The sequence below is a fragment of the Nocardia sp. NPDC003269 genome (assembly GCF_042888005.1).
Lineage (GTDB): Bacteria > Actinomycetota > Actinomycetes > Mycobacteriales > Mycobacteriaceae > Nocardia.
The window spans coordinates 905,598-1,135,540 of sequence record NZ_JBIAPA010000002.1 but is presented as its reverse complement, the minus strand read 5'-3'; the positions used below and the strand labels follow the sequence as shown (position 1 = coordinate 1,135,540).

Genomic DNA, 229,943 nt, shown 5'->3' with positions numbered 1-229,943 from the left:
CGCCCGCGCGCACCGTCGCAGGCGCGTAGACGCCGGGTGCGCGCACGCCGGGCACGGCGGGCTTGCCCGCCACCGTGGTGACGTAGGTGAGGACCCGGCCCATGCCGTCGCGACCGGCCGCGGTGACGTCCCACTGGTCGGCGACGATGTGGTTCTGTTCGCGGTCGGTCATCCGGACCAGCGAGTCCGCCCGGCCCGCGGCGGTGCCGCCGTCGATGCCCGCCCAGGCCGTGCGCATGCTGTCGTCGATCACGCCCGCGGCGAACAGTTCCTCGATGCCCGCCATCCCCTCGGCCAGGTAGACCTCGTGCTGCGGGACCAGGTCGGTGAAGATGTGCTTCTGCATGATCATCAGCCGGGTCTGGTACCAGGCGAGGTCGGCGGCGGTCAGGCGCGGGCCGTGCAGCGCCAGCCCGGTGATGTCGGCGGGCACCTCGGCGACGAGTTCGGGCGGGGTGGCCCGCAGCAGCTCGGCGACGGCGGTCCCGAGTTCGTGGATCCCGCCGACCGAGAGCACCGCGCCGATGTCACCGACGTCGAAGAAGCCGGAGGCGAAGGAACCGCCCGCGATCCCGGCCAAGCCCGCCCAGTAGAAGTCGGGCCGGGCCGCGGCGATGCGGAAGTAGTTGACGTACACCTGGCTGAAGGTGGCCGAATTGGCGGCGACGCCGCGCGCGGGCTCCCAGGCGGCCAGATCGATGGCCGCGTTGCCGGTGGCGACCACGAGCCAATACTGGTGCAGCAGGGTCGCGTAGCGCGCGGGCGCGATACCGTCGGCGCGCGCCTCGGTCAGGGCTTCCCGCAGCGGTGACTCAGTCAGTGGCAGTGCCGGGTGCAGGCCGCCGCCGAACTCGCCGTCGGCGTTGAGCGCGGGGAGATCGAGATAACCGGTATACGCGGGAGCCGCGTCGGCCGGTGGCGCCGCTACCGCGCCGAGGAGCAGACAGAGCAGCACAACGATCGAAGAGCGGCGCATATGACCTCGCAACCGGTAACGCCGAGGCCCCTACCCGCCTCGGTTCGGGATGCCAGTCACGGTAGCAACGCGTTCTAGTTCTGGGACGCTTTTCGGCGACGCCGTTGATCTTCGGAACCGCCTGGATGATCCGAAAACCCTTTCTGTCCAGGTCTTTTCGATCTAGTTGACTGTCCCGGACAGTCCACCCGTTCCGGCGTCCACCGACTGCGAAATCCCGGGATTCGCCGGCTCGAACCGATCACCGAAGCTCCCGGCACGCAGGTGTGCCAGACCGAGGAAGGCCACGACGACGATCGCCGTCACCAGGGCCGCCACCGCCAGTGCGGCGAAACCGATCTGAGCCTGTTCGACCCGGCGCACCGGATGCACGCCCCTGGCCTGCCGAGCGCCGGGCACGCGGTCGTACAGCGCCGCGTCGGTGCGACGGCCCGCTTGGCGCGGCCCCCGCTCGGTCCGGGCGGGCTCGCGCGTGCGGCGCGGCGCTTCCGTCTGCGGCACCGTGGCGAAGGCGCGATCGAGTTCGGCGTCGACCGGCCGCGCCGACGCCGCGACGAGCACGTCGCGAGCGGCGGCCAGACCGTCGGTCCCGTACGCGGCGAACACCTCGGTGGCGGGCCCGCGCGAGATCTCGGGACGCGCCACCAGCGGCGGCGGCACCGGCGCGGGGCGACGAACAATCGAGCCGGCACCGACGCCGCGCACGAGCGAGAACGGCCGTCGCGCACGGGCGTCGCGACGACGCCGGACGATCGGCTCGGGGTAGGCGGCGTGGTCGTGGGAACGCAGGGCGCTGGTCGCTGTGCTCATCGGAAGAACCTCCGGGGTGGTGTGCTCCGCTGCTGAAGGAAGTGCTGGTGAAGCCGCTGTGTCACACATTGTTCGAACACCTGTGCGACGAACTGATGTTCGATTTCTACCACGCCGCGGAGGCGATGTCAGCACGAAACGCCCGACATGCTCGAACAGATGTTTGATACTTCGGCGTGGCACGACTAACGTCGGAAAGGCGAAATCGACCAGCGGAAGGGCGGGACACGGTGACCCACACAGACGACACGGGTGACGAAAGCGCTACCGGCACCGTCACATCGGGATCCGGTGCGGATCTCACCGTGCGTCAGCGCACGGTCCTCGACGTCATCCGCACCTCGGTGACCGAGCGTGGCTATCCGCCCAGCATCCGCGAGATCGGCGACGCGGTCGGGCTCACCTCCACCTCCTCGGTGGCGCATCAGCTGCGCGCGCTCGAGCGCAAGGGGTATCTGCGCCGCGACCCGAATCGTCCGCGCGCGGTGAACGTTCGAGGCCTGGACGAGGCGGTCCGCTCGGTGACCACCCTGCCCGTCGACGCGCCCGACGAGGTCGACGCGAGCAGGCCGACGCCGACGTTCGTTCCGGTGCTCGGCCGGATCGCCGCCGGTGGACCGATTCTGGCCGAGCAGGCCGTGGAGGACGTCTTCCCGCTCCCCCGCGAGCTCGTCGGCGACGGCTCGCTGTTCCTGCTCAAGGTCGTCGGCCAGTCCATGGTCGACGCGGCCATCTGCGACGGTGACTGGGTCGTGGTCCGGCAGCAGAACGTCGCCGAGGGGGGCGACATCGTGGCCGCCATGATCGACGGCGAGGCGACGGTGAAGACGTTCAAGCGCACCGGCAAGGACGTGTGGCTGATGCCGCACAACCCGCATTTCGAACCGATTCCGGGCAACGACGCGCAAATTCTCGGCAAGGTCGTCACCGTCATCCGCAAGATCTGAACCGTGGCCCCGCGCGCGCTCAGTCGCGCACGGCCGCGTCCATCTCCCAGATCAGCAGTTCGGCGGCGGTCAGCGCGGTGACGCGGTGGCCGCCGGTGGCGGTCAGGCGCACGGCGTCGCCCTGCGCCAGCGCGCCGTGGTCTTCGAAGTCGACGGAGCCGCGGGCGACGAAGACGTGCCCGTAGGGCGCGTCGGGCACGGCGATCGAGTGTCCCGGGTCCAGCCGCGCCACATGGAAGGTGGCGTGCCGGTTGCCGATGCCGATCGCGGCGTCGGCACGGTGGCGCGGCATGCCGGAGGCGACGGGCATCAGGGTGTTGCGGCGCAGCGCGTCCTCGATGTCGAGTTCCTGGTAGCTCGGCCCGGCGCCGGGAGTGTCCGGCGGGATCCACATCTGCACGACGTGCAGGCGCTCGCGTTCCCGGTAGCCCGCGCCGTTGCGTTCGGAGTGCCGGATGCCGGTGCCCGCGCTCATCCGCTGGGCCAGGCCCGGATGGATCACCCCGGAATGCCCGGCCGAGTCCTGGTGCACCACGGTGCCCTCCAGGACCCAGGTGAGGATCTCGGTGTCGCGGTGCTGATGGGTGTCGAAGCCCTCACCGGGGCCGACAATGTCCTCGTTGTGCACCAGCAGCAGCCCGTGCGCGTTGTCCTCGAGGACGAAGTTGCCCGTCGCCGGGAAGGACTGCCGGGAGTCGAGCCAGGCGTTCCACCAGTGCGCGCGTTCCGCGCCCGGGACCACCTGTACCTGCACCGTCGCCATCGTCGTCACCTTCCGTCATCCGGACTATGGTCCGCATAGCGGGTAACGCGGGCGGCGCCGCGGGCATTCCACGGCGCCGGCCGGCGAAGGTCAGAAGGGCAGGGCGCCGCGCAGGCGACCGATCAGAGTGCGGCCCGAGTCGCGCTCGCGTTCGTTGAACAGGAACTGGAGTTCTTCCTCGAGCCCCTTGCGCACGACATCGCGCAGATCGATGGCCGCGGCGTCGAGGTCGTCGGCCTCGAGCCAGGGCGCCGGGTCGATCGGCGCGCCCGCCGAGAAGTAGAACCGTTCCGGGCGGGGCAGCGGCGTCGGGCCGATGCCCTTGACCATCGGCGGATTCAGCTCGGGGTTGATGCCGAGCAGGCTGCAGGTCCAACGCAGCGGGCGCATCACCGGGTGCTGGCCGTCGAAGACGATGTCGAACGCGTCGTCGACACCGATCATCGCCAGCGGCACGATCGGCACCCCGGCCTGGATCGCCATCCGCGCGAAGCCGGTCCGGCCCTCCCACTTGAGCACGTACTTCTCACCCTTGCGGCGGATCGCCTCCCGGCCGCCACCGGGGAACACGACCACAGCCTCGCCCCGCTCCAGCAGCGCCAGGCAGTTGTTGCGGGTGCCGCGCACCGCGCCGAAGCGATGCAGGATCTCCCGCACGCCGGGCACCATCAGCACGTGCTCGGCCAGGCCGCGCACCAAACGTCCGCGCTGCCGCAGGATCTCCGGCATCAGCAACGGCGCGTCGATCCCGCCGAGCAGATTGTGGTTGGCCACGATCAACACCGGCCCCTCGGCCGGGATGTTCTCCAGACCGTAGAACCGCGGACTCGCCCACGCGCGCACCGGCGCGAACACCGCTTCGAACGCGCGGATCTCCCACTCGCTCGGCGTCGGATTCAACGGCGCGTTGTCGGAGAGGATCCGGTCGCCCTGCTCGACCGATCCCACCCTGTTCTCGTTCACAATTCCTGGACCCCGCTGGTCATTCGACATAACACCCTCCTGCTGTCGACAATCGACCATAGCGCCCGAAAATGGCTGTGTCGCATCGACGTTGACCGCTATCTCGCGGCAAACCCCGCTGGTCGGATCAGTTCGGGACGGCCTCCGCCGGGCCCGAATGCGCGTATTCCGACAGGGCGGCGGCCAGCGCGTGCGGTACCCGCGCGCGGACCCTGGTGCCGCCTTCCTCGTGCTCGGAGGTGATGATCCGGCCGTCGGCGTGGATGCGCGCCAGCAGATCGCCGCGGCTGTAGGGCAGCAGCACGCTGATGTCGACATCGAGCCCGCCGAGCACCTCCGAGAGCCGCTCGCGCAGCTCCTCCACCCCGGCGCCGGTCTGCGCCGAGACGAAGGCCGCGTCGGGCAGCAGCCCGCGCAGCCGGGTGAGCTCGTTCGGGTCGGCCGCGTCGATCTTGTTGACCACCAGCAGTTCCGGCGGCGCGGCGGTGCCCTGCTCCTTGATCACGTCGGTGATCACCTCGCGGACCGCCTTGATCTGCTCGAGCGGCAGCGGATCGGAACCGTCGACGACGTGCAGCAGCAGATCGGCGCCGGTGACCTCCTCCAGCGTCGAGCGGAACGCCTCGACCAGCTGGGTGGGCAGGTGCCGGACGAAGCCGACGGTGTCGGTGAACACCATCTCGCGGCCGTCGTCGAGCGCGGCCCGCCGGGTGGTCGGATCGAGGGTGGCGAACAGCGCGTCCTGCACCAGCAGGCCCGCGCCGGTGAGCGCGTTCATCAGGCTCGACTTACCCGCGTTGGTGTAGCCGACGATCGCGATCGCCGGGACGCCGCTGCCGGCGCGGCGCGCGCGCATGGTGTCGCGCGCGGTCTTCATCTCGCGGATCTCCCGGCGCAGCTTGGCCATCCGCTCGCGGATGCGGCGACGGTCGGTTTCGATCTTGGTCTCACCGGGACCACGCAGACCGACACCGCCGTTGCTGCCCGCGCGGCCACCGGCCTGCCGCGACATCGACTCACCCCAGCCGCGCAGGCGGGGCAGCATGTACTCCATCTGCGCCAGCGCGACCTGGGCCTTGCCCTCGCGGGAGGTGGCGTGCTGGGCGAAGATGTCGAGGATCAGCGCGGTGCGGTCGATGACCTTCACCTTGACGACCTTCTCCAGCGCGGTCAGCTGCGCCGGGGTGAGTTCACCGTCGCAGATCACGGTGTCGGCGCCGGTCTCGAGGACCACGGTGCGCAGTTCCTCGGCCTTGCCGGAACCGATGTAGGTGGCCGGGTCGGGCTTGTCGCGGCGCTGGATCAGGCCTTCGAGGACCTCCGAGCCCGCGGTCTCGGCCAGCGCGGCCAGCTCGACCATGCTCGCCTCGGCCTGCGCGGAGCTGCCGGTGGTCCACACCCCGACCAGCACGACCCGTTCCAGGCGCAGCTGCCGGTATTCGACCTCGGTGATGTCGGTGAGTTCGGTGGACAGTCCGGCGACGCGGCGCAGCGAGGAGCGCTCGTCGAGCTGCATCTCGCCGACGGTGGGTTCGGGGGACCAGCCGGGCTGCCGCATGCGGGCCGCGTGGCGGGCCAGCGCGTCGTCGACGTCGCCGCGATCGGCGGCCACGTCGGGCTCGGCCGCGGCGGTGTGCTCGGTCGAGTGGGGGTCTGTGGGGGTTTCTGGTTTCGTCATACGCCCTCTATGCTGCCACGTCACGGTGACACCGTGCATCCGGTTATCGGCGCTCCAGCGCGTCCCACCAGTCCCGCGACAGCGTGCCGGTGGCCAGCAGCACCGACGGACCGCGCAACCAGGCCCGGCCCCGCTCGACGGTGACCCGGACCTCGCCGCCGGGTACCCGCACAGTCACGTCGCCGGATCCGGTGCCCACCGAGACTCCGGCGGCGGTCAGCGCGGCGGCCGCGGCGGCCACGGTTCCCGTTCCGCAGGACCGGGTCTCGCCGACGCCACGTTCGTAGACGCGCATGTCGACCGCGTTGTCGGGGCCGAGAGCGGTGAGGATCTCGACATTGACCCCGTGCGGGAACAGGTCGGGATCGAAACCGGGCGAGACGGCCAGATCCAGCTTGGCCAGCGCGTCGGCGGTGAGTCCCTCGTCGACGCAGGCCAGGTGCGGATTGCCGACATCGATGCCGATACCCGACAGCGCCCAGCCGCCCAGGGTGGCGGTGGACGGCCCGAGTTCCCGGACGACGCCCATGTCGACGGTGACCTCACCGTCGACCGGTCCGGCCGCGTGCACCACGACCGGCCGGGCACCCGCGCGGCTGCCGACCACGAACTCCGTGCGCGATTCCAGCCCGGACGCGGCGAGGTAGTGCGCGAACACCCGCACACCGTTGCCGCACATCTCGGCGATCGAGCCGTCGGCGTTGCGGTAGTCCATGAACCAGTCGGCAGCGGCGACGCCCGCGGGCAGGGCGGCGAGGACACCCGCCTCGACCAGCGCGCCCGCCGTCGCGACCCGCAGCACGCCGTCGGCGCCGAGACCGCGCTGCCGATCGCACAGCGCGGCGATCCGGTCGACGGTCAGGTCGAGCCGGACCTGCGGGTCGGGCAGCACCACGAAATCGTTCTGGGTGCCGTGGCCTTTGCTGAATTCGATGTCGGACACGTCGTCATTCTCCCCTGTGCCGCCGGGTGCCGCGTTACCGGGCGAAGGTGCGCCGCTGGCGGGCGATCTCGTACAGGCTGATCGCGCCCGCCGACGGCGCGCCCAGCGAGCTGGCGGTGCCGCCCATCGGGATGGTCACCAGGTCGTCGCAGGCCTCGGCCCAGGCCGAGCTCATCCCGGTGGTCTCGTTGCCGACCACCAGGATCGTGGCCTCGGTGAAGTCGTAGTCGTAGATGGTGCTCGGCGCGTCCTCGTCGGTGCCGACGATGCGGGTGGGGATGCCGCGGGCCACCTGGCGGTCGCGGAACTCGAGCACCTGGGCGGGCCCGGCCGCGCGCAGCACCGGGACCGCGAACAGCGAGCCGGTGGAGGCGCGCACGGCCTGCGGGTCGAACTGGTCGGCGCCGTGGCCGGTGACGATCACGCCCGACGCGCCGAAGGCGTCCGCCGAGCGGATCAGCGTGCCCAGGTTGCCCGGCGAGTTCGGGCGATCGAACACGACCACGACCGGCGCGTCCTCGCCCGGTTCGCCCGGCGCGTACTCGGCCAGGTCCGGCTGGCGCGACACCGCGACCGCGACGATCTCCGGCACGCTCGCCGCCTTCTCCCCCAGCTCGGCCATCAGCTCGGGCACCAGCCCGACCTGCGGCACGTCGGCGGTGTCGAGCACCTCGCGCGCCCAGCTGGACAGTTCGGGGGTGCCCAGCCGGTAGAGCAGGGTCTCCAGCGGCCAGTCGTTGGCCAGCGCCTGGGTGATCGGTCGCACGCCCTGCACGAGGAACCGGCCGTCACGATGACGTTTCGTCCGGTTGTTGAGATAGGCCTGCCACACCTGCACCGAGGCGTTGCGGGTACTCACTCGTCGCGTCACTGCGCTGTCCGTCCTGTCGGGTCTGTTCGGTGCGTGGAGAGCAGGGCCAGCGCGGTCGCGGCGAGCTCGGGATCGGCGCCGTCGACCCAGGCCACCCGGGGATCGCGGCGGAACCACGACCGCTGCCTGCGCACGTACCGGCGGGTGCCGATCAGGGTGCGCTCGCGGGCGTGGGCGAGGTCGTACTCACCGTCGAGATGGGCCAGCACCTGGGCGTAGCCGATCGCGCGACGGGCGGTCTGGCCTTCACGCAGGCCGACCTCGAGCAGCCCGCGCACCTCCTCGACCAGACCGGTGTCGAACATGAGGGCCGTGCGGGCCTCGATGCGGGCGTCCAGCGCGGCGGTCTCCCGGTCGACGCCGAGGATGACGGTGTCCCAGCGCGGCGTGCCGATGGTCGGCGCCGAGGCGGCGAACGGCTGCCCGGTCAGCTCGACGACCTCGAGCGCGCGCACCATCCGCCTGCCGTCGGTGGGCAGGATGGTGGCGGCCGCGACCGGATCGGCCGCGCGCAACGCGGCGTGCACGGCCACCACACCGCCCTCGGCCAGCAGCGTCTCCCAGCGGGCGCGGACCGCCGGGTCGGTGGCCGGGAAATCCCACTGGTCCAGCAGCGCCTGCACGTACATCATCGAGCCCCCGACGATGACCGGGGTGCGCCCGCGCGCGGTGATGTCCGCGACGACGGCGCTCGCGGCGCTCTGGTAGGCGGCGACCGTCGCGGTCTCGGTGACGTCGAGGACGTCGAGCAGATGATGCGGGATGCCCCGGCGCTGGTCCGGCGGCAGTTTCGCGGTGCCGACGTCCATGCCGCGGTAGAGCTGCATCGCGTCGATGTTGACGATCTCGCCGTCGAGCCGTTCGGCCAGGTCGAGCGCCAGATCGGACTTGCCGGTGGCGGTGGGGCCGACGACCGCGATGGGGCGCCCCGGCCTGCTCGTCACTCGCCGCTACCTTCCTGCCCACCGGGTTCCCACACGCTCACGTCGTAGCCGACACCATAGGGTGCGCCCTGATAGAGGGTACGCACCCGGGGATCGGCCGGATCGGCGGCGAACAGACCGCCGAGTACCTGGTAGGCGGCCCGGCCGTCGAGCAGCAGCTGCGCGCACAGCGCGGGGTCGAGCGTGGCCAGACCGCTGCGCGAGCCGTCGCGCAGCGCGGCGTCGAGCGCGTCCTGGACCGGTGCCGCGCGCTCGTCCAGATAGCCGGGCGCGCCGAAGGTCAGCGTCGCCGCGCCGTCGGCGACGACGAGCACCGCGTGCGGGGCGGGATCGGCGTCGAGCGCGGCCCGCAGCGCCGTGCCCGCGCTGACGCAGTCCGCCGGCGCGGTGTCGGCGGCGAGCAGCCGCGCCGTCACCGAGATCCCGGGCGCGACCCGCTCGCGCAACCATCCGGCGACCAGCACCGGCAGCGGAAGCTGGGGGTCTGCTGGGACCGGATCCGGGCCCGCCGGGCCGAGCCCGACGACGACGTCGGCGCCGAAACCGCGGAACGTCCCTCTGGTCGTGGCCGCGAAGTTCTGGTCGTGCGCGCCGACGCCGAGGACCGTCCAGCGGTCGGCCGACGCGGCGAGCGCGGCCGCGGCGTCGAGGGCGGCGGCGCGCAGCACCGCGGTCGGGTCGTCGGGATCACTGTCGGCCGCCACCGGGCGCCCGCACAGTTCGGGCACCAGCATCGGCGGCGACGGGACCAGGGCCGCTATCGAGAACACCGGGTAACCGTAGCCGGAGCGCGGGTGGGGGGCCGCACCAGCCGCACCGCGACGAGGGAGGCGTCTGCGAGTGTCCGGCGCGGTGATGCCCACCGAGATTGCTAGTGTTTTCAGGTGCGACTACCCACGTCGTCCGGGACGAAATCCCAGGAAATCCGGCATCCGATCGCTCGGATCGATGGTTTCCTCGGCTCCGACCGGGTTCAATGGGATGTGCTAGGGCGTAACCAGGCAGCCGTGACGCGCGGCAGGGACGGAGAGCAATGACCGACAGCAACGGAACCGCGAAGCCCACCCCCGGTCCGGGCCCGCGACCGTCCGGTACCCCCAAGCCCGGCGGAAAGTCTCCGCGTCCGCCGAAGCCCCACGCCGTGAAACCGGCGCCGGGCCCCGATCAACCGCATCCGCACGCGGTGGTCGTGCCGACGGTGACCGACCCCAGCAAGTGGGGCCGCGTCGACGAGGACGGCACCGCGTGGGTCAAGACCGCCGACGGCGAGCGGGTCATCGGGTCCTGGCAGGCTGGCGACGCTGCCGAGGGGCTCGAGCACTTCGGCCGCCGCTTCGACGACCTGGCCACCGAGGTCGCGCTGCTCGAGGCCAGGCTGGCCGCGGGCGCCGACGCCCGCAAGACCAAGGCCGCCGCACTGACGATCGCCGAGTCGCTGCCGACCGCGGCCGTCATCGGCGACATCGACGGTCTGGCCGCGCGCCTGCAGGCGATCGCCGAGCACTCCGAGGAAGCCGCCGCGCACGCCAAGGAGGAGAAGGAGCGCGCCCGGCACGAGCACACCGAGCGCAAGGAAGCCCTCGCCGCCGAGGCCGAGCAGATCGCCGCCGAGTCCACCCAGTGGAAGCACGCGGGCGATCGGCTGCGCGAGATCCTCGACGAGTGGAAGTCCATCCGCGGGGTCGACCGCAAGGTCGACGACGCCCTGTGGAAGCGCTACTCCAAGGCCCGCGAGGCGTTCAACCGCCGCCGCGGCGCGCACTTCGCCGAGCTCGACCGCGAGCGCGCCTCGGCCAAGACGCGCAAGGAAGAGCTGTGCGTGCGCGCCGAGGAGCTGTCCGGCTCCACCGACTGGACCGGCACGGCCGCGGTGTTCCGCGATCTGCTCACCGAGTGGAAGGCGGCGGGCCGTGCCCCGCGGGAGGCCGACGAGGCGCTGTGGCGGCGGTTCAAGAGCGCCCAGGACGTGTTCTTCGCCGCCCGCAACGCGGCGGTCTCCGAGCGCGACGCCGAGTTCGAGCACAACGCCACCGCCAAGCAGGAGCTGCTGCGCGCCTACGAGCACATCGACCCGGCCACCGGGCTCGACGCCGCCCGCAACGCGCTGCGCGAACTGCAGGACAAGTGGGACGCCATCGGCAAGGTGCCGCGCGAGCGCATGCAGGAGCTGGAAGGCAAGCTGCGCGCGATCGAGAAGCGCGTGCGCGACGCGGCCGACCAGCAGTGGCGCCGCACCGATCCGGAGGCCGTGGCGCGCGCCGCGCAGTTCCGCGAGCGGGTCGCCCAGTTCGAGGAGCAGGCCGCCAAGGCCACCGCGGCGGGCAAGAAGCGCGACGCGGAGAAGGCGCTCGAGCAGGCCAAGCAGTGGCGGGAATGGGCCGAGGCCGCCGAAGGCGCGGTCAGCAACCGCTGAGACAGCAAGAAACCCCCGACCGGTCCGGTCGGGGGTTTCTTCGTTCGGGGGCTACTCTTCGCCGGTCAGGCGCTTGCGGTCGCGTTCCTCCGCCTCGCGCGCGGCGTTGCGGCGCTGTTCCTCGGCGGCGAGCTGCACGGCGGTCCGGCTCCAGACGACGCGAATCCAGTGGAAGGTGAGCACCATGATCGCGATCGTGCCCAGGATCAGGCCGATGCCGGGGCCCGCGCCCTCGTAGTTGCCCAGGCCCGGGGTCTGCCGGTGCCAGATCGACAGCACGCCGAACACGCTGGCGACCGCCGAACCGGCGCAGGCCAGCCAGGCCAGCACCCAGCGGCGGGTGGTCAGCGCGAGCAGCGAGAAGCCGACGCCGAAGACGATGACCAGCCAGACGAAGATCCGGGAGGGCAGGCCGATGTGCTCGACGCCCGCGGCCTCGGTGTTCAGCAGCACGTCGAAGCCGCGCGCGGTGCCCGCCGTCGGCAGCACCAGCGAGATCAGCAGCGCGAAGACCGCGCCCGCCACGACCAGCGCCCGCGCGCCGGGATCGATCTCGCCGGCGATGCGGCGTTCCACCGCGTCGAGTTCGCCGCGGAACTGTTCGAATTCCTTGTCGTCCACCCGGTTCACCGCGTCATCGCTCCTGTCCGCAGGCTGCTCGTTGCTGGTCTCGTGTGCGCCGGGCTCTACTGTGCCATCCCCGTCCGCACCACCGGCACCCGACCCACTACGTCCGGTAGTAGGTTCGGGTTCCTCCGGCGTCGCGGTCACGAGCAGCCGGTCGAGCAGCCACTGCTGACCGGCTCGACCGCGGGCGCGCCGATCCGCGGCAGCCCGAGGCCGACGCCGATCGGTTCGGTCTTCGGCGTCACGCCGCGCTCGTGTGCGTCGCCCGCCCTGGTGCGCCGGTGCGACTTCACCACGCCGTCGGCGATCAGGTGGTGCGGCGCGGCCTCGGTGATGTCGACGACGACGAGGTCGCCCGGCCGGATCCCCGCGTCGGCGCCGGGCCGGAAGTGCACCAGCCTGCCGTCGCGCGCGCGGCCGCTCATCCGGGCGGTGGCGGCGTTCTTCTTGCCCGCGCCGTCGGCGACGAGCAGCTCCACCTCGGTGCCGATCAGTGCCTGGTTGGCCTCCAGCGAGACCTGCTCCTGCAGCGCGATCAGCCGGTCGTAGCGCTCCTGCACGACGGCCTTGGGCAGCTGGTCGGGCAGCTCGGCGGCGGGTGTCCCCGGCCGCTTGGAGTACTGGAAGGTGTAGGCGCTGGTGAACCGCGCGCGGCGCACCACGTCCAGGGTCTCCTGGAAGTCCTCCTCGGTTTCCCCGGGGAAGCCGACGATGATGTCGGTGGTGATCGAGGCGTGCGGCATCGCGGCGCGCACCTTGTCGATGATCCCGAGGAAGCGCTCCTTGCGATAGGAGCGGCGCATCGCCTTGAGCACCCGGTCCGACCCGGACTGCAGCGGCATGTGCAGCTGCGGGCACACGGTCGGGGTCTGCGCCATCGCCTCGATGACGTCGTCGGTGAACTCGGCCGGGTGCGGGGAGGTGAACCGCACCCGCTCCAGGCCCTCGATCTGCCCGGTCGCGCGCAGCAGCTGGGCGAAGGCCCCGCGATCGCGCGGCTGCTCCGGGTCGACGAAGTTCACGCCGTAGGAGTTGACGTTCTGGCCGAGCAGCGTCACCTCGAGCACACCCTGGTCGACCAGCGCCTGTACCTCGGCGAGCACGTCACCGGGGCGGCGGTCGACCTCCTTGCCGCGCAGCGCGGGCACGATACAGAAGGTGCAGGTGTTGTTGCAGCCCACCGAGATCGACACCCAGCCCGCATAGGCCGATTCCCGCTTGGCGGGCAGCGTCGAGGGGAACGCCTCGAGCGATTCCAGGATCTCGACCTGGGCTTCCTCGTTGTGCCTCGCCCGCTCGAGCAGCACCGGCAGCGAGCCGATGTTGTGCGTGCCGAACACCACGTCGACCCAGGGCGCCTTGCGCACGACGGTCTCGCGGTCCTTCTGCGCCAGGCAGCCGCCGACGGCGATCTGCATGCCCGGCCTGCCCTGCTTGACCGGCGCCAGGTGCCCGAGGGTGCCGTAGAGCTTGTTGTCGGCGTTCTCGCGCACCGCGCAGGTGTTGAACACCACCAGGTCGGGGGTGTCCGAGGGCGCCGCCTTCACATAACCCGCGTCTTCGAGCAGGCCGGACAAGCGTTCGGAGTCGTGTACGTTCATCTGGCAGCCGAAGGTGCGGACCTCGTAACTGCGCGCCTGCGTCTGCGCGCGCTCCGTCGCGTTCTGTCCGTTCGAATCCACCCGTCCAGGGTACGGGCCGCACCCGCGGTGGTCTGCGTCGCGTCCGAGAGTCGCCCGTGGTACCGGCAGGTTACCGGCCGGTGTCGTTTCGGCGTGCCGTTGCGGCGAGTCACGGAAAGCCGGGCAAATCTCCGAAGAACGCCTAAGGTTTCTGACCATGACCGACGACGCCGCACCCGCGACCGGGAAAGCCGACGCCGCAGCCACTGCTGGCGCGCCGCCGATGATCTCGATGCGCAACGTGGACAAACACTTCGGTGATCTCCACGTTCTGCGCCACATCAACCTGGAAGTTCCGCGCGGGCAGGTCGTGATCGTCCTGGGCCCCTCGGGCTCGGGCAAGTCCACCCTGTGCCGCACGATCAACCGGCTCGAACCGATCGACTCCGGCGACATCGCCGTCGACGGTGTCGCCCTGCCCGCCGAAGGCAAGGCGCTGGCCGCGCTGCGCGCCGAGGTCGGCATGGTGTTCCAGTCGTTCAATCTGTTCGCGCACAAGACGATCCTCGAGAACGTCATGCTCGCGCCGCTGAAGGTCCGCGGCATCAAGAAGGACGACGCGCGCAAGAACGCGCTCGCCCTGCTCGACCGGGTCGGCATCGCCAACCAGGCCGAGAAGTACCCGGCGCAGCTCTCGGGTGGTCAGCAGCAGCGCGTGGCCATCGCCCGCTCGCTGGCGATGGACCCGAAGGTCATGCTCTTCGACGAGCCCACCTCGGCGCTGGACCCGGAGATGGTCAACGAGGTGCTCGAGGTGATGGTCTCGCTCGCCAAGGAGGGCATGACGATGCTCGTCGTGACCCACGAGATGGGCTTCGCCCGCCGGGCCGGCGACCGCGTGCTGTTCATGGCCGACGGCGAGATCGTCGAGGACACCGCGCCCGAGACCTTCTTCACCGCGCCCGCCTCGGACCGTGCCAAGGACTTCCTCGGCAAAATTCTCAGTCACTGACCATCCACCCATCACCAGGAGAAGGACACTCGATGAGGATCAATCGTGCGATGCGGGTCGGAATCGGCGCCGCGGCACTGGCATTGGCTGCCACGCTCACCGCGGGCTGCGGCGGCGGTGACGAGGGGTCGGTGCTCGACCACGCCAAGGACGGCAAGCTGACCGTCGGCATCAAGTTCGACCAGCCGGGCCTCGGCCTGCGCAACACCGACGGCACCTACAGCGGGTTCGACGTCGAGGTGGCCAAGTACGTCGCCGACAAGCTCGGCGTGAAGCCGGAGAACATCACCTTCAAGGAGTCGCCGTCGGCGCAGCGCGAGACGCTGCTCGAGAACGGTCAGGTCGACTACGTCGTCGCGACCTACTCGATCACCGACAAGCGCAAGGAGAAGGTCGACTTCGCCGGCCCGTACTACATCGCCGGCCAGGACCTGCTGGTGCGCGCCGACAACACCGATATCACCGGCCCCGACTCGCTCGCGGGCAAGAAGGTCTGCTCGGTCAAGGGCTCCACCCCGGCGCAGAACATCAAGGACAAGTACCCGCAGGCGCAGCTGCAGACCTACGACACGTACTCGCTGTGCATCGAGGCGCTGCGTGGCGGCGCGATGGACGCGGTCACCACCGACAACGTCATCCTCGCCGGTTACGCCGCGCAGTCGCCGGGCTCCTACAAGCTCGTCAACAAGCCCTTCACCACCGAGAAGTACGGCATCGGTATCAAGAAGGGCGAGTCCGAGGCGCGCACCAAGATCAACGACGCGATCGAGGCGATGATCGCCGACGGTTCGTGGAAGGCCGCGCTGGAGAAGTCCTTCGCGGGCACCGGTTTCGCGATCCCGCAGCCGCCGACCGTCGACCGCTACTGATCACCTCCGCGATGGCGGCCCGGGACTTCCCGGGCCGCCATCGCGGGTGAAGTCCTGCTGACCCTTCCACATCGATCGGAGGACGCGCGTCCGTGTTCGACCTGATCTCGAGGTACGACTCCGAAATCCTCGACGCCTTCTGGGTGACCATCAAGCTGACGTTCTTCTCCGCGATCGGCGCGCTGGTCCTCGGCACCCTCGTCGCCGGCATGCGCGTGTCCCCCATCCCGGTCGCGCGCTGGGTCGGCTCCGTCTACGTCTCGATCTTCCGCAACACCCCGCTGACGCTGATCATCGTCTTCTGCTCGCTCGGCCTGTACACCACGCTGGGCTGGAAGCTGGCCGGTGATTCGCTGGCGGACAACAACTATCGCTGGGCGATCGTCGGCCTGAGCGTCTACACCGCGGCGTTCGTCTGCGAGTCGCTGCGCGCCGGCATCAACACGGTGCCGCTGGGCCAGTCCGAGGCGGGCCGCTCGCTCGGCTTCGGCTTCGCGCAGAACCTGCGCCTGGTGGTGCTGCCGCAGGCCTTCCGCGCGGTCATCGCCCCGCTGGGCAGCGTGCTGATCGCCCTGACGAAGAACTCGACCATCGCCTCGGTGATCGGCGTCGGCGAGGCCGCGTTCCTGATGAGCGAGATGAACGAGAACGAGGCCGCGCTGCTCGCGATCGGCGCGATCTTCGCCCTCGGGTTCGTCATTCTCACCCTGCCGACCGGCCTGTTCTTCGGCTGGCTGGCCAAGCGATTCGAGGTAGCCCGATGAGCGCAGCGTCGGTCCTGTTCGACGCGCCGGGACCCCGCGCGCGCGTCCGGCATCACTTCTACTCGGTCCTGGTCGTCGTCGCGCTGGCCGCCTTCGGCTGGCTGCTCTACGACGCGTTCGCCGAGCAGGGCCAGTTCACCGCCGAGAAGTGGAAGCCGTTCCTGGAAGCGGGTGTCTGGGAGACCTACCTGCTGCCGGGTCTGCGCGGCACGCTGACCGCGGCGGTCATCTCGATCGTGTTCGCGCTGATCTTCGGCATGATCTTCGGCATCCTGCGGTTGTCGGACCACAAGTGGGTCCGCTGGATCGCGGGCGCGATCGTCGAGCTGGCCAGGGCGATCCCCGTGCTGATCCTGATGATCTTCCTGTTCGCCGTGTTCGGCGAGTACAAGGTCTTCCGGTCCGACGATCTGGCGCTGGCCGCGGTCGTCATCGCGCTGGTCATCTACAACGCCTCGGTCATCGCCGAGATCGTGCGCGCGGGCATCCGGTCGCTGCCCAAGGGCCAGACCGAGGCCGCGGTGGCGCTGGGCATGCGCAAGACCCAGCTGATGCGCCTGATCCTGCTGCCGCAGGCGGTCACGGCGATGCTGCCCGCCCTGGTCTCGCAGATGGTGGTGGTGCTCAAGGACACCGCGCTGGGCTACCAGATCACCTACGTGGAGCTGGTGCGCGCCGGTCAGCAGGAGGGTGCCGCGCAGCAGAACACCATCCCCGCGCTGATGGTCGTCGCGCTGATCATGATCTCGCTGAACCTGGCACTGACCTTCCTGGCGACCACACTGGAGAAGCGGCTGCGGTCGCGGCGCAAGAAGGGCGGCGGTGCCGTGGTCGCCGCCGACTCGATCGTCACCGACGCCGCGCCCGGCGTGGACATCACCAAGAACTAGCTCGACGACAACACACCGCGGGGCCCGGTCCGGACGGATCGGGCCCCGCGGTGTGTTCGTCAGTCCTCGCCGAGGAGGCCGAACTCGTGCAGCAGCGGCCCGATCTCGGTGTCGTCGAGCTTCTTCAGCAACCGGTGGCGGACGAAGTCCGGCCCGGGCAGGCTCATCTCCGCCCGTTTGCAGATCTTCTGGATTTGACGTCCTCCCCGCCCTGAAGGCCGGGGACTCCGGTCTGCGCGGCGGCTCATGCCGCGCTCTCGGCGGGTTCCTGCTTCACAGCCGAATGCGGAACCGAGGCCCCGACTGACGCCGGCTCCACAGGCGTTGAACTGTCGGCTCGTCCAGCCGCCAGAATATTGATCGCCGCGTTCACGTCCCGATCGTGGATCGCCCCACAGCTACAGGTCCACTCCCGCACCCACAACGGCTTCGTATCGCCGACCTCGCCACATGCTGAACAGGTCCGGGTGGATGGGAACCAGCGGCTGACTTTCCCGAACACTCGACCGTGCCGTCGCGCCTTGTACTCCAACATGTTCACGAACATCGACCATCCTGCGTCGTGCACCGAGCGAGCCAGCTTCGTCCGTACAAGACCAGACACAGCGAGGTCTTCCACATAGACCGCTTGGTTCTCGCGGATCATGGCGGTCGACAGCTGGTGAAGCCAATTCCGACGAGTGTCGCGTACCCTGGCATGACATTTCGCGACCTTGCTCACCGACTTGGCGCGGTTGGCGGAGCCCTTCTGGCGCCGCGCCAGCCCTTTTTGCGCCCTGCGCAGTCTTGCGGCGGCCTTGCGACCGATCCGCGGGTTGGCGATCTTGCTCCCGTTCGAGGTCACCGCGAAATGGGTCAGGCCCAAGTCGATCCCCACCTCGCACTTGGTGGCAGGCAGCATCTGGTCAGCGACATCCACAACGAACGAGGCGTGATATCGGCCGATCGAATCGAGCGTCACGGTCACGCTCGACGGTGCCGATGGCAACACCCGAGACCAGCGCACTGGCACATCCCCGATCTTGGGTAACCGCAGCCTGCCGTTGCCGAGCACCTGGAACCGAGCGTTCGCAGTGAACCGGATCGATTGACGGGAGTCCCTGCGTGACCGGAACCTGGGTGAGCCAACTCTACGGCCCTTACGTGTCCCCGACATCGAGCCGAAGAAGTTCCGGTACGCAGAATTGGCGTCAGTCAGCGCCTGCTGCAATACAACAGCCGATACATCCTTCAGCCACGCCCGGTCGGGCGTTCTTTTGGCTTCAGTGAGCGCTTTCGACAGTTCAGCATCGGTCGGTAGCGGTGCCCCCGCCTCGTATGCGGCCCGGCGCGCGGCGACAGCATCGTTGAACACCACACGCGCACACCCGAACGCCCGTGCCAACGCGATCCGCTGACCGGGCGTCGGGTCCAGACGGAAGCTGTATCGAAGCCACACATCCGCAGAATAGCGAATGTCTATGACACCACGAACATCACGCTAGAGCCTTCTGGCAGAACCGACATCCTTTGTCCGTTGGCGGCGATGTCGAGCGGGACTAAGCGGTGTAGCGGTAGAACCCCTCCCCGGTGGCGGCGCCGAGCTTGCCCTTGTCGATGTAGTTCTCCTTGAGCCAGGCCGCGAGCTTCTTGTGCGCGTCGTTGCCGTTGACCAGGATGTTGTACGGGGTGCTCAGGCCGACGATGTCGAGGATCTGGAACGGGCCCATCGGGGCGCCGGTGGCGATGCGCCAGGTCTCGTCGACCGCGGCGGGTTCGGCGTAGCCGCCCGCGGCGAGTTCGATGCCGGAGTTCAGGAACGGCACGAGCAGCGAGTTGAGGACGTAGCCCGCCTTCTCCTTGTGCAATTCGATCGGCACCATGCCGATGGCCCGCGCGAACGCGACCACGGCCTGGAACACCGCCGGATCGGTCTGCTCGGTGCCCATCACCTCGGCGGTGTTGAACTTCCAGACGTGGTTGGCGAAGTGCAGCGCCAGGAACCGGTCGGGGCGGCCGGTGGCGTCGACGATGTCGCTGGGCAGCAGCGTCGAGGAGTTCGTCGCGAACACGGTGCGTTCGGGGGCGAGCGTCGCAAGCTTGCCGTAGAGGTCGCGCTTGATCTCGAGGACCTCGGGCACCGCCTCGATGATCAGGTCCGCCTCGCTCGCGGCGACGGCCAGATCGGTGGTGAGCGTGATACCCGCGGCGGTCGCTGAGGTGTTGCTCGCGTCGGCGCCGTCGACGTCCTGCTGGTACACCGTGGCGAGTTCGTCGAATCGAGCACGCGCCGCGGTGATCGCCTTGTCGTCGATGTCGTAGGCGGTCACCTCGAAGCCGTGGAAGGCGGTCTGGAACGCGATCTGGGATCCGAGCACCCCCGTCCCCAGGACGGTCACCTTGCGGAATTCGATCGTCATGCGTCATCCTCCCAGTCGGGAAGCGGACCCCCACGCCGCTCCGCGTTTCGGTTGCCGGTGTCTCCACCGCCGTCCATCATGGCCCGGGAAGCTGAGCGCGTGGTGTGAAGAAGTCCCGCGTTTCGGACATCCCGGGCGGACGCCGGTAACAGTTCGGCAAACCGCCGCGGTGGGTCAGCCCGCGGTGACGAGTCCCTCCGCAACCATCCAGTCGCGCGCGACGTCGGCCGGTTCGCGGCCGCCGATATCGACCTGGCGGTTGAGCTCGGTGATCACCGCGTTGGTCAGGCGGGCGGAGATCGGCGCCATGATCGACGCGACCTCTGGGTGCGCGTCGGCGAACGGGCCGTGCATGACCAGCGCGGCGTTGTACTTGGGGAAGAAGCCGCGGTCGTCGTCGAGCAGCACCAGATCCAGCGCCGGGATGCGGCCGTCGGTGGCGGCGACCGAGCCGAACCGGCACTGCTTCGCGTCGGCCGTCGCCTGGTAGACGAGCGCGTCCTGGACGATCTGTTTCGGCACGGCGCCGACATCGATGCCGTACTTGCGGGCCATCCCCGGGTAGCCGTCCTGGCGGACGTTGAACTCGGTGCCGACGCAGGTACCGGCCGCGGCCGGGTCCTTCGCGATGAGGGCCGCGTAGTCCGACAGCGTGCGCACCCCGGTCTCCTCGGCGGTGCGCCTGCTGGTGACCAGGGCGTAGGTGTTGTTCATCGGCGCCATCGCGGCCCACACCATGTCGTGCTCGGCGCGGTCGGCGTCGCGGACGAGTTCGAACTGGCGCACCTCGTCGGGTTCGGGTGTCTCGTTGCCCAGGTAGTTGATCCAGCCTGTGCCGGTGTAGTCGTAGGCGATGTCGACCTGACCGTGCAACTGGGCGTCGCGCAGGCTGTTGGAGCCCTGGATATTGGTCAGGTCACGCACGTTCGCGCCCGCCGCGGTGAGCGCGAATTCGATCAGGTAGCCGAGGATGTTGGCCTCGGTGAAGTCCTTGGAGCCCACGGTGACCGCAACCCCGTCGAGCGCGGGCACGGCCACGATGCTGCCCGGTCCCACCGGCAGCGGCACCGAACCGCCCGACTGCAGACCACAACTCGCCACCAGCAGCACCCCGGCCACGCCGAGCCATCGGGTGATCCTCACCGCAACCCCCTCGGTCCGAGGAACTGTTCGGCCAGTGCGCCCAGCCAGTCGACGAACAGGGCAAGGGCCACGGCCAGCACCGCGCCCACCGTCAGGGTGACGGTGTCGCGCAGCTTGTAGCCGGTGTCGATGAGGATGCCGAGCCCACCCGCGCTCACCAGGAACGACAGCGTCGCGGTGCCGACGGCCAGCACCAGCGAGGTGCGCAGCCCGGCCAGGATGTAGGGCACCGCGAGCGGGAACTCGATGCGCCGCAACACCTGCACCGCCGACATCCCCTGTCCGCGACCGGCGTCGACCAGCGCCGGGTCGACCTCCTGGTAGCCCAGGATCGTGTTGCGCAGCACCGGCAGCAGCGAGCAGAACGCGATCGGCGCGACCCCCACCCAGAATCCGGTGGTGCGGGTGACCAGGTAGCACAGCACGATCAGGCCGATGGCGGGCGCCGAGGCCCCGATATTGGCGATGCCGACGAAGATCGGCGCGAACCCGCGGAAGCCGGGCCGGGTGAGCAGCGTGCCCAGCGGCACCGCCACCGCGACGACGATGATCACCACCGCCGCGGTGATCAGGATGTGCTGCCAGGTGACCTCGGCGATGTTGCCTGCGCTGATGCTGGCCTGCTGGGTGAGCGTGAGGTCGCGCCGGAACGCCCACACCAGCACGCCGACGGTGAGGATCAGCACGATCACCGGCTGCACGAGCAGCCGCAGGAATTCGGCGCGCCGCTGCGCGGCGGGTGCGGCGGGCGCGTTCGCGGTCATGCCTGGACCGTCTCGGCGGTCCCGGCGGCGGCCAGGTGGCTGATCAGCGTGTCGACGGTGACCACGCCCGCGAACGCGCCGGTGTCGTCGACGACCACGGCCGAGGCCGTGCGTTCGGTGAGCAGGATCGCGAGCGCGTCCTGGAGGGTCGCGTCGGTGGGCAGTGTGGTCCGGATCGGGGTGCCGAGGTCGCGCAGCGAATCCGCGTGCGCGAGTTCGCCCGCCGCGATCCGGCGGGCCGGGGTGCGGTCGGCGGCGAGGACGATGCCCCAGTCCTGCCGCGCGGTGCGCAGGCGGTCGGTGAGGTCGGCCGGGGCGGTGTCCTCGGGGACGGCGATGCCCTGGTCCAGGTCCAGGTCGGCGAGGACGGCGAGACCGAGGCGGTCGATGGTGGCGGTGTTGCCGACGAATCCGGCGACGGTGTCGTCGGCGGGGGCGGCCAGGATCGCCGCCGGGGTGTCGTACTGGAGGATGCGGGACCGGTCGCCCAGGACGGCGATCCGGTCGCCGAGTTTCACGGCCTCGCCGAAATCGTGGGTGACGAAGACGATGGTCTTGCCGAGTTCGCCCTGCAGGCGCAGCAATTCGTCCTGGAGCAGCGCGCGGGTGATCGGATCGACGGCGCCGAACGGCTCGTCCATCAGCAGGACCGGCGGATCGGCCGCCAGCGCCCTGGCCACCCCGACACGCTGCTGCTGCCCGCCGGAGAGCTGGCGCGGATAGCGGCCCCGGTACACGGCGGGGTCGAGGCCGACGAGGCCGAGCATCTCGTCCACGCGGGCCTGGGTGCGCTTGCGGTCCCAGCCGAGCAGACCCGGCACCGTGGCGATGTTCCTGGCGACGGTCAGGTGCGGGAACAGCCCGGCCTGCTGGATGGAATAGCCGATGCCACGGCGCAATTCGTCGGCGTCGATGGCGGCGGCGTCACGGCCGCCGATGGTGACGGTGCCCGAGGTGGGCTCGATCAGCCGGTTGATCATCCGCATGGTGGTGGTCTTGCCGCACCCGGAGGGCCCGACCAGGACCACGATCTCCCCGGCCGGGATGGTCATGCTGACCTCCTCGACCGCCGGATCGGGCTGGTCGGGATAGCGCTTGGTGACCCGGTCGAGCACGATCTCGACCCCGGAGACCGCGGCGGTGCCGGTGGTGGTGTCGGTGTCAGTCACGAATTCCCCTCGAGATGGTGAGCCGGCCGAGCAGCATCAGGACGCCGTCGAGCGCGAGTGCGAGCACGACGATGAGCACGGTTCCGGTCAGTGCCTGCGGCACCGCGTTCGGGCTGCCCAGGCGCGAGAGCCCGGAGAAGATGAGATTGCCGAGGCCGGGGCCTTTCGCGTACGCGGCCAGGGCCAGGATGCCCATGATCATCTGGGTGCTGACCCGCATCCCGGCCAGGATCGACGGCCACGCCAGCGGCAGCTCGATCGCGGTCAGCAGCCGCAGCCGGTTCATCCCCACACCGCGCGCGGCGTCGATCACCGCCGGATCCACCGACGCCAGCCCGAGCACGGTATTGCGCAGGATCGGCAGCAGCGCGTACAGCACCAGCGCCACGATCGTCGGCCCGACCCCGAGGCCGAGGAACGGGATCAGCAGGCCGAGCAGCGCGAACGACGGGACGGTGAGGATCGCCCCCGCGCTCGCGGTCGCCGCCGCGGAGCCGAGCGGGCTCCGGCACACGAGCACCCCGACGAGCACCGCGACGATCGTCGCCAGCGCCAGCGACTGCACCACCGCCGACACGTGCAGATACGAATCGACCAGCAGCTGCTCGCGCCGGTTCACCACGAACGACCACAACGCGTCCAGGGTCCACCTCCCCGTAGTTCGGCGGCCACACCGGGCCCTGTCCCCCGGAATGCCCACCCCGACCTCGGGTGAAACACCCCGTCACCACACCCCCGCCGCAGCCTGCGACGCTCGAATCCGCCTGCGCGAAACCATGTTTCACCGGCGCCGAATCATCCTACGCGCCGCGCCTCCGACCCGGGGCGGTTCTCGTCACAGGCCGCGCGGCACCGGCTCGCCGCCGCGGTCGACAGTGCTCCGGCATCGCGGTCGTCGAGCGGACCCCCGCGGCGCGCCGAGTCGGACGACCGCACGCGGAGGCACCGGGACACCCGCGTGATTCGGTGTTCCCCGCGCGGACTGCGCATTCCGGGTGTCCACCACCTTCTCGGTGTCCTCGCGCGGGCGGTGCGCTCAGAGCGTTCGGCACCTGACTCAGCGATCAGCCTCGGCCAGTTCGGCTTTGACGACCGTGTAGGCGATGGAGGCGCTGTAGCCGCGGCGGGCGAGCATATCGACCAGGCGGCGGGTGGCCTTGGCGCGGTCGAGATCGGTGGGCATGCTGCGGAGTTTGCGGCGGACCAGGTCGGCGGCGGCTTGCTCGTCGCCGGGCACCGGGCGGCGCGGTGCGCGTCGGTCGGGCACCAGGTCCGGGTCGGCGCTGTCGTCGGGTGATTCGCTGTCTGCCCGTGCGCTGACCGCGCGTGACCATCGGGAGCGGTCTCGGCGCGGGATGCCCTCGTCTCGGCCGTCCGTGCCCGGCTCGGTCTCACTGTCGGCGTGGCCCGACGGATCGCCCTCCGGTCGTTCGAGTCGCCGGACATCGTGGGACGGTCCGGTCGCGCCCGCATCGGGCCCGGACACCCGGCGCGGCCGCGGGGGTGCCTGTTCGAAGCCTGCCTCGGCGAGCTCGGCCGTGACGACGGCGAACGCCGTGGACTGGTCGTAGCCGCGCCGGGCCAGCATGCCGACGAGGCGGCGGACGGCCTTGTCGCGGTCCAGGTCTCGGGACAGGGTGGTCAGTTTGCGGCGCACCAGGTCGGTGGCGCGGGCGCGTTCGGCGTCGTCGGTGACGCGGGCCAGCGCGTTCTCGGCCTCGGCGGGGGCGACGCCCTTGTCGCGCAGTTCGCGCTGTAGAGCGCGCTTTCCGCGGCCGGAGTACGTATGGCGCTCGTGCACCCACTGTTCGGCGAAGGAACCGTCGTCGACGAGGCCGACTTCGGCGAGGCGGTCGAGCGCGGCCGCGGTCACCTCGAGCCGGAAGCCCTTCTCCCCGAGGCGTTTCTCCAGCTCGGCCCGGCTGCGGGCGCGCACGGCCAGCAGATTCAGGCAGGCGTCCTTGGCCTGGTCGACAGTCGCCTTCGGACGGTCGCCCGGGGCGAGCCGGCGTGTGCCGGCCCGCCTGTCGGGCTCTCCCGGCTGGGATCCGGCCGCCACCGGATCCACCTGCCGCCCGTCGTCACCACCGACGCCGGTCGACAGGGAGTCTTTCTCGCGCCGGCCGGACTTCCGTCCGCGCCGGGCGCCACGGGGCCGTGCCCCGCTCCCCCACTCTTCATGATCATCCCCGATCCGCGCAGCGGAATCGTGTGGTTGATCATGATCGGCGAATCCGGTCGGGTGCGCGCGCTGCGGATCGCCCGCACCCGACCGAATTCCCCTGGCGTCCAGTTCGGCCCGGTGTGCCCGAGCCGACCGGACGAGTTCGGTGTCCGCGCTGTCGCGGTGACGGTCTCGCCGCTGCGGCGGTTCCGGCGCCACCTCGATGCCGAGGCGGGCCAGCTGCCTGCGCATGTCCTCGACCGGATCCACCGCGTCGCGGGGCGCCCGGCCGCCGGAGGTCGGCGAGCCCATCGGCTAGAAGTCGGCGGGCGCGTCGGCCTCGGCGGTCAGGTCGGCGCCGATGCCCAGCTTCTCCTTGATCTTCTTCTCGATCTCGTCGCGCACGTCGGTGTTCTCCAGCAGGAACTTGCGGGCGTTCTCCTTGCCCTGGCCCAGCTGGTCGCCCTCGTAGGTGTACCAGGAGCCGGACTTGCGGATGAAGCCGTGCTCGACGCCCATGTCGATGAGCGAGCCCTCCTTGGAGATGCCCTGGCCGTAGAGGATGTCGAACTCGGCCTGCTTGAACGGCGGGCTCACCTTGTTCTTGACGACCTTCACGCGGGTACGGTTGCCGACCGCGTCGGAGCCGTCCTTGAGGGTCTCGATGCGACGCACGTCCAGGCGCACGGAAGCGTAGAACTTCAGCGCCTTACCACCGGTGGTGGTCTCCGGCGAGCCGAACATGACGCCGATCTTCTCGCGCAGCTGGTTGATGAAGATGGCGGTGGTGCCCGAGGTGTTGAGCGCACCGGTCATCTTGCGCAGCGCCTGGCTCATGAGGCGGGCCTGCAGACCGACGTGGCTGTCACCCATCTCGCCCTCGATCTCGGCGCGCGGCACCAGGGCGGCGACGGAGTCGATGACGATGATGTCGATGGCGCCGGAACGCACCAGCATGTCGGCGATCTCGAGCGCCTGCTCACCGGTGTCGGGCTGGGAGACCAACAGCGCGTCGGTGTCGACGCCCAGCTTGCGGGCGTAGTCGGGGTCCAGCGCGTGCTCGGCGTCGATGAACGCGGCGACGCCGCCGGCGGCCTGGGCGTTGGCCACCGCGTGCAGCGCGACCGTGGTCTTACCCGAGGATTCCGGGCCGTAGATCTCGACGACGCGACCGCGCGGCAACCCGCCGATACCGAGCGCGACATCGAGCGCGATGGAGCCGGTCGGGATGACGGAGATGGGCTGGCGGGCCTCCTCGCCCAGGCGCATGACCGCGCCCTTGCCGAAGCTCTTCTCCACCTGCGCCAGCGCCAGCTCCAGCGCTTTGTCGCGATCGTAGGCCTGCGGTGCCATGATGTGGTCCCCTTCTCGAGGTGAGTGTCTCTCTGGTTGGCGCCCACAGTAGAGGCCGGCACCGACAAGTTCTGGCGCTCAGATTAGTCGAACACCCATTCGAGTCAAGCGACGCGCCCGGCAACACGCGAGGACCCGCAAACCCGGCGCACATCACACACCGCGGACCCCGCCGTCACCGCTGCGGCAGCACCGAATCGTCGCCCTCGGCGCGCGGCCCGAAGATCCGCCGCTCGGATTCGTCGATCCGCACGTCGTTGATGCTGGCCTCGCGCCGCGCCATCCGCCCATCCGGCGCGAACTCCCACTGCTCGTTGCCGTAGCTGCGCCACCACTGCCCGGTCTCGTCGTGCCACTCGTACTGGAAGCGCACGGCGATGTGGTTGTCGTGGAAGGCCCACAGGTCCTTGCGCAGGGCGTAGCCGTTCTCGGTGGACCACTTGCGGGTGAGGAACTCGACGATCGCGGCGTGGCCGGTGAAGAACTCGTCGCGGTTGCGCCACACCGAATCCTCGGTGTAGGCCGCGGCGATCCGCTCGGGATCGCGGGTGTTCCAGGCGTTTTCGGCGGCGAGCACCTTGGCGCGCGCGGATTCGAGGTCGAAGGGTGGCAGTGGCGGTCGCACGGGGGACCCCTTCCGGAATGTTAACTAGCTATCAAGCGTTGACAGGTTAGACAGTAGGGTGACCCGGCAGCGCCGTCAACCCGTGAAATCGCGACAGTGGTTAGGAGATGAGTTGGTAACCTCAGGCATGCGCGATCCCCGTCCGCACACCGGCGAACCACCGGCTCTGGACCTGCTCAACACGCGGTGGGCGGGCGCCACCCCCGGTGACCTGCTCACCGATCTCGACGGGCTGCGGCTGTGGCTCGAGCTCACCGGACTCGCCGACCGCGTGCCCGCCGACGAGCACACCCTCACCGCGCTGCACACCGCCCGCGACGCCGTCCACGCGGCGGTCACCGCCGCCGATCCCACCGCGCTCAACCAGGTGCTCGACCGGGGCAGGCTGCGCCGGGAACTCACCGCCGACGGCCCGCGCGACATCCCCGAGGTGGCCGACCCGGCCTGGCTGCCGGGCTGGCTCGCGGCCGACGATCTGCTGCGCCTGATCGCCGCGGCGCCGCACCGGATCCGCCAGTGCGCGCACCCGGACTGCGTGCTGTTCTTCTACGACACGTCCAAGAACGGCACCCGGCGCTGGCACTCCATGGCGACCTGCGGCAACCGCACCAAGGCCGCGCGGCACTACGCCAAGACCAGCTGAGCGCCGAAGAACCTCAGAACAATTCGTCGAGCAGCCGGTAGTACTCGAGCTTCGCGCGGTCGGGCCCGGTCAGGCCGTAGGCGGTGAAGAACGCGGCCACCGCGTCGATACCGAAATCCCCGGCCAGGTCGCGCTCGGCGAGGGCCAGATCGCGATAGCGGTCGGCCACCCCCAGCGCGCCGACATCGATCAGCACGCCACCGGCGAGCACATTGCCCGGGGTGAAGTCGCCGTGCGCGACGACCAGATCCTCCTCGGACGGGCGCTGCGCCACCAGGTGCTCGTGGATCGCCACTGCGGTGAGGTCGCCGTGGTCGGGGTCGAAATCGGCGGTGTCGACGAACTCTTCGACGACCTGCCTGCGGGCCTGCGCGAGGGTCACCTCGAGGCGGCCGTCGAACGGGCAGCCGGTGACCGGCAGGGCGTGCAGCGCGCGCAGGGCCTGCCCCATCACGGTGCCGACCTCGGCCGGATCACCGGCCAGGTCGGTGAGCGAACGGGCTTCGGCGTCGGCCAGCACCAGGATGTCCTCGGCGAAGGCGGCCACCGCGGGCACCGCGATGCCGTTGTCGCGCAACCAGATCAACCGATCGTGCTCGGCGACGGCGCGCGGCCCGCGCTTGATCCAGTACCCGCCCGACCGCGCGAGATTGCCGCCACGGCCCTCGTGATCGTCCGACCACGCGGGCACCGGGCCGAGCAGCTCGGCGATCGCGGGCGGCAGCGGCAGGGCCAGTTCGTCGAGATGGTCCAGGGCCGCCCGGGTGGACTCGATGAGTTCGGAATCGCCGTCGGCCACCCGCAGCCGCATCGCCTCGTTGAGCAGTTCCCGCGCCTCCCGCGGCCGGTGCTGCTCGGCCAGCGACTTGCCCAGGTGATGGGCGGCGAAGGAGACGAGCTCGGGATCGAGGGCGCGGCTGGCGTCGAGCGCGCGCCGGTACAGGATCTCCGCGGGCGCGGGTTCGCCCTGGTAGCGGTACACGTCGGCGAGGTTGATCCACACGGTGATCCGGCGCCGCTCGGTATCAGCCAGTTCCAGCGCCTGATCGAGCCGGTCGAGGGCCTCGTCGTGGCGGCCGAGCAGCATCAGCGCGATGCCGAGCCTGCGCAGGCCGCCGAAATCGTGGGGATCGGCGACCGCGACCCTGGCCGCGAGCGTCTCGGGATCGACCGGGATCATCCGCAGCCGCTCGTCGAACCGGTACGGCCGGGTGTCCGGGTTCTGCGCTGTCACAGCCATGACCTGCTCACCATCGGGTTCGGGGAACATCGAAGTCGGCGCACAGGGCGCGCCACACGTCTCGCGGGTCGACGCCCGCCTCGATCGCGGCGGCACCGGTCCGCCCGAGCGCCGGGATCACGTGATCGGCCAGCATGGCGTCGGCGCGCGCCACGCCGAACTCGGTCTGCATCAGCTCCTGGAATTCGGTCAACCGCACGAAGCCCAAGATACTCGCGCTCGGCGACACCCGACAGGGCCACCGGCGCCCGAGAGCACCCCCGCGACCCCAGGGTCAGTGCTCGGCGGCCTTCTGGCAGATCTCGACCGGATCCTCCACCTCGGCCCGCCCGGCGGCGGCGCGCCGGGCCGCGGCGGTGTAGGCCGGGTCGTCGAGCACCTGCCGCACCGCGGCGCCGACCGCCTCGGGGGTCAGCGGCCGCACCAGCACCGAACTCCCCTGGCGCACCGCGCGATTGGCCAGTTCCCACTGGTCACCGCCACCGGGCACGGTCACCACCGGCACCCCGGCGGCCAGAGATTTCGCGAGCAGGCCGTGGCCACCGCCGCCGACGACCACCGCCGCCTCGGTGAGCAGGGTGTCCTGGCGGCCCAGCCCTGCGGTCGCCCAGTCGGGCAGCTCGGCCGGTGGGGTGTCGAGCATGGAGACCGCGGCGCGGACGCCGAGGCCGGCCAGTCCGGCCAGCACGGTGTCGACCATGGCGTCCACCCCCGTATGCGCGGTGGACGGCGCCACCATCACCAGCGGCGCGTCGCCCGGCGGGACCGGCAGGATCGCGTCGGTCGGCTCCCACAGCAGCGGGCCGACGACATGGGTGTCGGCGGGCCAGTCGGGCCGGTCGACCTCCAGCGCGGGCAGCGTCGCGACCAGCCGGGCGGTGGGGCCGGGATCCTCAGCGGGCAGGCCGATGCTCTCGCGCGCCGCCGAACGCTGCCGACTACCCGCCTTGACCGCGCGGGCGGTCATCGTGCGCAGCACACCGTCGCGCACCCGCCCGCGCACGCCCTCCCCCGGCGCGAGACCACTGCCGATCGGCGGCAACGCTTTCGAGGGCAGGTACAGCGGATGCGGGGACAGTTCGACCCACGGCAGGCCGAGCCGCTCGGCCGCCATCCCGCCGCCCGCGGTGAGCACGTCCGAGACGATCAGGTCCGGCAGCATCGCGCTGAGTTCGGGCAGGTTCTCGGTCGCGATGTGGGCGGCGCGTTCGTGGATGCGCGCGCCCGCGTCGGCGTCGTTGTCGGTGGGTCGCGGTGCCAGCCCTTTGAGCCTGCGCACACTGATGCCCGCGGCTCTGGCCGCGTCGAGCCAGCGCGGGCCGGTGAACAGCACCGGCTCGTCGCCCGCGGCCAGCAATCGCAGACACAACGCGATCGCGGGAAACGCATGCCCCGGATCGGGCCCGGCCACCACAGCTACTCGCATGCCGTCAGCGTGCCATACCTCCCGGCATGGTTCGCCGCGCCCAGCCGGCTACCGGCTGGTCGGCTACCGTCACGACGACAGCCGGGCGCGCGTCCGCCGTCCCGTCGAATCGCGAGGAGTGATCTGTCGTGCGGCCCGAAAACCCCACGCCCGACCCGCCGGCGGGCGAACCCGTCCCCGGCACACCCGCGCGCGCAGAGCCAGGCTCGGGCGGCGCGATCACCATGGTCGACGCGCTGTTCGCGCTGCTCGCCCGCTGCGAAGACGCCTGGGACACCGCCGACCGCACCGGCGACCCTGTCGACATCCTCGATCACGACCGCCAGTGCGCGGAGCTGCTCCGCCGCGACCATCCCGCCGACCTGGAACTCCAGGTCGCCGGGCTGGTCCACGACATCGGGCACGTGCTGGTCCCCGGCGACGACGCGGGCCACGGCCGCCACGGCGCCGACGCGGTGCGTGCGCTGCTCGGCGAGCGGGTCGCGCGCCTGGTGGAGCTGCACGTGGTCGCCAAACGCTTTCTGGTGGCGACGGATCCGGCGCACGCCGCCGGACTGTCCGCCTCGAGCCTGCGCACCTTGATCGCGCAGGGCGGGCCGATGTCGCCCGAGGAGGCGCGCGCCTTCCGCGCCGACCCGGACTTCGCCGCCGCGCTGGCGTTGCGCCGTGCCGACGACGCGGGCAAGGTCGTCGGCTTGTCCGTGGCGCCGCTGCGGGAGTGGCGTCCGGTGGTCGAGCGCGTCGCCGCGATCGGCCGGTGCGGACCTGACCCGGCGCGGACGCCGTCGGCCGAGCCCGCGCACCCGAGAGGGGTGAATCAGCCGCCGAAGGTGAACACCTCGAATCCGACCGCGTGCGCGGCGGGGAACCCGTCCTTGGGACCAGTTGCGTAGGAGACGATCTCGTCCACCTGCTGCTCGACCGGTACCGGGCTGAGGACCTGGAGGTAGCGCCGGTGCGCGGACAGCGACGCCTTCGCCCGCGCCAGCTGCTCGCCGACGTCGACGGCGTGCGTCGCGACCGGACCGACCACGGCGGCCCAGCGCGCCGACCACGGTGCCAGGTCGGCGATCTCGGGGAAGATCCATTCGTTGCCCGCGTCGGAGATGGCGTCCATCGCCGAGCGGCCCACCGCCCGATGATCGGCGCTGTTGACCATCCCGGGCGCCCAGGTGTCGCCGAAGTTGAACAGCACCACCATCTCCGGGCGATGCCTGCGGATCGCGGCGGCCAGTTCCCGCCGCAGCGCCAAGCCCTCCTCGATCCGCCCGTCGGGGTGGTCGAGGAATTCGACGGTGTGGACGCCGACTTCCCGCGCGCCCGCCAGCTCCTCGATCTCCCGCAGCGGCCCGGCCTGCGCGGGCGGCATGCCCGCGATGCCCGCTTCGCCGCGCGTGACGAGCAGATAGCGGATGTCCTTGCCCTGTCCGGTCCACCGCGCGACCGCGGCGGCCGCTCCGTATTCGATGTCGTCGGGATGCGCGACGATCACCAGTCCGCGCTGCCAGTCCTCGGGTACCTGATCCACCCGGCCATGCTAATCGCGGACGGCGCGATTACGGCTTCGTCAGCGTGGTCTTGTCGTTCGAGCCGGTCATCGCCTTGTACAGCAGGTACACCCCGGTACCGATCGCGGCGATCACCAGGACCGGCAGCAGCGCCTTGATCAGCGCCCCGATGATCCAGAACGCGATCAACGCGACCACGACGATGCCGATGACTTTCCAGACCATGATGTGCTCCTCGCCAGTTCCGTGACCGCCCCGCGGCGATCCGACACCTTCGATGCTCCCACCCGCGATCCGATAAATCACCAGGTCAGCCCGGAAATCGGGGGCGATCTCAGGGTTCACCCCGAGGCCGGGACATACCGGGGCAACCCGGGCCGCCACCTTCGAATCAGCGTGAATCCGGTGGCGGATCCCGACCGCAGCGGCCCTGTCATCGGGCGTTTCCCGGCGGTGCAGGTGGCGTAGCACGGCGGACGCGAATTCGGACACCTCGGCGTAATACCCCGGCTCTATAACATTCCTGACGCAGGAAAGGCGGGAATGGCCGTGACCACGGAAACCCTCGAAACCCGCGCCGCACCGATTTCGGCGGCGCCCACCCGGCAACGGACATATCGCACTCTTCGCGGACTGGGCGCACCACTCGCTCGCGTCCTGACCGCGGGAATCGGAATCGTCGCCGTGGCCGCACTGTGGACCGCGGTGCACGCGGCCGGGATATTTCCGGACATCCTCTTTCCCGGTCTCGGCGATATCGCCGCCGCCGGCGCGGCGATGTGGCGCGACGGCAGTCTCCGGGCCGACACGCTGGCCAGCCTGGACCGCGTCATCCGGGGATTCGCGGTGGGCGTGCTCGTCGCGATCCCGGTGGGCGCGCTGACCGCGACCACCCGCGCGGGCAGGCTGATCGTGCAGCCCGTGCTGCGATTGTTCGCCCCGGTGCCGACCGTGGCGCTGGTGCCGCTGGCCATTCTGTGGTTCGGGCTCGGCGAAGGCAGCAAACAATTCGTCATCGCGCTCGGCGTCTTCGTTCCGGTGTGGATCAATACGCATTCCGGACTTTCCGCGACGCCCGCCGATTTCCTGAAAGTCGCGCGCTGCGCGGGCGCTTCCCGCTGGCGCACACTCGTGCGCGTCGTTGCGCCCGAAGCATTTCCCGATATCGTCACCGGATTGCGGGTGGGCACCGCGACCGCGTTCGTCTTGATCGTGGTCGCGGAAATGGCCGGAACAACGGTCGGGCTCGGTTATCGCATCGCCCAGGCGCAGTTGTTCTCCCAGGTCGACCGGATGATCTTCTGCCTGCTCGTGCTCGGCGTCCTCGGCGTGCTGTGCGATCAGGTGGTGGCGCGCGCGGCGGCCCCGTTCATCGGCTGGGACCAGGAGGAACGATGAGCGTCACCCTGACCGCGCGCGGTCTGACCGTCGACTTCCCCCGCCGGACCCGCCCGGTCCTCGACGATCTGTCGCTGACCATCGAATCCGGTTCCTGCACAGTCCTGGTCGGACCGTCCGGCTGCGGCAAGTCCACCCTGCTCGACTGCTTCGCCGGGCTGCGGCTGCCGACCGCCGGGGTGGTCACCGAGGACGGCGTGCCGATCACCGGGCCCGCGCCGCGCCGCGGGGTGGTGTTCCAGCGCGACGTGCTGTTCCCGTGGTGCAGCGTGCGGGCCAATCTCGACTTCGTGCTCGGCGCCGCCGGTGTCCCGCGCCGCGCCCGCCCGGCCCGCATCGCACGGCTGCTCGCCGATGTGCACCTGCCCGCCGAGGTCGCCACCCGTCGGCCGCACCAGCTCTCGGGCGGAATGCGGCAGCGGGTCGGCGTGGCCAGGATGCTGGCCGGCGAGCCCGAGGTGATGCTCATGGACGAGCCGTTCGCCGCGCTCGACGCCCAGACCCGTCTGCACATGCAGGATCTGGTGACCGAGCTGTGGTCGAGTTCGGGGCGCACGGTGCTGTTCGTGACGCACGACGTGGACGAGGCGATCCGGCTCGCCGACCACATCGTCGTCCTCGGCGCGGGCCGGATTCGCGCCCGCATCGACAATCCGCTCCCCCGCCCGCGCCCGGCCGACCGCCTCGCCGAGCTGCCCGGCTACAGCGCCCTGCGCCGCAGGCTGCACGCCGAGTTGCGCGACGACGCGGACGATCTGCTCCCGCACTGACTCTCTTCTCTTCACTCGGAACCACTTTCGGAGGTCACCCATGTCCGGACCACTGCGCAGAGCCTGCGCGGCTCTGCTCGTCGCCGCCACCGCGGCCCTGTCCCTGTCGGCCTGCGCGGGCGAAACATCCACCGGCGCCGACACACTCACCGTCGGCTTCGTCGTCGACCCGTCGTGGGCGCAGATCCCGGTCGCCCAGCACAGCGGCGCCTTCACCCGGCACGGGGTGACGGTGCGGGTGGTCAACTTCGCCACCGGTGTGCAGGCCCTGCAGGCACTACAGGGCGGCCAGGTCGACATCACCACCGCCGCCGACGTGCCCACCGCGAGCGCGCTGGCCAAGTCGAACGAGCTGCGGGTGGTGGCCGACGGATCGCGCTGGATGGGCTCGCGGATCGTGGCACGCCGCGGCATCGAGAACCTGAACCAGCTGGCGGGCAAGAAGATCGGCACCCCGCTCGGCACCAGCGCGGCCTACTTCGCGGCCAAGGCCCTGACCAGTGCCGGGGTCGACGCCGAACTGGTCCAGGTGGCGCCCGCGACGATCACCACGGCGATCGCCAAGGGCGACGTCGACGCCGTCTCGATCTTCCAGCCCTACCAGGCCCAGGCGGTGGAGGTGCTCGGCGCGGACGCGGTCGAACTGGACGTGCCCACCGACCCCTACCGCCAGCACAGCCTGTACCTGGCCCAGGCCGCCGTCGCGCAGCAGAAGGCGGCGACCTTCCGGAAGTTCTTCGACGCCGTCGCCGAGGCGAGCGCCGCCCTCGCCGCGCACGACCCCGCCGCGACCACCGCGGTCGCCGACGCGACGAAGCTGGCGCCCGCGCTGGTGGCGAAGGTGCTGGGCGAGTTCGACTTCACGCTGCAGCTGCGACCGGAACTCGCGGGCAACCTCGACGCGCTGGCCAGTTGGGCGCGATCGAGGAACTACCTGGACCCGGCGGTGCCCGCCGCCGACTACCCGCGCCTGCTCGACCCGAGCGCGCTGCCGCAGTCATGAGCGCGCCGACCCTGTTCACCCTCGGCGGCACGATCAGCATGCGGCTGGTCGACGGGCTCGCCGTGCCCACCCTCGACGCCGACGGTGTGGCCGGGCTGCTCGGCGGCACACCGTCCATGGCCGCCGTCGAGATCGCCCGGGTCGGCGGCTCTGAGGTCGACTTCACGCACCTGCGGGCCCTGCACGCGGCGATGACGGCCGCCGTGGCCGAGGGCAGCGGCGGCCTGATCGTCACCACCGGCACCGACTCGATCGAGGAGGTCGCCGCCTGGCTCACCTACACCGGTCCGTGGACCGTGCCCGTGGTGGTGACCGGTTCGATGACCCCGGGCGGCGAACCGGGCAGCGACGCGCTGGCCAATCTGCGCGCCGCCGTGGCCGCCGTGGCGACACCGGTGTCCACCGAGCCGGTCGTGGCCTTCGCCGGCGCGCTCTGGCTCGGACGCGGGGTGCAGAAGGTGTCGGGCACCGGGCTCGCGGCCTTCGAGACCCCGGGACGGGCCGCGCTGGGCGTCGTCACGGGCACGGCGGTAGCGGTCGAGCAGCCCGCGCCCGCGCCGGCCACCACTGTGGGCGCACCGGGCGCCGTCATCGCCCGGGTTCCGCTGGTCGGCGCGTCGATGGCGGCCGACGACACCGCGCTGCGCGCCGTCGCGGCGGGTGCCGACGCCGTGGTCGTCGCGGGCAACGGGGCGGGCAACCTGCCACCGGCCCTCGCGGCCGCCGCGGCCGAGCTCGCCGCCGCGGGCACCCTGGTGGTGGTCGCCACCCGGGCCGCCGACAGCCGCACCGCCGCGGTCTACGGCTATCGCGGCGGCGGTGGCCTGCTCGTCGAGGCGGGTGTCCTGCTCGCCGACCGCATCACCCCGCACCAGGTGCGGGTGTTCCTCACCGTCGCGGTGTCGCGTGGCCTGACCGGCCCCGCGCTGCGCACCGCTCTCACCGAACATCTGGAGTCGCTGACGTGACCACCGTGCACACCCCCCGCCTGACCGCCCTGAGCGTCACCGAACTCGTCGAGCTGCTGGTCCCCGCCGGTCAGCCCTGGTGCGAGAACAGCCTCGACGGTCCGGCACGGCCGCCCGAGGAGACCAGGGCGGCGCGCGAGATCGCCCCGTTGCTCGACGAACTCGGCTTCGCGACGCACCTCGTCGGCCGCACCCCGACGCGCGCCAACCTGATCGCCACCAAGGTGTTCGGGCCGGGGCCGACGCTGTTGCTGAACGACCATCTCGACACCTATCCCTCCGGGCCGCCCAGCCGCTGGACCAAGTGCGACAACCCCTTCCGCGCCGTCGTCGACGACGGCCGGGTGTACGCGCGCGGCACCTCCGACACCAGGGGCAATCTGGCGACGCTGCTCCGCGCGGTCGCGCTGGTGTGCGCCGCGCCACTGGAGACCGGCACGCTGGTGGTCGCGCTCACCGTCGACGAGGAACGCAACGGCGTCGAGGGCGCGCTGTATCTGCTCGAGCAGCAGGGTCTGCGGGCGGACGCGAGCATCACCGTCGAGCCGACCGCCTGGACCGACGACACCGGTACCGGCGTGGCGGTGGCCACCCAGCACACCGGCCACGCGCTCGTCGACATCGCGGTCACCGGGCGGTCCAGCCACATCTGGCGGCCCGACACCGGCATCAATGCCGCGCACGCCCTGCTCGCCGTGCTGGCCGGGCTGTCGGGGTTGCCCGCGGGCTGGGGACACAGCGTCGTCGGGCTGGACGCGGGCGAGGCGGGCATGGCCCAGTTCACCCCGCTCACCGCGTCGGCGCGGATCGCCATCGTCGGGCTCGGTCCCGAGGTGAATCGCGCCGAGCTGCTGCAACGCGTCGACGACATCGCCCGCGCCCACCCGACCCCGGGCACCGACGTGCACGTCGCCTACGCCCCCGGGCCGACCTTCGTCCCAGGCACGGTGCCCCTCGACGCGGACGAACCGATCGTGGCGGCGCTGCGCGCCGGCTACCGGGACGCGGGCGGCGGCGAGGTCCGCACCTACGCCAAGCCCGCCTACTGCGACACCATCCGCTTCCGGCACGCGGGCATCCCGGCGGTCACCTTCGGCCCCGGCGACGACGGCTGGGCGGTCTACGACGAGAGCATCGGCGTCGCCACCATGGAGTTCGCGGTCGACGCCTTGGCCGCCGCCATCGGCCGGTATCTGCGTCCGTCCAGGTGAGGCTGCGTATGCTCGGCGCGTGACCCACCAGCCCGGCCCGATCCGCGCGCACCCCGGCCGTCGGCTGCGCTCGGATCGGGCCAGGCAGGTCGCCGATGTGCTGCGCCGCCAGATCGCCCAGGGCACCATCGCGACCAAGCTGCCCGCCGAGGCGGTGCTGCAACGCGAATTCAGCGTGTCGCGCAACAGTATTCGCGAGGCACTCGAGATCCTGCGGCGCGAGGGCCTGGTCGACCGGTTTCCCGGCATCGGCACGGTGGTGCGCCGCCCGAAGCTCGAGCACACCATCGCGGCCACCCGTGGCCTGGCCGCGTCGCTGCGCGGACACGGGACCGTGGTCAACGAGGTCCGGACCGCCGGGCAGGTCCGGCCGCCGACGGCGGTGACGAGCGCGCTCGGCCTCGGTCCCGACGAGCACGTCTGCTACATCGAGCGGCTGCGCCGCCTCGACGGCGAGCCGATCTCCCTCGACCTCACCTACCTGCCGCTCGACATCGGCACCGCGCTGCTGCACGCCGATCTGGAGACCGAGGACCTGTTCGCCCTGATCGAGCGGGCCGCCGACGACCGGCTGACCACCGTCTCGATCAACCTCGACGCCGTCACCGCCGACGACAACTCCGCCGCGCTACTCGGGCTGCCGCCCGGCGGCGCGCTGCTGGTGCTGCAACGCATCACCCGGCTCAGCGACGGCCACCCGGCCTGCCTGGAGTTCGTCCGGATGCGTGGTGACCGGATCACTCTGCGCATGTCTGCGCCGAACGGCTGACGGCGTGCGGCGCGCCCGGCCATACTCGGGGCGTGAGCGAGGAGGAGTCCATGGAACCCATCGTCACCATCGCCAGCGGCGCGGTGCGCGGCCGGACCGAAGCGGGCGTCACCCGATTTCTCGGGGTCCCGTTCGCGGCGGCGCCGGTCGGCGCGCGACGTTTCCAGCTGCCCGAGCCGGCGCCCGCCTGGGATGGGGTGCGCGATGCGACGGCGATGGGCGGGACCTGCGCGCAGTCGCCGTATCCGGCGCCGATCCACGCGCTGATCGGCAGCGACGGCATTCCCGGCGACGAGTACCTCAACGCGAACGTGTGGACGCCGGATCCGGGCGCGAGCGGGCTGCCGGTGCTGGTGTGGATCCACGGCGGCGCGTTCGTGCGCGGGTCGAACGCGCGCGCCATCTACGACGGCACGGCGTTCGCGCGCGACGGCGTGGTGCTGGTGTCGATCAACTACCGGCTCGGGATCTCCGGCTTCGCAGTGCTCGAGGGCGCCCCGCTCAATCGCGGCCTGCACGATCAGATCTTCGCGCTGCGCTGGGTCTGCGACAATATCGCCGCCTTCGGTGGCGATCCGGACAATGTCACCGTCTTCGGTGAATCGGCGGGTGGGATGAGCGTGGCGGCGCTGATCGCCGCGCCGCAGTCGACCGGGCTGTTCCGCCGCGCGATCATGCAGAGCGGCAACGGCGCGGTCGCCGCCGACGCCGACGACGCCCGCACGGTGTCCGCCGCGCTGGCCGCGGAACTGGGCATCGCCCCGACCGCCGCCGATTTCGGCGGGCTCGGCCCCGACGAGTTGCGCGCCGCGCAGAACGCCGTCGCCCTCGCGGTGATGACCGATCCCGACCCCCGGCGCTGGGGCGCGTCGGTAGTCCAGCAGGGCATGGGCATCATGAGCCTGTTCCCGGTGATCGACGACGACATCGTTCCCGGCGCGCCGACGGCGGTGCTGGCCGCGAATCCCGACCGCGCGGTGCCACTCATCGCGGGCACCACCGCCGACGAGTTCCGGTTCTTCACCGTCCCGACCGGCATCACCGCGGCCGTCACCGCCGATACGCTGCCGTTCGTGCTCACCCGCTACGGCATCGATCCGGCGGTGGCGCAGACGTATTCGGCGCAGCGCCCCGACGCGGGCCCGGCCGAGATCTTCAACGCGATCCTCACCGACTGGTGCTTCCGGGCGGGCACGGTCGACTTCGCCGAGGCCAATGCCGCGGGCGCGCCCACCCATGTGTACGAATTCGCCTGGCCCACCGATCTTCCCGGCCTCGGCGCCTGCCACGTGCTCGAGGTGCCGTTCGTCTTCGACGCGCTCGCCGGGGCGCACTCACTGACCGGTCCGCACCCGCCACAGGCACTGGCCGACGAAATCCATGCGGCCTGGGTGCGATTCGCGACCGACGGCGACCCGGGGTGGCCGGCGTTCGACAGCGAGAACAGACAGGTGCGGATCTTCGACACCCCGGCGTCCTCCACGGTGGCGAACCCGCGCGGCGCCGAACTCGACGCGCTGCGCCAGACCATCGCCTGACCCGAATCGGCCCCGACGCCGAGCGCGCCGGGGCCGGAAGTCGTTGTGCGTCTGTGGGACTAGCGCGGGCCGGTGACGGGGCGGTCGGCCAGGTCGGTGAGCGCCTGGGCCCAGCCGTCGAGCCGGTCGGCGGCCTCGCGCAGATCCGCGACGATGCCGTTGAACTGGTAGGCGACCACGGTGTCCTCGGGGACGGCGAGAATGCGTGCCGCCGCGGCGACGAGCTGTTCGTATTCCATGACACCGTGTTCCAGCCGCGCGAGCACCCCGTTGACGGTGACCTTCAGCGCGGCAACGGTATCGGGATTGGCCCGGCCGACGGTGTCGGCGGCCTGCTCCATCGCCACGATGTCGGTGGCCAGCGCGTGCAGGGCGGCCGCGCCGGAGCGGGCCGTCTCGAGCAGGTCGCGCAGTTCGTCCTCGGGCAGTCGGCGGGTGCGGGCGATCTGGGCGCCGAGCCCGTGCAACGCGCGTTCGGCGCGGATCAGGCGCTGGATCGGACCGCGGGCGACCGAGCGCAGGCCCGGCGTCTTGCGGGCGACGAAGGCCGCCTGCGGTAGCGGCTGACCGCGCAATTGCAGATACCGGCGCGCGCTCAACGCGGTCCCGGTCACGAAAGCGACCGCGCCACCACCGATCACGACGACCGCCCAGGCGGGCGCCGACACCACGGCCAGGCCGACCGCGCCGACGGTGGTGATGCCCGTGGCGGTGCCGAGCTGGAAGCTGCGCCGACGGGCGCGGCGCCTGCGGCGCAATTCCTTCTCGCGCGGATCGGCCCAGCGGCGCACCGCCACCATCGCCTGTTCACCGACCTCGCGCAGGGTAGCGGGCACCCCACCGGACACGGTGGGCCCCACCGGCGCCGCCGGATCGACGATCTCGGCTCGTTCGCGCCGTGTTCTCCCGCTCATCCCTCATCCTTTCGTCGCCACGGACCAGTGTCGCAGCAGACGACGACAAGTTGCCACCACCCGTACCGGGGACCAGGGCGGCGGCGCCCACCGGTTCGCGGCCGATCGCCGGTCGGGCTCCGTTGCGTCGCCGACGAACAGGCAAGCAACGGTGCCCGACCCGCGTTCGCGAACCCGCGTGGGCCGGTACTCCCTACTGCTGGGCGGCCTGGCCCTTGTTGATCTGCGGCGCCTGCGCGGGCTGCTGCTGCGCCGGATCGATCGCCGCGGCGTTGTTGCCGGTGGGCAGCGCGTCACCGCGCATCGAGGCGCGGATCTGCTCGAGCTTGCTGTGGCCCGCCATCTGGATGCTGGCCTGCTGGACCTCCATCATCCGGCCCTGCACCGTGTTCTGCGCCAGCTCGGCGGCACCGAGCGCATCGGCGTAGCGACGCTCGATCTTGTCGCGCACCGCGTCGAGGCTGGGCGTGGAACCGGGCGCGGACAGGGTGGAGTCCATCTGCTGCAGCGAGGCCGAGACCTGCTCCTGCATCTTGGCCTGCTCGAGCTGGCTGAGCAGCTTGGTGCGCTCGGCCACCTTCTGCTGCAGCATCATCGCGTTCTGCTCGACCGCCTTCTTGGCCTGCGCGGCGGCCTGCAGGGACTGGTCGTGCAGCACCTTGAGGTCTTCCACCGACTGCTCGGCGGTGACCAGCTGGGCGGCGAACGCCTCGGCGGCGTTGGTGTACTGGATCGCCTTCTCGGTGTCGCCCGCGGCGGCCGCCTGATCGGCCAGCGTGACGGCCTGCCGGGCGTTGGCGTTGAGCTTCTCGACCTCGTCGAGCTGGCGGTTCAGCTTCATCTCCAGCTGACGCTGGTTACCGATCACCGACGCTGCCTGCTGCGACAGCGCCTGGTGCTGACGCTGTGCCTCCTCGATAGCCTGCTGAATCTGGACCTTCGGATCCGCATGCTCCTCGATCTTGGAGTCGAAGAGGGCCATCATGTACTTCCAGGCCTTCACGAACGGATTAGCCATCGATTGATCCCGCCTCCATCTGTGCGTCGCTCGTGCGACTGGTGGTGCGCGACCGTCACGCACCAGATATGTGCTTATCCTTCACCATGCGGCACCCGGGCCGGTGCGACCGGCCCGATCGACGCCTGATGAGAATCTATCCGTTCTCACCAGCTGTGTGCAGCGTCTCGCGCGTCGGGCACGTGGTTCGCCGCGTCACATTCCCTTCACCAGTACCAGCATCTCGGCCCTTGGCGCCGGGATGACGATGCGGGTGTCCTCGGCGATGCCGATCCGGGCGCCCTGCTCGGCCGACGCGCTCGCCGTGGCGGCCTGCTCCGGCGCGGCGGCGGGTTCGGCTGCCGCCGGCTCGGCGGCGGTGGCCTCGCGCTCGGCGGCGGGGCCGGTCAGCGCGGGCTCGCGCGGCGCGGAGCCGTCGGCGCCGGCCATGATGGTGCTCACGTCCCACAGCACCCGCGACAGCGGCACGTCCAGTGCCTCGCAGATGGCGGCGAGCAGTTCACTGGAGGCTTCCTTGCGGCCGCGCTCCACTTCCGACAGATAGCCGAGGCTCACCCGCGCCGAGGTCGACACCTCGCGCAGCGTTCGATGCTGGGCGAGACGCGCACGCCGCAGACTGTCCCCGATTGCCTCCCGCAGCAGCGTCATCTCGTTCTCCTCCACCTCGTGTCACCGCCGTAGCGGTGCTCACCTCTTTCTGGCACAACGTCGAGCATCGGCCGGTGGTTCCCGGACGCGGCTAGTTCGTCGTCACACAGCGCAGCAACTCCCGCACCGCGCTGTGCACCGCACCGATCCTGATCGTCCACCGGTCGCCGTCGAGTTTCAACCGGACCACCTCACTGTGCCGTGGACCGGCCAATCCGAGGTATACCGTCCCGACCGGGTGCCCGTCCTGGGAATCGGGTCCGGCGACCCCGGTCAGGCCGACACCCCAGTCGGCGCCACAGCGCTGTCTGGCCCCCACGGCGAGCTGCTCGGCGGTCGACGCGGCCACCGGACCGTCGACCCGGAGGACGTCGTCGTCGACGCAGGCCAGATGGTTCTTCAGGTCGGTCGCGTACACGATCAGCCCACCCCGCAGCACCGCGCTGGCACCCGGCACCCCGGCCACGGTGGCGGCCAGCAGGCCCGCGGTCAGCGATTCGGCGGTGGCGACGGTCTGACCGGCCGCGGCCAAGGCCCCGACCAGCTCGGCGACCGGCGCGCCGCCGACGAGCGGATCGCTCACGAGCGGGACTCGCCGCGCGCGCGTCTCCCCGCCAGCCACAGGCGGGCCGCCTGGCCGACGTAGTCCAGGCCGGTGATCACCGTCAGCGCGACGGCCACGTACATCAGCACCATGCCCGCGGTGGCGAAGGCGCCCGAGAGCGGCAACAGCAGCAGCGCGATGGCGATCGACTGCACCAGTGTCTTGAGCTTGCCGCCGCGGCCCGCGGGGATCACCCCGTGCCGGACCACGACCAGCCGCAGCAGGGTGATACCGAGCTCGCGTCCCACGATGACCACGGTGATCCACCACGGCAGATCGCCCAGGATCGACAGCCCGATCAGCGCCGAACCGATCAGCGCCTTGTCCGCGATGGGGTCGGCCAGCTTGCCGAAATCGGTCACCAAACCGTATTTGCGGGCCAGTTGCCCGTCGAAGCGGTCGGTGATCGCCGCCAGCCCGAACACCGCGGCCGCGATGATCCGCCAGCGGGTGTCGTGCCCGCCCTCGGCGAACAGCGCCAGCACGAACAGCGGGACCAGCACGATGCGCGCGATGGTCAGTACGTTCGCGATATTGAGGACGGGAACCTGCGCCTCGGCGCGATCCGGCACCGCCCGCGGCGCCGTGGCCGCCTCCCACCCGCGGTCGATCTCTTCGGGTCGCACGCTCATGCCCCGCCCTCTCGGCACTCACCGGCACTGCGCCGAAATCCACCCGTTTCGCGCGCGGTTTGCTCGCGTGGGCAATGCCGTCCGATCCGGTCGTCGAGCCCGGCGCGATGCGGTGAGCGGAACGACAGGATGTGCGGCACATGTTCAGACTATCGGTAACCCGGCCGACTACTGTGCACCCCATGACCTCACGGGGACCACTGGGTGGTTCGACCAGCGACGCGCATCCCGCCGCGCCCACTGTGGCGCCTGTCTCCGGTGTGGTCGTGCGACGAGCCCGAACCTCGGACGTCCCCGAGATCAAGCGTCTGGTCGACGAGTACGCGGGCCGCATCCTGCTGGAGAAGAACCTGGTCACGCTGTACGAGTCGGTCCAGGAGTTCTGGGTGGCCGAACTCGACGGACAGGTCGTCGGCTGCGGCGCCCTGCACGTGCTGTGGGCCGATCTGGGCGAGGTGCGCACCGTCGCGGTCGATCCGGTGGTGAAGGGCCGCGGGGTCGGTGGCGCCGTCGTCGAGCGGCTGGTCGCGGTCGCGCGCGAGCTGCAGTTGCAGCGGCTGTTCGTGCTGACCTTCGAGGTGGACTTCTTCGGCAGGCACGGATTCGTCGAGATCGACGGCACGCCCGTCACCGCCGAGGTGTACGCCGAGATGTGCCGGTCCTACGACACCGGTGTCGCGGAGTTCCTCGACCTGAGCTACGTCAAGCCGAACACCCTCGGCAACACCCGCATGCTGCTGACCCTCTGAACATTCGCAAGTCCACCGCGAGAAAGCGACCGAGAAGTGCCGATCTTCGCCGTCCACTACACCTACACCGAGGCCACCGCGGCCGACCGGGCGACCAACCGCCCCGAGCATCGCGGGTGGCTCAACGCGCTCGTCGAGGTGGGCACGGTCCTCACCAGCGGCCCGTACCCGGACGGTACCGGCGCGCTGCTGATCTTCCGCGCCGCGGACGCGCAGGCGCTGACCACGCTGCTGACCGAGGACCCGTTCGCGAAGCTGGGCCTGATCGAAGCCGTGCGGGTCGTCGAATGGCAGCCGGTGATGGGCGCCTTCGCCGAGTGAGCGGCCGCTGACACAGCGCTGCCCGGAACCACGGTGGTTCCGGGCAGCGCGCGGTCAGGAGGAGGTGGTGCGACGGGTCTTGAGCAGACTCGCCACCGTGGCGATCACCAGGATGCCGATGATCACGCTCAGCGAGAACACGGTGGAGATCTCCGGCACGCTCACGTGCTCACCGCCGTTGATGAACGGCAGCGTGTTCTCGTGCAGCGCGTGCAGCACGAGCTTGACGCCGATGAACGCCAGGATGGCGGCCAGGCCGTAGGACAGGTACACCAGGCGGTCGAGCAGGCCGCCGATGAGGAAGTACAGCTGCCGCAGGCCCATCAGCGCGAAGGCGTTGGCCGTGAACACCAGGTAGGGCTGTTCGGTGAGGCCGTAGATGGCCGGAATCGAGTCCAGCGCGAAGAGCAGGTCGGCGAAGCCGATGGCCAGCAGCGCCAGCAGCAGCGGCGTCACCACACGTTTGCCGTCGATCCGGGTGACGAGCTTGTCGCCGTCGTACTGGTCGGTGGTGGGCAGGATCCGCTTGGCCAGCGCGACGATCCGGCTGTCGCGTTGCTGCTCGTGCTCGACCTCGTGTCCGCTCTCGCGCAGCAGGTTCACCGCGGTGTAGATCAGGAACGCGCCGAACAGGTAGAACACCCAGCTGAACGCGCTGATCGCGGCCGCGCCGACGGCGATGAAGATACCGCGCATCACCAGCGCCAGCACGATGCCGATCAACAGCACCTTCTGCTGGTAGATCCGCGGCACGGCGAAGGTGCTCATGATGATCAGGAAGATGAACAGGTTGTCCACCGAGAGCGCCTTCTCGGTGACGAAGCCCGCGTAGTACTCCCCGGCGTAGGTGCCGCCCCATTTCCAGGCGACGACCAGGCCGAACAGCAGCGCCAGGGTGATGTAGACGGCCGACCAGAAGCCCGATTCCTTGAAGGTCGGTTCGTGCGGTGTGCGCACATGGGCGAAGAAGTCGAAGACGAACAAGCCGAGGATCACCAGACCGGTGATCACCCACTCGAGCGTGGTCACCTGCATGTGGTGGTCCGATCGATGAAGTTCATGCCGTCCATCATGCCCGAAATGTCCGTTTCAGTCGGCTTTGCGGAATGCTTGCCCGCCATGATTTCACACACAGGCACGCTGACCTGCGCACGGGCCGGTGGGCGCGTCGGGAAAATCCGTTTCGCCGGGCGCCGACCGCTGCTACCGTCGACGCATCGTCACCCCATCGGTACCCCGAGAGGAGCTAGCCGTGAACGGATCCACCGCGAAGTACGAACGCCGTGTCGAGATGCACCGGCTACCCCTGGGTGCCGTGCTGCCGCAGCGCCTGTCGAGCGCACGCGGCGACTGCTGACCGGCATCGTCCGGCGCTGAGCCGCCAGGCACCCCTCCCCCACGCGCGAGCCGACCGCTCACGGTCCTGTCACGTACCCCTGCCCGCCGCAGCGCGGCCCGGAGCGATCAGTCATTCCCTCGTAGCCCAACTGGCAGAGGCACCGGTCTCAGGTACCGGCAAGTGCGAGTTCGACTCTCGCCGAGGGAACCGTTCACCACTCCCGGCTCACGCAGGTGCCGACGGGCTCTCATAAGGCCCGGACGCGCGGTTCGACTCCGCGGTGAGCCACGGTCCCTCCTCGTTCGTCGCCGACTACTCCCGGCACGGTCAGAGCAAACCAGTATCGCGCGCCGACCGGCGTGCGTTCGACCTACTCGTCCTCGGCGCCGCCGGGGTCGCCACCTCGAATCGACCACAGCAAGCCGTCCAGCTCGTCGGGCTTGATCAGCACGTCGCGCGCCTTCGAGCCCTCGCTGGGCCCGACGACGCCGCGCGTCTCCATCAGGTCCATCAACCGGCCCGCCTTGGCGAAGCCGACGCGCAGCTTGCGCTGCAGCATCGAGGTGGAACCGAACTGCGAGGTGACCACCAGTTCCACGGCCTGCAGCAGCACATCCATGTCGTCGCCGATGTCGGGATCGACGTCCTTGACCTCGCCTGCCTTGGCGGCGGTGACGCCCTCCTGGTACTCCGGTTCGGCCTGGGTCTTGCTGAACTCGACAACCGCGTGGATCTCCTCGTCGGAGATGAACGCGCCCTGCAGGCGGGTCGGCTTGCCCGCGCCCATCGGCAGGAACAGCCCGTCGCCCATGCCGATCAGCTTCTCCGCGCCGGGCTGATCCAGGATGACGCGCGAGTCGGTGAGCGAGGAGGTCGCGAAGGCCAGCCGCGAGGGCACGTTGGTCTTGATCAGGCCGGTGACCACGTCCACCGAGGGGCGCTGGGTCGCCAGCACCAGGTGGATACCGGCGGCGCGGGCCTTCTGGGTGATCCGCACGATCGCGTCCTCGACGTCGCGCGGCGCGGTCATCATCAGGTCGGCGAGCTCGTCGACGATGGCCAGGATGTAGGGATAGGGCCGGTACACCCGCTCGCTGCCCAGCGGCGCGGTGATCTGGCCCGACTTGACCTTCTTGTTGAAGTCGTCGATGTGGCGGACCTTGTTGGCCTGCATGTCCTGATAGCGCTGCTCCATCTCCTCGACCAGCCAGGCCAGCGCGGCGGCGGCCTTCTTCGGCTGGGTGATGATGGGCGTGATCAGGTGCGGAATACCCTCGTACGGCGTGAGTTCCACCATCTTCGGGTCGATCAGGATCATCCTGACCTCGTCCGGGGTGGCCCGGTGCAGCAGCGAGACCAGCATCGAGTTGACGAAGCTCGACTTACCGGAACCGGTGGAACCGGCCACCAGCAGGTGCGGCATCTTGGCCAGGTTCGCCGAGACGAACTCGCCCTCGATGTTCTTGCCGAGGCCGATCACCAGCGGATGATGGTCGTTGCGAGTGTGCGGCGACTTGAGCACGTCGGCCAGGCGCACCAGCTCGCGGTCGGAGTTGGGCACCTCGATGCCGACCGCGGACTTGCCGGGGATCGGCGCGAGCAGGCGCACGTTCTCGGTCGCGACCGCGTAGGCGAGGTTGCGGGCCAGCGCGGTGATCTTCTCGACCTTGACGCCGGGGCCCAGCTCCACCTCGTAGCGGGTGACCGTCGGGCCGCGCACGAAACCGGTGACCGCGGCGTCGATCTTGAACTGCACCAGCACCTCGGTGATCGCCTCGATCATCGATTCGTTGGCGGCCGAACGCTTCTTGGGCGGTTCGCCGTCGAGCAGCAGCGTCAGCGGCGGCAGCGTGTAGTCGCCGTCGACGACCCGGTCGGTGACGAACTCCGGTGCCGCGGGCGGCGGCGGGGTCTGGTCGACGACCTTGGCGGGCGGACGCTTGCGGGCCGGCTTGAGCGCGGGTTCGGGCGCGGGCGGTTCCTCGTCGAGCTGCAGTTGCTTCGCCTCGCGCAACGGCGGTTCGCCGAGCGATTCGGTGCGCGCGTCGGAGCCGCCGAATTCGTCGGTCGGGTAGTTGTCGTCGGGGGTCCGGCCACGACGACGGGTGCCGTTGCGGTGCAGCGGGAAACCGTCGTCGTCGTAGTTGGCCGGATCGTAGGGATCGTCGTCGTCGCCGTGTTCGCCGAGGCCGAAGTACTCCCGCAGCGCCGCGGGCACCTCGCGCACCGTCGTCCCGGTGAGCAGCAGGACGCCGAACACCATGGCCAGCAACAGGATCGGCAGTGCCAGCCAGGGCGTGAGGCCCTGCCCGAGCGGGCCGCCGATGGCATAGCCGAGGATGCCCGCCGCCCGCGAGCGCCCGTGCGCGTCGGTGGGTGACCCGGCGGCCAGGTGCCAGATGCCGAGCGCGGGCAGCACGACGAGCGATCCGCCCAGCACCAGCCGGGGCCGGATCTCCGGGTGCGGCTCGGTGCGCATGAGTACCACGGCGAGCGCGATGAACAGCAGCGGCGCCAATCCGCCCGCCGTCCCCGCGATGGCGCGCACGACGTCTTCCAGGAAACGGCCTACCGGGCCGCCCGCCGAGAGCCACATGGCGGCGGCGATGATCGCGCTCACCGCGATGAGCGCCAGGCCGATGCCGTCGCGCCGGTGCCCGTGCTCGATCTCGCCCGCCCGGCTCAGCGTGCGGGTGGTGGCGCCGACGCCGCGGGCCAGCATGGTCCAGCCGCTGCCGACGCCGCGCCCGATCACGGCCAGCGGCGCGGTGTTCGACGCGCGTTTGACGGGTCTGCGGGCGGGGGCGGTGCGCCCGCGTGGCGCCGCCGACGCTCGCGGTGTCGTGGAACGAGATCGCGGCGGCGGCGTCTGCCCCCGGCTCGATCCCGCCCGCGCCCGAGAGGTCGTGGTGCTGCGGGACTTACCTGCCATGACCATCAGGCTAGCCGCTCAGGCCCCGTCCGGACCATCCGCAACACTGGTCCCACCCCGGTTGCGACGCTGATCTCACCCGGAGTCGCAGGTCGCGGGGCCCCGGTCGGGACGGGGAGAACTCGGGCGCGACCGCGTTTCGCGGCCCGTGGCTTATCGAATCCTTGTCGAACCCCTGTAATTCGGCCGTTTCGGCGCCGGATCGCTGGCGCGCGCGACGATCGGGCCGTTACGTTGACTGCGCTCGATCGGGTCGATGACCCGCAGCTCGTGAAGGGGAAGCTACACGTGAAGAGAATGCTCACCAGCGTTGCCGTTTTCGGCGCGACGACCGCGGCCTTGGTCGCGGGGCACATCGCTCCGGCCAACGCGCAAGGGAGCTACTACGGCGCCATCGCGGTGTCGGTCAAACCGGGGGTCTACGGGTACGCCACCGACTACGGCAGCTATGCCGACGCGGAGGCGGGCGCGATGGCGGCCTGCCGCCGCGGTGGAGGCGGCGGCGGGTGCGATGTGAAGGTGTCCTACCGCAACGGCTGTGGCGCGATCGCGATCTCGCGCGGCTGGTGGAGCTACGGTTCCGCGTCGACCATCGGCGGCGCCAAACGCGAAGCGCTGAACAACAATCCGGGCAACGCCGCCATCAAGCACTGGAACTGCACCAGCGGTTACCAGCTCTAGCCCGTCCCGTCTCCGAACAGCATCTGGGGAGTTGCAGTGAACAACCGTCCAATGAAGACCGCCGCCGCCCTCGTCGCGATCGTCGCGGCCCTCGGGCTCAGCGCGTGCAGCAGCGATGCGAGCTCGTCGAGCGCGGGCGCGAGCAGCACGACCGCCGCGGGCGCCGGCTTCGAGTCGGGCAGCACCAAGCAGGGCAAGGAAGAGGGTGGCGATCTCGCCGTCACCACCCCACCCAACCTGCCCAAGCCGACCGCCGAGGAGCTCAACAGCCGGATCAACAAGGCGCTGGCGGGCAAGCTCACCGGTGACGAGAAGAAGACCTACATCGAGGACGCCGATCAGGATCCGATGCTGGTCGACAAGTTCGTCGACGCCGCGAACAAGAACAAGGTGACCGTCGCGATCACCGAGGTCGGCGAGCCCGCCGACGGCAAGCTCAAGGCCGACGCCGACGTCACCATCGACGGCAAGCCGGTGCAGGACGCCTTCGTCGACTTCGTCGCCGAGGACGATTCCTGGAAGGTCTCGCACACCTTCGCCTGCAACATCGTGAAGTCGGCGAAGCTCGACTCGGCGGCCTGCCAGGCCTGACCCACGAACGCAGAACCGCCGGGTGACGCTGTCACCCGGCGGTTCTCGTGTCCGGGGTGGATCAGACGCCGATGACCGTCGGCACGATCATCGGGCGGCGGCGGTAGGTGTCGGCGACCCAGCGGCCGACCACCCGGCGCACGCCCTGGGCGATGCGGTGGGTGTCGGTGATGCCCTCGCCGGCCAGCCGCAGCAGCTCGGACTCCACCAGCTCGTTCGCGCCGTTGAGCGCGGTCGGGTCGTCGGAGAAGCCGCGGCCGTTGAGCTCGGTGCTGACCGCCTTGCCGGTGGTCGAGTCGATGACGACGGTGATCGAGATGAAGCCGCCCTCGCCGAGGACCAGGCGGTCCGACAGGGTCGACTCGCCGACGTCGCCGACCGAGAGACCGTCGACGTAGACGTGCCCGACCGGCACCCGGCCGACGATGGAGGCGATGCCGTCGACCAAGTCGACCACCACGCCGTCCTCGGCCAGCACGACCCGCTCCTCCGGCACGCCGGTGGCCACCGCGAGCGCGGCGTTGGCGCGCAGGTGCCGCCACTCGCCGTGCACCGGCATGGCATTGGTCGGGCGCACCGCGTTGTACAGGTACAGCAGCTCACCGGCGGAGGCGTGCCCGGAGACGTGCACCTTCGCGTTCTGCTGGGTGATGACGGTGGCACCGAGCCGGGCCAGGCCGTTGACCACCGCGAACACCGAGTTCTCGTTGCCGGGGATCAGCGAGGAGGCCAGCACGATCAGGTCGTCGGCGCGGATGTTGATCTGGCGGTGGTCACCGCGCGCCATCCGGGCCAGCGCCGAGAGCGGCTCGCCCTGGGAACCGGTGGAGATCAGCACCAAGCGGTTGCCGGGCAGGTTCGCGGCCTGATCCATCTCGACGACCACGTTGTCGGGCACCGTCAGGTAGCCCAGGTCCTGCGCGATCTGCATGTTGCGCACCATCGAGCGGCCGACGAAGCAGACCTTGCGGTTGTACTTCTGCGCCACGTCGACGACCTGCTGGATGCGGTGCACATGGCTGGCGAAGGACGCGACGATGACGCGGTTGCGCGCCTTGCCGATGACGTTGTCGAGCACCCCGCCGATCTCGCGCTCGGGCGTGACGAAGCCGGGGACCTCGGCATTGGTGGAGTCGACCAGGAACAGGTCGACACCCTCGTCGCCGAGCCGGGAGAATCCGGCCAGGTCGGTCAGGCGGCCGTCGAGCGGCAGCTGGTCGAGCTTGATGTCACCGGTGTGCAGCACGACGCCGGCCTGGGTGCGGATGGCGACCGCGATGGCGTCGGGGATCGAGTGGTTGACCGCGAAGTACTCGCACTCGAACGGGCCGTGCACGGTGGTCTCGCCCTCGGCGACCTCCATGAGCTTGGGCTGCAGCCGGTGCTCACGGCACTTGGCGGCGACCAGCGCGAGGGTGAACTTCGCGCCGATCACGGGGATGTCGGGGCGGTTGCGCAGCAGGAACGGCACGGCGCCGATGTGGTCCTCGTGGCCGTGGGTGAGCACGATGGCGACGATGTCGTCCATCCGGTCCTCGATGGGCCGGAAGTCGGGCAGGATCAGGTCGACGCCGGGCTGCTGGTCCTCGGGGAACAGCACACCGCAGTCGACGATCAGCAGCTTGCCGTCGTACTCGAAGACGGTCATGTTGCGGCCGATTTCGCCGATGCCGCCGAGCGCGAACACCCGCAGGCCGTTCTTGGGCAGCTTGGGCGGGGTACCGAGGCGGTCCTGGGGCGCCTTCTCGCGCGGCTCGGCCACCGGCGCGGAACCGCGGCCACGGCCGCCGCCCTGCCTGCCACGGCCACCGCCGCGGGCCTGCTGCTGCGGGGCCTGCTCGGCGGCGGGCTTGCTCTTGGCACGGCGCGCGGAGGTCTTCTTCGGCGCGGTGACCTGCTCCTCGGCGACGCTGATCAGATCGGTGCCCACCTCGGCCTCGCCGACCAGGTTGGCCTCGGCGACGATCTCGGCGACCGGCTCGGGCACGGCCCGCTTCGGCGGCGCGACCGGCTCGACCGGGGTCGGCGTCGGTTCGGGCGCGCCCGCGGCGCGACTGGCGGACCGGCGGCGCGGCTTACGTGCGGTGGGTTCGGTCATTCCGACACCCCCGCGGCCTGCAGATCCAGCGCCAGCGCGTCGAGCTGCGCCTGCGTCGGCATCAGCTGGGGCAACCGGGGTTCACCCACATCGACACCGAGCAATCGAAGAGCTCCCTTGCACATCGCCACACCTCCCAGGCGGGTCATGGCCGCGAACAGCGGCAGCAGCGTCGCGTTGATCTCCCTGGCCCTGGCCACGTCACCGGCCGTGTAGGCCTGGTGGATCTCGCGCAGGCGCTCGGGCACGACGTGTCCGATCACGCTGATGAAGCCGGTGGCGCCGACCGAGAGCCAGGGCAGGTTGAGGCCGTCGTCACCGGAGTAGAAGTCCAGGCCGGTGGTCGCGATGAGGTCGGCACCGGAGACCAGGTCGCCCTTGGCGTCCTTGACCGCGACGATGTTCGGATGATCGGCGAGGCGGCGGATCGTGTCGATGGCGATCGGCACGATCGACCGCGGTGGAATGTCGTAGAGCGTCACCGGCAGCGCGGTGGCGTCGGCGACCGCGGTGAAGTGCGCGAGCAGGCCCTCCTGCGTGGGACGCGAGTAGTACGGCGTCACCACGAGCAGGCCGTGCGCGCCCGCGTTCTCGGCCGCGCGCGCCAGTTCGATGGAGTGCGCGGTGTCGTAGGTGCCCGCGCCCGCGATCACGGTGGCGCGGTCGCCGACCGCGTCGACGACGGCGCGCAGCAGCTCGGCCTTCTCGTGCTCGGTGGTGGTCGGCGACTCACCCGTGGTCCCCGAGATGGCCAGCAGGTCGACGCCGCGGTCCACCAGGCGTGCGGCCAGGGCCACACCGGCATCGACGTCGACCTTGCCCGCAGCGCTGAAGGGGGTCACCATCGCGACACCTACCGTGCCGGACGCGTGCAGCTCCGTTGGCGTCGATTCACCGTTCGTCATGGTCAGAAAGGCTACCCGGTCGCCGGATGAGCCTCGACACCCTAGCGGCCGATCCGGCTGCCGGTGGGTGTTTTTCGCCGTCTTCCCTGCTCGGTGGTGACATCACGACCTTCCTTGCGCGCCGTCAGATATGACGTCACACTGATGTCATGGATCTGAACGCTCATACCGCGCGGCTGCGCGAGGAACTGATCGCCGCCGCGGCCCTCGGCGACGAGAAAACGCAGGCCACCGCCGCCGCACTGGCCGCGGCGGTGGAGAGTTCGAGCAGGCTCGTGCTGCTGTCGGCGCTGTCGGAGCTGGCCGCGGAGATCAGCGCCGAACTCGGCGACCGCACCGTGCACGTCCGCCTCGACGGCACCGAGGCGGTGGCCGACGTGCGCAAGAACACGCCGTCGGGCTCCGACGATCAGCCGACCTTCGAGGAGATGACCGGCGACATCAGCCGCGTCACCCTGCGCCTGGTCGAACAGCTCAAGTCCAAGGCCGAGGAGGCGGCGGCGCAGAACGGGCAGTCGCTGAACTCCTGGCTCTCGGGCGCGGTCACCAACACCCTGCGCGATCAGATGCGCGGCCAGGGCCCGAAGGGCTGGTAGCCGGTCACAGCAGCGGGGCGAGGTCGCCCCGCTCGCCGATGACGACCTCGTCGAGTTCGAGCCAGTCGGCCATCTCCCGCAGCGCGCCGCGCAGCGCGTGCGCGGTCTCGGCCGTCGCGTAGCCCGGCTCGGCGAACGCGCCGGGCGCGAGCAGCCTGCCGCTGCCCCGCTCGGCGCGCAGGTCGACGCGGCCGACCAGGACACCGTCGAGCAGGAACGGGAAGACGTAATAGCCATGCACCCGTTGAGGTTCGGGCGTGTAGATCTCGATGCGGTAGTGGAAGTCGAAGATCCGCTGGGTGCGCGGGCGGAAGAAGATCAGCGGGTCGAACGGGCACAGCAGGGCGGCGCCGGTGATCCGGCGCGGGGTGCTCGCCTCCGGGTGCAGGTAGGCGGGCGCGTCCCAGCCGGCGACCTCGACCGGGAGCAGTTCGCCCGCGTCGACGAGAGCGGCGATCGCGGGGGCGCTCTGGCGCCGGTTCAGGCGGTAGTAGTCGCGCAGGTCGGTCTCGGTGCCGATGCCCAGCGCCCGGCTGGAGCGGCGCAGCAGTTCGCGCACGGCGTCGTCCTCGCCGATCTCGCGGTCGAGGACGTCGGCCGGGACGACGCGTTCGGTCAGGTCGTACAGGCGGGTGAATCCGGCCCGGCGCGCGATGGACAGTTCCCCCGCGGCGAAGAGCTGTTCGCACACCATCTTGGTGTCGCTGAGATTCCACCAGGTGCCCTTGGGGCGGGGTTTGTCCAGCTCCAGGTGGCGTTCGATCTCGCCCGCGCTGGACGCGCCGACCTCGGTGACGACATCGAGGATGTCCTTGCCCAGGGTCGGATTCCGCTCGACGACCTTGCGCATCCCCGACCAGCGCCCGTGCCGGTACTCGGCCATCCGCCAGCGCAGCAGCGGCCAATCCGCGACCGGGATCAGCGCCGCCTCGTGCGCCCAGTACTCGACCAGGCCGCGGCGGGCGCGCGGGCTGTCGCTCCACGCCGCCTGCTCGAGCAGGCCGCGGTCGTAGGGACCGATCCGGCTGAACACCGGCGCGTAGTGCGCCCGGACCACCGCCGACACCGAATCCAGTTGCAGCAGACGGGTTCTGGCGACGACATCGAGGACGGCCCGCCGGTTCGGGTTGGCCGGGCGACGTTTGCCGAAACCCTGCGCGGCCAGCGCGATCCGCCGGGCCGTCGCCGCATTCATCCGCTGCATTCCCTCAGCCTGGCACAGGGGTACGACAGATCGGCGCGGCTCAGGTGGAGACCCGCACGACCCCCGCGGTGTCGATCTCGGTGCGCCGGTCGCCGGTCGCGGCGGCGGCCAGCACGGTGGCCACCCAGCGCCGCCCGATCGGCAGCACCCGCACGGTGACCGTGCCCTCCTGCGCGGCGTCGAGCGCCTCGATGGCGGCGTCGATCACGTTGTGGCGCACCCAGGTCGGCACGCCGCGGAAGCCGCCGTCGTCGAGCAGGGTCACCTCGACGCCGCGCGCCCTGGCACCGCGCGCGGCGGCACTGAGCTGTTCGGTGACCAGTTCGGGAGCCCGCAGTCCGTCGCGCAGTTCGGCTTCGAGCAGCCGGCACTGTTCGCGCTCGCCGTCGGTGAGATGGGCGCCCTCGGCGATGCGCGCGAGGATCGGCCGGGCGCGCAGCTCGAGCCGGGTCAGCTGCCGGTCGCGTTCGGCGCTGGCCGCGGCCAGCGCCGCCTCGGTCGCCGCGCGCCGGTTGGCCTGGCCGCGCAACTCGCGCAGCGAGCGCTGGGTGGGCCGCACGATCGCCATGAACACCGTCACCACGCCGACGGTGGCGACCGGGGTCAGCGCCCGCACCACCGTCTCCGGATGCCAGGAGGTGAACACGCCCATGGTGACGAGCACGGTCGCCGCGGCGGCGACGCCGAGCCAGGCCGACAGGATCCGCCCGCGCAGCACCAGCATGGCCAGCAGATACGAGGTCGGGTAGGCGGTCCACAGCTGGTGCGAGAAGCCGGTGGGGTTCTCGATCCACGGCACCGTCAGCGCCATCGCGGCCGGTCCGGCACAGGCGACGTAGGCGGTGGCGGGCCACGGCAGCGGATCCACCGGGAAGACCAGCACCACCAGCGCGGCGACGGCCATCAGCACCAGCGCGACGGCGGCCGGGATCGGCGGGACGATGTCGAAGTTCACCCGCAGGTACATGACGATGGTGGCCTCGAAGATCACCACGAACAGCCAGGCCATGCCGTCGCTGAGGCCGAACAGGTCCCGCATGCCGAACGGCAGGTCGCGCTCAGCCATGACTGCCCCACACCAGGGTCACCACGGTGCCCGCGCCGGGCGCGGACTCGACGAAGGCCGCCCCGCCGGGCAGGGTACGCATCCGGCCCAGGATGCTGCCCGCGATGCCCATCCGGTCGGCGGGCACCCGGGCCGGGTCGAAGCCGGCGCCGTCGTCGGAGAGCACCACCTTGATGCCGCCGGTCGCCACGGTGACGGTCACGTCGCGCCGCACCCGCCTGCCCGCGACGTCCGCGTGACGCACGCTGTTGCGCACGGCCTCGCTCAGCGCCGCGCCCAGCACCTGCGCCGATTCCAGCGGCAGGCACAGATCCGCGCCGCGGCGCGCCGCCTGGACCGGGATGTCGGCGTCGACCTCGCGGACCGCGGCCCGCAGGAACTCCACCGCGGCGGCCGCGTCGAGATGATCGAGTTCCGGTGCGCTGCGCGCCTGTTCGAGCTGTTCGAGGGTGCGGGTCGCCTGGGCGGACAGGGCCGCGGTGGAGCCGGCCGTGCGGGAGGCCTCCAGCAGGGTCGACAGCACCGCGTCGTGGATGAGCGCGGCGAAGCGGGCGGCCTCGCGTTCGCGGGCCGCCGTCGCCGCGACCGTCGCCGCCCGCGAGCGCTGCCGGACCGCCTCCTTGTCGACCCGTTCGGCGGCGGTGCGCGCGTAGACCACGCACCACAGGAACAGCGCGGCCACACCCAGTGCCCTGGTGACGTCGCCGAACAGCGCCCACGCCGTACTGTCCGGCACCACCGCGGCGTTGGACGCGCTCGTCGCCACCGCGAGCACCGCCGCGAAGCACGACGCCGTGCGGACCGACCAGGCCAGCCCGCCGGCCATCACCCCGAGGACCAGCCCGCGGTACGGCCACGACGCGAACGACCCGACGGTCACCACGGAGTACACCAGCGGCGTCGTCACCGTCGCCACCAGATAGCAGATCGCGGCCGCCGCGGCGACCCGGCGGATCGCGGTGACCGGCCCGCGCGCCGACACCACGGCCAGCGGCGCGAAGAACAGATACGCGGCCACCAGATGCACCTCGGGCCACACCGAGCGGTTGACCGGCTGGATCAGCACAGCGGGCAGTTCGAGGGCCATCACGATGATCGCGCCGACGCCGATCACCACGCCGAGCCGACGCAGGATCTGGTCGGTCGCCGCCCGGGAGAGCTCGGTGTCCACCGCGACGGGCCCGGCTGCCGGGCGGACCGCGGTGGTGGTCACGGGCGCTGCTGACGTTCCGGCACGGGCAGCCAGCCGTCCTCGACGGCCCGTTTGTACAGGTCGGTCTTGGTGGGGGCGGGCCTGCCCGCGTCGGCGTACTTCTGCCGGATGCGGCCGAGATAGTCGTTGACGGTCTGCTCGGACAGGCCGGTCAGCCGGGCCACCCGCGACGCCTTCTCCCCCGAGGCGTACAGCATGAGCACTTCTTCCTGGCGCGGGCTGAGGCCGACGTCGGACAGCTGCGGGTCACCGTCGATCGCCGCGGCCCAGTCGGTGGTGACGACCTGTTCCCCGGAGGCGGCCCGGCGCACCGCGGCGACCACGGTCGCCACGCTCTCGGACTTGCGCAGCACCCCGAGCACGCCCGCCTTGGCCGCCGACCGCACCAGGAACGCGTTGTCGGCGCCGGTGAACACCAGCACCTCGATGCCGCGTTCGCGCAGCGTGGTGACGTTGTCCTCGGGGGTCGAGCCGTCGGGCAGGCGCAGGTCGAGCACGACCAGATCCAGGGCGTCGTCGGCGGCGAGCAGCCCGGCCACGGTGTCGGCGGTGGCGACGAGGTCCAGATCGGGTTCGGGCCCGAGCATGGCCGCCAGCCCGATCGCGACGGACTCGTGGTCCTCGACCAGCCCGATCCGCCGTACCGCCGGAGTCTGCTGCAACTCGCTCACCGACCACTCCCCATCCTCGAACACCCTTCGCGGCCAGCCCGCGACCCGTCGGTGTCGAGTTCTACCGCATCCGGCGCCCGCGTGTCAGCCCACCAGAATTCGGGGCCGCGGCGATTCGCCCCGGTCGACCCGCTCAGACGGTCCGGCGACGCCGCGTCCATCGTCGCGGCGCCGGCGCCGCGACGATGCCGTGGGTCAGCAGGCTTTCCGCGGTGTCGAGCACCGATTGCCGGACGGGCAGGAAGGTGAGTCCGAGCTCGGCTCTCGCCTTCTCCGCGCTGACCCGCTCCCTCGCACCGAGCGCGGGGACCACGCGCTTGACGGTGTCGTCGGTCAGCGCGGCGAGCTTCACCAGCCAGTGGGGCAGCGTGCGCGACGGCACGGTGAAACCGCGCGGGCCGAATTCCGCGGCGAGGATGCCCGCCATCTCCCGCATCCAGACGTGCTCTCCCCCGCAGATGTAGCGCTGCCCGCCCGCCTCGGGGGTCTCCAGGGCGAGGCGATGGGCGCGCGCGAGATCGCGGACGTCGACGGTGGACCATCCCACATCGAGCGACCCCGGCACCGTGCGGCCGAGCAGCCGGATCAGCGGCTCGTGGGAGATGTTGGTCTGCGGGTGCAGCAGCGGTCCCAGGATCATCGGCGGGTGCAGGGTGACCAGATCGAACCCGAGCGACGGCGCCCCGTCGACGAACTCGCGCGCGGCGCGCTCGGCGAGCGCCTTGCTCCTGTCGTACCCGGTGAGCCGGTCGGGGTTCGAGAAGTCCCGTTCGGTGAACACCTTGTCCACGTCGTGGCCCAGGTTGACGGTCACGATCGACGAGGTGAGCACGACCCGGCGCACGGTCGGGATCGCGGCGGCAGCCCGCAGCACCCGCAGGGTGCCCTCGACGGCGGCCTCGACCATGGCCTGCTCGGATTCCTCGCCGCCGCCGGGGATCGGCGAGGCCACGTGCAGCACGTAGTCGCAGTCCTTCACCGCGACATCCCAGCCGTCGTCGGCGGTCAGGTCCGCCTGCACGAACTCCACCGCGCCGCCGAGCCGGTCGGCGAGCTCCACCAGATGCGCGCGCCGGCCGACCGCGTCGAGATCCCGCACGGTCGCCCTGACCTGATAGCCGTGCTCGAGCAACTCCCGGACACAGTGCCCGGCGACGAATCCCGTCGCACCGGTCACCAAGACGATCGCCATGGCCGATTCCCTTGCAGCTCAGAGGGATTCGCCCCCCACCCCGTTGTTTCGAGGCGGAGTCTACTGTTCGCGACCGTGCTGCGCGCGGTGGCTCACTCCATCAGCTGCGCGGCGACCGTGGCCCCGAGATTCCAGCAGGCTTCGAGGTCGGGCTTGGCCGGTGCGCCCGAGACCACCACGTAGTCGGCGGCTTTCACCCAGCCGAGCCCGGTGGTGATGGCGGTGACGCCCTTCTCCGCGCCTTCGGTGCCCTCGTTGCCGTGGACGTAGAGCCCGAACGGACGCCCCCGGGTCGAATCGAGGCACGGGTAGTAGACGGTGTCGAAGGCGTGCTTGAGCGCGCCGCTCATGTAGCCGAGATTGGCCGGGGTGCCGAGCAGGTAGCCGTCGGCCTCGAGCACGTCGACCGCGGTGACGGCCAGGGCGGCCCGGCGCACCACCTCCACGCCCTCGATCTCGGGATCGGTGGCGCCGGACACGACCGCTTCGAACATCGCCTGCGTGTGCGGCGACGGGGTGTGGTGCACGAGCAGCAACCTGGCCACGGTCTAGTCCTCGCGTTCCAGTTTCTCCAGGGCGACCGCGCGGCGCATGGTCTCGCGGGCCCTGGTGCGGTCGCCCGCGTAGTCGTAGGCGCGGGCCAGCCGATAGGAGGAGCGCCAGTTGTCCGGATCGGCTTCCCATTCGGCCTTGATCCGCTCGAACAGCGCGTCGGCGGCGTCGCGCTCGATGCGGCCGGAGGGTCGGCGCGGCAGCTCCGAGGTGTCGACCTCGAGGCCCTCCTCGTCGATCCGGCGGGCCAGGCGCTGGTGCGCGAACGCCGCCTGCAGGGTCGCCCCCACGATCCACACGCCGACGATCGGCAGCAGCAGCATGCCGATGCCGATCGCGATCCCCGCGAACCCGCCGTCGGCGATGTAGGCGATGGCCAGTCCGCCGAGGCGGATGAAGTAGTAGACCAGCGCCAGCACCAGGAACGCCACCAGCGCGACGATCTTCACGACCTGACGGTCGGGTCGCCACGCGGCGGGTTCGGACGCGTTCACAGATCCAGGAACGGGTCGAGTCCGACCGTCAGACCCGGACGTCCGGCGATCTCGCGCACCCCCAGCAGCACGCCCGGCGCGAAGGAGTTGCGGTCGATGGAATCGTGGCGGATGGTCAGCGTCTCGCCCTGGGTGCCGAACAGCACCTCCTGGTGCGCGACCAGCCCGGCCAGCCGCACCGAATGCACCCGCACCCCGTCGACGTCGGCGCCGCGGGCGCCCTCGAGCTCGGTGGTGGTGGCATCGGGGCTCAGGCCGACGCCCGCCTCGGCGCGGGCCGCGGCGATCAGCCCGGCGGTGCGGTAGGCGGTGCCCGAGGGCGCGTCGGCCTTGTTCGGGTGGTGCAGCTCGATGACCTCGACCGACTCGAAGAACCGCGCCGCCTGCTCGGCGAACCGCATCGACAGCACCGCGCCGATCGCGAAGTTCGGCGCGATCAGCACGCCGACCTCGGGCCGCTGGGCCAGCTGACCCCGCACCTCGGCCAGGCGGACCTCGTCGAAGCCGGTGGTGCCGACGACCGCGTGGATCCCGTTCTCGATCAGGAACTTCAGGTTGCCCATCACCACATCGGGATGGGTGAAATCGACGACCACCTGGGTACCGGTCTCGGTGAACGTCTCCAGCGCGTCACCCTTGTCGACCTGGGCGACCAGCTCCAGATCGGCCGCCGCCTCCACGGCCGCGCAGATGGCCTGTCCGACCTTGCCACGTGCTCCGAGCACTCCGACCCGAATGGTCACCCGTATCTCCTCGTGTCTCGCTTCGCCCTTACCGGCAAGCCTATCGAGCAGCGACGGGTGACCCGGCGCCGAGGTCAGTCGAACACGATCACCTGGCGCAGCGCCGCGCCCGCCGCGAGCTCGTCCATCGCCGCGTTGACCTGGTCGAGCCCGATCCGGGCCGACACCAGCCGTTCCAGCGGGAGCGTGCCCGCGCGCCAGCGGCGGACGTATTCGGGGATGTCGCGCTCGGGCACGGCCGAGCCGAGGTAGCTGCCGACGATGGTGCGGCCCTGCGCGACGAGCGCCAGCGGCGAGATGGTCGCGGTGGCGTCGGGGGCGGGCAGGCCGACCGTCACCGTGACGCCACCGGCCGCCGTGGCGGCGACGGCGGTCTCGAAGGCGCGCACATTGCCCGCGGCCTCGACGACCACCTCCGCCTGGACCCCCTGCTCGGCGATCTCCCCCGGCGTGAATGCGGCGGTCGCTCCGAATTCCTTTGCCAGCGCCAGCTTTTCGGGCACGGTGTCGACGGCGATCACCTCACCGAGACCGAGCGAGACGGCGACGAGCACCGCAGCCATGCCGACGCCGCCGAGCCCGACGACCATGATCCGATCGTCCTTGCCCGGCTTCGCGGCATTGAGCAGCGCGCCGCCGCCGGTGAGCACCGCGCAGCCGAGCACCGCGGCGACCTCCGGCGGCACGTCCGCGTCGACCGGGACCACCGACCGCCGGTCGACAACGGCGTGCGTGGCGAATCCGGACACGCCCAGGTGGTGGTGCACCTCGGCGCCGTCGCGGCGCAGCCTGCGGCCACCGCCGAGCAGTTCACCGGCGTTGTTGGCGACACTGCCCGGCGCGCACGGGGTGCGGCCGTTGCTCGCGCAGCCGGCGCACTCGCCGCAGCGCGGCAGGAACGTCATCACGACCCGCTGCCCCACCGCCACATCGGTGACGCCGTCGCCGACCGCCTCGATCAGGCCCGCCGCCTCGTGCCCGAGCAGCATCGGCACCGGCCGCACCCGGTTGCCGTCGACCACCGACAGGTCGGAGTGGCACAGCCCCGCCGCCTCGATCCGGACGAGCAGTTCCCCGGGGCCCGGCGCGGCCAGCTCGAGCTCGCACACGGTGATCGGCCGCGACTCGGCGAACGGCGCGGGCGCGGCGATGCGTTCCAGGACGGCTCCACGAATCCTCATGTGCGCGACGCTACCCCGCGCGACGATTGCACGATCCGGGATCGGTGGCTAATCTCGTTCGCGGTGATGGTGCTCCTGTCGGCCGCCTCGTACCGTGCCCAGGGTCGGCGCCATCACGAACAAGGAGAAATCCACTGTCAGTGCAGTTCAATCACACCATTGTCGGATGTCACGATAATCGGGAAACCGCCGAATTCTGGGCGGATCTCCTCGGGTTGGACGTAGGGAAAGAGTGGGGGCCGTTCATTCCGGTCCCCGTCGCCAATGGCGTCACCTTCGATTTCGCGAAGGTGCCTCCGCATGTTTCCGAAATCCAGCCGCAGCATTACGCATTCCTCGTCTCGGAATCCGAATTCGATGCTGCCTACGCCAAGATCCAGCGCTACCAGATGGATCATTGGGCCGACCCGATGCAACACGGGGTCAACGAGATCAATCACAACGACGGTGGCCGCGGGGTCTATTTCCTCGACCCCAACGGCCACTTCATGGAGTTGATCACCGTGCCGTACGGCGGCTGGCCCGCCTAGTGCGCACGCGCTGCTCGGGTTCCGCGGAGCCCGAGCAGCGCGGCCAGCACGCAGGCCACCGAGACCAGCACGATGAACCATGGGAAGACGGTCGACAGGCCCCAGGTGGTGGCCGCCCAGCCCGCGGCCAGGGTCGGCAGCGCCATCGCGGAGTAGGCCAGCAGGTAGTAGGCCGACATGGTCTCGCCCCGGCGGTGCGGCGGAACGACTTCCGACAGATGCCGCAGCGAACCACCGAAGCCGAGGCCGAAGGTCGCGCCGAGCACCAGCCCGGCCACGATGACGACGGCGGGCTGCTTGGTGGCCAGCGCCGGGATGGTGGCCAGCAGCGCGGCGGCCATGCCGAGATCACCGATGACGGCGGCGCGGCGCGCCGGAATCCGCGACGCGAACAGCTGCGCCAGCGCGGCGGCGAGCGCGGTGCTCGCCACGACGACGCCACCGAAGACCAGGTTGTGCACGCCGGTCTCCGCCGCGGCCAGCGAGGGGTACAGCGACAGCAGCACGCCCAGCACCGACCAGGCCGCCATCACGCCGATCGCGGAGAACCAGAAATCGGCCCTGATCTCGTGCGGCACCGCCGGTTTCGCGATCGTGATGCGTGACTTGACCCGCGCGGTGTGCGGCTCGCGCACGGCCAGGATGCCCGCGCCCGCGACCAGGCAGACCGCCGCGATGACGACGTAGGGCGTGCGCAGCGGTGACGGCGCGTACTGCGCGAGGACCGCGGTGCCCAGCACCGCGACCGCGATCCCGACATTGAACGCCACCCCGCTGAGCTGGCCCGACCGCGCGCCGTGCGTCGGCCGCAGATCGAGCAGGGCCGCGGCGCCCGCCACGACGGTCGCGCCGACCGCGGCGCCGTGCAAGGCCCTGGCCAGCAACAGCATCGGCACGGAATCGGCGAGCAGGAACACCACCAGGCCGAGGATCATCGTCGCGAAGGCGGCCACCATGACCGGCTTGCGGCCGACCACATCGGAGATCCGGCCCGAGACCAGCACCGCGCCGAGCGCGGCCACCGCGTACACGGCGAAGACCATGGTCGTGGTGAGCGGCGAGAAGTGCCACTCGGTCTGATAGATGCCGTAGAGCGGCGCGGGCGCGCCGGAGACACCGAGCGCCACCGCGCTGGCGGCGAGGACGAGTCCGTACGCCCACCGCTTCCCCGACTCGACCGGAGCGATCGTCGTCGCCACCATGGCAGCCCCTATCAGCAGAGTTTGATCACCATCGAACGACGTCGACCCTACGCCTAGTATGATGAGTATCAAACCCCCGAGTGAGGTAGATCATGACACAGGCTAACGGTCTCCCCCCGGCGCCGACCCTGCCGGTCGCCGGGCTCCCCACTGTCCTGAGCGCCTTGCACGATCCGGTCCGCCTCGAGATGGTTCGCCGCATGGCCAACGCGGGCGCCCCGGTGCGCTGCTCGGCGCTCTACGACGCGATCAACAAATCCACCGCGACCCACCACTTCAAGATCCTGCGCGAGGCGGGCCTGATCGAGCGCCTGACCATCGACGGCCAGACCTATCAGCGCCTGCGCGCCGAGGCCGTGGAGGACGCGGTCCCCGGCCTGCTGCCCGCCGTCGTGGCCGCCGCCAACCAGGCGGCGCCGGACTGAGGTCCTACGGCTGGTCCGCCCGGGACTCGAGCGCCCCGGGCGGCGGGGAACCGGCGGGCATCATCACCAGTTCGTGCCCGCGCACCTCGCCGCCGGCGATCTCGCCGCCACCCCACCACACGGCGGCACCGGCCGCGACCAGCAGGGCCAGGACCGTCGCCACGATCAGGGGGACGCGGCGATAGCCCGCCCGGTCCCGTGCCATCGCGAGGACGCCCTCGAGCACGACGGTGCCCAGCACGATGCCGAGGACCGCGAGCAGCACGCCGAATGTCACCGGCTGCCGCGCCCATCCGCGTCCCAGCCCGGCGATGACGAGCAGCGGCACGCCGAGCAGCGCCGAGCCGACCGGCATTCCCAGCGCGAAGTCGAAGCCGTCCTCGGCCTCGGGATCGTCGCGTCCCGGCCGCTGCCAGGCGGTGAACAGCAGCAGATGACCGACCGCCGCCCCGAGCGCGCCGAGCACCACGCACCACCCGCCCAGCCGGACGAGTTCGACGTACTGCGACCGCAGGGCGACCGCGCCGATATCGGCGACCACGCCGGCACCGCCGACCGAGACCAGGGCGAACAGCGGCCGGGGCCGCAGCACCCTGGCCCGCAGATACCCGGCGGGCAGCTGCCTGCGGAGCTTGCGGAACACCCCGAACCAGGCCAGCGGCAACGCGGCGAACAGCACCGGCGACAGCACGCGCAACCCGCTCGCGGGAACCCACATCGTGGCGAAGGCGAGGCCCGCCGCGAACACCCAGACCCAGGTGGCCAATCGCATCAGCGCCCGCCAGTGCACCTCGGCGAGCAGCCTGCGGGCCGTGGGATCGGTGGGCGTGCGCGCGAGGAGCCCGCGCAGGATGGCCACGGCCCCGGCCCGGCCATCGACGCCTTGGAACTCCAGTCTGGCCTGCAGGTTCAGCAGGTCGGTATGCGTCGGGTCGACGGCGAGCCCGGCCGCCACGTGTCTGCGGACCGCGTCCTGGTCGGTGAGCCGCTGGTAGATCTCGGCCGCCGCGCAGTGGACATCGGCGTCGTCGGGCGCGAGCTCGACCGCTTCGGCCAGCACGGCCCGTGCCCGCGCCGGGTCGGGTTCGGGGCCGTAGGCGAGCAGCCAGGCCAGCATCAGCAGCGTCGGCGCGCTGTGCGGACTCAGCCGCACCGCGGTCTCGAGATGGCGCAGGGCGCTGCGCGGATCGTCGAGGTGCACCGCGGCCATCCCGACCACCAGGTGGGCGTCGGGATGGTCGGGATCGGCGACGATCGCCTGCCCCGCCCACCGCGACGCCTCGGCGGGCTCGTCGCGGTCGAGCGCGATATTCCCCAGTGCCACCAGCACTTCCGGATCGTCGGGCGCGGTCGCCAGCGCCGTGCCGAGGATCCGCCGCGCTTCCTCGATCCGGCCGAGTTCCCTGGCCACCCGTGCGCGTTCGATCGCCGCCTGTACCGGCACGGCCTCTCCCCTCCCCTGTGCGGTCTTCCGCGTGCAGACTACCGCCGGGGCGCGGGCTCAGCGATCGACGAGTTTGCGGACCGCGGCGGGCAGGTCGCGGGTGCGCTGGTAGGGGCCAGCGATCGCCGCGCCGTAGGGGCGGGCGAGCAGGGTCCGGGCGATGGCGCTGACCTCGTCGGTGGTGACGGCATCGATGCGGGCCAGGGTGGCCGAGACGCTGCGGTGGTTGCCGTAGCTGAGTTCGCTGCGGCCGATCCGGTTCATCCGGGAGGCGGAGTCCTCGAGCCCGAGGACCAGGCCGCCGCGCAACGAGCCCTTGGCGCGAGCGCATTCGGCGTCGGTGACGCCGTTGGTGGCCACGTCGACGAGCACGTCGCGCGCCAATGTCGTGACCTGGGCGAGGTTTTCGGGCTGGCAGCCGAGATAGACCGAGAACGCGCCGGTGTCGGCGAAGGTGTCGACACTCGAGTACACCGAGTACGCCAGGCCGCGTTCCTCCCGGATGCGCTGGAACAGCCGGGAACTCAGGCCACCGCCGACGATGGTGTTGAGCACCGACAGCGGCCAGCGCTGCTGGCCTTCGTGCCTGCCGAAAGCGCGCACGCCGAAGACCAGGTGGGTCTGTTCGCTGTCGCGGTTGATCCGGACCAGGCTGGGCGCGGTCTGCGCGCGGAACCTGCCCTCGCGGCGCGGGGCCGGGTCGGCGGCGGCGTCCAGGCGCGGCCCGAACGCGCGGTGCACCAGTTCGACGGTGCGGTCGTGGTCGACATTGCCCGCCACCGCGACGACCATCCGGTCCGGCCGGTACCGGCGCTGATGGAACCCGCGCAGCTGCGCGGCCCGCATGCCCTCGATGGACTCGACGGTGCCGATCACCGGCCTACCGATCGGGTGGTCGCCGAACAGCGCGGTCAGGAAGGAGTCGGCGACCAGGTCCTCGGGGTCGTCGTCGCGCATGGCGATCTCCTCGAGCACCACCTGCCGTTCCACGTCGACGTCGACGGACCGGCACAGCCCGTTGAGCACCACGTCGGAGACCAGTTCCACGGCCAGCGGCAGGTCCTCGTCGATGACGTGGGCGTAGTAGCAGGTCTGTTCCTTGGCGGTGAACGCGTTGAGCTCGCCGCCGACGGCGTCCATCGTCTGGGCGATGTCGAGCGCCGAGCGGGTGGGCGTCGCCTTGAACAGCAGGTGTTCGAGGAAGTGCGCCGCGCCCGCGACGGTGGGACCTTCGTCGCGCGAGCCGACGCCGACCCACACCCCGATGGAGGCCGAGCGCACGCCGGGCACGTGCTCGGTCACCACGCGCAGCCCGCCGGGGAGCACGGTGCGGCGCACACCACCGGTGGTGGAGACGTCGTCAGCGGTTTCGGTACTCGACTCGGTCAACTGTGGCTTCGTCACCCGATCCCACCGGACGGCTGTACTGACATGGCTTCTCGAACCTCTCGGAAACGGTGCTGGCGACGTGCGCGGATGCCTCGGCGAAGCAGGCAGCAGGCTCGACGGCCGGCTCCGCGATTCTATGCGCCCCGCACCCCCGCTCGCGCATCGGCCCTCACGGCGTCCACGGGTGGGACCGCGTCGAGCACGGCCGCGATCCGGGCCAGCGCGGCGTCGCCCGCCATCGCCCAGTGGGTGGCCTCGATCCCGTACCGGTGCACGTCACCGCCGATGACGCCGGCCCAGCTCGCCGCGCCGCGCGCGCCAGTGGGGTCGTCGAGGGTGGCCGCGAAGTAGACGAGGTCGCCGTGGAAGCGCTCGGGCCGGTAGTCGTCGACCATCGTCATCGAGGCGGTGGCGGCGTCGATGATGCGGGCGACGCGGGTCCGGTCGAGCGCGGCCAGTGCTCCGCCCGCCTCGGCGGCCGCGGCGGCGAGGCCGTCGGCGTCGAAGGCCACGTCGAATTCGTCGCCGGCGAGGCCGCCGAGCAGGTCGCCGACGGTGGGCAGCGGCGTCTGCTCGGGTGCGTCGCCGAGCCAGCTGTCCATCATGGCCAGCCGCGCGACCTCGGCGCCCTCGGCCTGCAGCCGGGTGGCGACGGCGTGCGCGAGCAGGCCGCCCAGCGACCAGCCGAGCAGGTGGTACGGCCCCTCGGGCTGGACCTCGCGGATGGCCGTGACGTAGCGCTCGGCCCAGGCATCGATGGTGCCGGGCAGCGGTTCGTCGGCGGTGAGGGCGGGCGACTGCAGACCGTAGATCGGGCGCTCGGGGTCGAGGTGGCGGGTCAGACCGGCGAACGACCAGGACACACCGCCCACGGGATGCAGGCAGAACAGCGGTGCCCCGGTGCCGTGCCCGCGCAGCGGCAGCAGCACCGCGAACGCGTCGTCGGCCGAATCGTCCTGGGCGCGCAGCCGTTCCACGACCACGGCGGGTGTCGGATCGGTGAAGAACCACGCGACCGGAACCGCGACGCCCAGTGCCTCGCTCAGGCGCGCGGACAGCTGGACCGCGGTCAGCGAATTGCCGCCGAGGTCGAAGAAGTTGTCGTCCATGCCGATCCGGTCCAGGTCGAGGACCCGGGCGAATTCTCCGGCGACCCGCTGTTCGGTCTCGGTGACCGGGCCGCGGTAGGCGGCCTGGCGCAGGTGCGGCCGGGGCAGGGCGGCGCGGTCGAGCTTGCCGGAGGTGGTGACCGGGAACTCGTCGAGGACGAGCACCACGGCGGGCACCAGGTACCCGGGCAGTGCCTCGGCCAGTGCCGCGCGGACGGCGGCCGGGTCGAGCGGATCACGCTGCGCCGCCGTCGATTCGGCGACGACGTAGCCGACGAGCCGGTCCGCGCCCGCACCCGGCACCACCGCGGCCGCCGCCTGGGCGACGCCGGGGTGATCCAGCATCGCGGCTTCCACCTCGCCGAGTTCGATGCGCTGACCGTTGAGCTTGACCTGGAGGTCGCCGCGGCCCACGTAGTCGAGTGCGGCCGTGCCGTTCTCGCCGATGCGCAGGCGCACGAGGTCACCGGTCCGGTACATCCGGGCACCGGGCCCGGCGGACGGGTCGGGCACGAAACGCTCGGCGGTGAGCCCGGCCGCGCCGACGTAGCCGTGCGCGAGTTGCGCACCGCCGACGTACAGTTCGCCGGTCACGCCCGGCGGCACCGGCCGCAGCCGCGCGTCGAGCACGCGGAGACCGGTGTTCCACACCGGCGTACCGATCGGCACCGTCACGGTGTCGGCGTCGTCCACCACGTGGGTGCTCACCTGCACGGCGGTCTCCGTCGGCCCGTACAGGTTGACCACCTGCGCGCCGGTCACGTCCCGGGCCCGCTGCGCCAGGGCCGGGGGCAGGATCTCGCCACCGGCGAACACCCGGCGCAGACCGGTCGCGGATGTCTCCTGGTCACCGAACGGCAGCGCGGTGCCGTCGGCCACCGGTCCGACGCCGTCGCCCGACGGAAGTGCCGCGCCCGCACCGCCGTTGCGCACCGGCTCGGCCGCGGAAAGCCGGGCCGTCGGCTCGGCGAGGTACGCCGCGAGCAGGGTCGGCGCGAACTGCACGGTGTCGACCCGCTCTGCGGCGATCAGGTCGGCCAGGTAGCGGGGGTCACCGTGGCCGCCGGGGCGGGCGATGACCGTGCGGGCGCCGACGCGCGGCGGCAGCAGCAGTTCCCAGATCGAGGCGTCGAAGGTGACCGGTGTCTTGTGCAGCACGGTGTCGCCGGGAGCGAAATCGAATTCCGTTGCCATCCAGTCGAGCTGGTTGACGATGGCGCGATGCGGCACCCCGACGCCCTTGGGCAGACCGGTGGATCCGGAGGTGAAGATCACGTACGCGGTGTGCTCGGGCAGCAGCGGCTGCACGCGCTCGGCGTCGGTGAGCGGACCGGCCGGGTAGGCGGTGAGGTCGACCGTGTCGGCCTCCACCACATCGGCGCCGTCCAGCGCGGAACCGATGACCGGCAGGTCGGCGCGATCACGGGAGGTGGTGAGCACGCACACCGGCTGCGCGATCCGCAGGACGCGGGTGATCCGCTCGACCGGGTGATCGGGGTCGATCGGCACGTAGATGCCACCGGCGGCGAGCACCGCGTGCACCGCCACCAGCAGCTCCGGCGAGCGGCGCACGGCGACGGCGACCGCCGTGTCCGGTCCGACACCCTGGTCGACGAGGTGGCGGGCGAGCCGGTGCACCCGGTCCGCGACGTCGCCGTAGCTGAGCGAGACGTCGCCGTCGGTGAGCGCGATCGCCGTCGGCGTCGCCGCGGCCTGCCGGTCGAACGCGACCGGCAGCACCTCGGCGGGCGCCGGATGCCCGGTGTCGCACCAGGTGTCGAGCAGGCGCCGATCGGCGTCGGTCAGCAGGTCGACCTCGCCGAGCGGACGGGCCGGGTCGGCGGTGACGGCGTCGAGGATCCGGACGTAGCCGTCGGCGATCCTGGCCGCGGTGGCGGCGTCGAACAGGTCGGTGGCGTAGGTGAGACTCACCGCGCAGCCGCCGTCCGCGGTGTCGGCGAGCACCAGGTCCAGGTCGAACTTGGCGACCGCGGTGTCGGTGTCGAGCCCGGTGACGGTGAGGTCGGGCAGGCTGACCTCGGTGGGCGCGGCGTCCAGGTTCTGGAAGGCGAGCATCACCTGGAACAGCGGGCTGTGCGCGGTCGAGCGGACCGGGTCGAGCACGTCGACGAGCCGCTCGAACGGCACATCGGCGTGTTCGAACGCGTCGAGGTCGACGCGCCGGGCCTGGCGCAGTAGGTCGGTGAACGACGCGGCCGGGTCGACGGCGGTCCGCAGCACCAGGGTGTTGACGAACATGCCGACCAGCTCGTCGAGCGCCGCCTCACCACGACCCGCGACGGGCGTGCCGATGGCGATGTCGCCGGTGCCGCTCAGCCGGGCCAGCAGGGCGGCCAGCGCCGCGTGCGCGACCATGAACGCGCTCGCGTCGCCACGGCGGGCCAGCTGCCCGACCCGCCGCCAGATCTCCGGCGGCACCACGGTGTCCACGCTCGCGCCGCGCTGCGAGGCGACCGCGGGACGCGGCCGGTCGGTGGGCAGCTCGAGCAGGCCGGGCAGCCCGGCCAGTTCGTCGCGCCAGAACCGGATCTGCCGGGCGGCGACCGATTCCGGGTCGTCCTCGCCGCCCAGCACCGCACGCTGCCACAGCGTGTAGTCGGCGTACTGGACCGCCAGGGGCGCCCATCCGGGGTCGGTGCCGGCGCGCCGGGCCAGGTAGGCCGCGGTGGTGTCGCGCAGCAGCGGACCGGCGGAGAAACCGTCGGCGCTGATGTGGTGGATCACCACGACCAGCACGACGTCGTCGGGCGCGCTGCGCAGGACCCGCACCCGCACCGGCGGGGCGACGGTGACATCGAAGCCGCGGCCGATCTCGGCGGCCACCATCGCGGGCACCGCGATCGGGTCGACGGTCTCCACGACCGGGGTCGGCACGAACTGCCACACCGCCTGATGACCGATGCCGTCGATCGCCGGGTACGCGGTGCGCAGCACCTCGTGCCGGTCGAGCACATCGGCGACGGCGGCGGCCAGCGCCTGGGCGTCCACGTCGCCGCGCAGCCGCACCGCGATCGGGATGTTGTAGGCCGCCGACGCCGGGTCGAGGCGGTTGAGCAGCCACATGCGCTGCTGGGCCGCCGAGAGCGGGATCTGGTGCGGGCGGCGGGCGGCGGTCAGGGCGAGGCCCGCGCCGCTGCCCATCCGGCCCGCCAGGGTGTCGGCCAGGCCGGCGACGGTGGTCGCCTCGAACAGGGCGCGCACCGGCACCCGGGCCGACAGTGCCGCGCCGAGGCGGGCGGCGACCCTGGTGGCGATGAGCGAGTTGCCGCCGAGTTCGAAGAAGTCGTCGTCGAGCCCGACCTGCGCGCGGCCGAGCACCTCACCGAAGACCTCGGCGACCGCGCGCTGGGCCGGGGTGACCGGCGCCCGGAACGGTTTGGCCACGAATTCCGGTGCGGGCAGGGCCTTGCGGTCGAGCTTGCCGGAGGTGTTGAGCGGGAACGCGTCGAGCACCACGATCACCGACGGCACCATGTACGACGGCAGCACCGTCGCCAGCGCCGAACGCAGCTGCGCCGCATCGAGTTCGGCGCCGGGCACCGGCACCGCGTAGCCGACCAGCCGGTCGCCCGCCGGGCTCGCCGACACCACCGCCGCGGCCTGGCTGACCCCCGGCAGGCCACCCAGCGCGGCCTCGATGTCGCCGAGCTCGATGCGCTGACCGCGGAACTTCACCTGGAAGTCGATGCGCGCCAGGTAGCTCAGGACGCCGTCGCGGTTCCAGCGCACCAGGTCGCCGGTGCGGTACATGCGCTCGCCCGGCGCGCCGAACGGGTCGGCGACGAAGCGGTCGGCCGACAGGTCGGGCCGCCCGAGGTACCCACGGGCCAGCTGCGCACCCGCCAGGTACAGCTCACCGGCGACGCCGGGGGCGACCGGCCGCAGCCGCTCGTCGAGCACGTAGACCCGGGTGTTCCAGGCGGGCACCCCGATCGGCACGGTCTGCCCGGTCGCGCCCGCGGCGGGCCAGGCGGTGACCGAGACGGCGGCCTCGGTGGGTCCGTAGAGGTTGTGCACGGCCGCGGCCGAATGCGCGCCGAAGGCGGCCACCGTGTCCGGGGTGAGCGCCTCGCCGATCGCGAACACCAGCCGCAGGCTCGCCAGCTGACGCGCGTCGGCGTGCGCGGCGAACATCGCCAGCATCGACGGCACGAAGTCGGCGACGGTGACCCCCCGCGCGGCGACCAGGTCGGCCAGATACAGCGGATCGCGATGCCCGTCCGGGGTCGCGAGCACCAGGGTGGCGCCGGCGGCCAGCGGGGCGAAGAAGCCCCACACCGACAGGTCGAACCCGACGGCGGACTTCTGCAGGTACACGTCGTCGCCGTCGATCCCGTACCGCGCGAGCAGCCAGGCGATCTGGTTGCGCACACCCGCGTGACTCATCGCCACGCCCTTGGGCCTGCCGGTCGAGCCGGAGGTGAACAGGACGTAGGCCAGGTTCGTATCCCGCAGCGGCGCACGGAGTTCGGCATCGGCCACCGGATCCGTCGAGTAGACCGACGTATCGACCGTGTCGACGACGACGATCCGGGGCGCGGGCGCCACCATGGCCGCGATGCCGGTCCCCGTCGACGACTGCCGATCGAAGTAGTCGCGCGCGATGGACAGGACCAGGTGCGGGCGCGCGGTGTCGAGGACCTGGGCGATGCGCTCGGCCGGGTGATCCGGGTCGACCGGCACGTACGCGCCGCCCGCGGTGAGCACCGCGTACAGGGTGACGACGAGGTCGATCGAGCGGCGGATCGCCACCGCCACCAGCGCGTCCGGGCCGACGCCCTCGGCGACGAGATGGCGGGCCAGCTGGTTGACCCGGGCGTCGAGCTCGGCGTAGGTCAGCTCGGTGTCCTCGAAGGCGAGCGCGGTCGCCGCGGGATTCGCCCGCACCCGGTCGCGGAACGGGGTGAGCAGCGTCGCGGTGCGGTCGATCTCGTGCGCGGTGGCGTTCCACGCGGTGAGGATGCGGGTCCGCTCGACCGGCTCGAGCACGTCGATGGCGTCCAGCGGTGTGTGCGGCGCCGCGGCGACGGCGGTGAGCAGCCGTTCCAGCCTGCCCGCGAGGGCGGCCGCGGTCGCGGTGTCGACGACATCGTGGGCATAGGTGAGCACACCGGTGACGCCGGCGGCGGCACCGTCGGCGGCGTAGGTGTCGCTGACGATCAGGTGCAGGTCGAACTGGGACAGCTCGCTGTCGGTGTCCAGCGCGGACACCGTGATCCCGGGCAGCGCCAGTTCGGCGCGCTCGAAGTTCTGGAACGAGAAGCCCACCTGGAACAGCGGGTGCCTGGCGGTGGAGCGGGCCGGGTCGAGCACCTCGACGAGCCGTTCGAACGGGACGTCCGCGTTGGCGTACACGGCCAGGTCGGTGGCGCGCTGGCGGGCCAGCAGCTGACCGAACGTCTCCCCCGCCACCAGCCGGGTGCGGAAGACCAGGGTGTTGACGAACATGCCGACCAGGTCCTCGAGCGCGGCCTCACCGCGCCCGGCCACGGGCGTGCCGACGGTGATGTCGGCACTGCCGGACAGGCGTCCGAGCAGCGCCGCGAACGCGGTGTGCACGACCATGAACAGCGTCGCGCCGGATGCCCTGGCCAGCTCGGTCAGCCGGGCGTGGGTGCGCGCGTCGAGCGTGACCGGCACCGTGCCACCGGCGAGGGTGCGCACGGCCGGGCGGGGGCGGTCCAGCGGGAGGGCGAGTTCGTCCGGGAGATCGGCGAGTTCGCCGCGCCAGAAGTCGAGCTGGCGGGCGGCCACCGAGCCGGGGTCGGCTTCGTCACCGAGGGTCGCGCGCTGCCACAGGGCGTAGTCGGCGTACTGCACCGGCAGCGGCGTCCACGCGGGCGCGGTGCCGTCGCGGCGGGCCAGGTAGGCGGTCATCAGGTCGCGGACCAGCGGCGGGACGGACGAGCCGTCCGCGCTGATGTGGTGCACGACCACGGCCAGGACGGCCTCGTCGGTGTCCGCGTCCCGTCCGGCGGTGAGCCGGTACAGCACGACCTGCCAGGGGACGCCGGCCGTCACGTCGAACGTGGTCCCGGCCAGTTCGGTGACCGCCGCGACGACCTGGTCGGCCGCGATGTCGCGAACCCGCAGGGCGACACCGGCTTCGGTGGCGGACAGGATCTCCTGCACCGGGCCGTCGGCGGTCTCGGGATAGTAGGTGCGCAGCACTTCGTGGCGCTCGACGAGATCGCCGACGGCGGCGGCGAGCGCGTCGACATCGAGCGCACCGCTGAGCCGCACCGCGATCGGCACGTTGTAGCCGGCCGAATCGGGGTCGAACCGGTTGAGGAACCACATGCGCTGCTGCGCGGGCGAGAGCGGGAGCACGGCGGGCCGCTCCCCCGCCACCAGTGCCAGCCGGGCCGCGCCCTCGGCGCTGTCGAGCGCTGCGGCCAGCGCGGCCACCACGGGGGTTTCGAAGATCCGTGCCACCGGGACCTGCCGGTCCAGCGCGGCGCCGAGCCGGGCGGCGACCCGGGTCGCGATGAGCGAGTTGCCGCCGAGGTCGAAGAAATCGTCGTCGGCGCCGACCATGTCGAGGCCGAGCACGTCCGCGACCACCCCGGCCACCAGCTGCTCCGACGGCGTCGCCGGAGCGCGGAATTCGCGCGCGGCGAGTTCCGGTGCGGGCAGCGCACGCCGATCCAGCTTGCCGGAGGCGTTGACGGGCAGCGCGTCGAGCACCACGAAGGCGCTCGGCACCATGTAGGCCGGAAGCGCTTGCCGCAGTGCGGCCTTCACCGTGTCCAGGTCGATCGCCGGATCGGCGTTCGCTGGGACGAGATAGGCGGTGAGGTAGTCGCCGGTGCCGTCGTCGCGGACGGTGACGACGGCCCGATCGACGGCGTCGAGCGCGGACAGGATCGCTTCGATCTCGCCGAGCTCGATGCGCAGGCCGCGCAGTTTCACCTGGAAGTCGGTGCGGCCCAGGTACTCCAGTTCGCCGGTGCGGGTGCGCACGACGAGGTCGCCGGTGCGGTACATCCGCTCGCCGGGGGTCCCGTACGGGTTGGCGACGAAGCGGTCCGCCGACAGGTCGGGGCGGGCGAGGTAGCCGCGCGCCAGCTGGACACCGGCCAGGTACAGCTCGCCGGGCGTGCCGACCGGCACGGGGCGCAGGCGGGCGTCGAGCACGTGCAGGGCGGTATTGGCGACGGGCGCGCCGATCGGCACGGTGACGGTGTCGGCGTCGGTGACCTCGTGAAAGGTGACGTCGACGGCGGCCTCGGTCGGCCCGTACAGGTTGTGCACCGCCACCCGGGGCACCAGCGCGCGCAGGCGCTGGGCGTCGGCGGCGGGCAGCGCCTCACCGGAGGCGAACACCTGGCGCAGCGACCCGCACGCGGCGGCCCGTGGTTCGGCGAGGAACGCGGCCAGCATCGACGGCACGAAGTGCGCGACATCGACCCCGGTGCGGGTGATCAGCTCGGCCAGGTAGGCCGGATCGCGGTGCCCGTCGGGGCGGGCGACGACCAGGGTGGCGCCGATCTGCAAGGGCCAGAACAGTTCCCACACCGACACGTCGAAGGTGATCGGCGTCTTCTGCAGCACGACGCCGTCGGCGTCGAGCCGGTAGGCGTCCTGCATCCAGACCAGGCGGTTGACGATCGCGGTGTGGCTCACGGCCACACCCTTCGGCTTGCCGGTCGAGCCCGAGGTGAACAGCACGTAGGCCAGGTCGGCGGCGCGCAGCGGCCGGATCCGGTCGGCGTCGGTGACCGGGTCGGCGGCGAATCCGGACAGGTCCAGGTCCGCCGGATCGAGGACGCGGGCGCCGGGGAAGCCCGCGCCCGCGAGCACGCACACCGGCGCCGCGGTCGCGAGCACGTCGGCGATGCGGTCGGCCGGGTGGTCGGGGTCCAGCGGCAGGTAGGCCGCGCCTGCCGCCTGCGCGGCGTAGACGGCGACCAGCAGGTCGATGCCGCGGCGCAGGCCGACGCCGACGACGGCGCCGGGGCCCACGCCCTCGGCGATCAGGAACCGCGCCAGACGCGCGACCCGAGCGGCGAACTCGCCGTAGGTGATCCGCAGCCCCTCGAAGTCGAGGGCGACGGCGTCGGGGGTGCGCAGGGCTTGCGCGGCGAACATCGAGACGAGCGTCGCCTCGGCGTCCAGCGGGGCGGCGGTGTCGTTCCAGGCCGCCAGCTGGGCGGTTTCGGCGGGGTCGAGCAGGTCGATCTCGCCGACCGGCGCGGTCTCGTCGGCCACCACCGCGGCCAGGACACGCACGAAGCGTTCGCCGAAGGCCACGACCGTGGTTTCGTCGAACAGATCGGTGGCGTAGCGCAGCCAGCCACGCAGACCGGGTTCGCCCGCGGTGCCGGTGATCTCGTCGATCGCCAGCGACAGGTCGAACTGGGTGGTCGCGGCGGGCAGGGCGAACTCGCCGATGCGCAGGCCGGGCAGGTCGATGCCGGTGTCGTCGCGGTGCTCGAACGCGAGCATCACCTGCACGATCGGCGAATACGCGGTCGAGCGCGCCGGATTCAGCTCCTCGACCAGGCGCTCGAACGGCAGCTCGGCGTGGGCGAAGGCACGCAGATCGGCGGCGCGGACCTCGGCGAGCAGGTCACCGAACCCGGCGCCCGCGTCGACGGTGGTCCGCAGCACCAGGGTGTTGACGAACATGCCGACCAGATCGTCGAGCGCGGCATCGGCCCGTCCGGCGACGGGCGTGCCCACCACGATGTCGGCCCCGGCTCCCTGCCGCGACAGCAGCACCGCGAACGCCGCGTGCACCACCATGAAGGTGGACACACCGTGGCGGCGGGCCAGCTCCTCGATTCCGGTCACCACGTCGGCGGGCACGTCGAACCCGACGGACCCGCCCGCGCCGGTCCGCACGGCGGGCCGGGGCCGATCGGTGGCGAGCTCCAGTGCCGGTGCGAGACCGGCCAGTTCGTCGCGCCAGTGCGCCAGCTGCCGCGCCAGCCGCGATTCCGGATCGGCGGCGTCGCCGAGGACCGCGTGCTGCCACAGGGTGAAGTCGGGATACTGCACCGGCAGCGGCTCCCCCGCCGGCGCCGTTCCCGCGCTGCGCGCGACATACGCGGTGACGAGATCCCGGGCCAGCGGCGTGGTCGACACACCGTCGGCGGCGATGTGATGCACCGCGAGCACCAGCACGTGCTCGACCTCGTCCACCCGCGCGTCGCCGCGAACGACACCGTCGGTGACCCTGCCGTCGTGGCGAGCGACGGAGGACGTCAGACCGTCACGAATAGCACTGCCGGACAACGCATCACGGCGCGTGCCGACTGCCGCGGCACGGGTGTCACGGTGCGTGCCGATTGCTGCGGCACCGTGAGGCTCCGTGCCGTTGGGCAGCGCGATTCCTGGTGCCGCACCGTCGAAAGCGGCACCGTTGCGGCCGACGGGTGCGGCTGCTCGATCGTCCGGCACCCGCCGGAGCAGGGCGGCACGGACCGGGGGCTGGGAGGTCAGGTCGTATCCAGCCCCGATGATCGCGCGGACCGCGTCGGCCAGGTCGGCCTCGGCGACCTCGCGGACGTCGGCGACGGGCAGCACCCGGTCGACCGGGAGAACGACCTGGGTCGGCCCTTCGGCGTCCTCGGGGAAGACGGTCCGCAGCGATTCGTGCCGCGCGAGCACGTCGCCCAGGGCCGCCCACAGCGCGTCGGTGTCCAGGTCGCCGGTGAGGCGCAGGGCGATGGGCAGCGTGTAGACGGCGGAGTCGGGGTCGATCCGGTTCAGCAGCCACAGGCGGGTCTGGGCCAGCGACAGCGGGATTCGGGCCGGGCGCGGGTCTACCACGGTCAGCGGCGGCAGCTGCTCGGTGTGGGCGACGGCGCGGACGGCGAGACCGGCGACGGTGGGGGCGTCGAACACGTCGCGCACGTCGAGCGCGCTGCCCAGTGCCGCGTTGGCGCGGGCGACGAGCCGCATGGCGAGCAGGGAGTTGCCGCCGATGTCGAAGAAGTCGTCGTCGGCGCCGACCCGGGCCAGCCCGAGCAACTCGCCCACCACGGCGGCGAGCGCCGCCTGCGTGCCGGGGCGCGGCGCCACGTAGGCGGTGGTGACGGACAGGTCGGCGGCCGGGAGCGCGGCCCGGTCCAGCTTGCCCGCGGAGTTGAGCGGGACGGTGTCGAGCACCACCAGGTGCGCGGGCACCATGTAGGCGGGCACCCGGCTCGCGACGTGCGCGCGCACCACGGCGGGGTCGACCGCACCGGCGACGTAGGCGACCAGGCACTGCCGTCCGGCGTCGTCGGTCGCGGGGACCACGGTCGCGTGGGTGACGCCGGGCGCGTCGCCGAGCGCGGCCTCGATCTCGCCGAGCTCGATCCGCAGACCGCGGATCTTCACCTGGAAGTCGTTGCGGCCCAGGTACACCAGCGCGCCGGCGCTATCGCGGCGCACCAGATCACCGGTCCGGTACATGCGGCCGCCGTCGGGCCCGTACGGGTCGGCGACGAAGCGGTCGGCGGTCAGGTCGGGCCTGCCCAGGTAGCCGCGGGCGAGCTGGTCGCCCGCCAGGTACAGCTCGCCCGCGACCCCGGCGGGCACCGGGTGCAGCCGCTCGTCGAGCACGTAGGCGCGCACGTTCCAGCTCGGCCTGCCGATCGGCAGCTCGGTCTGCTCGACCGGCGCGGTGATCTGCTGGAAGGTGCTGGTGATCGTCACCTCGGTCGGGCCGTAGGTGTTGTGCAGCTCGGCGGGCACGGTGTCGAGCACGGTGGCCGCCAGCGCGGCGGGCAGCTCCTCGCCGCCCAGGTGCAGCATCCGCAGCCCGCTCAGGTCCGCGGCCAGCCCTTCGGCGAGCATCGCCGCCAGCACCGACGGCACGAATTCGGCGATGGTGACACGCTGTTCGCGCACCACCCGCGCCTGGTAGGCGAGGTCGAGGTGCCCGCCGGGCCGCAGCAGGACCAGGGTGGCGCCGAGCAGCGCCGGGCACAGCAGTTCCCACAGCGAGACGTCGAAGGTCAGCGGCGCGCGCTGAAGCAGCCGGTCCGCCGCCGTCAGGTCGTATTCGCCACGCAGCCAGCACAGTTCGTTGACCACGGCCCGATGCGAGACCAGCACGCCCTTGGGCAGACCGGTGGAGCCGGAGGTGAACAGCACGTAGGCCGGGTGCGCGGGGTGCAGCGGGGCGAGGCGTTCGGCGTCGGTGACCGGGCCGCCGGGCACCGGCGGCTGCGCCGGGTCCTCGAGCTGCGCGACGGTCAGCACCGGGAAGCCGGAGCGCGACGCGGCGGCGAAATGCACCGAGGCCGTGGCGGATCGGATGCCCCGGTCGACGTGGTCGAGGTCGCCCGCCGACGCGGCGACGACCAGGCGCGGGGCCGCCGTCTCGAGCACGTGCCCGATCCGGTCGGCGGGCTGGGCCGGATCGATCGGCACGTACACGCCACCGGCGGCGAGCACACCGTGCAGCACCACCAGCAGGTCGATGCCGCGCGGCACGGCGACCGCGACCGGGGTCTCCGGGCCGACACCGCAGTCGATCAGCCTGCGCGCGAGCCGGTTCGCCCGCGCGGCGAGCGCGCCGTAGGTGATCTCGGCACCCTCGAAGACGGCGGCGACGGCGTGCGGATCGCGGGCCGCGGCCGCGTCGAGCAGGTGCGCGGCCAGCGGGGCACCGATACCGAGTTCGGCGAGCGCGGGCGCGAGCGGCTCGACGTCACCGTGCGGACCGGCGAGCAGCCGCGCGCGGCCGTCCTCGTCGAGGACGGGGAGGTCGCCGACGGCGGTGCCGGGCGCGGTGACGGCGGCGCGCAGCACCCGCTCCAGCATGCCGACCAGGGTCGCGATGGTGTCGGCGTCGAAAAGGTCGGTGGCGTAGCGCAGTTCGAGGTCGAGGCCGTCGGCCGTGCCGTCGGCGCCGTAGTGGTCGACGAAGGTGAAGTCCAGGTCCACTTCGATCGGCGCGTCCGGCAGGGTCAGCCCCGACAGGGTCAGGCCGGGCAGCTCGAACGCGGTGGTGCGCTGGTTCTGCAGCGCCAGCGACACCTGGTACAGCGGCGCATAGCCCTGGGAGCGGGCCGGGTTGACCGCGTCGACGAGGCTTTCGAACGGCACGTCGGCGTGGTCGAAGGCATCGAGGTCACCGGCGCGGATGTCGTCGAGCAGGGCGCTGAACGGCACGGCGGCGGGCACGCTCGCGCGCAGCACCAGGGTGTTGACGAACATGCCGACGATGTCGTCGAGCTCACGATGCCCACGGCCCGCGACGGGCGTGCCGACGACGATGTCGGTGCCCGCGGACAGACGCGCCAGCAGCACCGCGAGACCGGCGTGCAGCACCATGAACGGGGTGGCGCGCCGCGCGCGGGCCAGCTGGTCGATCCGGCGGTGCAGGTCGGCGTCGAGGGTGGTGGTGAAGGTGGCGCCCCGGTGGGAGGCGACCAGCGGCCTGCGGCGGTCGGCGGGCAAGGTGAGCACGTCGGGCAGGCCGGCGAGCCGGTCGGTCCAGTAGGCGAGCTGATGGGCCAGCGGCGCGTCGGGATCCTCGGCGCTGCCGAGTCCTTCGGTCTGCCACAGCGCGTAGTCGGCGTAGTGCACGGCCAGCGCGGGCAGCCGCGGCTCGGCCCCGGCGGTGCGGGCCGCGTAGGCGGCGACCAGATCGCGGGTCAGCGGGCCCATCGACCAGCCGTCGGCGGCGATGTGGTGCACGACCAGCACCAGGATGTGCTCGGTCGATGTCACCCGCAGCAGCGCGGCGCGCACCGGCACCTCGGTGGTGATGTCGAAACCGCCGTCGAGTGTGGCGCCCACGGCGGCGGCCACCGCCTCGGCCTCGACGTCGGTGACCGCGAGGTCGGGGACGAACGGCGCGCCGACGAGCTGGGTGGCCTGCCCGTCGAACTCGGGATAGGTGGTCCGCAGTGTCTCGTGCCGGGCGATCAGGTCGCCCAGGGCGCCGCGCAGGGCGCCGGTGTCGAGGTCGCCGCTGAGCCGGATCGCGACCGGGATGTGGTAGGCGGTCGAGCCGGGATCGAAGCGGTGCAGGAACCACATGCGCTGCTGCGCGGGCGAGAGCGGAATCCGCTGCGGCCGTTGCCCGGCCACCGGTCCCCGCCTGCTGCCCGTGCCGCGCAGCGCGTCCAGGCGCACAGCGAGCCCGGCGACGGTGCTGGCCTCGAACAGCTCCCGCACCGGCACCTTGGCGTCCAGGACGGCGCCGAGCCGGGCGGCCACCTGGGTGGCGAGCAGCGAGTTGCCGCCGAGGGCGAAGAAGTCGTCGTCGGCGCCGACGCGGTCGAGCCCGACCACGTCGGCGAAGGTCGCCGCGACGATCCGCTCGGTCGCGGTCGCCGGTTCGCGATAGTCCCGCTCCGGCAGTTCCGGCGCGGGCAGCGCGCGGCGGTCGAGCTTGCCGGAGCTGTTGATCGGCAGCGCGTCGAGGAAGACATACGCGCCGGGCACCATGTACGACGGCAGCACCGCCGCGACGGCGGCATCCAGGTCGGCGGGCGACAGATGCTCGCGCCCGGGCGAATCACCCTCGGGGACAGCCGCATCACCCGCGACGGTATCGGGGGTGGGCACGATGTAGGCGACCAGCTGGTCCGGGCGGTCGGCGTCCGAGCGGACCAGCACCGCGACGCGGTCGACGCCGGGGACCGCGACGAGGGCGGCTTCGATCTCGGCGGGTTCGATGCGCAGACCGCGCAGCTTCACCTGGAAATCGGTGCGGCCCAGGTAGTGCAGGGCCGGTCCGGCGGGGCCGGTGCGCCAGGCGACGAGGTCGCCGGTGCGGTAGAGCCGGTCGCCGGTGCCGAACGGGTCGGCGACGAAGCGCTCGGCGGTCAGGTCGGCACGGCCGTGGTAGCCGTCGGCGAGCTGGGTGCCCGCCACGTACAGCTCGCCGGGAACCCCGGCGGGTACCGGACGCAGCCGCGAATCCAGCACGTACACGCGGGTATTGGCGACCGGGGTGCCGATCGGGGCGGCGGCGGTCGGCTCGGCGCCGACCTCGTGGGTGGTGACCTGGACGGCGGTTTCGGTGGGGCCGTACAGGTTCACGACGGCCGCACCGGTGGCGGTGCGCACGCGCTGGGCCAGCTCGGTGGTCAGCGCCTCGCCACCGGCGAACACCAGGCGCAGGCTCTCCGTACGGACCGGCTCGGCGACGACGGCGGCCAGCACCGAGGGCACGTACTGCACGACGCTCACCGCGTGCCGCGCGGTCACCTCGGCCAGATACGCCGGGTCGCGGTGTCCGTCGGCGGTGGCGAGGACCAGGCGGGCGCCGGTCTGCAACGGCCACAGCAGTTCCCACACCGACGCGTCGAAGGTGAACGGGGTCTTCTGCAGGACGACGTCACCGGCGGTGAGCGCGTACTCCCGCTGCAACCACCGCAGCTGGTTCACCACGGCCCGGTGCGGTACCGCCACGCCCTTCGGCCTGCCGGTCGAGCCGGAGGTGAACAGCACGTAGGCGAGGTGGTCCGGGCGCAGCGGGGTGACCCGCTCGGCGTCGGCGATCGGCTGATCCGCGAGCTCCGCCAGGTCGAGGGTGTCGATCTCGACGACCGAATCCGCCACGGCCACACCGTGACCGGCGGCCGTCAGCACGCACACCGGTGCCGTCCGGTCGAGCACGTACGCGGTCCGCTCGGCCGGATGATCCGGGTCGACGGGCACATACGCGGCGCCCGCCGCGAGCACAGCGTGCACGGCGACGAGTTGATCGAGACCGCGCCGCAGGGCCACGGCGACCACCGAGCCCGGTCCGGCGCCGACACCGATGAGGTGCCGCGCCAGCCGATGGACCCGGCTCGCGAATTCCGCGTACGTCAGCGACTCGACGGAGTCCGGATCGTCGCAGACAGCCGCATCGACCGGCACCCGCTCGGCATCCACGACCACCGCGACAGCGTCCGGGGTGGCGGCGACCTGGTCGGCGAACAGCGAAGCGAGCGTGGCCGCGGGGTCGAGGACCAGGTCGGTGGCGTTCCAGGAGGTCAGGACCTCGGTGGCTTCGGCCGGGTCGAGCAGGTCGAGATCGCCGACCGGGCGGGCCGGGTCGGCGAGGACACCGTCGAGCAGGCGGTGCAGGCGGGTGGCGAATCCGGCGACGGTGCTCGCGTCGAACAGATCGGTGGCGTAGAGGAACGCGCCGGACAGGCCCGCGGGCGCGCCGTGCTCGTCGCGGTGCTCGGTGAGGGTGAGTTCGAGGTCGAACTTGGCGACCGAGGTGGGCAGGTCGACGCCGGCCACCGTGAGCCCGGGCAGGGCGAGGGCGCGCGGCGTGTCCTCGTTGAGCGACAGCATCACCTGGAACAGCGGATTGCGCGCGGTGGAGCGCACCGGGTCGAGCACCTCGACCAGCCGCTCGAACGGCACATCGGCGTGGCCGAACGCGGCGAGGTCGGTCTCGCGCACCCGGGCCAGCAGCTCGGTGAACGAGGCGGCGGGGCTGACCTCGGTCCGCAGCACGAGGGTGTTGACGAACATGCCGATCAGGTCGTCGAGGGCCCGGTCGCCCCGCCCCGAGACCGGGGTGCCGATCGCGATGTCGGTGGTCGCCGACAGCCGCGCCAGCAGCACCGCGAACACCGCGTGCGCGGCCATGAACACGGTGACGCCCCGCGCCCGCGCGAAGTCGGCCAGCGCCCGGTGGGTTTCGGCATCGATGTCGATCGGGTGCAGCGCACCGCCGCGCGAGGCGACGGCGGGTCGCGTCCGATCGGTCGGCAGCTCCAGCTGCTCCGGCACGCCCGCCAGCGTGTCCGCCCAGAACGCCAACTGCCGCGCCGCCACCGATTCCGGATCGGCGGCATCGCCCAGCACGCTGTGCTGCCACACCGCGTAGTCGGCGTACTGCACCGTCAGCGCCGCCCACTGCGGCACGTTCCCGGTGGCCCTGGCACCGTAGGCGGTGAGCACATCGCGGATCAGCGGGCCGAACGAGAACCCGTCGGCGGCGATGTGATGCAGCACGATCACGAGCACGTACTCGGCGTCGCCGGAGCCCGATTCCGCGGCTTCGGACTCCGCCGCGATGTCGGTGACACGCAGGAGCGTGGCCCTGAGGGGCGCGTCGACGGTCAGGTCGAAACCCGTGGTGGCGCAGGCACGCACCGCGCCGGTCAGGGCCGCCGTGGTGACGATCTGCGGCAGCACCTCGGGGACCAGGCCGGTGGCGGGCAGGATCTCGGCGATCGCCCGGCCGTCGCGCTCGGGGTAGCGGGTGCGCAGGACCTCGTGGCGGTCCAGCACGTCGACGAGGGCGGCGTGCAGGGCGGCGACATCGAGGGCGCCGGTGAGCCGCACCGCCATCGGGATGTTGTCGGTGGCCGAGCCCGGGTCGAACCGGTTGAGGAACCACATCCGCTGCTGGGCGGGCGAAAGCGGCAGCGGGTCGGGCCGGGTGCCCGCGACGAGGGCGGGGCCGGAACCGGTGCCGCGCAGCCGGTCCGCGGCAGCGGCGAGGCCGAGCACGGTGGCGGTGTCGAAGAGCTGCCGGACCGGGATGCGGATGTCGAGGTCGGTGCCGAGGCGGGCCATCAGGCGGGTCGCCAGCAGCGAGGTGCCGCCCAGGTCGAAGAAATCGTCGTCGCGGCCGACCCGCTCCAGGCCGAGGACCTCGGCGAACGCGGCGGCGACGGCCTGCTCGGCCGGGGTCTCGGGAGCGCGATAGGCGGCGGCTTCGAAGACCGGCGCGGGCAGCGCGGCGCGGTCGAGCTTGCCGACCGGGGTCAGCGGCACCGCGTCGAGGGCGACGATCGCGGCCGGGACCATGTGCGCGGGCAGGTGGTCGGCGGCGTGCGCGAGCAGCGTCGCGGTGTCGACGGCCGTGCCCGCCACAGGCACCACGTAGGCCACCAGCACGGTCGCGCCCGCCTCGGTGCGATGCCCGAGGGTGGCGGCGAAGTCGACGGTGGCGTGCCGGGCGAGGACGGCGTCGATCTCGCCGAGCTCGATCCGGAAGCCACGCACCTTCACCTGGAAGTCGTTGCGGCCCAAGTACTCCAGGTCCCAGTCGGCCCCGGTGCGCACCCAGCGCACGGTGTCGCCGGTGCGGTACATCCGCTCGCCCGGCGCGCCGTAGGGATTGGTGACGAAGCGGCCCGCGGTGAGCGCGGGCCTGCGGTGGTATCCGCGCGCCAGCTGGGCTCCGGCGATGTACAGCTCGCCGACGACCCCCGCCGGGACCGGCCGCAACCGCTCGTCGAGCACCAGTTCGGTGGTGCCCTCCACCGGCGCGCCGAGCGTGATCGGCGTTGTCGCCGTGAGGGGTTCGCTGATATTGGTGACGATGGTGGTCTCGGTGGGGCCGTAGCCGTTGCGGAAGACCAGACCGGGGATCGCGGCGGTCCAGCGCGCCACCAGCTCCGCCGGGCACGCCTCGCCACCGACGACCACGACCCGCAGCTCGTCGAGCCCGTCCGGGTTCACCGTGGCCAGTGCGGACGGGGTGATGATCACATGGGTCACCCGCTCGGCCCGCAGCAGTTCACCCAGCTCCGCCCCACCGAACACGCCGGTCGGCGCGACGACCATGGTCGCGCCCGCGGTGACGGTCAGCAGCAGCTCGGCGACCGAGATGTCGAACGACGGCGACGCCACGTGCAGCACCCGCGCGTCGGCCGACGCCACGTACCGCCCCGCCTGCACCGGCAGATACGCCGCGACCGCACCGTGCGGAATCACCACGCCCTTGGGCAGACCGGTGGTGCCGGAGGTGTAGATGACATACGCGGGATCCAGTGGATCCACCGCACGGCGCGTTCCGCGACGACCGGAGACGAGCGGAGACGCACCCACCTCGAGTGCCGCCACATCGGCGTACACCGCCGCGTCACCTCCGGCGGTACCCGGTGCCGACCCGGCGTCGGTGGCACCTGACTCCGAGCCGAGCCGGTCCGCCCGCTCGGCGCCGACCACTGCGTCGAGCACGACCCACCCCACGGTGGCGGGCAGGTCAGGGCGCACCACGTCGACCGTGATACCCACGGCCGCACCGGAATCCGAGAGCATGTGGGTGATGCGGTCGGCGGGGTAGGTCGGGTCGACCGGCAGGAAGCCCGCGCCGGACTTCACGACACCCCAGACGGCGGTGACGGAGTCGGCGGAACGCGGAATGCTCACGGCGACGAGGTCACCCGCGCCGATGCCGAGGCCGGTCAGGTGCGCGGCCAGGCGCGAGGACGCGGCGTCGAGTTCGCCGTAGGTGAGGGTGCGCTCCCCGTCCCGGATCGCGATGGCGCCGGGGTCGGCGGCGGCGTCGGCCAGCACCCGCGGCAGCAGCGGGAACGGGGCGGCCGGGCCGCCGGAACGGCTGCTCAGCTCGGCGAGTTCGGCGTCGATCAGCAGCGGCAGGTCGGCGACCGGGGTCCGCGGGGCGGCGGCGATCGCGGCGAGCAGGCCGGTGAAGCGGCGCACCATCCGGGCGACGGTGGACTCGTCGAACAGATCGGTGGCGTAGGAGAATTCGCCGGACAGACCGGTGGCGCCGGACTCACGCAGCGTCACCGACAGATCGAACTTCTCGATGTCGTAGGGCAGGTCGACGGCGGCGGCGCGCAGGCCGGGCAGCTCGAAGTCGGCCTGCGGCAGGTTCTGCAGCGACAGCGCCACCTGGAACAGCGGGTGGCGACCGGCCGAGCGCGGCGGCGCGAGCACCTCCACCAGACGCTCGAACGGCAGGGTGGTGTGCTCGAACGCGGCCAGATCGTCGGCGCGGACCCGGCCGAGCAGGTCGGCGAAGGATTCCCCGCCGCGCACCTCGGTGCGCAGGATGGAGGTGTTGACGAACATGCCGATGACATCGTCGAGCTCGGCGGCGCCACGCCCGGCGACCGGGCTGCCGATCGCCACATCGGTATTGCCCGACAGGCGCGCGATCAACACCGACAGCGCCGCGTGCAGCACCATGAACAGGGTCGCGCCCTGGTCGGCGGCAACGGAATTCAGCGCCGAGACGAGATCGGCGTCGAGCGCGAATTCGGTCCGCTGCCCCCGCATCGACGCGACGGCGGGTCGCGGGCGATCGGTCGGCAGGCTCGACTCGTCCGGCAGCCCGGCCAGCGCGCCACGCCAGAACGCGATCTCCCGCCCGGCCCTGGACTCGGTGTCCTCCTCGGCCCCGAGCAGCGCCCGCTGCCACAGGGTGTAATCGGCGTATTGCACCGGCAGCGGCGCCCATTCCGGCGCCGCGCCCTCGGTCCGCGCGTAGTAGGCGGTCATGGTGTCGCGCACCAGCGGCCCGGCCGACCAGCCGTCCGAGGCGATGTGGTGCACCACCAGCACCAGCACGTGATCACCGTCGACCTCGTACAGCCGCGCCCGCAGCGGCGGCGCGGCGGTGACGTCGAACCCACGCAGGATCACCGCGGCCAACACATCGGGAAGGTCCTGCGCCACAACACTGATGGGCGTGAGCACACCGGACAACGTCGACGCCGCTACCGTCTCGGCACCACCGACCTCCGGACCGTCCAACGCGCCAGCAGCGCCAGCAGCGCCAGCAGCGCCAGCAGCGCCAGCAGCGCCAGCAGCGGGGAACGTCGAGTTCGACTCGGCGGCAAGCAAGTCGAATGCCGCCGACGGTGACAGGACGTGCTGGGTGCCGACCCCGTCGACCTCCGGGTACACCGTCCGCAGGACCTCGTGCCGGGCGATCAGATCGCCGACGGCGGCGCGCAGGGCGTCCTGGTCCAGCGCGCCGGACAGGCGGACCGCGATCGGGATGTTGTAGGCGCCGGTCGCCGGATCGAACCGGTTCAGGAACCACATGCGCTGCTGGGCGGGCGAGAGCGGCAGCACCTCGGGGCGCGGGCCGGCGACCAGGGCGGGCCGGTCGTCGATCGCGCCACCGTCGACCAGTTTCGCGAGCACGGCGACCGTCGGGCTGTCGAAGAAGTCCCGCACGTCCACGCGCACACCGAAGTTCGCCTGCAGGCGGGCGATGGCGCGGGTGGCGATCAGCGAGTTGCCGCCGAGGCGGAAGAAGTCGTCGTCCAGGCCGACGGTCTCGACCTCGAGCAGTTCGCCGAAGAGCGCGGCCACGGCGCGCTCGGTGGCGGTCACCGGCGCGCGGAACTCGGCCGCCGCGACCCGGAAATCGGGATCCGGCAGCGCCTTCCGATCCAGCTTGCCGCTGGCGTTGATCGGCATCGCGGGCAGCTGCACCAGCAGCGAGGGCACCATGTATTCCGGCATCGACGCCTTCGCGTGGACGACCAGCTCGGCCTCGTCGAGCGGCGCGCCGTCGACACTGACCACATAGCCGACCAGCGCCTCACCGGCGGCATGGCGATGCAGCACCACCGCCGCGTTGCCGACGCGCGGGTGCGCGGCCAGCACGGCCTCGATCTCCCCGAGCTCGATCCGCAGGCCACGCAGCTTCACCTGGAAGTCGGTGCGCCCCAGGTACTCCAGCTCGTCCCCGCCGGGCAGCTGCCGCACCAGGTCACCGGTGCGGTACATGCGCTCTCCGGGCACGCCGAACGGGTTGGCGACGAAGCGGTCGGCGGTCAGCCCGGGCCGGGCCACATAGCCGCGCGCCAGCTGCACCCCCGACAGATACAGCTCACCCACCACCCCGGCGGGCACCTCGTCGAGGTTCTCGTCGAGCACCAGCAGACCGGTGTCGTCGGCGGGGCCGCCGATCGGGACCGACACCTCGTCGGCGACGGTCACCTCGTGCGCGGTCACATCGACCGCCGCCTCGGTGGGGCCGTACAGGTTGTGCAGCGCGGTCGCCGACAGCTTGCGCAGCCGGGTGGCGGTGGCGGCGGGCAGCGCCTCGCCGGAGGCGAACACCAGCCGCAGCGACGACAGATCCACCGGCGCGGTGGTCTCGGACAGTTCACCGGCGAAGGCGGCCAGCATCGACGGCACGAAGTGGGTGACGCTCACCCGGTGCTCAGCGATCAGCGCGGCCAGGTAGGCGGGCTCACCGTGCCTGCCGGGTTCGGCGACGACCAGCCGGGCACCGATCTGCAAGGGCCAGAACAGCTCCCACACCGAGACGTCGAAGGTGTAGGGCGTCTTCTGCAGCACCACGTCGGCGTCGGTCAGCGTGTAGCAGCGCTGGCGCCAGTCCAGGTTCGCCACGATCGCGCCGTGCGTGACGGCCACGCCCTTGGGCCTGCCGGTGGACCCCGAGGTGAAGATGACATAGGCGGCGTTGCCCGCCCGCGCGCCGCCGTCGACCTCGGCGGGCGGCACGGTCCAGTCGATGTCGTCGGTGCACAGGACCGGCGCGCCGGGCAGATCGGGCTCGTCGGCGGCGCGGGTCACCACGACGACCGGCCGCGCCACCTCGAGCACGTAGCGCAGCCGGTCCACCGGGTGATCCGGATCCAGCGGCACGTACGCGCCACCGGCGCGCACGATCGCGTGCACGGCGACGATCAGCTCCACGCTGCGCCGCATGGCCAGCCCGACCAGGGCTTCCGGTCCCACGCCGAGGTCGACCAGCCGCGCGGCCAGCACCCGCACCCTGGCGTCGAATTCGGCGTAGGTCAGCGTCTGCGCGCCGAACTGCACCGCGACCAGGTCGGGTGTGCGGGCCAGCTGCTCGGCGAACCGGTCGACCAGGGTCGGCGCCTGCCCCGCCACCGGCGGCTGCACACCCAGCGCGGCCATGGCGTCACCGGCCAGCGCGTCCAGCAGCAGCCCGAACGTCCCGTCGGCGGCATCGACCACGCCGGGGAACAGTTCGGCGAGCACGACCTGCACCAGGGTCTCGGGATCCAGTGCGCCACCGGTCAGCTCGGCCATCACCGTCAGCCGCGCGTCGAGCTCGGCATAGGAGACCGAGGTGCCGTCGAACTCGACCGCGCTGCGGCCCGGCTCCATCGCCGCGACCGTCGCCACCAGCGCCGCCAGCTGTTCTGTTCCCGCGCGCGCCGGAGTGGTGTTGGTCATCTGGACTGCCTTCCATCTACCGACCGCAGGTGACGCCACGCGGCCGCAATACAACTCGGAACTCCCCGGACCCACCGGGGTGACGGGATCGGCGCGGGGCGGCCAACCTCGGGCACCCAGCCCGAAATCCGCCCTCTCACACCGGCACTCAGTGCGATCGGCTATGACACGATCGCGACCCACCGGCTCGCCGCCATGCAACCAGCTATGACTCGGTTATCTCCCGACCTCCATCGTCAACCCCGACACCTGACACCCGCGCCCGCAGACGAGAGAAGCGTATTCGGTCCGATAATAAACCGGACCAGATTCCGTCAAAATCTCGGTTCGAAGCCCTGGTTTCCGGCGCTGAGAACGGTCCAGCAATACGACCGCATACGCCGAGGGGACAGCTCTCGCCCGGTCGTCCGTCATGGACGGTGTGGCGGCTGTCGGCACAGGTTCACACTGTGTCGGGCAACACTATGTGAAACAACGTTGCATCAACGTTGCATCGCAGTGATTCACACCACTTTTCCGCGCGCGAGGCGTCCCCCGGACACGACGAAACCCCCCGCCGTGCGAGACGACGAGGGGTTTCGGTGGTCGGTACGGCTACCGGCGCGGTTACTCCGCGGCGGCGTCCTCGGCCGGGGCGGCCTCGGCGGCCGGGGCCTCTTCCTCGACGGGGACCAGCGAGATCTTGCCGCGGTTGTCGATGTCGGCGATCTCCACGCGCAGCTTGTCGCCGACGTTGACCACGTCTTCGACCTTGGCCACGCGCTTGCCCTGGCCCAGCTTGGAGATGTGCACCAGGCCGTCACGGCCCGGCAGCAGCGAGACGAACGCGCCGAAGGCGGTGGTCTTGACGACCGTGCCCAGGAAGCGCTCGCCGACCTTCGGCAGCTGCGGGTTCGCGATCGCGTTGATCGCGTCGATCGCGGCCTGCGCCGACGGGCCGTCGGTCGCACCGACGAACACGGTGCCGTCATCCTCGATGGAGATGTTGGCGCCGGTGTCCTCGGTGATCTGGTTGATCATCTTGCCCTTGGGGCCGATGACCTCACCGATCTTGTCGACCGGGATCTTGATCGCGGTGACGCGCGGGGCGTACGGGCTCATCTCGTCCGGGGTGGCGATGGCCTCGGCCATCACGTCCAGGATGGTGGTGCGGGCGTCGTGCGCCTGGTTCAGCGCGCCGGCCAGCACCTGCGAGGGGATGCCGTCGAGCTTGGTGTCCAGCTGCAGGGCGGTGACGAAGTCGCGGGTACCGGCGACCTTGAAGTCCATGTCGCCGAAGGCATCCTCGGCGCCGAGGATGTCGGTCAGCGCGACGTAGCGGACCTCGTCCTCACCCTTGTCGTTGGTGACGGTGTCCGACACCAGGCCCATGGCGATACCGGCGACCGGCGCCTTCAGCGGCACACCGGCGTTGAGCAGCGACAGGGTCGAGGCGCACACCGAACCCATCGAGGTGGAGCCGTTGGAGCCCAGCGCCTCCGAGACCTGACGGATGGCGTAGGGGAACTCCTCCTGCGAGGGCAGCACCGGCATCAGCGCACGCTCGGCGAGCGCGCCGTGGCCGATCTCGCGACGCTTCGGCGAACCGACGCGACCGGTCTCACCGGTGGAGAACGGCGGGAAGTTGTAGTGGTGCATGTAGCGCTTGGTGGTCTCCGGGCCGAGCGAGTCGACCTGCTGGGCCATCTTCACCATGTCCAGGGTGGTGACGCCCATGATCTGGGTCTCGCCACGCTCGAACAGCGCCGAACCGTGGGCGCGCGGGATCACGGCGACCTCGGCGCTCAGCGCGCGGATGTCGGCCAGACCACGGCCGTCGATGCGGAAGCCGTCGGTGAGGATGCGCTGACGCACCAGCTTCTTGGTGACCGAGCGGAACGCCGCGCCCAGTTCCTTCTCGCGACCGGTGAAGTCCTCGCCCAGCCGCGAGAGCACGTCCAGCTTGATCTCGTCGATCTTGGCCTCACGGGCCTGCTTGTCGGCGATGCTCAGCGCCTCGTTCAGCTCACGCTTGGCGGTGCCCTCGACGGCCTCGAACACGTCGGCGGCGTACGGCGGGAAGAGCGGGAACTCCTCGGTGGGCTTGGCGGCCAGGGTCGCCAGGTCCGACTGCGCGCGGCACAGGCGGGCGATGAACGGCTTGGCGGCCTCGAGGCCCTCGGCCACGACGGCCTCGGTCGGCGCCTGCGCGCCGTCCTCGATCAGGGCGATGACCTTGTCGGTGGCCTCGGCCTCGACCATCATGATGGCGACGTCACCGGTCTCGGTGACGCGGCCCGCGACGACCATGTCGAACACGGCGCCCTCGAGCTGCTCCACGGTCGGGAACGCGACCCACTGGCCACCGATCAGGGCGACGCGCACGCCGCCGACCGGGCCGGAGAACGGCAGGCCGGAGATCTGGGTGGACGCCGAGGCGGCGTTGATGGCCACCACGTCGTAGAGGTCCTGCGGGTCCAGGCTCAGCACGGTGACCACGACCTGGATCTCGTTGCGCAGGCCGTCGACGAACGACGGGCGCAGCGGACGGTCGATCAGGCGGCAGGTCAGGATCGCGTCGGTGGAGGGGCGGCCCTCGCGACGGAAGAACGAGCCGGGGATGCGGCCCGCGGCGTACATGCGCTCTTCGACGTCGACCGTCAGCGGGAAGAAGTCGAACTGGTCCTTGGGGTGCTTGCCGGCGGTGGTCGCCGACAGCAGCATGGTCTCGTCGTCCAGGTAGGCGACGACGGATCCGGCGGCCTGCTTGGCCAGACGGCCCGTCTCGAAGCGGATGGTGCGGGTGCCGAAGCTGCCGTTGTCGATCAGCGCGACCGACTCGAAAACACCGGGCTCGACCTCGACCGCGGTCGAAGTACGTTCAGTTGTCTGCGTCATTTTTCTTCTCTCGACCTCTCGTCTCGCCGGAGCGCAGCACCATCTGGGCGCGAACCAGCTATTCGTCAGCCGTACCGGACACGGACACGTGGGAACCCTCCTGGCTGCCACGCGCAGCACCCGGCCGGATCCCCTTGGAAGCGGCGACGCGGAGGCGGTCATCGATCGAAGCCCGACGGCGGCGGGAATTCGCCAGCCGAAAGGCCACTACCGAAGACCGACGCCACGCGGACGGATGCATACGGCTGTCACATGTTGTAGTGCACGCGGAAACCCGATGGTCGCCGAATACACGAATAGCCAACGAGAAGAAGTGTACTTCTTCCCATTGGCTACTCGCCGACCGCCTCAGCGGGGAGGCGTGTCGAAGCAGATCAGCGGCGCAGGCCGAGACGCTCGATGAGCGAACGGTAGCGCTCGATGTCCTTGGCCTGCAGGTACTTCGACAGGCGGCGACGACGACCGATCAGGGCCAGCAGGCCGTGCCGGGTGTGGTGATCGTGCTTGTGCTGCTTCAGGTGCTCGGTCAGGTCCGAGATCCGCTTCGACAGCAGCGCGATCTGCGCCTCCGGCGAGCCGGTGTCCTTCTCGTGCAGGCCGTACTCGGCCAGGATGGCCGACTTCTGCTCAGTGGTCAGCGCCATGCGGCATCGACTCCTATTTCTCAGGGCTCATCCCCGCTCGCGCGAGGAATACCGTTGGACTGCGCTCGAAGCCTGGACAAACCAGGTGGGCGCCACCGCAGACCGCAGCAAACCCGAGGATCGACTGTACCGGAGCGCTCGAGCCCGGGCCGAACCGGGTGTCAGGCGTCGGCGGCGGTGAGCACCTTGCGGGCGTTCTCGACGTCGCGGCCCATGGCCTCGACCAGGTCGTCGATGGTGTCGAACTTGCGCATCCCGCGCAGCTGCTCGACGAAATCGACCGCGACGTGCTGGCCGTACAGATCGGCCTCACCGTCGAGGACGAACGCCTCCACGGTGCGCGAACGCCCCGAGAAGGTGGGGTTGGTGCCGACCGAGATGGCGGCCATCGCCCGCTCGCCGGGTTCGACGGTGCCGATGGTCGGACCGGGCCCGAGCACGGTGAACCAGCCCGCGTACACGCCGTCGGCCGGGATGGCCGCGTGCATCGGCGGGGCGACGTTGGCGGTCGGGAAGCCGAGCCCGCGGCCGCGGCCGTCGCCGTGCACGACGACGCCCTCGACCCGATGCGGCCTGCCCAGCGCCTCGGCGGCGGCCGCCATGTCGCCCGCGTCGACGCAGGCGCGGATGTAGGTGGAGGAGAAGGTGACGGCGTGCTCGCCGAGCAGAGTGACGCCGTCGACCTCGAAGCCGAAGCGGGCGCCCAGATCGCGCATGGTGTCGACGGTGCCCGCGGCCTTCTTGCCGAAGGTGAAGTTGTCACCGACGACGACCTCGGTGACGTGCAGCCGCTCGACCAGCAGGTCGTGGACGTAACCGGCCGGGGTGAGCTTCATGAAGTCCTGGGTGAACGGCATCACGCAGAACACATCGATCCCGAGCTCCTCGGCGAGCTCGGCCCGCCGGGTCAGGGTGGTGAGCTGCGCGGGATGGGAACCGGGCCGGACCACTTCCATGGGATGCGGATCGAAGGTCATCAGAACCGAGGGAACATCACGCTTCTTCGCCGCGGCCACCGCGCGGCTGATCAGCTGCGCGTGCCCGCGATGCACGCCGTCGAACACGCCGATCGTGAGGACGCAGCGCCCCCAGTCGGCGGGCACATCGTCGAGACTTCGCCATCTCTGCACAGAGCGAAGCCTACGCAACGTTATTCGCCGGCGCCGTGCCGGTCCGCCGATGTGTCATTCGGGCCAGGGATGCCTAACATCAATGATGTGCCAGGTAAACGAGATGTCGCTACCCGCCGAGCGTCGACAGCGCCCGGTGAACAGGCCGAACTCGCTGCCACCGCGACGCTCGCGCCCGAATTGTCCGCGGTGGCGCAGGACTATCTGAAGGTCATCTGGACCGCGCAGGAGTGGTCACAGGAAAAAGTGTCGACCAAGCTGCTCGCCGAGCGGATCGGCGTGTCGGCCTCGACGGTGTCCGAGGCGGTGCGCAAGCTCGCCGATCAGGGGCTGGTCGAGCACGCCCGGTACGGCGCGATCACCCTCACCGAGCACGGCAGACGCGCCGCCGTCGCCATGGTGCGCAGGCACCGGCTGATCGAGACGTTCCTGGTGAACGAGCTCGGGTACGGCTGGGACGAGGTGCACGACGAGGCCGAGGTGCTCGAGCACGCGGTCTCGGAACTGCTGATGACGCGCATAGACGCCAAACTCGGCCACCCCGACCGCGATCCGCACGGCGACCCCATCCCGTCGGTCGACGGCGCGGTCCCTACGCCGCCGGCGCGACGCCTGTCCGACTTCGCCGCGGGCGAGTCCGGCCGCGTCGCCCGCATCTCCGACTCCGACCCCGCGATGCTGCGCTACTTCGACTCGGTCGGCATCGCCCTCGACACCGTGATCGCGGTCGAGGAGCGCCGCGACTTCGCCGGCACCATCGCGGTCCGCATCGCCGCCGCCGAGGCGCCGACCGAGCTGGGAACCCTCGCCGCCGAAGCCATCTGGCTGACGGCCTAGCTCAGCAGGAGAAGTAGTGCCGCAGGGTGTCGGGGACACCGGCGGCACTCGCCTCGGCCCAGCACGTGTCGTGCGGGAACTGGACATACGTGGCCCAGGTGCCGGTGGCGCGGGTGATGATCCGCTGGTTGTCGCCGGGGCTGTCCCAGGACACGATCGCCCAGCGTCCGTCGCAGTGCGAGATGGTGGCGGCCGGACCCGCGTCGACCCCGAGTTCGGTCTCCACGGTGGCTTCGGCGCAGGCGGGCGCCGGTGCGGTGTCCTGGAAGCGCAGGTTCCCGGTGACGGTCGCACCCGCCTCGACCAGGAACAGCGAGTGCATGCCCTCGGGAACCGGGTTCGTGCCCGCGGGCGCCGTCATGCCGAAGTGGTAGCAGCCCGTCGCCGCGGTGAAGACGGCCAGCCCGGCCGCGTCGGTGACGCCCTCCTGGCGCTGGGTCTCGGTGGTCTCACCGACGGGAATGTCGTGGCCTGCCGGATCGCACGGCTGCTGGAGCGAAAGCCGCACGGGCACACCGGGGACCGGAACCCCGGACAGGGTCGCCGTCCGCAGGACGACGGTGCCGGTCGCGGGCGTGGGCGGCGGCGTGGTGCGCACGGACGTCGGCGCGGCGGAGGTGCCCACCGGCGGGCGGGTCACCGGCGACGGGCTGGTGACCGGAGCCTCGCTCGGCGGCACGATGACGGGCGGCCGTGACGTGCTGGTCACGGTGCTCGGCCGCACCGAACTCGACGATTCCACCGACTGCGGACCATCACCCCCACACCCCGCGAGCAACAATGTCACACCGGCGACCACGCCGATCCAGGTCTTCCGCAGTGCGGCCATGGCCCACCCCTCCGTAGCCGAGAGCTATTCGTCCTGGCTATCGCGAGAGGTGGCTGTGGTGTTAACCACGGTCCAGTACCCCTGACATCACGGCCGTTCCCTCAGCGCGACAGGAAGTCCAGCAGCACACGGACGGCAGACGGTCTAGCCCTGGTTGAGGTCGAGGAACTCCGCCAGCGGTGTCGAAGCCGACCACATCTGCTCGAAGTTGACGATGTAGTAGCCGACGAAATTACGGTCGGTGACACTGAATCCGTTCAGCTTCTGCCGCCCACCGCCGGAGAAGGCGAGGAAGGCAACGGTGTCGTCGAGCAGCGCCATACTGACACCGTCGACAACCGCGGACCAGTCGATGACATTCGCCTCGTAGGACAAGATGCCGGCGGTCTGGTCTCGATGGCTGCGCAACCAGTCGAGCATGCTGGGCACGACGACGCCGTTGCGGGTCGGCGCCGCGATCACCCGGCGCGCAGACCGCTGTTCGTTACCGCAGCTGCGCGCCCAGTCCAGGACGGCCTCGAAATAGTCCGCCGAGGCACTCGATGCGAACGATGTCGGCGGGTGGGCTCGCAAATAGGTGCAGCGGATTTCCTGCGTCGCCGCCCGAACCTGTCGTGCTGCGGCGGAGTAGAACTCGGGGTTGTCCCGGTACCAGGTGGTGGAGATGAGGCTGGTCGAGGTGTCCTCGCGCACAAGGACATCGGCGGGTCCGGAGCCGTAACGCTCGGCATCCCGGTCGGCGCGGGTCTGTTCCCACAGGCTCTGCCACTCCCGCAACTCGGCCGCGTTCTCGGCGAGGGCAGGCTCGCACGCGACGACCAGCGCCTCGGTGTGACGCCAGCTGGGAAAGCGGTTGCCGCTCAACCAGTCCGCCACCATGGCCCGGCTGATCATCATCCGCCCCGCCAGAACCTGCTGGGTCGGATTGCCGAACCGCTCACGGTGGGCCCGTAGTTTCGCTGCGAACCGATCCGTCGCGGTCCGATCGATCATGAAGCATCACCCCTGCCGCCATGATGCCCTTCGGTGTCGGCAGATGTCGACAAATGTCGACGCGAGCGTCGACGCGGTGCCGCCGCCGCGCGATCCCGTCGGTAGGTGTCGACCTGGTGCCGTCACCACGGCGGCGTCCCGAACATGGGAATCACCGCACCCTCCTACCCGAACGGTGGCACCCATGAAGATCCTCTTCCGAATCCAGTTCACCGAGCGCCTCGCGTTGTCGGCGGGCTTGCTGGTCGCGATCGCGTTGTTCGCGATGCCGGAGCAGGCAGCCGCGCGATGTCCGGACATCGATCCCGGCGTGGCGTTGTTCGTCGTCGCCACGATGCTCTTCGCCCGTACCGCTGCTTCGCCTGTGCCGCAGCGGGCATAGCCGAAGCCGTCCGGGTCGTGTGACGGCGGCCCGGACAGGTGCCATCAGCGCGACAGGAAGTCCAGCAGCACACGGAATTCCGGGAGCGAGAGGTAGCCGTCGCCGTCCTGGTCGGCGGCCGCGAGCAGGTCGGCGGCCGGTTCCTCGATGCGGCCGCCGCCGACGTGGCGGATCAGCGAATCCAGTTCGCTCACCGAGATCCGGCCGTCGCCGTTGACGTCGAAGACCCGGAACGCGGCGTCGGCGTCGGTCACCTCGATGCGGCCCTCGACCACGGCGGCGTCGAATTCGGCGCGGGAGACCAGGAAGTCGCCGTTGGTGTCGGCCGCGGCGACCAGGCGTTCGATCGCCGCGCGGTCGACCTCGATACCGGCGGAACGGATGCCGGTCGCGATGTCGTCGACCGACACCAGCCCGTCGCCGTCGCGGTCCCACAGCGTGAACGTGTCGACCGGCTCTGTACTCATCTCGCTACCCTTCCCCCGGTCGGCGATATCCGCACGCCGACCGTCACCGCCACTCTACGGAGGCGGCAGCGACGACGTCCGGCGAGCCGGGCGGCGGTGCCCGCGGGTACCCGCCGCCGAACGCCGAAGCGGCGCAACGCCTTCGGTGTCAGTCGCCGATGCCCTGCGGACGGACCACCATCACCGAGGCCGCCCGCTTGCCGCTCTCCTCGAGCAGCGCGATGGCCCGGCCCGCCGGGTCGATGGCGGCGTAGACGCCCGCGAGCCCGATCGGCTCGAGCCACCGGCCGTTGCGCAGGTCGTTCGCCTGGGACTCGTCGATGTCGCGGTGCGGGAAGGCCGTGCGGACCGCGGTGTCGATATCGAGGCTGAGCAGCGGCTGTTCGGCTTCCGCGGCGGCGGCCAGCTGCTCGAGGGTGCGGGCGTGTTCGAGGGTGAACGGGCCGACCCTGGTGCGGCGCAACGCCGTCAGGTGACCACCGACGCCGAGGGCGGCGCCGAGATCGCGGGCCAGCGCGCGGATGTAGGTGCCCGAGGAGCACTCGACCTCCACATCCAGGTCGACGAACTCGCCGTCGGCGACGTCGCGGCGAGCCAGGATGTCGAAGCGCGACACCGTCACCGGGCGGGCCGCGAGCTGCACGTCCTCCCCCGCGCGGGCGCGGGCGTAGGCGCGTTCGCCGTCGACCTTGATGGCGCTCACCGTGGCCGGGATCTGCGCGATGTCACCGGTCAGCGCCGCGACACCGGCCGCGATCTCGGCATCGGTGACGTGCAGCGCCGGGGTGGTCGCGGTGACCTCGCCCTCCGCGTCGTCGGTGATCGTGGCCTGGCCGAGCCGGATGGTCGCGGTGTAGGCCTTGGTGGTGAGGATCAGCTGTCCGAGCAGCTTGGTCGCCCGTTCCACGCCGAGCACCAGCACTCCGGTGGCCATCGGGTCGAGGGTGCCCGCGTGCCCGACCTTCTTGGTGCGCAACAGCTTCCGGCTGCGCGCGACGACGTCGTGGCTGGTCCAGCCGCCGTCCTTGTCGACGATGACCAGGCCGCCCAGCGGGTCCACCGCGGGGATGCGCGCGCCCATCAGCCGTGCGCGATCGCGGTCAGGATCAGCCCGTCGGCGATCATCCAGCGGCCGTCGAACGAGGTCAGCGGGGCGCCGCCGTCGTTCGTCGTCCCGGGAACCAGCAGTCGCGTGTGGAACGTACCCGCGCCGGAATCGGCGGTGCGGGAATCGATCTCGAAGGTGATGTGCGCGTCCTCGAAACCGAGCCAGCGCAGCGTCAGCGGGAACCAGGCCTTGTAGGTGGCCTCCTTCGCGCAGAACAGCAGGCGGTCCAGGTGCAGGCCGTCGGCGGGCGCGGTGGCCAGCCACTCGCGTTCGGCGGGCAGGCTGACCGAGTCGAGCACGCCCTCGGGCAGCGCGCCGTGCGGTTCCGCGTCGATGCCGACCGAGCGGAACCGCAACGCGTGCGCCATCGCGGCGGCGCGGTAGCCGTCGCAGTGGGTCAGGCTGCCGACCACGCCGCGCGGGAACAGGGGCATGCCCCGCTCCCCCTTGCCGATCGCCACCGGCGGCTCGCCCAGTTGCTCGAGCGCGAGGCGGGCGCAGTGGCGGGCGCCGATGAAGTCGCGCCTGCGCTTATCGACCGACTTGGCGATGAGGTGCTCCTCGGCGGGATGCGCCTTCAGGTCCTCCGGGTACGCCAGCAACTCGGCGGCGGCAACGCCCGAGGGCAGAATGTTGTCAATCATCGAGTTCCAGCCTAGTAGTGGTCAGATGCCACGGCGACGGTCGGCCTTGGCGCGCATCTCGGCTGCGGCGGCTTCCATTTCCGGGGTGACGGTGAAGTGGCCGCCCCAGGCGTTGAGGTCGCCGTCGGCGTAGACGGGTTCGGGCAGGATCTGGCGCAGCAGGGGATCCGGCATGCCGCGGCGCTTCCATTCGCGGGGGTAGCCGAGGGAGACCTCTTCGAAGCGGACGCCGTCGTAGAAGGTGGTGCGCGGGATGTGCAGGTGGCCGTAGACCGAGCAGACCACGTTGTAGCTGGTGTGCCAGTCGGCGGTGAGATCGGTGCCGCACCACATCGAGAACTCGGGATAGAACAGGATCTCGGTGGGCTGGCGGACCAGCGGGAAGTGGTTGACCAGCACCACCGGAGCATCGGGGCCAAGCGCGTCGAGGCGGCGCTGGGTGTACTGCACCCGGGCGTGGCACCAGGCGTCGCGGGTGAGGTACGGGTCGGGGGTCAGCAGGAACTCGTCGGTCGCGACGACATTGCGTTCCCGTGCCACGGCCAGCCCCTGGGCCTTGGTGGTGGTGCCCGCGGGCAGCCACGAGTAGTCGTAGAGCAGGAACATCGGCGCGATGGTGACGCGGCCGCCGTACTGTTCGGCGCCCGAGCCGGTCCACACCGGATACGGATCCTCCGGGGTCACCACGTCGAGGTCGCGGCACATCGAGACCAGGTAGTCGTAGCGGGCGGCGCCGTGCATCTGCACCGGGTCCTTGGGCGTGGTCCAGAGCTCGTGATTGCCCGGCACCCAGATGACCTTCGCGAACCGGCCGCGCAGCAGCTCCAGCGCCCAGCGGACCTCTTCGGCCTTCTCGCCCACGTCACCGGCGACGATCAGCCAGTCCTCCGGCGAGTCCGGGTGGATCTGCTCCACCACCGGTTTGTTGCCCTGATGCCCCACGTGCACATCACTGACCGCCATCAACTTCGGAATCACCTGTCCACAGTGGCACACCCGCGAACCGGCGCCCGCGCGGGTTCGCCCGTTCCGATCGCGCGGTCGTCGGCGACCAGCGGATACAGCGGTCCGGGGACGCCGCTATCGGGCCGTCAGACGCGGAACAGCCCGGCGACGAAGGACACCACCTGTGGTCGTGCCTGGGCGTCGATCTCGGGGTGCCCGCCCGGGTACTGGCCGAATTCCACCGCGGTGCCCGCCGCGCGCATCTGCGCGAGCAGGGTGTAGGTCATCGGCAGCGGGACCACCGTGTCGGCGGCGCCGTGCACGATCAGGATGGGCTGGCGGTAGCCGACCGTGGGGACCACCATGTAGTCGCGCAGGGCCGCGCCGATGCCGTCGGCGTCCACCGGGCGCGCCAGCAGCGCGCCGATCGACGCGCCGTCGACCACCGCGCCGAAGTCGTCGACGCAGCTGGTGGCGATCGCGTCGACCACCTCCCGGCCGCGCGCGCTGAGCAGGCCGTTCACATCCAGGTCGGGACGGGCGGCGCGCAGCCCGGCGAGGATGCCGGCGAACGGGCCGACCAGCTCGTCCACGATCGGCAGATTCGGCACCCGCGGGTCGAGCCGGGACAGGACCTGTTCGAAGTTGGATTCCGGCGCCAGCGCGACGGTGCCGCGGAAGTCCAGTTCGGGCGCGTAGTCATCGGCCAGATTGCCGGTGGCCAGCGCCGCGTGGCCGCCCTGCGATCCGCCGACCACGGCCCAGGTGGCCGAGAGGTCCGGCTCGGCCGCGCGGGCGGCGCGGACCAGGTCGATCGTCGCCGTCGCCTCGGTGCGGGTGTGCAGGTAGGGATGCACGGTGTCGGACCCGACGGACAGGCCGAGGTAGTCCGGCGCGACCACGGCCCAGCCGCGATCGAGGAAGGACCGCAGCAGCGGCTGCTCGTGCACCGCCTTGTTCGTCGTGATGCCGCACTGCGGGCCGAGGCCGCTGGTGCCGTGGTCCCAGGCCACGACCGGGTAGCCACCCGCGGGCGGCGGCGAGTCCGGCAGCAGCACGAGCCCGGCACCGTTGATCAGTCCACCGGTGGGTCCCTCGGTGCGGTAGTCCACGATGGCCGCGCGCGACCAGTTTCCCCAGCCCGCGGGCTGATCGATGTGCCCGAGCAGGGTGCCCGCTCCGTCGGGCGCCGCGTGCGCCGTCGGCACTCCGAGCCCGAGCCCCGCGAGCAGGACGGCGGCACCGACCGCCGCTCGGAGACCGATACTCCTGGACATCACGCCACGCACTACGTCGCCTCCATCGTCGGCTCGAGGTCCTCCGTTCCGACGGTAGTGCGAACTCGCCGTACCAGGTATCGCTGTGACGAGCGCCACTCCGGCTAGGCGGCCCCGGTCGGGACGTCGGCGCCGACGCGGGCCCAGCGACCGGATCTGGCGCGGGCGACGACGGCGAGCAGGCGCAAGAGCATGAACGCCACCAGCCCGGACCAGATACCCGCGACGCCCCAGTCGAAGACCAGGGCCAGCCAGATCAGCGGCAGGAAGCCGACCAGGGCGGCGACCAGCGTGGCGGTACGCAGGAAGGCCGCGTCGCCCGCGCCGAGGAGGACGCCGTCGAGCGCGAAGACGGCGCCGGCCACCGGGATCATGGCGACGAAGAACCACCAGATGACGTGGGTGCGCTCGAGGACCTGCGGGTCGTCGGTGAACAGCAGCGGGATCACGCCTGCCCCGGCGGCGAAGCAGGCGGCCAGGACCAGCGCGAAGATCACCGACCAGCCCGTCACCCGCCGGGCGATCCCCTTCGCGCCCCGCGCATTGCCCGCGCCGAGCGCGGCGCCGACGAGGGCCTGGGCCGCGATGGCCAGCGAATCCAGGGTCAGCGCGAGGAAATTCCACAGTTGCAGCACCAGCTGATGGGCGGCGACCGACGCGGCGCCGAAGCGGGCGGCGACCGCGGCGGCGGAGATGAAGCACGCCTGGAACGACAGGCTGCGCACGATGAGATCCCGGCCGAGGACCAGCTGGGCCCGCATCACGGCCGGATGGGGACGCAGCGAAACCCGTTCGCGCAGCAGCGCGTAGCCGAACAGGCCGCCGGTCACGAGCTGACCGACCACATTGGCCACCGCCGACCCCGCCAGCTCCAGGCGGGGCGCCCCGAGCAGCCCGTACACCAGCACCGGGCACAGCACGGCCGACAGCGCCAGTCCCGCCACCACATACATCAGCGGACGGCGCACATCCTGCACCCCGCGCATCCAGCCGTTGCCCGCCATCGACAGCAGGATCAGCGGCACCCCGAACAGGGCGATCCGCACCCAGCCCAGCGCCTCGTCCGCGATCTCACCGCCACCGGCGATCGCCGAGCACAGCGGCCCCGCGAACAGCTGCACCACCAGCAGGATCAGCACACCGATCGCCGCGCCCACCCAGCTGGCCTGCACGCCCTCCGCGACCGCGCCCGCCCGATCCCCCGCGCCGTGCCGTCGCGACGCGCGCGCGGTGGTGCCGTAGGACAGGAAGGTGAGCTGGGTGCTGACCGACCCCACGATGACTCCACCGACCGCGAGCCCGGCCAGGGCCAGCGCCCCCAGCCTGCCGACGATCGCCATGTCGAACAGCAGGTACAGCGGCTCGGCCACGAGCACGCCGAGGGTGGGCAGCGCGATCCCGAGAATCCGCCGCGGCCCCACCTCGGCGTCCGGATCAACCGTGGACATCAGGCTCCGCCTCCCCGTCGATGGCGCCCGAACCGGCGCCCGCCACCGATGCTCGCACACCCGTCGCGACCCGATCCCGCGCCGCGACGAGCGCCGGACCACGAGCCCGGCGCGGGGCCGGACCGGACACGGCCGGTGCGGAACCGGACGATCCCGGCGAAATCCCTGGTAAATGTCGCGGTACCCGACGCCACCGGCGATACTGGTCACTCGCCCAGTCAGGGCGGACGCAGCGCGACCCCTCCGGTTCGCCCCGAGCTCTCAGGACAGCATCCATGGCGTTTGTACAGCGGTGGCGCGTGATCACGGCGTTCGCCCTCGTGGGAGCGGCGACCCAGGTCGTGTGGCTCAACTACGCGCCGGTCACCACGGTGGCGGCGGCCCATTTCGGGGTGTCGGAGTCGGCGGTCGGCTGGCTGGCCAATATGTTCCCGCTGCTGTACGTGGTGCTGGCGATCCCCGCTGGCATCCTGCTCGACCGCTGGTTCCGGCCCGCCCTGATCGCGGGCGCGGCGCTCACCGCGATCGGCGCCGACCTGCGCCTGCTGCACGACAGCTTCGCGATGGCGCTGGCCGGTCAGACGATCGTGGCCGTCGCGCAGCCGCTGGTGCTCAACGCGATCACCGGCGTCGCGGGACACTATCTCGACGAGAAGGACCGCCCGACCGGGATCGCGGTCGGCACCGCCAGCACCTTCGCCGGGATGGCGGCGGCCTTCGTGCTCGGGGCGATCTTCCCCGCCGAGAGCCAGCTGTGGACGCTGACCGCCCTCGGCGCGGGCTTCGCCACCGTGGCGGCGGTGCTGCTCACCGTCGAGTTGCTGCGGCCGGGGCACGGCGCGCCCGTGCGGCCCGTGGGCGAGTCGGCAGCGCCGCTCGCCGCGCTGCGCGCGACCCTCGGTGACCCGTATGTCCGCCGCCTGTGCGCGGCGGTCTTCTTCCCGTTCGGCACCTTCGTCGCGCTGGCCACCTACGGTCAGGCGCTGCTCGAACCCGCCGGGGTCAGCGCGGATGCCGCGAGCATCGTGCTGCTGATCAATGTCCTGGCCGGGGTCGTCGGGTGCGCGGTAGTGCCGGTCGCGGTGCTGCGGCGCGGTGTCGAGCTGCCCGCGGTCATGGTGGGTCTCACGGCCAGCGCGCTGGCCTGTCTGCTCGTCGCGGTGGCACCCGGACTCGCCACCGGGTTCCTGGCCTTCGTCCTGATCGGCCTCACCCTGCTGCCAGCCCTGCCGATCGTGCTCACCATGACCGAGCGTCACACCGGGGTGGCCGAGGGCACCGCGGCCGGACTCATCTGGATGACCGGCAACCTCGGCGGCCTCGTCGTCGCCGGAGCCACCGGCCTGCTCGTGGACCGACCGGCACTCGCGTTCGGATTGTGCGCTGTCGCAACGATTCTGGGCGTACCCCTCGTCCGGCGGCTGCGCCGCGAGCCGGTTCCGGTCGGCTGATCAGCGCGACCGGCCGCGCACCGGACTGTCGGCACGCAGGTCACCGGCCTCGGCCCGGCCCGCCGGTTCGGATCGCCTCCGAGAACGGGCCGGTACGTCCGGGGACGGCTGACGGCGCCGCGCTCAGCCGAGCGCGGTGACCAGCGCCTGCACCACGTCGGCGGCGTTGCCATACGTTGTGTACCCCGCCGCGAACCGATGTCCGCCGCCGCCGAAACCACTGGCGATCGCGGCGACATCCACGCCGTCGGCGGCACCGGGCGCGGAGTCACGCGAGCGCAGCGAGACGGTCCAGCGGTCGTTCTGGCCGCGGGCCTCCTTGAAGACGGCCGCGATCCCGGCCTCGGCGGTGGTGCGGACGACATCGATGACGCTCTCCACCTCTTCGGGTCCCACCTCGTGGGTATCGGTGGCCCGCACCAGCGCGTAGACCAGCCCCACCCCCGCCGCCGAGGGCACGACGACCGCCGTGGACAGCACCTTCGACAGCATCGGCAACCAGGCGTAGGGATGCGTGTCGAGCAGGACACGGGTGATCTCGGCGCCGTCGATCCCGGTCGCCAGCAACCGTTCGGCCAGGGCATGACTGCCGGTCCTGGCCCAGCGGAACGACCCGGTGTCGGTGACCAGCCCCGCGAACAGGCAGTGCGCGATGGCGGCATCGATCGGGATGCCCCACGCGTCGAGCAGCCGGGTGACCAGCTCCGTGGTCGAGGCCGCCGACTCGTCGATCAGATCGACGGTGCCGAACCCGTCGTTGGCCCGGTGATGATCGATGACCAGCGTCGTCGCGGCCCCGTCCAGCCGGTCGGCGAGCACGCCGAGCCTGCTGCGCGCGCCGCAGTCGACGACGACCAGCAGGTCGACCTCGGCCGGTACCTCGGCGGGCGGCACCAGCAGATGCCCGCCGGGCAGCGTCCGCAGCGAGGCGGGCAGTTCGGCGGGCTCGGCGAAGGACACCACCACCGGCACGCCCTTGCGTTCCAGTGCCAGCGCCAGCGCGAGCCCGCTGCCGATGGTGTCGGCGTCGGGCTGCACGTGACAGAGCACCGTCACCGCCCGCGCCGTCGCCAGAGCGGCGACGGCGGCGGCCGGCACGGTCGCGTCACGGACGCTGGTCATCGGGGTTACTCGTCGCCGTCGTCGTCGCGATCGGACTTGTACGGGTCGGCCTCACCGGCGTGCGTGGCGTTGGCCGCGACCTTGGCGACCTCGTCGTCGATGGCGCGAGCCCGGGCCAGCAGCTCTTCCATCTCGCGGGCCGCGTCGGGCACCTTGTCCAGCGTGAACGACAGGATCGGGGTGAACTTCACCCCGGTACCCGCACCCACCTTGGACCGCAGCACGCCCTTGGCCGCGTCCAGACCGGCGGCCGCGGCCGCGTAGTCGGGTTCGGCGTCGAGCGTCTCGCCCATCACCGTGTAGAACACCGTTGCCTCGCGCAGATCGCCGGTCACCTTGGCATCGGTGACGGTGACGAACCGCAGCCGCGGATCCTTGATCTCGTACTCGATCGCGGTGGCCACGATCGCGGAAATCCGCTTGGCGAGTCGGCGTGCCCTGGCTTGATCCACCATGGGTCTGTCCTCCTCTGGTCTAGTCTTCGGGTCCGAAGATCCGGCGGCGTACTGCCAGCAACTCTATCTCCGGACGGGCGGCGACGTGCCGCTCACACTTGTCGAGCACCTCGTTCAGGTGACTCGTTTCCGCGCTGACCATGGCGACACCGAGCAGGGCCCGGCGATGCAGATCCTGGTCACCGGCCTCGGCGGCGTTGACGGCGAAGCGCTTCTGCAGCTCGGCGAGAATCGGGCGGATCACCGACCGCTTCTCCTTGAGCGAGTGCACGTCACCGAGCAGTAGATCGAATTCGAGCGCACCGATGTACAGCGGTGCTCACCTCCTGGTAGATGGATGGATTGCCCGCATGACCACACGCCGCACCCGAGGTGTCGGGTGCGGCGTGTGGAACGGTGTGCGTGATCAGTCGCGCGGCTTCTCGCGCAGCTCGTACGCCTCGATGATGTCGCCGTCCTTGATGTCGTTGTAGGTCACGGTCATACCGCACTCGTAACCTTCGCGGACCTCGGTGGCGTCGTCCTTCTCCCGCTTGAGCGAGGAGATGGTCATCGTCTCGGCGATCACCCTGCCGTCGCGGATCAGGCGCGCCTTGGCGTTGCGCTTGACCGAGCCCGACAGGACCATGCAGCCGGCGATGTTGCCGACCTTCGACGAACGGAAGATCGCGCGGATCTCCGCCCGGCCCAGCTCGACCTCTTCGTAGATCGGCTTGAGCATGCCCTTGAGGGCCTTCTCGATCTCGTCGATGGCCTGGTAGATCACCGAGTAGTACCGGATGTCGACGCCCTCGCGGTTGGCCAGCTCGGTGGCCTTGCCCTCCGCACGGACGTTGAAGCCGATGATGATCGCGTTCGAGGCCGACGCCAGGTTGACGTTGGTCTCGGTGACGCCACCGACACCGCGGTCGATGACGCGCAGACGCACCTCGTCGTCGATCTCGATGCCGAGCAGGGCCTCTTCGAGGGCCTCGACCGTACCGGAGTTGTCGCCCTTGAGGATCAGGTTGAGCTCCGAAGTCTCCTTCAGGGCGGCATCCAGATCTTCCAGGCTGATCCGCTTGCGGCTGCGCGCGGCCAGTGCGTTGCGCTTGCGCGCATTGCGGCGGTCGGCGATCTGGCGAGCGATCCGGTCCTCGTCGACCACGAGCAGGTTGTCGCCTGCGCCGGGCACCGAGGTGAAACCGATGACCTGGACGGGCCGCGACGGCAGGGCCGCCTCGACGTCGTCGCCGTGCTCGTCGACCATGCGGCGCACGCGACCGTAGGCGTCGCCCGCCACGATCGAGTCGCCGACGCGCAGCGTGCCGCGCTGGATGAGCACGGTGGCCACCGGACCACGGCCGCGGTCGAGGTGCGCCTCGATGGCGACACCCTGGGCGTCCATGTCCGGGTTGGCCCGCAGGTCGAGCGAGGCGTCGGCGGTCAGCAGGACCGCTTCCAGCAGCGCGTCGATGTTGGTGCCCTGCTTGGCCGAGATGTCGACGAACATGGTGTCGCCACCGTATTCCTCGGTCACCAGGCCGTACTCGGTCAGCTGCTGCCGGATCTTGTCCGGGTTCGCGCCTTCCTTGTCGATCTTGTTGACCGCCACCACGATCGGCACGTCGGCCGCCTGGGCGTGGTTGATCGCTTCCACCGTCTGCGGCATGACGCCGTCGTCGGCCGCGACCACGAGGATCGCGATGTCGGTGGCCTTCGCACCACGGGCACGCATGGCGGTGAACGCCTCGTGACCCGGGGTGTCGATGAAGGTGATCAGGCGCTCGTCGCCGTTGAGGTCGGTCAGCACCTGGTAGGCACCGATGTGCTGGGTGATGCCACCGGCCTCGCCCTCACGGACGTTGGCCTTGCGGATCGTGTCCAGCAGTCGGGTCTTACCGTGGTCGACGTGACCCATGACGGTCACGACCGGCGGACGCTGCTCGAGGTCGTCCTCGCCGCCGGCGTCCTCGCCGTAGGTGAGATCGAACGATTCCAGCAGCTCGCGGTCCTCGTCCTCGGGGCTGACGACGTGCACGACGTAGTTCATCTCGCTGCCGAGCAGCTCGAGGGTCTCGTCGTTCACCGACTGGGTCGCGGTGACCATCTCGCCGAGGTTGAACAGCGCCTGCACGAGAGCGGCCGGGTTCGCGTCGATCTTCTCGGCGAAGTCCGACAGCGACGCGCCGCGGGCGAGCCGGATGATCTCGCCGTTGCCGCGCGGCAGCCGCACGCCACCGACGGCGGGCGCCTGCATGTTCTCGTATTCGGCGCGCTTCGCCCGCTTCGACTTACGGCCACGACGCGGAGCGCCACCGGGACGACCGAACGCACCGGCCGCGCCACCACGGCCACCGGGACCACCCGGACGACCGCCGCCGCCACCGGGACGACCACGGAAGCCACCGGCCGCGGGTGCACCGGCACCCTGACCTGCACCGGGGGCACCGCCACCGCCACCGCGGTAGCCGCCACCGCCGCCGCCACCGGGACGACCGGCGCCACCGGGCGCGCCGCCCGGACGACCCGGACGGCCACCGGCCGCCGGACCCGGACGCGCGGAGCGCTGGGGCATGGCACCGGGGTTCGGCCGCGGGGGCATCGAGCCCGGGTTGGGGCGCGGGCCACCGGGACGCGGGGCACCGCCCTGCGCGGCGGCCGGACGCGGACCACCCTGGCCCTGGCCGGGACGGGGACCGCCCTGACCGGGAGCCGGACGCGGACCACCCTGGCCGGGAGCCGGACGCGGACCGCCCTGACCCGGCGTCGGCCGCGGGCCGCCCTGCGGGGCGGGACGCGGGGCCGGACGCTCACGATCCGGGGCGGAGCTGAACGGGTTGTTGCCGACGCGCGGGGTCTTCGGGCCGGGCTTCGGGCCGGGACCGGCCGGACGCGGGGCCGGAGCACCCGGCGCGGGCTGACCCGGACGGGCCTGACCGGCGGCGGGCTGACCCGGACGCGGTGCGCCGGGGGCCGGACGCGGACCGGGCGCGGGGGCACCGGCCGGCTTCGCGGCGGGCGCCGCCGACTGCGCGGCGGCCGGGGTCGGCCGAGCGGCCGGAGCCGGCTTGGCCTCGACCGGAGCCGACTCGGCGGCCGGAGCCACCGGGGCCGCGGGGGTCGCGGCGGCGGGCGCCGCCGGAGCCGGACGCGGACCGGGACGGGGGCCGCCACCGGGAGTGGGCTTGGCGGCCGGACGGGCCGCCTGGGACGGACCGGGACGGGCCGCCGGCTTCGCGTCGCCCGCCGGGGCGGACTTCGACGCGAGCGATTCGCGCAGGCGACGGGCGACGGGTGCTTCCACCGTCGAGGACGCCGACTTCACGAACTCGCCCTGCTCCTTGAGCTTCGCGAGTAGTTCTTTGGACGTGACACCGAGTTCTTTGGCCAACTCGTGCACGCGGGCCTTGCCTGCCACTGCTCTCCTCACTGAGAGGCCGAGCAGCGCCACCGTGTAAGGGGACGGCGGCCCGCACGACCTCGGGTTATCTCCGATGGACGTTCATCGTTGGTGCTTCACGGTGTGCTCATGAGTGCTCGTGCCTGTTCTCGAGGTACTGCTCCAGGGCTGAGATATCCAGATTTCCGGACACTCGTAGGGCTCTGCCGAATGCTCGGCGCCGCTCTGCGGAACGCAGACAAGCTGAAACGGGGTGCAGCCAGGCACCCCGTCCGGGAAGTCTGCGCCGTGGATCGGGAACGATCGCAACAGCCGGAGCCCCGGCGGAGCCGGTGTCCCGATGCTGCGCCACGATCCGCAACAGTTCGGCAGACGGCTCGCGCTGACGGCATCCGATACAGGTTCGAACGGATTGCGCGGGCCGGTCTTCCACCCACTCTACCGGTGACCCGGTCATAACGACGAACCCCTCCCCTTCCGAAGTTACGAACATGTCATCCGAGGGTCGGGATTCCCGCGTTTTCGTCAACTACGGTGCGCCTCCGGCCGAACCGAATCGCCCTGCTCCGGAGCCGCGTCGCTGCGGATATCGATGCGCCAGCCGGTCAATCGGGCGGCCAGGCGGGCATTCTGGCCCTCCTTGCCGATCGCCAGCGACAGCTGGAAGTCCGGCACGATCACCCGGGCCGCCCTGGCTTCCGGATCGACGACGGTGACCGAGACCACCTTCGACGGCGAGAGCGCGTTGCCGACGAAGGTCGCCGGATCCTCGGCGTAATCGATGATATCGATCTTCTCGCCGGCCAGCTCGCTCATCACGTTGCGCACGCGCTGGCCCATCGGGCCGATGCACGCGCCCTTGGCGTTCACGCCGGGCACGGTGGACCGCACCGCGATCTTGGAGCGGTGCCCCGACTCGCGGGCCACCGCGACGATCTCCACCGAGCCGTCGGCGATCTCGGGCACCTCGAGCGAGAACAGCCTGCGCACCAGGTTCGGGTGGGTACGCGAGAGCTGGATCTGCGGACCACGCGGGCCACGGGAGACGCCGTAGACGTAGCACTTGATCCGGTCGCCGTGCTCGTAGGTCTCCCCCGGCACCTGCTCGGCGGGCGGGATCAGACCCTCCGCGCCGTTGGCCTCGCTGCCGATCCGCACCACCACGATGCCGCGGGCGTTGGCCCTGGCGTCGCGCTGGACGACACCGCCGACGATGTCGCCCTCATGGGTCGAGAACTCGCCGAAGGACTTCTCGTTCTCGGCGTCGCGCAGCCGCTGCAGCACCACCTGGCGGGCGGTGGTCGCGGCGATCCGGCCGAAGCCCTCCGGGGTGTCGTCCCACTCGGAGACGAGGTTGCCGTCGGCGTCCAGCTCCCGCGCCATCACCCGGACCACACCGGTCTTCTGGTTGATGTCGATGTACGCGTTGGGCTGGTGGCCCTCGGTGTGCCGGTAGGCGGTGAGCAGCGCCGACTCGATCGCCGAGATCACGGTCTCGATGGGGATGCCCTTGTCGGCGACGATCGCCCGCAAGGCTTCGATTTCGATGTTCATTCCGCAACCCCTTCGGTGGGAGAGTCACTGTGTTGTCCTGCGGCGGCGAGGTCGGCGGGTTCTTCGCCCGGTACCGGGCGGCCCGCGGCGATCCCGCCCGCGAGTTCGAGTTCGGCGGCGCCCGGTGCGTTGAACTCGACCTGGACCACCGCGGTGGCGATGTCGGCGAGCGGCACGTGCACCCGGTGCGGCTTGTTCTTGCCGCCGAGGACCAGCGCCACGGTGCCGTCGTCGGCGAGCTGGCCTGCGCGCGCCTCGAAGCGGGCCTTGCCCTCGACCGGCTCGGCGCCGTCGCGCAGCGCGACCTTCACCTTGCGGCCCTGCGCGCGTCGCCAGTGCCGCTCGGCGGTCAGCGGGCGGTCGACGCCGGGGGTGGTCACTTCGAGCAGGTAGGCGGATTCGCCGAAATCGCCCGCGTCGTCGAGCAGTTCGGACATCTCCCGGCTGAGCTCGGCGATCGCGTCCAGATCGGCCGGACCGTCGCTGTCGACGGTGACCTTCAACCGAACCGGCGCCAATTCGTCCTTGCCCGCAGACGCGATCGCGACGCCCTCGAGGTCGAATCCCCGGCGTGCGACGAGCTCAGCGACGAGCTGGCTCACCCTTTCCTCGGTGGGCATCGGCATATGGGCGGCTCCTGGTTCAGTTGTGACGCGATCGGAAATTTCTACGCCGAAGGTCTAGCGTAACGCGCCACGAGAGTGTAAAGGACCAGCCACCGGGCATCGCGCACCGGTCCGCCCCGGCGTGCCTCCCGGTGTCGCGGCGTGGGCGGGCGACGGTGCGCGGATCTGGCACGATGGGTACGTGCCCTTCCGCCATACCGCCCCGCCGAGCGCCGGGCGACCTTCCGGCATGCGCTCCGACCGGCACGAATCCCGCCCGATGACGAGCGAGTCGCCGCGCCCGGTCGCACCGCAGCGCACCGCCCCCGCAGCTCCGCACCGACCGGCTTCGGCCGCACCGGCGCGGTGGTCGCCGACCGCCGACGTGACACAGCGCACGGCGGGCAGCTGGCGGCGGCGGTCGCTGCTGCGCCTGGTCGGCGCGACAGCCGTCGGCGTCCCCGCGCTGGGCGTGCTGGCCGCCTGCGCCGAGGACGACACCGTGCACGCGCCGGATCCGCTTGCCGCGCAAGAGGTCCTGGCCCGCGCCGACGCCGCGTCAGCGCAGGCCGCGATCGCGCTCGCTCCGCAGGCGCAGGCCGCGCTGGCCACCGTCGCCGCCGAACGCACCGCCCACGCCGACGCGCTGCGTACCGAGATCGACCGAGTGATCGGCGTGTACGGCGACGGCACCACCCCCGTGCACCGCACCGGGGAGATCACCGTGCCCGGCCCCGACGGCGCCCTCGTGCCCGCCGCGACGATCGAGAACGCCACGCAGCCACTGACGATCGCCCAGCTGCGCGATCAACTGGTCCGCTCGCAGCAGTCCGCCGCGGCGCTGGCCCGCACCGAATCCGGGTACCGCGCGGGGCTGTTGGCCTCGATCAGCGCGGCCTGCGCCACCGAGGCGGGAGTCCTGCTCGCATGACCGATCAACGACAGGCCCTCCAGGCCGCCCTGGACAGCGAGTACGCCGCCGTCTACTCCTACGGCGTGATCGCCGCCTACGCCAATGCCGACCGGGCGCGCATGGTCGCCGAGTTCAGCGCCGCGCACCGGGCCCGGCGCGACGCCACCATCGAACTGCTGGAAGCAGGCGGCACCGCACCCGAGGCGGCGGGCGCCGCCTACACCCCACCGTTCCCGGTCGACGATCCGATCCCCGCGGCACACCTGGCCGTCACGGTCGAATCCGATTGCGCCGCAGCGTGGTACGCCGTCGTCGAACAGGCGGCCGACGCCGCGGTCCGGGCCACCGCGACGGAGGCACTCACCGAGTCCGCGGTGCGCCGGGCCCGCTGGCAAGCGATCCTGGGCGCGAACCCCGTCACCACGACGTTCCCCGGCCGCGCGTCGGTGTAGCCACACCCGGGCACGATCGCGAGCCCAGGCCCGACGTCGGCCGCCCCACCGTGCGGTGCGGCGGCCGAACCGGGTCCGCTACGGGCGCATCGCGTAGGCGCCGTCGTAGGACGCCACCTGCTGCCACACCCGGTCGAAGCGCGCGGCGTCGGCCACGGGGCTGCGCAGGGCGCCGACGGCCCAGGCGCGCTGGGCCTCGGTGACCGTCGGCTTGCCGAGCAGGGCGGTCGCGTGGGTGTTGAAGTCGCGGATCTGGAAATCGAAGATCTGGTCGACGACATCGCGGTCGAGCCCGGTGAGCTCGGCCTGCTCGAGGATCAGCTGGCCGTAGACCACCGTGGAGAACAGGTGGCCGATGGTCAGCATGAAGTCCAGGTCCTTCTGCTGGGCCGCGTCCGGCGCCGCGGTGAGCAGCAGCGTGCGCAGCGCCTGTGCCTGCTCGTAGAACCGGCCGACGTTCGGCACGTCCGCGGCCTGCTCGTAGGCCGGGGTCCAGTCGGCGAACTGCACCTTGCCCGCGCCGCGCGCCGGACCCTGCTTCCAGAAGAACTCCTGGTCGCCCGGCGCCAGGTCGGTGCCGATGGCCGGGTACTCCGTCGGGTTGAGCAGGTAGTTCGGCATGAACTTCAGGATCTGGCCCACGTTCACGTGCACCGTGCCCTCGAGCCGGGGCAGGTGGTTGATGTAGCGCGAGGCCTGCGCGAAGTAGGTGGCCTTCTCGAAGCCCTTGGCCGCCAGCACATCCAGCAGCAGGGTCATCGCGACCTCGGCCTCGGAGGTGACCTTGGACTTGGTCATCGGGTTGAACAGCAGGTAGCGGCGGTCCTCGAGCGAGGCGCTGCGGAAGTAGTCCACCGCGCGGTCGCTGAACAGCTTCATCGCGATCAGGCGCGCGTAGGCGTCGACGAAATTGCCACGCACATGGCCGAAGTCGGTGACCGGGTTGCCGTAGAGGATGCGGTTGCTGGCGTGGGTGATGGCCTCGAAGAACGAGTGCTCGACCATGCCGATGCCGCCGTGGCAGAGGTTGAACTTGCCCACGTTGACGGTGTTGAGCGCGGCCGAGAAGGCCTCGGGCCCTTCGTGCAGCACGTCGGCGGCGGTCACCGGGTAGTTCTCCAGCCGGAAGTGGCTGACGTACATCTGGCCGTGGATGACGCTCTCGACCAGGTGGTAGTCGGCGTGGCGGCTGTCGGCGGCGAACCAGATGTAGCCCTCGGCGCCCTCGACATCGCCGCGGCGGGAGAACACCGACACCATCGAGGCGACGTTGCCGTTGCCGATGTAGTACTTCTCGCCGTTGGCGCGGAACAGGATTCCGGCCTCGGCGTCGGCGCTGCCCGGCTCGGTCGGGGTGAGGATCAGGTCGGTGTTGTAGATGTCGGCGCCGTGCTCGCGCTCGGACAGCGCGAACGCCATCACCTGGCCCGCGTCGAGATCGGCGGCGGCCTTGCGCTTGGCGGTCTCGTTGTCGCTCTGCCAGATCGGGCCGAGGCCGAGGATGGTGACCTGCTCGGCGTACCAGTACGCGAGGCCGTAGAAGCCGAAGATCTCGGCCAGTGCCGCGTTGCGGGCGGCGTCCCAGCGCTTGTTCGGGTCGCCGTCGGCGTAGGCGGCCGGGGTCAGGAAGGTCGCGAACAGCTTCTCCTTCGCGACGAAGTCGAGGAACTCCTGGGTCCAGACCGCGTCGCGGTCCTCGGCCAGCAGCTGTGCCTTGCCCTTGGATTCGAACCACTCGATGGTGGCTCGCAGCAGCCGCCGCGTCTCGGCATCGAAGTGCTGAGGGTCGTAGGTGGCGGGGTTGAACAGCAGGCTCGGCGAACTCGTCATGGGAGCTAACTTAGCAGCGCCACACCCGGCTTCGAGGCCATGACCTGCAGGTTTCCCCTACGTAGGCGTAAGTTCACCACCCCTATTGTTGTTTCACGCAATCAAATGTATTGTTTGATTCATGCAAGCAAACAAGGATCAGGTCTCCGAACTCGCCCGCACGACGAGCAGGTTCGCCGAGGCGATGCGCCAGGGCACGTCCCGGGCGTACGACCCGGTCCGGGTCGGGGTGCTGCAGGCGGTGGCGGAGTCGGGTCCGCTGCGCGCAGGGGAGATCGCCGAGCGCCTGGACGCGCTGCCCTCCTCGATCACCCGGCACGTGCAGACCCTGGCGGAGGCCGGGCTGGTGCGCACCGCGCCGGACCCGGCCGACCGGCGGGCGGTCCTGGTCGAGATCACCGACGCGGGGCACGCGGAACTCCAGCAGTTCCTCGAGGTGGGCGACCAGGTGTTCGGCGCGGTCATCGCCGACTGGCCCGCCGCCGACGTGGTCACCCTCACCCGCCTGCTCGACCGGTTGATCACCGACTGGTCGCAGGCGGGCCCCACCCAGCAGCAGCGAGCGTCGAAGCGGCGCTCCGGCGGGTTCGGCTGGAGCCGGGCCTGACCATCGAAAGGACACCGTCATGGCATCCAACACCCCACTGAAGGTCATCGTCGCGGGCGGCGGTATCGGCGGTCTGGCGCTGGCCAACGGCTTGCGCCGGGCCGGCGTCGCGGTCAGCGTGCACGAGCGCGAGGTGCGGCGCACCGACCGGTTGCAGGGCTTCCGCATCCACATCAACCCGCACGGCAGCGGCGCGCTGGCCGAGCTGCTCTCCCCCGAGCTCTTCGCGACCTTCGTCGCCTGCTCCGGCCAGGGCGGCAACGGTTTCGGCTTCGTCACCGAGCAGCTGTCGAGCCTGATCGATTTCGAGAGCGCCGAGACCGCGCACGCCGACCGCGACCACTACGGCATCAGCCGGATCACCCTGCGCCGCATCCTGCTCGCCGAACTGGGCGACGCGGTGCACTACGGCAGCGCGTTCGACCGCTACGAGCGTCGGCCGGACGGCCGGGTGGTCGTCCACTTCGCCGACGGCGGCAGCGAGGTCGGTGATGTGCTGGTCGGCGCCGACGGCGGCACCTCGCGGGTGCGGGCCCAGTACCTGCCGCAGGCGCGGCGCGTTGACACCGGCATCGTCACCATCGCGGGCAAGTACGCGCTCACCCCGAGCGCCCGTGACCGCCTCGATCCGCGTCTGCTCGCGCACCCGCACAGCGTGATTCCGCCGAGCGGGTGCGGCATGTTCATCGCACCGCACGAATTCGCCCCGCCCGCACCGGGTGTCGCGCTCGGCAGCGACGGCACCGAGCTCACGCCCGGCTTCCTGTTCGACGACACCCAGCCCTACGTGTTCTGGGCGTTCGCCGCCCAGCGGGACCGATTCGGCGTCGACCTGTCGGCCCTCGACGCGGCGGAGCTGCACGCCACCGCGGTCCGGATGACCGCGGGCTGGGCACCCGAACTGCGCAGGCTGGTGGCCGAATCCGACAGCGCCACCGCCACTCTGCTGCCGATCAAGACCTCGGTCCCGATCCCGCGCTGGACCCCGACCACCGTCACCCTGCTCGGTGACGCCATCCACAGCATGACCCCGTTCGCCGGCATCGGCGCCAACACCGCCCTGCGCGACGCCCAGCTGCTGTGCCGCATGCTGGTCGCCGCCGACCGCCGCGAGCGCGGCCTGCTCGACGCGATCGGCGCCTACGAAACCGCCATGACCGACTACGGTTTCGCCGCGGTCCGCACCTCACTGAGCACCGCCGAACGCGCCGTCGCCGACGGCAGGCTCGGCCGCATGATGGGCAAGCTCGTCCTGCGCACCGCAGGCGCGATACCGCCGATGAAGCGCAAGATGTTCGCTGACCTCGGCGCCTGACCCGGTGCCGCGCCGGGATCAGCTCATCAGTTCGCCGATCAGGCCGGTGCGGGTGCCGATGATCCCGCCGGTGGTGTCGAATTCGACCCGCAGCTCGTACAGACCGAAGTGCGCGAGCAGCAGCTGCGGTTCGCCGAAGGTCAGGGTGGTGACGTGGTGGCGCTCGAAGTAGCCGGCGGCCATCGCCCGCATGGCGGGGTAGCGGCTGTCCGGATCGGTCAGCGGATGCAGCAGGTTCGCGGCCGTCTCGATGAGCTGGGCGGCCACCCCGGGATCCGATCCCGTCATGGTCACGGCCTCGTCGGTGACCGCGAAGTAGCGCCAACCGGCGCCGTCCGGCGCCGCTGCCCAGCCGACGGATCCGCCCAGGTCGGCGGCCCCGGCCACCAGCAGGGTGACCACGTTGTCGGGATGGACGACGGTGCCGAGGTCGACCCGGTCCACCGCCAGGTGCTCGGCCCCGTGTTCGCGCGCCAGCCCGCGCAGCGCGGCGGCACCCGTCCACTCCCGCCCCGCCCATGCCCAGATCCGGTGCTCGCTGTCGTAGCGGCCGATCTCGGCGACGGCCACCGGGCCGCCGGGGACCTCGACGAGATCGCCGTACATCGGCTGCCAGCGCAGGGTCGGTCGCGGCGCGCCGGTGGCCGCGCCGCGCAGCGAACCATGACCGCCGACGGTGGTCGCGGCGGCCGGTGCCAGCGCGACCAGCAGGCTGTCCGGGAAGAAGGGCGGGATCCGCTCGTGCCGTGGCCCGGCCTCGGCCGGGGCGAGCGGGCCCGCACCGACGACCTCGGCGTCGCGGAGCTGGTCACCGGCGTCGATGCGGACGATCAGCCGCGGTCCGTCGGGCAGCTGCACCTCCACCCCGTCGGCGGTGTCGCGCACGGGCAGGCGGTGACGATGGGCGTAGCCGGCCACGACCGCCCGCGTGCCGGTGCCGGGCAGCATCCTGGCGGCGGCGGCCACCAGGTCGGCCACCCGGCCCGGGTCCGGCGTCGCGGACGGCACCTGCTCGTCGTCGACGATCAGGTAGGCGTACGCGCGGCCACCGTGATTGAACTTGGTCATCCCGCGGGCACCGAGCGCGCCCAGCGCGATGATCGACAGATGATCGGCGGCCAGCATCGGGTCGGGGAAACCGGCGAGATCGACGATCTCCTCGGCGAATTCGGGGATCCCGTGCTGTAATCCGAGCTCGCGCAACCGGGTCGACGCCGCGACGCCGGGCAGGCCGGCGAGGGTGGGCTTGGCCCACGCCCACATGAAGGTCAGATCCTCGGCGTAGGTCCCGATCTCGCCGGACCCGGCGAACTCCCGGTCGCCGATCCACACGCACCCCGCCCGATGATCCACCCGGGTCGGCCCCGGCCTGATCTGCTCCTGAAATACCGAATACTGCTCGATCGCCCCGCCGAGATAATCCCGCGCCAGCCGCAACAGCGAATCGCTGAACGTGTCCACGCGCTCGAAACTATCAGTTCCCGGGCCACTGCCCGTACGCGAGCGGCAACGGTCGGTTCCTGTGCCGCAGCGGCTTTCGCCGACCCGGTCGCGCCGCGGTGGACGCGACCGGGTCGAGCGGATTCAGCCGCGGATCTTCGCGGTGACCGCGGCGACGGCGTCCTCGGCCGCGATCTCCTCGGCCTCGCCGGTGAACCGGTTGCGCAGTTCGACCTTGCCGTCGGCCCAGCCGCGGCCGATCACCAGGATCCAGGGCATGCCGAGCAGCTCGGCGTCCTTGAACTTCACGCCGGGCGAGGCGGTCCGGTCGTCGAAGAGGACCTCGAGGCCCTGCTTGTCCAGACCGGCCACGACCTGCTCGGCGCCCTCGCGGGCGGCGGCGTCCTTGTTCGCGATGACCACGTGCACGTCGAACGGCGCGACCTCGGCGGGCCAGCGCAGGCCCTTGTCGTCGTGCTGCTGCTCGGCGATCACCGCGACCAGGCGCGAGACGCCGATGCCGTAGGAGCCCATGGTGAGCCGGACCGGCTTGCCGTTCTCGCCCAGCACGTCGACGTCGAACGCGTCGGTGTACTTGCGGCCGAGCTGGAAGATGTGGCCGATCTCGATGCCACGGGCCGACACCAGCGGACCGGCGCCGTCGGGCGAGGGATCGCCGTCGCGGACCTCGGCGGCCTCGATGGTGCCGTCGGGGGTGAAGTCGCGACCGGCCACCAGGCCGACGACGTGCTTGCCCTGCACGTCGGCACCGGTGATCCAGCTGGTGCCGTCGACGACACGGGGATCGACGAGGTAACGAACACCGTTGGCCTGCAATGCCTTCGGGCCGATGTAGCCCTTCACCAGGAAGGGGTTGGCGGCGAAGTCGGCCTCGGTCAGCAGCTCCACCTCGGCGGGCTCGACGGAGGCTTCCAGCCGCTTGTCGTCGATCTCGCGGTCACCGGGGACGCCGATGCCGAGGATCTCGGTCTTGCCGTCCGGGTGGCGCAGCTTGACCATGACGTTCTTGAGCGTGTCGGCGGCGGTGACGGCGCGGTCGAGCACCGTCGCCTCGTTGGCCCAGTCGACCAGCGTGGCGATGGTAGGGGTGTTCGGGGTGTCGTACTCGACCGCGGCGGGCAGGCCGTCGATCGGCAGCGGCGCGGGCGCGGGCGTGACCACGGCTTCCACGTTGGCCGCGTAGCCGGACTCGGCACAGCGCACGTAGGTGTCCTCGCCCACGGGGCTGGCGGCGAGGAATTCCTCGGACGCGCTGCCGCCCATGGCACCGGAGGTGGCGGCCACGATCACGTACTCGACGCCGAGCCGCTCGAAGATGCGCTGGTAGGCGGCGCGGTGGGTGGCGTAGCTGGTGGCAAGGCCGGCGTCGTCGAGGTCGAAGGAGTACGAGTCCTTCATGGTGAACTCGCGGCCGCGCAGGATGCCGGCGCGGGGACGTTCCTCGTCGCGGTACTTGTCCTGGATCTGGTACAGCGTGACCGGCAGATCCTTGTAGGAGTTGTACTCACCCTTCACGGTGAGCGCGAACAGCTCCTCGTGGGTGGGGCCGAGCAGGTAATCGCCGCCCTTGCGGTCCTGCAGGCGGAACAGGGCGTCGCCGTATTCGGTCCACCGGTTGGTGGTCTCGTAGGGCTCGCGCGGCAGCAGCGCGGGCAGGGAGATCTCCTGGGCGCCGGTGGCGTCCATCTCCTGGCGCACCACGTCCTCGATGCGGCGCAGCGTGCGCAGGCCCAGCGGCAGCCACGAGTACACGCCGGGGGCGATCCGGCGGACGTAGCCGGCGCGGACGAGCAGTTTGTGGCTGGGCACCTCGGCGTCGGCGGGATCGTCTCGCAGGGTGCGCAGGAACAGGCGGGAGAGGCGGGTGATCACGGATGCACAGGGTAGTCCCTGGTCCGGGGCCACGTGCAAGCCGATATCGGTTCCATCGGCCACCAGCGGCCGGACCGCGGCGCGACGCCGGTACCGTAGGCGATCGTGCTGGTGCTGCTGCCTCCCTCCGAAACCAAGTCCGACGGTGGGTCGGGCGCGCCCCTCGACCTGGCCGATCTGGCGATGCCGCAGCTCACGGCGGTGCGCGACAAGCTGATCACCGAGGTGGTGCAGCTCGCCGCCGACCCGGCCGCCGCCACCGCGGTGCTCGGGCTCGGCAAGGCCGCCGACGCCGAGATCGCCCGCAACGCGAGCCTGCGCACCTCGGCGACCCGCCCCGCGCTGGAGCGCTACACCGGGGTGCTCTACGACGCGCTGGACACGAAGTCGTTCACCAAGGCGCAGCGCGCGAAGGCGTACGCGCGCCTCGGCATCGGCTCCGCGCTGTTCGGCGCGGTCCGCGCGGCCGACCCGATCCCGGCCTACCGCCTCTCCGGCGGCAGCAAGCTGCCCGGCCTGCCGACGCTGTCGGCGGTGTGGCGCGACGTGCTGTCCGACGCTCTCTACGCCGAGGCTGGCGGCGAACTCGTCATCGATCTCCGGTCGGGCAGCTACCAGCAGCTTGGCCGAGTTCCCGACGCGATCACCGCCAACGTGCTCACCGAGCACCCCGACGGCTCACGCACGGTGGTCAGCCACTTCAACAAGCATCACAAGGGCCTGCTGGCCCGCGCGCTGGTGCTCACCCGCGCGGAGCCGACCGACATCCGCGCGGTGGCGCGGGTGGCGACCAAGGCCGGTCTGCGGGCCGAGATCGCCTCCCCCACCGAACTTCTCATCATCACGCAGTAGTGGGCTGCATCAGCTGGATGAGGTTGCCGCAGGTGTCGTCGAAGACGGCGGTGGTGACCGCGCCCATCGGCTGCGGCGGCTGGGTGAACAGGACACCGCGGTCGAGCAGGCGGCGGTATTCACCGTCGAGGTCGTCGACGGTGAAGATCATGCAGGGGATGCCGTCGGCGGTGAGCGCGGACTTGTAGTTCTGGGCGATCGGGTTCTGGTCGGGTTCGAGCAGCAACTGGATGCCATCGATGTCGGCGGGTGAGACCACGGTCAGCCAGTCGTACTCGCCGACCGGCACCCGGTCCTTGACCTGGAAGCCGAGCACGTCGGTGTAGAACTTCTCGGCCTTGTCCTGGTCGTCGACGAAGATGCTGGTCACACCGATGCGGATCATGGGTCCTCCTGGGGGATCGGCCATCGCTCCGAGATCGCGCGCAGCGGCGTGAAATCGGCGTGATGGAACTTGTAGCGGCCTTGTCGACGGGTGGTCACCAACCCCGCGGCCTCGAGCATGCCCAGGTGCTGGGTGATCGCCTGCCGCGACGAACTGATCCCGTGCCGGGTGGCGAGCTTGGCGCACAATTCGAACAGCGTCTGCCCGTCCCGCTCGGCCAGTTCGTCGAGCAGCGCGCGCCGCGTCGAGTCCGCCAAGGCGGTGAAGATATCGGTCACGGCGCGCGCACCTCCCGTCGTCTCCCCTCGAACGATAGGCAAGCCCACGCTTGCATGTCAAGCATCGATGCAGGTGGGAGGCTCCCGCCTCAGACCTCGGCGGCGGCCAGCGCGGTGCGGATCGTCGCGATGTCGCCGGTGGTCGCGGCCGCGGGCGGCCAGGAATCGCCCGGGACGGCGTAGGGCCGGACGTAGACCGGCGTGTCGCGCTGGGAGCGACGGCTCTCGGCGAGCGTGCCGCCGTCGACGACGTCGTAGCCGAGCGCGTCGATCAGGTGGGCCGCGGCGATCTTCGCGGCCGGGTCGTCGCCGAAGACCGGCAGCGCGGACCGGTCGGCGGCGCCCGCGGGCCGGGCGAGGGTGGCCAGGTGCTCGAAGTAGATGTTGTTGAACGCCTTGACCACCTGCGCGTCGGGCAGGTGCCGCTGCAACAGCTCACTGGTGGTGACGGTGTCGGCGTCGAGTTCGGCGATGGCGCCGTCCCGCTCGGGGTAGTAGTTGTTGGTGTCGAGTACGACCTTGCCCGCCAGCGGCGCGACCGGTACCTCCTGATACGCCTTCAACGGCACAGTCACCACCACGAGGTCGCCTGCGGCCGCCGCCTCCGCCGGCGTCGCCGCCCTGGCCCGGGGCCCGAGCTCCGCGACGAGGCCGGCCAGCGTCTCGGGCCCGCGAGAGTTGCTGAGCACCACGTCGATTCCGGCGGCCACCGCCAGCCGCGCCACTGTCGATCCGATATTGCCGCTGCCGATCAATCCGAGTGTCGTCATGTGCTCGGTCAACCACCGAACCGGTGCGCCTGTTCCCGCCCGTGCGCACGACTCGATCCGGCCGACCGGATCGGCTCACTCGGCGCGCCAGGCGACCGCGGCCGCGAGCAGCCGGGCCCGGACCAGGTCGACGTGCGGCCGGGGCGGCCCACCGACCCGGCGGGCCAGGAAGCCGGTGTTGATCGGCGGATCCGCCGGATCGAGCAGGGTCACCAGGCTGCCGTCGGCGAGCTCGCCCGCGCACAGGTAGCGCGGCAGCACACTGATCCCCGCGCCGGCGCGCACCGCGGCCAGCACCGCGCGCAGATCGGGGACGATCAGGGCCGGGGTCGCCTCCAGCCGGGTCTCGAACACGTGCCGCCAGTAGCGGCGCAGGATCGGCAGATCCGCGGCGTAGCTGAGCAGCGGGAGCCCGTCGAGCGCGCCCGGATCGGCGTGGCGCAGGCGATCGGTGTCGACGCGGGCGGCCACCGCGGGCGCCGCGACGAGCAGGAACTCCTCGTCGACGAGCGGTTCGGCGAGCACGGTTCGGCCGCGCGGCCGAACCGTGGAGAACACCAGATCGAGTGTCCCCGAACGTAATTCCGCCAGCAGATCATCGGTGTGGCCGGCTCGGACGGTGAGCCGCACCCCGTCGGCGAGCAGCGGCGCGAGCGCGGGCAGCACCTGCGCGGCCAGCATCTCGGCGGGCCCGCCGAGCAGCACCGGCGGTTCGGGCGGCGCTGGTCGATCGGCGACCGGGCCGCCGACCACCGACGCGAGCGCGTCCAGCGGGGCGCTCACCCGCGCCGCCAGCTCGTGCGCGGCGGCGGTCGGCGCCACCCCGCGCGGCAGGCGCTCGAACAGCGGCGTGCCCAGGTACCGTTCCAGCGCCTGGACCTGCGTGGTCACCGTGGGCTGGGACAGTCCCGCCTGCGCGGCGCCCGCGGTGAGCGATCCGGTCCGATAGACCGCCAGGAAGGTCCGCAGCTGCACCAGATCCATCGAGCCATCGGCTGGCCTATGTCTCATATAGACCATCCTATTGGTCAGACAATGCCCGAGTCCCTAGCGTCGAGAGCGCGACCCGACGACGCTGCCGGCCGATCGCCACGAAACCCGTTGAATGGAGAAGGAATCCGATGGCACACATCCTGTTCGTCCTCACCGGCGCCGATCACTGGACCCTGGCGGACGGCACGAAGCACCCCACGGGGTTCTGGGCCGAGGAGTTCGTCGCGCCGTACGCGGCGTTCACCGGCGCGGGCCACACCGTCACCGTCGCGACGCCGGGCGGGGTGCTCCCGCCGGTCGACCAGGGCAGCCTGGCGGCCGAGGCGAACGGCGGCGCCGAGCGCGCGGCGGAGATCGCCGAGGTCCTGGCCGGGGCCGAGGTCCTGCGGCAGCCGATCCCGCTCGCCGAGGTGCGGCTCGCCGACTACGACGCGGTGTTCTACCCCGGCGGCCACGGCCCGATGGAGGATCTCGCGGTCGATCCCGTCTCCGGTGCGCTCCTGGTCGACGCGCTGGCCTCGGGCAAGCCGCTCGGGGTGGTCTGCCACGCGCCCGCCGCCCTGCTCGCGACCGCCGACGCCGACGGGAAGTCCCCGTTCGCCGGGTACCGCGTCGCCGCGTTCAGCAATGCCGAGGAGACCCAGGCCGGCTTCGCCGAGAAGGCGAAGTGGCTGCTCGCGGACCGGCTCGTCGCGCTGGGGGTGGACTACCGCGAGGGCGAGCCGTGGGCACCGCACATCGAGGTCGACCGCACCCTCTACACCGGCCAGAACCCGGCGTCGTCGGCGCCGCTGGCGGCTCGGATGCTCGACGCGCTCTGACCCGCGACCCGGCGGACCACACCGGTCCGCCGGGTGTCGCGGCGCCGCGTGCTTGTGGCGTGGCCCACAGCCACCTACTCTTCGCGCTGTGGATCCCCGCCGTTCGCTGAATAACAGTCTGCGCGTGCTCGCCGCGGTCGTCTCGCTCGCCGCGCTGCCGCTCGCCCCGGCCCAGGCCGAACCGTCGTCGCCGGGTGGCGCCACCTATGTAGCGCTCGGTGACTCCGGGGCGGCGACCACCGGCGCCGCGAACCTCGACCTCGGCGCGCCCCTGCGCTGCGTGCGCTCCACGACCAACGCGCCCAAGCTGGTCGCCGAGCGCCTCGGCCTCGCCCTGGACGACCGCACGTGCAGCTCGGCGAAGATTCCCGACCTCTACACCTCCCAAACACCGGGTGTCGCACCGCAACTCGACGCGCTCGGACCCGCGACGAAGATCGTCACCCTGCACATCGGCGCCAACGACGCCGAGATGACGAAGTACATCCTCGGCGACTGCCACGCGGGCGCGGCGACCGGCGGTTGCGCCGCGGCGGCCGATCCCGCGTGGGACGCGGGCATCGACGCGATCGCCCCGGCCTACACCGCCGCCCTGGCCGAGATCGCCCGCCGCGCACCGGCCGCCACGATCTTCGTCGACGGCTGGCCCACCTACCTGGCCGACACCAGCTGCCCGGCGATGCTCGGCCTGCTCCCGGCCGACGCCGCCTACATCCAGTCGAAGTTCGCGCGGCTCAATACCGTCGTCGCCCGTGCGGCCGCCGCGCACGGAGCGATCTATGTCGACACCGTGGCGGCCTCGCCCGCGCTCGGGATGTGCGCCGACCCGGCCGTGCGCTGGTTCGATCCGCTGGTGGCCGACCAGACCCTGCTCCCCTACCACCCCACCCTGACGGGACAGCGCGGCGTCGCCGAACTGCTCACCGCCGCCATCGAATCCAGCGGCGTGCTGGGGCGCTGAGCGGCCTCAGTCGGTGAGCCGGTCCAGTTCCGCGGCCAGGTTCTCCCGCGCGCGCTCCTCGTAGCGGGCGCGGGCCGCCGGAGTCCGGTACAGCACAGGCTGATTCGCGATCGCGCGCAGCACCGCGGCGCGACCGGCCCGGAACAGGTCGTCGGGGACGTGCGCGTACTCGGTGCGCACCGCGGTCGCGTAGGCGGCGTAGCTCACCGGATCGCCGCCGAGCACGACCAGGTCGGCGTCGCACAGCACGGCGCCGTTGGCGTCGCCCGCCTCGGAATCGTGACCACGGGTGAGCAGCACCAGCCGAGCCACCTCGTCCACCAAGGGTTTTCGGGCGCCCAGGGATTCGAGGACGTCGCGCGCCAGGTCGGCGCTGCGTTCCTCGTTGTCGGCGCGGTCGACCGCGTAGATCGCGTCGTGGAAGAAGGCGGCGTAGCGCACCGCGTCGATATCGGCTGCGCTGTCGGCCCATTCGTCGATCGCGCCGAGCATCGCGCGCAGGTGTTCGGCGGTGTGATAGTGGCGATGGGGTTCGCTGTAGCGGGCGATGATCCCGGCTCCGAGGGAAACGGCGTCCGGTCCGGCCAGGGCGGTCCAGCGGTCGAGAAGGTCCAGCGACGACAACGTCATGGGCTCCAGTGTCGGCGGACACCCGCTCGCCGACAACCCCGATTTCCGGTGGGATCACCACGATCGGCCTATCGCGGGTCGTCGCCACCGGTGAGTTCGCGCACCAGCAGCGCGGTGTGCAGCGAGGTGCGGGACTCGCCGTCGTCGAGGTCGACGTCGAGAATGCGCTCGATCCGGGCGAGGCGGTCGTAGAGCGTCGGCCTGCTGATGACCAGCGCCTTGGCGAGCTCGGTCTTGTTGCCCGCCAGGTCGAGGAAGCGGCGCAGGGTGGCGGTGAGATCGGTACCGTGCCGGAGGTCGTGGCGCAGCAGGGCACTCAGTTCGGTCTCGGCGAAACCCTGCACCCGGGGATCGTCGCGGATCAGCGAGAGCAGCCCGCGCAGCCGGATATCGGCGCTGCGGAAGAAGATTCGGTGGGGCGCGGCGCGCATCGATGCCGCGACGGCCGCGACCTCCCTCGCGTCGGCGAGTCCGCTCGCCGTGTCGAGCAGGGAATCGGAGTCGGCGCCGACGCCGATCACCGCGCGCCGAACCCCCTCGACCCGGCGCACTTCGGTGAGCACGGCCGCGCACACCGCCGCGAGCCGGTCCTCGACGACGGCGCCCCGGGCGACCGCGAGAATCATCGCGACCCGTTCCCCGTCGACCTGCGCCGCGCGTCCGCCCGTGCCACGCGGCGCAGGCCGGTGCTCGGCCGCGCTCAGCGCCGAGGCGTCGGCGAGGCCGAGCCCGTGGGTCACCGCCTCGACCACCGCCGCGCTGCGCCGTTGCGCGGCCACCGGGTCCGGGTCGGCGACGGCGTCGACATCGATGGCCAGCGGAACGTAGCGGGCGTGCCGGTGCAGCCCGAGCGCGGCCGCCCGCGCCTGCGCGTCGCGTTCGTCGCCGATCCGGCCCTCGACGAGGTCGGCGATCAGGCCGGTCTGGGCCCGGCGGTGCAGCCCGAAGCGGTCCTTGTCGATCATCCGGTGCAGGGTCAGGGTCTGGGCCGCGCGCTCGAGCACCATCCGCGCGCGGGGTGTCGGGCCGTGGTCCGCGCGCAGGATCAGCCTGCCCCAGCGCTGCATCTGCGGGCCGACGTCGACCAGGCACGCGTCGTCGGGCAGCAGGCGCGAGGTGGCCTCCCAATTCTCCAGCAGCGCCGAGGAGGTGGTGTGCCGGGCGGTCGCGGCCAGCACCCGGTGCGCCAGATCCTCCAGCACGACCGACGCGTCGAGCATGGTGGCCGCGGTGCGCACGATCTCGGCGAGCGCGGCCCGGCGCACACTCAGGTCGGTGAAGGTCTCGTGCACCGTCCTGGCGAACTCGAGCTCGGCGTACTGGTCGGCGACGATCGCGCGATGGACCGCCTCGGTGATCTCGACGAACCGGGTCACCCGGTGCAGCACGATCACCGGCAGCCCGAGTTCGGCGGCAGTGGCCGCGACGACCGGCCCCAGTTCGCTCACGTAGCTGCCGAGCTCGACCACCAGGCCCGCGACCCCGGCGGCGGCCAGCGAGCGCAGATAGGCGACCCGGGCGGGCTCCGGCGCGGCCAGCGCCTGCCCGGTGGTCAGGATCAGCTCCGCGCCGACCAGCACCTGGGCGACGTCGGCCAAGTCGCTGACGTGCACCCAGCGCACCGGCCGGTCCAGGTCGGCCCCGCAGATCACCTCGGGGTGACCCGCTTGGACCACCGGTGTGGCGAGCACATCGGCCACCGTCAACAGCACCGACGAATCGTAATACGAAAGCGGCGACTCCGTACAGATCGTCGGCCGGCGCCGCGGTGATCGTGGACCAGGGTGGAAGCACCACCCTTCCCGGCGAAACGAGGTCTGGCATGCAGTCCATCGGCCACTGGATCGACGGCAAGTCCGTCACCGGCACCAGCGAGGCGACGGCCCCGGTCACCAATCCCGCCACCGGCGCGGTCACCGGCGAACTGGCCCTGGCGAACGTGGCCGACACCCGCGCGGCGATCGACGCCGCGACGGTGGCGTTCGCGACCTGGCGCGACACCTCGCTGACCCGCCGCACCCAGGTGCTGTTCCGGTTCCGCGAGCTGCTGGCCGAGCGCAAGGAGGAGCTGGCCGCGATCATCACCGCCGAGCACGGCAAGGTGGCCGCCGACGCGCTCGGTGAGGTCACCCGCGGGCTGGAGGTCGTCGAATTCGCCTGCGGCATCCCGCATCTGCTCAAGGGCTCGTTCACCGAGAACGCCTCGACCGAGGTCGACATCCACTCCGTGCGCCAGCCGCTGGGCCCGGTCGCGATCATCTCACCGTTCAACTTCCCGGCCATGGTGCCGATGTGGTTCTTCCCGCTGGCCATCGGCTCGGGCAACACCGTGGTGCTCAAGCCGAGCGAGAAGGACCCGTCGGCGGCGCTGTGGCTGGCGCGGCTGTGGCAGGAGGCGGGCCTGCCCGACGGCGTGTTCAACGTCGTGCAGGGCGACAAGGTGGCCGTCGACGAGCTGCTGGACAATCCGGGCATCAAGGCGGTCTCGTTCGTCGGCTCCACCCCGATCGCCAAGTACGTCTTCCAGCGCGGCACCGCGGCCGGCAAGCGGGTGCAGGCGCTGGGCGGGGCGAAGAACCACATGGTGGTCCTGCCCGACGCCGATCTGGACCTGGCCGCCGACGCCGCCGTCAACGCCGGATTCGGGTCGGCGGGCGAGCGGTGCATGGCCATCAGCGTGGTCGTCGCGGTCGGCGGGGTCGCCGACGAGCTGGTCACCCGGATCGCCGAGCGCGCGGCGACCATCGTCACCGGCGACGGCACCTCCGGCGCCGACATGGGTCCGCTGATCACCCGGGCCCACCGCGATCGCGTCGCCGACTACATCGACGCGGGTGAGAGCGCGGGCGCCCGGGTGGTGCTCGACGGCCGTCCGCTGATCGTCGAGGGCGCGCCGGACGGATTCTGGCTCGGGCCGACGATTCTCGACGGGGTCACGCCGTCGATGAGCGTCTACACCGACGAGATCTTCGGGCCGGTGCTCTCGGTCGTGCGGGTCGGCACCTACGAGGAGGCGGTGGCGCTGATCAACGCCAACCGCTACGGCAACGGCACCGCCGTGTTCACCAACGACGGCGGCGCGGCCCGCCGGTTCCACCACGAGGTGGAGGTGGGCATGGTCGGCGTCAATGTGCCGATCCCGGTTCCCATGGCCTACTACAGTTTCGGTGGCTGGAAGAACTCGCTGTTCGGCGATTCCCACGCACACGGCACCGACGGCGTGCACTTCTTCACCCGCACCAAGGCGATCACCACCCGCTGGCTCGATCCCAGCCACGGCGGGCTGGAACTCGGCTTCCCCCAGAACAAGTGACCGGACAGGAGCAGTGCCGATGACGCTTTCCGACGAGGCCGCCCGCGCCTACGAACTCGATCGCCGCCACGTCTTCCATTCCTGGTCGGCGCAGGCCCAGGTGTCTCCGATCGTGCTCACCGCGGCCGAGGGCTGCTACGTGTGGGACGGCGAGGGCAACCGGCTGCTGGACTTCTCCTCGATGATGGTGAACACCAATATCGGGCACCAGCATCCGAAGGTGGTCGCCGCGATCGCCGCGCAGGCGGCCGAATTGTGCACGGTCGGACCGGCGTTCGCCAATGCCGCCCGGTCCGAGGCGGCCCGGCTGATCAGTGAGCTCACCCCGGGTGACCTGGACAAGATCTTCTTCACCAACGGCGGCGCCGACGCCGTCGAACACGCGATCCGGATGGCGCGCCTGCACACCGGGCGGCCCAAGGTGCTCGCGCGGTACCGCTCGTACCACGGCGGCACGGAGACCGCGGTCAATGTCACCGGCGACCCGCGGCGCTGGCCCAATGATCACGGCACCAGCGGGGTGGTGCACTTCTTCGGCCCGTTCCTCTATCGCTCGGAATTCCACGCGAGCGACGAGGCGCAGGAGACCCAGCGCGCCCTCGAGCACCTGGAACGCACCATCGAGATGGAGGGTCCGGCCACGATCGCGGCCGTCGTGCTGGAATCGGTGCCGGGCACGGCGGGCATCATGGTGCCGAGCACCGAGTACATGCGCGGCGTCCGGGAACTGTGCGACCGGCACGGCATCGTGTTCATCGCCGACGAGGTGATGGCGGGTTTCGGCCGCACCGGGAAATGGTTCGCCATCGACAATTTCGGCGTCGTCCCGGACCTGATCACCTTCGCCAAGGGGGTGAACTCCGGCTACGTACCGCTGGGCGGTGTGGCGATCAGCGCGGCCATCGCGGCCACGTTCGCGGACCGGCCGTACCCGGGCGGGCTCACCTATTCGGGTCATCCGCTGGCCACCGCGGCGGCGGTCGCCACGATCACCGCGATGCGCGAGGAGCGGATCGTGGAGAACGCGGCCGAGGTCGGTGCCCGGGTCATCGGGCCCGGGCTGCGCGAACTCGCGCAGCGGCATCCGAGCATCGGCGAGGTGCGCGGGCTGGGCGTGTTCTGGGCGCTCGAGCTGGTGCGCGACCGCGCGACCAGGGAACCGCTGGCCCCGTACGGCGGCACCAGTCCCGCGATGACCGAGCTCGTCGCCGCCTGCCGGCGCGGCGGGCTGCTGACGTTCGTGAACTTCAACCGGCTGCACGTGGTGCCGCCGTGCGTGATCACCGAGGCCGAGGTCAAGGAGGGGCTGGCGATCCTCGATCAGGCGCTCACCGTCGCCGACGCGCACACCGTCGACGCGCCGTGACACCGGCGGTTTCGCCGCGGGCGGAATGCGCCCGCGGCGCGACGCGTTGTCCGCGAGTGTGACTGATACCGCAGTGCTTTCCGACGAACTGAAGTCGTATCTGGACGAGGAGAAGGTCTACGCGACCGTCGCCACGGTCGGTGCGAACGGGCATCCGCATCTGACCGTCGTCTGGATCAAACGCGAGGGCGACGACCTGCTGTTCTCCACCACCGTCGAGCGGCAGCAGGCCAAGAACCTGGCGCGCGACCCGCGGATCACGGTGATGGTGAACCCGCCGGAGCGGCCGTTCCTCTACGCCGAGATCCGGGGCACGGCCACCACCGTCCCCGATCCGGAGCGCGCGCTGCCCGAGGAGATGTCGCTCAAGTACACCGGCCTGCCCTACCGCGAGTTCAACCCCGCCTCGGTGCACGACGGCGAGCGGGTGATCGTGCGGATCACTCCGCGCCGGGTCGCCGGGCGGCTCTGAGTCGCCGATCGCGCAGCAGGGGCGGGCTCAGGCGTTCTGAGCCTCCTCCTGGGCGTGCTGCGCCTCGGCCAGCTGGCCTGGGGTGAACCGCAGAGTCACCGCGACGATGGCGGCCAGCACGGCCAGTCCGGAGCAGACCAGCAGGACCAGGGTGTAGCCGCTGGTGAGCGCGTCGAGCTGGGGTCCGTCGAGATCGGAGACCTTCTCGGTGGTGCTGCCGCCCAGCGACAGCGTGCGCGAGGCGGCGATCGGGCTGAGCAGCCCGATCGCGATCGGTGTCGCCAGGTTCATGAACATCTGCCCGACGGCCGACAGCGGGCCGATATCGGCGGGCGGCACCCCGACGAGCACGCACAGCGGCGCCAACACCATCGCGACACCCACGCCGAACCCGATGACCACCAGCAGCGGAAGCAGCGTGGTGAGGTAGCTGATGTGGCGATCCAGGGTCGAGCCGAAGAGCAGCCCGGCCGCCAGCACCAGCGCGGCCGCGCTCAGCAACCAGCGGGGTGGCACGATCAGCGCCGCCTTCGACGCCAGCGCGCCACCGATCCCGATGCCGACGGTGAACGGGATGCAGGCGATACCGGCCTTCAGCGGGCTGTAGCCGAGCGAGTTCTGCAGCATCTGGGCGACGAAGAACGTCATGGCGCCGAGCACCGCGCCGGCCAGGAAGATGAGCAGGAAGGTGGAGTTGCGGTCGCGGCTGTCGAACAGCGACCACGGCAGCAGCGGATCGGATTCGTTGCGTTCCACGACGACGAAGGTGATCAGCAGCGCGAAACCGATGATCAGCGCGCCCAGGATGACCGGACTGCCCCAGCCCCACGCGGGTCCCTCGGTGGCGCCGAAGACGATCAGCGCGCACGCCAGCGTCCCGAGCACCGCGCCCTTGACGTCCAGCGGCGCGCGATGGTGCACGGTGTCGGCGAGGGCGTACACCGCCCCGGCGACGATCAACGCGCCGATCGGCACGTTGATCAGGAAGATCCACCGCCAGGACAGCTCGGTGAGCAGACCACCGACGACCAGGCCGCTGACCGAGCCGATGCCGGCCATCGAGCCCACCACCGCCACGGCCTGATTGCGCGCCTTGCCCGGCGCGAACGTCGTGGCCACCAGTGCGAACGCGGTCGGCGCCGCGATCGCGGCGCCCGCGCCCTGGAACGCTCGCGCGACCAGCAGGGTCACCTCGCCCTGAGCCAGCCCGCACGCCAGCGACGCCACCGTGAACAGCCCGACACCGGTGATGAGCATGCGTTTGCGCCCGAACACGTCACCGAGGCGGCCGCCGAGCAGCATGAGTCCGGCGAAGGTCAGACCGTAGGCGGTGACCGTCCACGCGCCACCGGAGCTGGACAGGCCCATCTCCTCCTGCAGCCGCGGCAGCGCGAAGATCACGACGGTTCCGTCGAGCACGACCATGAACTGCAGGCCACTGAGCACGAGGATGGCCAGCCCGAAGGCCGACTGTTTCACCGGGGGCTGCATCGTCGCAGGGGGTTTATCGAGCACAGTCGAACACTGTAAACGAGGCCGCTACCCGGCCCGGAGGGTTCGGTGCGCCGACGGGCCCTCAGGCGCGCGCACCGGTGGCGGCGTCGAAGCCCGCCGTCGGGCCGATGACGATGATCGCCGGCGGCCGGATGCCCTCGGATTTGACCTTCTCCGCGACCGTGCCCAGATCGGCCCGGACCACCCGCTGGGTACGCAGGGTGCCCTCCTGGATGACCGCGGCCGGCGTCTCGGCGGCACGGCCGCCGGCGAGCAGCGCGTCGGCGAACTTGTCGATCCGCTCCACCGCCATCATCAGCACCAGGGTGCCGCGCAGCTTGGCCAGCGCCGCCCAGTCGACCAGCGAATCGGGATGATCGGGGGCGACGTGCCCGCTGACCACGACGAACTCGTGCGTCACGCCGCGATGGGTCACCGGGATGCCCGCGGCGCCGGGCACCGAGATGGGGCTGGTGACACCGGGCACCACCGTCACCGGAATGCCCGCCTCGGTGCAGGCCTCGAGCTCCTCGTACCCGCGGCCGAACACGTACGGGTCGCCGCCCTTGAGCCGGACCACGAACTTGCCCGCCTTGGCGCCCTCGACCAGCGCGAGGTTGATCGCCTCCTGCGCCATCGACCGGCCGTACGGGATCTTGGCCGCGTCGATCACCTCGACGTGCGGGCCCAGCTCGGCCAGCAGCTCCGGCGGCGCGAGCCGGTCGGCGACGACCAGGTCGGCGCGGGCCAGCAGCCTGCGGCCGCGCACGGTGATCAGGTCCGGGTCGCCCGGTCCGCCGCCGACCAGGGCGACGCCCGGGGTCACCGGCTCCGAATCATCGGTCACCACACCCGATTGCAGCGCCTCGAGCAGCCCGTTGCGCACGGCGGCCGAGCGCCGGTGCGCGCCCCCGGCCAGCACGCCGAGGGTCAGTCCGTCGTAGCGGGCGGTGGCGGGGGTGACGGCGGTGCCGTCGCGGGCGATGTCGGCGCGCACGCAGAAGATCCGCTTCGCGGTCGCCTCGGCGACCACGGCGGCGTTGGTCTCGGGTTCGTCGGTGCAGGCCATCGCGTACCAGGCGTCGTCGAGATCGCCGTCGGCGTAGGCGCGCAGTTCGACGGTGAGCTGACCGGCGGTCGCCATGCCCTCGACGGCCGGGGTGACCGCCTTGCTGACCACGTGGACGTCGGCGCCCGCGGCCACCAGCAGGCCGAGCCTGCGCTGGGCGACGGTGCCGCCGCCGACCACGACTACTCTGCGTCCACGCAGATCGAGCCCGACCAGGTAGTTCGGGTCGCCTGCGGGCGGGGTCGATGCGGTGTCAGACGTGTTCGGCACAGTGGCTCAGCCTAGTTCCTGGCTCGCCGCGCGCCGAACGGGCCCGCCGACACCGGCCTTCGCCGTGCGCCGCGGTCGGCGCGCCCGCGTTGCCGTCCGGTCCTCCGCGCGCGACAGTGGAGTCCATGACCCAGCCGGACGCACTTCTCGACGTGGCCTACGACGAAGCCCTGCGCGGCCTGGCCGAGGGCGGTGTCCCGATCGGCGCCGCCCTGTTCGACGCCGACGGCACCCTGCTCGGGCGTGGCCGCAATCGCCGCGTGCAGAACGACGACCCGAGCGTGCACGCCGAGACCGACGCCTTCCGCGCCGCGGGGCGCCGTCGTGACTACCGGTCCACGATCATGGTGACCACCCTGTCGCCGTGCTGGTACTGCAGCGGCCTGGTCCGTCAGTTCGGCATCGGCACCGTGATCATCGGCGAGGCGCGCACCTTCCACGGCGGCCACGACTGGCTCGCCGAGCACGGCGTGCGGGTGCTGGTCCTCGACGACCCGCGCTGCGTGTCCCTGATGACCGACTTCATCGCCGATCGCCCCGACCTGTGGTTCGAGGACATCGGCGTCACCGACGCGCCGGCGAAGGAGACCCCGGCATGAGCATCGCCTCGGTCGACCTGGCCCGCTGGCGCTCCGGCGGCGCCGCGGCCACCGCGGTGGAACGCGAGGTCGACGCGGGCCTGCGCCGGGCCGGCTTCCTGCTGGTGCACGGCCACGGCATCGACCCGGCGCTGCCCGCCGCGGTCCGCGCCGCCGCGCGCCGCTTCTTCGCGCTGCCCGAGGAGGTCAAGAACCGGTACGCGGTGACCGTCGGCGGTCGCGGCTGGATCGGGCCCGGCCGCGAGGCCAACGGCTACGCCGAGGGCACCGAGACCCCACCCGACCTCAAGGAGACCTTCGCGGTCGGCGCCGACACCGCCACCGGTGACCCGGCGGTGGACCGGGTGTGGTTCCTGCCCAATGTCTGGCCCGCCGAGGTCACGGAGTTGCGGGCCCTGCTGACCGAGTACACGGCCGCCGTGCACGCGCTTTCCGACGAGCTGCTCGCCCTGTTCGCCGCCGCGCTCGCACTCCCGGACAACCCGTTCGCCACGCTGGCCACCCGCCCCACCTGGACCTGCAATATCAACCACTATCCCCCGCTGACCAGCGTCGGCACCCCGCAACCCGGCCAGTTCCGGATCGGCCCGCACACCGATTTCGGCACCGTCACCGTGCTCGACCGCGAGCCGGGCGCCGGCGGCTTGCAGATCTACACCGAGGCCGACGGCTGGGCCGACGCCCCCTTCGATCCGGCCGCGCTGACCGTGAACATCGGTGACCTGCTGGCGTATTGGAGCGGCGAGCGCTGGCCCTCGGGCAGGCACCGGGTACTCCCCCCGCAGGCCGCCGCGCCGGAGGAAGACCTGGTCTCGCTCATCTTCTTCTACGAACTCGACCACGATGCCGTGGTGACCCCGCTCGCACCGCCGATCGGCCGGGTGCGGCCGGGACCGCCGGTGGTCTCGGCCGACTTCCTGCGCGTGCGCCTGGACGCCATCACCCTCGGCTGACCCGTACACTCGCGAGCCATGCCCGCCTGGTCCCGCCTCGTCCTGGTCGTCGCCGCCCTGCTGCTGGCCGGACATGGCCCCGCCGTCGCCGCGCCGCCCTACGAGGCGGCGGCCGGTGTCGAGGCGCACTACGCCGCGCCGGGCCCGTTCGCCGTGACCGAGCGGATCGGCGAACTGTGTTGCGACACCACCGGTGCCGCGTTCGACCTGTGGTACCCGAGCGAGCTCGGCACCGGCCATCCGATCGTGCTGTTCGGTGACGGCACCCAGGCGGTGCCCACCCAGTACCGCCACCTGCTGCGGCACTTCGCGTCGTGGGGCTTCGTGGTGATCGCGACGCAGAACCAGTACACCGGTTCCGGCATCGACATCCTCGCCTCGCTCGACCGGCTGATCGCCGAATCCGCCGATCCCGCTAGCGTTTTCGCCGGGCGTCTGGACACCACGGCGGTGGGCGTGGTCGGTCATTCGCAGGGCGCTTCCGGCGCGCTGAACGCGATGCGGCGCTCCGGCGGGGCGATCCGCACCGCGATCACCGTCGAACTGCCGCGCACCGGCCTGTGCTCGGATGCCCTCAGCTGCACCGATCCGGCCGCGATCGAGACCGGCTCGGTGTTCCTGATCAACGGCTCGGCCGACACCCTGATCTCGCCGTCGGAGCAGCCGCTCCCGGTCGAGGTCGTCGGCGTCCAGTCCCATCGCGCCTACTACGACGCGCTCACCGTGCCGAAGGTGTGGGCGACGCTCGAGGGCGCCGACCACAACGACGTCCAGGGCGCTCCGGCCTGCGCGGACGGCCAGCTCGCCTGTGGCACCGGCGTGTACGGCTTCCTCGGCTACCCGACGGCCTGGCTGGCCGCCCGATTGCGCGGTGATGCCAGGGCCGCGGCGGCCTTCGTCACCGGCTCCGGCGCGTTGTTCGCCCCGTCGCCGCACTGGCGCAATCAGAGCGGCACGATCACCGGCTGAGCTCAGCCGGTGTACGGATTGTTCTGCACCCAGCGGAAGTCCGTGCCGCGCAGCGGGAAGCTGTCGAGATCCAGGCGGGTGAGGGTGACCGTCACCGGCTTGCCGTCGAGCTCACCGCGCAGCGTCAGGCGGTCGCCGGCGGGCCGGTCGACCGCGAAGGTGGTGACGGCCGCCGGGGCCTCGCCCGGCGCCGACGGCGCGGCGGTGAGGGTCATCGTGCGCGCTTCGGTGTCGAAAGCGGCTGCCACCGGCACGATCGAGTCGTCCATTCGCTGGTAGCCCGCCGACCCGGCGTCGATGATCAAGCGCTGCCAGCGCACCGGGTCGGTGGTCAGCGGCGGCACCGGGGTCGCCTCGGCGGTGAACTCGGTGACGTCCCAGATGCCGTACAGCTCGGGTTTCGGTGCGCCACCGCCGTATTCGTCCCAGGACCGCCCGCCGAGGTACACACAGCCGAGCACCACCCACAGCCCCGCCACGACCTGCACGACCGTGGCCCACCGGTTCGCCCGCGCCGAGCCGAACAGCGGCGGCTGCACGAGCGGTCCCGAATCCCGTTCCAGCACCAGCACATTCGCCAGGCGCCGGGCCTGGGGCGCGAGCAGCACCAGGCTCATCAGCAGCAGATGCCCGGACAGCATCTTCACCGGCACGTCGAAGGTCAGGTTCAGCAGGAACACCTGCGCCATGCTGATCACGCCGAGCATCGCGCCCAGGGTGGCGGTGCGCGGCCAGAACAGCAGCAGCCCGGCGAGCACCTCGGCCGCGCCCAGCGACATCTCGTAGACCGGGGACGAACCCACCTGGGTCCACAGCATCGACATCGGGCTCAGGTCACCGACCCGGGTGAGCAGGGTGGTGAGCGCGGGCTCGGGCATCTGGGTCGGGATGAGCTTGGCGAAACCGTAGAACAGCAGCTGCCCGCCGACACACAGCCGCAGCAGCGTGAGGAACCAGCTCGCCGCCCGCGGGTAGGCCCGCCTGCGCCGGTCGAGCACCGACCAGATCGCGGTGACCAGCAGCGCGGCCACCAGGACCAGCCCGCACTGGATCCAGATCGCGGCCTGGTCACCGCTGCCGTTCATGACCAGCTCCGCCTGCACCCCGAACACGTGCTCGCCGATCCAGCGGCTCACCGGGGCCAGCGAGAGCATCTGCCAGGCGATGGCGTCCTCGGGCAGGTGTAGCGCGAACACCCCGAGGAAGACGAAACTGATCTGCGCCATCCACAGACAGAACAGCCCGAGGTAGGCGACCGTGAACCGGAAGGCGAGCCGCGTCACCGGATGCCAGGTCGGCGCCGGCGGCGGGCTCGCGATCTCTGCGGGTGCGAGCTCCGTGGTCACGGCGGTCACCTTGGCCTCCTCGTCGAGTTCGATTGCTACCGAAGCTAATCGGTTCGGCGAGCGGACGCGTCCGGGAAAACCCCCATCTTTGCCGTGTCAACCCTGAATCTCACTGACCGACTGACGGCTTACATTCCCGTCGGCCGTCCGGTACGCCGGTATCGAAACGTGTTCCATCTCGCCGACAGGGGTACTCACATATGTCCGACGATCCGGACCTCACCGCGCAACAGTCGCTCACGGTCAGCGAGCGCGATCTCGACGAACTCGCCGAGCAGTTGTCGCAGTGGCTGGCCGGCAAGGTCGGCGCCGACGCACCGCCGAAGGTCGGCAATCTGAGCAAGCCGTCGACCGGTGGCATGTCGAGCACCACCATCCTGTTCGACGCCGAGTGGACCGTCGCCGGCGATACCGACGGCGGGGCGTTCGTGCTCCGGATGGCCCCCGAGGACGGCTCGTTCCCGGTCTTCGAGTCCTACGACCTGCCGCTGCAGTACCAGGTGATGGCCGGGGTGGCCGACGGCTCGGACGTCGCGGTGCCCACGCTGCGCTGGCTCGAACGCGACGAATCCGTCTTCGGCTCGCCGTTCCTGGTGATGGAGAAGGTCGACGGCCGCGCGCCCTCGGACAATCCGCCGTACGTCTTCTTCGGCTGGCTCTTCGACGCGACCGTGGCCGAACGCGAGCTGATCGCGGACGCCACCGTCGACGTGATCGCCCGCGTCCACGCCATCGACGACATCGCCGCACGCTTCCCGCTGCTCGACGGCGAGGGGTCCGGGCTGCGCAGGCACTTCGAGGCCCAGCGCGCCTGGTACCGGTGGGCGCTGACCGACGACGGCGTCGAGATCCCGCTGATCGAGCGGACCTTCGACTGGCTCGAGGCCCACTGGCCCGCCGAGACCGGCCCCGAGGTGCTGAACTGGGGCGACGCCCGCCCCGGCAACATCCTCTTCGACGGGTTCGCCCCGGCCGCGGTGCTGGACTGGGAGATGGCCACCTTCGGCCCGCGTGAGCTCGACCTGGGCTGGGTGATCTTCATCCACCGGTTCTTCCAGGACATCGCCACCCGCTTCGATCAGCCCGGCCTGCCCGATTTCCTGCGCAAGGACGCGGTGGTCGCGAAATACGAAGAGCTGACCGGGCATACGGTCCAGGATCTCGACTTCTACATCGTCTACGCGGCGCTGCGGCACGCGATCGTGATGGCCAGGATCAAGCGGCGGATGATCCACTTCGGTGAGGACACCGTGCCCGCCGAACTCGACGACTACGTGATGCACCGGCTCAGCCTCGAAGCACTGCTCGACGGCACCTATGAGTGGGACTGACAGGAGACAACGACGATGAACGCGATCATGCCCGTCCCCCTGGACGAATACCCGGTCCACCAGACCCCGCTGTCGCTGGCCAGGGTGGCCACCAGCGACCGCAACTTCTACGACCGCTACTACTTCAACGCCTTCGACCCCGCCGGCGACGCCATGCTGATCACCGGGTTCGGCGTCTACCCGAACCTGGGCGTGGTGGACGCGTTCGCGACGGTGCGCCACGGCGACACCCAGCGCAGCGTGCGGTTCTCCGACGCGCTGACCTCGCGTGATCTCACCACCGCGGTGGGCGGCTACCGGATCGAGGTGCTCGAGCCGCTGCAGAAGCTGCGGGTGGTGTGCGAGCACGAGGACCTCGGCTTCGACCTCACCTGGACCGGTGCGCACCCGGCGGTGCAGGAGCAGCCGCACCTGATCCTGTCCGGCACCCGGCCGATCATCGAGGCGTCCCGGTTCGCCCAGCTGGGTTCGTGGGAGGGCACGCTCGCCGTCGACGGGCGTGACATCACCGTCGACCCGGCGGCGTGGACCGGCAGCCGCGACCGCTCCTGGGGCATCCGCCCCTCGGGTGAGCCGGAGCCGCCCGGGCGGGCCGCGTCCGAGGGCGCCGGTGGTTTCTGGTGGCTGTACGCGCCGCTGCGCTTCGACGAGTTCGCCATCGTGGTGATCGTGCAGGAAGACCCCGACGGCACCCGCACCCTCAACAACGCGGTCCGGATCTGGCACGACGGCCGCAAGGAACAGCTGGGCTGGCCGCGGATGACCTGGACCTACGAGTCCGGCACCCGGCATCCGAAGTCGGTGCGCCTGGACATGACCACCCCCGACGGCAAGCCGCTCGAGGTCGAGATCGAGTCGCGTCCCGGTATCGCCCTGCACGTCGGCTGCGGCTACGGGCCCGACCCCGACTGGACCCACGGCCGCTGGATGGGCCGGGACTGGTCGCTGTCGAGCGCCTACGACCTCACCGACCCCGCGATCATCGCCCGCACCCCCTACGGCGTGATCGACCACATCGGCTACGCCCGCTGCGGCGACGCCGAGGGCTGGGGCCTGTTCGAGCACGCCTCGATGGGCCGCCACGACCCCACCGGTTTCGCGGATTGGTCCGCCGTCGCGCCCTGACGCGCCGGATCGGTCCAGCGAGAGGAAAGGCGCCGCCGCGACAACGAGGTCGCGGCGGCTCCGATTTCTCAGCGGCCATGGCGAAGTCCGAGATGATACTGCCCCGGCAGCGATCAGTCGTCGGCCGAATTCTCTGTCAGGAACTGCCCGTTGGATTCGCTGCGCCGACGTTGAGTGGCAGCCTCCGCGCATGCACGACGCCGCCGTACTGCTGTCGGTTCCTGCGCTCGGTATTCGGCCAAGACCGCATCGATCCTCTCGCGGCGTCGGTCACCCAGCCACGGATATAGATCGTTCATCCACTGGGCAGCCCCCGAACCGGTGATTTGAGCCCGGTATTGCAGCTTCCTGCCCTCGATGTAGCGAGGAATGTCGTACACCGAGCCGCCGAACAAGTCGGCCACCCGCTCGATCACGTCACGATCCGTCATATTCACCACGATCTTCGGGTAGCGATACACCTTCCCTCCGACACAGCTTCTGATCATCGCAAACGAGCCTTCGCCCTCGAGCAGACCGGCCAACCATGCGATCTCGGTGTCAGAAGGCATGAATCCGCCGAGTTGACATCGATTGCGCAGAAATGCCCATAGCTCCCCCTCGAACCCCACACCGCGGACAGTACGCTCCACTGTAGGCGCCACTCAGAACACTGAATCCGCCACCGACGAAGCTGCGCCCTGGAACAGGTCGGCAGCATCGCATGGGCAGGTCGTGACCGAACTCAGTCCGTTCACATCGAATTCGACCGAAACCGGGTCAGGCAGAACTGCACCGCCGATGTGATGCCTCGTCCAACAACACCTGGGACAGAGGGACCTCGCCCAGCGGATCAGTTAGGGGCGCTCGCACCGATCGTCGCGACAGCGATGACGACCCCGTCGACAATGGTTCGGCCGCACAATAATTCACCACGGCCCGCGAGCAGCGCCGCCGCCTCCGCGACCGAGGGCGTGCCGACGGCCCGCGCGGTCCGTGGGGATCGATGCGGTGTGCCGACCTCGGCCAGCTGTGCCGCGCTGAACGCGACCACGGGCACGCCGAGCGCCGCCGCGGCCGCGCGGACACCGGGATCGGGCGCACGACGGTCGATCGTGGCGAGGCACGTCACGGTGGCGGTGTCGCCGACGACGGATTCGACCGCGCGGGTGATCTTCTCCGCGTCGGCGCCCGGCCGGACGCCGATACCGACGACCACCGCGGTCCGCTCGACCGTCGTGTCGGGTACCGGCTCGTCGCCGCTCGGCGGCGGGCCCGCGGGCGGCGATGTCATCGGCGCGTCTCTTCGGCTTTCACCGGAGCCGCCGTGGTCCGCCGCTTCGCCGTCATCGATCGAAGCGGCGGGCGGCGGTGACGAATCGGGTGATGGCGTCGGGGTTTCCGGCGGGGTGGGTGTGCAGGTAGGAGGCGTGGACCTGGCGGATCACCGCGCCCTCGGTGATCGAGGAGGTGGTGCGCCAGCCCCAGGCGGCGTTCTCGGGGCCGACCCGGGTGAGGCGGGTGCGGTGGAATTCGTGGCCGCGGACGCGGGTGCCCGCGCGCCAGAGGGCGGAGTCGTGCAGGGCGACGGCGTCGCGGTAGCCGAGGGTCAGGCGGGGGCCGAACTCGGCGTCGGCGTCGAGGACGCCCGCCATCGGGTGGCCGTCGAGGGAGCGGGTGAGGTAGAGCAGGCCCGCGCATTCGGCGTGGATCGGGAGGTCGCGGGTGGCGCCGTCGGCGATGGCGGTGCGCAGCTTCTCGTTGGCCGACAGCGCGCCGGCGTGCTCCTCGGGAAAACCACCGGGCAGCACCAATCCCGCTGTATCGGAAGGCAGTTCGTCGGTCATCGGATCGAAGACGACCACCTGGGCGCCCGCGGCGATCAGCAGCTCGCGGTGCTCGGCATATCCGAACGTGAACGCGGGTCCGCCCGCCATCGCGATCAGTGGACCACTGCCTGTCCGTGCTTCGGTGGGAGCGTGTTCGGCCGCGGCCAGTTCCGACGCGGGGTCCCACGCGGGCCCCTGGGCCGATCCACCGGCGAGGTCGACGATCGCCTTCAGATCGATGTGGGCCGCGACGAGTTCGGTCATCGCGTCGACCGCGGTGGTGGCGGCGGTGCCGTGCTCGACGGCGGGAATGAGACCCAGATGCCGTGAGGGCACTTCCAATTCGGCCATGCGGGGCAGGGCACCGAGGACCGGGATGCCGACGCGATCACACGCCGCGCGCAGGACCTGCTCGTGCCGTTCGCTGCCGACGCGGTTGAGGATCACCCCGCCGAGGCGCACCGAGGAGTCGAAGGTGGCGAAGCCGTGCAGCAGCGCGGCCAGGCTCTGCGAGTGCCCGCGCGCGTCGACGACCAGCACCACCGGAGCACCGAGCAGGCTCGCGATCTGCGCCGTCGACCCCTCGGCGACCGCCTCGGTCCGGTTCTCGTCGATCCGCCCGTCGAACAGGCCCATCACGCCCTCGACGACGGCGATATCGCAGTCGCGCGCGCCGTGCCGGTAGAGCGGGACCACCCGATCCTCGCCCACCAGAACGGGATCCAGATTGCGGCCGGGTCGCCCGGCCGCGAGCCCGTGATAGCCGGGGTCGATGTAGTCGGGGCCGACCTTGAACGGCGCCACCCGATGACCGGCCCGGCGCAGCGCGCCGATGAGCCCGGTGGCCAGCGTCGTCTTCCCGCTGCCCGACGCCGGGGCGGCGATCACGACCGCGGGGGCGGTCATCGTCGACCCCGGGGCGCGGCTGTCGCCGTCACGGTGACGGTCACCATTCGATGCCGCGCTGGCCCTTGCGGCCCGCGTCCATCGGATGCTTCACCTTGGTCATCTCGGTGACCAGGTCGGCGGCGTCGATGAGCGCCTGCGGTGCGTCGCGGCCGGTGATCACGACGTGCTGGTTGCCGGGGCGGTTGGTCAGCGTCTCGACGACTTCGTCGACATCGACCCAGCCCCACTTGAGCGGGTAGGTGAACTCGTCGAGCACGTAGAAGCGGTGCTGCTCGGCGGCGAGCCGGCGCGCGATCTCCTGCCAGCCCGACAGCGCGGCGGCCGCGTGATCCTCCTCGGTGCCGTGCTTGCGGGTCCAGGACCAGCCCTCGCCCATCTTGTGCCACTCGACCGCGCCACCGGCGCCGGTCTGCTCGTGCAGCTCGCCGAGCGTGCGGAACGCGGCCTCCTCGCCCACCTTCCACTTCGCGCTCTTCACGAACTGGAACACGGCCACGTCGAAGCCCTGGTTCCAGGCCCGCAACGCCATCCCGAACGCGGCGGTGGACTTACCCTTGCCCGGGCCCGTATGCACGGCCAGCACCGGCTGGTTGCGCCGCTGCCGCGTCGTCAGGCCGTCCTCCGGCACGACCTCCGGAACACCCTTGGGCACGAAGACTCCTCCTTCTCGGCACCGACGCGCCGGTTCGCGGCCCGGGTGGACCGCACTGTCGATGGACGACGGCGCACCGGTCGCGCGACTGTCGATCCCCATTTCTATCAGGGCGTCAACGGCCACCCGACACACGCACTGTTGTCCGGAACATCGCCACCGCACGCTGGGCACGAGGCCGCCGCGTCGATGACCCGGCCACCGGGCGGCATCGGCCGGGTCAGGTCACGCGAGCGCTGGTGGCCCGGGCCGCGGCACATGGGCGATGTCGGCCGAGTCAGGCCGCGCGAGCACCGGTGGCCCGGGCCGCCGCGCGTGGGCGATGTCGGCCGAGTCAGGCCGCGCGAGCACCGGTGGCCCGGGACGCCGCGCGTGGGCGATGTCGGCCGAGTCAGGCCGCGCGAGCACCGGTGGCCCGGGCCACGGCACGTGGGCGATGTCGGCCGCGTCAGGCCGACATCGCCGCCGCACGCTCGGCACGACGCTGCTGCATCAATGGCCCGGCTACCGGGCGTTATCGGCCGGGCCAGGCCGCGCGAGCGCCGACGGCCCGGGCCGCGGCACATGGGCGGCGTCGGCCGGGTCAGGCGCGCGAGCGCCGAGGAGCCGCGCCGCAGCACGTGGGCGATGTCGGCCAGGTCAGGTCACGCGAGCTCCGACGGCCCGGGCCGCGGGACATGGGGCGATGTCGGCCGGGTCAGGCCGCGCAGGAGCCGGTGGACCGGACGACATCCGCGACAGTGTCGCCGGTCAGTTCGTCCAGGCGCAGGTAGCGGGCGCGCAGGTCGCGGGCCAGTTCGGCGGCCAGGCCGAGGCGGATCATGCCGCGTTCGCAGTCGATGACCATGGCGGTGTGGCCCTCCCCTGCCAGCAGGCGGGCGGCCGTGCGGGCGCGGGGCAGCGGGTCGACGCCGCCGGTGGCGCGGCCGTCGGTGAGCAGCACCAGCATCGGGCGGCGGCGCGGGTCACGGACGTGTTCGCGGGCGATCACCTCGCGTGCCTTCATCAGGCCCGCCGCGAGCGGGGTCTTGCCGCCGGTGCGCAGGCCGGCCAGGCGGCGCACGGCGATGTCGACCGACGAGGTCGGCGGCAGCACCAGCTCGGCCTCGCTGCCGCGCACACTGATCACGGCCACCTTGTCGCGGCGCTGGTAGGCGTCGCGCAGCAGCGTGACGATGGCGCCGGTGACGGCGGTGAGCCGGTCGCGCGCGGCCATCGACCCGGAGGCGTCGACGACGAACACCACCAGATTCCCTTCGCGCCCTTCGCGATACGCGCCACGCAGGTCCTCGGTGGCCAGGGCCAGCGGGCCGCTGAACCGGCCGCGCTCGAATTGCCTTGGGGCGGCGGCGAAGACGGTGCCGAGCAGGTGCAGCCCGGTCGAGGTGTCGGTGCTGGGGCGCACCATGCGACCGGTGCGGGTCTGGGCGCGGGACCGTCGGCCCGGCGCGCCTTCCCCGATACCGGGGACCTCCCAGCGCGGTGCGGCCTTGGCGACCGAACCCGGTGTGCCCGAGACACCCTCGGCCGCGGGCCTGGCTCCGCCGCCCTTGGGGCCGCCACCGTCGGGACCGCCGCCGTCCGGACCGCCATCGTCCGGTCCGCCATCGTCCGGTCCGCCGTTGTCGGGCCCCGGGTCGACCGGGCCTTGGTCCTCGGGTCCGTGCGGGCCCGCATTGTCGGGGCCACGGTCGTCGACCGGGCGTGGTCCGGCGTCACCGGACGTATCGTCGCGCCGCTCCGACCCAACGGAGCCATCGTCGCCCGGCTGGTCGGGGCCGGGCTGATCCGCGTCGAGTTCCTCGGTGGCGGAAGCCTTGTCGACCTCGTCGGCGGCCGATCGCATCGCCTCGTCCAACTGCTCCTCGCTGATCCCCGGCTCGTCGAACGGATCGCGCCTGCGCCGGTGCGGCAGGGCCAGTTCGGCCGCGATCCGCACGTCGTCCTCGGTGACCCGGTCGCGGCCCCGCCAGGCGGCGTGCGCGGTGGCGGTCCTGGCGACGACCAGATCGGCGCGCATCCCGTCGACGTCGAAGGCCGCGCACAGCGCCGCGATCCGCCGCAGTTCGGCGTTGTCGAGCGCCACGCCGGGCAGCCGGTCGCGCGCGGTCAGAATCCGTTCGGCGACAACGGCGTCGGCGTCGGCGTAGCGCGCGGCGAAGCCGGCGGGGTCGGCCTCGTAGTCCAGGCGCCTGCGCACCACCGCCATGCGGGTGTCCACCTCGCGGGAGGCGGCCACGTCGACGGTCAGACCGAACCGGTCCAGCAGCTGGGGTCGCAGCTCGCCCTCTTCGGGGTTCATGGTGCCGACGAGCACGAAACGCGCCGGATGCGAATGCGAGACGCCGTCGCGCTCGACATGGACCCGGCCCATGGCCGCCGCGTCGAGCAGCACGTCGACCAGGTGGTCGTGCAGCAGGTTCACCTCGTCGACGTAGAGCACGCCGTGGTGGGCCGCGGCCAGCAGACCGGGCCGGAACGCCTGCTCGCCGTCGCGCAGCACGCGCTCGAGGTCGATCGACCCGACGACGCGGTCCTCGGTGGCGCCGACCGGCAGTTCGACCAGCCGGGCGGGCCGGGCGCCGCTCTCGTCGACGACCGGCGGCAGCAACTGGGCCAGCGCGCGCACCACCGTCGACTTCGCGGTGCCCTTCTCGCCGCGCACCAGCACGCCGCCGATCCCGGGGTGCACCGCCGACAGGATCAACGCCAGCTGCAGGCGCTCCTGGCCGACGACCGCCGAGAACGGGAAGCCCGCCTCACCCGCCGAGCGAGCGGCGGTGTGCGGACCAGCGGCGACATCAGCAAAACCAGGCACACCCCCACTGTATTCGCGCCATGATCATCTCCGGACGCGGGGCGTCGGCGGCGAAACGCCGAGAGGTCCCCGGCACCGTGCCGGGGACCTCTCGGGGGGTGTTCAGCCCCGGCGCATCGGGACGTGCGGGATACCGTCGTCGAGGAACTCCGCGCCGTCGGTGACGAAGCCGTACTTGGCGTACATGTCGACCAGGTACGACTGCGCGTTCAGGCGGACCGTGGCCGAACCGGTCTCGGCGAGTGCCGCCTGGAGCAGCCGGGTGGTGTAGCCGTGCCCACGCGCGGGCACGGCCGTGCACAGCCGGCCGAGCCGGAAGCTGGTCACCCCGTCCTCGTGCTCCTCGAGCAGCCGCAGCGTGGCGATGACCTCGCCCTCGTCGTCGAGCCACAGGTGCCGGGTCTCCGGCAGCAGGTCACGCCCGTCCAGTTCGGGATAGGCGCAGGCCTGCTCGACGACGAACACGTCGACGCGAAGTCTCAACAGCTGGTACAGGGTGGCGGTGTCCAGATCCGCCGCCCATGCCCTTCTCAATGCGACCGTTGACATCATCGCGTCTTGCTATCACACCTGCGCGTAGGTCGGGGCCTCCGGCTGCGCGGGCGTGTTCTTCGCGTCGAGCTTCAGCGACTTGTTGGTCCAGTCCCAGACTTCCTGGAACAGGGCCTGGTTCTCCGACAGCTTCTGGCCCAGCGACGGGATCATCCGCTTCAGCTGCGGGGTCCAGTCGGCGTACTCGCGCGGGAAGCAGCGTTGCATGACGTCGAGCATCGCGGTGACGCAGGTCGAGGCGCCCGGCGAGGCGCCGAGCAGGCCGGCGATGGTGCCGTCCTCGGCGGAGATGACCGCGGTGCCGAACTCGAGCACACCGCCCGCGCCCTTCTTCCGGATGACCTGCACGCGCTGACCGGCGGTGATCAGCTCCCAGTCGCGGCCCTCGGCCCGCGGCAGGAACTCCTCGAGCACGCCGACCTTGCCCGCCTGCGACTTGAGCAGCTCGCTGATCAGGTACTTGGTCAGGCCCATCTCGGTGAGGCCGACGCCGACGAGCGAACCGATGTTGTTCGGCTTGATCGACTTGAACAGGTCGGCGTTGGAGCCGTCCTTGAGGAACTTGGGGGTCCAGCCGGCGTAGGGGCCGAACAGCAGGCCCTTGCGGCCGTTGATGACGCGGGTGTCCAGGTGCGGCACCGACATCGGCGGCGCGCCGACGGCGGCCTTGCCGTAGACCTTGGCCTCGTGCGCCGCGATCAGCTCGGGGTTGGTCGAGCGCAGGAACTGGCCGCTGATCGGGAAGCCACCGAAGCCCTTGGCCTCCTTGATGCCCGACTTCTGCAGCAGCGGCAGCGCGCCACCACCGGCGCCGACGAAGACGAACTTCGCGTTGACGACCCGGCTCTGGAAGGTGCGCAGGTTGCGGACGGTGACGTTCCAGCTGCCGTCGGACTGCTTGTCGAGGTTGCGGACCTCGGTGCCGAAGGCGATCTCGCCGCCGGACTTGCCGATGTACGCAAGCAGCTGCTTGGTGAGCGCGCCGAAGTCGATATCGGTGCCGCCGTCGGTCCAGTTCAGCGCGATCGGGTCGGTGAAGTCACGGCCCTTGGCCATCAGCGGCAGGCGCGCGGCGAACTCGTCGGGGCTGTCGATGTACTCCATGCCGCGGAACAGCGGGTGCGGCGCCAGCGCCTCGTAGCGCTTGCGCAGGTAGTCGACGTTGTCGGCGCCGTGCACGAAGCTGACGTGCGGGATGGGGTTGATGAAGCCGGACGGGTCGTCGAGGACGCCGGTGTCGACGGCCGAGGCCCAGAACTGCCGGGAGACCTGGAAGCGCTCGTTGATGTCGACGGCCTTGCCGATGTCGACCGAGCCGTCGGCGTTCTGCGGGCTGTAGTTGAGCTCGCACAGCGCCGAGTGACCGGTGCCCGCGTTGTTCCACGGATCGCTGCTCTCCGCGGCGGCGGCGTCGAGCCGCTCGAACACCGAGATGCTCCACTCCGGCTGCAGCTGCCGCAGCAGCGCGCCCAGCGTGGCACTCATGATGCCTGCGCCGATGAGTACGACATCGGTCTTTTCGGTCTTCGCAGCGTTCGACACGGGTACTTCGACTTCCTTGTCCTTCTCAGCTACCCACCGGGGTGAGTTCGCTTGGGCGCGGGCGCTTTGGGGTTGTTGCGACTCGCGGTGAATCGCCGGGGGGTAGGTTACCCGTCGTTCACCTGAAGCCAATTGTGCACCTCAGCCGTTCGGAGTACCGCAACCGACCTCCCGAATGTGATCTAAACCAACACTGCACGTCGCGCTGACCGCGCGATAGATTGAGCGGTGTGACGAACGAAACCTCACTCGATCCCGCCGGCACCGCCGATCGGACCGATGAGCAGTGGCAACCCGATGTCCTCGGCACCGACTACCAGCAGCGCACCCTGCCGCTCGGCCCCGATCCCGACGGTGAGGGCGAGGTGGTGGCCACCCTCGTCCGCTATCTGCCCGACGCCGCCGCGCCGGCCACCGCGCCGACCGTCCTCTACCTGCACGGGTTCACCGACTACTTCTTCCAGGAGCACCTGGCCGAGCACTTCGCGGCCCGCGGTCACCGCTTCTACGCCCTCGACCTGCGCAAATGTGGTCGTTCACGGCGGGAAGGGCAGAGCGCGCACTTCGTCAGCGACCTGGCGCTCTACGACGCCGAGCTGAACGAGGCGCTGCGCATCGCGCGCGCGGAGACCGGCGACGACGTCCTGATCGTCGCGCATTCGACCGGCGGACTCGTGGTGCCGCTGTGGCTGGACCGGCTCGAGGCCGCGGGCGGCACCGCGAAGGCCGGGATCGTCGGCGTCGTGCTCAACAGCCCGTGGTTCGACCTGCAGGGTCCGGCGTACTACCGCACCGTCGGCACGCCGATCATCAACGCGGTCGGCAAGGTCCGGGCATTCGCGCAGCTCCCCGGCATGGGCGTCAGCACCGCCTACGGCGACAGCCTGCACCACAGCCGCGCGGGTGAGTGGGACTACAACCTGGACTGGAAGCCGCTCAGCGGCGAGCCGGTGCGGCTGGGCTGGCTGCGTGCCATCCGGCGTGGCCAGGCCCGCCTGCACCAGGGGCTGGCGATCGGGGTGCCCGCGCTGATCCTGCGCTCGCGGCTGACCAAGTTCGCCCGCGCGCACAGCCCCGCCGTCGACGTGGCCGATGCCGTGCTCGACGTCAGGCAGATCCAGCGCTGGGCGGGTTGCCTGGGCGAGCGCACCACGATCGTGCCGATCGACGGCGCCCGCCACGACGTGTTCCTGTCCGCGGAAGCGGTGCGCGCCAACGCTTTCGCCGAAACCGACAGCTGGCTGGACTGGCTGGCGGCCTACCGCAAGAACTAGCGGGTGGCGGGCCGGGACCTGGTGGTCCCGGCCCGCTGCTCACCAGAGGCTGGTGCGCAGGACGATCTCGGTGGCCAGCTCGTGGGCGCCCTCGGTGGCGATGTTGTCGACCTCGACCGGCACCACCCGGAACTCGCCGTACACGTAGCGGCCGGACGCGTCGGCGACGGCGCGCGGCAGGCTCTTGGTGACCAGCATGGTGACCGGCAGCTCGAGCGGCGGACAGGCCGCGTCGGGCGCGGTGCCGTCGGCGCCGGGCACCGCCGGATGGCCGTGATCGGCGACGACCAGGCTCATGAACCGCCCGAACCGGCCCGCGCACAGCCGCCAGGCCAGCGCCGCGCCGGCGCCACGCCCCGCCACATTGGCGTAGGGCAGCTCGAGCTCGTCGAGAATCACGTGGATCGCCGCGGGCTCGAGCCCCTCGACCGACTCCAGCACGACGGTCTGCAGATCGGACTCGTGCAGCCGCGCGCACACGGTGTCGAACACGTCGGCCGGATCGTCCGCATCGGGAAGCAACAGCACATTGTGCCGCGATTGGGGGCCGTCGACCCGCACTGTCCAGGCCCGGTCACCGACCGTGATCTGCCGAGATTTCATGCCGGTGAACGGTACACGGCCCGGCTGAACACGGCAGCGTGTTGCGCTCCGCCCGGCCGGTCTGTTTTCGCCCGTGTCCTGGGCTTTCCCAATCCGGAGGGCCCGAATTGCCAGACCTGTCACAGCGGGGCGTCGTCGGCGGTGAGGAGAGCGGCCGCACACCCGGCGACCCCGTGCGGCACGGGCCACGCGAGGTACTGGACGTGGTGTGCGGAGTTCACCTCCCCGGAGCTACCGCGCGCACCGTACGATGACGGCCGAACAGATCGGCGTTCACGGGGGGCTTGTGAAGCGAATCATCCAGAGTGTGTTGTGCGCTGTCGGTGCGCTCTTCTTCGGCGCGGGCGCGCTGTTCGGGGTCACCCAGCCGATCAATGCCACCGTCTACCTCCTCGGGTTCGGCCGGGAGGTCACGGTCCACGTCGACCAGAGCTCCAGCGGGACCATGGGCGGCCGCGGCCGGGCGGGTATCGGTACGAGCGTCGAGGACGGCCGCACGATCCGCCTCTTCGGTGTCACGGCGGGCGAAACGGTCGATGCCCGGATCGTTCTCATCGATGTCGGCATCGACACCGGTGCCTATCGGTCGGCCGCGATCGCTGCGACCGATTTCCTCTGGCTGATCGGCGTCTTGGTCCTCGGTGGGCCGGCGCTGGTGTTCGGCTTCGCCGCGTACGCCTTGGCCCGGGCGCGGCCCGCCGTCGCCGAGGAGACCGCTCCGGCCGAGGATTCCCGATCCTGAGCCACCGCCCGCGTCGTGGTGCTGCGACAGATGGTCGAGGTCCCTCAGCCGACCTCGGGGCGATCGAGTTCGGCGCGCACGATCGGCAGATCGGGTGACGCGCCACGGCTGATCAGGGCGTCGAGGGCGGCCAGGTCGACGTGCTGTTCGATCAGGTCGGCCAGCAGGTCGAGCTGGGCGGTGCGGGTGGCGGCCACCGAGGTGTCCGGAGCGACGCGGAAGCCGGTGCGGCCCGCGCGTACGGCTACTTCCGCGAGCCAGGTGCGCCGGAACTCGTCGGATTCGAGCAGCCCGTGCACGTGGGTGCCCCAGATAGCCTCGCGCACACTGCCTTCGGGGGTGCCGTCGACCGTCAGCCAGGTGGGGTCGCCGCTGTGCCGGACGCGGCCGTGGTGGATTTCGTAACCGGTGACGGGAATACCGTCGGCATGGCCCGAGATCTGTCGCGCGATCTTGGGGTTCGCGAACTCGATGGTGAGGTCGAGCAAGCCGAGACCCTCGGCGACCCAGGGGTTCTCGCCCGCTGCGGCGAGTTCGGGCGGTTGATCCGCCCGCGCCGCGTCCTCGCCGTCCGCGTCGCGACCGTTCGGCACGACGGCCGTGGCGTGATCGCCGGAACCCGCCGGGCGCGCGTACTCCACGCCGTCGGTGATCCGGCGTCCGAGCATCTGATAGCCGCCGCAGATGCCGAGAATCGGGCGTCCGGCGGCCGCGCGCGCACGCAGCGCCTCACCGATTCCCCTGGTGCGCAACCACTCCAGATCCGAGACGGTCGCCTTGGAGCCGGGCACCACCACGAGGTCGGCGGTGGCGATCTGGTCGGGCCCGTCGGCCCAGCGGACCGCGACGCCTGGTTCGCAGGCCAGGGCTTCGATGTCGGTGGAGTTGGAGATGCGGGGCAGGCGAACGGCGGCGACGGTGAGCCACTCGGTGCCGTGCGGTGGGCCGGGACGGCCGACGGGCGTGCCCGCGACGGTGCCGAGGGAGTCCTCGGCGTCGAGCCACAGGTCCTCGGCGAAGGGCAGCACGCCGAGGGTAGGTCGGCCGGTCAGCGTGGTCAGCTGGTCGAGGCCGGGCTGGAGCAGGGCCACGTCGCCACGGAACTTGTTGACGAGAAAACCCGAGATGAGCTGCTGGTCTTCGGGTTCCAGCACCGCCACGGTGCCGAACAGATGCGCCAGCACTCCCCCGCGATCGATGTCACCGACCACGAGAACCGGCAGCTCGGCGGCGCGCGCCAGCCCCATGTTCGCCAGATCCGTTGCCCGCAGATTGATCTCGGCGGGCGACCCGGCACCCTCGCAGATCACCACATCGAATTCCGCGCGCAGGGAAGCGAGTTCGGCCGCGACCACCTCGCGCAGCTGCTGCCTGCGCGTGAAATAGTCCCGCGCGCCGACGGTCCCGACAGCTTTGCCACGGACGACCAGCTGCGAACGCCGATCACTGCCGGGCTTGAGCAGCACCGGGTTGAACCGCACGCTCGGCTCCAGCCCACACGCCCGCGCCTGCAACGCCTGCGCCCGCCCGATCTCCCCACCGTCGAGCGTGACAACGGAGTTGTTGGACATGTTCTGCGCCTTGAACGGCGCCACCCGCACGCCGCGCCGCGCCAGCATCCGGCAGATGCCCGCCACCACAACGCTTTTCCCTGCGTCGGAGGTCGTGCCCGCGATCAGCAGCGCCCCGCGCGGGCGCGCGTCATCGCCCGCACCCGCGGCCGGACTCACGGCAGGGTCAGGATTTCCGCGCCCGTCTCGGTGACGACCAGGGTGTGTTCGAACTGGGCGGTCCACTTGCGGTCCTTGGTGACCACGGTCCAGCCGTCGTCCCAGATGTCGTAGTCGATGCCGCCGAGGTTGATCATCGGCTCGATGGTGAAGGTCATGCCGGGCTCGATGACCGAGTCGATCTCGGGCTGGTCGTAATGCAGGATGACCAGGCCGCTGTGGAAGGTGGGGCCGACGCCGTGGCCGGTGAAGTCGCGCACGACGCCGTAGCCGAAGCGGTTGGCGTAGGCCTCGATGACCCGGCCGATCACATTGAGCGCGCGACCCGGCTTGACCGCCTTGATGGCCCGGTTGGTGGCCTCTTCGGTGCGCTCGACCAGCAGCCGCACCTCCTCGTCGACATCGCCGGCGAGGAAGGTCTTGTTGGTGTCGCCGTGCACGCCATGGATGAAGGCGGTGACGTCGATATTGACGATGTCGCCGTCCTCGATCACGGTCGAGTCGGGGATGCCGTGGCAGATGACCTCGTTGAGCGAGGTGCAGCAGGACTTGGAGAAGCCCTTGTAGCCGAGGGTCGACGGGTAGGCGCCGTGGTCGCACATGTACTCGTGGGCGATCCGGTCCAGCTCGTCGGTGGTGACGCCGGGCGCGACCGCCTTGCCCGCCTCTTCCAGGGCCTGCGCGGCGATCTTGCCCGCGATCCGCATCTTCTCGATGGTCTCGGCCGTCTGCACCCAGGGCTCACGCCCTTCGTTCGCGGTCTTCTTCCACACGTACTCGGGACGCTCGATGGAACGCGGGACGTCGCGGATCGGCGACTGGGTGCCGGGAACGAGTGGCTGACGGGTGCGCACGGACATAGCAGCGAGTGTAGCCAGCACCCCTACCCGGCGCTGTGTCGCGGTTCGAGCCGGACCACGATCCCCTTCGAGGTGGGGGTGTTGCTGATGTCGGCGACACTGTCGAGCGGGACCAGCACGTTCGTCTCCGGGTAATAGGCCGCCGCCGAGCCGCGGCTGGCCGGGTAGGCGACCACCACGAAGTTCTCGGCGCGCCGCTCGACCCCGTCGTGCCACACGCTGACCAGGTCGACCACGTCCCGCTCGGCCAGGCCGAGCGCGGCCAGGTCGTCCGGATTGACCATCACCACCCGGCGCGCGTTGTGGATGCCCCGGTAGCGGTCGTTGTTCGCGTACGGGATGGTGTTCCACTGATCGTGCGAGCGCAGCGACTGCAAGAGCAGATGCCCCGGCGGCACGTCGAGGAAGGTGAAGTCGTTGCGGGTGAACTCCGCCTTTCCGCTGGCGGTGCGATAGATACCCTCGTTGACCGGGTTGACCAACCGCAGCCCACCCGGCTCGGAGACCCGCGCGGTGAAGTTCTCGAAGCCGGGCACCACCCGGGAGATGCGGTCGCGCACGGTGTCGTAGTCGGCTTCGAACTCCGCCCACGGGATCGCCGGGGTATCACCGAGGGTGCGGTGGGCCAGCCGGGAGATGATGGCGACCTCGCTGAGCAGGTGCGGCGAGGCCGGGTCGAGACGGCCGCGGGAGGCGTGGACCTCGCTCATCGAGTCCTCCACGGTGACGAACTGCTCGCCGGTGGCCTGGATGTCACGATCGCTGCGGCCCAGGGTCGGCAGGATCAGCGCGGTCGCACCGCACACGGTGTGCGAGCGGTTCAGTTTGGTGGAGATCTGCACGGTGAGCGCGCACTGCCGCAGCGCCGCCTCGGTGACCGCGCTGTCCGGCGTGGCCCGCGCGAAATTGCCAGCGACACCGACGAATACCTTCGCCCGGCCGTCGCGCATGGCGCGGATGGCGTCGACCGAGTCCAGCCCGTGCGCGGTCGGCGGGGTGAAGCCGAACTCGGTGCCGAGGGCGTCGAGGAACCACTGCGGTACCCGCTCCCAGATGCCCATGGTGCGGTCGCCCTGGACGTTGCTGTGCCCGCGGACCGGGCACACGCCCGCACCGGGGCGGCCGAGATTGCCACGCAGCAGCAGGAAGTCGACGATCTCGCGGATCGTCGGCACGCCGTGCTTGTGCTGGGTCAGGCCCATCGCCCAGCACACGATGGTCTTCTTCGCACCGAGGACTTCCCGGTGCACGTCCTCGATCGCCGCCCGGGTCAGACCGGTCGCGGTGAGCGCGTCGTCCCAGCCGATTCCCCTGGCGTGCGCGGCGAAATCCTCGAAGCCGTGGGTGTTCTCGCGGATGAACTCGTGGTCGAGGACGGTGCCCGGCGCGGCGTCCTCGGCTTCGAGCAGCAGCCGGTTCAGCGTCTGGAACAGGGCCAGGTCACCGCCGGGCCGGATCTGCAGGAAGTGATCGGCGATCGCGGTGCCGCGCCCGATCACCCCGCGCGGGACCTGCGGGTTCTTGAACCGGATCAGCCCGGCCTCGGGCAGCGGGTTCACCGCGACAACCTTCGCGCCGTTGCGCTTGGCCTGCTCCAGGGCCGAGAGCATCCGGGGATGGTTCGTGCCGGGATTCTGACCGACGACGAAGATCAGGTCGGCGGCGTAGATGTCGTCCAGCGACACACTGCCCTTGCCGACCCCGAGGGTCTGGTTCAGCGCCGAACCACTCGACTCGTGGCACATGTTGGAGCAGTCGGGCAGGTTGTTGGTGCCGTAGGCGCGGGCGAAGAGCTGCAGCAGGAACGCGGCCTCGTTGTTGAGCCTGCCCGAGGTGTAGAACAACGCCTCGTTCGGCGAGTCCAGGCCACGCAGCGTGTCGGCGATCAGGTCGAGGGCGGCGTCCCAGCCGATCGGCTCGTAGTGCGCGGCGCCGGGCCGCTTGACCATCGGCTCGGTCAGCCTGCCCTGCTGGTTGAGCCAGTAGTCGGAGGTGGCGTCGAGTTCGTCGACGGTGTGGGTGGCGAAGAACTCGCGGGTCACCCGGCGGGTGGTCGCCTCGTCACTGACGTGCTTGGCGCCGTTCTCGCAGTACTCGTTCTTGTGCCGGTGCTTCGGCTCCGGCCAGGCGCAGCCGGGGCAGTCGAACCCCGCGGCCTGGTTGACGTTGAGCAGGGTCAGCGCGGTGCGTGCGGCCGAGGTCTGCGACAGCGAGTACTCGAGCGCGTGGACCACCCCGGGAACACCGGCCGCCCAGGTCTTGGGTGGGGTGACCGACAGGTCGTCGGTGGGGTCATCGATCGAGGTCATCACCGGCTTCTTCCCGTGCCGCGGCACTGCGATCGGACTGGATGACCTCAGGCTTCCCAGTTTCACGGCGGTTGTCAACGCGGCGGTTCACACCCGGTTTCGCCCGCAGGGGTGAGGACGGGCGACCGTCACGCTCGCACGCTGTCACCATGACGACACTTCCCGCCCCGCCCCTCGCCGCCGTCGCCCAGCAGCTGACCGGCGGCGGCCGCGGCATTCTCGCCGCCGACGAGTCGATCACGACCATGTCCGCCCGCCTGGAGCAGGCGGGCGTCCCCGCGAGCGCGACCGCCCGGCGCGACTATCGCGCCCTGCTGCTCACCGCCGACGGGCTGGCGGATCGGGTCAGCGGAATCATCCTGTGCGACGAGACCTTCGGTCAGGATCTCGCCGACGGCCGCCCCTTCCCCGTCGCGGCCCGCGACCTCGACCTGCTGCCCGGCATCAAGGTCGACACCGGCACCACCACCCTGCCCGGGCAGGCGGGCGCGCTGGTCACCGAGGGACTCGACGGGCTCGGCGCCCGGCTGGCGTCCTATGCCGAGCGCGGGGCCGCCTTCGCCAAGTGGCGGGCCGTGTTCGACGTGCGGACGATCACGCCCTACGCCGCGCACGCCAACGGCCACGCGCTGGCGCGCTACGCCGCGCTGTGTCAGGAGCACGGCATCGTGCCGATCGTCGAGCCGGAGGTGCTGTGCACCGGCGAGCACGATCTGGCCGCGTCCGCCCAGGCCACCCGGCTCGCCCTGCGTTCCCTGTTCGCCGCCCTCGACGCCGCCGGGGTCGACCTGACCGGCATCGTGCTCAAACCGAACTTCGTGACGCCGGGACTCGACGCCGCGCCCGCACCCGCCGACGAGGTGGTGGCGGCGACGTTCGAGGTCCTGCGCGACACCGTGCCCGCCGCGGTTCCCGGCATCGCCTTCCTCTCCGGTGGTCAGCCGACCGAGCGGGTCTGCGACTACCTGCGCGCGCTGCACGCCAGGGGCGATCGGCCGTGGTCGGTCACGTTCTCGTTCGGGCGGGCGCTGGTCAGCGCGGCCTTGCACACGTGGGCCGGGGCGCCGGCCACGGTGGCCGACGCCCAGCGGGTGCTGCTGGCGAACTGCCGCAGAGCCGCCGACGCGACCCGCTGACTACCGGATCGGCAGCTCGACCAGCACGATCGTGCCGCGCCCCAGCAGCGACTCGATGCGCAGCGAGGCCTCGATGACGGCGCAGCGTTCGGCGAGCGAGCTCAACCCGAAGTGCTGGTCGGCGTCGGCGGACCGTTCGGCCCGGCGCGCGGCGGGGTCGAACCCCGCGCCGTCGTCGGAGCACCCCAGCACCACCGAGTCGCCGACCCGACGCAGCGACAGCACGATCCGGCTCGCACCCGCGTGCTTGACCGCGTTCACCAGCGCCTCCTGCGCGATCCGGTACAGGGCGGCGGCCGCGTGCTCGGGGATGTCGCCGACGGCGGCGGCCGGGTCGACGAGGAATTCGATCGCCGGGCCACCGCCGGTGCTCGCGGTGCGGACCAGCGATTCGAGCGCGGCGACCAGGCCCAGGTCGTCGAGGACGAGGCTGTGCAGGCCCGAGATCGCCGCCCTGGTCTCGTTGTAGGCGTAGTCGGCCAGGGTCCGGGCGCCGACCAGTTCGGCGCGGGCCCGCGCCAGCGCCCGCAGGCCCGGCTCGTCGCCCGCGGCGACGTGGGCGGCGAGTTCGGAGACGGTCAGGTCGGCCGCGGACAGGTGGAACGACATCGACGCGAGCGCGGTGGTCACCCCGTCGTGCAGGTCGAACGCGATCCGCCTGCGCTCGGCCTCCTGCGCCGAGATCGCCTGTTCGACCAGGCGATCCCGTTCGGTGCGATGCCGGGTGACGGTGCGCCACAACCGGTGCGCGTGCAACGACAGGCCGAGCACGCCGGCGTAGCCTTCCGCCCGCGCGAGGTCGGCCGGGCCGAACGGTGTCGCCGGATCCCGATGGGCGGCGAGGACGCCCACCACCGAGTCGTCGATGCCGCGCAGCGGCAGGCACATCCGGGCGATGGTCCGGTCGGGGTCAAGGCGTAACAGGCTGCGGTGCATCGCATTACGCGGCGAATCCCGATCGAGAAGCACCGGCGTGCCGGTCCGGGCGACCAGACCGGTCACCCCGAATCCGACCTGCAGGGTCAGCGCGCCCGCCGACGGATGGGCGGGCCAGAGGTCGACCACGGTGAGGTCCTGCCCGTCGACCGCGTACAGCAGCACACCGTCGGCCGCGAGCAGCGGGGCCAGCTGCGCGGCGCTCGGCGCGACGCCGGTCACCGGAACAGCCCCTCCCGCAACGCGACCGCGATCGCCCCGCTCCGATCGGACACGCCCAGTTTGCGATACAGCCCGCGGATGTGGGTCTTCACCGTGTCCTCGCTGACCACCAGTTTGCCAGCCACCGCGCGGTTGGAGTGCCCGGAGACCAGCAGTCCCAGGACCTCCGACTCGCGCTGGGTCAGCCCGAGATGCGCGCCCGACCAGAACTGCCCGGCGTCGAGCCGGGCGGCGGCCAGGGCGACCCGGCCGGCCAGGGCGGGATCGATGACCGTCTCGCCGTCGGCGGCCCGGCGCAGGTGGGCGACGAGTTCGCGCCCGTCCACCCGCTTGAGGACATACCCGGCCGCGCCGGCGCGCAGCGCCTGGTAGAGGTAGTGCTCGTCGTCGTAGACGGTGAGCACCACGACCCGGGTGGCCGGATAGCGTTCGGTGATCTGCCTGCACAGATCCAGGCCGCTGGCCTTGCCGATCCGGACGTCGCACAGGACGATGTCGGGCCGGTGCTCGTCGATCAGGCGCAGGGCCGCGGTGTCGGTGGTCGACTGGCCGACGATCGCGACCTCGTCGGGGAAGTGGCCGAGCATCGCGTCGAGCCCGTGCAGGACCATCTCGTGGTCGTCGACGAGCACCAGCCGTAACGGGGGCGGCGGCTCCGGCATACCGCCACAGTACGGCGGAAAACGGCGGTGACTCACGGCAATCGGCGAGAAATCACCCGTGTGGCCACCCGTGCGGGGGAAGGCCGCGCGACCCGCGTGCGGTCGGATGGACGGACCCGATCGAAAGGCGCCGCCATGCCGGAATCCACTGTTCATCGGCCACTCGCCGCGTCCGCGGTCGACACCGATCAGCTCGCCGTCGACACCCTGCGCTTCCTCGCCGCCGACATGGTCGAGGCCGCGAACTCGGGACATCCGGGGATGCCGATGGGGGCGGCGCCGATGGCGTGGACGTTGTGGAGCAGGCATCTGCGCCATGATCCGGCCGACCCGGCCTGGGCCGATCGGGACCGGTTCGTCCTGTCCGCCGGGCACGGTTCGGCGCTGCTGTACGGGCTGCTGCACTTGTTCGGCTACGACCTGCCCACCGAGGAGCTGCGCCGGTTCCGCCAGCTCGGCTCGCGCACACCGGGTCATCCCGAGTACGGCGAGACGCCGGGCGTCGAGTGCACGACGGGTCCGCTGGGTCAGGGCCTGGCGATGGCCGTCGGCATAGCACTGGCGGAGCGCATGACCCACGCCCGCTACCCGGAGATCACCGACCACCGCACCTACGCGATCGTCGGCGACGGCTGCCTGATGGAGGGTGTCAGCCACGAGGCGGCCTCGATCGCCGGGCAGCTGCGGCTGGGCCGGTTGATCGTGCTGTGGGACGACAACGCCATCACCATCGATGGCGCCGTCGACCGGTCCTGCGGCGACGACCAGCTCGCCCGCTTCGCCGCCTACGGCTGGCACACCGAGACGGTGGCCGACGGCACCGACATCGCCGCGATCGACGCGGCCCTCACCCGGGCGAAAGACGATCCGCGGCCGAGTTTCCTGGCCGTCCGGACGGTGATCGGGCACGGCGCGCCCGACGTGGCGGGCACCGCGCAGGCGCACGGCGCACCGCTGGGCGCGGATCAGCTCGCCCGGGCCAAAGCGCTTGCCGGATGGACCTATCCGTCTTTCGCGGTCCCCGAGCAGGTCGCCGCGACGTGCGCGGTGCTCACCGAGATCGGTGCCGAGGACCGGGCCGACTGGCTCGTTCGGTTCGCCGCATTCGCCTCTGCCGCACCGGAACGCGCCGACGAGTTCACCCGTGCCGGTGCGCGCGCACTGCCCGCCGGACTCGCCGACGCGCTGTCCGGCATCGTCGGAAACGCGCCGCGCGCGACCCGGCAGTCCTCGCAAGCCTGCCTGGACGCCCTGCGGCCGATCCTGCCGGAACTGGTGGGCGGCTCGGCCGACCTCGCGGGATCGACCGGCACCGCGTTCGGTCCGGTGCTGGGCCGGGACGACTACACACACCGCGCGATCGCGTTCGGCATCCGCGAGTTCGGCATGGCCGCCGTCCTCAACGGGATCAGCCTGCACGGCGGGTTCCGGGTGTTCGGCAGCACGTTCCTGGTCTTCGCCGACTACCTGCGACCCGCGCTGCGCCTGTCGGCGCTGATGGGTCAGCCGGTGATCTACGTGCTCACCCACGATTCGATCGCGGTCGGCGAGGACGGGCCGACGCACCAGCCCGTCGAGCACGTCGAGTCGTTGCGTGTGATCCCGGGCCTCCAGGTGCTGCGCCCGGCCGACGATGCCGAGACCGCGCTCGCCTGGGAACTGGCGCTGCGCCGCACCGACGGCCCGACCGCGCTGATCCTTTCCAGACAGTCTCTGCCGCAACACAACACCGATCGCGGCACCCGCGAACTTGCCGCCGACACTCAAGCCACCGCCGATCCCCGCCCCACCGCCGACACTCGGGCCAGCGGCAACCCCCGTCCCAGCGGCGACCCCGTGCCTCCCGTCGGCTCAGGTCCTGCCTCAACCGTCCCTCCGCCCTCCGTGACGGACCCGCGCGGCGGCAACACTGTCGCCGACTCGCGACGGACGACGACCGGCGAATCTCCGGCCACCGACGGTGCTACGAGCGAGACCACCGAGCCGCTCGTCGCCGAGGGACGCCACCTGGTCGATATCGTCGCCACCGGCTCGGAGGTCGCGCTGGCGGCGGCGGTCGCCGACGAACTCCGGGCCGACGGCTACGTCGTGCGGGTGGTGTCGGTGCTGGATCGCACGCGCTACTCCCCCGATCCCTCGGCCCGGACCGTCAGCATCGAGGCGGGCAGCACCACGGGCTGGGCGGGCGTGGCCGACCTGGCGATCGGCATCGACGCGTTCGGGCACAGCGGTCCCGGCGCCGAGGTCATGGCCCACCACGGCCTCACCGTGCCGTCGGTGCTCGCCCGGGTCCGCGACTACCTGGGCGGTGCCCGATGACCCACCTGGACGCGGTGATCTTCGATGTCGACGGCACCCTGGTGGACAGCGAGCGCGACGGGCACCGGGTGGCGTTCAACGCGGCCTTCGCCGAGGCCGGGCTCCCCGACCGCTGGGATATCGACCGCTACGGCGACCTGCTGCGGATCGCCGGCGGCACCCAGCGGATGACCCACTGGTTCGAGAGCACCGGCCGCTCGCCCGCCCAGGCCGGGGAACTCGCGGAACGATTGCACCCCATCAAGACCCGGATCATGCGAAACCTGGTCGAGGACGGGCGGATCCAGCCGAGGCCCGGCGCCAGGGAGCTGATCGAGCGGCTCACCGCCCGCGGTATCGCGCTGCACGTGGCCACCACCGGCACCCGCGCGTGGGTGGAACCCCTGCTGCGCCATGCCTTCGGCCCGGTCTTCGACGTCGTGATCACCGGGACCGAGGTCCCCGACCTCAAACCGAGCCCGGCGGTCTATCTGGAGGTCTTGTCCAGGACGAGGTGCGCGCCCGAGCATGTTGTCGCGGTGGAGGATTCCGCCAACGGTGTGCTCGCCGCGCAGGCTGCCGGGTTGCGGTGCGTCGCCGCGCAGAACGCCTACACCCGCTCGCACGACCTCTCCGCGGCCTTGCTGGTCGCGGACGGTCTCGACGATCCGGAACTCGTCAGCTGGTTCGACGACCAGCTGACCGCGGCCTCGCCGCGCCGCCGGTAGTGACCGCAGGGGCGATGCGCCACCCCTGCGGTCGGCCGTTCAGAAGGCGGGGACCGCGTCCGCCGTGGTCGCCTCGGCGGTGGTCCCCGGTCGGCGCAGCACCGTCACACTGACCAGCAACGCCGCCGCCAGCAGACCGGCCGCGACGGTGAACGCGAGGCGATAGCCATCGGTCAACGCGACGGCTTCGGCTGCGCCCGTGGCCAGTTCGGCGCCGGTCCTGGTGGCGGCGAGAGTGGACAGGACCGCGACCCCGATCGCCATTCCGACCTGCTGGGTGGTGTTGAACAGGCCGGAGGCGAGCCCGGCGTCGTCGGCCGAGGCACCCGACATGCCCAGCGCGGTGAGCGCGGGCAGCACCAGCCCGCCACCGGCGATCAGCACCATCATCGGCAGCAGATCGGTGACGTAGTCCGCGTCGACGGGCAGCCGCATCAGCCACGACATGCCGATCAGCAGCAGGACCAGTCCCGCGATGAGCACGGTCCGTTCGCCGAAGCGGGTGATCAGCCGGGCCGAGGCGAACAGCGATACCCCGCCGATGGCGAGGGCGGCGGGCAGCATGGCCAGCCCGGTCTGCAAGGCGTTGTAGCCCAGCACCTTCTGCAGGTAGAGCGCGACGATGATCTGGAAGGCGAACATCGCCGAGAGCGTGAGCATCTGCACCACATTGGCACCGGACACGCTGCGGGAACGGAAGATCCGCAGCGGCAGCAGCGGCCGGCGCGCGGTGGCCTGGCGGGCGACGAAACCCGCGAGCAGCGCGCCGGACACCGCGCCGAGCCCCAGCGTGTGCGGCGACACCCAGCCGTACCGTTCGACTTCCACGATGGTGTAGATACCGAGCATCAGCCCGGCCGTGACCAGGACCGCCCCAAGCACATCGGCGCCCGCGCCCCAGCCCAGACCGCGGTCGGCCGGGAGCGCCGTGACGGCGACCAGAACGGTCACCACCCCGATCGGCACATTGATCAGGAAGATCCAGTGCCAGTTCAGCGCATCGGTGAGCACTCCGCCCAGCACCTGCCCGATCGACGCGCCCGCCGCCCCGGTGAAGCTGAAAATGCCGATGGCCGTGGCCCGTTCGCGCTGACCGGGAAAGATCGTGACCAGGATGCCGAGCACCACCGACGCGGCCAGAGCACTGCCGACACCCTGCAGGAAGCGCGCCGCCACCAGCATCGCCGGGGTGACCGCGGCACCGGCCAGCAGCGAGGCCGCCGTGAAAACGACGGTGCCGGTGAGGAACATCGTCTTGCGGCCGACCAGATCGCCCAGCCGTCCGGCCAGCAGGAGCAGTCCACCGAAGGCGATCAGGTAGGCGTTGACGGTCCAGCTCAGGCCCGCGGGCGTGAAGCCGAGGTCCGCCTGGATCGCGGGCATGGCGACGGTGACGATGCTGCCGTCGAGGATGGTCATCAGCGTCGCCGCCGACAGCACCGCGAGCGCGATGCGCTGAGAAGAGGTCATGAAATGACCGTACTAGATAGTTTCGTTGCAGACAATCTATAACGGACTATTGCCGTGCGCGACGCGCGGGCGCCGCCTCCACCACGGTCGACAACTGCCCCTCCACCAGCAGATTCAATGCGCGAACCAGAGTTTCCCGCTCCACCTTCGGCAGCGACCCGAGCGCCGCCTGATGCACACCGTCCACGATCTCGGCGCTGCGCGCGGCGAGCTTCGCCCCCTCGGGCGTCACCGCGATGATCCGCGCGCGACGGTCGGCGCTCGACGGCTTGCGCTCGGCCAGGCCCGCCTTCTCCAGCGCGTCGACGGTGACGACCATGGTCGTCTTGTCCATGTCGCCGAGCTCGGCGAGCTGCGCCTGGGTGCGCTCGGCCTCGAGCGCGTGCACCAGCACGCAGTGCATGCGGGCAGTCAGCCCGATCTCGGCCAGCGCCGCCGCCATCTGGGTGCGCAGCACGTGACTCGTGCGGTCGAGCAGGAAGGACAAGTCGGGTTCGGTGCGCGTCGTCGCGAGGGCGGTCATACCGGCCACTATAGTTTCGTCATAGATAATCTGCATCCATCCGTAACGGCGGGGAATTTCGCCGGACCACGGTCCGTTTAGGAGATGACCGGAGCAGACCGCATCCCGAAACGAGGTTCACATGGAACTGGGGCTCACGACCTTCGCCGAGCTGTACCCCACCGGCGACCGGCCCGCGCCGACCGCCGCCGAGCGGCTGCGCCAGGTCGTCGACGAGGCCGTCGCCACCGAGGCGGCGGGCCTGGACGTCTACGGCGTGGGCGAGCACCACCGCAAGGATTTCGCGGCCTCCTCGCCCGCCGTCGTCCTGGCGGCCGCGGCGGCGCGCACCGAACGCATCCAGCTGACCAGCGCGGTGACCGTCCTCAGCTCCGACGACCCGGTCCGGGTGTACCAGGACTTCGCGACCCTGGACGGGCTGTCGAACGGCCGAGCCGAGCTGATGGCCGGGCGCGGCTCGTTCACCGAGTCCTTCCCGCTGTTCGGCTACGACCTCGCCGACTACGACGACCTCTTCGAGGAGAAGCTGGCCCTGCTGCTGCGCCTGCGCGCGGACGAGCCGGTGACCTGGTCGGGCCGGTTCCGCGCGCCGCTGCGCGACGCCACCGTCTATCCGCGCACCGACGACCGGCCGCTGCCGGTGTGGATCGCCGTCGGCGGCAGCCCGGAGTCGGTGATCCGGGCGGGCCTGCTCGGGCTGCCGCTGGCGATCGCGATCATCGGCGGTCAGCCGGCCAGGTTCAAGCCACTGGTCGAGCTGTACCACCGGGCCCTCGCCGAAGGCGGCCACGAGAAGCAGCCGGTGGCGGTGCACGCGCACGGCTACGTCGCCGACAGCGACGAGCAGGCGGTGGCCGACTTCTACGCGCCGTACGCGCTGGCCATGTCGACCATCGGCCGCGAACGCGGCTGGGGCCCGATGACCCGCGAGCAGTTCGACGCCCTGCGCTCACAGAGCGGTTCCCTGTTCGTCGGCACGCCGGACTACGTGGCGGGCAAGATCGCCGAAGTCCGCGACACCCTCGGCCTGGACCGGTTCATGCTGCACACCAGCGTCGGCACCCTCCCGCCGAAACAGGTACTGCACAGCATCGACCTACTCGGCACCAAGGTCGCGCCACAGGTGCGCTGATCTATTCGAGCGCCGCGTCCAGCTCGCCCCGACGGGCGGCGCGGCGTTCGCGTCGCCTGCGCAGGTAGCGGCGGATGCGGCTGGCGCAGGCGTAGACCACCCACAATCCGATCGCCAGCGAGACGGCGGCGATCACCGCGGCCAATATCGGGAAGAACACCGCGAGCGTGACGACGGCGCCGACGCCCAGATCCTCCGCGGTACTCACCGCGATATTGGTGACCGGCTCCGGAGAGGTGTTGATCGCCATCCGAGTACCGGCTTTGACGATATGGCTGGCCAGGGCCGTGGTCCCGCCGACCGCCGCCGCGAACATGGTGGGCAGCGAATCGTCCTGCCCGGCGATGAGAGCCGCCACCACCGCCCCGGACGCGGGCCGCACCACGGTGTGCACGGCGTCCCAGAACGAATCCAGATACGGGATCTTGTCGGCGACCGCCTCGATGACGAACAGGACGGCGGCCGCGACCAGCACATCGGTGCGTTGGAGTCCCGGCGGCACGTCCTCGGCCCAGCCGATCCGCCCGAACACCCCGAGCAGGAACACCACCGCGTACGCGTTGATCCCGCTGGCCCAGCCCGCGGTGAAGATCAGAGGTAGCACCGACACCTGCTCAGCGTAAGCCCGTCCACCGACTCCACACGGCAGCTCGGCCGCGCTTCGGAATCTAGCAACGCTAGACATGCTAGCGATCAGATGCTACCTTTGCTCCAGCTTCTAGCGATGCTAGATATCACGAAGAGGGAGCCAGGAAATGCTCGTTGTCACCGGCCAGATCATCGCCACCGCCGCCGTTCTCGCCAATGCCGTCGTCTACGGGACCGATGTCTGCGGGGCCGTGATCATGCGGTCGGTCTACCGCAAGCTCGACGACGCGACCGTGACCGTGAGCGCGGGGTGGGGCCACTACTACGGCGACAAGCGCATGCCGATCGTCGGCGTGAGCGGCGTGGTGACCGCGGTCCTCACCCTGCTGATCGCGGTGCTGGCCGGGCAGACCGGCGCCGCGGTCGCGGCGGGAATCGCGGTCGCCGCGCTGCTGACCTGGCTCGCCTTCTACGTCCGCGTCGCCAAGCCGATCAACACCCGGCAGACCGCCGCCGCCCTCAGCGGCGTCATCCCCGCCGATGCCCGTGCGCTGCAGGACAAGTGGGACAGCATCCTGAAGTACCGGGTCACCCTCCAGTTCGTCGCCATCGCCGGTCTGTGCGCCGCGATCATCCTGTTCTGAACCCACCCCATCACCGAGGAGTCATCGACATGTCCTTCACCACCAATGAACAGCAGTTCCTCACCGAGGCCGGGATCGGCCGCCTCGCCACGGTGTCCCCCGACGGCGTCGTACAGAACAACCCGACCAACTACCGGCTGAACCCCGACGGCACCATCGACATCGGCGGCATGCGGATGCGCACCAGCCGCAAGTACCGCAATGTCGAGGCGGGCAGCCGGGTGTCGTTCGTGGTCGACGAACAGGTCTCCCTGGAGCCCTACGTGGTTCGCGGCATCGAAGTCCGCGGCACCGCCGAGGCCCTGCCCGACGACGAGCCGCCGTTCCCCCACCAGGAAACCTCGATCATCCGAATTCACCCCGCCCGCATCATCTCCTGGGGCATCGACGGCGACTCCTTCGACTTCACCAGCCGCACCCCCGAGTAGTCACACCTCCACCACCGGGTCGCCGAATCACCGGCGTACCGGTGAGTGTGAAGGAATATTCAGCGCAGCGTTCGCCCACCGTCGTGAACAGCTCCGAGACTTCCTGCGGTCGTGACGGGAACGCCTCGGACATCGGCCTGCCGTCTGCGGCGCACGCTGCGGTTGCGAGGGGACTCCGGTCGAGCAGCGAGTCCGGGCCTACTTGACCGAGGTTCCCAGGCCGTTTGGCACGATCGAACGGTGGCGCCCTATTACCCAGCAGAATTGGCTCAAGCTGTCGGTTATGTCGTTCTAGAAGCCTCCGATGCAGAGGACTCGATCGGTGAGCTGATCGTTTGGCGGACCGGAGTCGACGAACCCGACCCGGCCTGGTGGTCGAGCGGGTCAAGGTTGATCGACGCTCTGGAATCGATCGGCGACCCGGCCCTTGCGCCCATCGCGACCGAGGCGCGAACCCTCTTGCCATTGCGACACCCGTTGTGCACGCGTTGTGGCTGGTCAGGAAAGGGGGCAAACACAGAACCATGCTTCGCACCAAGTCGACGAAGAAGGACCCCAGGCCGCCAGGGCTTGACTTCGGAGATGGCTGGTCAGAGGATTCGCTAGCCGATCTTGCCGAGAGATTTCGCGTTCTCGACCAGATGGCTGACGATGCGATCAGCGACGCTATGGGTCTAGCGCGTAGCCCGGGGACGCTTCTGCCCCCACTCACGGCGCCGGTCGTCCTGCCAAACAGAAAACCCCGCACTTCGTAGGGCAAGTGCAAGGGTCGATACACAACGAGGAGAAGGCGCGTAGACCAGCGGTTAGCGAAACGGCAGCGAGAGCGCCGACGTGGGACGCAACTGCACCGCGCCCGAATGCGCCTACTCCCAGCTCAGCAACAAGGATGTGACAAGCCGGGAGGCTGAAGTACGTGGATCGAAGTGGTCGATGGGCCCGCCGAGCGGGACCACTGTCGCAAACAGACCAACAACCCCGAATTAGTCACTTGTCCGCAGCTTTCAGTACATCGGAAGCTTGACGGTGGCGCACGGTTAGGACGAAGCTGCCTCCAACGCAGTCGGGCACGAAGCAGGTTCCTTCAGCTTCAGTCGAGCTTGGATGCGTCCGCTTGGCGCACGAGCGCTGATAGGGCAGCGCTGGCGCGAATCCTTGTCGTTGCTTCATGGTTCACTGAGGCTGTGACTATCTGTGCAGCCGAAGACTGCAAGAACGAGGCCGCGTTCAGGACAACGAAGCGTCCCGCCTGGTGCGATCAGCACATCACAGAGATTCTGTTGGCGGGCGGGCTGACACCCGTTGAACCATTCACCAAGCGAGACGCGCATCGTCTAATGCGCTGCACGACCTGCGGCTGCGAGGCCCATTACAGGTTCGACTACGTCCTGGACAAGAACAGGATCGATGAGCCGGTCTGCCGCGCGTGTTACTGGAGACAGTGGGCATCCGACCAACGCCGCCTGGCATTCGTCGCGCCGATCCCAGTCGACATCGAGAAAGTTCGTCAGCACTCCGAAGACAACGGTCTCGAGTATCTCGGTCCACTCACCACTCCGTCTCTTCCCTCGGACCCTCACAGAATTCGGTGCAAACGCTGCAGCATGATAAGTGCCAAGCGGTGGGGCGACATCGGATGGGGCTGTCAAAGCTGCCGCCAGAACCCCAAGAGGCAGACTCCCGCGGCGACGGCTGGTGCGAAGAATAAGAATCTCCTGCGCAACTCCGACGATGCAGTGGTGTCATGGTGGGACCATGACGCTAACCCAGAGTCTTTGTGGCAGAAGGCGAAGCTCCGCTCGCCGCAGGAGGCAGCGTGGAGATGCCCGAAGTGCGCGACCAGTTTTCGGAAAACGATCCGCGAGATGACGAGCCACCTCTCGTCCCTATCTTGCCCAACCTGCAAAGCCGAGTGGGAACAAGAGTACAGACGGAAACAACGGGAACTAAGCACCAAGACCGTAGCAGACATTCCTGAACTGGCAGCGCTGTGGATCGACACTACCCCAGCCAACCAAGTTCCAGTTCTAGACAGCGGCTACTACAAATTCCGCTGCGTGAACGGCCATCAATCCACCCGCCGTCCGTACGGCTACATGGACGGATGCAGCTACTGCGCTGCCGCTGAAACGCGCAAAGCCAACGCTGCGAAAGCAGCCACTGACCCAGCCTCTACCCGTCTCAGTCCGGAGATCAGCGCACAGTGGCACCCCAGTCTTAACGGCCGGTGGAAGCTGGCCGCTGTCTCGCCAAATTCGCGACGACCAGCGTGGTGGAAGGACCCTATCTGCGGTCACGAGTGGCAAGCCACCCCACGGGAGCGCGACAAGTATCACCGGCTCCGTTGCCCACATTGCAGAACTGTTCTTGACTCTCTCGCCTACTATTATCCCGAGATCGCTGCTCAGTGGGCGCCCGAGAACAGCGTGTCCCCATGGCATATCCGGTCAACGACCTCGCAGATGGTTGAGGAACCGTCGTGGGTTTGCCCCAACGATTCGCGGCACCGCTGGAAGGCTACGCCCGGTTCACGAGTCAACGGATCGACTTGCCCTGAGTGCCAGGAGTCGGGCAAGTCAAAGGTGGAATTGGCTCACCTCGCCGAGGCACGCCGCCTGTTCGGCAACGCCAGCTCGGGCAAGCGGATCGACTCTCCCGCGTTTGTCCGCCGTGGGGCATGGACAGTCGATATCCTGGTGGACCTCGACGATGGCCGACAACTCGCCATCGAATATGACGGTTCGTATTGGCACGCAGACAAGGCTGGGCTGGACATCGAAAAGAGCCGTGACCTCATCGCTGCCGGGCTGACCGTTGTACGGCTAAGAGAAGAGCCACTAGCGCACCTAGATATCGAGTCAGCCTGTTACCACGAGATCACCGTCTATTCGACGGCGCCTGATCCAACTGGAACGATGGAGCGTGTGAGGTTACGCGTGCAACTGTAGGCAAGTTCATGTACCGCCTGGATAGATCCGAAGATCCGTGTCAGGCGGTGTCGCCGATCTGGATCCCCACTACGCGGCCTTGTCGGTGCCAGTTGGATCGCCCTGTTGGATCACCCTGATAGATATCCGGTGTATCTGATCGAACATTCGGATAAGCGCCATGGGATGCTCTAGCGGTGCCGATGGGCCGCAGCCTTTTCGAGTAGATCGCTCAACTTGTCTTGAGTCATCCCCGGTCTCCAGATCGGCAAGTCGACCGCGGACTGCCACGGGCCTTCGACGCGATCCCCGGAAGCTGGCCGGGCATAAGGCCGGAACCGGTCGGGCAGGATGCCACGTTCGGTTGCAAGTTTCAGGATTCCCGCTGCCAGCGATCTCTGGGGAATACGCCAAGTTGAACTCACCTGGGGAGGAATGTGAGGATCGACATTCCCATCATCGAAGAGGTGGGTCGCGTGAAGAGGTGAGTAGTCCACACCGAGATCGATGCCCGACGCGATTATGTTGGCAGGTAAGCGCCCAGTATTGGTTACTGTCACGCCCAGGTACCGATCAGAATCCGGAACGTCGAGCCCAGGCAACGCCTGGAGCGGTACCGAGATCCACGCGCCCCGGATGTCGGCTACGCCGACCGCCTCAACCTCAAGAGAAGTTTCGGTTCCCTTCGGGGAATCGCTGATCTGAGCCACCTCTGAGTCGGATAGGGTCCGTCCAGTTCGATCAGCGACCTGGTATTTCTTCCATTCGATGAGCTCATCGGCGCGGTACTTCGAGGGGTGGTCGTCGACAACCTTGTGATGTTTGCTGCATAGAAGCAGGCAGTTCTCTTCGTCGTCGAGTAGGTGCTTCGGATAGGCAGGTTCGTGACGAGGCCCCTTGGGCTTCCTCGATCGGATGTGGGCGATCTCGACGATGGGCGTCAGCATTCCACGGTCCTCGAAGATCAACTCCTCGACACAGCCCGGATACGCACAGTGAGTTGCACGACCGAACAGCTTCTTGATCAGCAGGGGGTCAGAGAGACCTGGCACCAAACGATCCTAGCGCCACGGCGACGTCTCGGAGACCCTCTCGATGTGGCTGACAGGGTATGGCTCGCACTGCCGCCGCCTTCCGTTCGACTTGCCATCGCGGCCATCAGCGTCAAGCTGCCACGCTGCAGCACCCGCGACAAAGTGGACCGCCGGCCTCTGGATAGTCGAGCAACACTGGTCCTTCCGCGCCAATGACGGCGCCTGTCCATCCGCAGGGAACACCGCACCGAGATATCCACCAAGGATTCCTCGACCTCGCCGCTGCTCTCATCAGCTGGCGACAACTCAGCGATCGAGCTTGATAGGAGGTCTAAGGGGGGTATGTGGCCGCGCCTACGAGAACAGCACCCAATCAGAGCATCCGTGCGCCATCATGAGCCTTGTGCCTGCCGATGGTGTAAACCCTACTGACGATGCCACCAGTGCTTGGAATCCGCAGTTTTACGAACCACCCGTCAGCGAAATCCCCTCGGTGGACGGGATGGGCGTCCGCGACCTGCGGCCGATGACGACTACTCAAGAGGAGGTGCACGGAACGTGGTGGCTACCTACGGAGCCCGACCGGGTCGCTGCGGGGACGCTACGCCTGCAGCACGGCGCGCGTCCGCGCCTGGAAGTTCATGTGCCGCTTGTCGATCCCGTCACCGAGGAACACGCTGAGGAATCGACGTTCACTGTCCACGGGCAATCCGGCGGGCAACACGTGACGCTACTAAATGCCGTCGCGATTGAAAGTCAAGTCGAGAGGCAAGTCGCGACCGGCAAGCAGTACATACACCAGGTTCTGCAAGCCGACACTGGTGCGTTGATCGGTCGAGAACACATCGACGATGCCGATCATAAAATGTTCGCGGAAGCTTTCATCGAGGTTGACTACCTTACCTTCCTTGCCAAATCGGCCGACCCAACATGGTCGGAGCGTGAGACGCAGCAGGGCGCCACGACAGCAACATTCGTGATCCCATTGGCGGCAGAACTCTCTGCTCAATTCGGCGGTCTCAAAGCAACGTTGACGACGAGGGAAACCTATACGGGAGAACAGGCCTACGGGATCGGCGGCACCTCCATCCCGGTGACATACCGTGCCATATTCCGACTTCAAGGGGATGCCCCTATGGCGGTTCAGCAGTTTTCGACTGCTGCGCGCGAGCTCTCTGATTTGGTTACTCTGGGCATGCTACGCCCAGCCCATGTGCGCCGAATCGATTTCGACGCCGCACCGGGGTCCGCCAACGACCGCTACCGATGGTGGGGAACCGATCCGATGCCCCGCGAAGAAATACTCGGCTTCGAAACCCGCCGTAACATTGCCTTCACCTTCCTCGACGCCGACCTTGCCACGATGCTCCCCGCCTGGAACGCTCTGCTCACAACAGCGAGATACGGCGTCGGGTCGACCATCGCCCTGCTGCGAGAGACCAGCACCTACCACGAGACCAAGTTGCTCGGAGTGTGTGGCGCCCTCGAGGCTTTATGCCGAGGTCTCGGACTACAGGGAACCTACCGCCAGCGTGCCGAAGCGCTCGCTGGAATTGTTGCGCCTACCGTTCGCGTCGAGGTGATCCCATCCGTGGACAAGTGGGCGGAATACCTCACAAAGGCTCGTAACTCCTTAGCCCATGGGGACGAACCCGAGGACCGGAAAGTGCCGGAGGACGTCTGGTATGCGCTGGAACACCCAACGCTGGCGCTGCTGATTCTAGTCCTGATGACCAAGCTCGGAGTCTCCGAGAAGGCGCAAAGGCTAGCTCTCAACTACAAGGGCCTTCGAACCGCAGCATCGCTGGGGACTCGATACCTAACCTGATCCCTCTCGCAGTCGGCACTCTGCGGGCCGAGCGTCCTTCGTCGCCTGCAAACGGCGATACCCGTGGCGCGACGATTCCGGCAAACGCGCGTCAGAGTGGGAGTTTGTCGCATCCCACTGGGGAACCTATTCCAACTCCATGGCGCCTGCGATGACGTACCTGTGGAGGAATGCAGCGTTCAGGGAGTCGCCGAGGCCCGAGGAGCTTTTGGCGATGTTGAGAACGCCACCGTGGCAGAAAGTCTGCGTCTAATCCGTGCGCTGGGTGCCGAGCCGAGTTGCACACTTCACATATTCTGCGACACCACCACGTCCCGTGGGACGAAGCGGCAGCCCGGCTCGGACACCGACGCGCCTGATCATTCGCCGAGCCAGTGTAGGGCGCGCAGAACCGACGAGGACTGGCTACGGCAAGGGGGCCAGGTCCGCAATTGCGTCGAGTCTGCGGCCCTCGTTAGGCATCGAGAGGCCGATCCACAGCCCGAACAGTCCGCGCCGTTTGTAGCGCATCCGGCGGGACACTTGCACACTCGTAGTCACCGCCGGAGCCCCCAGAACCTCGGCAATTCTCCGGTCAGCCTGGTAGACCATTCGTCGCGTCCAAGACAGCATATGCACCAGATACATGCCGAGGTAGAGACCTACGAACAGTGTGATGGCGACTTCAGCCCACAGCCGCGCAGGGACATCCAACGCAGTCGTGACAAAGCCTGCCAGGGCTATCGAGGCGACACTTCCGATCGACGCGATGCACAGCAGCTTCAGCGTGCCGGATTCGATCAGGTCGGCTAGTACGACAGCCTGCGCCAACTCGCTGTCCTGCTCAGCCGCGGTCAGGTTGCCGAATGCCGGGGTGATGGCGATGTACGGGCAGTAGACCGCAGTTCGTGTCCAAATACCCTCGGGCAAAAGACTTTCCGACAGCTTCCCGCGCTTTACGCGAGGAGAACGTACCCCGAGTGTCAGGGCCAGCTCTTGGGCGCGTTTGGCGTGCGCATCTAGATTCACCCGCATATGTTCTATGAATCGCAACCAAAACCGCGCCCAAACATCCGAGTATCACATCATGGACGTGCGGCTATCACTCCTTCCGGCGTACGTCGTGGATCAGCTGCGTTGGCTACCAATTGATTCCGTGGCTCGAGTCACGTTCGGGGCGTGGGTAGTGGGTGTTCTCGCCGTTGTTGTCCACGAAAGTGGTGTGGTGGGTGTGACTACCGGGCGTGGCGGCCTCCATGGCCTTGGCGATTGCAGCGCCGGGCGATCTCGCCTCCGCCGCACCAGGTCGCCGGACGTCCGGCGGCGCGGTTAGCGTGGAGGGATGGCCAGTGCAGCATCCGCCCACCGTCGTGAGCAACTCCGTGATTTCCTGCGGTCGCGGCGGGAACGGGTCCGGCCAGGCGATGTTGGGCTACCCGCGGCGGGGCGTCGGCGTACTCCGGGGTTGCGGCGTGAAGAAGTCGCGATGTTGGCGGGGGTGGGGGTGTCTTGGTACACGTGGCTCGAGCAAGGGCGTGACATCACGGTGTCGGGGGACGTGCTCGATGCGGTGGGGAAGGTTCTGCTGCTGAGTGAACCCGAGCGGGGGCATCTGTATTTGCTTGCCGGGCTCAATCCGCCGCCCCCGCGTGCCGCGGCGGGGACCGAGGTGACCGTGGAGATCCGGCAGTTGCTCGATGGGTGGGAGCGGGGGCCCGCGGTGGTGCGGGATCGGTACTGGAACATTCTGGCGTTCAATGTGGTGGCCGGGTGGGTGTTCGGGTGTGATGACGGGGAACCGCACAATTGCCTGGTCACGTTCTTCACCAGTCCGCGCTATCGCGGGCTGCCCGCGCTGTGGGAGGCGGCGGCGCCGGGGGTTGTCGCGGCGTATCGCGCGGATGCGGCGCTCGCCCCGCATGATGACGAATTCCAGCGGGTGGCGCGGGAACTGGCCGCCGCCGAGCCCGACTTCGCGCGGCTGTGGGAGCGGCATGAGGTGGATGTCCCGGTCCAGGCGGTCAATGCTCTGCGGCATCCCGAGGTCGGCGAGCTGTACTTCGACGCGACCACGCTAACCGTCGCCGATCAGCCGAATTGGTCTGTCGTGCTCTACAACCCGAAGCCGGGCACCGACACCGTCGACCGCCTCACGTATCTGCCGCGCCTGCGGTTGACCGAATCCGCCTGACCCGCGACGGCGTTCCGCGCGGTGGTCGCTTCGGAAGCATCGAAATCGTAGAACGCCGCTGTGCGCGGCATCCCTACGTCTGCGGCGGGGGCGACCACGCCGCAGAAGCACACGCGATCCGCGCAACGTCGAAGCGATGGGTCGGGAGCCTGGTGGTGCCACACCCCGGATAACTGCGCACTGCCTATGTGGTACCGGTGCGTCCACGCTGAATCCATGACGCACAACAGTTCTCGATTCGACGGCAAGACAGTGCTGATCACCGGCGGCACCAGCGGCATGGGTCTGGCGACCGCGCATCGGCTGCTCGCCGAAGGGGCCGAGGTCGTGGTGACCGGGCGCGACAAGGCCCGGCTGGACGCGGCGGTGGCCGGGCTCGGGACGGGGGCGCACGGCATCGCGGGTGATGTCACCGATCTCGACGACCTGGACGCTCTTGCCGCGACGCTGACCGACCGCTTCGGCCGCCTCGACGTGGTCTTCGCCAATGCGGGCATCGGCTCGTTCCAGCCGATCGATCAGGTGACCGGCACGTTGTTCGACGAGGTGATCGCCGCCAACGTCAAGGCCGCGTTCTTCACCATTCAGAAGACCCTGCCGCTGCTGCCCGCGCACGCGGCGATCGTCATCAACGCCTCGTTCGGCCTGCACCGCGGGGTCCCCGGCGCGGCGCTGTACTCGGCGAGCAAGGCCGCCGTCCACAACCTGACCCGCACGCTCGCCGCCGAACTGGCGCCGCGCCGCATCCGCGTGAACTCGGTCAGCCCCGGCTACATCGACACCCCGGCCTTCCGTGCCGAACTCTCCGACGCCGCCCAGGCTGGTGTCGCGGGCCTGTCCCCCGCCGGTCGCGTCGGCACCTCCGACGATGTCGCCGCCGCCGTCGCGTTCCTCGCCTCTCCCGACGCCGCCTACGTCAACGGCCACGACCTGCGCGTCGACGGCGGCCTCACCGCTGTGGACGCCGCCGCACTCCTGTGAGCCCCGCGCCGGGTCGGCGCCCTCCTGAATACACCGCTGACGGCATCGGGATCGGCGGTCCGCAGGCTGGCGCCGGGAAGCCGGTAATCGGTTGCCCGGCAAAGGCGCTGACCGGAGTGGCGGTCCGCCCGCGTGGGACACGAGACGACCGGCGGCCCCGGTTTCGGACCGTCCGATCAGCGCAGCGCGGCGCGTCCCCGCACCCGGCCGAGGACGACCAGCACCACCAGCGTCACCACCACCAGGACCGTGGTACCGGCCGCGGCGTCGAACACCTCGCCGCGGTCGGTTTGGGCGAAGATGCTGACGGGCAATGTCTTCCAGGTGGCGGGGTAGACCATGATCGTCGCGCCCAGCTCACCCATGGACAGGGCGATGGCCAGGCCGGCTGCCGCGCCGAGGGCGGGGAGCAGCAGTGGCAGGGTGATCTGGCACAGCACGCGCAGGGGACCGGCGCCGAGGGATTCGGCGGCCTGCCGGTACGCCGGGTCGAGCCGGTCCAGCGCGGCCGACACCGCGCTGAACGCGTAGGCCAGGACCAGCACCGTGTGCGCCACGATCACGATCCACTTGGTGCCGCCGAGCAGCAGCGGGCGTTCGTTGAAGGCGATGAGCACGCCGAGGCCGACGGCGACCGAGGGCACCGCGACCGGCAGGTGGAACACCGCGTCGGTCACCCGGCGCAACCAGGTGGGCGCCGCGCGCGAGGCGAGCGCCGCCCAGGTGCCGAGGACCAGCGAGAGCGCGCCCGCCAGCAGGGCGGTCTGCAGGCTCACCGACAGGCTCGCCGCCTGCTCACCACTGAGCGCGTTGCCGAGATTGGTGACACCGAGGTCCGAGGGCAGCGGGCCGGTCCAGCTGCCCGCCAGCGCGGCGGCGACCACGGTGGCGATCGGGGCGACGAAGACCACCGCCACCACCACCCCGAACAGGCCGAGCACCAGGGCCTTTCCCCGGGGAGTCCAGACGAGCACGATCAATCCCCCTTCGGGCGGGCGGTGAACCGGGCGAAGACGAGCCGGTAGGTCAGGTACAGGGTGAGCGAGAGCAGCACCTGCACCGAGGCCAGTACGGCGGCGCCGGGCAGGTCGAAGGTGACGATGCCGCGGGTGTAGATCAGCGCGGGCAGCGTGATCACGCCCTTCGCGCCGGTGAACAGCACGATGCCGAACTCGTTGAGCGTCAGCAGCAGCACGAGGCTGCCGCCCGCCGCCAGCGCGGGCCACGCCTCGGGCAGCACCACCTGCCGCAGCACCCGCCACGGCGAGGCGCCCAGACTCGCGGCCACGTCGAGCTGTTCGCGCGGCAACTGCGCGAACGCGGCCAGCACCGGGCGCACCACGAACGGGGTGAAGTAGGTGATCTCGGCCAGGATCACGCCGAGCGGGGTGGTGAGGAAGTCGACGACCGGCTGGGTCGCGCCGGTCAGCTCGGCCAGCAGCGCGTTCACCGCGCCCGCCGTGCCGTAGAGGAAGGTGAACGCGAGGGTGATCAGGAACGAGGGCAGGGTCAGGATCGTGTCGATGAGCCTGCCGACCACCCCCGCCCCGGGAAACGGCACGAACGCGAGCACGATCGCCAGGAACGTCCCGAGGACCAGGCAGCCCGCGGTCGCGCACACGGCGATGGACACGGTGCGCCACAGGGCTTCCCGGAACGACTCCGAGCCGAGCACCGAGGTCCACACGTCGGTGCCGCGCCCGGTCGGGGTCTGCGTCGATTCGGTGAGCACCCGCAGGATCGGGTAGCCGGCGATGCCGAGCACGACCAGGGCGGGCGGCAGTGTCCACAGGATCGGCGCCCATGATCGACGGGGGACAACGACTTTCGGAGCGGGAGCAGGGGTCGGCGATTCGACGACGGGCGCGCTCATCGTGACACCCGCCGCACCGGCCACGGGACACCGGCGCCGAGCCGACCGGCACCGACGCGGCGCGCACCGCTCACCGCCACCCGACCACCACGCCGTAGCCAGTTCGGCCCGCCTGATACTTCTCGGACGCTGACGATGTCGATCACGACGCGTCCTCCTCCCGACCCGCGCCGGCGCCGGTGGCTCCGCGGCGGCGACCACCGTCGACCGCGTTCGGAATGAGCACCCCGGCCGGGTCGGGCAGCCGCACTCCGACGACCGCACCGACCTCGGTGGTGAAATGCCCTGGCACATCGACGGCGAGGTCCCCGGGCAGCCCGTCGACCGCCAGCTCGACCCGGGTCGAGGCACCACGCCACACCGAGGTCAGCACGGTGGCGCACAGGGCATCGCGTTCGCCGGTCTTGCCGAGAGTGATCGTGTGCGGCCGGATACACAGCAGCGCGGAGTCGTCCGGCGCCCAGTCGGCCAGTCCGACACCGGGCTGGGGCGCCTGCGCACGCAGGGTCGCGGTGCCCGCGGTGACCAGCGCCGCCGTGCCGGTGACGTGATTGACGGTGCACGGCACCAGGTTCGCGCCGCCGAGGAAGGCGGCGGTGAAGTCGGTGGGCGGCCGCTGCCAGAGGTTCTCGGCGGTGTCGATGTCGACCAGCCGGGAGTCGCGCATCACCGCGATCCGGTCGGCCAGCGCCAGCGCCTCGGCCTGGTCATGGGTGACGTACAGCATCGCGGTGTCGGGCAGCGCCTTGCGCAGTTCCTGCAGTTCGCCCAGCATCGCCTGGCGCAGTTGCGCGTCGAGCGCGGCCAGCGGCTCGTCGAGCAGCAGGACCGCGGGCCGGATGGCCAGCGCGCGGGCGATCGCCACCCGCTGCTGCTGGCCACCGGACAGCTCCCGCGGCAGCCGCTGGGCGAAGCCGGCCATGCCGACCATCTCCAGCGCCTCGGTGACCCGCGCACCGATCTCGTCGCGCGGCACCCGATGTGATTTCAGCCCGAAGGCGACATTGCCGTGCACGCTCATGTGCGGGAACAGCGCGTAGGACTGGACGACGACACCGATCCCGCGCGCGGCGGGCGAGAGATCGGTGACGTCGCGCCCGGCCAGCCGGACCGCGCCCGAGGTGGGCCGGACGAAACCGGCCAGCGCCTTGAGCGCGGTCGACTTGCCCGACCCACTCGGGCCGAGGAGCGCGACGGTCTCGCCGACGGCGACGCGCAGGGTGAAATCGGCCAGCGCGACCGCGGCCTTGCGGCCCCTGCCGTAGCTGACCCCGACCCGGTCGAACACGATCGCCGGCTCGTTCGTCGTGGCCGTCCCGGTGCGGGCGGCGGTAGCGGACTTCATGCTGAGGTCACCGTCGGACATCGTCTACTCCCTTACAGCACAGCCGGATTCAGCTGCCGGTTGCCTTCTGGTACGCCGCGACGTCGGCGTCCAGCTCGGTGAGGACCTTGTTCCAGTCGACCGCGACCACGTCGACACCACGCAGGGTGGCGGCCGGACCGCCGTCGGCGGGGGCCCGCACATCGGTGCGCGGGGACACCGCGAAGGCCTCCGGGCCGAGCTTGCTCTGCGCGTCGGTGGCGAGCAGGAAGCTCATCAGCTTCGTGGCGTCGTCCTTGTGCGGCGCGCCCTTGGCCAGGCCCATCATGTACGGCACCGACACGGTGGAACGCTTGCCCGCGGTGGCGGGGAAGAAGACGGTGAACTTGGAGCCCTTCTCCTGCACCGTGGTCAGGTTCATCTGCACGTCACCGTTGGCGATCAGCAGCTCGCCCTTGTCGACCTTGGCCTGCAGCTTGCCGGTCGAGGAGGACGGGCCGACATTGTTGGCCTGCAACGCGGCCAGGTAGTCCAGCGCGGCCTGCTTGCCGCGCAGCTGCTGCAGCAGCACCAGCACCGCCGTGCCGTCACCGGCCTGGCCGGGGGTGGAGTACTGCAGCTTGCCCTTGAACTCCGGCTTCAGCAGGTCCTCCCAGGTCAGCGCGGAGGCGTCGACCGAGGGGTTGGCGATGAAGCACAGGTAGTTGTTGGCCAGGGTCACGTAGGTGCCCTCGGCGTCCTTGTCGGCGGCCGGGATCGCGGCGGTGTCGATGCCGCTGGGCTGCAGCAGCCCGGACTGCTTCGCCTTCTGGATGAACGGCGGCAGGGTGACGACCACGTCGGCCTGCGGGTTGGACTGTTCCTTGTCCACGCGGTTCACCACTTCGCCGGAACCGGCCTCGACCAGGTTGACCGCGATGCCGGTCTGCGCGGTGAACTCCGCGAACCGGTTCTTGTACCAGCCGCCGACACCGTCGGCGGAGTAGACGGTGACGGTCTTGCCGTCCGTGGATTCGGTGCCGGTGCCGCCGCAGGCCGCGGTGAACGCGACGGCGGTGACGCCGGCCAGCAGCAGCGCGACCTTGGACAGGCGGCGCGCGGTGAGGGAAGTACGCACGATTACAGCAACTTTCGTCTCGTTGTCGAGGGGAATCGCAGGGACGGTAGATCTTTCGGGTCACACCGCGACGGCTGCCGCGGTGGAGTCAGGGGGGAGCACCAGCGCGGGGAACTCGGCGACCGAGGCGATGACGTGGGTGGCGCCCGCGGCGCGCAGCTGGTCGGCGGTGTGCGCGCCGGTGAGGGTGCCCGCGACGATGCCCGCGCCCGCGGCGAGGCCGGTCGCGACGTCGCTGGTGGTGTCACCGAGCACGGCGATCCGGTCGACCGCGTCGACGCCGAGGCGCAGGGCCGCGGTGAGGACCATGTCCGGGTACGGGCGGCCGCGGCCCGCGTCCGAGGGGGCCAGGGTGAGGTCGGCCAGCTCGGCCCAGCCGAGGGCGGCCAGCAGCTTGTCCTGGGTGCCCCGGCTGAACCCGGTGGTCAGGGCGACCCGCACGCCCGCTGCGCGCAACGCGGTGATCGCCTCGACCGCACCGGGAATCGGCGCGATGTCGGCCTCGTCGACCAGGGCGTCGTAGGCGGCCTCGAAGGCGAGGTTGGCGGCCTGGGCGGCGGCCTCGTCGCCGAGCAGTGCCCGGAAGACCTCGATCTTGGACTGGCCCATGGTGTCGACGACATAGCGGCGGGCCTGCTCGCGACGCGGGCCTTCCGGCTCGATCCCGGCGGCGGTGGCGGCGGCCTCGAAGGCGCGCAGCACCAGGCCGCCGTCGGCGACGGTAGTGCCCGCCATGTCGAGGACGGCGAGCTGAATGGTGGTGTCCGGCATGGTTGTCCTCACAGTCCGATCTGGTCGGCGGTCTGTTCGCCGATCGCGGGGCCGAGGGTCATGCCGCGGCCACCGGGGCCGGTGACGACCCAGACGTTGGTGTCGGCCCGCACCCGGGTGACGATGGCGTCGGGGTCGACGCTCTGGCTGTAGACGCCCGCCCAGCGGCGCACGACGCGCGGCAGCTTGCGGCCGAGCAGTTCCTCGGTGACCTCGGTGAGGTGGTCGTAGGGCGCCTCGTCGACGTCGAAGGCGAACGGCTCGGTGTATTCGTGGGTGTCGCCGATGGTCAGGCCGCCGTGCAGGCGCTGCACGCACAGCAGCTGCATCTTGTGCTCGGCGGCGGTGGCGGTCTGCGACTGTTCCAGCGCGAGTGAATCCACCTGCGCGCCGGCGAATCCCGGGTAGTAGCGGAAGCTGTCGCCGTCGGCGATCGCGGTGGTGAGCGGTTCGTCCAGCGGCGCGGTCTGCATCATCTGCAAGCGCACCCGGCGCACCGGCAGCTCGCCGGCCAGTTCGCGGGTGAGCCCGGAATGGGCGGCACCGGGGCAGTGCACGACCAGGTCGGTCTCGTGGCGGCGGCCGTGATCGTCGACGACGACGGCGCCGGACCCGGTGTCGAGCACCGAGCGGGCCTCGGTGCCCTCGAAGAAGGTGTAGCGGCCGCTGCCCGCCATGTGGGCGCGCAGCGCGGGCAGCGCCTGGCGCGATTCCACCGCCGCGTCGGTCGAGCAGTGCAGTCCGGCAAGGTATTTGCCGCGCAGCGTCGGGTTGAGCGCGCGCACCCCAGCGGGGTCGAGCAGGGTGAAGCCGCGCGCCTGCGCGGTGGGGCCGACGGCCGCCGCCTCGGCCACGGCGAGTTCGGCGGGCGTGCGCACCAGCGTGATCGACCCCGCCGGACGGAAGCCGACGCCGGCCACCCGGCCGCCGATCTCCTCCCACAGCTCACGCGAGCGCAGGGTCAGCTCCAGCTCCCCCGCCGCCCGGCCGGACACCCAGACCAGGCCGAAGTTGCGGACCGTCGCGCCGCGGGCCTCGCGTTCGCGTTCGAGCTGGACGACCTCGTGGCCACGGGCGATCGCCGCCCAGGCGTGTGCGGTGCCGAGTATCCCTCCACCGATGATGACCAATCGCATGCCGATGATGGTGGCAAATGGTCTAGACCGATAGGTGTTGGCCACGAGAACGGCACGTTAATTTTTGGTATAGACCAATCGAGTACGCTGGCGGGCATGGATGCACCGCACACGACGCGCGTTCCGAAGGTGTTCCTGGTTCGCACCGAGATCGACGCCATCCTGGCCGATCTCGACGAAGGCGACCCGGTGCCGTCCGAACGCGACCTCGCCACCCGCTTCGGCGTCGCCCGCGAGACGGTGCGCCAGGCACTGCGAGAACTGCTGGTGGAGGGCAGGATTCGGCGCCGAGGACGCGGCACGGTGGTCTCGCGACCCAAGCTGACCCAGCCGCTGTCGCTGCGCTCCTACACCGAGGGCGCGATCAGTCTCGGCCGCACCCCCGGCCGCATCCTGGTCGGCTGGGAGGACGTCGCCGCCGACGCGGAGACCGCGGCCGACCTGGAACTGGAGCCGGGCGCGACGGTGATGCACCTGGAACGGGTCCTGCTCGCCGATGGTGAACGCATCGGCCTGGAGAGCACCTACCTGCCACTGCATCGCTTCGCCGGCCTGCGTGGCAGCTACGACCCGACCACGTCGCTGTACGCCGCGATCCGCGCGACCGGCGTCGAACTCGCCGGTGCGCGGGAACGCATCGAAACCGTCCTGGCAGCGCCCAGAGAAGCGGGCCTGCTCGAATGCACAACGGCGTTGCCGATGTTGCTGTTGCATCGACGCAGCGTCGATGCCGACGGCGCACCCATCGAACGGGTGCGCTCGCTGTACCGGGGTGACCGCGTCGCCTTCGAGGCGAGGCTGTCACCCGAGCACGAGTAGCCCGGTTACTGCTCGGGCAGCCGCCTGCGTCCGCCTGCCACATCGGTGACCAGGTCGGTGTAGCCGTCGACGAGTTCGGCGAGGTGATACCAGTGCTTGTGCGTGCTGTCGCTGCGCGCGCCGTCGAGATCGATGGCCTGGTTCGCGTCGACCCAGCTGCGTGCCATCCGGTCGACCACCGCACCGAGGCTCTCGGTGTGCAGTGACGCGCCGTTACGGTGCAGTGGGATCTCCTGGACGATCCAGTCGTTGATGTCGTCGACGAGTTCGCTGCGACGGCAATCGATTTCGGCGATCAGTGCGGCATCGCGCACCTGTGCCCGCCGTTCGTGCAGTTCAGCCAGTGCGTGCGCCGACCGCAACAATTCTCGATCTTGAAAACGCCTGCCCTGGAATGCGCACAACAATTGCGGCGCAGTCGGCAGTACCCCCATCACCGGCGCGCTCATCGCAACGCCCCGAATTCACCCGACACCCAAGATTTGTGTACCAACATGATTGGCTCTCGATTCGGTTATCCCGGTCTTCTGTTCGGATTGCTCGCAACCAGGCTAACTGGATCATGCTCGCTCACACTGCGAAACGCAAGATTGCGTTGTCAGCCTTGCGGTAAAGCCGCCCTGACAGAACCGATGGTCACATCCGCACGGCGGCACCGGTTTACGGCATGTCCACACGCCCGCCGACCTTCAGCTATGCGCCGGAGGCATCGTTCTCGGCCGATCGCGTGACATCGAGGCCGCACAGCGCAATAATGCGATTCACGAAGCGCGCCACAGGCGAAGGGGAACCATGGCAGGCAAGCGCACGACACTGACGGTCCGACTACGCAGGCTCGCCGCCATGCTGCGCGAGTTACGCGAAACCGCCGGTCTCAGCAAGGAAGACGTCAGCGCTCGCACCGGCATCAACGTGACCACGCTGTATCGCATCGAAATGGCGCAGGCACGCCCGCAACGCCGCACCCTCGGCGCGATGCTCGACCTGTATCAGGTCAACGAGAAAACCCGCGAAGAAGCGCTCAGCCTGCTCACCGACGCGCTGAAACCCGGTATGTCGCACGCCTACGAAGGCGCGGTGTCCGACGTCTACGCCACCTACATCAACTTCGAGGCGGAAGCACTATCGGCCCGCCAATACCAGACCTCGACCGTGCCCGGCCTGCTGCAGACCTACGAGTACGCGGCCGCCGTCATCGACACCTCCATGCCCCGCCTCGACGCCGCCACCATGGAGAGCAGGGCCAAGGCCAGGATGGACCGCGCGGTCAACCTGTCCAAGGACGATCCGCTCGAGCTGTGGGTCGTGATGGACGAGGCGGCCATCCGCAGGGTCGTCGGCGGGCCCGCCGTGATGGCAGGCCAGCTCGACCGGCTGATCACCGAAACCAAGCGCAAGAACGTGATCCTGCAGATCCTGCCGTTCGACGCGGGCGCGCACCCCGGCATGGCAGGCTCGTTCACCCTCCTCGATTTCCGCAACCCGGTCGACCCCGAACTGGTGTACGTGGAGAGCCTGGCGATCGACACCCTCGTCGAGGGTCATTCCGAGATCCGCCGGTTCGGCGTGATCTTCGATCAGCTGCGCGCGATGGCGCTGAGCCCGCGCGATTCGGCGCTGCTGCTCGCCGACGCGCGCGCCGCGATCGCTCAGTAGCGCACGGCTCGCCGGAACCCGAGCACGGCGGGTAGCGCGAACACCGCGACCGCGCCGAGCGACCAGGCCAGCGTCGCCAGCAGTGGAGCGCGCACCGGTCCGCCGAGCGCGAGGCCGCGCATGGTGTCGATCGCGTGGGTCAGCGGATTGTGCTCGACCAGCGGACGCGCCCACTCCGGATAGGCCCGCAGCGGGACGAAGCCGGTGCTGAAGAACATCAGCATCGACGAGCCCAGCGAGATCACCTCGACCAGTGCGGTTTTGGAGGTGTACACCGCCAGCGCGGTGACCATGGTGGCGAAGCCGAGACCGTAGAGCAGCGGGATCGCGAACAGGGCGAGGGCGGCGAGCGGACCCTGGGTGAACCGGAATCCGAGCACCGCGCCGACCGCGAAGATCGCCACGGTACTCAGCGCGATGCGCGTGCACTCGGCCGCGATCCGCGACAGCGGGGCGGAGGCACGGTGCACGGGCAGCACCCAGAACCGCGCGAGCAGGCCCTCGTCGCGTTCGCGCCCCAGGGTCACCGCGCCGGCCAGCGATCCCGACATCACCCCGACCAGCGCGAGCATCGGTACCGAGCCGTAGAGCGCGTCGGCGTCGGCGAAGGCCGAGACCTGGGTGCCCAGCACGGAGTCCAGCATCACCAGCAGCAGCGAAGGGAACACCAGCGCCTGCATGACGGTCAGCGGATCGCGGTACCAGCGCATCAGCAGACGCTTGGTCTGGATCATGGTCTGCGGCAGCAGCATCCGCAGCGTCTCGGTGCGCCCGGTGACCACCGGCAGGGCGGCGCCGGTGGTCATCCGCGCCGCCGGACCGCGCGCAGCCAGGCCAGTGCGCCGCAGCCGAGGAGCAGGCCGAGCGCCCAGGCCAGCCCGGGGCCGAGCGTCGGGAGATCCACCGCGCCCGCGTTCCCGGTGGCATCGCCCGCCAGCGCGCGCATGCCGGTGACGAACTGCGAGACCGGCTGATTGCGGGCGTAGCCCTGGATCCAGCCGGGGAACTGGCTCGCCGGGGCGAAGCCGGTGGACACCATGCCGAGGATCAGCTGGGGCAGCACCAGGATCTGGGTGGTCGCCTCCGGGCTCGTCGTCACGCTGCCGAGCAGGTCGGCGCCACAGCACAGCGCGGCGGCGATCAGCAGCGACACCCCGACGAATCCGACGGTGTGCCACCAGGGTCCGTAGAACCGGAAGCCGACCAGCGTGCCGCACGCCAGGGCGGCGGTCACCGCGACCACCGACCGCTGGCCCGCGGCGGTCATCCTGGCCGCCCACGGCACCCAGCGCGGCATCGGCAGGGTGGCCAGGCGCAGGTCGAGACCGTCGCGGGCATCGGTGGCCGAGCGGAAGGCCGCGGCGATGGCGCAGAACGAGACCGCCTGCAGGATGAGCATCGGCATCAGGAACTGCGCGTAGCTGCTCAGGCCGTGCCCGTACTCGCTCATGACCAGGTTCAGCGGCACGTAGAAGCCGAGGGTGAAGACCACCGGCGCGAGGATCGCGGTGAGGATCTCCCCGGTCCGCCAGGACGGCCGGATCAGCCGCAGCGACAGCACCCACCACTGGGTGATCGCCGAGGTCGCCACCCGCTCGGGGCGCACGACCACACGATCGGCCGAAATCCACACCGCCCCATCGTGCGTGATCCCGGCGGCGGGCGCAGGGGAACCGGGCGCGGTCAGCATCGGGTGCGCGTGCTCGGCACGGCCGTGCCGAGCACGCGGGCGATCTCGGGCACGATCTCGGGCGCGGTCAGCTCGCCGGGGGCGGCATCGAGCACGAAGCCGGTCACCGTGCCCTCGACGTACGGTCGCCAGTTCCGCACCGCGGCGGCCGGATCCGGCCGCTCGGCGCCGTCGGGCCCGCGACCGGCGACGCACACGGTCAGGTCACCGGTCAGCACCGAGGGGCGGTGGCCTGCCACCATCCCGGCCACCGCGTCGGCGGCGTCGGCGAGCCGGACCAGGTCGGCGCCGGTGAGCTCCACGGTCCCGGCCAGGGCCGCGGCGAGGACGGCGGCGGTCCGGTCGTCGGACAGGGCGGCGGTGTCGGCCTCGACACCGAACTGCGGGGCGAAGCGGGCGACGAACTCCCCCACCGACAGCCGGGGCGGCGGCGCGTCGCGGCAGGCGGCGGGATCGGTGTCGAGCAGCACGACCCCGACGTCCTCGCCCAGCGCGCGCAGCTGAACCGCGGCCTCGTGGGCGACGAAACCACCCGATGACCAACCGAGCAGCTGATACGGGCCGTGCGGGGCGATCCGGCGGATCTCGGCGACGACGCGGGCGGCCGATGCGCCGATGGTGCGAGGTGGCGTGGGCGCGGCAGGCGCCTGCATCCCGTACACGGGGACGCGCGGATCGAGGTGGGCGAGCAGGCCCGCGTAGCTCCAGGAAAGGCCCGAATCACCGGCCAGGCAGAACAGCGGCACACCGTCGACCCGCGGACCGAGCGGACGGATCGGCAGTACCGGCGCCAGCGCCGACGCCCCGGCGCGCCGGTCGTCGAAAGCCGGGACCGCCAGGCAGGATTCGGGCCGCTCCTGCGGCCACGCACAAGCCGGGGCGGACGGGTCGGCGGGAGAGCTCACAACAAATGATACGTCGTACGAAACCGGCTCCGGCCCACCGGTTTCGGGGGCACCCACCGGACACTCGAAGCGTCCGGTGGGTGCGGAACCCGCAGCGGCGGACCGCTACTGCACGCGCAGGCTGCCGAACAGCCCTTCCTTCTCGTCCTCCGGGCCCGCGGTGAAGTACAGCGCGTTGGCGTCGCCGAGGCTCTCACCGTTGCCGAACATCAGGGCCCACAGCCCGGCGATCTCGACCGGCTTCGCGTTGCCGTCCCGCAGGTAGTCGACGAAGGTGCCGGTGGTGTCGTCGTAGGCCAGCACGCGGCCGAGACCACCGAAGTTGCCGATCAGCAGCTTGCCCGAGAGCGCGCCGAAGTTCGACGGCGCGATCGCCACACCCCAGGGCGCGTTGAGCCTGCCGCCGTCGTCGATGATCCGCACCAGCTTGCCCGCGGCGTCGAACTCGGCCACCTTGCCCTTGTCGGGCTTGCCGTTGGCGGACTTGTCGGCCTCGGCGTCGAGGGAGTCCTCCTCGGCCTTGTCGAAGGCCTTGGGGTCCTTCTCGTCCGGCTGGGTGATCGCGTAGGACACGAACACCCGGCTGCCCAGGGTGGTGATGTTGAACGGGGCCGGATCGCCCGGCTTGGCCTTCTTGCCCTTCTCAGGGGTGGCCGGGTCGATCACGTCACCGGTGGCGAAGGGGTTGGCGAAGCCGGTGGTCGCCACCGGCTGCCAGAACTTGTCGAAGGTGCGGACCTGCGGGTCGGCGCCGAAGTCGGCGGCGAGCAGCTTGTCCCCGGACGGCGACAGCGCGATCCCGAAGAACGCCATGCCCTGCGCCGCACCGTCGAACACCTGGTTCGCGCCGCCGTCGCGGCGCACGATCGCGCCGTCGGGCGCCTGCTCGGTCCAGGCCGAGATCTTGCCGGAGTCGGTCGCGAAGATGAACCGCGACGAGCCGCCGAGCGGGATCGGCATGCCGTCGACGTCCACCCACTGGTCGCGCACGGCGAACAGGTCGGAGGTGATCGGGGCCGGGTTGAACACCACGCCGGTGACCTTGCCGACGCTCTTGTCCGAGGTGTCGGCGTCGGCGCCGGGCACGCCGACGAGCTTGAGCTGGTCCTGGAACAGCTTCTGCAGCTTCGGCTCCGAGGACGCCTGCACGTCACCGACGAACTGGTACGACTTGCCGCCCGCGCCGACCCAGAAGTGCCCGCCCGCGCCCTTGGGGCGATCGGCCAGGCCCCAGGCGTTGACCATGTCGGGGAATGTGAACTGGGCGTGGTAGGAATCCTTGTTGGCGGCAAGGTTCGTCTGGCTGTACCGGTTCCCGTCGAGCGCGGCCACATCGTCGCCCGCCTGCTCGGAACCCGAGCACGCCGCGGCCAGTAGCAGGGCCGCACCGAGAACCGCACCGCGCACCAGCCCGGACCGTACCCCGCGGGTACCCCTCACATGTCCGTTCACGTTCTATCCTTTCGACCTCCGCCGGACGGCGTTCAGGCGAGGCTGACCTTAGCCTGACCGGAGCCCCGGCGTGCCGTGACCGTCGACGCGAGGGCAGGTCTAGGCGTACCTCCGCATTCGCTCCGGCCATGCGCGGGTCTGTCGACGGCTACGCCGACTGCGCCATTAGGCTGTCGCCCGTGGTCGAACCCTCCGCCCCCGTAGCCCCCCATCCCGACATCGCCGCCCTGGCACCGCTGCTCGGCAGCTGGCGCGGCCGCGGCCACGGCGAGTACCCGACCATCGAATCGTTCGACTACGTCGAGGAGATCACCTTCGGGCACCTCGGCAGGCCGTTCCTCACCTACCGGCAGCGGACCAAGGCCGCCTCCGACGGCAGGCCGCTGCACGCCGAGACCGGCTACCTGCGCTGCCCCGCCCCCGGCCGGGTCGAGCTGATCCTCGCCCACCCCACCGGCATCACCGAGATCTGCGAGGGCACGATCACCGAAACCGTCGACGGAATCCGCCTGGAATTGAACTCGACGAATATCGGCCTGAGCGGTTCGGCGAAACCGGTTACCGCGCTCGGCCGCTCTTTCCACGTGACCGGGGACACGATCGACTACACGTTGCGAATGGCCGCCGTCGGCGAATCCCTGCAGCACCATCTGGCCGCGACTCTGCAACGCACGTAACGTTCTCCGAATTCGGTAATTTACCGTACCGAGGCCGCTGAACTGCGGATTTCGTTGCCCGACACCACACATTCACCTTTTCATCACGGTCGCGTACCGGTTGTGTTCGAACACGCCCGCACATAACGCAACAATTGTGTGTCGCTTACCGCCGTCGGTTGTTGCCCCGCGGCGACCGTTCTACGGTTCAAGCAACAGCTAACCACCAGACAATCGAAAGGGTGCCCGGGAAAGCACGTCGAAACCCTGAACGAGGGAGACGAACCATGAGGCGTTCCACCCTGATCTTGACCACTGCCGGAATGATCCTGGGCGGCGCTGCCGCCATCGACCTCCTCGACGGCGCAGGCACGAATGCCGCGCCCGAGCCCATCGCCGGGTACAACGTCGTGCACAACACGGCGACAGCCCATTCCGAGAGCAGTTCACTCGCGGTGGTGCGGGGCCTGCTGGCGACCGAGAACGCCGACGGACCCGGCCACACCGCCTCCGCGCCCGTTCAGTAGCCCGGCGGCAGCGCGGCGAACATATCCCGGGTGACGGCGACCGCGTTGTCGGAGCTGCCACCCTTGACCAGCAGCGTCGCGAACGCCATGTCCCCCCGGTAGCCGACGAACCATGAGTGCGACCCGCCGTCGACCTCGGCTTCGCCGGTCTTGCCGTACACCTCGCCCTGGTCCCTGATCCGTTCGGCGGTGCCGCCCGTGACGACCATGCGCATCATCGTGCGCAGGCCGTCGACCACGTTCGCCTCGATCGCGGGCCGGTCACCGTCGACCCGGGTCGGCCTGCCCGCGATCAGGTACGGCACCGGTGCCGCGCCCTGGGCGACCGTCGCCGCCATCACGGCCATGCCGAACGGGCTCACCACGACCCGGCCCTGCCCGATGCCGTCCTCGGCGCGCTGGACGAGTTCCTCGGCGGGCGGCACCGACCCCGACATCGTCGGCAGGCCCTCCACCGCGTACTCCTGGCCGATGCCGAGCCGGGCCGCGGCGTCGGTGAGGGCGGTGCCGTCCAGCCTGCTGGCCAGCCGGGCGAAGGTGGTGTTGCACGAGCGCTCGTAGGCGGTGGCCATCGGCACGTCGCCGACGGAGAACAGGTTGTAGTTGGGGATGGTGCGCTCGCCGATGGTGGTGCGGCTCGGACACGGCAGCACCGTCTCCGGGGTGGCGATGCCCGCCGCCATCGCGGCCGAGGCGGTCACCGTCTTGAAGATCGAGCCCGGCGGATACTGGCCGCTGGTGGCGACCGGACCGTCGCGATCGGCGGCCTTGTTCTGGGCCACCGCGAGAATCGCCCCGGTCGACGGGCGCAGCACCACCATCATCGTCTGTTCGGTGCGCAGGTCCACCGCGTGCTGCGCGGAGTTCTGCACGAACCGGTCGATGCTCAGCGCGAACGAGGGCGCTGGCTGGGCCGCGACCTCGTGCAGCACATCGAGATCGGCGCCGTTGGCATTGCGGGTGACCACGCTCCAGCCGGCCTTGCCGTCGACCTCGGCGATCACCGTCTTGCGCACCTGGGTGAGCAGATCGGGCGCGAACTTGCGATCGGTGGGCACCATGTCCCACTCCTGGGTCAGCGTGACACCGGGCAGGCCGATCAGTTCGCCGCCGATGGTGTCGGCCTCGTACTCGGTCAGCAGGATCACCGTGGCGGGCCCACCTGCGCCGCGGGCCGCGGCCAGGATCGTCTGCGGCGTGTAGGCCACCGGGTCGATCCGGCTCAGCGCCGCGGCCAGGGCGCCGGCGACCCGGTCCGGCTCGGTGGCCGCGGCGACGTCGAAACGCACCCGCGACACCTTGCCCGGCACCAGCACATCGCTGCCCGCCGACTCGTTGACCCGCGCGCGCGGCGCCTGCGCGGTGCGCAGTTCCAAGGTCTGGGTGTCACCCAGCTTGGGATGGATGTCGGCGGAGGTCCAGCGCACCAGCCAGCGGCCTCCGGTGCGGCCCATCTGCAACTCGCCGGTGTAGGTCCACTGGCGGCCCTTGGGCAGGGTCCACGCGTAGGTGTAGTCGACGGTGGCCGTGTCGCCGCTGACGCGCGCGTCGCCGGTGCGGATCTCCAGCTTCTCGGCCTGTAGCGCCTGCCACGCCGAAGTCAGTGCGGCCGTGGCCTTCTCGGGGGCGGTGGTGAGCTCGGCGGCCGCGGCGAGATCGTGGTCGGCGAACGCCTCGGCGAAGGCGTCGGCGGCGGGTACCGGTCCCTGCGGGCCCGCGGAACAGGCGGTCGCCGCCACCGCGAGGGCGGCCACCGCGAACGTGGTTACCATCCGTGTCCTCATCGGCACCGATGGTAGCGGCGACCGGGCAGCAAACCCCGCAGGACGGCGCCGTACACGCCCGGAAATCAGTCGACGAGCACCGTGGCGAAGGTCGCGATCTGGCGGAAACCCACACGGCTGTAAGCACGTCGGGCGATCCGGTTGTAGTCGTTGACGTACAGGCTCGCCGTACGTCCCGTCGCGACAACGGCATTGGCGACCGTGGCGGTGCCCGCGGTGCCGACACCGGCGCCACGGAAGTCCGGGTGCACCCACACGCCCTGGATCTGCCCGGTGCGCCGCGACAGCGCGCCGATCTCGGCCTTGTAGACGACCTCGCCGTCCTCGAAACGTGCCCAGGCCCTGCCGGATTCGATCAGGCTCTGGATCCGCCTGCGATAGCCACGGCCACCGTCGCCCGCGCGCGGGTCGACGCCGACCTCCTCGATGAACATGGCGATCGCCGCGGTGAGGTAGCGGTCGATCTCGTCGGGGCGCACCCGGCGCACGCCGGCGTCGGGGCGGGCCAGCGCGGGCGCGGCGAGCGCGAGCAACGGCTGATCGGCGCGCAGTTCCCTGGCCGGGCCCCACTTGGGCAGCAGCAGCTCCCACAGCGGCAGCGCCAGCTCCTGCCTGCCGACGACCGAGGAACACACCCGCGGCCAGCGCGCCGCCCGATCCGCGAACGCGCGCAGGGCCTGTTGGTCACCGCGCAGCGGCACGAGGTTCGCGCCGGAGAAACACAGGGAGTCCGCGGGCCCGCCCCGGCTCCACAGCTCACCGAGCCCGGAGCGCGTGTCCAGCCCGAACTCCTGCACCCTGGCCGCGATCATGCACGAGGCCACCGGGTCGGAGTCGAGCACACGCAGCACCTCGCCCAGATCTCGCACGGACACCGGGCGCGCGGGAGGGGTTTTGGACCGTCGCGTCGGCTCCAGCAGACTCCGCACGGCACCAGCCTGCCACGAAAGCACGCGCCGTGGTACAGGTCCGCCGAATCCGACGTCCGACCGTGAGCGGCGGAGGTCAGCCGACGGTGACGACCGGCTCGGCGCCCGGCTGCTCGCCCATCTCCTCGGCAATGCGCATCGCCTCTTCGATCAGGGTTTCCACGATCTGCGCCTCCGGCACGGTCTTGATGACCTCGCCCTTGACGAAGATCTGGCCCTTGCCGTTGCCCGAGGCGACACCGAGGTCGGCCTCGCGGGCCTCGCCCGGACCGTTCACCACGCAGCCCATCACGGCGACGCGCAGCGGCACCTCGAGGCCGTCGAGACCGGCCGCGACCGCGTCGGCCAGGGTGTAGACGTCGACCTGGGCGCGCCCGCACGACGGGCAGGACACGATCTCGAGCTTGCGCGGGCGCAGGTTCAGCGACTGCAGGATCTGGCCGCCGACCTTCACCTCCTCGGCGGGCGGGGCCGACAGCGAGACCCGGATCGTGTCACCGATGCCCTCGCTGAGCAGCGCGCCGAACGCCACCGCGGACTTGATCGTGCCCTGGAAGGCCGGACCCGCCTCGGTGACGCCGAGGTGCAGCGGGTAGTCGCTCTGCGCGGCCAGCTGCCGGTAGGCCTCCACCATGATCACCGGGTCGTTGTGCTTGACCGAGATCTTGATGTCGCCGAAGCCGTGGTCCTCGAACAGGCTCGCCTCCCACAGCGCCGACTCGACCAGCGCCTCGGGGGTGGCCTTGCCGTACTTCTCCAGCATCCGCTTGTCCAGCGAACCGGCGTTGACGCCGATGCGGATCGGGATGCCCGCGGCGCCCGCGGCCTTGGCGACCTCGCCGACGCGGCCGTCGAACTCCTTGATGTTGCCCGGGTTCACCCGGACCGCGGCGCAGCCGGCGTCGATCGCGGCGAAGATGTAGCGCGGCTGGAAGTGGATGTCGGCGATCACCGGGATCTGCGACTTCTTCGCGATCGTGGCGAGCGCGTCGGCGTCCTCCTGGCGCGGACACGCCACCCGGACGATGTCGCAGCCCGACGCGGTCAGCTCGGCGATCTGCTGCAGCGTGGCGTTGATGTCGTGGGTCTTGGTGGTGGTCATCGACTGCACCGAGATCGGCGAGTCACTTCCCACGCCCACGGTGCCCACCTTCAGCTGGCGGGTCTTGCGCCGGGGTGCGAGAACAGCAGCGGGAGCGGCGGGCATCCCCAATCCGATTGTGCTGGTCACGTTCGGCTGCCTTCTTTCGTACGTTTCGTGGATTCGACCTGGGGTGGTGCTGCCGAGCTTAGTCGCGCGGAGTGGGCGCACGCCCTGTGAGGGGCACGACAGCGGTTCGTAGCGATCAGGGCAGCCGGATCGGATTGACGATGTCGGCGGCCAGCGTCAACAGCATGAACGCACCACCGATAACAACCGCCACATACGTCACAGGGAGCAGCTTCAGGTAGTCCACCGGTCCGGCCGGGGCCTTGCCACGCCAGGACCGGATGGTGTCCCGGATCTTCTCGTAGAGCACCACCGCGATGTGCCCGCCGTCCAGGGGCAGCAGCGGCAGCAGGTTGAACGCGCCGAGGAAGAAGTTCAGGCTGGCCAGCACCATGATGAACATGCCCCACAGGCCGCGCTCGGCGGTCTCGCCGCCGATCCGGCTGGCGCCGTAGACGCTGACCGGGGTCTCCGGGTCGCGCTCACCGCCGGTGACCGCCTCCCACAGCGCGGTCACCTTCTGCGGCATCTTCGCCAGCGACTTCACCGTCTCGATGAAGAAGTCACCGGTGAACGAGATGGTCGCCGGGATCGCCGCGATCGGGCCGTACTGCTGGGGCTCGGCGAAGTCGGGGCCGACGCCGACCGCGCTCACCTCCCGGCTCGGGCCCTCCTTCGGGTAGCGCACGGTGCGCTCCGGCGTCACCGGCACGGTCAGCGTCGTGCCGTCGCGCTCGATCGTGTAGGTGAACGGGCCGGTCTGCTTCTGCGTCTCGGCCTGGAACTGCGCCCAGGTGGTCACCGGCACGCCGTTGACCGCTGTCACCACGTCGCCGCGCCGCAGCCCGGCGCGCTGCGCGGGACCGTCGCCGGCGCACTGCTGCATCGTCTGATCGGGATTCTGCTGGGCGACACAGCTCATCGAGCCCAGCGCGGTGGCCGGGGGCTGTTCGAGCTGGGGCAGACCCCAGCCGACGGCCAGGATCACCAGCAGGACAAAGCCGAGCAGGAAGTTCATCGCGATGCCGCCGAACATCACGACCAGGCGCTTCCAGGTCGACTGGCGGTACATCGCCCGCTCGACGTCCTCGGGTTCCAGTTCGTCGAGTGCCGTCATGCCCGCGATATCGCAGAAACCGCCCAGCGGCAGCGCCTTGAGGCCGTATTCGGTCTCACCGCGCCGGAAGGAGAAGACCTTGGGCCCGAAGCCGATGAAGTACCGGCGCACCTTCATGCCGGTGGCCTGCGCCGCCCACATGTGCCCGCATTCGTGCAGCGCGATCGAGATCGTGATACCGAGGGCGAACAGTGCGAACCCCAGCGCGAATACCATCTGGCTCCTGAGTCGTTTCGCGTCGTATCAGGACGCGATGATTTCCGCGGCGTACTGCCGTGCCCAGCGGTCGGCTCCGAGGACGTCGTCCAGGGTATCGGGTTCCGCCTGCCAGCGATCGGCGGCCTCTACCGCCTGTGTGACGGTGCGCACGATCGCCGGGAAGGTGATCTTGCCGTCGAGGAAGGCCTGCACCGCGACCTCGTTGGCGGCGTTGTAGACGGCGGTGACGCTGCCGCCCGCCTCACCGGCCTGCCTGGCCAGGCGCACGGCAGGGAAGACCACGTCGTCGACCGGTTCGAAGGTCCACGTCGACGCGGTACCGAAGTCACACGCGGCCGCCGCGCCGGGGACCCGGTCGGGCCAGCCCAGGGCCAGCGCGATGGGCAGCTTCATGTCCGGCGGGCTGGCCTGGGCGAGGGTGGAGCCGTCGGTGAAGGTGACCATCGAGTGCACGATCGACTGCGGGTGCACGGTGACATCGATGCGGTCGTAAGGTACGCCGAACAGCAGGTGGGTCTCGATCAGTTCCAGGCCCTTGTTCACCAGCGACGCCGAGTTCAGGGTGTTCATCGGCCCCATCGACCAGGTCGGATGGGTCTTCGCCTCGCTGGGGTTGACCGATTCGAGCATCTCCGCGGTCCAGCCGCGGAACGGCCCGCCGGAGGCGGTGAGCACCAGCCGCGCGACCTCGTCGGCGCGGCCGCCGCGCAGGCACTGCGCGAGGGCGGAGTGCTCGGAGTCGACCGGGACGATCTGACCGGGCGCGGCCGCGCGCGTCACCAGCGACCCTCCGGCGACCAGGGATTCCTTGTTGGCCAGGGCGAGCCGGGTGCCCGCTTCCAGGGTGGCCAGGGTCGGGCCGAGGCCCAGCGAACCGACCAGCGCGTTGAGCACGACGTCGGCCTCGGTGCGGCGCACCAGTTCGGTCGCCGCGTCGGGACCGCCGAGCTCGAGGTCGAGCGCCGCGGCGGCGGCCGGGTCGGCGACGGCGACATTGCGGGTGCCGACGGCGACCATCTGCTCGGCGAGCAGCGCCTGATTGCCGCCGCGCGCGGCGAGACCGACCACCTCGAACCGGTCGGGGTTGGCGGCGATCACCTCGAGCGCCTGGGTACCGATCGATCCGGTACTGCCCAGGAGCAGGACCTTCACCCGATCGGTGGACGTGGACTGGCCGTGTGCGGCACGCGTTGCTGGGTGGGACACGGCCCCATTGTGGCAGGGCTGCTGGCTACGACGGACGGTCGTATGCCACGATATGCTCACTCGCCCAACCAGAACTCGAGCCCTAAGGAGCGATCGTGGCCGCCACGGACCTCGAATCAGTCAGCACCGAGCGCGCCGTCGCCACCAGCGTCGATCCCGCCGAAGTGCCCTCGGCCGCGTGGGGCTGGAGCGGTGAGTCGCGCAAGACCTTCCGCATCGCGGCCTGGGTCGTCGTGGTGATCCTGCTCGGCATGACCGTCGGCAACCACCAGGGCCACGTCGAGGACATCTTCCTCATCGGCCTGGCCGGCCTGATCGCGGTGATCCTGGTCGTCGACTCGCTCACCCAGCGCATCCCTCGGTAATCCCGGCTTCTTCGACAACGCCTGCGGCAGCGACCTTCTCGCGCCGCAGGCGTTGTCGTGTGTGCGGTGTCAGCGGCCGCGGCGCGCGCCGGTCTTGCGGCCCTTGCCCTGACGGGCGGGCTGCTGCTTGGCCGCCTGCTTCTTCGCGGTGCTCTTGCGGGCGGGCTCGGGCGCCCGCCGCTGCGGCTCCGCCGCGACCGCGCCGCGCGAGCTGTTCGCCGATCGGCCGCGCACGATCCCGACGAATTCCTCGAGCAGTTCGCTGTCGGTGCCCGCGGGCCAGGCCAGCGCGATCTCGGTGAACTCGGTGTCGCTGATCGGCCGGTAGACCAGGTCGCGCCGGTGGTGCAGCCGGGCGATCGACTGCGGCATGATCGTCGCGCCGCCGACCGCGGCGACCAGCGCCAGGGTGTCGGCGGCCTGATCGAGATCGGCGCCGTCCTGGAGCCGCTCCTCGGCCAGGTCGGCGGGGGTGATCGTGTCCAGCAGCGAGAGCGCGTCGTCCTTCTGCACGACCGCGACCGGCGTCTCCCGCCACAGCGGAATGGCGTTCATCGCGGTGCGGTCGATCGGCAGCCGGACGAAGCACAGGTCGATCCGGCCCTCGCGCAGCGCGCTCTCCTGCTCGCCCTGGGCGACCCCGACGACCTCGAGCGGATGGTCCGGCAGCCGGTCACTCCAGATCCGCGCCCACTTCGACACGGTGACACCCGGCACGAACCCGACCCGCAGGCTCGCGGGCGCGTCCGGCTTCTGCTCCCGCTCGGCCTGCTCCCGCGCGCTGATCAGCGCCCTGGCGTGGTGCAGCAGCGCGGCGCCGTCCTCGGTCAGCTGGGTGGGCGACGCGCCGGGGACGAACACCCTGGTGCCGAGCTCGCCCTCCAGCTCGATGACGGTCGCGCTGAGGCTCTGCCGGGAGATCCGCAGACCCTTCGCGGCCCTGGCGAAGTGCAGTTCCTCGGCGACCGCGACGAAGCGACGCAGCCGGGCGAGGTCGATGGAGTCGGCGGCGGTGACGTCGAAGTCGCTCATTCTGACCAGAATATGGCACCCGCCGGGCAGCCCCGACCACTGATCACAGGTTCGACAGCACCCACAGCACGGCGATGATCGACCCGACGACGGCGATCAGGATCAGGAACGTGGTCAGCACCGAGCCCCACCCGCTGCGCGACGGCGCGGGATACGGCGTCGGCGGCGGCACCGGCCGCTGCCACCCCTGCGGCGCGACCGGCCGCGGCGCGACCGGCTGATACGGGGGCACCGGCGGGCGGTTCACCGGGTACGGCGCACCCGGCCCGTGCACCGGCGTCATCGGCGCCATCCCGACGAACGGCTGCGGATGCGCCCCCGAGGTGGGTCGTGCCGTCGGCGTGGCGCCGGTCCCGGAGCGCAGCGCCCGCTGCACGGCGTCGACGAATTCCTCGCAGGAGGAGAACCGGTCGGCGGGCCGTTTGGCGAGCGCGCGGGCCATCACGGCGTCGAGCACCGGCGGCAGCCCGGCCCGGCGCGGGCTGACCGGCGGCGGCGGTGCCTGCAGATGCCCGGTGATTACGGCGGCCGGGCTGGGCGCCTCGTACGGCGCGGTGCCGGTCAGCAGCGAATACAGGGTGCAGGCCAGCGAGTACTGGTCGGCGCGGTGATCGAGCGGGACGCCGGTGAGCTGTTCGGGCGCGGCGTAGGCGAGCGTCGCGGTGAACGACCCCGTCTCGGTGAGGTGGCCGGAATCGTCACGCAGCCGGGCGATCCCGAAATCGGTGAGGTACACCCGCTCCTGGCTGTTGGATCGGGCGAGAAGGATATTGGCGGGCTTCACATCCCGGTGCAGGACGCCGGCGCGATGCGCGTAGTCGAGCGCCGCGGCGGTCTCGCCGATGATCTGCACCGCCCGGTCCGGCGGCAGCGACCGTGGATCCAGCGTGGACGCGTCGACCCCGTCGATGTACTGCATGCTGATCCACAGCTGATCGCCCTCGACGCCCCGGTCGAAGACGGTCACGATGTTGGGGTGGTCGAGCTGGGCGACCAGATCGGCTTCCCGCTCGAACCTGGCCCTGATCTCCTTGTCGGAGTACAGCTCCTGATTCAGCAGCTTGAGCGCGGTCCAGCGCGGCAGCCGGGGATGCCTGGCCAGATACACCGACCCCATCCCGCCGCGGCCCAGCTGCCGGTCGATCGTGTATCCGGCGAATACCGTCCCGTCAGAAACCACTCTGACCCCCGAATCTCGCTCGTCGTCCGACGGGAGTGGACCCTACCAAACACCGTTCGCCCCGGTGCGGGGGTCGCGCGGGGCCGGACTCAGCCCAGCGGGAAGCCCGCGACGTCGGAGATCAGGACCGGCATGTTCTGCTCCACCGTGTTGCCCGCGAAGGGCGTGTCGTCGGAGCCGCGGTAGAACAGCAGCACCCAGCGCGCCCGCGCGGGGTCGGAGAACGTCGAGACCACGGCGGAACCGACGTACTGGCCGCCGCTGGTCCGCTCCCGCCGGTCGTCGGTGCGGGTGCCGCTCGTCGCCTGACCGTGGTCCTTCGTCTGCTGCCGGAACCGAGCGACGACATCGGCGGCGGCCGCGGCGGTGGGATAGGTGAAGAAGGCGTAGTGCGTGTCACCGACGAAGTTGTCGGCGCAGTCCCATTTCGCCTGGTAGCCGTTGAAGGTCTTCATCCATTCCTCGCCGTACTTCGACGGCTCCAACCGGCCCGAGCACAGCCGGTCCCCGAGCACCCGCCCGCTGTCGTACCCGTCGGGCAGCATCTGCGGGAAGGCGGCGTGCAGCGCGTCCATGTCCTTGTGACCGGCGGAGCGGTGCATGGCATCGGCCAGCGGGGAACTGTCGTCCTGCCACACCCAGTACGTCGCGCCGAGGATCAGCGCCAGCACCGCGAGCAGGACCACCGGCGTCCAGTTGCGGCGCGGCGGCGGGACCGGACGACCGGGATAGGGCCGCGCGGGTGGCTGCCCGTACCCCGGATAAGGCTGCGGCACAGCGGGATGCGGCAGCTGTGGACGCGCCTGCGGATACTGCGGCATCGACTGCCCCGCGAACACAGTCGGCTGCGCACCGGTGCCACTTAGCGCGCGACGCGCGGCCGCGGCGAATTCCGCACACGAGTCGAAGCGATCGGCAGGCCGCTTGGCCAGCGCGCGAGCCAGCACGGCATCCAGCGCGGCAGGCAGATCGGGTCGGTGCGCCCGCAGCGACGGCGGCGGCGATTGCAGATGCCCCTGGATGACCAGTACCGGATTGGTCGCCTCGAACGGTGCCACCCCGGTGAGCAGCGAGTACAGCGTGCAGGCCAGCGAGTACTGGTCGGAGCGGTGATCCAGGTGGGCGCCGGTCAGCTGCTCGGGCGAGGCGTACGCGAGGGTGGCGGTGAAGGTGCCGGTCTGCGTCAGGTGGTGCACGTCGTCGCGGGGCCGGGCGATGCCGAAGTCGGTGAGCAGCACCCGCTCCCGGCCGTCGGAGTCGGCCAGCAGGATATTGGCGGGCTTCACGTCGCGATGGAGCACCCCGTTGCGGTGCGCGTGATCGAGCGCCGCCGCCGTGCCCTCGACGATGCGTAGCGCCCGCTCGACGGGCACCGGATGCGCGATGGTCGCCGCGTCGACCCCGTCGACGAACTGCATGCTGATCCACAGCCGCCCGTCGTCGACACCCCGGTCGTAGACCGTGACGATGTTCGGATGCTCCAGCTGCGCGGCCAGATCCGCTTCCCGCTCGAACCGGGCACGGATCTCGTTGTCGGCGAACAACTCCGGGTTCAGCAGCTTGAGCGCGGTCTGCCGGGGCAGACGCGGGTGCCGGGCCAGATACACCGATCCCATTCCGCCACGGCCGAGTTGACGTTCGATGGTGTATCCGGCGAAAACCGTCCCGTCGGAAATCACTGATTGCCCCCGCATCTCCCGCGTCGTCCGACGCGTGAGGACCCTACCAAAACCCGGATTCAGCGCGGCGGGCCAGCGCGGCGCCCGGCGACCCGGTCAGAGCGGTGCCTTGGCCAACCGCGCCTCCAGATCGTCGAGCCATCGCTGGTTGTCGCCCTTGGCACCGCGCATCTGCGGCATGGCGAGCAGCACGAACCTGGCGCGATCCGGATCGGTGAAACTCGTGAGAATCGTGGCCCGTTCGCCGTTGTATTCGTCGGTGGAGAAGAGCCGGTGGTTCTGCCGGGTGCCGATGGTGACGGTTCCGCGGTCGGTCGATTCCGCGACGAAGCCGCTCACCGCCGACCGGGCGGCCTCGACGGTGGCGAAACTGTAGATGCGGTAGGCGAGGGCGTCGTCGTCCGGGTCCAGGCATTCCCACCGGGCCTGCCAGTCGTTGAAGTTCCGCAGCCCGCCTTTGTCGATCGTGTAGAACGACTTCCACACCGGCGCGCCCTTGCAGTACGTGCCGCCGTATCCGTCGTTCTTGTCCGAGGACGGCGGCAGCATGCCGGGAAACGCGGCCGACATCGCCCTCAGATCGCGGTGCCCAACCGACCGTTCGAGCTGCTGCGCGATGATCCCGGTGTCGTCCTGCCAGGCCCAGATCCCCCCGCCGAGGACGAGCGCACCGACGATCACGGCCGCGACCAGCCTGCCCGTACGGCGGCGCGGCGGCGGGACAGGAGCCCGACCCTGCGGGCGCGGACCGCCGGGCGGGCGCTGGGGGTAACCCGGAGCCGGACGCGGCGGCGTGACGTGCCCGATCGGATTCCCCTGGATCCCGACCGGCAGGGGCTGCCCGGCGAACACGGTCGGCTGCGCACCGGTCCCCTGCACCGCACGGCGCGCGGCGGCCGCGAACTCCGCACACGAGTCGAAGCGATCGGCGGGACGCTTGGCCAGCGCGCGAGCCAGCACGGCATCCAGCGCGACGGGCAGATCGGGCCGGTACGCGCGCGACGACGGCGGCGGCGACTGGAGGTGACCCTGGATGACCTGGACCGGATTGGTCGCCTCGAACGGCGCCACCCCGGTGAGCAGCGAGTACAGCGTGCAGGCCAGCGAGTACTGGTCGGAGCGATGGTCGAGATGGGCGCCGGTCAGCTGCTCGGGCGAGGCATAGGCCAGCGTCGCGGTGAAGGTGCCGGTCCTGGTGAGGTGGTGCGCGTCATCCCGGGGCCGGGCGATGCCGAAGTCGGTGAGCAGCACCCGCTCCCGGCCCTCCCCCGCGGCCAGCAGGATGTTGGCCGGTTTCACGTCGCGATGCAGGACACCGTTGCGGTGCGCGTGGTCCAGTGCTGCCGCGGTGCCCTCGACGATGTGCAGGGCCCGGTCGACGGGCACGGGGTGGTCGATGGTCGCGGCGTCGACCCCGTCGACGAACTGCATGCTGATCCACAGCCGCCCGTCGTCGACACCGCGGTCGTACACCGTGACGATCTGCGGGTGCTCCAGCTGTGCCGCCAGGTCGGCTTCCCGTTCGAAGCGCGCACGGATCTCGGTGTCGGCGAACAACTCCGGATTCAGCACCTTGAGTGCGATCTGCCGGGGCAGACGCGGATGCCGGGCCAGATACACCGACCCCATCCCGCCGCGCCCGAGTCGACGTTCGATCGCGTAGCCGGCGAAGACGTCGCCCGTCGCAAGCATGGTTCCCCCTGGTCCGGTCCCGGCCGCCGCTGCGCATCCCACCGGTCGGCCACCACCAACCTAACGCCTGACCGCGCGGCAGCGGACATCGTGCCGCGGCGGCCGTCGATCGCCGGGCGGGACCGAGCTCGCCGCCCGGCTCACTCCTCGATCCGCACGCCCATCGACCGGGCGGTGCCCGCCACGATCCGCATCGCGGCCTCCACGTCGGTCGTGTTCAGATCGGGCAGTTTGCGGATGGCGATGCGCCGCAACTGTTCCCGCGACAGCGCGCCCACCGGCTTGTGGCCGGGGCGGGGTGAGCCCGGCTTGCCGAGGGCCTTGCGGATGAGCGAGGCGGTCGGCGGCGTCTTGAGCCGCATGGTCCAGCGTTTCCGGGCATCGATCGTGATGACGGCGGGGATGATCTCCCCGCGCTGATCGGCCGTCGCCGCGTCGTAGCGGCGTTTGACTTCGAACGGCGGGATACCGGTGGGACCGAGCATCTTGCCGAGAACCATGAGGGAGGCATTGCCCGCCTCGAGTTCGAGAGTGACTGTGACAGAGGCTGTTCCGCGCGCCATAGTCAACGATCTCGGACGCGGGCCTCGATCCGGTCCCGCGCCGGTAACGCCTGGGCCGCAACGCGATCGGGCGGCGGCGGATGCGCGGCGCGCCAGCCGCCGACACCCATCCGTTGTGACTTCGCGACCGACGGACGCCCGTGTTCGAGTCGCCCCGCGCGCCCCGGCCTGTCAGGCTGGAGCCGTGAAGCGTGATGTGTCCGCGAGCATGGAGATCACGGTCCACGCCGACGCGGTGCTGCAGTGGCAGATCGCCGTCGCCCGCCAGCCGGGCCTCGACCTGATCGAGTCCATGACCTGCGTACTCGACGGCGAGTTCGTCACCCCGCGCGAGGTCATCGGCCCGCACCATTCCCGGCTGCACGTGCTCGACGCCAAGGCGGGCACGCTCCGGCTGGACTACCAGGCGACGGTGTTCGGCACCGCGACCCCCGCACCGGCCACCGACTACGAGATCGCGCTGTACCGGCGGCCGAGCCGCTACGCCGAGTCGGACAAGCTACTCGGTTACGCCGCCGCCGAATTCGGTTACGGCATCGTCGATCCGGGGATGCCCGCGCGGGTGGCGGCGTGGGTGGGCAGGCGGATCTCCTACGTCTCCGGCAGCAGCGCCCCGATCGACGGCGCGGTCGAGACCCTGCTGTCGGGCACCGGCGTCTGCCGCGACTTCTCCCACCTGGTCGTCGCGCTGTTGCGCGCGGTCGGCATCCCGGCCCGGGTGGCCGCCGTCTACGCCCCCGGGTGCGTGCCGATGGACTTCCACGCCGTCGCCGAGGCCTACGTCGACGGCAGGTGGCACACGCTCGACCCCACCTGCCTGGCCCCGCGCCCCAGCCTTGTCCGCATCGCCACCGGCCGCGACGCCTCCGACATCGCCTTCCTGGACAACCACGGCGGCGACATCACCCTCAACACACTGACGGTGAACGCCTTCGTCGACGGGCCGCTCCCCTACGACGACTTCACGCAGCCGTACGTCATCGAGTAGCTCAGCCCTCGGCGGCGAGCTGACCGCAGGCCGCGGCGATCTCCTGACCGCGGGTGTCACGCACCGTGCAGGAGACGCCCTGGGCGATCACCCGGCGCACGAACTCCTTCTCGACCGGCTTCGGGCTGGCATCCCACTCGCTGCCCGGCGTCGGGTTGAGCGGGATCAGGTTCACGTGCACCAGCGGGCCCAGTGCCTTGTGCAGCTTCTTGCCGAGCAGGTCCGCCCGCCACGGCTGATCGTTGACGTCGCGGATCAACGCGTACTCGATCGACACCCGGCGACCGGACTTGTCGGCGTAGTAGCGGGCCGCGTCGAGCACCTCGGCGATCGACCAGCGGTTGTTCACCGGCACCAGGGTGTCGCGCAGCTCGTCGTCGGGGGTGTGCAGCGACACCGCGAGCCGCACCGACATGTCCTCGTCGGCCAGCTTGCGGATCGCGGGCGCCAGGCCGACGGTCGACACCGTCACCGAGCGCTGCGAGATACCGAGACCGTCGGGCGCGGGCGAGGTGATGCGGCGGACCGCGTTCACCACCCGCTTGTAGTTCGCGAGGGGCTCGCCCATCCCCATGAACACGATGTTGGACAGCCGGCCAGGGCCGCCGTGCACCTCACCGTCGCGCAGCGCCGCGGCCGCGGCCCGCACCTGGTCGACGATCTCCGCGGTCGAGAGGTTGCGGTTGAGCCCGGCCTGGCCGGTCGCGCAGAACGGGCACGCCATGCCGCAGCCCGCCTGGCTGGAGATGCACAGCGTGTTGCGGTCGGGGTAGCGCATGAGCACGCTCTCCAGCAGGGTGCCGTCGTGGGCGCGCCAGAGCGTCTTGCGGGTGTCGCCCTCGTCGCAGGCGAGGTGGCGGACCACCGACAGCAGCGGCGGGAACAGCGTCTCGCCGACCTTCTCGCGCACGTCGGCGGGCAGATCGGTCATCAGCGCCGGGTCGGCCTGCAGCCTGCCGTAGTACTGGCGGGCCAGCTGGTCGGCGCGGAACTTCGGCAGTCCCAGCTCCTGCACCGCGACCTTGCGCTCGTCCGCGTCGAGGTCGGCGAGGTGGCGCGGCGGCAGACCGCGACGCGGGGCATCGAACACGAGGGGCAGGGAGGTGGCCATAATTCCACCATTGTCCCAAACGAGGTGGCGGGCCCGGTCGCCGGGCCGCCACGCCGAACGCCGTTATCGAGAAGATGCGTGCACCGGTGATAGCTGTCGGCCATGATCGAACCATGTCCACCAACGCCGAACCGGGTGCGTCACCGGCTGAACACGAGCCCGCCGCGCCGACCAGCGAGCCGACCGGGACCCAGCACCGCAAGGACAAGCAGGCCCCGGCCAAGCGCGCCACCCCGCCCGGGGTGCACGGTTCGCGCACCGGCTACGCCTGGATCGGCCTGCTCGCGGCCGCGATCATCGGCATCGTGCTGCTGATCTTCATCATCCAGAACCTCGACCAGGCCCAGGTGAACCTGCTGTTCTGGGACTTCTCGCTGCCGCTGGGCATCACCGTGCTGCTGTCGGTGATCGCGGGCGCGCTGGTGATGGGACTGGTCGGTGGGGTGCGGATCCTGCAGCTGCGCCACGCCGCCAAGAAGCCCTGAGGCTCAGAGCAGCGCGCTGAGCACCAGCCAGGACACGAACGCCGAGGGCAGCATCGAGTCGAGGCGGTCCATGATGCCGCCGTGGCCGGGCAGCATCGTGCCCATGTCCTTGATGCCGAGTTCGCGCTTGATCTGCGACTCGATCAGGTCGCCGCAGGTGGCCACCACCACCAGGCCGATGCCGAGGACGACACCGATCATCGAGTTCGCCTCGAGCAGCAGCGTGACGGTCAGCAGACCACCGATCACGCTGAACACCAGCGACCCGCAGAACCCTTCCCACGACTTCTTCGGGCTGATCGCGGGCACCATCGGATGCCTGCCGAACAGCACGCCGGCGACGTAACCGCCGACATCGGAGCAGACGACCAGGATCATGAACGTCAGCACCCGCAGGTTGCCGTCGGGTTCGAGCAGCAGCAGCGTCGAGAACGCGGCCAGCAGCGGGATCCAGGTGAGCGTGAACAGCGTGATCGCGGTGTCGCGCAGGAAGTTCTTGGGCGCGGTGCTCAACCCGTGGTCGAACAGCCGCCACACCATGCAGACCAGCGCCGTCGCGGCGAACGCGCCGACCACGCCCTGCGCACCCCACGGCCAGCCCAGCCAGAACACCGCCTGGCCGCCGACCAGCAGCGGGATCCGCGGGACCAGGACGTCGGCCTCCCGCAGCCGCTTGGCGACCTCCCAGGTCGCGACGGCGACCGCCGCGCCCACCACCCCGATGAACACCTTGGGGACGAACAGCAGGATCGCGATGAGCGACAGACCGAGCCCCAACCCGACCGCGAGTGCCGCGGGCAGATTGCGCCCCGCGCGCGACGCGGGCGCCTGCGGCTCGGCAGGCGCCTGGTCGTCCGGTGTCTGCGGCGCCGCGCCGGTCTCCTCGACCTGGTCCGGCGTCGGCTCCGGTGCCGCTCCGGTGGCGGCGGCGTCTTCGGCCACGATTGTCCCGTCGCTCAACTCGTCGTTCCGTTCATCCCCCGCACGAGCGGGACTGGCGAGATCTGCGCTCAGACCTCGAGCAGTTCGGCTTCCTTGTGCTTGACCAGCTCATCGATCTGGCCCACGTACTTGGCGGTGGTCTTGTCGAGCTCCTTCTCGGCGCGCCCGACCTCGTCCTCACCCGCCTCGCCATCCTTCTGGATCCGGCCCAGTTCGTCCATCGCCTTGCGACGGACGTTGCGAATCGAGACCTTGGCGTCCTCGCCCTTGCCCTTGGCCATCTTGACCATCTCGCGGCGCCGCTCCTCGGTGAGCTGCGGCACCGTGATGCGCAGGATGTCACCGTTGTTGGTCGGGTTCACGCCCAGGTCGGAGTTGCGGATCGCGTTCTCGATCGGGCCGAGCTGGCTCTGCTCGTAGGGCTTGATCACCACCATGCGCGGCTCCGGCACGGTGATGCTCGACATCTGGGTGATCGGCGTCAGCGAACCGTAGTAGTCGACCACGACGCGGGCGAACATGCCCGGGTTGGCGCGGCCGGTGCGGATGGTTCCGAGGTCGTCCTTCGCCACCGAGACGGCCTTCTCCATCTTCTCCTCGGCATCGAAGAGCGCTTCATCAATCACGACCGGTTCCTCCACAGCGTCGTCATCGTCATCTTCCGCGGTTGCGGGATCAGGACCGAACCAAGGTGCCGATGTGCTCACCGGCGACTGCGCGGGCAATGTTGCCCTTGGTCAACAGATTGAACACCAGAATCGGCATCTGGTTGTCCATGCAGAGACTGAAGCACGTGGCATCGGCCACCTTCAGCCCCTTCTCCAGCACTTCCTTGTACGTGATCTCGGTGTACATGCTCGCGTTCTTCTCCACGCGCGGGTCGGCGTCGAACACGCCGTCGACCGCCTTCGCCATCAGCACGACGTCGGCGCCGATCTCGAGCGCGCGCTGGGCGGCGGTGGTGTCGGTGGAGAAGTAGGGCATGCCCATGCCCGCGCCGAAGATGACGACGCGGCCCTTCTCCAGGTGCCGCTTGGCTCGCAGCGGGAGGTACGGCTCGGCGACCTGGCCCATGGTGATGGCGGTCTGCACGCGCGTGTCCACCCCCTGCTGCTGGAGGAAGTCCTGCAGCGCGAGGCTGTTCATCACGGTGCCGAGCATGCCCATGTAGTCCGAGCGGGCGCGTTCCATGCCGCGCTCCTCCAGCTCGGCGCCGCGGAAGAAGTTGCCGCCACCGATCACCACGGCCACCTGGACGCCGGTCTCGACGATCTCGGCGATCTGCTCGGCCACGGTCTGCACGACATCCGGGTCGAGACCGACCCCGCCGCCACCGAACATCTCCCCACCCAGCTTCAGCAGCACCCGGCGGTATCCAGGGCGGTCGGTACCCGGGTCGGTCATGGGTGTTCGTCTCCTTCGGCAAGGTCGATATGGGTCGAACTGCGGGCACGCGAATCGGCCGCACAGCAAGGCGAAGCGGCATCCATCCTGCCTTATCCGGTTCCCGTCACCGCACAAGACCCCCTTGCGCAACGCGGAGACCCCGGAACCGGGGCCAGATGCCGTCAGGAATCGGCAAGAGCCCCTCGGGGGCAGACGGACGCTGCTCCCGAGGGGCTCTCGTTCAGGCGGATCAGGCCTGGCCGACCTCGAAGCGGGCGAAGCGGGTCAGGGTGACACCGGCCTCGTCCAGGAGGGCCTTGACGGTCTTCTTCGAGTCGGTGACCGACGCCTGCTCGAGCAGGACGACGTCCTTGAAGAAGCCGTTGACGCGGCCCTCGGTGATCTTCGGCAGTGCGGCCTCGGGCTTGCCCTCTTCGCGGGCGGTGGCCTCGGCGACGCGACGCTCGTTCTCGACCAGGTCGGCCGGGACCTCGTCACGGGTGACGTAACGGGCCTTGAGCGCGGCGACCTGCATGGCGGCGGCGCGGGCGGCCTCGGCGGCGGCATCGCCTTCACCGGTGTACTCGACGAGCACGCCGACGGCAGGCGGCAGGTCCGACGCACGCTTGTGCAGGTAGGTGGCGACCGGGCCGTCGAAGGCCACGACGCGACGCAGTTCCAGCTTCTCGCCGATCTTGGCCGACAGCGCCTGCACGGCGTCGTCGACGGTGCCGTTGTCCAGCTTCAGCGCCTTCAGGGCGTCGAGGTCGGCAGGCTTGCCGGCCGCGGCGGCGGTGACGACCGCGTCGGCCAGCTCCTGGAACTCGGCGTTCTTGGCGACGAAGTCGGTCTCGGAGTTGATCTCGACCATGACGCCGTCCTTGGCGATGACCAGACCCTCGGCGGTCGCGCGCTCGGCGCGCTTGCCGACATCCTTGGCGCCCTTGATGCGCAGCACCTCGACGGCCTTGTCGAAATCGCCGTCGGACTCGGCCAGCGCGTTCTTGCAGTCCATCATGCCGGAGCCGGTGAGCTCGCGGAGCCGCTTCACGTCAGCAGCGGTGTAGTTCGCCATCGGGGGCGAGCCTCCTCGTGTGTGGGGTGCTTGGGTGTTTACACCACCTTGCCGACCGCTTCTGAATTCAGAAGGGCCGGCAAGGTGAACGTAGAGCTACCGATCAGCTCAGAAGTCGGCCGGGGTGTGCTGCGCCGGGTCGGCCTTGACCTCGGCCTCGGCCTCGGCGGGCGTCTCGGCGGCAACCTCGGCGGCCGGGGTCGCCTGAGCCAGCAGCTCCTGCTCCCACTCGGCGAGCGGCTCACCGGCGCCGGCCTCGGGCTTCGCGTCGCCGGAAGCCTGGCCCGCGCGGGCCTGCACGCCCTCGGCCACCGCGGAGGCGACGACCTTGGTGAGCAGAGCGGCGGAACGGATCGCGTCGTCGTTACCCGGGATCGGGTAGTCGACCAGGTCGGGATCGCAGTTGGTGTCCAGGATCGCGATGACCGGGATGTTCAGCTTGCGCGCCTCGCCGACGGCGATGTGCTCCTTGTTGGTGTCGACGACCCAGATGGCCGAGGGCACCTTGGCCATGTCGCGGATACCACCGAGGGTGCGGTCCAGCTTGGTCATCTCACGCGTGAGCATGAGGATTTCCTTCTTGGTGCGACCCTCGAAGCCACCGGTCTGCTCCATGGCCTCGAGCTCCTTCAGGCGCTGCAGGCGCTTGTGGACGGTCGAGAAGTTGGTGAGCATGCCACCCAGCCAGCGCTGGTTGACGTAGGGCATCCCGACGCGAGTCGCCTCGGCCGCGATCGACTCCTGGGCCTGCTTCTTGGTGCCGACGAAGAGAACGGTGCCACCGTGGGCGACGGTCTCCTTGACGAACTCGTAGGCCTTGTCGATGTAGGTCAGCGTCTGCTGCAGGTCGATGATGTAGATGCCGTTGCGGTCGGTGAAGATGAACCGCTTCATCTTCGGGTTCCACCGACGAGTCTGGTGCCCGAAGTGCGCGCCGCTGTCGAGCAGCTGCTTCATGGTTACGACAGCCATAGCTCCCGTATCTCTCTTTCGTTGCCGGTTGACGCAGCCGATCGGCGATCGACTGCCCTGGCGCCACCGAAACCGCCGGACCCAGGTCTGCGAGACCGGGACCAGCCGACGATTCCACTGTCCATCCATCGGAGAACTCGCACGGACATGCCCTCACGGACTGCCTGCGTTGCGAGCGGCGACCGGATGGACGAGCACGGGTGGCGCGCGAAGTCGGTTCCTGCTGTGCACAGCACAAACCGCGTTGATCAGTCTACGCGGAGCGCGGCCAGGCCCGAAATCGCCCCCTGGCCACGACCACCGAAACCGGTGGTGAAGTGCGCGGTATCCACATCGGGCGAGGTTGTCCCCAGTTGCCGATCCGACGGCCCGGCCGGGGTGTTCGCCGCCGAAAGTGAAGGCATGAACATCTTCACACGAACTCTGATCTCGACGTTTCCGCTGCTGTGCGCGGTGGGTGCGCTGGCGGCACCCGTTGCGGCGCATCCCGGCGCGGGGACGCCCGCCGCCCCGGTGTGTTCCGGTGGCGGTGCCGCGACTGCGCCCGAGCGGCACGGGGCCGCGACGCCGACTCCTCCCCCGCGCTCCGACGCGGCGCCGGTTCCGGTCCGGGTGACCGTGCGCGATCTGACCACGGCGCCGAACGCCGGCGAGCGGGGCCGGGTGGGAGCTCCGGTCGAGGTGGAGATCGTCGTCCGGGGTGGTGGCGGTGGGTCGGCGGCCGGGTTGCCTGCCGCGCTGCGCGATCTGGTGCAGACCTTGATCACGCCGCAGCAGGTTCCCGCGCCGCGACCGCATCGCTGAGCCGGTGTGGGCACCGTGTGTGGTGGCGTCGTCTGCGATCGAGCGATACGGCAAGTGCCGCGTCGGTCCGCCACGCGACGAGCGGAAACCGCCGATCGCGCGCACCACCGGGACCACGCACGGGCAAGCTCGGCGTTCGGTTCGCCACGGGGAGTACGGACAGGAGCCTGTTTCGGTGCGGCGGTGATGTCACTGGCGGCGGTGCTGGTCTGCGGTGCCGCGCCGGTCGGCGGAGCCGAGCAGGGCACGTTCGGTTGGCCGCTGCGGCCCCGGCCGACGGTGGAGCGCCGGTTCGACAAACCGGAACGGAACTGGCTGCCCGGTCATCGCGGAGTCGACCTGGCGGGCAGCGAGGGACAGCCGGTGCTTGCGGCGGGCGAGGGCATCGTGGTGTTCGCCGGTGTCGTGGCCGACAAACCGGTGGTGTCGATCGACCATCCCGGCGGGCTGCGCACCACGTACGAGCCGGTGCGGGCACAGGTCACGGTGGGGAGCCGGGTCGGCAGGGGCACCCCGATCGGGACCCTGGTGGCCGGGCACGAGGGGTGTCCGGCCGCCGCCTGCCTGCACTGGGGTGCCCGGCGAGAAGCGAGCGAGCACGCGCGGCGCGAGTACATCGATCCGCTGGGCCTGCTGCACGAGGTCCCCGTTCGGCTGAAGCCGCTGGAACCGGTGCTGTGACGAAGCACTCCACGGCACCGGGTACCTCCGTCTCGATCACGGGGCGACAATCGGGGTGTGTCAGCGGAATCAGCGCCCTTCACCTACCCCGAGGTAGGTGCCACCCGTGCGATCTTCCCCGCGGGCTACCACCGGTTCGAGCTCCGGCGCCCGATCGGCCACGGTCGCGCACTGTTCGACCGGGCCGCCACCCACATCCTCGGGTTCGGGATACAGAAGGGCACCGGCGTCTTCCAGCGGGCCGATACCGAAACCGCGGTGGCGGGAACGGAATTGACGGTAAGCATCGGCGTCGGCCCGATCGGCATCGTCGCACCGTGCCGAGTGGTCTACGTCCTCGACGAACCGGACCGCCGCGGCTTCGCCTACGGCACCCTGCCCGGCCATCCCGAGATCGGCGAGGAACTGTTCGCCGTCGAATACGACCCTGCCAACGACACCGTCTACGGCCTGATCACCGCCTTCTCCCGCCCCGGCGCCTGGTACGTGGCGCTCGGCGGGCCGGTCGTCCGGCTGATCCAGCGCTGGTTCACGCACCGGTACTTGAAAACCTTGCCCACCGGCCACTGAGCTGCACAGTCGTTCCACAGACCGGTGCCGTGAGAGGCCGGTACGACTCAGTAACTTCCGCGGGCCACGCGCGGCTCACTTCTCGACGGCCGTCGCGAGGCCTAGGCGCGGCTCCGTCCCGCCCGGGGGCTCCGCAAACTTGTGGCGCAGCGGGGCCATACAACGGTCCGCTGCGGCAGGTCCAAAGCAGCTCGCGCCGCAGCGGAGTTACGCGGGATCGGGACCCCGACGAAGCCAGTACGGCTCAGTATCCGCGACGCAGCCACCCAGGGTCCGCACAGTTCGCCAGCCGCTTCCTGCCGTCAATGTTGCGACGGGACCACGCGGCGCGCCGTCTGCGGTGGGCAACTTGGGCATCGTGCCGTGGCGGTGGCACACAGGGCTCCGTGACGAGGTGTGAACCCCATTGCCAAACGCGGCAGATCGCCTAGGCGACGTCCCTGGCCCGCACCTGCGCCACCAGCACGGCCGGGCCGATGCCCGGGCAGCTCTGAAAGCGCTCAGTGCAGAAGCGGTTGCCCACCGGGGCTTTGACAGTCAAAGACGGGCAACTACCTCGGAACCGGGGCTCGGTCAGAGGAGGGCGGCGAGCGCGTCCGCTTCGGCGGTGAGGGTGTCGCGACGGTCGGCAGCGCCGAGGAGGTCGTATTCGGCTGCAGCAGTGCGCCTTTCGTCGATCTCGCGATGCACGATCTGGGTGATGTCGGCTTCGGTGAGATCACGGCGCCGCACTTCGGCGGTGCCGAGCCCGACCGCACTGGCTTCCAGCGCGCCGGCTTTCGCGTCGCCCGCGTCGACCGCTTCGGCATTGTCGATCGCACTCAACGCGGACCGCAGCGCCGAGACCGCGCTGCGGTCACGAGCTTTCATCGCGGGCTTCAGCGCGGCACGCAGCCGCTCGCGCAGCACGGAGTCAGGCGTGTGCGAAGTTCCGGCAGTCATACCCGCAGACACTAATTGCCGCCGAGGAACGCGTCGAGCGAGTTTTCCGCCGATGCCCCAGGTCACAGGCAGTCATGCAGGCGTAGCGGAGTGATGTTTCCGCAGGGATTTCAGCACTGCCGGCGCGGGCACATCACGGCTTGGGCTTGGGCTTGGGCTTGGGCTTGGGCTTGGGCTTGGGCTTGGGCTTGGGCTTGGGCTTGGGCTTGGGCTTGGGCTTGGGCTTGGGCTTGGGAACGCTCGCACCCTCACTCGATCAGCCGGGTGACCAGCAGCCCGGTGAAGGCGATGAGCGCGACCAGTCCGACAGCCGCGGCGGCAGCGGTTACCACCGGGCGACCGGCGGCAACACGGCCGTGATGGAGAGCGCGGCCGCGGAACCATCCGAGAAAGCTCAGCAGCAAGGACAGCACTGCTGCGACCATCGGCAGCGCGTTGGTCGGCCAGCCGTCGGCGGTGACCTGGTGAGCGAACAGCAGCGCACAGCCCGCCGCGCCCAGCGAGGTCCGCCGCCAGGCCAGGGCCGTGCGCTCCATCGCCAGGGTCGGGGGCGTCACGACAGCAGCACCGCCAGGCAGGCCATCAGGGCAACGACAGCCACACCGACCGACAGCACGGGGACGAGGACGGTGCCGGGCAGTGGGCGGCCGGTTCGCATCGCGACATCCACCAGCCGCCAGTGCCGGAACGCCCCCAGCGCCACCGCGAACGACATGATCAGGCAGCTCACGGCGATGACCCCGCCGAACCCCGCCAGCCGCAACGGTTGCACCAGGGTATGCACGGCGACACCGCCCGCGAGCAGCCCGAGCGCCGTCCGGATCCAAGCCAGAAACGTCCGCTCGTTGGCCAGTGTGAACCGATAGTCGAGTTCTTCCTCCCCGTCCTCGGATTCACCCCCGACATCGGGCAACGCCATCACCGACCACCTCCGATCCCCCATCTTGCCGTCTCACCGCCTACCCACCCCGCAACGCGCCGACCACATCGTCCGCACGGGCGCACTCACCGTTCCTCGGCCATGCCGGACTCACCACTGGACCGGCGGCGTATCGCCCGCGAGATCAGGCGCGGGGGTGGGCCTGGTCGTGGACTCGTTTGAGGCGTTCCACCGAGACGTGGGTGTAGAGCTGGGTGGTGGCCATGCTGGCGTGGCCGAGGAGTTCCTGGACGACACGCAGGTCGGCGCCGCCTTCGAGCAGGTGGGTGGCGGCGGTGTGGCGCAGGCCGTGCGGGCCCAGGTCGGGCGCTCCGGGGATGGCCGAGACGACCTCGTGCACCACGGTGCGGGCTTGGCGCTGGTCGAGGCGGCGGCCGCGCTGGCCGAGCAGCAGTGCCCGGCCGGAATGTTCGTTGACCAGGGACGGGCGGCCCGCGCGGAGCCAGGCGTTCAGCGCGGTGTCGGCGGGGCCGCCGAAGGGTACCGATCGTTCCTTGTTGCCCTTGCCGAGGACACGGACGAGTGCGCGCTCCCGATCGATGTCGTCGATGTCGAGGCCACACAGTTCACTGACGCGGATTCCGGTGGCATACAACAGTTCGACGATCAGCCGATCCCGCAGTGCCATCGGATCCTGCTGGGCCGCCCCCGATTCCGCGGCATCCATAGCCTGCGCGGCCTGCCCCTGCGCCAGCACCGCAGGCAGCACCCGGTGCGCCTTCGGCGCCTGCAACCGCAATCCCGGGTCGATGGTCAGGCGCCCCGTCTCGGTGAGCCAGGCGGTGAAAGTCCTTGCGGCAGATGCTCGCCGAGACAATGTCGTGCGCGCCGCCCCCGCCGCCGCCAGCTCGGCCAACCACGACCGCAACAGCGGCAGATCCAGTTCCCGCACCGAGGAATCCGCCGACCGCGCGTACAGATGCTCGAGCAGCGAGCGCACATCCCCGACGTAGGCCCGCACCGTGTGCGCCGACCGATTCCGCCCCAACCGCAGATGGCGCCCGAACTCCGTGAGCAGCGCGGTCAGATCGTCGGGCAACACATCCATCTCCCCACCGTGACCCCTCCCTCGACCCCATGCAACCCACCACGCCGCATCGCCCTCTCACCACACAACCACACCGGGCAGGTTCGCCCCGGCCCCTACCGAACGCCCACCCTTCCCACCGGACCGTCCCGCACGGCACTACTCCCCGGCGCGCAGCTCACCGTGCTGGAGATTCTTTCTCGCTGCGGCGGCCCGGGAAGGCATCCGGGCGGCGGGTCGAAGCAAACTCACCGCCATCGCGGTCGAACAAGCGCCCCGGATGGGCGCGGTTGTTCGAGGAAATCCCGGCCGCGTTGCCCGTGAAAACCGTCGTCGTTCCTGGCTCCCGCTCTACGGAGAGCGTGCTACCGAAACTCGAGGACTCGTTGAAAACCGTTCTGCTGCATCGCAAACAGACGGCCTCCGATATCGACGAGATGTTGGCCGATCACCCTCTTTCCCAGGCCCTGACCTCGATTCCGGCCATCGGAGTCAGGACCGGCGCTCGCATCCTGCGCGAGGTCGGCGACAACACTGCTTTCCCCTCGGCCGGCCACCTCGCTTCCTATGCCGGGATTGCCCCGAATACCCACCGATCAGGCAGGTGCCAGAAGCACAACGCCGCTCTCACCTGCCTGGCCCGACGACGCCGCGACGTCCTCTACGCGATGCTGAAACCAAGCAGCCCTACCGAACACCCGCACCGATTCCGGCGTGACGCCGGCATGGACAACCCGATTCGTTCATGCTGGCAAACATGACGAATCGATGGGTCGGGATCACGATCGACTGCGCGAACCCGACACGGCTGGCATCGTTTTGGAGCACGATCCTGAATATCCCCGCCACGGCCGAACACGGCGATGATCCGGGATGGGCGACCGTCGGCTCGCGGTTCGACGACAGACCACGCTTGACCTTCCAACGAGTGGCCGAGCCCAAGATCGGCAAGGTCCGCATCCACCTCGACATCGAAGTTGACGACATCGAAGCCGGTCGCCGTCAGGTGGAGAACCTGGGCGGCTGCTGGTCCGGCGAGCGACACGACTACGACGAAGGAGTTGTCATGGTCATGCGCGATCCCGAGGAGCACGAGTTCTGCCTGGTCCAATACTTTCGCTGAGGCTCCGACTGGACACTGCACGGTTGACGAATCCCATAGAGCCACCCGGCCGAACCGCGGTCGGCCCGGCGACCAGCAGCGCGGCACCGGCTCCTGCGGCCAGCAGTAGTTCCAGCACCGCGGCGTCGAAACCGGGCGAGGCGACGTGCCCACCGCTGACATGCACGGCGCTGTCTACCGCTGACATCAGCGAACTCTCTTGTCACAGGCCGGCCCACCTCCTGTCGAGCGCCTGCCGCGGGTGCGGAACCAGCCATCGGAATCGCAGCCGACCAGGTCGGCGAGCTCCAGGCCGGGGAGGATGGCGCGGACTGTCGCGACATCGAGGCCGGATTGGTGGGCCAGGTCCAGAGGTAGGCGGGAGCCGATGGCGGGGAGGGCGGCGTAGACGTCGGCTTCGGCGCCGCGGAGTTGGGCGGCGGGGTCGATCGTGTCGTCGGTGACCGGGAGGCGGAGCGGGCCCGCCTCGTCGATGACGTCTTCGGCGCGGGTGACGAGCAGGGCTTCGCCGTCGCGGATCATGCGGTGACAGCCGACCGAGGACGCGGATCCGACGGGGCCGGGGACCGCCATCGCGGGGCGGCCCAGGCGGCGGGCCCATTTCACGGTGTTGCGGGCGCCGCTGCGCAGGCCGGCTTCGACGACGAGGACACCGTCGCCGAGGGTCGCGATGAGCCGGTTGCGGGCCAGGAATCGGTGCTTCTGCGCGCTGGTTCCCGGCGGATATTCACTGAGCACGAGGCCGGTGGCGGCGATGGCGGACAGCAGTCGGTCGTGCTGGGCGGGGTAGGGCCGGTCGACGCCACAGGCCAGCACGGCGACGGTCGGGCCGCCGACGGCGAGTGCCGCGCGGTGCGCCGCCGCATCGATGCCGAAGGCCGCACCGGACACGATGGTCCAGCCGCGCCCGGCCAGGTCACCGGCGATCTCACTCGCCACCTGCACCCCGTACCCGCTGCTGCATCGTGAACCGACCACGGCGACAGCACGTTCGGAGGCCGCCTGCAGTGAGAGCGGGCCGCGCGCCCACAGCACCAGCGGCACCGCGCCCTCGCGATCACGCTCACTGTCGAGCTGATCCAGACCGAGCATCCGCCAGCCCGGCCACTCGTCGTCGTCCGGCGTGATGACCCGACCACCCAACCCCCGCATCTGCGCCAGATCCGCCGCCGCCATATCCATCTCACGACGCGCGGCAGTAGGCCCACGCAACACCTCGGGCAGTTCGTGCTCGCGCACCGCCCTGGCCGCCTCGCACACCCCGACCGAGCCGATCAATGCCGACAACGCGGCACAGGGCCCCTGCACCACCCTCGACAGATACACCCACGCGAGCCGCCGCTCGTCGACATCACGATCGAGCACACCCGATGGCTGCTCCGAACGCACCCCGCCGACCGCCGACCACGGCACCGGCCCCACCCCGCCAGCACCACCATCCAGCGACGGCAGCGGCCGAGCAGACCCCGCCCTACCGTCCTCACCATCGAGCATCCGTTCCGGCTGCTCCGACACCACGCCGCCGACACCACCATCCAGCACCACCCTTGGCCGAGCCGACCCCGCCCCACCAACTTCACCATCGAGCATCTGTTTCGGCTGCGGCCGCGCGCCACCGCCACCGGCACCGACACCGACACCGACACCGACACCGACACCATCGTCGAGCGCCAGTTGCGGCCGTGCTGATCGCGCCCCGCCTACCTCACCGTCCAGCCTCTGCTGTGACTTCGCCGACTCCACCCCGCCGACACCACCGTCCAGCCTCTGCAGCGGCTTCGCCGACTCCGTCCGACCGACACCACCGCCCAACACCAGTTCTGGCCGCTCGGCTTCCTCCCCGCCCGACATTGCCTGAACGTTGTCGAGTTCACGCCGCCGAGGCCGCGGCTGCGCCGGCCCCGCTCCACAGTCACCGACGTCCGAAACCACCGAAGGCTTCCGTGCCGACGGCGCCACGGACGATCCACTCACCGCGCGCCCGCCCGTCATTGCGCACCCCGCTGCCGGAAGTTCAACGCCGACAGCACATCCTGCACGCTCGGTATCTCCCCGCCGCGCAGGTCACACACCGTCCACGCGACTCGGATCGCCCGGTCGGCGCCCCGGGCCGACATCCGGCCCAGCCGTAAGGCCGTCTCGATCGGTGCGATCGATTCGCGCGGCAATCGGAACCGTTGCCGCAGTACATGTCCGGGTACCTCGGCATTGGTCGTCCAGCCGTCGGCGCTCCAGCGCTCCAGGGCCAGGCCGCGGGCCCGCCTGACCCTGGCGGCGACGCTGGCGCTGGTCTCGACCTGTTCGTCGCCGAACGTCGCGCCGGCCTGGCCGTGCATCTGCACCCAGATGTCGATCCGGTCCAGGAGCGGGCCGGACAGTTTGCCCAGGTAGCGGCGGCGGGCCAGTGGGGCACAGATGCAGTCGACATCGCGGGCGGGTGCGCACGGGCAGGGGTTGGCCGCGAGCACCAGCTGGAATCGGGCGGGGTAGCGCGCGACACCGTCGCGCCGGGCGATCCGCACCTCGCCTTCCTCGAGTGGAGTGCGCAGTGCCTCCAGTACTTTCGTGCCGATCTCCGCGCACTCGTCGAGGAACAGCACCCCGCGGTGCGCGCGGCTCACGGCGCCGGGCCGCGCCATGCCGGAGCCACCGCCGATCATGGCGGTCACCGAGGTCGAGTGGTGCGGGGCGACGAACGGTGCCAGCGTGATCAGGGGCTGCGCGGCCGACAGCGAGCCCGCCATCGAGTGGATCGCGGTGACCTCCAGCGATTCGGTCTCCGACAGCGGCGGCAGCAGACCGGGAAGGCGTTGCGCCAACATCGTTTTGCCGATCCCGGGTGGTCCGGTCAGCAGCAGGTGGTGGCCGCCCGCCGCCGCGACCTCCAGTGCCCAGCGGGCCTCGTCCTGGCCGACGACATCGCTCAGGTCGCCGCTGGGCGCCTGCGCGTCCGGCACCATCCCGTCCGGTTCCAGCAGACCGCCTTCGCCGCGCAGCCAGGCGACCACCGCGCGCAGACTGACCGCGCCGAGCACTTCGATCCCCTCGACCAGCCCCGCCTCGGCCACCGCCGCCGCAGGCACGACCACCGTCGGTACGCCCGCGGTGCGCGCGGCGATCACCGCGGGCAATACCCCGCGCACCCGCCGGACCCGACCGTCGAGTGCCAACTCTCCGAGGAGAACGGTCTTCGCCAGCCGCTCCCCCGGCACCGCACCGGACGCGTCGAGCACCGAGACCGCCAGCGCCAGGTCGTAGACGCTGCCCACTTTCGGCAGCGTGGCCGGGGACAATGCCAGGATCACCCGGCCGTCGGGCCACTTCTCCCCCGTGTTGGCGACCGCCGAGCGCACCCGGTTGCGCGACTCCTGCAAGGCCGTGTCGGGCAGACCGACCAGATTCACCGAGGGCAGGCCCTGCCCGATATCGGCCTCGATCTCCACAAGCTGACCGTCGACTCCGGTCACCGCGACCGACAATGCGCGACCCAGCGCCATCAGAAGGCTCCGGCCAGGTGGTCGATGACGGGCCGGTGTCCGCGCGGGACCAGGACCGACACCACGTCGAACCGGATCCGCCGCCACGGACCGTTCTGCTCGGCCAGCCACAGCAGCGCGAGCCGGCGGATCCGCTGCTGTTTGCTGAAGGTGACCGATTCGGCCGGGGTGCCGAACCCCAGGCCCGATCGCGTCTTCACCTCGACGAACGCTGTCACCGACGGATCCTGGACGATCAGGTCCAGCTCGCCGTAGCGGCATCGCCAGTTGCGGGCGACGATCTCCATCCCCGACTCACGCAAGAACTGCGCGGCGAGTTTCTCCCCGTATGCGCCGAGCGCCTGTTTGTGTGCCACGGGTCGAGCATGCCGCTCGACGCCGTCGCGCCCAGTCCGGTGACCTGGGCGGATGACAACCCTGTGGACAACCGCCGACCTGTGGACAACCAGGCCGGCGGCGCGCCGTCACTCCGGCAGGCGCAGGTCGGGCTTCTCCAGCTCTTCGATGTTCACGTCCTTGAACGTGATCACTCGTACGTGCTTGACGAAGCGCGCCGGGCGGTACATGTCCCACACCCACGCATCGCTCATCCGCACTTCGAAGTAGACCTCGCCGTCGGCGTTCTGCGGTCGCAATTCGACAGAATTGGCCAGGTAGAAGCGACGTTCGGTCTCCACCACGTACGAGAACTGACCGACGATGTCCTTGTACTCGCGGTACAGGGACAGTTCCATCTCGGTTTCGTACTTCTCGAGGTCCTCAGCACTCATCGGGTGGGACGTCCTCCTTCTAGCAGCGCCGCGTTCATTGCTGACATCATCGCGCATGCGCGGGGCGGGTAGCCACTCGGCTACCGCCCGGCACCTCGAGCTCGCGCACATTCCGCCAGGACCGGCGGTGTTCGGTACTGGGTCCGAGCTGCCGGAGCGCGGCGGTGTGCTCGGGCGTGTTGTAGCCCTTGTGCGCCGCGAATCCGTACCCGGGCAGCTGCCCGTCCAGCTCGACCATCATCCGGTCCCTGGTCACCTTGGCCAGGATGCTGGCCGCCGCGATGCAGGCCGCCGTGGCGTCGCCGCCGATGACCGGCAGCGACGGCGCGGGCAGCCCGGGGACCTTGAAACCGTCGGTCAGGATGTAGCCGGGCGTGCGGCCGAGACCGACCACCGCCCGGCGCATGCCCTCGATATTGGCGACGTGGATCCCGATCGCGTCGATCTCCCACGCGGGCACCACGACGACGCTATAGGCCAGCGCCAGCCGCTGAACGACCGGGAACAGCTCCTCACGGGCCGCCTCCGTGAGTTTCTTGGAGTCGTCGAGCCCGGACAGCCTGTCGTAGGCCTTGGGCGCCAGCAGGCACGCGGCGATCACCAGCGGTCCGGCGCACGGGCCGCGGCCCGCCTCGTCGACACCGGCCACCGGGCCGAGGCCGCTGCGGATGAGCGCCGCCTCGAGCGTGCGTAAGCCGCCCGCCCGGCGCATCACCACCCGCGGCGGCCAGTTGGTCCGATCCTGCCCCACAGTTCGATTGTCCCCGTGTCTCGTCGCGTGTCAGTTTTCCTGCGGGTTCTCCGACCGCACCGGACCCATCCGGCTCGGCGGCCAGATCTTGAACACCGTCTTGCCGCGCACGTTGTCCACCGGCACGGTGCCCTGCAGATCGTCGCTGACGTGGGCGCGCGAGTCGGCCGACTCGTTGCGGTTGTCGCCCATCACCCACAGGTTGCCCTCGGGCACCTTCACCGGGCCGAACACCCGGCCCGCCGGGTAGACGGCGTTGGGGCGGTCGGTGAACCAGGGGTAGTCCTTCTTGATGTACGGCTCGTCGAGCGGTTTGCCGTCGACCATCACGCGGCCCTGCGGATCACAGCACTGCACGGTCTGCCCACCGACGGCGATGACGCGCTTGACGAGATCGTTCTCGTCCGGCGGCACCAGCCCGAAGTAGGACAGGAAGTTCTGCAGCCCGCGCACGACGGTGTTGTCGGAGCGGACCGACTTGTAGTGCCCGTTCCACGACGGCGGGCCGACGAAGACCACGACGTCGCCGGGACCGGGATCGGAACCGTAGTAGCTGATCTTCTCGACATAGATGCGATCGCCGATCAGCAGCGTGTTCTCCATCGACTGCGACGGGATCACGTACGGCCGTCCGACGAAAGTCACCATGAGCGCGGCGATCACGGCCGCGATCACGATCAGAATCGGCAGCTCCTGCCAGAACGGTCGCTGCTTCTTGTCGCCGCGCTTGCGCTTGCGCCGCCCACCTTCGTCGCCCGAATCGGACACCGACACCGACCCACTTTCGTCTGCCACGCCGAACAGAGTAGCCCGGCGCCCCGACCGAAGTCGGAGCGCCGGGCTACCGGAAATTTCTGTGCTGCGAACAGCTACCGCAAGATCAGCGCTTTTCCTTGATCTTGGCGGCCTTACCGCGCAGATCGCGCAGGTAGTACAGCTTGGCGCGACGCACGTCACCGCGGGTCACGACATCGATGTGGTCGATGTTGGGGCTGTGCACGGGGAAGGTGCGCTCGACACCGACACCGAAGGACACCTTGCGGACCGTGAAGGTCTCGCCGATGCCGCCGCCCTGACGCCGGATCACGACGCCCTTGAAGACCTGGATGCGCTCCTTCGAGCCTTCGATGACCTTCACGTGCACGTTCAGGGTGTCGCCCGGACGGAAATCGGGGACATCGCTACGCAGCGACTTCTCGTCGACGAAGTCAAGGGTGTTCATTTTCCACCTTTTCGGATTCTTTGCGCGAACAGAGGAACCTGGCGGCACTGACGCGCTCGACCGGTTCATGCTCAGAACAGGAGTGCTCCCGGACACAACTCGGCCGAGGCAACCGGTTCATTGTGCCAGACCAGGGACTCCGGACTGAAATCGGGCGACCCCGGTCACTCACCCGGGGTGGTGTCGGCCCGGCTGCGCGGAAGCAGATGGGGATGCGGCGGCGGTGCGGGGGGCGCCGCGACCACCCGCCGTGCGAGCTCGGCCTCGGCCGCCGTCTTGGCGTGCTCGACGTCGGGTTTGCCCGCGATGAGGTCCTGGATGAAGATCTTGGCGCGGATCACCGGGCGGCGATAGCGCTGTTCCCTGGCGATCGCGCGCGCCATGGTCTTGGGCCGCTCGCCGTAGCGCCAGCGGGCCCACGGCGCGCCGGGGCGGCTGAGCCGGATGGCCCCGATCAGCAGCAGCGGCGTGAAGAACATGCCGAACAGGCCCGTCCAGATCTTGCCCTTGACGATCACGATCGCCGCCAAGCCCAAGTTCAGGAGCAGGGTGCCGAGGACGGCGAGCCGGACGCCGATCCCGCGCGACTGCCGGAAGTCGTCGTAGTCGAGGAAGGTCTGCGGTTGCACGCCGAGCAGCAGCAGACCGGTCACCGCCAGCGCGACGAAGACCGCGTCGACCGAGGTGCGGCCCTGTTCCTCCCAGTAGACATCGCGCAGGTAGAAGATCAGCGCGAACTCGTCGAGCACCAGCGCCGCGCCGATCCCGAACAGGGCGGCGAGCACGCTGGAGGTGACCTGGGTGGAGTCCTCGGCGGTCGCGATCAGGCCGATGCCGGTGAGCAGCACCGTGATGACGCCGAAGACCATGTGGTGGATGTGGGTGTCACCCGCGGTGACATTGCCCGGCCACCACCGCACCTTGGCCCGGATCATCCGCACGCTGATCCGGATGACCACGAACCCGAGGATGAATCCCAGCAGGAAACACAACAGGGGCAGGCGGCCGTGCGCGATCACCTCGTCTTCGAGCCACCGTCGCATGCCGCCCGCCCTGTCGTCGAGTTACTTGCCGCCGAATCCCGCCCGGCGCAACGCGTCGGCCATCGATCCGCTGGGCTCGGCCGCGGGCTTGCGCTGGTTGCCGCCACGCCCCTGCTGGGCCTGGCCACGCCCCTGCTGTCCACGATCCGCGCCCTGACCACGGCCGCCCTGCGGACGACCCTGACCACGACCCTGGCCGCGCGGTGCGCCGCCACCACGATTGTCCCCCTGCGCGGGCTTTCCCGGCTCGTCGTCGAGCCGCAAACTCAGCCCGATCCGCTGCCGGGCCACGTCGACCTCCAGCACCTTGACCTTCACGACGTCACCGGACTTGACCACTTCGCGCGGGTCCTTGACGAAGTTGTGCGACATGGCCGAGACGTGCACGAGGCCGTCCTGGTGCACGCCGACGTCGACGAACGCGCCGAACGCGGCCACGTTGGTGACCACGCCCTCGAGCACCATGCCCGGCTGCAGGTCGGCGACCTTCTCCACGCCGGCGGCGAATTCGGCGGTCTTGAACTCCGGCCGCGGGTCGCGGCCGGGCTTCTCCAGTTCGGCGATGATGTCGCTGACGGTGGGCACACCGAACTTCTCGTCGGTGAAGTCGGCGGGCCGCAGCGCGCGCAGGGTGCCGGTGTTGCCGATGACCTCGGCCATCGGACTGCCGGTGTGCTCGAGGATGCGGCGCACCACCGGGTAGGCCTCGGGGTGCACGGCGGAGGTGTCGAGCGGGTCGTCGCCGCCGCGGATGCGCAGGAAGCCCGCGCACTGTTCGAACGCCTTGGGGCCGAGCCGGGGTACCTCGAGCAGCGCGGTCCGGCTGCGGAAGGGGCCGTTCTGGTCGCGGTGGGCGACAATGCTTTCCGCGACCGAGCCGGAGACACCCGACACACGCGAGAGCAGCGGCACCGAGGCGGTGTTCACGTCGACGCCGACCGCGTTCACCGCGTCCTCGACGACCGCGCCGAGCGAGCGGGCCAGCAGCGTCTCGGAGACGTCGTGCTGGTACTGGCCGACACCGATCGACTTGGGGTCGATCTTCACCAGCTCGGCCAGCGGGTCCTGCAGGCGGCGGGCGATGGAGACCGCGCCGCGCAGCGACACGTCCATGTCGGGCAGTTCGGCCGAGGCGTAGGCCGAGGCCGAGTACACCGAGGCGCCCGCTTCCGACACCACGATCTTGGTCGGCTTGTTCTCGGGGATGCGCGAGATCAGTTCGGTGGCCAGGGCATCGGTCTCGCGCGAGGCGGTGCCGTTGCCGATGGCGATGAGCTCCACGCCGAACCGGGCCACCAGCGCGGCCAGCACGGCCAGCGACTTCTCGGTCTGGCCCTGCGGCTTGTGCGGGTAGATGACCTCGGTCGCCACGGCCTTGCCGGTGGCGTCGACGACGGCGACCTTCACACCGGTGCGGTAGCCAGGGTCCAGGCCCATGGTGGTGCGGGTGCCCGCGGGCGCGGCGAGCAGCAGGTCGCGCAGGTTCGCGGCGAACACGTCGACCGCGTCCTTCTCGGCGGCCTGCCGCAGCCGCATCCTGGTGTCGATGCCCAGGCTCACCTGCAGCTTGGTGCGCCACGCCCAGCGCACGGTGTCGAGCAGCCACGGATCGGCGGCGCGGCCCTGGTCGGCGATGCCGACGGCGACCGCGATCCGGCCCTCGTAGATCGTGCGCTCGCCGGGCGCCGGCTCCTCGGTGTCGGGTTCGAGGTGCAGGGTGAGCACCTCTTCCTTCTCACCGCGCAGCAGCGCCAGGATGCGATGCGAGGGCAGCTTGTGGAACGGCTCGCTGAACTCGAAGTAGTCGGCGAACTTGGCGCCCGCCTCCTCCTTGCCCGCGCGAACTGTCGAGGTGACCTGGCCGCGGTTCCACATCAGTTCGCGCAGTTCACCGACCAGGTCGGCGTCCTCGGCGAAGCGCTCGACCAGGATGGCGCGGGCGCCCTCGAGCTGTTCGGCGGTGTAGCCCGCCGGATCGGTGGTCGGGTCGCCGATCAGCGCGTCGGCCACCGGCTCGTGCCCGGCCTCGCGCGCGATCTGCGCCTTGGTGCGGCGCTTGGGCTTGTAGGGCAGGTAGATGTCCTCGAGGCGGGCCTTGGTCTCGGCGAGCATGATCTGCTGGTGCAGCGCCGGGTCGAGTTTGCCCTGGCCCCGGATGGATTCGATGATCGCGCCGCGCCGCTCGTCGAGCTCGCGCAGGTAGCCGAGCCGTTCGTCGAGCTGACGCAGCTGGGCGTCGTCGAGGCCGCCGGTGACCTCCTTGCGGTAGCGCGCGATGAACGGCACCGTCGAACCGCCGTCGAGCAGTTCGACGGCGGCGCGGACCTGGGTCTCGCGCACCCCCAGTTCGTCGGCGATCCGCCTGCCCACGCTGGCGAGGACGGTCGTGCTGTCGGTCGGAGTGCCGTTCGACGTCGAACGGGCGGTCTCGGGCGCTGTCGTCACGTCCGCAGAGACTACAGCTCTTCCCCGACACCCGGCCGACTCCCAGGTCAGCGAACCACCGTCAGCTCGGGCTCGTTCACGGGTCGATCGAGCGGCGTATCGGTGCGCTCGCGCAGGAACTTGTCGAACATCGCCGCGACCGTGGAGCGCACCAGAAACGCCATCCGATCAGGGTCGATGGTGCCGATGTACCGCGCGGCGAGCGGCCGGGCTGGCCCCGGCACCAGCGACGGCATGTCGGTGAAGTCGTAGTGGGCCGAATTCGCGATGGCCAGATGGCGTTTCCAGCCGGTCGCGGAGCGCCAGAACGCGTCGAGCGACGGATTCGCGTCGCCCACCTCCTCGATCTGGCTGCTGGTCAGCACCAGCGTCGGCCGGTCGACACCCTCGGTCACCGCACGGCCGAAGGCCTCGTCCACGCCGATCTGACCGTCCAGGTCGACGGCCGCGTCGATCCGCCGGTCCTCGTGCATGGCCTCCACCGCGGTGTAGCCACCGGAGGAATGACCGACGGCGCCGACCCGGTCGAGATCGAGCACGCGACCGAGATCGGTGGGCAGCGGATCCCGCTCGGCGTCCGGGTTCTCGCCGCCCGCCAGCCGGGCGAGAGCGTCGAGGACGAACCGGAAGTCGAGCAGCCTGGCCTCGATGTACTGCGCGCGGATGACGGTGTCGAAACCGTTCGGTGCGGGGGCCGGGGGCACGATCCGGCCGCCGGGAAACTCGACCGCGGGCCCGGTTTCGTAGGTGTGGTCGATGGTCACCACGACGTAGCCCCGCGAGGCGAGATCTTCGGCGAGACCGGTACCGAGGATCCGCGAGACGCCGGCGCCGGGCGTGTACAGCACCACCGGATAGGTCTCGCCGGTCCGCGCGGGCGCGGCGCGATAGGCGTGGGTCAGCGCACCCGGAAGATCGACGCCCAGTGTCTGTTCCAGTCCGGGAATCAGCTCGGTCGAGGCGTAGTGCCCGCGCGGGTACCGGTCCACGTCGGTCGCCGGATAGAACACCGAGATCATCAGTTCCCTGGCGTGTTCGGGCACGAACGGATCGGGCCGGGCCGCGTCGACCAGGTGCACGGTGGTCGTCCCCACCGGGAAAGCGCCGGTGGGACTCGGCAGGACCGCGATCCCGGGGTCGGCGCCCCCGGTGCCCCCACTCGCCGCGACCAGCGCGCAGACCGACATCGCCACCATCGTCGCTCGACGGATCACCGTCTCCCCCACCATCATCCGGCCCGGGGGAAACCCCCGCGATTCGCCGGACACGCTATCAGCTGGTCGCGTGTCCGGCGGGCGGGTCAGCCGAGGATGTCCCTGGCCAGTTCCCGCATTTCGGCCTTGCGGATCTTGCCGGTGACCGTCATCGGGAACTCGTCGACCACGTGGACGTAGCGCGGGATCTTGTAGTGGGCCAGGCGGCCGGTGCAGAAGGCGCGGACGGCGGCGGCGTCGAGGATCGGGGCGCCGTCGCGCAGGCGGAGCCAGACCATGAGTTCCTCCCCGTATCTGTCGTCGGGGACGCCGATGACCTGGGCGTCGACGACATCGGGATGGGTATAGAGGAATTCCTCGATCTCGCGCGGATAGATGTTCTCACCGCCGCGGATCACCATGTCCTTGATCCGGCCGGTGACCGAGAGGTAGCCGTCGTCGTCCATGACGCCGATGTCGCCGGTGTGCATCCACCGGGCCGCGTCGATCGCCTCGGCCGTCTTGTCGGGCTGGTCCCAGTAGCCGAGCATAACCGAGTAGCCGCGGGTGCACAGTTCGCCCGCTTCGCCGCGCGGCAGGGTGCGCCCGGTCGCCGGGTCGACCACCTTCACCTCGAGATGCGGTCCGACCCGGCCGACGGTGGCGGTGCGGCGTTCGATGCTGTCGTCGCTGCGGGTCTGGGTGGACACCGGCGACGTCTCGGTCATGCCGTAACAGATGGACACCTCGGTCATCCCGAGCTGGTCGATCACCCGCTTCATCACCTCCACCGGGCACGGCGAGCCCGCCATGATGCCGGTGCGCAGGCTCGACAGATCCGGAGTTGCCCCGGCGTCGAGTTCGGCCAGCATCGCGATGAACATCGTGGGGACGCCGTAGAGCGAGGTGCAACGCTCGGCGGCGACGGCGGCCAGGGTCGCCGCCGGATCGAACGCGGGCGCCGGAATCACCACGGCCGCACCGTGCGAGGTGGCCGCGAGATTGCCCATGACCATGCCGAAGCAGTGGTAGTACGGCACCGGCACACAGATCCGGTCGACCTCGGTGTAGCCGCACAGTTCACCGACGAAGAAGCCGTTGTTGAGGATGTTGTGGTGGCTGAGCGTGGCGCCCTTCGGGAAACCGGTTGTGCCCGAGGTGTACTGGATGTTGATCGGATCGTCGGCCGACAGCGTCGCGGCGATGGCGGCCAGTCGCTCGATGTCGGGCTCGGTGGCCGCGATCTCCTGCCACTGCGATCGGCCGAGGATCAGGACCTGTTCCAGGTCGGGGCAATTCGGCCGGACCTCGTCGATCATCGCCACATAGTTCGAGGTCTTGAACTCCGGCGCGGCGATCAGCTGGCGGATGCCCGCCTGCCGCAGCACGTACTCGAGTTCGCTGGTGCGGTAGGCCGGGTTGATATTGACCAGCACCGCGCCCAGCTTGGCCGTGGCGTACTGGACTAGGAACCATTCCGCGCAGTTGGGCGCCCAGATCCCGACCCGGTCGCCCGCGCCGATGCCGAGGCAGGCGAGGCCGGTCGCGACGGCGTCGACCGCGACGCCCAGCTCCCGGTAGGTCCAGCGACGGCCGGTGGGGCGGTCGATCAGCGCGTCGCGGTCCGGGTGGGCGGCCACGGTGCGGTCGAGGTTCGCGCCGATGGTGTCGCCGAGCAGCGGGGTGCCGGTCAGGCCGTGGGCGTAGCTCAGTGCGGACATCAGCGGGTCTCCTTGCCGCGCAGCAGGAATCGCTGCACCTTGCCACTCGGTGTCTTGGGCAGACTCGTCACGTAGTGGACCTGCCGGGGATAGGCGTGCGCCGCGAACTTGTCCTTGACCAGGCGCTGGAGTTCGGCGGTCAGCTCGGCGCCACCCTCGGCGCCGTCGCGCAACACGACGAAGGCTTCGAGCACCTCGCCGCGCAGTTCGTCCGGCATGCCGACGACAGCGGCCTCGGCGACCTGATCGTGCAGCACCAGCACGCTCTCGACCTCGAACGGGCCGATCCGGTAGCCGGCCATGATGATCACGTCGTCGTCGCGCGAGCTGAAGTGGAAGAAGCCGTCCGCGTCGCGGGCGCCGACGTCGCCGGTGAGGTACCAGCGCCCGTCGGAGGTGAACCGGCTCGCGGTGCGTTCGGGGGCGTCGAGGTAGCCGAGGAACCACAGCAGCGGGCTGTGGTCGGTGTCGATGGCGACCCGGCCGATCTCGCCGGGCGCGGCCTCGACGTCGGCGTCGTCGGCCAGCACCGCGCAGGTCCAGCCGGGCAGCTGGGTGCCCATCGAACCGGGCGGGGCCGGGCGGTCGATGTCCGGGTGCCAGGCGTGGCAGATGACCATGCCGTGCTCGGTCTGGCCGTAGTGATCGCGCACCGCGACCCCGAGCGCCCGCTCCGACCAGGCGACCACATCGGGGGTGAGCGGTTCGCCCGCCGACGACGCCCGGCGCAGCGCGATCCCCTCCGGGTCGCCACCGGCGCGCAACGCCCGGTAGACCGTCGGCGCGGCGGCGAAGTTGGTGACGCCGAAACGGCGCAGCACGTCCAGGGTGAGCGGGGCGGAGAACCCGGCGTGCAGCAGCAGGCTGCGGGTGCCGGTCGCCAGCGGAGCCAGGATCGCGTAGTAGAGGCCGTACGCCCAGCCCGGGTCCGCGGCGTTCCAGTAGACGTCGTCGGGACGCACGTCGAGGGCGAACTCCTGGTAGGCGTGGAACGAGGCCAGCGCCCGCACGGGAATCGGCACGCCCTTGGGGGTGCCGGTGGTGCCGCTGGTGAACAGCTGGACCAGCAGGCCGTCACCGCCGACGGCCACCGCGGCCGCGCGCGGGTCGTCGGCGCGGTGCGCGGCGAGCAGCTCGGCGAACCGCAGCGCGTCGGGGTCGGCGGTGTCGCCGACGACGATCGTGCGGCGCTCCGGATCGGCCGGGATGTCCGCGCTCACGGCCAGCTTGGGCGCCTGATCGGCGTCGGCGACGACCACCTTCGCGTGGGCGGCCGCGAGCCGGAAACCGATCGCGGGCGGCGCGAAGGCGGTGAACAGCGGGACGTGCACCGCGCCGCGCCGCCAGATGCCGAGCAGCGCCACGACCAGGTCGGCGGACTTGCCCATCAGCGTCGCGACCCGGTCGCCCGGCTGCACCCCCAGCTCGGCCAGCGCCGCCGCGAAGCGCGCGGACCGCTCCCGCAGTTCGCCGTAGGTCAGCTCATACGCGCTCAGATCGGACTCGACAACGGTGCAGGCGATCCGCTCGGCCGGATGCCGGTCACACAGCAGCTCGGCCGCGCTGGCCTCGGGTCCGTCGTAACTCTCGAGCAGGTCGCGCACCCGCGCGTCCAGGTCGGTACTCATCGCAGTTCTCCTCAACACCTGGGCCGGGCCGCCAGGTCTTGTCCTAGAATGTGGCACACCTCACGTTCGCCACTACCCCCGAAAAGGGGTGACCGATGCCGGCCACTGCTCTGTTGCGCCCCCGCG

201 protein-coding genes, 1 tRNA gene and 3 pseudogenes (2 of these 205 cut by a window edge) are annotated in these 229,943 nt (G+C 70.7%); 66 read left to right on the top strand and 139 right to left on the bottom strand.

Going from position 1 to position 229,943, the window contains the following annotated elements; all coding sequences use genetic code 11:
- On the bottom strand, positions 1–976 hold the 5' portion of the coding sequence (locus ACFYWJ_RS15590; protein WP_355277644.1) for a hypothetical protein. The gene continues 233 nt to the left of window position 1, outside the view; only the first 976 of its 1,209 coding nucleotides appear in the window; its start codon is at positions 974–976; its stop codon lies off the left edge, out of view.
- A gap of 162 nt (positions 977–1,138) precedes the next feature.
- Positions 1,139–1,786: a hypothetical protein gene (locus tag ACFYWJ_RS15585; RefSeq protein WP_355277647.1), complete on the bottom strand. Its 648-nt coding sequence runs from the start codon at positions 1,784–1,786 to the stop codon at positions 1,139–1,141.
- 230 nt (positions 1,787–2,016) lie between these two features.
- Between ACFYWJ_RS15585 and lexA the strand changes: the two genes are divergently transcribed.
- The gene (lexA, locus tag ACFYWJ_RS15580; RefSeq protein WP_355277648.1) at positions 2,017–2,733 is read left to right on the top strand and encodes a transcriptional repressor LexA; all 717 of its coding nucleotides are present in this window, start codon (positions 2,017–2,019) and stop codon (positions 2,731–2,733) included.
- 19 nt (positions 2,734–2,752) lie between these two features.
- Here the strand turns inward: lexA and ACFYWJ_RS15575 are convergent, their stop codons facing one another.
- From ACFYWJ_RS15575 to ACFYWJ_RS15545, 7 genes are all read right to left on the bottom strand, one after another.
- Positions 2,753–3,496: a pirin family protein gene (locus ACFYWJ_RS15575; RefSeq protein WP_355277649.1), complete on the bottom strand. Its 744-nt coding sequence runs from the start codon at positions 3,494–3,496 to the stop codon at positions 2,753–2,755.
- A gap of 90 nt (positions 3,497–3,586) precedes the next feature.
- Positions 3,587–4,444 carry a lysophospholipid acyltransferase family protein gene (locus tag ACFYWJ_RS15570; RefSeq protein WP_355277651.1) on the bottom strand — a complete coding sequence of 286 codons (858 nt, stop codon included), beginning with the start codon at positions 4,442–4,444 and terminating at the stop codon, positions 3,587–3,589.
- 142 nt (positions 4,445–4,586) lie between these two features.
- The gene (gene hflX / locus ACFYWJ_RS15565; protein WP_355277849.1) at positions 4,587–6,017 is read right to left on the bottom strand and encodes a GTPase HflX; all 1,431 of its coding nucleotides are present in this window, start codon (positions 6,015–6,017) and stop codon (positions 4,587–4,589) included.
- Between the two features lie 163 nt (positions 6,018–6,180).
- On the bottom strand, positions 6,181–7,071 hold the full coding sequence (gene dapF / locus ACFYWJ_RS15560) for a diaminopimelate epimerase (protein ID WP_355277852.1): 891 nt from the start codon (positions 7,069–7,071) through the stop codon (positions 6,181–6,183).
- 43 nt (positions 7,072–7,114) lie between these two features.
- Complete coding sequence (locus ACFYWJ_RS15555) at positions 7,115–7,939, bottom strand: TrmH family RNA methyltransferase (protein ID WP_355277654.1); 825 nt, start codon at positions 7,937–7,939, stop codon at positions 7,115–7,117.
- Positions 7,940–7,947: 8 nt separating this feature from the next.
- The gene (miaA, locus tag ACFYWJ_RS15550; RefSeq protein WP_355277660.1) at positions 7,948–8,895 is read right to left on the bottom strand and encodes a tRNA (adenosine(37)-N6)-dimethylallyltransferase MiaA; all 948 of its coding nucleotides are present in this window, start codon (positions 8,893–8,895) and stop codon (positions 7,948–7,950) included.
- Positions 8,892–9,665 carry a hypothetical protein gene (locus tag ACFYWJ_RS15545; protein ID WP_355277661.1) on the bottom strand — a complete coding sequence of 258 codons (774 nt, stop codon included), beginning with the start codon at positions 9,663–9,665 and terminating at the stop codon, positions 8,892–8,894. Before ACFYWJ_RS15545 ends, miaA begins: the two co-directional genes overlap by 4 nt.
- 263 nt (positions 9,666–9,928) lie before the next feature.
- On the opposite strand from ACFYWJ_RS15545, the gene ACFYWJ_RS15540 reads away from it, so the two are divergent.
- The gene (locus ACFYWJ_RS15540; protein ID WP_355277663.1) at positions 9,929–11,308 is read left to right on the top strand and encodes a DUF349 domain-containing protein; all 1,380 of its coding nucleotides are present in this window, start codon (positions 9,929–9,931) and stop codon (positions 11,306–11,308) included.
- Between the two features lie 51 nt (positions 11,309–11,359).
- On the opposite strand, the gene ACFYWJ_RS15535 is transcribed toward ACFYWJ_RS15540, so the two are convergent.
- Positions 11,360–11,938, bottom strand: coding sequence for a hypothetical protein (locus ACFYWJ_RS15535; RefSeq protein ID WP_355277665.1), 579 nt, complete (start codon positions 11,936–11,938; stop codon positions 11,360–11,362).
- Between the two features lie 137 nt (positions 11,939–12,075).
- The gene (miaB, locus tag ACFYWJ_RS15530; RefSeq protein ID WP_365006895.1) at positions 12,076–13,617 is read right to left on the bottom strand and encodes a tRNA (N6-isopentenyl adenosine(37)-C2)-methylthiotransferase MiaB; all 1,542 of its coding nucleotides are present in this window, start codon (positions 13,615–13,617) and stop codon (positions 12,076–12,078) included.
- A gap of 223 nt (positions 13,618–13,840) precedes the next feature.
- On the opposite strand from miaB, the gene ACFYWJ_RS15525 reads away from it, so the two are divergent.
- From ACFYWJ_RS15525 to ACFYWJ_RS15510, 4 genes are all read left to right on the top strand, one after another.
- Positions 13,841–14,569 carry an amino acid ABC transporter ATP-binding protein gene (locus tag ACFYWJ_RS15525; RefSeq protein ID WP_355277854.1) on the top strand — a complete coding sequence of 243 codons (729 nt, stop codon included), beginning with the start codon at positions 13,841–13,843 and terminating at the stop codon, positions 14,567–14,569.
- 32 nt (positions 14,570–14,601) lie between these two features.
- Positions 14,602–15,438 carry a glutamate ABC transporter substrate-binding protein gene (locus tag ACFYWJ_RS15520; RefSeq protein ID WP_355277667.1) on the top strand — a complete coding sequence of 279 codons (837 nt, stop codon included), beginning with the start codon at positions 14,602–14,604 and terminating at the stop codon, positions 15,436–15,438.
- 92 nt (positions 15,439–15,530) lie between these two features.
- Positions 15,531–16,202 carry an amino acid ABC transporter permease gene (locus ACFYWJ_RS15515; RefSeq protein ID WP_355277669.1) on the top strand — a complete coding sequence of 224 codons (672 nt, stop codon included), beginning with the start codon at positions 15,531–15,533 and terminating at the stop codon, positions 16,200–16,202.
- On the top strand, positions 16,199–17,092 hold the full coding sequence (locus ACFYWJ_RS15510; protein ID WP_355277672.1) for an amino acid ABC transporter permease: 894 nt from the start codon (positions 16,199–16,201) through the stop codon (positions 17,090–17,092). The genes ACFYWJ_RS15515 and ACFYWJ_RS15510 overlap by 4 nt, the downstream gene beginning before the upstream one ends.
- A gap of 244 nt (positions 17,093–17,336) precedes the next feature.
- Here the strand turns inward: ACFYWJ_RS15510 and ACFYWJ_RS15505 are convergent, their stop codons facing one another.
- The 10 genes and pseudogenes from ACFYWJ_RS15505 to ACFYWJ_RS15460 form a co-directional block, all read right to left on the bottom strand.
- Positions 17,337–18,530 carry a transposase gene (locus ACFYWJ_RS15505; protein ID WP_355277675.1) on the bottom strand — a complete coding sequence of 398 codons (1,194 nt, stop codon included), beginning with the start codon at positions 18,528–18,530 and terminating at the stop codon, positions 17,337–17,339.
- 100 nt (positions 18,531–18,630) lie between these two features.
- A complete protein-coding gene (locus ACFYWJ_RS15500; protein WP_355277678.1) occupies positions 18,631–19,491 on the bottom strand; it encodes a 3-hydroxyacyl-CoA dehydrogenase in 861 nt (286 codons plus the stop codon).
- Between the two features lie 174 nt (positions 19,492–19,665).
- Positions 19,666–20,634, bottom strand: coding sequence for a glycine betaine ABC transporter substrate-binding protein (locus ACFYWJ_RS15495; RefSeq protein WP_355277680.1), 969 nt, complete (start codon positions 20,632–20,634; stop codon positions 19,666–19,668).
- Positions 20,631–21,398, bottom strand: coding sequence for an ABC transporter permease (locus ACFYWJ_RS15490; RefSeq protein ID WP_355277682.1), 768 nt, complete (start codon positions 21,396–21,398; stop codon positions 20,631–20,633). The genes ACFYWJ_RS15495 and ACFYWJ_RS15490 overlap by 4 nt, the downstream gene beginning before the upstream one ends.
- Entirely contained in the window at positions 21,395–22,567 is a 1,173-nt protein-coding gene (locus ACFYWJ_RS15485) for an ATP-binding cassette domain-containing protein (RefSeq protein ID WP_355277685.1), read from the bottom strand. The genes ACFYWJ_RS15490 and ACFYWJ_RS15485 overlap by 4 nt, the downstream gene beginning before the upstream one ends.
- Positions 22,560–23,210 carry an ABC transporter permease gene (locus tag ACFYWJ_RS15480; protein WP_355277857.1) on the bottom strand — a complete coding sequence of 217 codons (651 nt, stop codon included), beginning with the start codon at positions 23,208–23,210 and terminating at the stop codon, positions 22,560–22,562. Before ACFYWJ_RS15480 ends, ACFYWJ_RS15485 begins: the two co-directional genes overlap by 8 nt.
- Positions 23,211–23,624: 414 nt before the next feature.
- Positions 23,625–23,783 (bottom strand): annotated as a pseudogene (locus tag ACFYWJ_RS15475) (recombination regulator RecX); the annotation flags it as partial.
- A gap of 300 nt (positions 23,784–24,083) precedes the next feature.
- Positions 24,084–24,626 (bottom strand): annotated as a pseudogene (locus tag ACFYWJ_RS15470) (regulatory protein RecX); the annotation flags it as partial.
- Positions 24,627–25,046: 420 nt separating this feature from the next.
- On the bottom strand, positions 25,047–26,084 hold the full coding sequence (recA, locus tag ACFYWJ_RS15465; RefSeq protein ID WP_189024126.1) for a recombinase RecA: 1,038 nt from the start codon (positions 26,082–26,084) through the stop codon (positions 25,047–25,049).
- Between the two features lie 175 nt (positions 26,085–26,259).
- Complete coding sequence (locus ACFYWJ_RS15460; protein WP_355277691.1) at positions 26,260–26,709, bottom strand: nuclear transport factor 2 family protein; 450 nt, start codon at positions 26,707–26,709, stop codon at positions 26,260–26,262.
- A 127-nt stretch (positions 26,710–26,836) separates the two neighbouring features.
- Between ACFYWJ_RS15460 and ACFYWJ_RS15455 the strand changes: the two genes are divergently transcribed.
- On the top strand, positions 26,837–27,352 hold the full coding sequence (locus tag ACFYWJ_RS15455; RefSeq protein WP_355277694.1) for a CGNR zinc finger domain-containing protein: 516 nt from the start codon (positions 26,837–26,839) through the stop codon (positions 27,350–27,352).
- 13 nt (positions 27,353–27,365) lie between these two features.
- Here the strand turns inward: ACFYWJ_RS15455 and ACFYWJ_RS15450 are convergent, their stop codons facing one another.
- The 3 genes from ACFYWJ_RS15450 to ACFYWJ_RS15440 all read right to left on the bottom strand — a co-directional run bounded on the left by ACFYWJ_RS15450 (position 27,366) and on the right by ACFYWJ_RS15440 (position 30,018).
- Complete coding sequence (locus ACFYWJ_RS15450) at positions 27,366–28,592, bottom strand: phosphotransferase (RefSeq protein ID WP_355277696.1); 1,227 nt, start codon at positions 28,590–28,592, stop codon at positions 27,366–27,368.
- A gap of 7 nt (positions 28,593–28,599) precedes the next feature.
- The gene (locus ACFYWJ_RS15445; RefSeq protein WP_355277699.1) at positions 28,600–28,791 is read right to left on the bottom strand and encodes a DUF3046 domain-containing protein; all 192 of its coding nucleotides are present in this window, start codon (positions 28,789–28,791) and stop codon (positions 28,600–28,602) included.
- 75 nt (positions 28,792–28,866) lie between these two features.
- Positions 28,867–30,018, bottom strand: coding sequence for a nucleotide disphospho-sugar-binding domain-containing protein (locus ACFYWJ_RS15440; protein WP_355277702.1), 1,152 nt, complete (start codon positions 30,016–30,018; stop codon positions 28,867–28,869).
- A 128-nt stretch (positions 30,019–30,146) separates the two neighbouring features.
- Between ACFYWJ_RS15440 and ACFYWJ_RS15435 the strand changes: the two genes are divergently transcribed.
- Complete coding sequence (locus ACFYWJ_RS15435; RefSeq protein ID WP_355277704.1) at positions 30,147–30,911, top strand: HD domain-containing protein; 765 nt, start codon at positions 30,147–30,149, stop codon at positions 30,909–30,911.
- On the opposite strand, the gene ACFYWJ_RS15430 is transcribed toward ACFYWJ_RS15435, so the two are convergent.
- Both ACFYWJ_RS15430 and ACFYWJ_RS15425 read right to left on the bottom strand, forming a co-directional pair.
- Entirely contained in the window at positions 30,836–31,546 is a 711-nt protein-coding gene (locus tag ACFYWJ_RS15430; RefSeq protein WP_355277706.1) for a PIG-L deacetylase family protein, read from the bottom strand. The two genes, ACFYWJ_RS15435 and ACFYWJ_RS15430, sit on opposite strands and share 76 nt — an antisense overlap.
- A gap of 28 nt (positions 31,547–31,574) precedes the next feature.
- Positions 31,575–32,018 carry a hypothetical protein gene (locus ACFYWJ_RS15425; RefSeq protein ID WP_355277708.1) on the bottom strand — a complete coding sequence of 148 codons (444 nt, stop codon included), beginning with the start codon at positions 32,016–32,018 and terminating at the stop codon, positions 31,575–31,577.
- Between the two features lie 51 nt (positions 32,019–32,069).
- Between ACFYWJ_RS15425 and ACFYWJ_RS15420 the strand changes: the two genes are divergently transcribed.
- Genes ACFYWJ_RS15420 through ACFYWJ_RS15390 form a run of 7 tightly spaced genes read left to right on the top strand, consistent with a single transcriptional unit; the run spans position 32,070 to position 39,183 of the window.
- Positions 32,070–32,924, top strand: coding sequence for an ABC transporter permease (locus tag ACFYWJ_RS15420; RefSeq protein WP_355277711.1), 855 nt, complete (start codon positions 32,070–32,072; stop codon positions 32,922–32,924).
- Positions 32,921–33,694, top strand: a complete 774-nt coding sequence (locus ACFYWJ_RS15415) for an ABC transporter ATP-binding protein (RefSeq protein WP_355277712.1) — start codon at positions 32,921–32,923, stop codon at positions 33,692–33,694. Before ACFYWJ_RS15420 ends, ACFYWJ_RS15415 begins: the two co-directional genes overlap by 4 nt.
- Before the next feature lie 40 nt (positions 33,695–33,734).
- Complete coding sequence (locus tag ACFYWJ_RS15410; RefSeq protein ID WP_355277715.1) at positions 33,735–34,697, top strand: ABC transporter substrate-binding protein; 963 nt, start codon at positions 33,735–33,737, stop codon at positions 34,695–34,697.
- Positions 34,694–35,665 (top strand): asparaginase domain-containing protein, encoded by a 972-nt coding sequence (locus ACFYWJ_RS15405; RefSeq protein WP_355277718.1) that lies wholly within the window; start codon positions 34,694–34,696, stop codon positions 35,663–35,665. The genes ACFYWJ_RS15410 and ACFYWJ_RS15405 overlap by 4 nt, the downstream gene beginning before the upstream one ends.
- Entirely contained in the window at positions 35,662–36,876 is a 1,215-nt protein-coding gene (locus tag ACFYWJ_RS15400) for a M20 family metallopeptidase (RefSeq protein ID WP_355277721.1), read from the top strand. The genes ACFYWJ_RS15405 and ACFYWJ_RS15400 overlap by 4 nt, the downstream gene beginning before the upstream one ends.
- Positions 36,877–36,895: 19 nt before the next feature.
- Positions 36,896–37,645, top strand: coding sequence for a GntR family transcriptional regulator (locus ACFYWJ_RS15395; protein ID WP_355277723.1), 750 nt, complete (start codon positions 36,896–36,898; stop codon positions 37,643–37,645).
- 50 nt (positions 37,646–37,695) lie between these two features.
- Positions 37,696–39,183 (top strand): carboxylesterase family protein, encoded by a 1,488-nt coding sequence (locus tag ACFYWJ_RS15390; protein ID WP_355277859.1) that lies wholly within the window; start codon positions 37,696–37,698, stop codon positions 39,181–39,183.
- A gap of 59 nt (positions 39,184–39,242) precedes the next feature.
- Here the strand turns inward: ACFYWJ_RS15390 and ACFYWJ_RS15385 are convergent, their stop codons facing one another.
- The 5 genes from ACFYWJ_RS15385 to pgsA form a co-directional block, all read right to left on the bottom strand.
- Positions 39,243–40,097, bottom strand: a complete 855-nt coding sequence (locus tag ACFYWJ_RS15385) for a hypothetical protein (RefSeq protein WP_355277726.1) — start codon at positions 40,095–40,097, stop codon at positions 39,243–39,245.
- A gap of 193 nt (positions 40,098–40,290) precedes the next feature.
- Positions 40,291–41,115, bottom strand: a complete 825-nt coding sequence (locus tag ACFYWJ_RS15380) for a PspA/IM30 family protein (RefSeq protein ID WP_355277728.1) — start codon at positions 41,113–41,115, stop codon at positions 40,291–40,293.
- Between the two features lie 195 nt (positions 41,116–41,310).
- Positions 41,311–41,763, bottom strand: coding sequence for a helix-turn-helix transcriptional regulator (locus tag ACFYWJ_RS15375; RefSeq protein ID WP_355277730.1), 453 nt, complete (start codon positions 41,761–41,763; stop codon positions 41,311–41,313).
- 91 nt (positions 41,764–41,854) lie between these two features.
- Positions 41,855–42,346 (bottom strand): CinA family protein, encoded by a 492-nt coding sequence (locus ACFYWJ_RS15370; protein ID WP_355277733.1) that lies wholly within the window; start codon positions 42,344–42,346, stop codon positions 41,855–41,857.
- A complete protein-coding gene (pgsA, locus tag ACFYWJ_RS15365; RefSeq protein WP_355277735.1) occupies positions 42,343–42,999 on the bottom strand; it encodes a CDP-diacylglycerol--glycerol-3-phosphate 3-phosphatidyltransferase in 657 nt (218 codons plus the stop codon). Before pgsA ends, ACFYWJ_RS15370 begins: the two co-directional genes overlap by 4 nt.
- Positions 43,000–43,181: 182 nt before the next feature.
- Between pgsA and ACFYWJ_RS15360 the strand changes: the two genes are divergently transcribed.
- A complete protein-coding gene (locus ACFYWJ_RS15360) occupies positions 43,182–43,748 on the top strand; it encodes an amino-acid N-acetyltransferase (protein ID WP_355277736.1) in 567 nt (188 codons plus the stop codon).
- Positions 43,749–43,784: 36 nt separating this feature from the next.
- Positions 43,785–44,069 carry a YciI family protein gene (locus ACFYWJ_RS15355; protein WP_355277739.1) on the top strand — a complete coding sequence of 95 codons (285 nt, stop codon included), beginning with the start codon at positions 43,785–43,787 and terminating at the stop codon, positions 44,067–44,069.
- 54 nt (positions 44,070–44,123) lie between these two features.
- Here the strand turns inward: ACFYWJ_RS15355 and ACFYWJ_RS15350 are convergent, their stop codons facing one another.
- Entirely contained in the window at positions 44,124–45,104 is a 981-nt protein-coding gene (locus ACFYWJ_RS15350) for a TerC family protein (protein ID WP_355277741.1), read from the bottom strand.
- Between the two features lie 437 nt (positions 45,105–45,541).
- Between ACFYWJ_RS15350 and ACFYWJ_RS15345 the strand changes: the two genes are divergently transcribed.
- Positions 45,542–45,615 (top strand) — tRNA-Leu (locus ACFYWJ_RS15345).
- Between the two features lie 163 nt (positions 45,616–45,778).
- Here the strand turns inward: ACFYWJ_RS15345 and ACFYWJ_RS15340 are convergent.
- Positions 45,779–48,340 carry a DNA translocase FtsK gene (locus tag ACFYWJ_RS15340; RefSeq protein ID WP_355277743.1) on the bottom strand — a complete coding sequence of 854 codons (2,562 nt, stop codon included), beginning with the start codon at positions 48,338–48,340 and terminating at the stop codon, positions 45,779–45,781.
- Positions 48,341–48,637: 297 nt separating this feature from the next.
- Between ACFYWJ_RS15340 and ACFYWJ_RS15335 the strand changes: the two genes are divergently transcribed.
- Entirely contained in the window at positions 48,638–49,021 is a 384-nt protein-coding gene (locus tag ACFYWJ_RS15335) for a DUF4189 domain-containing protein (RefSeq protein ID WP_355277746.1), read from the top strand.
- Positions 49,022–49,057: 36 nt separating this feature from the next.
- Positions 49,058–49,612: a hypothetical protein gene (locus ACFYWJ_RS15330; protein WP_355277748.1), complete on the top strand. Its 555-nt coding sequence runs from the start codon at positions 49,058–49,060 to the stop codon at positions 49,610–49,612.
- Positions 49,613–49,673: 61 nt separating this feature from the next.
- Here ACFYWJ_RS15330 and ACFYWJ_RS15325 read toward each other — a convergent pair whose 3' ends face one another.
- Together ACFYWJ_RS15325 and dapA are read right to left on the bottom strand one after the other, a co-directional pair.
- Complete coding sequence (locus ACFYWJ_RS15325; RefSeq protein WP_355277751.1) at positions 49,674–51,710, bottom strand: ribonuclease J; 2,037 nt, start codon at positions 51,708–51,710, stop codon at positions 49,674–49,676.
- Positions 51,707–52,615 carry a 4-hydroxy-tetrahydrodipicolinate synthase gene (gene dapA, locus ACFYWJ_RS15320; RefSeq protein ID WP_355277753.1) on the bottom strand — a complete coding sequence of 303 codons (909 nt, stop codon included), beginning with the start codon at positions 52,613–52,615 and terminating at the stop codon, positions 51,707–51,709. Before dapA ends, ACFYWJ_RS15325 begins: the two co-directional genes overlap by 4 nt.
- 149 nt (positions 52,616–52,764) lie before the next feature.
- Here dapA and ACFYWJ_RS15315 point away from each other — a divergent pair, with 149 nt between their 5' ends.
- Positions 52,765–53,211, top strand: coding sequence for a toxin-antitoxin system HicB family antitoxin (locus tag ACFYWJ_RS15315; protein WP_355277756.1), 447 nt, complete (start codon positions 52,765–52,767; stop codon positions 53,209–53,211).
- Positions 53,212–53,215: 4 nt separating this feature from the next.
- Here the strand turns inward: ACFYWJ_RS15315 and ACFYWJ_RS15310 are convergent, their stop codons facing one another.
- The 9 genes from ACFYWJ_RS15310 to ACFYWJ_RS15270 all read right to left on the bottom strand — a co-directional run bounded on the left by ACFYWJ_RS15310 (position 53,216) and on the right by ACFYWJ_RS15270 (position 61,527).
- Positions 53,216–54,415 carry a DNA glycosylase AlkZ-like family protein gene (locus ACFYWJ_RS15310; protein ID WP_355277759.1) on the bottom strand — a complete coding sequence of 400 codons (1,200 nt, stop codon included), beginning with the start codon at positions 54,413–54,415 and terminating at the stop codon, positions 53,216–53,218.
- Between the two features lie 40 nt (positions 54,416–54,455).
- The gene (locus ACFYWJ_RS15305) at positions 54,456–55,481 is read right to left on the bottom strand and encodes a hypothetical protein (RefSeq protein ID WP_355277761.1); all 1,026 of its coding nucleotides are present in this window, start codon (positions 55,479–55,481) and stop codon (positions 54,456–54,458) included.
- Positions 55,474–56,694 carry an ATP-binding protein gene (locus ACFYWJ_RS15300; RefSeq protein ID WP_355277763.1) on the bottom strand — a complete coding sequence of 407 codons (1,221 nt, stop codon included), beginning with the start codon at positions 56,692–56,694 and terminating at the stop codon, positions 55,474–55,476. Before ACFYWJ_RS15300 ends, ACFYWJ_RS15305 begins: the two co-directional genes overlap by 8 nt.
- On the bottom strand, positions 56,691–57,365 hold the full coding sequence (locus ACFYWJ_RS15295) for a response regulator transcription factor (protein ID WP_355277765.1): 675 nt from the start codon (positions 57,363–57,365) through the stop codon (positions 56,691–56,693). Before ACFYWJ_RS15295 ends, ACFYWJ_RS15300 begins: the two co-directional genes overlap by 4 nt.
- Before the next feature lie 133 nt (positions 57,366–57,498).
- Complete coding sequence (locus tag ACFYWJ_RS15290) at positions 57,499–58,557, bottom strand: NAD-dependent epimerase/dehydratase family protein (RefSeq protein WP_355277768.1); 1,059 nt, start codon at positions 58,555–58,557, stop codon at positions 57,499–57,501.
- Between the two features lie 92 nt (positions 58,558–58,649).
- Complete coding sequence (locus ACFYWJ_RS15285) at positions 58,650–59,102, bottom strand: NAD(P)H-dependent oxidoreductase (RefSeq protein ID WP_355277769.1); 453 nt, start codon at positions 59,100–59,102, stop codon at positions 58,650–58,652.
- Between the two features lie 3 nt (positions 59,103–59,105).
- Positions 59,106–59,558, bottom strand: coding sequence for a hypothetical protein (locus ACFYWJ_RS15280; RefSeq protein ID WP_387162737.1), 453 nt, complete (start codon positions 59,556–59,558; stop codon positions 59,106–59,108).
- 41 nt (positions 59,559–59,599) lie between these two features.
- Complete coding sequence (gene dapB / locus ACFYWJ_RS15275) at positions 59,600–60,346, bottom strand: 4-hydroxy-tetrahydrodipicolinate reductase (protein ID WP_218717779.1); 747 nt, start codon at positions 60,344–60,346, stop codon at positions 59,600–59,602.
- A 74-nt stretch (positions 60,347–60,420) separates the two neighbouring features.
- Positions 60,421–61,527: an alcohol dehydrogenase catalytic domain-containing protein gene (locus ACFYWJ_RS15270; RefSeq protein WP_355277773.1), complete on the bottom strand. Its 1,107-nt coding sequence runs from the start codon at positions 61,525–61,527 to the stop codon at positions 60,421–60,423.
- Between the two features lie 134 nt (positions 61,528–61,661).
- Here ACFYWJ_RS15270 and ACFYWJ_RS15265 point away from each other — a divergent pair, with 134 nt between their 5' ends.
- The gene (locus ACFYWJ_RS15265) at positions 61,662–62,057 is read left to right on the top strand and encodes a VOC family protein (protein WP_355277861.1); all 396 of its coding nucleotides are present in this window, start codon (positions 61,662–61,664) and stop codon (positions 62,055–62,057) included.
- On the opposite strand, the gene ACFYWJ_RS15260 is transcribed toward ACFYWJ_RS15265, so the two are convergent.
- Complete coding sequence (locus ACFYWJ_RS15260) at positions 62,054–63,259, bottom strand: MFS transporter (RefSeq protein ID WP_355277775.1); 1,206 nt, start codon at positions 63,257–63,259, stop codon at positions 62,054–62,056. The two genes, ACFYWJ_RS15265 and ACFYWJ_RS15260, sit on opposite strands and share 4 nt — an antisense overlap.
- Positions 63,260–63,351: 92 nt before the next feature.
- On the opposite strand from ACFYWJ_RS15260, the gene ACFYWJ_RS15255 reads away from it, so the two are divergent.
- Complete coding sequence (locus tag ACFYWJ_RS15255) at positions 63,352–63,684, top strand: helix-turn-helix domain-containing protein (RefSeq protein WP_355277778.1); 333 nt, start codon at positions 63,352–63,354, stop codon at positions 63,682–63,684.
- Positions 63,685–63,688: 4 nt separating this feature from the next.
- Here the strand turns inward: ACFYWJ_RS15255 and ACFYWJ_RS15250 are convergent, their stop codons facing one another.
- The 6 genes from ACFYWJ_RS15250 to ACFYWJ_RS15225 all read right to left on the bottom strand — a co-directional run bounded on the left by ACFYWJ_RS15250 (position 63,689) and on the right by ACFYWJ_RS15225 (position 94,147).
- A complete protein-coding gene (locus ACFYWJ_RS15250) occupies positions 63,689–65,128 on the bottom strand; it encodes a tetratricopeptide repeat protein (protein WP_355277780.1) in 1,440 nt (479 codons plus the stop codon).
- Between the two features lie 57 nt (positions 65,129–65,185).
- Complete coding sequence (locus ACFYWJ_RS15245) at positions 65,186–66,517, bottom strand: pitrilysin family protein (protein ID WP_355277782.1); 1,332 nt, start codon at positions 66,515–66,517, stop codon at positions 65,186–65,188.
- A gap of 134 nt (positions 66,518–66,651) precedes the next feature.
- On the bottom strand, positions 66,652–89,496 hold the full coding sequence (locus ACFYWJ_RS15240; RefSeq protein WP_355277784.1) for a non-ribosomal peptide synthase/polyketide synthase: 22,845 nt from the start codon (positions 89,494–89,496) through the stop codon (positions 66,652–66,654).
- 606 nt (positions 89,497–90,102) lie between these two features.
- A complete protein-coding gene (locus ACFYWJ_RS15235) occupies positions 90,103–92,373 on the bottom strand; it encodes a polyribonucleotide nucleotidyltransferase (protein WP_355277786.1) in 2,271 nt (756 codons plus the stop codon).
- 374 nt (positions 92,374–92,747) lie between these two features.
- The gene (gene rpsO, locus ACFYWJ_RS15230) at positions 92,748–93,017 is read right to left on the bottom strand and encodes a 30S ribosomal protein S15 (protein ID WP_019048089.1); all 270 of its coding nucleotides are present in this window, start codon (positions 93,015–93,017) and stop codon (positions 92,748–92,750) included.
- A 161-nt stretch (positions 93,018–93,178) separates the two neighbouring features.
- A complete protein-coding gene (locus tag ACFYWJ_RS15225; protein ID WP_355277789.1) occupies positions 93,179–94,147 on the bottom strand; it encodes a bifunctional riboflavin kinase/FAD synthetase in 969 nt (322 codons plus the stop codon).
- Between the two features lie 69 nt (positions 94,148–94,216).
- Between ACFYWJ_RS15225 and ACFYWJ_RS15220 the strand changes: the two genes are divergently transcribed.
- On the top strand, positions 94,217–94,984 hold the full coding sequence (locus tag ACFYWJ_RS15220) for a metal-dependent transcriptional regulator (protein WP_355277791.1): 768 nt from the start codon (positions 94,217–94,219) through the stop codon (positions 94,982–94,984).
- 1 nt (position 94,985) lies between these two features.
- Here ACFYWJ_RS15220 and ACFYWJ_RS15215 read toward each other — a convergent pair whose 3' ends face one another.
- Complete coding sequence (locus tag ACFYWJ_RS15215) at positions 94,986–95,813, bottom strand: hypothetical protein (RefSeq protein WP_355277794.1); 828 nt, start codon at positions 95,811–95,813, stop codon at positions 94,986–94,988.
- A gap of 144 nt (positions 95,814–95,957) precedes the next feature.
- On the bottom strand, positions 95,958–96,692 hold the full coding sequence (locus tag ACFYWJ_RS15210; RefSeq protein WP_355277797.1) for a hypothetical protein: 735 nt from the start codon (positions 96,690–96,692) through the stop codon (positions 95,958–95,960).
- Between the two features lie 298 nt (positions 96,693–96,990).
- Here ACFYWJ_RS15210 and ACFYWJ_RS15205 point away from each other — a divergent pair, with 298 nt between their 5' ends.
- Entirely contained in the window at positions 96,991–97,188 is a 198-nt protein-coding gene (locus tag ACFYWJ_RS15205) for a hypothetical protein (RefSeq protein ID WP_355277799.1), read from the top strand.
- A 44-nt stretch (positions 97,189–97,232) separates the two neighbouring features.
- On the opposite strand, the gene ACFYWJ_RS15200 is transcribed toward ACFYWJ_RS15205, so the two are convergent.
- The 6 genes from ACFYWJ_RS15200 to ACFYWJ_RS15175 form a co-directional block, all read right to left on the bottom strand.
- Positions 97,233–97,655, bottom strand: coding sequence for an EF-hand domain-containing protein (locus ACFYWJ_RS15200; RefSeq protein WP_355277802.1), 423 nt, complete (start codon positions 97,653–97,655; stop codon positions 97,233–97,235).
- Positions 97,656–97,803: 148 nt separating this feature from the next.
- Entirely contained in the window at positions 97,804–98,736 is a 933-nt protein-coding gene (truB, locus tag ACFYWJ_RS15195; protein WP_355277803.1) for a tRNA pseudouridine(55) synthase TruB, read from the bottom strand.
- On the bottom strand, positions 98,736–99,407 hold the full coding sequence (gene npt, locus ACFYWJ_RS15190; protein WP_355277806.1) for a 4'-phosphopantetheinyl transferase Npt: 672 nt from the start codon (positions 99,405–99,407) through the stop codon (positions 98,736–98,738). The genes truB and npt overlap by 1 nt, the downstream gene beginning before the upstream one ends.
- A gap of 21 nt (positions 99,408–99,428) precedes the next feature.
- Positions 99,429–100,370, bottom strand: a complete 942-nt coding sequence (locus ACFYWJ_RS15185) for a metallophosphoesterase family protein (protein WP_387162814.1) — start codon at positions 100,368–100,370, stop codon at positions 99,429–99,431.
- Positions 100,371–100,498: 128 nt separating this feature from the next.
- Entirely contained in the window at positions 100,499–101,629 is a 1,131-nt protein-coding gene (locus tag ACFYWJ_RS15180; RefSeq protein ID WP_355277811.1) for a lipase family protein, read from the bottom strand.
- A 104-nt stretch (positions 101,630–101,733) separates the two neighbouring features.
- Positions 101,734–103,077, bottom strand: a complete 1,344-nt coding sequence (locus ACFYWJ_RS15175) for an MATE family efflux transporter (protein WP_355277814.1) — start codon at positions 103,075–103,077, stop codon at positions 101,734–101,736.
- A 275-nt stretch (positions 103,078–103,352) separates the two neighbouring features.
- Here ACFYWJ_RS15175 and ACFYWJ_RS15170 point away from each other — a divergent pair, with 275 nt between their 5' ends.
- Positions 103,353–104,528, top strand: coding sequence for an MFS transporter (locus tag ACFYWJ_RS15170; RefSeq protein WP_355277816.1), 1,176 nt, complete (start codon positions 103,353–103,355; stop codon positions 104,526–104,528).
- Positions 104,529–104,651: 123 nt separating this feature from the next.
- Here the strand turns inward: ACFYWJ_RS15170 and ACFYWJ_RS15165 are convergent, their stop codons facing one another.
- The 7 genes from ACFYWJ_RS15165 to rimP all read right to left on the bottom strand — a co-directional run bounded on the left by ACFYWJ_RS15165 (position 104,652) and on the right by rimP (position 111,667).
- Positions 104,652–105,650, bottom strand: coding sequence for a bifunctional oligoribonuclease/PAP phosphatase NrnA (locus ACFYWJ_RS15165; protein ID WP_355277819.1), 999 nt, complete (start codon positions 105,648–105,650; stop codon positions 104,652–104,654).
- Between the two features lie 5 nt (positions 105,651–105,655).
- Positions 105,656–106,105: a 30S ribosome-binding factor RbfA gene (rbfA, locus tag ACFYWJ_RS15160; RefSeq protein WP_355277821.1), complete on the bottom strand. Its 450-nt coding sequence runs from the start codon at positions 106,103–106,105 to the stop codon at positions 105,656–105,658.
- A gap of 19 nt (positions 106,106–106,124) precedes the next feature.
- Complete coding sequence (locus ACFYWJ_RS15155) at positions 106,125–106,418, bottom strand: DUF503 domain-containing protein (RefSeq protein ID WP_355277864.1); 294 nt, start codon at positions 106,416–106,418, stop codon at positions 106,125–106,127.
- A 93-nt stretch (positions 106,419–106,511) separates the two neighbouring features.
- On the bottom strand, positions 106,512–109,505 hold the full coding sequence (infB, locus tag ACFYWJ_RS15150; RefSeq protein ID WP_387162753.1) for a translation initiation factor IF-2: 2,994 nt from the start codon (positions 109,503–109,505) through the stop codon (positions 106,512–106,514).
- A gap of 109 nt (positions 109,506–109,614) precedes the next feature.
- A complete protein-coding gene (locus ACFYWJ_RS15145; RefSeq protein WP_355280692.1) occupies positions 109,615–109,944 on the bottom strand; it encodes a YlxR family protein in 330 nt (109 codons plus the stop codon).
- Positions 109,945–110,012: 68 nt separating this feature from the next.
- Positions 110,013–111,041, bottom strand: a complete 1,029-nt coding sequence (nusA, locus tag ACFYWJ_RS15140) for a transcription termination factor NusA (protein WP_355280671.1) — start codon at positions 111,039–111,041, stop codon at positions 110,013–110,015.
- Complete coding sequence (gene rimP, locus ACFYWJ_RS15135; protein ID WP_355280670.1) at positions 111,038–111,667, bottom strand: ribosome maturation factor RimP; 630 nt, start codon at positions 111,665–111,667, stop codon at positions 111,038–111,040. Before rimP ends, nusA begins: the two co-directional genes overlap by 4 nt.
- 181 nt (positions 111,668–111,848) lie before the next feature.
- Between rimP and ACFYWJ_RS15130 the strand changes: the two genes are divergently transcribed.
- A complete protein-coding gene (locus ACFYWJ_RS15130; protein ID WP_355280668.1) occupies positions 111,849–112,577 on the top strand; it encodes a hypothetical protein in 729 nt (242 codons plus the stop codon).
- Positions 112,574–113,011, top strand: a complete 438-nt coding sequence (locus ACFYWJ_RS15125) for a ferritin-like domain-containing protein (protein WP_355280666.1) — start codon at positions 112,574–112,576, stop codon at positions 113,009–113,011. The genes ACFYWJ_RS15130 and ACFYWJ_RS15125 overlap by 4 nt, the downstream gene beginning before the upstream one ends.
- Before the next feature lie 78 nt (positions 113,012–113,089).
- Here ACFYWJ_RS15125 and ACFYWJ_RS15120 read toward each other — a convergent pair whose 3' ends face one another.
- A complete protein-coding gene (locus ACFYWJ_RS15120; RefSeq protein ID WP_355280664.1) occupies positions 113,090–114,841 on the bottom strand; it encodes an acyl-CoA dehydrogenase family protein in 1,752 nt (583 codons plus the stop codon).
- A gap of 121 nt (positions 114,842–114,962) precedes the next feature.
- On the opposite strand from ACFYWJ_RS15120, the gene ACFYWJ_RS15115 reads away from it, so the two are divergent.
- Together ACFYWJ_RS15115 and ACFYWJ_RS15110 are read left to right on the top strand one after the other, a co-directional pair.
- On the top strand, positions 114,963–115,448 hold the full coding sequence (locus tag ACFYWJ_RS15115; RefSeq protein WP_355280662.1) for a MarR family winged helix-turn-helix transcriptional regulator: 486 nt from the start codon (positions 114,963–114,965) through the stop codon (positions 115,446–115,448).
- A gap of 19 nt (positions 115,449–115,467) precedes the next feature.
- Positions 115,468–116,763: an FAD-dependent monooxygenase gene (locus ACFYWJ_RS15110; protein ID WP_355280660.1), complete on the top strand. Its 1,296-nt coding sequence runs from the start codon at positions 115,468–115,470 to the stop codon at positions 116,761–116,763.
- A gap of 18 nt (positions 116,764–116,781) precedes the next feature.
- Here ACFYWJ_RS15110 and ACFYWJ_RS15105 read toward each other — a convergent pair whose 3' ends face one another.
- On the bottom strand, positions 116,782–118,224 hold the full coding sequence (locus ACFYWJ_RS15105) for a DUF6882 domain-containing protein (protein WP_355280658.1): 1,443 nt from the start codon (positions 118,222–118,224) through the stop codon (positions 116,782–116,784).
- Between the two features lie 123 nt (positions 118,225–118,347).
- Positions 118,348–120,096, bottom strand: a complete 1,749-nt coding sequence (locus ACFYWJ_RS15100; protein ID WP_355280656.1) for a proline--tRNA ligase — start codon at positions 120,094–120,096, stop codon at positions 118,348–118,350.
- A 105-nt stretch (positions 120,097–120,201) separates the two neighbouring features.
- Between ACFYWJ_RS15100 and yaaA the strand changes: the two genes are divergently transcribed.
- Complete coding sequence (gene yaaA, locus ACFYWJ_RS15095) at positions 120,202–120,948, top strand: peroxide stress protein YaaA (protein ID WP_355280654.1); 747 nt, start codon at positions 120,202–120,204, stop codon at positions 120,946–120,948.
- Here yaaA and ACFYWJ_RS15090 read toward each other — a convergent pair.
- The 4 genes from ACFYWJ_RS15090 to ACFYWJ_RS15075 all read right to left on the bottom strand — a co-directional run bounded on the left by ACFYWJ_RS15090 (position 120,938) and on the right by ACFYWJ_RS15075 (position 123,392).
- Positions 120,938–121,330 (bottom strand): VOC family protein, encoded by a 393-nt coding sequence (locus ACFYWJ_RS15090; protein ID WP_355280690.1) that lies wholly within the window; start codon positions 121,328–121,330, stop codon positions 120,938–120,940. The two genes, yaaA and ACFYWJ_RS15090, sit on opposite strands and share 11 nt — an antisense overlap.
- A complete protein-coding gene (locus ACFYWJ_RS15085) occupies positions 121,330–121,611 on the bottom strand; it encodes a metalloregulator ArsR/SmtB family transcription factor (RefSeq protein WP_355280652.1) in 282 nt (93 codons plus the stop codon). The genes ACFYWJ_RS15090 and ACFYWJ_RS15085 overlap by 1 nt, the downstream gene beginning before the upstream one ends.
- A gap of 89 nt (positions 121,612–121,700) precedes the next feature.
- The gene (locus tag ACFYWJ_RS15080; RefSeq protein ID WP_355280651.1) at positions 121,701–122,381 is read right to left on the bottom strand and encodes an NAD(P)-binding domain-containing protein; all 681 of its coding nucleotides are present in this window, start codon (positions 122,379–122,381) and stop codon (positions 121,701–121,703) included.
- A 75-nt stretch (positions 122,382–122,456) separates the two neighbouring features.
- Entirely contained in the window at positions 122,457–123,392 is a 936-nt protein-coding gene (locus ACFYWJ_RS15075) for a LysR family transcriptional regulator (RefSeq protein WP_355280650.1), read from the bottom strand.
- Between the two features lie 110 nt (positions 123,393–123,502).
- Here ACFYWJ_RS15075 and ACFYWJ_RS15070 point away from each other — a divergent pair, with 110 nt between their 5' ends.
- On the top strand, positions 123,503–124,195 hold the full coding sequence (locus ACFYWJ_RS15070) for a type 1 glutamine amidotransferase domain-containing protein (protein ID WP_355280649.1): 693 nt from the start codon (positions 123,503–123,505) through the stop codon (positions 124,193–124,195).
- 88 nt (positions 124,196–124,283) lie between these two features.
- Entirely contained in the window at positions 124,284–125,156 is an 873-nt protein-coding gene (locus tag ACFYWJ_RS15065; protein ID WP_355280647.1) for an SGNH/GDSL hydrolase family protein, read from the top strand.
- Between the two features lie 6 nt (positions 125,157–125,162).
- Here ACFYWJ_RS15065 and ACFYWJ_RS15060 read toward each other — a convergent pair whose 3' ends face one another.
- Positions 125,163–125,786 carry a metal-dependent phosphohydrolase gene (locus tag ACFYWJ_RS15060; RefSeq protein WP_355280645.1) on the bottom strand — a complete coding sequence of 208 codons (624 nt, stop codon included), beginning with the start codon at positions 125,784–125,786 and terminating at the stop codon, positions 125,163–125,165.
- A 68-nt stretch (positions 125,787–125,854) separates the two neighbouring features.
- Complete coding sequence (locus ACFYWJ_RS15055) at positions 125,855–127,498, bottom strand: PucR family transcriptional regulator (RefSeq protein WP_355280644.1); 1,644 nt, start codon at positions 127,496–127,498, stop codon at positions 125,855–125,857.
- A 110-nt stretch (positions 127,499–127,608) separates the two neighbouring features.
- Between ACFYWJ_RS15055 and ACFYWJ_RS15050 the strand changes: the two genes are divergently transcribed.
- The 3 genes from ACFYWJ_RS15050 to ACFYWJ_RS15040 all read left to right on the top strand — a co-directional run bounded on the left by ACFYWJ_RS15050 (position 127,609) and on the right by ACFYWJ_RS15040 (position 130,937).
- The gene (locus ACFYWJ_RS15050) at positions 127,609–129,099 is read left to right on the top strand and encodes a CoA-acylating methylmalonate-semialdehyde dehydrogenase (protein WP_355280643.1); all 1,491 of its coding nucleotides are present in this window, start codon (positions 127,609–127,611) and stop codon (positions 129,097–129,099) included.
- 19 nt (positions 129,100–129,118) lie between these two features.
- Positions 129,119–130,465, top strand: a complete 1,347-nt coding sequence (locus ACFYWJ_RS15045) for an aspartate aminotransferase family protein (protein ID WP_355280641.1) — start codon at positions 129,119–129,121, stop codon at positions 130,463–130,465.
- A 73-nt stretch (positions 130,466–130,538) separates the two neighbouring features.
- Positions 130,539–130,937 (top strand): PPOX class F420-dependent oxidoreductase, encoded by a 399-nt coding sequence (locus ACFYWJ_RS15040; RefSeq protein ID WP_355280640.1) that lies wholly within the window; start codon positions 130,539–130,541, stop codon positions 130,935–130,937.
- A 27-nt stretch (positions 130,938–130,964) separates the two neighbouring features.
- On the opposite strand, the gene ACFYWJ_RS15035 is transcribed toward ACFYWJ_RS15040, so the two are convergent.
- Together ACFYWJ_RS15035 and cobA are read right to left on the bottom strand one after the other, a co-directional pair.
- A complete protein-coding gene (locus ACFYWJ_RS15035) occupies positions 130,965–132,428 on the bottom strand; it encodes an MFS transporter (protein ID WP_355280689.1) in 1,464 nt (487 codons plus the stop codon).
- 85 nt (positions 132,429–132,513) lie between these two features.
- On the bottom strand, positions 132,514–133,770 hold the full coding sequence (gene cobA, locus ACFYWJ_RS15030; protein WP_355280638.1) for a uroporphyrinogen-III C-methyltransferase: 1,257 nt from the start codon (positions 133,768–133,770) through the stop codon (positions 132,514–132,516).
- 125 nt (positions 133,771–133,895) lie between these two features.
- Between cobA and ACFYWJ_RS15025 the strand changes: the two genes are divergently transcribed.
- Genes ACFYWJ_RS15025 through ACFYWJ_RS15015 form a run of 3 tightly spaced genes read left to right on the top strand, consistent with a single transcriptional unit; the run spans position 133,896 to position 136,291 of the window.
- The gene (locus tag ACFYWJ_RS15025) at positions 133,896–134,369 is read left to right on the top strand and encodes a nucleoside deaminase (RefSeq protein ID WP_355280637.1); all 474 of its coding nucleotides are present in this window, start codon (positions 133,896–133,898) and stop codon (positions 134,367–134,369) included.
- A complete protein-coding gene (locus tag ACFYWJ_RS15020) occupies positions 134,366–135,322 on the top strand; it encodes a 2-oxoglutarate and iron-dependent oxygenase domain-containing protein (RefSeq protein WP_355280636.1) in 957 nt (318 codons plus the stop codon). The genes ACFYWJ_RS15025 and ACFYWJ_RS15020 overlap by 4 nt, the downstream gene beginning before the upstream one ends.
- Positions 135,323–135,340: 18 nt before the next feature.
- The gene (locus ACFYWJ_RS15015) at positions 135,341–136,291 is read left to right on the top strand and encodes a hypothetical protein (protein WP_355280635.1); all 951 of its coding nucleotides are present in this window, start codon (positions 135,341–135,343) and stop codon (positions 136,289–136,291) included.
- Positions 136,292–136,293: 2 nt separating this feature from the next.
- Here the strand turns inward: ACFYWJ_RS15015 and ACFYWJ_RS15010 are convergent, their stop codons facing one another.
- Positions 136,294–137,646, bottom strand: coding sequence for a DoxX family protein (locus ACFYWJ_RS15010; RefSeq protein WP_387162767.1), 1,353 nt, complete (start codon positions 137,644–137,646; stop codon positions 136,294–136,296).
- 191 nt (positions 137,647–137,837) lie between these two features.
- Between ACFYWJ_RS15010 and ACFYWJ_RS15005 the strand changes: the two genes are divergently transcribed.
- Complete coding sequence (locus ACFYWJ_RS15005; protein ID WP_355280632.1) at positions 137,838–138,968, top strand: phosphotransferase family protein; 1,131 nt, start codon at positions 137,838–137,840, stop codon at positions 138,966–138,968.
- Positions 138,969–138,983: 15 nt separating this feature from the next.
- Positions 138,984–140,093 (top strand): hypothetical protein, encoded by a 1,110-nt coding sequence (locus tag ACFYWJ_RS15000; RefSeq protein WP_355280631.1) that lies wholly within the window; start codon positions 138,984–138,986, stop codon positions 140,091–140,093.
- A gap of 113 nt (positions 140,094–140,206) precedes the next feature.
- Here ACFYWJ_RS15000 and ACFYWJ_RS14995 read toward each other — a convergent pair whose 3' ends face one another.
- From ACFYWJ_RS14995 to mqo, 7 genes are all read right to left on the bottom strand, one after another.
- On the bottom strand, positions 140,207–140,704 hold the full coding sequence (locus tag ACFYWJ_RS14995) for a hypothetical protein (protein WP_355280629.1): 498 nt from the start codon (positions 140,702–140,704) through the stop codon (positions 140,207–140,209).
- Between the two features lie 221 nt (positions 140,705–140,925).
- Complete coding sequence (locus ACFYWJ_RS14990; RefSeq protein ID WP_355280627.1) at positions 140,926–141,366, bottom strand: cobalamin biosynthesis protein; 441 nt, start codon at positions 141,364–141,366, stop codon at positions 140,926–140,928.
- A gap of 52 nt (positions 141,367–141,418) precedes the next feature.
- Complete coding sequence (locus ACFYWJ_RS14985) at positions 141,419–142,807, bottom strand: cobyrinate a,c-diamide synthase (RefSeq protein WP_355280626.1); 1,389 nt, start codon at positions 142,805–142,807, stop codon at positions 141,419–141,421.
- A 40-nt stretch (positions 142,808–142,847) separates the two neighbouring features.
- Positions 142,848–143,462, bottom strand: coding sequence for a cob(I)yrinic acid a,c-diamide adenosyltransferase (cobO, locus tag ACFYWJ_RS14980; RefSeq protein WP_355280624.1), 615 nt, complete (start codon positions 143,460–143,462; stop codon positions 142,848–142,850).
- 697 nt (positions 143,463–144,159) lie between these two features.
- Positions 144,160–146,280 (bottom strand): magnesium chelatase subunit D family protein, encoded by a 2,121-nt coding sequence (locus tag ACFYWJ_RS14975; protein WP_355280623.1) that lies wholly within the window; start codon positions 146,278–146,280, stop codon positions 144,160–144,162.
- 102 nt (positions 146,281–146,382) lie between these two features.
- Complete coding sequence (locus ACFYWJ_RS14970; protein WP_355280621.1) at positions 146,383–146,832, bottom strand: GNAT family N-acetyltransferase; 450 nt, start codon at positions 146,830–146,832, stop codon at positions 146,383–146,385.
- A 12-nt stretch (positions 146,833–146,844) separates the two neighbouring features.
- Positions 146,845–148,374: a malate dehydrogenase (quinone) gene (mqo, locus tag ACFYWJ_RS14965; protein WP_387162772.1), complete on the bottom strand. Its 1,530-nt coding sequence runs from the start codon at positions 148,372–148,374 to the stop codon at positions 146,845–146,847.
- Between the two features lie 230 nt (positions 148,375–148,604).
- Here mqo and ACFYWJ_RS14960 point away from each other — a divergent pair, with 230 nt between their 5' ends.
- The gene (locus ACFYWJ_RS14960) at positions 148,605–149,648 is read left to right on the top strand and encodes an alpha/beta hydrolase (RefSeq protein ID WP_355280620.1); all 1,044 of its coding nucleotides are present in this window, start codon (positions 148,605–148,607) and stop codon (positions 149,646–149,648) included.
- A gap of 39 nt (positions 149,649–149,687) precedes the next feature.
- On the opposite strand, the gene ACFYWJ_RS14955 is transcribed toward ACFYWJ_RS14960, so the two are convergent.
- A complete protein-coding gene (locus ACFYWJ_RS14955) occupies positions 149,688–150,251 on the bottom strand; it encodes an alpha/beta hydrolase (RefSeq protein ID WP_355280618.1) in 564 nt (187 codons plus the stop codon).
- A gap of 250 nt (positions 150,252–150,501) precedes the next feature.
- On the opposite strand from ACFYWJ_RS14955, the gene ACFYWJ_RS14950 reads away from it, so the two are divergent.
- Positions 150,502–150,993 (top strand): hypothetical protein, encoded by a 492-nt coding sequence (locus ACFYWJ_RS14950; RefSeq protein WP_355280616.1) that lies wholly within the window; start codon positions 150,502–150,504, stop codon positions 150,991–150,993.
- A gap of 44 nt (positions 150,994–151,037) precedes the next feature.
- Here ACFYWJ_RS14950 and ACFYWJ_RS14945 read toward each other — a convergent pair whose 3' ends face one another.
- From ACFYWJ_RS14945 to ACFYWJ_RS14935, 3 genes are read right to left on the bottom strand one after another with little or no spacing between them, the layout of a single operon-like run.
- Entirely contained in the window at positions 151,038–152,723 is a 1,686-nt protein-coding gene (locus ACFYWJ_RS14945) for a cobyric acid synthase (protein ID WP_355280615.1), read from the bottom strand.
- Positions 152,720–153,583 carry a type I methionyl aminopeptidase gene (gene map, locus ACFYWJ_RS14940; protein WP_355280613.1) on the bottom strand — a complete coding sequence of 288 codons (864 nt, stop codon included), beginning with the start codon at positions 153,581–153,583 and terminating at the stop codon, positions 152,720–152,722. The genes ACFYWJ_RS14945 and map overlap by 4 nt, the downstream gene beginning before the upstream one ends.
- A gap of 23 nt (positions 153,584–153,606) precedes the next feature.
- A complete protein-coding gene (locus ACFYWJ_RS14935; RefSeq protein WP_355280611.1) occupies positions 153,607–155,892 on the bottom strand; it encodes an FdhF/YdeP family oxidoreductase in 2,286 nt (761 codons plus the stop codon).
- A gap of 149 nt (positions 155,893–156,041) precedes the next feature.
- Here ACFYWJ_RS14935 and ACFYWJ_RS14930 point away from each other — a divergent pair, with 149 nt between their 5' ends.
- Positions 156,042–157,028 (top strand): class I fructose-bisphosphate aldolase, encoded by a 987-nt coding sequence (locus tag ACFYWJ_RS14930; RefSeq protein ID WP_355280610.1) that lies wholly within the window; start codon positions 156,042–156,044, stop codon positions 157,026–157,028.
- On the opposite strand, the gene ACFYWJ_RS14925 is transcribed toward ACFYWJ_RS14930, so the two are convergent.
- Together ACFYWJ_RS14925 and ACFYWJ_RS14920 are read right to left on the bottom strand one after the other, a co-directional pair.
- Entirely contained in the window at positions 157,029–158,186 is a 1,158-nt protein-coding gene (locus ACFYWJ_RS14925; RefSeq protein ID WP_355280609.1) for a GAF domain-containing sensor histidine kinase, read from the bottom strand. It lies immediately after the preceding gene.
- Positions 158,183–158,848, bottom strand: a complete 666-nt coding sequence (locus ACFYWJ_RS14920; protein ID WP_355280608.1) for a response regulator transcription factor — start codon at positions 158,846–158,848, stop codon at positions 158,183–158,185. The genes ACFYWJ_RS14925 and ACFYWJ_RS14920 overlap by 4 nt, the downstream gene beginning before the upstream one ends.
- 135 nt (positions 158,849–158,983) lie before the next feature.
- Here ACFYWJ_RS14920 and ACFYWJ_RS14915 point away from each other — a divergent pair, with 135 nt between their 5' ends.
- Together ACFYWJ_RS14915 and ACFYWJ_RS14910 are read left to right on the top strand one after the other, a co-directional pair.
- The gene (locus ACFYWJ_RS14915; protein ID WP_355280606.1) at positions 158,984–161,167 is read left to right on the top strand and encodes a transketolase; all 2,184 of its coding nucleotides are present in this window, start codon (positions 158,984–158,986) and stop codon (positions 161,165–161,167) included.
- Positions 161,164–161,874: an HAD-IA family hydrolase gene (locus ACFYWJ_RS14910; RefSeq protein ID WP_355280604.1), complete on the top strand. Its 711-nt coding sequence runs from the start codon at positions 161,164–161,166 to the stop codon at positions 161,872–161,874. The genes ACFYWJ_RS14915 and ACFYWJ_RS14910 overlap by 4 nt, the downstream gene beginning before the upstream one ends.
- 39 nt (positions 161,875–161,913) lie before the next feature.
- Here ACFYWJ_RS14910 and ACFYWJ_RS14905 read toward each other — a convergent pair whose 3' ends face one another.
- Together ACFYWJ_RS14905 and ACFYWJ_RS14900 are read right to left on the bottom strand one after the other, a co-directional pair.
- The gene (locus ACFYWJ_RS14905; protein WP_355280603.1) at positions 161,914–163,344 is read right to left on the bottom strand and encodes a DHA2 family efflux MFS transporter permease subunit; all 1,431 of its coding nucleotides are present in this window, start codon (positions 163,342–163,344) and stop codon (positions 161,914–161,916) included.
- A 46-nt stretch (positions 163,345–163,390) separates the two neighbouring features.
- Entirely contained in the window at positions 163,391–163,867 is a 477-nt protein-coding gene (locus tag ACFYWJ_RS14900) for a MarR family winged helix-turn-helix transcriptional regulator (protein WP_355280602.1), read from the bottom strand.
- Positions 163,868–163,988: 121 nt separating this feature from the next.
- On the opposite strand from ACFYWJ_RS14900, the gene ACFYWJ_RS14895 reads away from it, so the two are divergent.
- Complete coding sequence (locus ACFYWJ_RS14895; protein WP_355280600.1) at positions 163,989–164,999, top strand: LLM class flavin-dependent oxidoreductase; 1,011 nt, start codon at positions 163,989–163,991, stop codon at positions 164,997–164,999.
- Between the two features lies 1 nt (position 165,000).
- Here the strand turns inward: ACFYWJ_RS14895 and ACFYWJ_RS14890 are convergent, their stop codons facing one another.
- A complete protein-coding gene (locus tag ACFYWJ_RS14890) occupies positions 165,001–165,609 on the bottom strand; it encodes a DUF4126 domain-containing protein (RefSeq protein ID WP_355280599.1) in 609 nt (202 codons plus the stop codon).
- A gap of 145 nt (positions 165,610–165,754) precedes the next feature.
- On the opposite strand from ACFYWJ_RS14890, the gene ACFYWJ_RS14885 reads away from it, so the two are divergent.
- From ACFYWJ_RS14885 to ACFYWJ_RS14875, 3 genes are all read left to right on the top strand, one after another.
- Positions 165,755–166,231: a DUF1772 domain-containing protein gene (locus tag ACFYWJ_RS14885; protein ID WP_355280598.1), complete on the top strand. Its 477-nt coding sequence runs from the start codon at positions 165,755–165,757 to the stop codon at positions 166,229–166,231.
- 29 nt (positions 166,232–166,260) lie between these two features.
- Positions 166,261–166,659 carry a PPOX class F420-dependent oxidoreductase gene (locus ACFYWJ_RS14880; RefSeq protein ID WP_355280596.1) on the top strand — a complete coding sequence of 133 codons (399 nt, stop codon included), beginning with the start codon at positions 166,261–166,263 and terminating at the stop codon, positions 166,657–166,659.
- Positions 166,660–167,996: 1,337 nt separating this feature from the next.
- Positions 167,997–169,607, top strand: a complete 1,611-nt coding sequence (locus ACFYWJ_RS14875) for a zinc-ribbon domain-containing protein (RefSeq protein ID WP_355280685.1) — start codon at positions 167,997–167,999, stop codon at positions 169,605–169,607.
- Between the two features lie 170 nt (positions 169,608–169,777).
- Here ACFYWJ_RS14875 and ACFYWJ_RS14870 read toward each other — a convergent pair whose 3' ends face one another.
- Positions 169,778–170,638: an HNH endonuclease signature motif containing protein gene (locus ACFYWJ_RS14870; protein ID WP_355280595.1), complete on the bottom strand. Its 861-nt coding sequence runs from the start codon at positions 170,636–170,638 to the stop codon at positions 169,778–169,780.
- 385 nt (positions 170,639–171,023) lie between these two features.
- Here ACFYWJ_RS14870 and ACFYWJ_RS14865 point away from each other — a divergent pair, with 385 nt between their 5' ends.
- Positions 171,024–172,448, top strand: a complete 1,425-nt coding sequence (locus ACFYWJ_RS14865; protein WP_355280594.1) for a HEPN domain-containing protein — start codon at positions 171,024–171,026, stop codon at positions 172,446–172,448.
- 405 nt (positions 172,449–172,853) lie between these two features.
- Here ACFYWJ_RS14865 and ACFYWJ_RS14860 read toward each other — a convergent pair whose 3' ends face one another.
- Entirely contained in the window at positions 172,854–173,456 is a 603-nt protein-coding gene (locus ACFYWJ_RS14860) for a hypothetical protein (protein ID WP_355280592.1), read from the bottom strand.
- Positions 173,457–173,769: 313 nt separating this feature from the next.
- On the opposite strand from ACFYWJ_RS14860, the gene ACFYWJ_RS14855 reads away from it, so the two are divergent.
- The gene (locus ACFYWJ_RS14855; RefSeq protein ID WP_355280591.1) at positions 173,770–174,618 is read left to right on the top strand and encodes a helix-turn-helix transcriptional regulator; all 849 of its coding nucleotides are present in this window, start codon (positions 173,770–173,772) and stop codon (positions 174,616–174,618) included.
- Positions 174,619–174,834: 216 nt separating this feature from the next.
- On the top strand, positions 174,835–175,599 hold the full coding sequence (locus ACFYWJ_RS14850) for a glucose 1-dehydrogenase (protein WP_355280590.1): 765 nt from the start codon (positions 174,835–174,837) through the stop codon (positions 175,597–175,599).
- 176 nt (positions 175,600–175,775) lie between these two features.
- Here ACFYWJ_RS14850 and ACFYWJ_RS14845 read toward each other — a convergent pair whose 3' ends face one another.
- From ACFYWJ_RS14845 to ACFYWJ_RS14820, 6 genes are all read right to left on the bottom strand, one after another.
- Complete coding sequence (locus tag ACFYWJ_RS14845; RefSeq protein ID WP_355280589.1) at positions 175,776–176,573, bottom strand: ABC transporter permease subunit; 798 nt, start codon at positions 176,571–176,573, stop codon at positions 175,776–175,778.
- A 2-nt stretch (positions 176,574–176,575) separates the two neighbouring features.
- The gene (locus ACFYWJ_RS14840) at positions 176,576–177,472 is read right to left on the bottom strand and encodes a 2-aminoethylphosphonate ABC transporter permease subunit (protein ID WP_355280587.1); all 897 of its coding nucleotides are present in this window, start codon (positions 177,470–177,472) and stop codon (positions 176,576–176,578) included.
- Positions 177,473–177,614: 142 nt separating this feature from the next.
- The gene (locus tag ACFYWJ_RS14835) at positions 177,615–178,838 is read right to left on the bottom strand and encodes an ABC transporter ATP-binding protein (RefSeq protein WP_387163142.1); all 1,224 of its coding nucleotides are present in this window, start codon (positions 178,836–178,838) and stop codon (positions 177,615–177,617) included.
- A gap of 28 nt (positions 178,839–178,866) precedes the next feature.
- Complete coding sequence (locus ACFYWJ_RS14830) at positions 178,867–179,913, bottom strand: 2-aminoethylphosphonate ABC transporter substrate-binding protein (protein ID WP_387163145.1); 1,047 nt, start codon at positions 179,911–179,913, stop codon at positions 178,867–178,869.
- Between the two features lie 60 nt (positions 179,914–179,973).
- Positions 179,974–180,684, bottom strand: a complete 711-nt coding sequence (locus ACFYWJ_RS14825) for a phosphonatase-like hydrolase (RefSeq protein WP_355280585.1) — start codon at positions 180,682–180,684, stop codon at positions 179,974–179,976.
- A gap of 8 nt (positions 180,685–180,692) precedes the next feature.
- On the bottom strand, positions 180,693–181,820 hold the full coding sequence (locus ACFYWJ_RS14820; protein ID WP_355280584.1) for a TIGR03364 family FAD-dependent oxidoreductase: 1,128 nt from the start codon (positions 181,818–181,820) through the stop codon (positions 180,693–180,695).
- Positions 181,821–181,916: 96 nt separating this feature from the next.
- On the opposite strand from ACFYWJ_RS14820, the gene ACFYWJ_RS14815 reads away from it, so the two are divergent.
- The gene (locus ACFYWJ_RS14815) at positions 181,917–182,639 is read left to right on the top strand and encodes a GntR family transcriptional regulator (protein ID WP_355280582.1); all 723 of its coding nucleotides are present in this window, start codon (positions 181,917–181,919) and stop codon (positions 182,637–182,639) included.
- Positions 182,640–182,644: 5 nt separating this feature from the next.
- Here the strand turns inward: ACFYWJ_RS14815 and ACFYWJ_RS14810 are convergent, their stop codons facing one another.
- Positions 182,645–183,004, bottom strand: coding sequence for a DUF4254 domain-containing protein (locus ACFYWJ_RS14810; RefSeq protein WP_019048160.1), 360 nt, complete (start codon positions 183,002–183,004; stop codon positions 182,645–182,647).
- Positions 183,005–183,431: 427 nt separating this feature from the next.
- Here ACFYWJ_RS14810 and ACFYWJ_RS14805 point away from each other — a divergent pair, with 427 nt between their 5' ends.
- A complete protein-coding gene (locus ACFYWJ_RS14805) occupies positions 183,432–184,295 on the top strand; it encodes a helix-turn-helix transcriptional regulator (RefSeq protein ID WP_355280578.1) in 864 nt (287 codons plus the stop codon).
- Here ACFYWJ_RS14805 and ACFYWJ_RS14800 read toward each other — a convergent pair.
- From ACFYWJ_RS14800 to ACFYWJ_RS14785, 4 genes are all read right to left on the bottom strand, one after another.
- Positions 184,289–185,101: an ABC transporter permease gene (locus ACFYWJ_RS14800; protein ID WP_355280576.1), complete on the bottom strand. Its 813-nt coding sequence runs from the start codon at positions 185,099–185,101 to the stop codon at positions 184,289–184,291. The genes ACFYWJ_RS14805 and ACFYWJ_RS14800 overlap by 7 nt on opposite strands.
- Positions 185,098–185,922 carry an ABC transporter permease gene (locus tag ACFYWJ_RS14795; RefSeq protein WP_387163326.1) on the bottom strand — a complete coding sequence of 275 codons (825 nt, stop codon included), beginning with the start codon at positions 185,920–185,922 and terminating at the stop codon, positions 185,098–185,100. The genes ACFYWJ_RS14800 and ACFYWJ_RS14795 overlap by 4 nt, the downstream gene beginning before the upstream one ends.
- Positions 185,923–185,978: 56 nt before the next feature.
- Positions 185,979–186,890 carry a thioesterase domain-containing protein gene (locus ACFYWJ_RS14790; RefSeq protein ID WP_355280573.1) on the bottom strand — a complete coding sequence of 304 codons (912 nt, stop codon included), beginning with the start codon at positions 186,888–186,890 and terminating at the stop codon, positions 185,979–185,981.
- Positions 186,891–186,995: 105 nt separating this feature from the next.
- Entirely contained in the window at positions 186,996–188,300 is a 1,305-nt protein-coding gene (locus ACFYWJ_RS14785; RefSeq protein ID WP_355280679.1) for a TIGR03118 family protein, read from the bottom strand.
- Positions 188,301–188,521: 221 nt separating this feature from the next.
- On the opposite strand from ACFYWJ_RS14785, the gene ACFYWJ_RS14780 reads away from it, so the two are divergent.
- Both ACFYWJ_RS14780 and ACFYWJ_RS14775 read left to right on the top strand, forming a co-directional pair.
- Positions 188,522–189,019, top strand: coding sequence for a peroxynitrite isomerase (locus ACFYWJ_RS14780; protein WP_355280572.1), 498 nt, complete (start codon positions 188,522–188,524; stop codon positions 189,017–189,019).
- A 266-nt stretch (positions 189,020–189,285) separates the two neighbouring features.
- A complete protein-coding gene (locus ACFYWJ_RS14775; protein ID WP_355280570.1) occupies positions 189,286–189,525 on the top strand; it encodes a hypothetical protein in 240 nt (79 codons plus the stop codon).
- Here the strand turns inward: ACFYWJ_RS14775 and ACFYWJ_RS14770 are convergent.
- From ACFYWJ_RS14770 to dxr, 5 genes are all read right to left on the bottom strand, one after another.
- A complete protein-coding gene (locus tag ACFYWJ_RS14770) occupies positions 189,519–191,297 on the bottom strand; it encodes a penicillin-binding transpeptidase domain-containing protein (RefSeq protein WP_355280568.1) in 1,779 nt (592 codons plus the stop codon). The two genes, ACFYWJ_RS14775 and ACFYWJ_RS14770, sit on opposite strands and share 7 nt — an antisense overlap.
- A 77-nt stretch (positions 191,298–191,374) precedes the next feature.
- Complete coding sequence (locus ACFYWJ_RS14765; protein ID WP_355280566.1) at positions 191,375–192,238, bottom strand: GNAT family N-acetyltransferase; 864 nt, start codon at positions 192,236–192,238, stop codon at positions 191,375–191,377.
- Between the two features lie 76 nt (positions 192,239–192,314).
- Positions 192,315–193,469, bottom strand: coding sequence for a flavodoxin-dependent (E)-4-hydroxy-3-methylbut-2-enyl-diphosphate synthase (gene ispG / locus ACFYWJ_RS14760; protein WP_355280564.1), 1,155 nt, complete (start codon positions 193,467–193,469; stop codon positions 192,315–192,317).
- 115 nt (positions 193,470–193,584) lie between these two features.
- The gene (locus tag ACFYWJ_RS14755) at positions 193,585–194,781 is read right to left on the bottom strand and encodes a M50 family metallopeptidase (RefSeq protein ID WP_355280563.1); all 1,197 of its coding nucleotides are present in this window, start codon (positions 194,779–194,781) and stop codon (positions 193,585–193,587) included.
- A gap of 27 nt (positions 194,782–194,808) precedes the next feature.
- On the bottom strand, positions 194,809–195,990 hold the full coding sequence (gene dxr, locus ACFYWJ_RS14750; RefSeq protein WP_355280561.1) for a 1-deoxy-D-xylulose-5-phosphate reductoisomerase: 1,182 nt from the start codon (positions 195,988–195,990) through the stop codon (positions 194,809–194,811).
- A 95-nt stretch (positions 195,991–196,085) separates the two neighbouring features.
- On the opposite strand from dxr, the gene ACFYWJ_RS14745 reads away from it, so the two are divergent.
- Positions 196,086–196,355: a DUF2631 domain-containing protein gene (locus ACFYWJ_RS14745; protein ID WP_355280560.1), complete on the top strand. Its 270-nt coding sequence runs from the start codon at positions 196,086–196,088 to the stop codon at positions 196,353–196,355.
- 69 nt (positions 196,356–196,424) lie between these two features.
- On the opposite strand, the gene ACFYWJ_RS14740 is transcribed toward ACFYWJ_RS14745, so the two are convergent.
- The 5 genes from ACFYWJ_RS14740 to ACFYWJ_RS14720 all read right to left on the bottom strand — a co-directional run bounded on the left by ACFYWJ_RS14740 (position 196,425) and on the right by ACFYWJ_RS14720 (position 202,501).
- Positions 196,425–197,387: a LysR substrate-binding domain-containing protein gene (locus ACFYWJ_RS14740; protein WP_355280559.1), complete on the bottom strand. Its 963-nt coding sequence runs from the start codon at positions 197,385–197,387 to the stop codon at positions 196,425–196,427.
- 43 nt (positions 197,388–197,430) lie between these two features.
- Positions 197,431–198,567, bottom strand: coding sequence for a protein kinase (locus tag ACFYWJ_RS14735; protein WP_387163153.1), 1,137 nt, complete (start codon positions 198,565–198,567; stop codon positions 197,431–197,433).
- 89 nt (positions 198,568–198,656) lie between these two features.
- On the bottom strand, positions 198,657–200,183 hold the full coding sequence (locus ACFYWJ_RS14730; protein ID WP_387163156.1) for a serine/threonine-protein kinase: 1,527 nt from the start codon (positions 200,181–200,183) through the stop codon (positions 198,657–198,659).
- A 159-nt stretch (positions 200,184–200,342) separates the two neighbouring features.
- Positions 200,343–201,938 (bottom strand): serine/threonine-protein kinase, encoded by a 1,596-nt coding sequence (locus ACFYWJ_RS14725; protein WP_355280556.1) that lies wholly within the window; start codon positions 201,936–201,938, stop codon positions 200,343–200,345.
- A 140-nt stretch (positions 201,939–202,078) separates the two neighbouring features.
- The gene (locus ACFYWJ_RS14720) at positions 202,079–202,501 is read right to left on the bottom strand and encodes an uL11 family ribosomal protein (protein WP_355280554.1); all 423 of its coding nucleotides are present in this window, start codon (positions 202,499–202,501) and stop codon (positions 202,079–202,081) included.
- Between the two features lie 184 nt (positions 202,502–202,685).
- Here ACFYWJ_RS14720 and ACFYWJ_RS14715 point away from each other — a divergent pair, with 184 nt between their 5' ends.
- A complete protein-coding gene (locus ACFYWJ_RS14715) occupies positions 202,686–203,489 on the top strand; it encodes a transglutaminase family protein (RefSeq protein ID WP_355280553.1) in 804 nt (267 codons plus the stop codon).
- Between the two features lies 1 nt (position 203,490).
- Here ACFYWJ_RS14715 and rlmN read toward each other — a convergent pair whose 3' ends face one another.
- Positions 203,491–204,600, bottom strand: a complete 1,110-nt coding sequence (gene rlmN / locus ACFYWJ_RS14710) for a 23S rRNA (adenine(2503)-C(2))-methyltransferase RlmN (RefSeq protein WP_355280551.1) — start codon at positions 204,598–204,600, stop codon at positions 203,491–203,493.
- 113 nt (positions 204,601–204,713) lie between these two features.
- Here rlmN and ACFYWJ_RS14705 point away from each other — a divergent pair, with 113 nt between their 5' ends.
- Positions 204,714–205,085, top strand: coding sequence for a lipopolysaccharide assembly protein LapA domain-containing protein (locus ACFYWJ_RS14705; protein WP_355280549.1), 372 nt, complete (start codon positions 204,714–204,716; stop codon positions 205,083–205,085).
- 3 nt (positions 205,086–205,088) lie between these two features.
- Here the strand turns inward: ACFYWJ_RS14705 and ACFYWJ_RS14700 are convergent, their stop codons facing one another.
- From ACFYWJ_RS14700 to rpsB, 5 genes are all read right to left on the bottom strand, one after another.
- Positions 205,089–206,045, bottom strand: a complete 957-nt coding sequence (locus ACFYWJ_RS14700; protein ID WP_355280547.1) for a phosphatidate cytidylyltransferase — start codon at positions 206,043–206,045, stop codon at positions 205,089–205,091.
- Positions 206,046–206,095: 50 nt separating this feature from the next.
- Positions 206,096–206,653 (bottom strand): ribosome recycling factor, encoded by a 558-nt coding sequence (gene frr, locus ACFYWJ_RS14695; protein WP_030202900.1) that lies wholly within the window; start codon positions 206,651–206,653, stop codon positions 206,096–206,098.
- A gap of 49 nt (positions 206,654–206,702) precedes the next feature.
- On the bottom strand, positions 206,703–207,431 hold the full coding sequence (gene pyrH, locus ACFYWJ_RS14690; protein WP_355280546.1) for a UMP kinase: 729 nt from the start codon (positions 207,429–207,431) through the stop codon (positions 206,703–206,705).
- 232 nt (positions 207,432–207,663) lie between these two features.
- Positions 207,664–208,488: a translation elongation factor Ts gene (gene tsf, locus ACFYWJ_RS14685; RefSeq protein ID WP_355280545.1), complete on the bottom strand. Its 825-nt coding sequence runs from the start codon at positions 208,486–208,488 to the stop codon at positions 207,664–207,666.
- A gap of 108 nt (positions 208,489–208,596) precedes the next feature.
- Positions 208,597–209,460 carry a 30S ribosomal protein S2 gene (gene rpsB, locus ACFYWJ_RS14680; RefSeq protein ID WP_355280543.1) on the bottom strand — a complete coding sequence of 288 codons (864 nt, stop codon included), beginning with the start codon at positions 209,458–209,460 and terminating at the stop codon, positions 208,597–208,599.
- A 402-nt stretch (positions 209,461–209,862) separates the two neighbouring features.
- Here rpsB and ACFYWJ_RS14675 point away from each other — a divergent pair, with 402 nt between their 5' ends.
- The 3 genes from ACFYWJ_RS14675 (at position 209,863) to ACFYWJ_RS14665 (ending at position 211,515) form a co-directional block, all read left to right on the top strand.
- On the top strand, positions 209,863–210,264 hold the full coding sequence (locus ACFYWJ_RS14675) for a hypothetical protein (protein ID WP_355280542.1): 402 nt from the start codon (positions 209,863–209,865) through the stop codon (positions 210,262–210,264).
- Positions 210,265–210,450: 186 nt separating this feature from the next.
- Positions 210,451–210,945 (top strand): M23 family metallopeptidase, encoded by a 495-nt coding sequence (locus ACFYWJ_RS14670; protein WP_355280678.1) that lies wholly within the window; start codon positions 210,451–210,453, stop codon positions 210,943–210,945.
- Between the two features lie 57 nt (positions 210,946–211,002).
- Entirely contained in the window at positions 211,003–211,515 is a 513-nt protein-coding gene (locus ACFYWJ_RS14665) for a DUF1990 domain-containing protein (protein WP_355280541.1), read from the top strand.
- 573 nt (positions 211,516–212,088) lie between these two features.
- On the opposite strand, the gene ACFYWJ_RS14660 is transcribed toward ACFYWJ_RS14665, so the two are convergent.
- The 4 genes from ACFYWJ_RS14660 to ACFYWJ_RS14645 form a co-directional block, all read right to left on the bottom strand.
- Positions 212,089–212,424, bottom strand: coding sequence for a GatB/YqeY domain-containing protein (locus ACFYWJ_RS14660; protein WP_355280539.1), 336 nt, complete (start codon positions 212,422–212,424; stop codon positions 212,089–212,091).
- Positions 212,425–212,705: 281 nt separating this feature from the next.
- Positions 212,706–213,014, bottom strand: coding sequence for a DUF202 domain-containing protein (locus ACFYWJ_RS14655; protein WP_355280538.1), 309 nt, complete (start codon positions 213,012–213,014; stop codon positions 212,706–212,708).
- Entirely contained in the window at positions 213,011–213,376 is a 366-nt protein-coding gene (locus tag ACFYWJ_RS14650; RefSeq protein ID WP_355280536.1) for a DUF202 domain-containing protein, read from the bottom strand. Before ACFYWJ_RS14650 ends, ACFYWJ_RS14655 begins: the two co-directional genes overlap by 4 nt.
- A 145-nt stretch (positions 213,377–213,521) precedes the next feature.
- Entirely contained in the window at positions 213,522–214,445 is a 924-nt protein-coding gene (locus tag ACFYWJ_RS14645; RefSeq protein WP_355280534.1) for a tyrosine recombinase XerC, read from the bottom strand.
- A gap of 150 nt (positions 214,446–214,595) precedes the next feature.
- Between ACFYWJ_RS14645 and ACFYWJ_RS14640 the strand changes: the two are divergent.
- A pseudogene (locus ACFYWJ_RS14640) lies at positions 214,596–215,142 on the top strand (transposase); the annotation flags it as partial.
- A gap of 27 nt (positions 215,143–215,169) precedes the next feature.
- Positions 215,170–215,547, top strand: a complete 378-nt coding sequence (locus tag ACFYWJ_RS14635; protein ID WP_355280532.1) for a VOC family protein — start codon at positions 215,170–215,172, stop codon at positions 215,545–215,547.
- A gap of 186 nt (positions 215,548–215,733) precedes the next feature.
- On the opposite strand, the gene dprA is transcribed toward ACFYWJ_RS14635, so the two are convergent.
- From dprA to ACFYWJ_RS14575, 12 genes are all read right to left on the bottom strand, one after another.
- Positions 215,734–217,065, bottom strand: coding sequence for a DNA-processing protein DprA (dprA, locus tag ACFYWJ_RS14630; RefSeq protein ID WP_387163166.1), 1,332 nt, complete (start codon positions 217,063–217,065; stop codon positions 215,734–215,736).
- A 470-nt stretch (positions 217,066–217,535) separates the two neighbouring features.
- Positions 217,536–219,044 carry a YifB family Mg chelatase-like AAA ATPase gene (locus tag ACFYWJ_RS14625; protein WP_355280529.1) on the bottom strand — a complete coding sequence of 503 codons (1,509 nt, stop codon included), beginning with the start codon at positions 219,042–219,044 and terminating at the stop codon, positions 217,536–217,538.
- Positions 219,044–219,400 (bottom strand): YraN family protein, encoded by a 357-nt coding sequence (locus ACFYWJ_RS14620; protein WP_355280527.1) that lies wholly within the window; start codon positions 219,398–219,400, stop codon positions 219,044–219,046. The genes ACFYWJ_RS14625 and ACFYWJ_RS14620 overlap by 1 nt, the downstream gene beginning before the upstream one ends.
- A gap of 108 nt (positions 219,401–219,508) precedes the next feature.
- On the bottom strand, positions 219,509–219,814 hold the full coding sequence (locus ACFYWJ_RS14615; RefSeq protein ID WP_011210678.1) for a DUF2469 domain-containing protein: 306 nt from the start codon (positions 219,812–219,814) through the stop codon (positions 219,509–219,511).
- Positions 219,815–219,860: 46 nt separating this feature from the next.
- Complete coding sequence (locus ACFYWJ_RS14610) at positions 219,861–220,565, bottom strand: ribonuclease HII (protein WP_355280525.1); 705 nt, start codon at positions 220,563–220,565, stop codon at positions 219,861–219,863.
- 30 nt (positions 220,566–220,595) lie between these two features.
- The gene (lepB, locus tag ACFYWJ_RS14605; protein WP_378833202.1) at positions 220,596–221,360 is read right to left on the bottom strand and encodes a signal peptidase I; all 765 of its coding nucleotides are present in this window, start codon (positions 221,358–221,360) and stop codon (positions 220,596–220,598) included.
- Between the two features lie 85 nt (positions 221,361–221,445).
- Positions 221,446–221,787 (bottom strand): 50S ribosomal protein L19, encoded by a 342-nt coding sequence (rplS, locus tag ACFYWJ_RS14600; protein ID WP_019048201.1) that lies wholly within the window; start codon positions 221,785–221,787, stop codon positions 221,446–221,448.
- A 164-nt stretch (positions 221,788–221,951) separates the two neighbouring features.
- On the bottom strand, positions 221,952–222,830 hold the full coding sequence (locus ACFYWJ_RS14595; protein ID WP_355280523.1) for a hypothetical protein: 879 nt from the start codon (positions 222,828–222,830) through the stop codon (positions 221,952–221,954).
- Positions 222,831–222,851: 21 nt separating this feature from the next.
- A complete protein-coding gene (locus ACFYWJ_RS14590; protein ID WP_355280522.1) occupies positions 222,852–225,275 on the bottom strand; it encodes a Tex family protein in 2,424 nt (807 codons plus the stop codon).
- 47 nt (positions 225,276–225,322) lie between these two features.
- A complete protein-coding gene (locus ACFYWJ_RS14585) occupies positions 225,323–226,489 on the bottom strand; it encodes a hypothetical protein (RefSeq protein WP_355280520.1) in 1,167 nt (388 codons plus the stop codon).
- An 86-nt stretch (positions 226,490–226,575) separates the two neighbouring features.
- On the bottom strand, positions 226,576–228,189 hold the full coding sequence (locus ACFYWJ_RS14580) for an AMP-binding protein (protein WP_355280518.1): 1,614 nt from the start codon (positions 228,187–228,189) through the stop codon (positions 226,576–226,578).
- Positions 228,189–229,817: an AMP-binding protein gene (locus tag ACFYWJ_RS14575; RefSeq protein ID WP_355280516.1), complete on the bottom strand. Its 1,629-nt coding sequence runs from the start codon at positions 229,815–229,817 to the stop codon at positions 228,189–228,191. The genes ACFYWJ_RS14580 and ACFYWJ_RS14575 overlap by 1 nt, the downstream gene beginning before the upstream one ends.
- A 95-nt stretch (positions 229,818–229,912) precedes the next feature.
- Here ACFYWJ_RS14575 and ACFYWJ_RS14570 point away from each other — a divergent pair, with 95 nt between their 5' ends.
- On the top strand, positions 229,913–229,943 hold the beginning of the coding sequence (locus tag ACFYWJ_RS14570; protein ID WP_355280514.1) for a LuxR C-terminal-related transcriptional regulator. It continues 821 nt past the right edge of the window; the window shows 31 of its 852 coding nt (coding positions 1–31); its start codon is at positions 229,913–229,915; the stop codon falls past the right edge of the window.

Bases quoted from the DNA above. Each gene is read 5' to 3' on its own strand.
- ACFYWJ_RS15165 (WP_355277819.1), bottom strand. From the start codon at position 105,650: ATGACCAGCGTCCGTGACGCGACCGTGCCGGCCGCCGCCGTCGCCGCT.
- ACFYWJ_RS15115 (WP_355280662.1), top strand. From the start codon at position 114,963: ATGCAAGCAAACAAGGATCAGGTCTCCGAACTCGCCCGCACGACGAGC.
- ACFYWJ_RS14645 (WP_355280534.1), bottom strand. From the start codon at position 214,445: ATGGATGTGTTGCCCGACGATCTGACCGCGCTGCTCACGGAGTTCGGG.
- ACFYWJ_RS14875 (WP_355280685.1), top strand. From the start codon at position 167,997: ATGCGCTGCACGACCTGCGGCTGCGAGGCCCATTACAGGTTCGACTAC.
- recA (WP_189024126.1), bottom strand. From the start codon at position 26,084: ATGGCACCGCAGGCCTACGATCGCGACAAAGCGCTGGAGCTGGCGCTG.
- ACFYWJ_RS15325 (WP_355277751.1), bottom strand. From the start codon at position 51,710: ATGACCGAACCCACCGCACGTAAGCCGCGCCGCCGGTCCGCCAGTCGC.
- ACFYWJ_RS15125 (WP_355280666.1), top strand. From the start codon at position 112,574: ATGACCGATCAACGACAGGCCCTCCAGGCCGCCCTGGACAGCGAGTAC.
- ACFYWJ_RS14725 (WP_355280556.1), bottom strand. From the start codon at position 201,938: ATGCTTGCGACGGGCGACGTCTTCGCCGGCTACGCGATCGAACGTCGA.
- nusA (WP_355280671.1), bottom strand. From the start codon at position 111,041: ATGAACATCGAAATCGAAGCCTTGCGGGCGATCGTCGCCGACAAGGGC.
- ACFYWJ_RS15290 (WP_355277768.1), bottom strand. From the start codon at position 58,557: ATGGCGATCGTCTTGGTGACCGGTGCGACGGGATTCGTCGCCGGGCAC.
- ACFYWJ_RS15305 (WP_355277761.1), bottom strand. From the start codon at position 55,481: ATGGCTGAGCGCGACCTGCCGTTCGGCATGCGGGACCTGTTCGGCCTC.
- ACFYWJ_RS15110 (WP_355280660.1), top strand. From the start codon at position 115,468: ATGGCATCCAACACCCCACTGAAGGTCATCGTCGCGGGCGGCGGTATC.
- ACFYWJ_RS14955 (WP_355280618.1), bottom strand. From the start codon at position 150,251: ATGAAATCTCGGCAGATCACGGTCGGTGACCGGGCCTGGACAGTGCGG.
- ACFYWJ_RS15235 (WP_355277786.1), bottom strand. From the start codon at position 92,373: ATGACGCAGACAACTGAACGTACTTCGACCGCGGTCGAGGTCGAGCCC.
- ACFYWJ_RS14895 (WP_355280600.1), top strand. From the start codon at position 163,989: ATGGAACTGGGGCTCACGACCTTCGCCGAGCTGTACCCCACCGGCGAC.
- rpsO (WP_019048089.1), bottom strand. From the start codon at position 93,017: ATGGCGCTGACCACTGAGCAGAAGTCGGCCATCCTGGCCGAGTACGGC.
- ACFYWJ_RS14820 (WP_355280584.1), bottom strand. From the start codon at position 181,820: ATGCGATTGGTCATCATCGGTGGAGGGATACTCGGCACCGCACACGCC.
- rlmN (WP_355280551.1), bottom strand. From the start codon at position 204,600: ATGGCCACCTCCCTGCCCCTCGTGTTCGATGCCCCGCGTCGCGGTCTG.
- ACFYWJ_RS15215 (WP_355277794.1), bottom strand. From the start codon at position 95,813: ATGGCCGCACTGCGGAAGACCTGGATCGGCGTGGTCGCCGGTGTGACA.
- ACFYWJ_RS15015 (WP_355280635.1), top strand. From the start codon at position 135,341: ATGCCCGCCTGGTCCCGCCTCGTCCTGGTCGTCGCCGCCCTGCTGCTG.
- ACFYWJ_RS15070 (WP_355280649.1), top strand. From the start codon at position 123,503: ATGGCACACATCCTGTTCGTCCTCACCGGCGCCGATCACTGGACCCTG.
- ACFYWJ_RS14885 (WP_355280598.1), top strand. From the start codon at position 165,755: ATGCTCGTTGTCACCGGCCAGATCATCGCCACCGCCGCCGTTCTCGCC.
- ACFYWJ_RS15455 (WP_355277694.1), top strand. From the start codon at position 26,837: ATGCGCGATCCCCGTCCGCACACCGGCGAACCACCGGCTCTGGACCTG.
- ACFYWJ_RS14930 (WP_355280610.1), top strand. From the start codon at position 156,042: ATGACGACACTTCCCGCCCCGCCCCTCGCCGCCGTCGCCCAGCAGCTG.
- ACFYWJ_RS15075 (WP_355280650.1), bottom strand. From the start codon at position 123,392: ATGAGACATAGGCCAGCCGATGGCTCGATGGATCTGGTGCAGCTGCGG.
- ACFYWJ_RS15045 (WP_355280641.1), top strand. From the start codon at position 129,119: ATGACGCTTTCCGACGAGGCCGCCCGCGCCTACGAACTCGATCGCCGC.
- ACFYWJ_RS14740 (WP_355280559.1), bottom strand. From the start codon at position 197,387: ATGAGCGACTTCGACGTCACCGCCGCCGACTCCATCGACCTCGCCCGG.
- npt (WP_355277806.1), bottom strand. From the start codon at position 99,407: ATGATTGACAACATTCTGCCCTCGGGCGTTGCCGCCGCCGAGTTGCTG.
- ACFYWJ_RS15510 (WP_355277672.1), top strand. From the start codon at position 16,199: ATGAGCGCAGCGTCGGTCCTGTTCGACGCGCCGGGACCCCGCGCGCGC.
- ACFYWJ_RS15005 (WP_355280632.1), top strand. From the start codon at position 137,838: ATGTCCGACGATCCGGACCTCACCGCGCAACAGTCGCTCACGGTCAGC.
- ACFYWJ_RS14595 (WP_355280523.1), bottom strand. From the start codon at position 222,830: ATGCGACGGTGGCTCGAAGACGAGGTGATCGCGCACGGCCGCCTGCCC.
- ACFYWJ_RS15375 (WP_355277730.1), bottom strand. From the start codon at position 41,763: ATGACGCTGCTGCGGGAGGCAATCGGGGACAGTCTGCGGCGTGCGCGT.
- hflX (WP_355277849.1), bottom strand. From the start codon at position 6,017: ATGCGGCAGCCCGGCTGGTCCCCCGAACCCACCGTCGGCGAGATGCAG.
- pgsA (WP_355277735.1), bottom strand. From the start codon at position 42,999: ATGAGCGTGCGACCCGAAGAGATCGACCGCGGGTGGGAGGCGGCCACG.
- ACFYWJ_RS15405 (WP_355277718.1), top strand. From the start codon at position 34,694: ATGAGCGCGCCGACCCTGTTCACCCTCGGCGGCACGATCAGCATGCGG.
- ACFYWJ_RS15415 (WP_355277712.1), top strand. From the start codon at position 32,921: ATGAGCGTCACCCTGACCGCGCGCGGTCTGACCGTCGACTTCCCCCGC.
- ACFYWJ_RS15440 (WP_355277702.1), bottom strand. From the start codon at position 30,018: ATGCGAGTAGCTGTGGTGGCCGGGCCCGATCCGGGGCATGCGTTTCCC.
- ACFYWJ_RS14825 (WP_355280585.1), bottom strand. From the start codon at position 180,684: ATGCCGGACACCACCATTCAGCTCGCCGTCCTCGACATGGCGGGCACT.
- ACFYWJ_RS14775 (WP_355280570.1), top strand. From the start codon at position 189,286: ATGAGGCGTTCCACCCTGATCTTGACCACTGCCGGAATGATCCTGGGC.
- ACFYWJ_RS15060 (WP_355280645.1), bottom strand. From the start codon at position 125,786: ATGACGTTGTCGTCGCTGGACCTTCTCGACCGCTGGACCGCCCTGGCC.
- ACFYWJ_RS14635 (WP_355280532.1), top strand. From the start codon at position 215,170: ATGCTGGCAAACATGACGAATCGATGGGTCGGGATCACGATCGACTGC.
- ACFYWJ_RS14920 (WP_355280608.1), bottom strand. From the start codon at position 158,848: ATGCCGGAGCCGCCGCCCCCGTTACGGCTGGTGCTCGTCGACGACCAC.
- ACFYWJ_RS15205 (WP_355277799.1), top strand. From the start codon at position 96,991: ATGAAGATCCTCTTCCGAATCCAGTTCACCGAGCGCCTCGCGTTGTCG.
- ACFYWJ_RS15270 (WP_355277773.1), bottom strand. From the start codon at position 61,527: ATGAGGATTCGTGGAGCCGTCCTGGAACGCATCGCCGCGCCCGCGCCG.
- ACFYWJ_RS15490 (WP_355277682.1), bottom strand. From the start codon at position 21,398: ATGACCGCGAACGCGCCCGCCGCACCCGCCGCGCAGCGGCGCGCCGAA.
- ACFYWJ_RS15200 (WP_355277802.1), bottom strand. From the start codon at position 97,655: ATGAGTACAGAGCCGGTCGACACGTTCACGCTGTGGGACCGCGACGGC.
- ACFYWJ_RS14580 (WP_355280518.1), bottom strand. From the start codon at position 228,189: ATGTCCGCACTGAGCTACGCCCACGGCCTGACCGGCACCCCGCTGCTC.
- ACFYWJ_RS14985 (WP_355280626.1), bottom strand. From the start codon at position 142,807: ATGACCGCCCCCGCGGTCGTGATCGCCGCCCCGGCGTCGGGCAGCGGG.
- ACFYWJ_RS15450 (WP_355277696.1), bottom strand. From the start codon at position 28,592: ATGGCTGTGACAGCGCAGAACCCGGACACCCGGCCGTACCGGTTCGAC.
- ACFYWJ_RS15340 (WP_355277743.1), bottom strand. From the start codon at position 48,340: ATGGCAGGTAAGTCCCGCAGCACCACGACCTCTCGGGCGCGGGCGGGA.
- ACFYWJ_RS15185 (WP_387162814.1), bottom strand. From the start codon at position 100,370: ATGGCGGTCAGTGATGTGCACGTGGGGCATCAGGGCAACAAACCGGTG.
- ACFYWJ_RS15335 (WP_355277746.1), top strand. From the start codon at position 48,638: ATGCTCACCAGCGTTGCCGTTTTCGGCGCGACGACCGCGGCCTTGGTC.
- ACFYWJ_RS14910 (WP_355280604.1), top strand. From the start codon at position 161,164: ATGACCCACCTGGACGCGGTGATCTTCGATGTCGACGGCACCCTGGTG.
- ACFYWJ_RS15120 (WP_355280664.1), bottom strand. From the start codon at position 114,841: ATGACGAGTTCGCCGAGCCTGCTGTTCAACCCCGCCACCTACGACCCT.
- ACFYWJ_RS14800 (WP_355280576.1), bottom strand. From the start codon at position 185,101: ATGACCACCGGCGCCGCCCTGCCGGTGGTCACCGGGCGCACCGAGACG.
- ACFYWJ_RS15000 (WP_355280631.1), top strand. From the start codon at position 138,984: ATGAACGCGATCATGCCCGTCCCCCTGGACGAATACCCGGTCCACCAG.
- ACFYWJ_RS15175 (WP_355277814.1), bottom strand. From the start codon at position 103,077: ATGTCCACGGTTGATCCGGACGCCGAGGTGGGGCCGCGGCGGATTCTC.
- ACFYWJ_RS15575 (WP_355277649.1), bottom strand. From the start codon at position 3,496: ATGGCGACGGTGCAGGTACAGGTGGTCCCGGGCGCGGAACGCGCGCAC.
- dapA (WP_355277753.1), bottom strand. From the start codon at position 52,615: ATGACGAACGGTGAATCGACGCCAACGGAGCTGCACGCGTCCGGCACG.
- ACFYWJ_RS15255 (WP_355277778.1), top strand. From the start codon at position 63,352: ATGACACAGGCTAACGGTCTCCCCCCGGCGCCGACCCTGCCGGTCGCC.
- ACFYWJ_RS15260 (WP_355277775.1), bottom strand. From the start codon at position 63,259: ATGGTGGCGACGACGATCGCTCCGGTCGAGTCGGGGAAGCGGTGGGCG.
- ACFYWJ_RS15145 (WP_355280692.1), bottom strand. From the start codon at position 109,944: ATGACCGGGTCACCGGTAGAGTGGGTGGAAGACCGGCCCGCGCAATCC.
- ACFYWJ_RS14805 (WP_355280578.1), top strand. From the start codon at position 183,432: ATGGCAGGCAAGCGCACGACACTGACGGTCCGACTACGCAGGCTCGCC.
- ACFYWJ_RS15035 (WP_355280689.1), bottom strand. From the start codon at position 132,428: ATGCAGCCCCCGGTGAAACAGTCGGCCTTCGGGCTGGCCATCCTCGTG.
- ACFYWJ_RS14950 (WP_355280616.1), top strand. From the start codon at position 150,502: ATGACGGCCGAACAGATCGGCGTTCACGGGGGGCTTGTGAAGCGAATC.
- ACFYWJ_RS15310 (WP_355277759.1), bottom strand. From the start codon at position 54,415: ATGCAGCGGATGAATGCGGCGACGGCCCGGCGGATCGCGCTGGCCGCG.
- tsf (WP_355280545.1), bottom strand. From the start codon at position 208,488: ATGGCGAACTACACCGCTGCTGACGTGAAGCGGCTCCGCGAGCTCACC.
- ACFYWJ_RS14915 (WP_355280606.1), top strand. From the start codon at position 158,984: ATGCCGGAATCCACTGTTCATCGGCCACTCGCCGCGTCCGCGGTCGAC.
- rpsB (WP_355280543.1), bottom strand. From the start codon at position 209,460: ATGGCTGTCGTAACCATGAAGCAGCTGCTCGACAGCGGCGCGCACTTC.
- ACFYWJ_RS15050 (WP_355280643.1), top strand. From the start codon at position 127,609: ATGCAGTCCATCGGCCACTGGATCGACGGCAAGTCCGTCACCGGCACC.
- ACFYWJ_RS15410 (WP_355277715.1), top strand. From the start codon at position 33,735: ATGTCCGGACCACTGCGCAGAGCCTGCGCGGCTCTGCTCGTCGCCGCC.
- ACFYWJ_RS15390 (WP_355277859.1), top strand. From the start codon at position 37,696: ATGGAACCCATCGTCACCATCGCCAGCGGCGCGGTGCGCGGCCGGACC.
- ACFYWJ_RS14575 (WP_355280516.1), bottom strand. From the start codon at position 229,817: ATGAGTACCGACCTGGACGCGCGGGTGCGCGACCTGCTCGAGAGTTAC.
- ACFYWJ_RS15350 (WP_355277741.1), bottom strand. From the start codon at position 45,104: ATGCAGGTGACCACGCTCGAGTGGGTGATCACCGGTCTGGTGATCCTC.
- ACFYWJ_RS14935 (WP_355280611.1), bottom strand. From the start codon at position 155,892: ATGACCTCGATCGATGACCCCACCGACGACCTGTCGGTCACCCCACCC.
- ACFYWJ_RS14815 (WP_355280582.1), top strand. From the start codon at position 181,917: ATGGATGCACCGCACACGACGCGCGTTCCGAAGGTGTTCCTGGTTCGC.
- ACFYWJ_RS15180 (WP_355277811.1), bottom strand. From the start codon at position 101,629: ATGTCCAGGAGTATCGGTCTCCGAGCGGCGGTCGGTGCCGCCGTCCTG.
- ACFYWJ_RS14615 (WP_011210678.1), bottom strand. From the start codon at position 219,814: ATGAGTGCTGAGGACCTCGAGAAGTACGAAACCGAGATGGAACTGTCC.
- ACFYWJ_RS14755 (WP_355280563.1), bottom strand. From the start codon at position 194,781: ATGGTATTCGCGCTGGGGTTCGCACTGTTCGCCCTCGGTATCACGATC.
- ACFYWJ_RS15540 (WP_355277663.1), top strand. From the start codon at position 9,929: ATGACCGACAGCAACGGAACCGCGAAGCCCACCCCCGGTCCGGGCCCG.
- ACFYWJ_RS15380 (WP_355277728.1), bottom strand. From the start codon at position 41,115: ATGGCTAATCCGTTCGTGAAGGCCTGGAAGTACATGATGGCCCTCTTC.
- rimP (WP_355280670.1), bottom strand. From the start codon at position 111,667: ATGCCGATGCCCACCGAGGAAAGGGTGAGCCAGCTCGTCGCTGAGCTC.
- ACFYWJ_RS14905 (WP_355280603.1), bottom strand. From the start codon at position 163,344: ATGACCTCTTCTCAGCGCATCGCGCTCGCGGTGCTGTCGGCGGCGACG.
- ACFYWJ_RS14625 (WP_355280529.1), bottom strand. From the start codon at position 219,044: ATGGCGCTGGGTCGCGCATTGTCGGTCGCGGTGACCGGAGTCGACGGT.
- ACFYWJ_RS15385 (WP_355277726.1), bottom strand. From the start codon at position 40,097: ATGAGCGGGAGAACACGGCGCGAACGAGCCGAGATCGTCGATCCGGCG.
- ACFYWJ_RS14970 (WP_355280621.1), bottom strand. From the start codon at position 146,832: ATGATGTCAACGGTCGCATTGAGAAGGGCATGGGCGGCGGATCTGGAC.
- ACFYWJ_RS14675 (WP_355280542.1), top strand. From the start codon at position 209,863: ATGAACATCTTCACACGAACTCTGATCTCGACGTTTCCGCTGCTGTGC.
- ACFYWJ_RS14855 (WP_355280591.1), top strand. From the start codon at position 173,770: ATGGCCAGTGCAGCATCCGCCCACCGTCGTGAGCAACTCCGTGATTTC.
- ACFYWJ_RS14990 (WP_355280627.1), bottom strand. From the start codon at position 141,366: ATGACATCGCCGCCCGCGGGCCCGCCGCCGAGCGGCGACGAGCCGGTA.
- pyrH (WP_355280546.1), bottom strand. From the start codon at position 207,431: ATGACCGACCCGGGTACCGACCGCCCTGGATACCGCCGGGTGCTGCTG.
- ACFYWJ_RS15500 (WP_355277678.1), bottom strand. From the start codon at position 19,491: ATGACGATCGAATTCCGCAAGGTGACCGTCCTGGGGACGGGGGTGCTC.
- truB (WP_355277803.1), bottom strand. From the start codon at position 98,736: ATGGGCGCGCGCATCCCCGCGGTGGACCCGCTGGGCGGCCTGGTCATC.
- ACFYWJ_RS15080 (WP_355280651.1), bottom strand. From the start codon at position 122,381: ATGACGACACTCGGATTGATCGGCAGCGGCAATATCGGATCGACAGTG.
- ACFYWJ_RS15360 (WP_355277736.1), top strand. From the start codon at position 43,182: ATGACCTCACGGGGACCACTGGGTGGTTCGACCAGCGACGCGCATCCC.
- map (WP_355280613.1), bottom strand. From the start codon at position 153,583: ATGTCCGTGCGCACCCGTCAGCCACTCGTTCCCGGCACCCAGTCGCCG.
- ACFYWJ_RS15210 (WP_355277797.1), bottom strand. From the start codon at position 96,692: ATGGTGGCGGACTGGTTGAGCGGCAACCGCTTTCCCAGCTGGCGTCAC.
- ACFYWJ_RS14770 (WP_355280568.1), bottom strand. From the start codon at position 191,297: ATGGTAACCACGTTCGCGGTGGCCGCCCTCGCGGTGGCGGCGACCGCC.
- ACFYWJ_RS15020 (WP_355280636.1), top strand. From the start codon at position 134,366: ATGAGCATCGCCTCGGTCGACCTGGCCCGCTGGCGCTCCGGCGGCGCC.
- ACFYWJ_RS15420 (WP_355277711.1), top strand. From the start codon at position 32,070: ATGGCCGTGACCACGGAAACCCTCGAAACCCGCGCCGCACCGATTTCG.
- rbfA (WP_355277821.1), bottom strand. From the start codon at position 106,105: ATGGTGGATCAAGCCAGGGCACGCCGACTCGCCAAGCGGATTTCCGCG.
- ACFYWJ_RS15520 (WP_355277667.1), top strand. From the start codon at position 14,602: ATGAGGATCAATCGTGCGATGCGGGTCGGAATCGGCGCCGCGGCACTG.
- ACFYWJ_RS14705 (WP_355280549.1), top strand. From the start codon at position 204,714: ATGTCCACCAACGCCGAACCGGGTGCGTCACCGGCTGAACACGAGCCC.
- ACFYWJ_RS14850 (WP_355280590.1), top strand. From the start codon at position 174,835: ATGACGCACAACAGTTCTCGATTCGACGGCAAGACAGTGCTGATCACC.
- ACFYWJ_RS15170 (WP_355277816.1), top strand. From the start codon at position 103,353: ATGGCGTTTGTACAGCGGTGGCGCGTGATCACGGCGTTCGCCCTCGTG.
- ACFYWJ_RS15240 (WP_355277784.1), bottom strand. From the start codon at position 89,496: ATGACCAACACCACTCCGGCGCGCGCGGGAACAGAACAGCTGGCGGCG.
- ACFYWJ_RS14840 (WP_355280587.1), bottom strand. From the start codon at position 177,472: ATGAGCGCGCCCGTCGTCGAATCGCCGACCCCTGCTCCCGCTCCGAAA.
- rplS (WP_019048201.1), bottom strand. From the start codon at position 221,787: ATGAACACCCTTGACTTCGTCGACGAGAAGTCGCTGCGTAGCGATGTC.
- ACFYWJ_RS14720 (WP_355280554.1), bottom strand. From the start codon at position 202,501: ATGGCGCGCGGAACAGCCTCTGTCACAGTCACTCTCGAACTCGAGGCG.
- ACFYWJ_RS15220 (WP_355277791.1), top strand. From the start codon at position 94,217: ATGCCTAACATCAATGATGTGCCAGGTAAACGAGATGTCGCTACCCGC.
- ACFYWJ_RS15525 (WP_355277854.1), top strand. From the start codon at position 13,841: ATGATCTCGATGCGCAACGTGGACAAACACTTCGGTGATCTCCACGTT.
- ACFYWJ_RS14650 (WP_355280536.1), bottom strand. From the start codon at position 213,376: ATGGCGTTGCCCGATGTCGGGGGTGAATCCGAGGACGGGGAGGAAGAA.
- ACFYWJ_RS15585 (WP_355277647.1), bottom strand. From the start codon at position 1,786: ATGAGCACAGCGACCAGCGCCCTGCGTTCCCACGACCACGCCGCCTAC.
- ACFYWJ_RS15315 (WP_355277756.1), top strand. From the start codon at position 52,765: ATGGATCTGAACGCTCATACCGCGCGGCTGCGCGAGGAACTGATCGCC.
- ACFYWJ_RS15025 (WP_355280637.1), top strand. From the start codon at position 133,896: ATGACCCAGCCGGACGCACTTCTCGACGTGGCCTACGACGAAGCCCTG.
- ACFYWJ_RS14670 (WP_355280678.1), top strand. From the start codon at position 210,451: ATGTCACTGGCGGCGGTGCTGGTCTGCGGTGCCGCGCCGGTCGGCGGA.
- ACFYWJ_RS14730 (WP_387163156.1), bottom strand. From the start codon at position 200,183: ATGGGATCGGTGTATCTGGCCCGGCACCCGCGTCTGCCCCGGCAGACC.
- ACFYWJ_RS14900 (WP_355280602.1), bottom strand. From the start codon at position 163,867: ATGACCGCCCTCGCGACGACGCGCACCGAACCCGACTTGTCCTTCCTG.
- ACFYWJ_RS14880 (WP_355280596.1), top strand. From the start codon at position 166,261: ATGTCCTTCACCACCAATGAACAGCAGTTCCTCACCGAGGCCGGGATC.
- ACFYWJ_RS14835 (WP_387163142.1), bottom strand. From the start codon at position 178,838: ATGTCCGACGGTGACCTCAGCATGAAGTCCGCTACCGCCGCCCGCACC.